Source organism: Rhizobium sp. 10PS4 (genome assembly GCF_032464805.1).
In the GTDB taxonomy this organism is placed as follows: domain Bacteria; phylum Pseudomonadota; class Alphaproteobacteria; order Rhizobiales; family Rhizobiaceae; genus Rhizobium; species Rhizobium laguerreae.
The window spans coordinates 1-226971 of sequence record NZ_JAWDIW010000008.1 but is presented as its reverse complement, the minus strand read 5'-3'; the positions used below and the strand labels follow the sequence as shown (position 1 = coordinate 226971).

Sequence of the window (226971 nt, the reverse complement as noted above, 5' to 3'; positions counted from 1 at the left end):
ATCCGGCGCCTCATAGGTCAGCGGCGTGCCGCAATCGCCGCAGAAGCCGCGCTCGACGAAATTGGAAGAGCGGAATCTTTTCCGCTCTCCGCGTGTCCATTCGAAATCGGCGCCACGCACCGAGACCAGCGGCGCATAATAAGCACCGAACGCCTTCTGGCACATGCGGCAATGACAGATCGACGAATCCTTGATGTCGCCGCTGACGCGGAAACGGATCGCTCCGCATTGGCAGCCGCCGGTATAGGTCGTCATCTCTTGACCTCCCACGTCGTCACGCGCTCGCCGGTCACCGGATCCTTGCCGTCCTTCAACTGGATGCCCTTCGCCGTCAACTCGTCACGGATCTTGTCGGCCTCGGTGAAGTTCTTCGCCTTCAGCATTTCGAGACGCATCGCGACCAGCGCATCGACTGCCGATGCGACGGCTTCGTCGATTTCCATCTTTTTCGGCAACAGGCCCAGAAGGTCGGCCGTTGCGGCAAAGACGGCACGGGCTGTGGGATCCGCATGGGCAGCCTGGGCCAGCGCATGCAATGCCTGCACCGCCGCGACCGTATTGAGGTCGTCGGAAAGCGCGTTCAGCACGGTTTCATCGGGCGCCGCATCGCCGGCTTCGGCTACCGGCCATTTGGCGAGCAGCCGTTCGGCTTCTTCCAGCCGCTTGATCGAAAAATCGATCGGCTCGCGGTAATGCGTCATCAGCATGGCAAGGCGTAGCACCTGGCCCGGCCAGCTGCGGCCGCCGAAGATGTCTGTGTGCAGCAACTCGTGGATGGTGACGAAATTGCCTTCGGATTTCGACATCTTGCGGCCTTCGACCTGCAGGAAGCCGTTATGCATCCAGACGTTCGCCATCACCTCGGTGCCGTGGGCGCAGCGCGACTGGGCGATCTCGTTTTCATGATGCGGGAAGATCAGATCCAGCCCGCCGCCGTGAATGTCGAAGACATCGCCGAGATAACGCTTGCTCATCGCCGAGCATTCGATGTGCCAACCGGGCCGGCCGCGGCCCCACGGGCTCTCCCAGCCGGGCTCGTTGTGGCTCGACAGCTTCCAGAGCACGAAATCACCCGGGTTCTTCTTGTGCGCCTCGACGGCGATGCGGGCGCCGGCCTGCTGCTCGTCGAGCGGGCGCTTCGAAAGCTGACCGTAATCCGCCATGGATTTGGTGTCGAACAGCACTTCGCCCGATGCGACATAGGCATGGCCGTTGCCGATCAGCTTCTCGATGATCTCGGTCATCTCGACGATATTGTCGGTGGCGCGCGGCTCGAAGCTCGGCTCCAGGCAGCCGAGTTCGGCGACATCGGCGTGATATTGCGTCTCGGTCTTTTCGGTGACCGCGCGGATCGCTTCATTGAGCGGCAAGCCCGGATGGTCCCGAAGCGCCCGCGCATTGATCTTGTCGTCGACGTCGGTGATGTTGCGGGCATAAGTGACGTGATCTTCGCCATAGACATGGCGCAGCAGCCGGAACAGCATATCGAAGACGATGGCTGGCCGGGCATTGCCGATATGAGCGAAGTCATAGACGGTCGGGCCGCAGACATACATGCGGACATTGTTGGGATCGATCGGCGAAAAGACCGATTTTTCCCGTGTCAGCGTGTTGTACAGCTTCAGTTCCGGCGTCGCGTCCATTTCACTCTCCCAAATGCACGATCAGAAAAATATCACGACCGGCGGACCGGGGCGTTTCGCATCTTGACTATTTGGGAGACGAAAACGGCCGGGCCAGCGCTCGCGCTAGCGAATAATCTTCCGGCAGATAATGCAGATAACCGTTTTCATGGCGGGTTTTATGGCCCGGTTCGCGCTTCCGGTCAAGGGGGCGAAGAGCGATCCAGCGGCAACGGGATCCATCTATCCGGTGAATCGATGGCAGCAACCAACGTCTTTGAAACCCGTTAGCGCGCTCTTGAAATTCGTCCGCCATTTTCGGAGCACAAATCTCGCATAGCCGGTTGAGAAGCTGTTGAAAATAGGGGGCAGGGATGCGGAGACTTGCGCGATCGACGATCGGAGCGACTGCGGTTCTGGTGGTCGCATTCGCTGCATATTTCGCATACGATTTCGGGATGCTTCGCTTCAACAATCCCTCTCTCAGCACCTATCCAATCCAAGGCATCGATGTCAGCCATCACCAGGGCGATATCGATTGGAAGGTTGTTGCCGCGCAGCCGAATGTCCGTTTCGCCTTCATGAAGGCGACCGAAGGCGGAGACCACCGGGATTCCAAGTTCGCCGATAACTGGCAGCGCGCCGGAGATGCTGGAGTGGTCAGGGGCGCTTATCATTTCTTCACCTTCTGCCGTCCGGGCAAGGATCAGGCGCAGAATGTCCTGGCGACCGTGCCGAAGGAGCAGGGAACTCTGCCGATCGCCGTCGATCTGGAGTTTGTCGGCAATTGCAACAGGATCCCGACGCTCGAGGAAATGGTTGCCGAGGTGAACGCCTTTTTCATCGAGCTGAACGGCACCTTTCCGGAAAAGCCTATTCTCTACGTCACGCAGGAGTTCTTCGATCAATATCTGAAAGGCAATGAATCACGCTTCCCCGACCACTATCTGTGGCTGCGCAGCGTGTTCATAGAGCCGAGGCAGGAAGAGTGCAGCCGTTGGTCGATCTGGCAATTTGCCGATAACGGCACCTTGGACGGTATCCAGGGACCGGTTGACCTCAATGCACTATGCCCGTCGGAAACGGGCCTGGCGCATCTGTTCCCCGCCGTTGCAGCGAATTGAAACGTCCGGCCTATCTGAAACGCCGGCCTATTCGGGCAGGCGATAATCGACGAGCTTGTTCTCCCGAACGATGAACAGCTTGCCCGTCTCCGTCACACCAGGCCCCAGCAACGGCAGGATTGCCTTTGCGACCTCGGAGGGATGCGGCAGCGTCTGCGGATCTTCGCCGGGCACCGCCTGCGCCCGCATCGCCGTGCGTGTCGCCCCCGGATCGACGCTGGTGACCCGCAGCGGGGTGCTTTGGCTCTCGCCGGCCCATGTGCGCGCCAGCGCTTCGACCGCAGCCTTGGAAGCGGAATAGGCGCCCCAGAAGGGGCGGCACTTGTGGGCGGCACCCGAAGACAGGATCACCGCGCGGCCGGCATCCGAGCGGGCCAGCAGCGGGTCGACCGAGCGGATCAGCCGCCATGTCGCGGTGACGTTGATAGTCATCACCTTCTCGAACACTTTCGCTTCGATATGGCCGATCGGCGAAATGACGCCGAGCACGCCGGCATTGGCGATGAGGATGTCGAGCTTGCCCCAGCGCTCGAAGATCGAGCCGCCGAGCGCATCGATCGCATTCATGTCGGAAAGGTCGAAGGGCACGAGGGTCGCCGTGCCGCCGACGGCCTTGATTGCATCGTCGAGATCCTCGAGCCCGCCGACCGTGCGCGCGCAGGCAATCACGTGGGCGCCGGCTTTGGCAAGTTCCAGCGCCGTGAAATAGCCGATGCCGCGCGACGCACCGGTGACGAGTGCGATCTTGCCCTCAAGATTGATATTCATGATGTCGTGTTCCCTCACGAAGGGAGAGGGGTGCGATGCACCCCTCGGGATGGACAATGAAAAAGCCGGCGCGCCGTGTCAGCCGTTGCTGGCAAGCATGGAGATTTTGTTGCCCATGGACTCGCCGTTCTTGTCGAGCAGGCGGGTCGGATAGTCGCCGGTAAAATAGTGGTCGGTGAACTGCGGCCGGGCGGGGTTGCGATCCTCGCCGCCAACGGCACGGTAAAGTCCGTTGATCGACAGGAAGGCGAGCGAGTCCGCGCCGATATATTTGGCCATGGCTTCGACATCGGCATACTGGTTTGCCAGCAACTTTTCGGCATCGGGCGTGTCGATGCCGTAGAAATCCGGGAAGAAAATCATCGGGCTTGCGACGCGGACATGGACTTCGCGCGCCCCGGCTTCGCGGATCATCTGCACGATCTTGAGAGACGTCGTACCGCGCACGATGGAATCATCGACCAGCACCACGCGCTTGCCTTCGATCATCGCCCGGTTGGCCGAATGCTTCAGCTTCACACCGAAGGCGCGGATCTGTTGCGTCGGCTCGATGAAGGTGCGCCCGACATAGTGGTTACGAATGATGCCGTATTCGAAGGGAATGCCGCTCTGCTGCGCATAGCCGAGCGCTGCCGGCGTGCCGCCGTCCGGCACCGGCACGATGACGTCGCCATCGACGGGCGATTCCTTTGCGAGGTTCATGCCCATGCTCTTGCGCGTCGTATAGACGTTGCGGCCACCGACCACCGAGTCCGGGCGAGCGAAATAGACATATTCGAACAGGCAGAGGCGTTCCGGCTGCGGCTTGCTGGGCTTGCGCGCATCGATGCTGATCGAGCCGTCGGGCTGGATTTCACAGATGATAACCTCGCCGTTCTCAACGTCGCGGATGAACTTGGCGCCGATGATGTCGAGCGCGCAGGTCTCCGAGCAGAAGATCGGCTTGCCGTCGAATTCTCCCATGACGAGTGGGCGGATGCCGGTCGGGTCGCGCGCGGCAATCAGTTTGGTGCGCGTCATGGCGAGCATCGAATAGCCGCCTTCCATCTGGCGAATGGCGTCGATGAAGCGGTCGGACGTGGAAGCGTGGCGGGAACGGGCGATGAGGTGAAGGACGACTTCGGTATCGGAGGTCGACTGACAGATGGCGCCAGTCGCGATGATCTGGCGGCGCAGCGTCAGGCCGTTGGTGAAATTGCCGTTATGGGCAATGGCGATGCCGCCTTCTTCCAGTTCGGCAAAGAGCGGCTGCACGTTGCGCATGGCCACTTCGCCGGTTGTCGAGTAGCGGGTATGACCGATCGTAATGCTGCCGGGCAGGCGGGCAAGCGTCATCGGATTGGTATAGTGGTCGCCGACAAGGCCCATGTGGCGTTCCTGGTAGAAGCGCTTGCCGTCGAAGGAGACGATGCCGGCCGCTTCCTGCCCGCGGTGCTGCAGAGCATGCAGGCCAAGAGCCGTGAGCGCGGCGGCATCAGGATGTCCCAGAATTCCGAAAACCCCGCATTCTTCATGCAGCGTATCTCCGTCGAGCGGATCGTCGGTCGGGAAGGAATGGGACTGGTTCATTTCTGCGGGCCTCTGCTCTCACAAGAATGGATCGGCATTTCCAGAAATAGCTGAGCCCGGCGGAGCTGGAATGCTCGGCCGGACCCTCATTTCACGTCCCGCTCAAATGGCGATTGCCGGAAGGCGGGTCAAGCTCTTGAACACTGTGTCAATTCGCCGGCTGCTGCGCGCCGTCTGCAGGCGCGGTCGGTGCGTCTTCCGCCGGAGCCTGGTCGCCCGTCGGCGGAGTGGTACCTTCGGCGCCCTGTGCCGGCGGCTGCAGCTTATCACGGATGCTTTCCGGTATCATCTGGGCAAATTGCTCCGGCAGAACCGATTTCAGTTTCACGACCATCGAATCCAGGAAGGGCTTCGACTTCGCTTCGTTGACCCAGGTCGGACGGTGGTCGGCATCGACGAGCCAGTTCCAGAAGGCGACGGCAACGACCAGGAGCAGCACGCCGCGCGCTGCCCCGAACAGGAAGCCGAGCGTGCGGTCGAGCGCGCCGACACGGCTGTCGATGATGAAATCGGCGATCTTCATCGTGATGAAGGAGATGACGATGAGCGCGATCAGGAAGACGACCGCTGCCGAACCGACGATCGCGATGCGGTCGTCATCGGTGTATTTTTTCGCGTAGGGCAGCAGGTACGGATAGAGATAGTAGGCGGCCGCGGCCGAACCGCCCCAGCTCGCGATCGAAAGAATCTCGCGCGAAAAGCCGCGGACCATCGCCAGCACGGCGGAGAAGAGCACGACGCCGATGACAATACCGTCGAAAATCGTAATGGGCATGTAAATTCAACTCCAGGACTGCCGCTTGGCGGCCGTGTCGTGCCTTATCGTGTGCTCCTATATCATCACCACTCTTGGCAATGAAAGGATCAAACGTCGTCTTCCACACGCAGCGCTCCCTTCGATCCGGCGATGCGCGCGACCAGATCCGGCAGGCTTGCGACTTCGCTCCAGCGCCCGCCGGAGCCCTTCGGCAATTCGGCGGAGGCAGACGGAAGCAGCGCTGCGGAAAAGCCCAGCTTCTCGGCTTCCTTGAGACGCTGGGCGGTGTGCGCAACCGGCCGGATGGCACCCGACAGGCTGACTTCGCCGAAATAGACGCAATCGGCAGGAAGGGCAATACCGGCAAGCGAGGAAACGAGCGCCGAGGCGACGGCAAGATCGGCCGCCGGTTCGGAGATGCGGTAACCGCCGGCGACGTTAAGATAGACGTCGTGCTGGCCGAGCCTGACCCCGCAATGGGCCTCAAGCACTGCGAGGATCATCGACAGCCGAGCCGAATCCCAGCCGACCACAGCGCGCCGCGGCGTGCCGAGTGAGGTTTGGGCCACCAGCGCCTGCACCTCGACGAGAATGGGACGCGTGCCCTCCATGCCGGCAAAGACGGCAGCGCCCGGCGATTTTTCGTTGCGTTCGCCGAGGAAGAGTTCCGAGGGGTTGGCGACTTCGCGCAAGCCTTTGTCTGACATTTCGAAGACGCCGATCTCGTCGGTGGGGCCGAAGCGGTTCTTGACCGTGCGCAGGATGCGGTAGTGATGGCCGCGGTCGCCTTCGAAATAGAGCACGGCATCGACCATGTGTTCGACGACGCGCGGCCCGGCAATCTGCCCGTCCTTGGTCACATGGCCGACGAGCACCATGGCGGCCCCTGTCTGCTTGGCGAAACGGATCATTGCCTGCACCCCAGTGCGCACCTGCGTCACCGTTCCCGGCGCCGATTCGGCAAGTTCGCTCCACAGCGTCTGGATGGAATCGATGATGACGAGGTCCGGCCGCTTGCCCTCGGCGAGCGTCGCCAGAATATCCTCGACATTGGTTTCGGCCGCCAGCATCACATCGGTATCGGCCGCCGCAAGGCGTTGTGCCCGCAGCCGCACCTGCGCCACGGCTTCTTCGCCGGAGACGTAGATGATCTTGTGGCCGCGCCGCGCAAGGGCGGCGGCGGCCTGCATCAGCAGGGTCGATTTGCCAATGCCGGGATCGCCTCCGATCAGCACCGCCGAACCGCGCACGAAACCGCCGCCGAGCGCCCGGTCGAGCTCCGACATGGCTGTATGGATGCGTGGCGCCTCCTCGATCTCGCCGGAGAGGGCCGTCAGCGCGACCGGTCGGCCCTTCTTCGGCGTCTTGCCGGGACCGGAGCCGATCCCGCCCATCGGGTCTTCCTCGACGATGGTGTTCCACTCGCCGCAGTTCTCGCATTTGCCGGCCCAGCGGTTATGAACCGTGCCGCAACTCTGGCAGATGAATTGTGTCCTGGCCTTCGCCATCCATTACTCTTTCAGTCCGGGTTCCCGAGCGAAGCGACGCGCCGCTTCGCCGAATCATTGTCGTGCTTGAGATAATGGCTATCGCGACGGATCAAAACTAATGATTTCCCCATCAGCGCACCCATGGCCTATGCTTTGCTTCTGCTTATTTGGAATGATGATGATGTTCGATTATTCGTTTGCGCACTGGCTTGCATTTCTGTCGGCGGCGGTTTTGCTCAATCTCTCGCCCGGCCCCGACATCGCCTTCATCCTCGGTCACACGATGAGAAGCGGAAAACGTGCCGGTTTTTCCGCGCTGTTCGGCGTCTGGTCCGGCGCCTGCCTGCACGTGCTGATGGCTGCACTCGGTCTCTCGGCCATACTTGCCGCTTCCGCCGTCGCCTTCTCCACGGTCAAATGGATCGGCGCCGCCTATCTCGTCTGGCTCGGCATTCAGGCTTTGCGCTCCGGCGGCGGCGATGGCCTGATAAAGGTCGCCAGTGAAAGTTTGCCGGTTGCAACAATCTATCGGCAGGGAATTCTGGTGTCGCTGCTCAATCCGAAAGTGGCGATATTCTTCCTGGCCTTCCTGCCGCAATTCGTCGTCGAAGGGGCAGGGCCGGGATGGGCGCAGCTCATGCTGCATGGCGGGCTGATCATCGTCGTCGCCGCCTTCATCGAACCGCCGCTCGTCCTTCTCGGCGGGCGCCTTGCGGATGCAGTCAGGCATAATCAAAAAGTCGGCCTCTGGCTCGATCGCGGCCTCGGTGCGCTTTTCGTGGCACTCGGTGTCCGTCTCGCCCTCAGCAGCCGCTGAATAAAAAGCCGCTATTCCTCGGCCACGTAGCGCCGCTCGTGGCGCAGCCCCATGCTGGTCAGGATCTCGTATCCGATCGTGCCGGATGTCCGCGCCACATCGTCGACCGGCAGGTTCTTTCCGAACAGCTCGACATAATCCCCGGCACGCACGGCGTTGTCAGGCAGGTCGGTGATATCGAAGATCGTCAGGTCCATGGTGATCCGGCCGGCAACCGGAACCTTGCGTCCGGCGATGAAACCCTGCCCGCCTTGCGGCACCACCTGGCGCAGTGGCACGCCGCCGCTCGACTGGCTGCGCATGTAGCCGTCGGCATAACCGGCCGAGGCGATCGCCAGCCGGCTTTCGCGGCGAAGCCGCAGTGCCCGCCCATAGCTGACGGTCTCGCCGGCTTCGACGCTGCGCACCTGAATGATACGCGCTTCCGCCGTCGCGACCGGCCGCATCGGGTTCGCCATGCCGCTGACCGCTTCGCCGCCATAGAGCGCGATGCCGGGGCGAGTCAGATCGAAGTGATAATCCTCACCGAGAAAGATGCCGGCCGAGGCGGCAAGGCTTGAATCGATGCCTTCATAGGCGGCGCTAACCCTGTGGAATGATTCGAGCTGCTGCCGGTTCATCGCATGGCTGGGATCATCGGCGCAGGCGAGGTGGCTCATGACAAGCACGGGCGCGAAGCTCGCCGGCCGTGAGACGTCGTCGGCGAGCGCGATCGCGTCGTCGATATGCAGTCCGAGCCGATTGAAGCCGGTATCGACATGCAGCGCGCAGGGATAGTCGCCGTAATCGGCAAGCACCGCCATCCAGAAGGCGAGCTGTTCGTCGGATGAAATCACCGGCACCAGATCATTGTCGAAGAAGCGCCGTTCGGTGCCCGGCCAGATGCCTGAGAGCACGAAGATGCGTGCCTCGGGCGCATAGAGGCGAAGCGTCACGCCCTCGTCGACGGTCGCGACAAAGAAGTCGCGCGCGCCGGCCATATAGAGCGCTTCGCCGGCATCCTCGATGCCCATACCGTAAGCATCCGCTTTGACGACTGCCGAGGCCCGCGCCGCACCGGAGCGGCGCGCCATGTCGCGCCAGTTCTCCGTCAGGGCGGTCAGGTCGACGGTCAGCCGCAGGCCGGCCGAGGCAAAATTGACGTCTTCGGGGGGGTCGAAAAATTCGCTCATGATTCACATCGAAAAGAGGCCGGAGAAGGATTCTCCGGCCAGTTTAAAGATCAACTATGTCAAGGGAAAGCCCGGCGCTGCATTGCAGCATCCACACGATCAGTGCTCTTCATATTGGGTGAAGGAGGGATCGGCGAGATCGGCAAAACGCGTGAATTCCGCCTGGAAGGCGAGCTTCACCGTGCCCGTCGGCCCGTGGCGCTGCTTGGCGATGATGACGTCGGCCGTGCCCTTCACCTTGTCGAACAGCGCTTCCCATTCCGGATATTTCGGATCGTGGATGTCGCGCGGCTCCGAATTCTTGACGTAATATTCCTCGCGGAACACGAAGAGCACGACGTCGGCGTCCTGCTCGATCGAGCCGGATTCGCGAAGGTCGGACAGCTGCGGCCGCTTGTCGTCTCGGCTTTCGACCTGACGCGAGAGCTGCGACAGCGCGATAATCGGAACGTTGAGCTCCTTGCCGAGCGCCTTCAGGCCGGTGGTGATCTGGGTGATTTCCTGCACGCGGTTGTCGCTGGATTTGCCCGAGCCGGTCATCAGCTGAATGTAATCGACCACCAGCACGTCGAGGCCGCGCTGGCGCTTCAGACGGCGCGCGCGGGCCGAAAGCTGGGCGATCGAAATGCCGCCGGTTTGGTCGATAAAGAGCGGCACCTTCTGCATCATCATCGAGCAGGCGACGAGCTTTTCGAAATCGGCATCGTTGATGTCGCCGCGGCGGATCTTCGAGGAGGAGACTTCGGTCTGCTCGGAGATGATACGGGTGGCGAGCTGTTCGGACGACATTTCGAGCGAGTAGAAACCGACGACGCCGCCGTTCTTCGCCTTCATGCTGCCGTCCGACTGGACTTCGCCTTCGTAGGCGGCGGCGATATTGTAGGCGATATTTGTAGCAAGCGAGGTCTTGCCCATGCCGGGGCGTCCGGCAAGCACGATCAAGTCCGACCGCTGCAAACCGCCCATCTTGGAATCCAGCGAATGGATGCCGGTGGAAATGCCGGAAAGCCCGCCGTCGCGTTCCTTGGCGACGGCCGCCATGTCGATCGCCAGCGCGACCGCATCGTTGAAGGCCTGGAAGCCGCCGTCGTAGCGGCCGTTTTCCGCCAGTTCGAAGAGGCGGCGTTCGGTATCCTCGATCTGCGACTGCGGCGGCATGTCGAGCGGCGCGTCATAGGCGATGTTGACGACGTCCTCGCCGATGGTGATCAGCGCTCGGCGCAGCGCCAGGTCGTAGATCGCCCGGCCGTAATCCTCGGCATTGATGACGGTAACGGCATTGCTGACGAGGCTCGCCAGATATTGCGAAACCGTCATGTCGCCGACCTTCTCGTCGGCCTTCAGGAAGGTCTTGATCGTCACCGGATTGGCGATCTTGCCCATGCGGATGATATCGCCGGCAACCTCGAAGATCTTCCGGTGCAGCGGTTCATAAAGATGGATCGGCTTCAGGAAGTCCGACACCCGGTAATAGGCGTCGTTGTTCATCAGGATCGCACCCAGAAGCGCCTGCTCGGCTTCGATGTTGTTGGGTGCTTCGCGATAATGCTGCTCCGACGGAGCAACGGCTGCAATCTTTCGAGCGGCGTCGTTCATCATCATCCGTTCTGTCTTTTTCCAGCTCCGGATTTGCAATTCCGGACGCGAAAATCAAGAGGCTACGAAAGGAGCGGGGGCTCGCTTCGCCTAAATCCTGAACACTGTGCACGTTGTTCGACTTCTCCACAGTCTTGGGCGACGCAAAGGAGAAATACTGGCAGTGTCACCCGCACGACACGGTATGGCGCCGACTCAGCCCATCCGCTTCGGAGAATGTCATTTTAGCGCGATGCGATAAGGCACGCAGCAAAAACATCCGGAAGATCCCCTTAAAAGAAGCGAGCCGATCAGCGGCTCATATCGAAGGGGTGGAAACGAAAAAGCCCGGCGCGGTGGCCGGGCTTCCCTCTCGCGGATCGCTCCGACGAAATTATGCTTCGTCTTCGTCGACGCCATCGGCTTCCGGATCGAAGAAGTCTTCCGGACGCAGCGCGTCTTCGTCGACGCCGTAGATCGCGTCGACCGAGGTGAGTTCTTCGCCCTTGGACTGGCGCTCTGCCTCTTCGGCAGAACGGGCAACGTTCAGCTCGACGTGAATTTCGACTTCGGCATGCAGCTGCAGCTCGACCTTGTGCAGGCCGATCGACTTGATCGGCGTGTTGAGGTGAACCTGGTTGCGGCCGATGTTGAAGCCTTCGGCGCCGAGAATATCGACGACGTCACGGGCAGCAACCGAACCGTAGAGCTGGCCGGTTTCGCCGGCGGAACGCACGACGATGAAGGACTTGCCGTCGAGAACGTCGGCGACCGTCTTGGCTTCCGACTTGCGCTCGAGGTTGCGGGCTTCGAGCGTCGCGCGCTCGGCTTCGAAGCGGGTCTTGTTGGCGGCGTTGGCGCGAAGCGCCTTGCCGAGCGGCAGCAGGTAGTTGCGGGCAAAGCCGTCGCGAACCTTTACGGTTTCGCCCATCTGGCCGAGCTTGGAAATGCGTTCGAGAAGGATGACTTGCATTTTCTTTTTCCTTTCTTGTGTCTCAGATTTTCGTATCGGATTGTTTGGGGGCATCAGCATCTTTCGTCGGGGTCAGTGCGATCGCCTTGCGCGTATCGCTGAGACCGAGGACGAGGATGAGGAGAGCTGGCAGCAGCATGAGCATCGAGGCCAGATAGCAGAGGATGAGGGCCGGTATGCGCCAGTCCTTGCCGCGCGTGCGGAAATGCAGCGAGGCGAAACCGGAAAGCATGAAACCAGCGCCGAAGCTGCCGATCACCGTCGCACCGACCAGTGCCGGAACGCCGCCGAAAAAGCAGGCGGCAAGCCCGGCCAGGAAGATGAAGATCGAGTTGCGGTTCATCCGCAGCGACGAGGGAATGTCCTCGCGCGGGCGAAGGCCGCGGCCGGATGCTGCAACGATGCGCACGGCGAAATAATAGGCGGCAAATAGCATGCTGACCCACATGCCGCCCTGCAAAGCCGGCAGCATCAGCAGGATCAGCGACTTGGTCTGCGCGGTCGCTGCCGGATCGGGCATGAATTCCGGCTGCTGCTGCTTGAGCGAGGTGATCAGCAGATCGACGATCGGATCGGTAACTTCGGGGCCGTAGCCGATGATCACACCGATGACGATGACGGCGAGCGTCACCAGACCGCAGAGATGCAGCAGGATATCGGAGAGCGGATACCAGGCAAGCAGATGGTCGGGTCCGCCGAGTTCGGCGGCCGGACGCGCCAGATTGGCGAGATGGCTGAGCCAACCGGCCGGCAGCAGCGTTACCATCGTCATGATCAGCGCGAAGGAAGGCGAGATCAAGATCGCGCCGAGTGCTGCGGCGCTGACGACGGCCGAGATCGCGGCGGTATTGCCCCAGCCGAGCCCGACGATGAGGATCGGCAGAGCCGAGGCCGTGTAGAGAAGCGCGCTGAAAAACGACGGCTGCATGCTCGCGCCCAGCACCAGCAGGGCGGCGGTCAATCCGGCGAGTGCGCCGATCAGCAGCGTTTTAATGTTCGGTCGTTTCAAGGTCGCTGTCCTGCTTCATCAAGCAGTTAGAGGATGTTGCTGAATCAGATTCAGAAACGTCTCAACATGGGTTTTAAGAGTTCCGATCCGCGCCCATCGCGAAAGGGAGAAGGGAAGGCACGAATGCCTTCCCTCAAGGGTGTGCGCGTCGGCCGATGATCAGGCGACGACGTAGGGCAGCAGGCCGAGGAAACGGGCGCGCTTGATCGCCTGGGCGAGTTCGCGCTGCTTCTTCTGGGAAACGGCCGTGATGCGGGACGGAACGATCTTGCCGCGCTCGGAAATGTAGCGCTGCAGCAGGCGTACGTCCTTGTAGTCGATCCGCGGCGCGTTGGCGCCGGAGAACGGGCAGGTCTTGCGGCGGCGATGGAACGGGCGGCGGACCGGAGCGGAGGAAGTTTCAGACATATCTCAGATCTCCCTTATACACGGTCTTCGCGCGGACGGCGCGGACGGTCGTCGCGGTCGCCGAAGCCACCTTCACGCGGCGGACGTGGGCCGCGATCGCGATCGCCGAAGCCGCCTTCACGCGGGCCACGGCCGCCTTCGCGCGGACGGTCGTCACGGTCGCGCTTCTGCATCATGGCAGACGGACCTTCTTCATGCTTCTCGACGGCAATCGTCATGTAACGAAGAACGTCTTCGCTGATGCGCATCTGACGTTCCATTTCCTGGACGGCAGCAGCCGGCGCATCGATGTCCATCAGGGCGTAGTGCGCCTTGCGGTTCTTCTTGATGCGGTAGGTGAGGGACTTGAGGCCCCAGTTCTCGATACGCCCGACTTTACCGCCATTCGCTTCGATCACACCCTTGTACTGTTCTACGAGGGCATCGACCTGCTGAGCGGAAATATCCTGCCGGGCAAGGAGTACATGTTCATAAAGAGCCATGATAGCTTTGCCTTTCTTGCGTTTGGTTCAACCCGATATTCGGCGGCTAAGCCTCAACGACTGCTCCTGATTGGGCGGACCCAGGCAAGAAAGCGTTTCCGAGACGGTCGAGAGCGGAGACACGGGAGGCTGGAACGCTTCCGTTCCGAACGATTTCCAAGAGGAAACCGGCCCTCCGTTCAGCCACCAGCCAGAAGACCGGGTTAACGAACACGGCGGCTTATACGGATTTTTCGGGGAAAGGCAAGCGCAATCGGATACCCGAACCCGACGCCGGCCAATGGTCTTCATCGGGCAGGCGCCAAACAAATATGATCAAAGCGTCAGCGGATACTGCCGGTGCACCTTGGCGATTTCCGCCAGGACCTCGTTCGAAAGCGTAATGTCGGCCGCGCCGATATCGATTTTCAACTGCTCCATCGACGTCGCGCCGATGATGACCGAGGCCATGAAGGGACGTGACAGGCAAAAGGCGAGCGCCATCGCTGCCGGGTCGAGGCCATATGTTGCGGCGATCTCCAGATAGGCTCTGGTCGCCGGCTCTTGCAGCGGCTGCAGCCGCCCGCCGATATCGGGGTTGATCGAACCGCGGGAACCTTTCGGCCTGCCGCCGTCGATATATTTGCCGGACAGGATACCGCCGGCGAGCGGCGAATAGGCGAGCAGTCCGACATCCTCATGATGCGAGAGTTCGGCGAGATCGAGATCGAAATGGCGGTAGAGCAGGTTGTATTCGTTCTGGACGCTGGCGACCCGCGGCAGGCCCTTCTGTTCGGAGAGCGTCAGGTATTTGTGTATGCCCCAGGTGGTTTCGTTGGAAAGGCCGATCGCGCGGATCTTGCCCTCCTTCACCAGAGCGCCGAGCGTTTCCAGGATGTCGAGCATATTGGCGACCGCCTTGTCGCGATCCTGGGTGAACGGATTGTAGCTCCAGTTCTGGCGGAAATGGAAATGCCCGCGGTTCGGCCAGTGGATCTGGTAGAGGTCGACGTAATCCGTCTTCAGCCGCATCAGGCTGGCCTCGAGCGCCAGGCGGATATTCTTTGCATCGGCACCTTCGCCGCCGCGCAGATAATCGCGGCCGCGGCCCGCGACCTTGGTGGCGAGCACGATATCGCCGCGCTTGCCGGTCTTCTCGAACCAGCTGCCGATATAGTCTTCGGTCCAGCCCTGTGTCGCCGCTGAAACCGGGGTGGTTGGATAAAGCTCGGCCGTATCGAAGAAATTGACGCCCTTTTCGACGGCGTAATCCATCTGCGCATGCGCATCGGCTTCGCTGTTCTGCGAGCCCCAGGTCATGGTGCCAAGGCAAATCTCTGAAACGGAAATATCGGTGCGGCCTAGTGAATTGTACTTCATGGAAAAACCTTGGGAGAGAGGTGAAAGCCTTGGGAGGTCCGGGCAAATCTAGGCTGGATTTGGCGGAGCGCAAGAGCAAAAGCCGGGCTTTTGCGCGCGCGCGAAAGGCTTTGCGGAGAATGAGCCGCTACTTGACTCTGCCGGAAAGAATGTCAATTGGAGGCAAAACAGCCTCAAGGGGCGCAATCAGGGACATGAAAATGACCATTGCTTTCACTTTTCCCGGTCAGGGCAGCCAGGCCGTCGGCATGGGCAAGGATCTCGCCGAGAATTTCGCGGAAGCCCGCGCCGTTTTCGAAGAGGTCGATGAGGCACTCGGTGAAAAGCTTTCGGACGTCATGTTCAACGGTCCCGAGGATACGCTGACCTTGACGGCGAACGCCCAGCCGGCGCTGATGGCCGTCTCGATCGCCGTTGTCCGCGTTCTCGAAGCCAAGGGGCTGGATCTGAAGTCCAAGGTCGCCTACGTCGCCGGCCACTCGCTCGGCGAATATTCGGCACTTTGCGCCGCCGGCAGCTTTTCGCTCGCCGACACCGCTCGGCTGTTGCGTATCCGCGGCAATGCCATGCAGGCCGCCGTTCCCGTCGGCGTCGGCGCCATGGCCGCGATCATCGGCCTCGAACATGCCGACGTCATCGCCGTCTGCGAAGAGGCGTCCGCCATCGGCGCCTGCCAGATCGCCAACGACAATGGCGGCGGCCAGATCGTCATCTCGGGCGAGAAGGCAGCCGTCGAAAAGGCGGCCGCCCTTGCGACCGACAAGGGCGCCAAGCGCGCCATCCTGCTGCCGGTCTCTGCTCCGTTCCATTCGACGCTGATGGCGCCTGCCGCCGACGCCATGCGCGAAGCGCTGGCAAAAGTCGCCAAGTCCGACCCCGTCGTGCCCGTCATCGCCAATGTCCGTGCCGCCCCGGTGACCGGCGCCGACGAGATCGCCGGCCTGCTGGTCGAGCAGGTGACCGGTCAGGTCCGCTGGCGCGAGACGGTGGAATGGTTTGCCGGAAATGGCGTGACGACGCTTTATGAACTCGGTTCCGGCAAAGTGCTGACCGGCCTTGCCCGCCGCATCGACAAGACGATCAACGGCATCTCCGTCAACGGTCCGGCGGATATCGACGCGGCAGTAGCCGCCCTCATGGCCTGATTGGTATTTCCGGACACCGGATTTGGTGTCCCTGTTATAAGGAACGTTTCCATGCTCGATCTTTCCGGCCGCAAGGCTCTCGTCACAGGCGCATCGGGTGGTATCGGCGAGGAAATCGCCCGCCTTCTTCATAAGCAGGGCGCCATCGTCGGCCTGCATGGCACCCGCGTCGAGAAGCTGGAAGCGCTGGCCGCCGATCTCGGCGAGCGCGTCAAGATCTTCCCGGCGAACCTCTCCAACCGCGATGAAGTCAAGGCGCTCGGCCAGAAAGCGGAGGCCGACCTCGAAGGCGTCGACATCCTCGTCAACAATGCCGGCATCACCCGCGACGGGCTGTTCGTGCGCATGAGCGACGAGGACTGGGACAGCGTCATCGACGTGAACCTGACGGCGACCTTCCGCCTGACGCGCGAATTGACGCATCCGATGATGCGCCGCCGCTATGGCCGCATCATCAACATCACCTCCATCGTCGGCGTCACCGGCAATCCGGGCCAGGCCAATTACTGCGCCTCCAAGGCCGGCATGATCGGCTTCACCAAGTCCCTGGCGCAGGAAATTGCCACCCGCAACGTGACGGTCAACTGCGTCGCACCCGGCTTCATCGAAAGCGCCATGACCGGCAAGCTGAACGACAAGCAGAAGGAAGCGATCATGGGAGCGATCCCGATGAAGCGCATGGGAACGGGTGGCGAGGTCGCTTCGGCGGTCGCTTACCTTGCGTCCTCCGAGGCTGCCTATATGACGGGCCAGACGCTGCACGTAAACGGCGGCATGGCGATGATCTGAAACGACAAACTGTTGGCATGGGAATAATTCCGCCAATAGCATGTTGAGCAATCACGAACCGTTGATTTTCTGGCTTTGCGGCAGACATAAAGCATGTTAAGCGGGCCATGACTGTGAACAGTCGTCCCGAGAAAGCAGACGGACCGGCGGGCTTTTTGCAAGCCTGGGACATCTCTGAAGCCGGGTAAACGAGTTTGCCGAGGATGTCTGAAAACATCGCAGGCTGAAACAGGGTAGGGTGCCGTGATGGCATTCCGATCAGGACATAAGGTCGAGGAAACCGACATGAGCGATATCGCAGAACGCGTAAAGAAAATTGTTATTGATCATCTTGGCGTCGACGCCGACAAGGTCGTCGAGAGCGCCAGCTTTATCGACGATCTGGGCGCTGACTCGCTCGACACGGTCGAACTTGTCATGGCTTTCGAAGAAGAATTCGGCGTTGAAATTCCTGACGACGCTGCCGACTCGATCCTGACGGTCGGCGATGCAGTGAAGTTTATTGAGAAGGCCCAGGCCTGATCCTGTGAATTTGAGAAAGGGCGGGCCTGGAGTCCGCCCTTTTCTTTTCGGCATATTTCTCCATAGAACATAAGAGACGGGGGAAAGCACGCGATGAGACGTGTCGTCATCACCGGTACCGGCATGGTATCACCCTTGGGATGCGGAACCGAGGTGACGTGGTCCCGGCTGCTTGCCGGTCAGAACGGCGCCCGCCTCGTCACCGAATTCGAGGTCGATGATCTTCCCGCCAAGATCGCCTGCCGTATTCCTATCGGTGACGGCACCGACGGCACCTTCAATGTCGATCAGTGGATGGAGCCGAAGGAGCAGCGCAAGGTCGATCCCTTCATCATCTACGGCATGGCCGCCGCCGACATGGCGCTTGCCGATGCCGGCTGGCATCCTGAAACCGATGAGGACCAGATCGCCACCGGCGTGCTGATCGGATCCGGCATCGGCGGCATCGAAGGCATTGTCGAGGCGGGTTACACCCTGCGCGACAAGGGCCCGCGCCGCATCTCCCCCTTCTTCATTCCCGGCCGCCTGATCAACCTCGTCTCCGGCCAGGTCTCGATCCGCCACAAGCTGCGCGGCCCCAATCATTCGGTCGTCACCGCCTGCTCGACGGGCGCGCATGCGATCGGCGATGCCGCGCGCTTGATCGCGCTGGGCGACGCCGACGTCATGGTCGCCGGCGGCACGGAATCCCCCGTCAGCCGCATTTCGCTTGCAGGCTTTGCCGCCTGCAAGGCGCTGTCGACCCAGCACAACGACGATCCGCAAAAGGCGTCGCGTCCCTATGATCGCGATCGCGACGGCTTCGTCATGGGCGAAGGCGCCGGCATCGTCGTGCTTGAGGAACTGGAACACGCCAAGGCGCGCGGCGCCAAAATCCACGCCGAAATCGTCGGCTACGGCCTGTCGGGCGATGCCTATCACATCACCGCGCCGTCCGAAGACGGCGAGGGCGCCGGCCGCTGCATGGCGATGGCGCTGAAACGCGCCGGGCTGACGCCGGCCGATATCGACTACATCAATGCCCACGGTACCTCGACCATGGCCGACACGATCGAACTCGGCGCCGTCGAGCGGCTGGTCGGCAATGCGGCGTCGAAGATCTCCATGTCCTCGACCAAGTCGGCGACAGGACACCTTCTCGGTGCTGCCGGTGCCATCGAGGCGATCTTCGCCACGCTCGCCATTCGCGACAATATCGCGCCGCCGACGCTCAATCTCGACAATCCCGAACGGGAGACGGCGATCGATCTTGTTCCGCACAAGGCGCGTGAGCGAGACATCAATGTGGCGCTGTCCAACTCGTTCGGATTCGGCGGCACGAACGCGTCGCTCGTACTGCGCCGTTACGCGCAATAAGAGTCCTGCAAGCGGTGTGAAGGGTCTTCCTTGCACCGCAAACCGGCCGTCCTCTACGTTGCGTAAGGGGGCGTGCGAAAGCATAACGACCGTCAGCGGCGTCGTTGAACGGCGGCAGAACCTGCTTTTGCCGCATTGCTTCGCGAAATAGCGAAGTGAGGGTCAAGTTTTAGAGGATTGCCGGTGAGCGATACGACGAACCAGAGCAACGATACCCAGTCGCAGAAGGGACCGATTATCCCGAAGTCGCCGAGCGAAGCCCTGCGTCCGGAGCGCGTTCCGGAGCCGCCGAAGCGGTCCAAGAAAGCCCGCGGCCAGGTCGTTCTTTTCCTGAACTTCATCATGACGATGGCGGTGCTGGTCTGCGTCGTCGCCGTCATCGGCTTCTATTACGCCACATCGACCTATCGGAACCCGGGCCCGCTGCAGACCAACACCAATTTCATCGTCCGCAGCGGCGCTGGTCTGACCGAAATCGCCTCGAACCTCGAGCGCAACGCGATCATCAGCGATGCCCGAATCTTCCGCTATCTCACGGCAACGCATCTTTCTGCCGGTGAGAGCCTGAAGGCGGGTGAATACGAGATCAAGGCGAGGGCCTCCATGAGGGATATCATGGAGCTGCTGAAATCGGGCAAGTCCATTCTCTATTCCGTTTCCTTCCCTGAGGGCCTGACGGTCCGCCAGATGTTCGACCGCATGCTGCAGGACACCGTGCTGGAAGGCGACTTGCCGGCGGCACTGCCGACCGAGGGCAGCCTGCGTCCGGATACCTACAAATTCTCGCGCGGCACCAAGCGCTCGGAAATCATCGAACAGATGGCGGCTGCGCAGCAGAAGCTCGTCGATCAGATCTGGGACAAACGCGACCAGTCGCTGCCGCTGCGATCCAAGGAGGAGTTCGTGACACTCGCCTCGATCGTCGAAAAGGAAACCGGCGTTCCCGACGAGCGAGCCCATGTCGCCTCCGTTTTTCTGAACCGGCTCGGCAAGGGTATGCGCCTGCAGTCCGACCCGACGATCATCTACGGCCTCTTCGGCGGCGAGGGTAAACCGGCCGACCGGCCGATCTACCAGTCGGACCTGAAGCGGGACACACCTTACAACACCTATGTCATCAAGGGTCTGCCGCCGACGCCGATCGCCAATCCCGGCAAGGATGCGCTGGAAGCCGTCGCCAATCCCTGGAAGACGCAGGATCTCTATTTCGTCGCCGACGGCACCGGTGGCCATATTTTCTCTGCGACGCTCGAGGAGCACAATGCCAACGTCAAGCGCTGGCGCAAGCTCGAAGCCGACAAGGGTTCGGACCCGAATATCGCAGTCGACGGCCAGCCGGAAGAGCAGCCGGCGGATAATGGCGCGACCGTCGCGCCGCCGAAGAAAAAGAAGATCAACTGAAACTTTCGGGAGGCTCGCATGGCTTTGCAGTCCATGACCGGTTTTGCGCGGCGCGAGGGAACGAGCGGCCGCTGGCGCTGGGCATGGGAACTGCGCTCGGTCAACGGCAAGGGCCTCGACCTGCGCCTGCGCCTGCCGCCCGGTCTCGAACGCATGGAGGCAGAGGTCCGCCGCCTCGCCGGCGAAAGCTTCAGCCGCGGCAACCTGCAGGCATCGCTATCCGTCAGCGCCGACGAGAACCGTTTCGAAGCGGTGCTGAACAAGGAGGCTCTTGCCGCCGTGCTGGCCATGCGCGAGCAGTTGGACGGTGTCATCGATCCGGCGCCGCTGAAGCTCGATACGCTGCTTCTGGTGCGCGGCATCGTCGAATTCCGCGAAAGCGAGGATGGCGTGGAGGCGCTTGCCGCCCGTGACGCCGATATCGCTGCCGGCCTGTTGGCCGCGCTTGCCGATCTGCGAGCAATGCGCGAACAGGAAGGGTCGGCGCTGGCCCGCATTCTTCACGACCACGTCACGACGATCGAAGGCCTGACGCGGACGATCGAGGCCGATCCATCGCGCTCGCCGCAGGAGATCGCCGCGCGGCTTGCCGCGCAGGTCGCATTGTTGATGGACGGCATGGCCGCGCTCGACCGCGACAGGCTGCATGCCGAAGCCGCACTGTTGGCGACCAAGGCCGATCTGCGCGAGGAAATCGATCGTCTGAAGGCCCATATCGCCGCAGCGCGCGATCTCCTGGTGAAAGGTGGCCCCGCCGGGCGCCGGCTGGACTTCCTTGCACAGGAATTTAACCGCGAATCGAATACCATCTGCTCGAAGTCGAATGCCTCGGCGGTCACCGCCGCCGGCATCGAGCTGAAAGTCGTGATCGACCAGTTCCGCGAGCAGGTCCAGAATTTGGAGTAAGACATGAAACCGGCGAAATCCTCGCCCGTGCAGATCGCCCGCCGCGGTCTGATGCTTGTCATCTCGTCGCCATCAGGCGCCGGCAAGTCCACCATCGCGCGCACGCTGCTGGAGACCGACAGGCAAATCGGCCTTTCCGTCAGCGTCACCACGCGCCAGCGCCGCCCGAGTGAAGTCGAGGATGTGCATTACCACTTCAAGAGTGTGCGCGAGTTCGAGCGGCTGCGCGATAGCGACGCGCTGCTCGAATGGGCCGAGGTGCATGGCAATTTCTACGGCACGCCGCGTGAGCCGGTCGAGCAGGCCATGGGCGAAGGCCGCGACATGCTCTTCGACATCGACTGGCAGGGCGCCCAGCAATTGCAGGAGAAGATGTCGGCCGACGTCGTCTCGATCTTCGTGCTGCCGCCGACCATGACCGAGCTCCAGTCGCGGCTGCACCGCCGTGCCGAGGATTCCGAGGAGGTCATCCAGACGCGCCTCGCCAACAGCCGCGCCGAGATCGCCCACTGGCGCGAATACGACTATGTCATCGTCAATGACGATCTCAACGCCGCCCTCGACGCCGTCCAGTCGATCGTCAAGGCCGAACGCCTGCGCCGCGACCGCCGCCATGGCATGTTCGACTTCGTCCGCGAGCTGCTGGAAGAGACGCCGTCGCTTTAAAGCGTGACGCCGAAAAGTCTGCGCGATTTCGCGATGAGACACCAAATCTGAAAGATTGCGACGCGCTTTAGAGGCTGTTCGCCAGCAGACAGAACTCCTCGACGGACAGGGTTTCCGCCCGACGCGCCGGATCGATCCCGGCCTTGACGAGCAGGCTCTCGCCGCCGAGCGGTTTCAGGCTTTGGCGCAGCATCTTGCGGCGCTGGCCGAAGGCAGCCTGTGTCACTTTTTCCAGATTGCCGACAGCGCAGGGGATCGGGTTTTCGCGGGGGGTCAGTTGCACGACCGTCGACGTCACCTTTGGTGGCGGCGTGAAGGCTTGCGGCGGCACGTCGAAGGCCATGCGTGCCTCCGTCCGCCAGCCGCAGAGCACGCCGAGACGGCCGTAATGGTCGTCGTCTTCGTTGGCGACGATACGCTCGCCGACTTCCTTCTGAAACATCAGCGTCAGCGACTGCCAGAACGGCGGCCAGGCTTTTGGCAGCAGCCAGTTGACCAACAACTGCGTGCCGACATTGTAGGGCAGATTGGCAATGATCTTGATCGGGCCTTGCGGCGCCAATGTCTCGAAATCCGTCTTCAGCGCATCGCCTTCGATCACCTCCAGCCGGCCGGGATAATGATCGGCGATCTCGGCAAGCGCCGGCAGGCAGCGTGTATCCCGCTCGATGGCGATAACCTTCCTGGCGCCGAGCGCCAGGATCGCGCGCGTCAGTCCGCCGGGGCCGGGGCCGACCTCGAAAACGGTCGCGTCTTCGAGCGCCCCCGCCGTGCGGGCGATCTTCTGCGTGAGGTTGAGGTCGAGCAGGAAATTCTGCCCGAGCGCCTTGCGTGCATCGAGGCCGTGACGCTGTATGACGTCGCGAAGCGGCGGCAGGCCATCGAGTGCTGCCATCAGCGGCGGCTTTCGGCGCTGCGGCCGAGCTGGGCGGCGAGCTTCAGCGCCGCAACGAGGCTGTGCTCGCGCGCCAATCCCTTGCCGGCAATGCCGAAAGCGGTGCCATGATCCGGCGAGGTGCGCACGAAGGGAAGCCCGAGCGTCACGTTGACGCTGTCGTCGAAACCAAGTGCCTTGGCCGGGATCAGCGCCTGATCGTGATACATGCAGATGGCAACGTCGTATCGCGCCCGCGCCTCGTCATGGAACATCGTATCGGCGGGCAGGGGGCCGATCGCATCGATGCCCTCGTCGCGCAGGCGCTCGATCGCCGGACGAATGACGCCCTCGTCCTCCGTGCCGATCGCCCCGCCTTCGCCCGCATGCGGGTTGAGGCCGGCAACGGCGAGCCGCGGCGCCTCGATGCCGAAGCGCTGCCTCAGATCTTCATGGGCGATCCTGCAGGTTTCCATGATCAGTTCGCCCGTCAGCGCCTGCGGCACGTCGCGGACCGGAATATGGATGGTGACGGGAATGGCCCGGAGCTTCGGCCCGGACAGCATCATTACCGGTGTTACCGGCCGGCCGGTCGCCCTGGCGGCGAGATCGGCGAGAAATTCGGTATGGCCGGGAAACCGGAAACCCGCCTCGTAAAGCACGGCCTTGGCGATCGGATTGGTAACGACTGCGAGCGCCTCGCCGTCAATGACAAGCGACACGGCTTTCTCGATCGACGCGATCGTGCCTTTCGCCGTTGCCGCATGCGGTTCGCCGGCCACGACCTCGATACCGGCCGATATGGTCATGACGGGCAGCGCACCGGCAAACACGCCGGCTACCTTGCTGGCTTCATCGGTCTCGCGGATCGAGACCGCCAGATTGAGCTGGCGGGCTCTCAACGCCAGAACGTCGGGGTCGCCGATCAGGAAGAAAGGCGGCAGCCCGAGTTCTCGCCGCCGGAGCCAAGCCATCAGAGTAATATCCGGCCCGATGCCGGCGGGGTCGCCCTGGCTCAGCGCAAGCGGTCGCGAAAACGGTATCGCCATTGTCGGTCAGCGATAGGCGATCTGCGCCTTTTTGCGCAGTTCATCCAGGTATTTCTTGCTGTTTTCGTTTTCCGGGCTGGCATCCTTGCCGGCCTTGGACTTGTCGAGATCTTCCTGGCGGAAGACCATTTCGGCGGCCTGGTCGTCGGAGACCTGCCGCTGGCTGCAGATTGCCAGATATTCGACGCCCTTGTCGGTGACGCGGGTCCCTGTCGTGTTACCCTTGGCCTGCTCGACCAGCGGCTTCCAATCCGGCGGGATCTCGGGGGCGAGCAGGCGGCCGAGATCGCGCACGGAAACGTCGCGCATCGTCGCAGCAAACACCTTTGCCTGATCGCAGCCCGGAAATTTGGAGCGCGACGCCTCGGCCTCGCCCTTGCGCTTGCCGGTGATGGCGCCGCGCTTGGCTTGCGGAATGACGAAGATGATCTGCTGCAGCATATATTCCGTCGTCACCGGCTTCTGCTTGTTGTTCTGCATCATGCGCGAGACGAGATCATAGTTCGACAGCCGCGAGGTCGAGCCGTAGCGGGCGTTGACGACACGCGGCCAGCTCATCTGCACGGCGATGAAACCTTTGAAATGATCGACGCCGACGCCGGCGCGATCGAGGATCTGCGACATCTGCTCTGGGGAAAGCTTGTTGCCGCTCGAAAAGCGCGCGAAAGACGCATCGACGTCCTGCTGCGAAACCGACATACGGACGCGGGCGACTTCCTGTCGCTTGAGCGCCTCGTCGACCAATTGCTCCTGGGCAGTCTTGGCGTCGGCCTTCGTACGCTGCAGGCGCAGGAAGGCCTGGCGCTTGGCGACATCGCCGCTTGTGATAGCGGTGCCGTTCACCACGGCTTTGACTTCACTGGCCGCAAGCGCTGGAGCGGCAAAGCCCGTCAGCAATGCAAGCGCTGCCCCGGCGAGGAACTTGGTTATGGCTTTTTTCGCGTCAATCATCTGTTGACCTCCCGATAGCGCCGCGAGACGTTGTTCGCGGCGTTCTTACCACAGTGCGAGACACGCTGAAATCGCTTCCATCACGGCGCGAACCCCTATGCCTCAGATACCGACTGGCGGCAATGTCCTGCACAGGCTTACGGCGAAAGAATGGCTTCAGGCCATGTTTGCGCCGATCGCCCTTCATTCGAGGGTGTCGGAACCGATCTTGATGTCGCCGAGCGTGCGGAAGGTCAGCCGTGCGCCGATCGTCCAGTCGCTTCCTGACTCGTCGTCGGAATCTCTGCTGTCCGTATAGGCGATCGTGAAGATCGTGCATTCGTCGTCATAAGAGAGGCCGATCGTCCGCCGGCTGATCACATCATTGTTCAGATCCCAGGCAATGCCGCCGAAAATCGACCAGTAATCCTTGAACCTGACGCTGCTGTTGGTCTGAATCTCGTCATTGTCCTCGGCGAAGCCATATGCTGGCTGGGCGCTGAGATGAGTGTAGGTCAGCTGCGTCGAAAAGGTGTCGTTCTGGTAGGCCGTCGTCAGATCGCCGCGGCGGAATTCGAAATCTTTTTCGTCGAGCCGGTAGGAGGCTGCGACGGAAACGCCGTACGGTGTTTCGACGCCGCCAAGGCCGACATAATCGGAGCGGTCGGTTTCAAGGCCCGAATCCGCACCGACATTGACGAGGTCATCGGTCGCAAACGAGTTCTGGCCGGCGATCTGATAGGATTGGCCGAAAATGCCGTGCAGCTTGTAACCGCTGTCGAATGTACCGGTGTACTGAACGCCGATATTGGCGCGGGTACCGCCTTCGACCCGGTCGTAGCCCGAGAACTTGTCGCGGTCGAACAGCGAGGTGGCGTCGAAGACGAAGCTTTGCGCATCCTCGTTCGGCAGGCGGCCTGCCAGCTGCTCGTCGGGGCGGGCATAGATCTGTGCGATCGGCTCGAGGATGTGGGCGCTATTGTCAGTCGTCATCAGGATCGGATAACGCATCTCCAGCCCGGCTGTGAACATCGAGCGGGTGGCGGAATTGCCGTCGACGTAGTTGCCGGTGTAGCCGGTCGGATCATCCATGTTCAGCGCGAAGGCATCGCCGCGCGCGGCCAGCAGCGGTGTGATCACCAGGCCGGTCGGCGTGACGTAGGTGCGCTTCCATTGCAGCTCGGCAGTCAGCCGCGAGGTCTGGCCTTTCAGGCCGCGGAAACGGTCGAAGCCGTCGACGGTATAGAAGTCGTCATGTGTGCGCGAAATATTCGTGAGATTGACATCCGCCGAAAGCTCGCCGCCGGCAAGCGGTTGCGGCGCCACATAGTGATAGTCGAGCGACGGATAGACGATCGCCTGCTGCTTTTCAGCGGTATTCGTCCGATCGGCATCCTGGACGTCGAAATAGAACGCCCGCATGTCGAAATAATTGCGTTTCCCGAGCCCTGTCAGGTAGATCTGGTTGGTGCGATCCGTACCGGTCAGGCCCCGCAGCTTATACGTTTTCGAGAAATTGTTGTCGCTCTGCATCATGACGTCCCAGCCGAACGTCCAGCGCGGATTGATGCGGAATTCCGCCTTCGATGCCACCATGCCACGCTGATCGGCTTCGGCGTCGCTGGTGCCGGAGCTGAAGTTGCCCGGCTTTGCCTGGTCGATGCCGGCGACGCGCAGAATATGCGTGCCATTTTCGAAGCGTTGGCGAAATTCGCCTTCGATGAGGAAGCCCTGGGCGGTGTAGCCCGTGGCGGTGACCGTCGCGTCCATGCTCGGCGAGATCACATAGTAATAAGGAACGGAAAGTCCGAAGCCGAGATTCTGCGACAGGCTCATCGTCGGAAACAGAAAGCCGGACTTGCGTTTCACCGTATTGTCGGGAACTTCGATGAACGGCAGGAAGGCGATCGGATGGCCGAGCAGCTCGAAGCGCGCTCTCTCCAGACGGATCGTATGCGTCTCGCCGTTCTGGATCACCCGCTGGGCCTTGACCTGCCAGAAAGGGGCGCGCTTCGGATCTTCAGCGCAGGGAAGGCAGGCCGTGTAGACGCCCTTGTTGAGAATCATCTTCGTGCCGCCGACGCGCTCGCCGCTTTCGGCGACGATGCGGGTATTGTCGGCGGTCTCGATGCGCAACGAGTTCAGGAACCCGTCGGCAAAATTGTCGGTCACGTCGAGGTTGTCGGCATAGATACGGTTGCCGTCCGGGCTGACCAACTCGACATTGCCAAGCGCCATCATCCGGCCGGTCTTCTGATTGTACTCGACCTTCTGCGCGACCATTTTATAGCCGCCATAGTTGATCTGCACGCCGCCGACCGCCGACACCAGATCGGCGTCACGATTATAGACCAGTTCATTGGCCGAAAGCAGAAGCTTGGCCCCTTCGGGAATATTCTTCTCTATATTTTGTTCGGGCGCGCTGGCCTGGCCGAAAGAGGCCGGGGCGCTGCCGAAATAGGAACATAAAGCCGCACCGACAAGCAGGGCAACCAACTGTTTACTTAAATACTTGCGGTCGCCTGCCGCCACTAGCCGTCCTCCTGATGAAGCAGAATAGTCGCACCCAAGGCCAGCGCGACGACCACCGGTATCCACGTCGCCACGAAGGGGGGCACGACTCCACTGCTTCCGAATGCCTTTACAAGCACGGTGATGACATAAAGCATGAAGCCCGAAAGGATGCCACCCAGAATCACGGAGCGGGATTGGTTGAACCGGCTAAATTTTAGGGACACTGTTGCGGCTATGAAAGTCATGGCCACCAGCAGCAATGGCTGGGACAACAGGGAGTTGAACTGCGTCTCCAGCGCCTTGGTCGAGATGCCGAAGGATTTGGCCGCCGCAATCCGGTTGGAAAGGTCAAAGAAACCAATTGTTTCCGGCGCTGTAAGCCGCTCCTGGACGAAGTCCTGTTTCAGATTGGTGCGAAGTTGAACCGAAGCTTTACGCACGGGGATTTCGCCAGGCTTGCGCTCGACAACGGTGTTAAGTTGCCAGTAACCATCTTCCAATTTTGCCGTGGCGGCGTCCTGTCTCAGAATGACCTGACCGCTTGAATCGAAATGGATCAGCACGGCGTCGATCAGCTTGGTTCCGTTCTCCTGGACCGTCTGGGCGCCGATGATGACATCGTCCCGGCCACTGATCTGGCGCAGCCACGGAATCTGCGGCGCCTTGCGCAGAACCGCGTTCTCGCCGCGCCAGTCGGATTCGACCAGCAGTGCCTGGCGCTGTCCCCAGGCGGCAAGCGGGTTCAGCGCCGCCATCGTCAGCAGGCCGAGCGCCAGCGAGCCGGCGATGAAGGGGAACATGAACTGCCAGACCGAAATGCCGGCGGCGCGCGTGACGACGAGTTCATATTTGCGGTTGAGGCCGATCAGCACCGTCATGCCGACGAACAGCGCGATGAACGGCACCGTCTGCTGCAGGATGAGCGGCAGGCGCACCGCGGTCATCAAGACGCCGCCGCCGATCGTGTAGCCGGGAAGGCCGGACATGCGGCCCGCCGTCTCGCTGAAATCGAGGAGGAAAGAAATCGCCGAGACGCCGATCAGGAACCAGCCCGTCGTCACCAGATAGCGGCGAAAGAAATAACGCGACAATGTCCCGAACATCATTGGGCAGTGCCCCCGCCGATCCTGCCGGTTGCAGCAAGCAGCCTTTCCTGCATCCGCCTCCAGAAAGACGAAATCCGGTCCCGGATGAACGAAGGCATGACCAGTCGTTTGTGGAGGCCGAGGAAGACGATCGAGACGATGCTGCTGACGATCGGGATGGCGTAGAGGACGGCGATATATTCAGGGTCGGTATCGATCTGATTGGCCGCGTAGAAAGCCGCCCATCGCATCGCGAAGGCATAAGCGAGAGCGCTCACCATCGGATGCAGCCGCGCTTCGCGGTGCGAGCGCGCATCGCCGGCGATCGCCAGTGAAAACAGTGCAAAGACGACAGGCAGGATCCAGTCGGTCAGCCGCCGATGCAGTTCGGCGCGGTAGCTTTGCGGCCGGATCGTAAAGTCCTTGTCGGCCGGATCCGGATTGAACAGGAACCACAGGTCACGGTCGCTGGCGCGCAGCGTCGCCTGACCGCGATTCTCCGTCATATCCGAGAGGTCGAAGGAATAGGAATCGAAATTGATGACCGAGACATTGCCATCGGGCGTTTTGCGGTGCACTTCGCCTTGATGCATGATCAGCGTCGTGCCCGTGTCGTCGACGGCGCCTTCCTTCGCATAATAGATCAGTTCGTAGGCCGGGTCGCGCTCGTCAGCGACAAAAAGGCCCTTCAGCATGCGGCCCGCCATCCGCTGCGAGATCTGTACATAGAGGCCTTCATCGAGCTTGCGGAAGGTCTTTTCCTCGATCACCGAAGAGAGGAGGTCGGCATAGGTCTCGGCGATCATCTGGCGCACGACGGTCTTTGCGCGTGGCTCGACGACGTTGTCGACGAAGAAGGAAAAGACGCTGATGACGGCGGCAAGCAGCAGGATCGGGCGGATCAGCACGCTGCGCCGCGCCCCGGCCGCGTCGATGACGGTGAGCTCGGAATCATTGTTCATCGTCGTCAGCGTCTGGGTGATCGCGATAACGAGAGCGAAGGGCAGGACGACAGGAATGATCGACGGCAAAATCATCGTCGCCAGCTTGGCGAACGAGCCGATCGACTGGCCGCTGTCGGTGACCAGATTGATGCGCTGCAGAACCTGAGTCGTCCAAATGATCGCCAGAACCGGCAGGAGCGCCACGAGAAACATCTGGCCGACGCGCCGCAATATGTATGTCTCGAGTAGTTTCATGCCTGCCCTTGAAAGCACCTGCACGCCCAAACGGCTTTGCAGGAGAATCCCTCTACGCTCTTTGTCGCGCTTTTGCGACAAGCTGGTGTCAAAAATTCATTCAAATTTCAGAATTTTTTTGATGCTGTTGCGACTCAGTTAACGCCAGCAATGCGGCGAAGACGACAAGCGACGAAAGCCATCCAAGAACGACGTCGGAAAGATAGTGTGCGCCGAAGGATAGCCGCATCGCCGGGGTGAGGATCGAGATCGCCGCCAGGGGTGCCGCCACCGCATAACGCAGGGATTTCGGCACGAAGAGCAGGAGGCAGAAGAGCCAGCCGGCACTCGCCGCCTCGCCGGAGACGAACGAGCAGTTCGAAACGCATTTTCCGGCAAGCGAACCTGCCTCGACGAAATGCAGCGCACCGCCGAAAATGTCCGTCTGTATCGGCCGCGGCCGGCCCCAATGTTCCTTCAGGACCACATTGACGAGCAGCACCGGCCCGATCAGCAGCGTTCCGAGCGCGACTTTGAGCCTTTGCGCGCGCTGGGCGTTGAAGGTCGCGCCATGCTGCTGGTAGCATTCGACGAGTTTCCACAGCATCACGATCGCCACCACATAGGGCAGCCGGAAGAAGAGAGTGCGCAGCAGGTCGAAGGCCGCGACGTCGCGATAGGGAAAGCCGCCGCAGATGCTTCCGGCAGCAGCAGTCGTGTCGCAATCTGCGCCCACGAAAAAAAGCTGGGAAAAATAGATGTCTATTTCGGGGAAAGCGCGGAAGACGGCAAGCAGCGCCCACCACATCCAAAACAGCAGCATGAATGCGCCGAAACTCGTTTTCGGCAGGCGGATTGCCAAGCCCCGCCATCGATTTTTAGGAAAAACTGTCAACGCGAATATCTACAAAACTGACGAAAACAAGAGAGCCCTGATGGCTGCGGGCGACCATAACAATTGTCGCAAGCCATTGACAGACCCGCCAAACGCGAAATTATCCGCGAGGGACGGATTTCAAAGAATCCCAGCGGAGAAGACATGTCAGTAAAGTTGGAAATTTCATTCTCGAAGTCGGCAAAGCTCAATGGCGGCCTGGCGATCCTGTTGAAGACTGCGGAGGCCGACAGCGCTGCCGGCGCCGACACGGTCGATCCGGCAGGCGTGATCGCCAAGGCTGCGAGGATTGCCCGATTCTCCGCAAAATCCATGAGCGGGCTCGATATCGTTGCCCCCGAAGGCGCGCCCGTCGAGCGCATCGTCGTTATCGGGCTCGGCAAGGCAGCTGAACTCACCGCCCATGACTGGCTGAAGGCCGGCGGTGCTGCGGCATCGAGAATCAAGAATACCGACAAGGCCGCCGTCTTCATCGACGTGCCCGGGCTCGAGACGAGCGCGCGGGCAGCTGCCGATTTCGCGCTCGGCATGCTGCTGCGCGCCTATAGCTTCGATACCTACAAGACGAAGAAGAGCGACGAGGAGGAGAAGCCGGCGAAATCCGTCAAGGTGACGATCGTCACTGCCGATCCGGGCGGTGCCAAGAAGGCGTTTTCCGATTCCGAAGCGATTGCCGGTGGTGTCAACCTTGCCCGCGACCTCGTCAACGAACCGCCGAACGTGCTCGGCCCCGTCGAGTTCGCCGCCAAGGCGAAGGAGCTGGAAAAGGTCGGCGTCGAAGTGGAAATCCTGACGGAGCGCGAAATGCGCCGCCTCGGCATGGGCGCCCTTCTCGGCGTCGCCCAGGGCTCCGTGCGCCCGCCGCGCCTGGCGGTCATGCAGTGGAAGGGCGGCAAGGGCAAGGATCGTCCCGTCGCCTTCATCGGCAAGGGTGTCGTCTTCGATACCGGCGGCATTTCGATCAAGCCGGCCGCCGGCATGGAGGACATGAAGGGCGATATGGGCGGTGCGGCAGCCGTCACCGGCCTCATGCATGTGCTCGCCTCCCGCAAGGCCGCCGTCAACGCCGTCGGCATCATCGGCCTGGTCGAGAACATGCCTGACGGTAACGCCCAGCGTCCTGGTGATATCGTCACCTCGATGTCCGGCCAGACGATCGAGGTGATCAACACCGATGCCGAGGGCCGCCTCGTGCTCTGCGATGCGCTCTGGTACTGCAACGACCGCTTCAAGCCGCAGTTCATGATCAATCTTGCGACACTCACCGGTGCGATCGTCGTGGCGCTCGGCAATGTGCATGCCGGCCTGTTCTCCAATGACGACCAGCTTTCCGCCCAACTGACGGCAGCCGGTCTTTCGAGCAACGAAAAACTCTGGCGCATGCCGCTCGGCAGGGACTACGACAAGCTGATCGACAGCAAGTTCGCCGATATGAAGAACACCGGCGGCCGACAGGCCGGCTCGATCACGGCCGCGCATTTCCTCAAGCGCTTCGTGCAGGACACCCCTTGGGCGCATCTCGATATTGCCGGCACGGCGATGGGCTCGCCGCAGGATGAGATCAATCAATCCTGGGGCTCCGGCTTCGGCGTGCGCCTGCTCGATGAACTCGTTCGCGCCCATTATGAATCCTGATGACGGAAATTCTCTTCTATCATCTGACCGAATCCAGGCTGGAGGACGCGCTTCCGCCGCTCATCGACAAAAGCGTCGAGCGCGGCTGGCGCGTTGCCGTCCAGACGCGCGAGCCGGCGCGGCGTGATGCTCTCGATCAGCATCTTTGGACTTTCCGCGAGGAGAGCTTCCTGCCGCACGGCACCGACGAGGCGGATTTCGCCGAAAGCCAGCCGGTGCTTTTGACCGTGACGCCGGACAATGCCAATGCGGCGACCGTGCGTTTCATCGTCGATGGAGCCGAGCCGCCGCCGGCCGATGCCTATGAGCGCGTCGTCTTCATGTTCGACGGTCACGACCAGGAGCAACTGGAAGCCGCCCGTGCGCAGTGGAAGAAGCTGAAAGGCGAGGGACATAACCTCACCTATTGGCAGCAGACTCCGGAAGGGCGATGGGAGAAGAAGGCCTGAGCGTTTCGCCACGACGCTACAGCGCCGCGCGTCTTTTCGAGAGCCGCAAAGGACGCTGTAACACTTTGAATTGCTGTATGAAGCCGTCCAGCTTCGCTCTCCCGGCCAGCGAATGCCGCTACCGTTTCGAATCTTTGTCCTCGTCGAGGTTTGTCAGGATATTGAGGGGTACGATCCCGCCAGCACTTTCCGATGCGTCGAGCGCCTCGACTGCCAAAACATGCTTTCCATTCGGACTGACCAAAGCGAATGCCCACGCCTTGTCGGCAAAGGTGCTGACCGGCATTTCTGCCCAGCCGGCTTGATGCACAAGGCGTTCGGCATAATAAGCCTTGATGGTCTGCGGGTCGGTGGTGCTGGCAAGATTGCGCGCCAGGATACGCATGGACTTCTCTCCGAACCGCCCTTCCAGTTGGCCCAGCACCTTGCGGGTAGCCTGCCAATCCTGGGCCTGGGTCGCCGATCCGAAGGAATATTCCTCGGATCGGGAAATGCCCGGTGGATCAGGCGGCATGACGACCTCTTCGCCCGAACATGCTGCAAGGCCGAGAAGCGGCACCACAAGGATGCCAATCTTCAACATGCGGAAAAATCGGCCCTTGCGGCCAATTTTGTTGCTCATGAGCGGCTGCCCCCGAACACTATTGCCATAGGCCGGCAAATCTTGCCGGTTTCTATGACGTTATTGCGACGCTCAGTCGTGGAAGGCGTCGACGAATTTCCGCTTGCCGAGCATGAAGGCATCGGCGACGTGGCGCAGCGGCGCGAGATCGACATCCGATTTGCCGGCCTTGATGATTTCGGCAAAGCGACGGTAGAGCGAGGGATATTCCTGCTCCGGCTCGGCGAATCTCAGCGCGCCGTCGATCAAAAGCTTGGCGCCGCCCTCGGCGAGCACCATCTGGCCGGCTGCCGTCTCCGCGACGATGTCCCAGCTCTGCTTGCCGGTCTGTCGCCAGTCGAATTCGGCGTGAACCGGCAGGCCGTCCGCATCGCGGAAGTGAATGTCGGCCGCGATCGGCGCATCGCGATTCTCGGGAAATTCGAGCACGGCCTCTGTGATGAAGATCGGCCGCGGCAGGATATGGGTGACGATCGACAGCGCGTTGATGCCGGGATCGAAAACGCCGAGGCCGCCGGCCTGCCAGATCCATTCCTGGTTCGGATGCCAGTGGCGGACATCCTCCTTCCAGATCACATGCACGCTTTTGATCGTCGTCGAGGCAAGAAACGCCTTGGCCGCCTCGACGCCCGGTGCATAGCGCGAATGCCAGCTGGCAAAGAGCGACGCACCCTGCTTGTTCGCCAGCGCTTCGAGATCGGCCACTTCGCTGAGCGTCGCGCCGGGCGGCTTTTCCAGGAAGACGTGCTTGCCGGCGACCAGCGCCTTATAGGCCGCCTCATAGCGATATTGCGGCGGCATGCAGAGCGAAACGGCATCGATCGAGGGTTCTGCGTCGAGCATCGCTTCGATCGTCGTATAACTCTTGACGCCTTCGACCGTGCCGTGGCGGCTTGCCGTGGCGACGAGTTCGAAATCCGGGTTCTTGGCGATGGAGGGAAGGTGCTGGTCGCGGGCGATCTTGCCGACGCCGACGATGGCGAGGTTAATAGGAGACATGGTGTTTCGCTCGAGCCTGTATGAAAAGTATGATTTATTGATCTGTTTGTATCAGAAAGAGGCGCGCCGACAAGCGCTCCTCCTCCATTCTATCGCATGATGGTTTGGCGAAGGAAGCTGTAACCCATCGCCGCGCGGGCGGCGCGCTCTTCGGAATTGCCGTCGCCGCCATGCCCGCCGGAGCCGAATTCATGGAAGAGCGGCCGGTGTCCTTCTTCCTCCAGCCGCGCGGCAAAGCGGCGCGCATGCGAGGGATGCACGCGGTCGTCATTGGCGGAGCTTTCGATGTAGATCGGCGGATAGCTGACCTTGGTCGCCGCCCCGACATTGTGAAGCGGCGAATAACCGAGCATGAAGTCCCGGTCCACCGGCGTCTCCGGATCGCCATACTCGTCCATCCAGGCTTGCCCTGCGGTAAACAGGTGGAAGCGTGTCATGTCGAGGACCGGCACCTGGCACCAGACGGCGCCGAAATCTTGCGGGTAGCGCGTCAGCATCACGCCGGTCAGCAGACCGCCATTGCTGCCGCCCTGGCAGGCAATCCGCGACGGCACGGTATAGCCGCGGGCGACGAGATCGCGCGCGATGGCGACGAAATCGGCAAACGCCCGGTCTCGCCCCTGCCGCTTGGCGCTGCGATACCAGTCGGGCCCGAATTCGCCGCCGCCGCGAATATAGGCCTGCACATAGGCGCCGCCTTGTTCCAGCCAGCGTCCTGTCACGCCGGAATAGCTTGGCGACAACGGGACATCGAAGCCGCCATAGCCGTAAAGCAGCACCGGCAGCGCGCCCTTGGTCCATTGCTTCGGCAGAACCAACCGGTAGGTAACCCTCGTTCCGTCCTCCGAAACAGCCTCCAGCAGTTCGGATGACATATCGGTCGTATCGAAATAGCTCGGCGCCGCGGCGACGAAAACCGGCTCGGCCTCTCTGCTGCGATCCGACAGCTCGAGACGGTAACAGACGGGCGGCTGCAGGAAGCCCTGGCCGACGACGAGGAGCGTATCGTCGCCAAGATGCAGATCCGCATGGAGTGGCCTGAAGTGAGCCGTTTGCATATCCGCCGGCAGTGCGATCTCGCGCTGCTCGCCGTCAGGCCTTGTCAGGTCCAGCACCATGAGACGCGGACGCAGCCGATCGGAGATAATGAAGACGCACCACTCCTGCATCAGCATCATCTGCGCGATGGACTGGCCCTCTCCAGGCTGAAACAGGATCCGCTCCGGTCCGAGCAGGGCCGTCTCCGAGGCGGGGTCGAAGCGTTGCAGCACGAGGCTGCCGGTCGCAACGCGTTCATCGGTCTTTGCCCGCCAAAGGCAATGATCATGATTGAACTGGAAATCGGCTTCCTTAGGCAGATCGATGCGCCGCTGCGTGCCGTCGCTGGCGATCAGGAAAGCGCTCGCGACGCCGATCTCGTGGGCGGCGACGAAAATATCGATCAATCCGCGATCCGCCGAAGCGCCCGATAGGGCAGGGTCGATGACGAGATTGAAGCCATAGACGTCCTCGTCCGCTGCTTCGAACATGACGGCGGCATCTTCCGGCCGCTGCCCGCGCTTCAATCGCCGTCCGACGCGCGGCCATCCGGAGCGGGTCGCCGAAAACCTATCGATGGAACCGAAATAGCAGATTTCGTCGCGGCCGAGCCAGGTGGCATGCGATCGTGCGGCCGGTGTATCGAAGCCGCCCTCGACGACCTGTTTCCGCTCGGCGTCGAATTCGAGCAGCCGGAGAAGATCGGAACCACCATCCGAAAGCGTGAGCAACACCCGCGTCGGCTCCCACGGGCAGGTGACGGCGCCGCGCCAGTTCCAGCGCTTGCCTTCCCTGACGCAGAAGGCGTCGAGATCGAAGACCGGCTCCCAGGCGGCGTCCGGCAGCGGCTCCTGATCTGCCGGGAGGCGCAGCCAGATGCCGAGAGGATTGTCTTTGCTCTGGCGGAAATCGAACAGCCACTCTCCTCGGCGCATCGGAACGATCAGCCTGTCCTGCCGCTCGATCAGCGCTTTGATCGCGTCGCGATCCCTGTCGAATTCAGGTGTTCTCAGTGCCGCGCCGGAAACCCGGTTGTGCTCGTCGATGAACTGGCGGGTGCGTGGATCGTCGTCCGTTTCGAGATGAAGGTTCATTCTAACCTGCCGGTTTCCGTTGACGTCGGACAGATCTAGGCAGCCGGTCCCGACTTGGCAACCGCCTTATAGCGCCGCGCGTCTCTTCAGACGCGCTGATGCGCTAGCGGATCGTCACGAATTCGGCCGAGGCGACGAGGGTGTTGGGCACCTCGGTCTTCTTGAATTTCAGCGTCACCCTGTGGCTATCCCGCCATCGCTTCTTCGTATTCGGCCGACAGCATCAGCCAGTCTTCCTCGGCGGCAGCCAGGTTTGCCGCGGCTTCGCCGCGTTGCTTCGCCTTCTCGGCGGCTTTAGTGGGCGTCTTTTCGTAAAGGGCCGGATCCGCAAGTTCTGCGTCAAGCGCCTGAATCTGTTTCTCCAGCTTCGCCGTCAAGGATTCGATTTCATTGATCTTTTTCCTGAGCGGCGTCAGCGAGGCGCGACGTTCGGCATTGAGCTTGCGCTGGTCGGCCTTCGACGTCGCGTCTTCAACTAGCTGCGGCTTTTCTTCTTTTTTTTTACCGGAACTGACGATCAGGTCGCGATACTCGTCCATATCGCCTTCGAAACTCGTCACCGTACCGCCATTGACCAGCCACAGCCGGTCTACCGTCGCCTCGATCAGATGGCGATCATGCGAGATCAGGATGACGGCGCCTTCATAGTCGTTCAGCGCCTCGATCAGCGCGCGGCGGCTGTCGATGTCGAGGTGGTTGGTCGGCTCGTCGAGGATCAGCAGATTGGGCGCATTGAAGGCGGCAAGCCCCATCAGCAATCGGGCTTTTTCGCCGCCGGAAAGATCCTTGGCGGCCGTCGCCATCTTTTCGGTCGCAAGCCCCATCTGGGCGACGCGAGCGCGCACCTTGGCTTCCGGCGCGCCTGGCATCAGGCGGCGCACATGCTCCACCGCCGATTGCTCGGGAATGAGGTCGTCGAGCTGGTGCTGCGCGAAGAAGCCGATCTTCAGGCTCGGCGCGATCTTCACTTCACCGCTCTCCGGCGCCAGCCGGCCGGAGATGAATTTGGCGAAGGTCGATTTGCCGTTGCCGTTCGAGCCGAGCAGGGCGATGCGGTCGTCATTGTCGATGCGCAGATTGAGGTTCTTCAGGATCGGATTGCCGGGCTCGTAGCCGACGGCGCCGCTCTGGATCGCGACGATCGGCGAAGCCGGCTGCTTTTCTGGCTCAGGAAAAGTGATCGGCTGGACGTGGTCCTCGATGACGGCGGCGACCGTTCCCATGCGCTCCAGCGCCTTGACGCGCGATTGTGCCTGCCGGGCCTTGGAGGCCTTGGCCTTGAAGCGATCGATGAAGCCCTGGAGATGTTTGCGCGCCGCGTCGTTCTTGGCCTTGGCCTTGGTCTGCAACTCGTCGGCTTCCGCTTTCTGCCGCTCGAACTGGTCGTATCCGCCGCGATAAAAGGTGAGCTTCTTCTGGTCGAGGTGGACGATTGCATTGACCGCGTTGTTCAACAGGTCGCGATCGTGGCTGATGATGATGACGGTATGCGGATAGCGCCTGACATAATCTTCCAGCCACAGCGTGCCTTCGAGGTCGAGATAGTTGGTCGGCTCGTCGAGCAGGAGCAGGTCCGGCTCGGAAAACAGCACGGCGGCAAGGGCGACGCGCATGCGCCAGCCGCCGGAGAAGGAGGAGGCAGGGCGGGCCTGCGCATCCTTGTCGAAGCCCAGGCCGGCAAGAATGCTCGCCGCACGCGCTTCGGCGGAATGCGCGTCGATATCGACAAGACGCATCTGGATTTCGGCGATGCGATGCGGATCGGTTGCCGTTTCCGCCTCGGCAACGAGAGCGGTGCGTTCCTTGTCCGCGGCAAGCACGATTTCGATCAGGGCGTCTTCGGTCGCCGGCGCTTCCTGTGCCACCTGGCCGATGCGTGCGGCCTTGGGGATCGACACCGATCCGCTCTCCGAGCCGAGATCGCCGGTGATGACGCGAAACAGCGTGGACTTGCCGGCGCCGTTGCGCCCGACGAGCCCAGCCTTCGTGCCTGAAGGCAGCGAAACGCTGGCATTGTCGAGAAGCAGGCGCCCGGCGATGCGGGCGGAAATATCGGTGAGCGTGATCATGGCCGGCGTTTTGGCCGAAAGCGCTCGCTAAGGCAAGAGCGCTTATCCCGCGCCAAGCTTGCTTGTGCGCTGACAAGCTTGCTTATCCCCGCGGCAAGCTCGCTTGTCCGCCCCAAGCTTGCTTGTCTCGCGACCAGAACAATTGTCCGCCGCCTCAGCGGCCGAAAGCCTGCACCGGCAGTCGGGGGTTCGATCGCGCGGCGAGAAGTGCCACGCGGGCATTGGCCTGCAATTGTCCCGGCGTTGCCGCGTCGGTGCTGAGCGCCACGCCGATCGAGATGGTGAGTCTGCCGGGATCGGCCTTGTCGGATGTCGCGAAGACGAGGTTGTCCTCGACAGAGGCGCGCAGGCGTTCGGCAATCGTCATCGCATCCTGCATGCCGACATTGGAAAACAACAGGGCGAATTCGTCAGCCTCCGTGCGGGCGACGAAATCGTTTTTCTTGACGGACTTGCTGAGCAGGCCGGCGAGCTTCTTCAGGAGCTTGTTGCCGGCCTGGGTGCCGTATTTGTCGTTGAGATCGGTGAAATTGTCGATATCGACCGTGATCAGCGCGCTGCCGGCGGCACCTTCTTCTCGCTTGTAGAGATCGGCGATCGTCCGGTTCAGTGCGACGCGGTTTGGAAGTCCGGTGATCCTGTCGGCGATCGCGGCCGATTGCATCGCCGAAATGCCTCGCTCCAGCGTTTCCAGCGTCTTGATATCGTCCTGCAGCTTCGCGCCGATTTCCATCTCCGCCGCAAGAACGGTCGAAAGCGAGGCAGTGAGGTAGTCGATCTCGCTGAGGAAGGCGGCAAGGCTCTGATCGTCATGGCCGGACACGGATTTCAGGATCGTGCCGCAGGCGCGCGCAAAGGCATTCTTGTGCTTCAGCCCTTCGGCAAGCCTTTCCGCCACGTCGCGCAGCATCCGGCTCGCCTCGTTCCGTGATGTCTCGCCGGCCAGCCCGCAATGGCCGACGAGGCGATATTTCAGGCCGAGCTCGTCGAGCATCGGCTGTTGCGGCTGGGACCCGAGTGCCGCAATATCCTGCGCAAGGCCGGCATTGAGCCCGACGATCGCCTCGTGAAAGAGTTCGTAATTGCGCGGGAGTGCCGCGACGTTCAGACGCGCCATGTGCTGGGCGATCTTCTGAATATCCGCCATCGGCGCCGGGCGCGCAGCCTCGCGCGGCACCAATGCGTTTGCGCTTGCATTCTGCATGACGATCCCTCGCGGCAGCCTCTTTTCCTGTGTTCCGCTATGCCCGCAAGCTTTTAAGAGAGGCTGAACTTTCAATCGGAAGCCCTGGATTCGCGGGCGGAACCCGTAAAGGCGGTTAACGCGGCCTTGATGGCGAAGACCTCACATCCATTCGCGGCCCTCGACCCGCAGGAAGTAGATGAGGTCCAGCACGAGGCTCGGCTTGCCGAGCGCCGTCAGCGTCATGTGGCACTGGCCGCGATGATGGGTCTGGTGGTTGAAGAAATGCGCGAGCGCCGACGACAGAGGCTGGGTGATCTCGACCGGCTGTACCACTGTTACATAGGTGAAGTTGGCGGCAAGCGCCGCCTCGTCCAGCATGCCCGTCCAGGCAATGATACGCTCGTCCTCTGCTTTGCGTGCGCCGGCAAGCGCATCCAGATCTTCGAAGAGCACGGCATCGAGTGTCGCCGGCGCTTCGCCGGTGCCGGTGAAGCGCTTCATCCATATCCGGTCGGCGACGATCAGATGATTGAGCGTGCGATGCAGTGAGCCGAAGAAGGCGCCGCGGCCGCTGCGGAATTCTGCATCGCTGAGTTCGGCGGCAGCCGCATAGACTTGGCGGTTGGCCCAGCGATTATAGGCGGCGAACATCCTGTAATGTCTGAGCATTCCGTCCCTCCCGGATTGGTCGCGGCAGTTTAGCCCCTTTTCCCGGAAATCGCAGTGATGCGCCCATGAAATTTCCTGATTTGATCGCAGGCACTTTCTGTCGTCGAATGCATTAAGCTGCGATCTCGAAAGGACTGTCATGACCAGAGCCCTCTATTCCCTCTGCGGCGCCGACGAACGGCGCTTCTTTTCGCCCCATTGCTGGAAGGCGGTGATGGCGCTGGCGCATAAGGGGCTCGATTTCGAGGAAATTCCGACGACTTATGCCCGCATCCGCGCGATTGGCGGCGGCGTCTCGTCGATCGTGCCCGTTCTCGACGATAATGGCCGACTGATTCCAGACAGCTTCGACATCGCCCTTTATCTGGAGGGGGCTTATCCCGAGCGGCCGTCGCTGTTCAACGGCGAGGGCGGCAAGGCGCTGTCGCGCATGGTGGAAGGCTATTCGCAGATGATCATCCATCCAGCGATCATGCGCATTGCCCTTCTCGACATCCATGCGAACCTCGATGAGGCAGACAAGGCCTATTTCCGCGAAAGCCGGGAGGCTCGGCTCGGCAAACCGCTGGAGGTGGTTGCCGCCGACAGCGAGGCGGAGAAGGCTACCTTCGGCGCCAAACTGGAGCCGCTCCGGCACATGCTGAAGTTCCAGCCCTTCATCGGCGGGCAGACACCGCTCTTTGCCGACTATATCGTCTTCGGCGCGCTGCAATGGCTGCGTGTGTCCGCCGGTCTCGCCATGCTAGCTGCCGACGATCCCGTCATGGCCTGGTTCGAACGCTGCCTCGATCTTCACCAAAGCCGCGGCAGGACTGTGACAGCGGCGTGAAATTGCCGCCTACCTCTTGTTTTCGGGCGTTGGGGCGGGTAAAGACCGCCCACTTTTCCCGAGAAAACAGAGGATTTGACTATGGCGATTGAACGCACCTTCTCGATGATCAAGCCGGACGCGACCAAGCGCAACCTGACGGGCGCCATCACCAAGATGCTCGAAGATGCCGGCCTGCGTGTCGTCGCTTCCAAGCGCGTCTGGATGAGCCGTCGCGAAGCCGAAGGCTTCTACGCCGTTCACAAGGACCGTCCCTTCTTCGGCGAACTGGTCGAAGGCATGATCTCCGGCCCGACCGTCGTCCAGGTGCTGGAAGGCGAAGGCGCGATCCTCAAGAACCGCGAGATCATGGGCGCGACCAACCCGGCTAACGCTGACGAAGGCACGATCCGCAAGGTTCACGCTCTGTCGATCGGCGAAAATTCCGTTCACGGCTCGGACGCTCCTGAAACGGCTGCCCAGGAAATCAAGTACTGGTTCTCTGATACCGAAATCGTCGGCTGAGGCCTCGCTTCGGCATTCGCCGGCAATGCCTTGAACTGACTCTCGAAAGCCGGGGCCACGCTCCGGCTTTTTCTATGCATTTCTCTATGCCGGGCATTTGTCCGTATTCGAGAAATCGACGCTGCCGTCAGGCTTGAAGACCTCCGGGTTCTTGTCATAAAACGCGCCGACGACGAGTGGCTTGCTCGGTAGGACGGTCTGGTCGAGGTCGGACCGGAACTGCGTCTTCAATTCCTGCAGCACCTTGCCGTCCTTGTCGACCAGCCGGACACTGACGGAATAGGGACGGTCCTTGCGCACGCAATGCAGGTTTTCGCTCTGCAGCGCGATCTTGTCGTCGATCGGATAGATCTTCTGGTTCAGCACCAGCGGATCGCCTCCTTGCGGATTTTCGAATTCAGCGATGATGACCGAACCGTCGGGGATGGGCCCCGTCTTTTTCAGCGTCAGCAGGTAGGTGGCGCTCGCCACCCGATAGTTGAAGACGAAGAGATGGCCGGTGACCTCGACCAGGTTTTCAGCCTGGCGCTGGCAGGCTGACAGTATCAGCCCGGCGGCGGCCATCATGATCCAATGCTTTCTCATGGTGTCTCCTCCTTCTTGCGGCGATAGTGACGGTTCGCCTTGGCGCGGTTGCCGCAGACCGCCATGTCGCACCAGGCCCGGCTTCTGTTTTTGCTGCGGTCGATGAACAGCCAGCCGCAATTGCCGCAGATCTTCATGCGCTCCGGATCGGGCATGGCGATCAGCCGCAGCGCCGAATGGGCGGTCGCCGCAACCAAGCTGTCGGGCCTCGTGTCGCGCAACGCCTTCGCCAGTGCCTCCAGCAGGCTAGCGAGCAGTTGGTCGTCGCCTCCATCAAGTATACGCTCGCGGAAATAGAGATCGATTGTTTCCCGCAGCGCGATGAAATCCGCTTCGTTTTCCGCCGCGACCGGCGCGATGTCGCCGAAGAGGGCGCGCTCGGCGCAGAATTCGGCGGCAGCGCGCGGAAAGCTCCGCATCTGGTCCCTGACCGCGAAGCGGTCGATACGCCGCGTGGTATCGTGGCGCAGAACGACGCTGTTGACGACATCGAGCGCCAGTGCGCCGCCGGCAAAGCGGTGAGGGGTCCAGGAAAAGCTCATGATAAATTATAACTGACGAAATGGGTTTTACCAGTTATAATTTTGGTGACGCGGAGTGTCTGGAATGGCTTATCTTCTGCAGCAGCTGGCGAATTCGGTTCCGCTGGCCGCCCTCTATGCCGCGCTTGCCTTCGGTTACGCCGTCGCCTTCGGCGTGACGAAGCGGGCCGACATCACCTATGGGGCGATCTTTGCCTTTGCGGGCCAGATCCTGCTGCTCTTCACCGACCTCGCCTTCAACCGCTTCTGGCTGGTGCTGCCGGCCGCCCTTGCCGTCGGCGCCGGCGCTTCGATCGTCTATTCGCTGGCGGCGGGCCTATGGATCGGTCGCTCGATCATGCTGCCGCTGGTCAGCAAATCGCCGAATACGGTCATCGTCGCTGCCCTCGGCATCATGATCGTCCTCATGGAGACCGCCCGGCTTGCCGCCAATACCCGCGCCATCTGGCTGCCGCCGTTCCTGAACGACACGGTCGTCTTCTGGAGCGACGGCCCGTTCAAGGTGACGCTCACCCATATCCAGTTGATCGACACCGCGCTGATGTGCGCCATCGTCGCCGTGGGTACGCTGATCCTCAGGCGCACGGCCTGGGGCCGCGTCTGGCGCGCCGTCACCGATGATCCGCTGGCCGCCGAACTCTGCGGCACCAGCGCCAACCGCGTCTTTCTTGTCGCCTATGGGGCAGCAGCCCTCGTCGCCACCATCTGCGGCATCCTCGCGACTTTCTACTACGGCTCGATGGATTTCGGCGCCGGCCTTATGTTCGGGTTGAAGGTGCTGCTGATCGCAGCCGTCGGCGGCCATTCCGATCCGCTGCGCTCGGCAGGCGGCGCTGCCGGGCTTGCCGTTGTCGAAACCATGTGGGGCGCATACGGCCCCTTCGTCTGGCGGGATCTGGTCGTTTTCTCGCTGCTCGTCCTGCTCCTGGTGATGAGCCGCAGGGAGCGCGTGGTTCTCTAATTTACTTCCACTTGTCACGCGCCGCGTCGTCGGCGTCTTTCGCCGAGACCCAGTCGCCGGTGGTGCCATCTCCAGCGTGCTCCTTCTTCCAGAAGGGGGCTGCAGTCTTCAGGAAATCCATGACGAAATTGGCGCCGTCGAACGCCGCCTGCCGGTGCGGCGCGGCTGCGACGACGAGCACGATATTCTCGCCGGCAGCGATCTTCCCGTAGCGGTGGATGGCGGTCAGCCCGAGCAACCCGAAACGCCCGATGGCAAGATCGCCGATGCGCCGCATCTCCGCCTCCGCCATGCCGGGATAATGCTCGAGTTCGAGGGCGGCCAGTGTCCCGCCTTCATCACGGCAGAGGCCGGAAAAAGTGACGACGGCGCCGATGCCGGCTTTGCCCTTGGAGAGGCGATCGACCTCGGCTTGCAGGTCGAAGTCCTCATGCTGGACGCGGATGGTGGGGGTGATGGTCATGATAACATCCCCAACTGCTTTGATGTCGTAGCGGAGGCTATGGAGAGGGCGTGCCGTGCCAACCCCCCTCTGCCCTGCCGGGCATCTCCCCCACAAGGAGGGAGATTACGCGTGGCTTGACCATCGTGCCCATCTACAGTTTTGCCAAGCTGAATCGCCGATTGTTTGGGGAGGCCGGTGCGCCCAGCCAATCTCCCTCCTTGTGGGGGAGATGCCCGGCAGGGCAGAGGGGGGTAGCGACACGGCATCATGGTCACCGCCCTATCCACCCGTCATCGGCGGAAATATCCCGATTTCACGTGCGCCTGATATCGGTTCGTCATGCTCGACATGCTCCATGTCGAGCGCCACGCGGATCACGTCGGGATATTGAAGTGCGGTCTCATATTCTTCGCCCAGCGTCTTCAAATGATTCAAGAGATCGGCGACGGTGACGACGGAGGAGGGGAGGTCGATCTCCTCCTCGCCCTTGCCGATGCGCTCGCGCACCCAGGCGAAATAGACAAGTCGCGTCATTCTTCATCATCCACGATATGTTTCACCCCGGCGCGGAAATAGTCGTAGCCGGTATAGATCGTCAGCAGCGCCGCGATCCACAGCAGCGCGATGCCGGTCTGCGTCGTATAGGGGAAAATCTCGTCGCCGGCAGGGCCGGCGAGCAGGAAGGCGATGGCGACAAGCTGCAGCGTCGTCTTCCACTTTGCGATCCGCGTCACCGGCACGCTGACCTTCAGCGCCGCCAGATATTCGCGTAGGCCCGACACCAGGATCTCGCGGCAGAGAATGGTGATCGCCGCCCAGATCGACCAGCCGGCGATCGTCTGGTCGGCCGCGACCAGGAGGAGGATCGAGGCGACCAGCAGCTTGTCGGCGATCGGGTCGAGCATGCGGCCGATATTCGACGTCTGGTTCCAGATGCGCGCGAGATAACCGTCGAGGAAATCGGTGAGCGAAGCGATGACGAAGATCCACAGCGCCACCCAACGCGCCGTATTGCTGATCGACAGCCTGCCCTCGATGAAGAAGCAGAGAACGATCAGCGGTACGGCGAGGATACGGCCGTAGGTCAGGAGATTGGGAATGCTGTACGCACGCGATGCCATGGGATCGTTTCTCTGAATTGATGCACCGCTACAGCGCCGCGCGCCTTTTCAGACGAGCCAAGGACGCTGTAACACTTTAGAACCTCCGCATCATGCTCGGGCCGATGCGGTAGATGACGGCTTTGGCCGCGGACCGTCAACATTCTTTCTGTCTTTTCACCGCCTTTGCGTGGAATTTGCGACGGACGCCGGTTATTTCGCGGCGTCGTCGTGGAAATGGTTATAGACCTGCCTGGCGACGGCTTCCGATATGCCTTCCACCGCCATCAGGTCGGACAGGGCTGCGCGCGAAACCGCCTTTGCCGTGCCGAAATGCTGGAGCAGCGCGCGTTTGCGCGACGGCCCGATGCCGCCGATCTCGTCGAGCGGGTTCTTGATCATTTCCTTCTTGCGCCGCGCCCGGTGTGAGCCGATCGCGAAACGGTGCGCTTCGTCGCGCATGCGCTGGATAAAGTAGAGCACCGGATCGCGCGGCGGCAGCGTGAAGCTCTCGCGTCCGGCCGGGAAGAAGCGTTCGCGCCCGGCATCGCGGTCGACGCCCTTGGCGATGCCGATCGCCGTCACGCTGTCGGTGATGCCGAGTTCGGCAAGGATGGCGCGCACCGCCGTCATCTGCCCCTGGCCGCCATCGATGAGGATCACATCGGGCCAGGTCGGAAAGGGCATGTCGGCTGCATCGGGCGTGGCCACCTGCGCCGTCCGGTCAGGAATGCCTTCCTCCTTGATCAGCCGCGAGAACCGCCGCGTCATCACCTCCTTCATCATGCCGAAGTCGTCGCCGGGCGTGATGTCGGTCGATTTGATGTTGAACTTGCGGTACTGGTTCTTGACGAAACCTTCCGGCCCCGCGACCACCATGCCGCCGACGGCATTGGTGCCCATGATATGTGAGTTGTCGTAGATCTCGATGCGCTGCGGTGCATAGGCAAGCCCGAACGTTTCCTTGAAACCTTCGAGCAGCCGCGACTGCGACGCCGTCTCGGCAAGCTTTCGCCCATGCGCCTCGCGTGCATTGCCGACGACATGGTCGACCAGATCGCGCTTCTCGCCGCGTTGCGGCACCAGAATGGAAACCTTGTGGCCGGCTTTTTCGCTGAGTGCGGCGGCAAGCAGCTCCAACTCCTCCACCGTCTGCGACAGCATGATCTGCTTCGGCACCGGCTTGTCGTCGTAGAACTGCGCGAGGAACGAGTTCAGCACTTCGGCGCTCGAAAGCTGCGGATCGGCCTTCGGGAAATAGGCGCGGTTGCCCCAGTTCTGGCCGGTGCGGAAGAAGAACACCTGGATGCAGGAGATGCCGCCTTCATGGTGGATGGCGAAGACGTCAGCCTCCTCGACGCCGGCCGGATTGATGCCCTGGTGGCTCTGCACATGCGACAATGCCGCCAGGCGATCGCGATAGATTGCCGCCCGCTCGAAGTCGAGATCCTCGGCCGCCTGGTTCATCGCCTCGGCCATATGCGACTTCACCTTCTGGCTCTTGCCGGACAGGAAGTCCTTCGCCTCCTGCACCAGTTCGCCGTAACCCTGATCGCTGATCTCGTGGGTGCACGGCCCGGAACAGCGCTTGATCTGGTAGAGCAGGCAGGGTCGCGTGCGCGTTTCGAAGACGCTGTCGGTGCAGGTGCGGATCAGGAAGGCGCGCTGCAGCGAGTTGATCGTCCGTCCGACCGCGCCGGCCGAAGCAAAAGGTCCGAAATAGTCGCCCTTTCGCGCTCTCGCACCACGATGTTTGAAGATTGCTGGCGCCCGGTGGTCGCCGGTGATGAGGATATAGGGAAAGGACTTGTCGTCGCGCAAAAGCACATTAAAGCGCGGCCGCAAGCGCTTGATCAGATTCGCTTCCAAGAGCAGCGCTTCGGTTTCCGTGCGCGTCGTCACGAATTCCATGTTCGCCGTCTGGCGCACCATCTGGGCGATGCGGTTGGAATGCACGCGGCCGACCGCGTAATTGTTGACCCGCTTCTTCAGGCTGCGCGCCTTGCCGACATAGAGCACGTCGCCCTCGGCATTGAACATGCGGTAGACGCCGGGGCTGTTCGGCAGCCGCTTGACGAATTCGCCGATCAGGTCCGCGCCGAGGAGTCCGGTTTCATTGAGGCTGCCCGCATTCCAATCGACCGTCGCCGCAAGCGGCGCGGCGACGGAAGCGTCGCCTTCCACCTCGATATCGTCTTCGCTCTCGTCCGTGTCGTCGTAGAGAACGCCGCCATCCGGCAGCTTTCGTCCGTTCATTCCGTAATCTCCGCCACATCGGGCGTCTGCCACGCAAGGTGCTGGCCGCCGTCGAGGGCAATCATCTGGCCGGTGATCGAGGGCGTGTCGTAAAGGAAGCGAATCGTTTGTCCGAATTCTTCCAGCGCCGGCCCTCGCTGCAAGATAAGGGCTGAGACCTGCGCTTGGAAGTCCTCCATCTTCTGTCGTTCGCTCGGCATCGAGGGGCCGGGGCCGATGGCATTGACGCGGATGCGTGGCGCCAATGCCTGTGCAAGCGTCTGCGTCGCCGTCCACAGCGCGGATTTGGAGAGGGTATAGGAATAGAAGCTGGGCCTCAGCGCCCAAACCCGCTGGTCGATGATATTGACGATCAGCCCCGCTGCCTCAGCGGGCACCTGCTGCGCGAAGGCCGCCGCAAGGATAGAGGGCGCACGGACATGCAGGTCGAAGTGCAATGCCCATGTGGCGGCATTGAAACTACGCGCTGAATCATACTGGAAGACCGACGCATTATTGACGAGCAGATCGAGCGGCCCGAGCGCTTCCGACGCCTTCGCGACCAACGCGCCCGTTTCGCCGAGATCGCTAAGATCGGCCTGCAGCGCGACCGCCCTTTGTCCCTTTCGCCGCAATTCCGCCACCAGCTCTTCGGCCTCACCGATGGAGCCGTTCGCGTGGATCGCAACGGAAAAGCCATTTGCAGCAAGGTCTTCGGCGATTGCCCGGCCTATTCTTTTGGCGGCCCCTGTTATAAGGGCCGAGCGAAGTCTTTTGTGGTTCAAAATCTTGCCTTCTGATCCCGCGAGTCTGTCCGCAGACTATATAGGGGCCGACGGAGATTATATAAATAGGCCGTTGCGGTTGCGTCCGGGAGCCGGATATTCTATGTATTATTTAAGAATGCGATTTCCTAAAATAAGTATTTTAAGTTTAACTATTCAGTAGGGTTAACAAAGTGTATGTTGCGCCAAAGCAACATCGAATTTCAGCCATGGCGCAGCCACAATGATATCACAATTTGGCTCTTTCAAATCCGCATTTCAGTTCCAATTTCAATCTCGATCCGGAAGGGACATCTGGCAATATCCCGCCAATGCTTCACTGATAGACAGTTGACAAGCGGCGCGGGACTGAAAGGAGACTAAGTATGCGTGTACTCATTGCTGGCCTCATGGCCTCCGTTTTTGCAATTGCGGGCGTCTCGGCAGCTCAGGCGGCCGATGCCGTCGACCAGGTTCCGGAAGCACCGGTCGCCCAGGAAGCTCCAGTCAAGCCGGCCGGCAGTTGGGAAGGTTTCTACCTCGGCGGCGCCGGCACCTATAACATGGGTGACTTCGGTTCCGATCGCCACACCTACGGTTTCGGCGGCCAGGTCTTTACCGGCTACAACTGGCAGCAGGGCCAGATCGTTTACGGCGTTGAATCCGATCTCGGCTACAGCGGCGACGACGTCTCCTCGGGCGGCGTCGAGAACAAGTATGGCTGGAACGGCTCCGTCCGTGGCCGCGTCGGCTACGACATGAACCCCTTCCTGCTCTACGGCACGGCCGGTCTCGCCATCGGCGACGTCAAGGTTTCCGACGACACTTCGGACGAAAGCAAGACGAACTTCGGCTATACGGTCGGCGCCGGCGTCGAAGCCTTCGTGACCAACAACATCACGACGCGCTTGGAATATCGCTACACCGACTACCAGAGCAAGGACTACGACCTCGACTCCGGCAGCTTCTCGCGCGGTTACGACGAGAACAGCGTCAAGCTCGGTATCGGCGTCAAGTTCTAAGCTGGTCGAATATCCGAACATGGAAAAGCCGGGCACGTCGCCCGGCTTTTTGCTGTCCGCCTGTCTCTCCAGACGTTGAGCCCGCTCAGCCCTCAGACTTGAGCTCGCGGTGGGCAGGGAATTTTTTCTCGAACTGGGCAAGCCAGTCGATCAGCGGCGCATGATCGGCTTCCCACTGGTCCTTGAAGCGCAGCTCGAGATAGTCGAGCGTCGCGGCCAGCGCGAAATGTCCGCCATTGAGGTTCTTGCCTGTTTTCGGCGGGTTGGCGCTGAGATGAGCGAGCCCGCTCGTCGCCTTCTTCCACTGCCGGTCGATCCATGGCTGATGAATTTTTTCCTCGTCGCGGAAGCGCCGCTCGTAGACGATCGCCAGCAGGCAGTCGCAGATGCCGTCGCAGAGCGCTTCGAGGATTTCCGCATCCGTGCGCTTGCCCTTCTTGGAAGGGTAGAGCCCGCCCTTCGTCAGCCGGTCGAAATAATGCATGATCGCCACGCTGTCGTATATCGAGACCCCGTCATCGGTCAGCAGCGTCGGGATCTTGCCGAGCGGATTGTTGTCCACCAGGATCGCCGGTGCGGTATTGGTATCGACCCGGATGGCGTTCAGCTCCAGCCCCAGAAAATGCGCGGCCATCCGCACCTTGTTGGAATAGGGCGAGGCGGGCGAACAAAGGAGCTTCATGGGACACCTGATAAGGTTGTGGACTGCGGCGGCGCGGACTATTCCTGAAGGCGATTGGCTGGTCAATCGTCCTTGACCGCCTTGTTCTCGCCGCGCAGCCAGAAGGCGCGGTGCGAGGCGAAGCGGTCTTGCGCCAGATGGTCCTTCAATGCCGGCAGCAACTGGTGCAACTCGTCCTTCAGAGTGAAGGGTGGGTTGACGATAACGAGGCCTGAGCCCGTCAGTCCCGTGATGCCGCGATCGCTGCGAACGGCGAGTTCGGCGCAGAGCATTTTCGGGATGTCGAGCGCCTGCAGGGTCTCGTGGAATTCCTTGATCGGCGCGCCCTTCTTCATCGGATACCACAGGCAATAGGTGCCGCCGGGGAAGCGCCGATAGGCCTTTTCCAGCCCCTCGGCCAGCCGCTGATATTCGTCCTCTTCCTCGAAGGGCGGATCGACGAGCACGATGCCGCGCTTCTCCTTCGGTGGCAGATGCGCGCCGAGCGCCAGCCAGCCGTCGAGCTCGGTAATGCGGGCGTGGTGATCGCCCTCAAACAGCCGGTGCAGCCGGGCGAAATCCTCGGGATGCAGTTCCATCGCCGACAGCCGGTCCTGCGGCCGGAACAGCATGCGCGCAAGTTTCGGCGAACCGGGATAGAAACGGATGCCGCCCTCAGGATTGAGTTCGCGGATCGCCGAGAGGTAGGGCTCCAGCAGTTCAGAGACCTGAGGGCCGAGTTCTGCCTCCATCAGCTTGCCGATGCCATCGAGCCATTCGCCGGTTTTCTGCGCTTCTTCGGAGGAGAGGTCGTAGAGCCCGATGCCGGCATGCGTATCGAGCACGCGGAACCCGCCATCCTTCTTCTGCATGTAGCGGATCAGCCGCGTCAGCACGACATGTTTCAGCACATCGGCAAAGTTGCCCGCGTGATAAATGTGGCGGTAGTTCATTTTCGCTGATGTCCGTATGAATTCGCGTCATGAGGAATTTTTGTGGCTTTTGGCCGTGCAAGCCTTGGAATATACAAATGCCATGAACATTGCGACCCCCATCCACGCCAAATCCCCGAAGTCGGACAACAGGGTAGGGCACACGGCCTGTCCGCATGACTGTCCCTCCACATGCGCGCTGGAGGTCGAGATATCGGAGGATGGCCGCATCGGCCGTGTGCGCGGCGCGCGCGATCATTCCTACACCTCGGGCGTGATCTGCGCCAAGGTCGCCCGTTATGCCGAGCGGCTCTACCATCCCGACCGCCTGATGCATCCGTTGCGTCGCACCGGCGCCAAGGGGGCAGGGCAGTGGCAGCAGATTTCCTGGGACGATGCGCTGGATGAGATCGCCGAAGCCTTTGTGAAGTCCGAGGCAAGGGACGGCAGCGAAGCGATCTGGCCCTATTTTTACGCCGGCACCATGGGCTGGGTGCAGCGCGATTCCATCGATCGCCTGCGTCATGCCAAGCGTTACTCCGGCTTCTTCTCCTCGATCTGCACCAACCCCGCCTGGACCGGCTTCACCATGGCGACCGGCACGCTGCGCGGTCCCGATCCGCGCGAGATGGGCCGCACCGATTGCGTCGTCATCTGGGGCACTAACGCGGTGTCGACCCAGGTCAATGTGATGACCCACGCCATCAAGTCGCGCAAGGAGCGCGGCGCGAAGATCGTCGTCATCGACATTTACGACAATCCGACGATGAAGCAGGCCGACATGGCGCTTGTCGTCAGGCCAGGCACCGACGCCGCGCTCGCCTGCGCCGTCATGCACATCGCCTTCCGCGACGGTTACGCCGACCGCGAATACATGGCGAGATATGCCGATGATCCCGAGGGTCTCGAAGCGCATCTGAAAACCAAGACGCCGCAATGGGCCGCTGCCGTCACCGGCCTTTCGGTCGAGGAGATCGAAGCCTTCGCCAGCCTCGTCGGCACGACGAATAAGACCTTCTTCCGCCTGGGTTATGGCTTCACCCGCCAGCGCAACGGCGCGGTCGCCATGCATGCGGCGGCCTCGATTGCCACCGTCCTCGGCTCCTGGCAATATGAAGGCGGCGGCGCCTTCCATTCGAACAGCGACATCTTCCGCTTGAACAATGCGGAACTGATCGGCCGGTCGATGAAGGATGCGGATATCCGCATGCTCGATCAATCCCAGATCGGCCGCGTGCTGACCGGTGACGCTGTCGCGCTGCGCCATCGCGGCCCGGTGACATCGATGCTGATCCAGAACACCAATCCCGCCAACATCGCCCCCGAGCAGCGCCTCGTCAGGCGCGGCTTTGCCCGCAACGATCTTTTCGTTGCCGTGCACGAGCAGTTCATGACCGAAACGGCCGAGATCGCCGATATCGTCATTCCCGCGACGATGTTCGTCGAGCACGACGACATCTACCGCGCCGGCGGCCAGAACCATATCCTGCTGGGGCCGAAACTGGTCGAGCCGCCGCCAACCGTGCGCACCAATCTCTTCGTCATCGAGGAACTGGCAAAACGCCTCGGCGTCGCCGATCGCCCCGGCTTCGGCTTCACTGCCCGGGAGATGGTCGACCGCATTCTGGAATCGAGCGGCCTGCCGGATTACGACCATTTCCTCGAACACAAATGGTTCGATCGTCAACCCGCTTTCGAGGAGGCGCATTATCTGAACGGTTTTGCCCATCCGGATGGCAAGTTCCATTTCCGCCCGGACTGGATCGATCAGCCGGCGCCGAACAAACCCCCGGCTTCTATCGGCGTGCTCGGGCCGCATGCCGCGCTTCCGGCTTTCCCTGATCAGGTCGATGTCATTGAAGTCGCCGATTCCGAACATCCCTTCCGGCTCGCCACCTCGCCGGCGCGCAACTTCCTGAATTCGAGCTTTTCCGAGACCAAGACCTCCCGCCAGAAGGAAGGCCGCCCTGAAGTGATGATCAATCCGGCCGATGCCGAAGCCAATGGCATCGCGCATGGCGATCTTGTGCGCATCGGCAACAGCCGCGGCGATCTGCGCATCCACGCCCGCATCACCACCGAAGTCAAATCCGGCGTGCTGATCGCCGAGGGGCTTTGGCCGAACAAGGCGCATGTCGACGGCGAGGGCATCAACGTCTTGACCGGCGCCGACCCCGTCGCGCCTTATGGCGGGGCGGCCGTGCACGACAACAAGGTCTGGCTTCGCAGGGACGCAGCATGATGCAGCCGAAATCACGCGTGAAGATCGCCGGCGAGGAAACCCTGTCGAATGGGTGGACGCGGCTGAGCAGCTACCTCCTCGACTATATCGATCGCAAGGGCGCAACCCAGCGGTTGAAGCGGGAAGTCTATCACCGCACGCCGGCCGCCTGCATCCTTCTTTATGATCCGAAGCGCGACCTCGTCGTTCTCGTCCGCCAATTCCGCCTCGCCGTTCATCTCAACGGCGATCCGGCCTGGATGATCGAGGTGCCGGCCGGCCTTCTCGACGACGACCACCCCGAAGCGGCAATCCGTCGCGAGGCGATGGAGGAGACCGGCTATCGCCTGCGCGATGCGCGCTTCCTGTTCAAATCCTATACGTCGCCGGGTGCTGTCACCGAAGTCGTGCATTTCTTCGCAGCCCTCGTCGACACCGCCGATCGCGTCGCCGAAGGCGGCGGCCTGGACGATGAACACGAGGACATCGAAGTCCTCGAGATTCCGCTCGACGAGGCGGCGGCGATGATCGAAACCGGCGAAATTTTCGACGTCAAGACGATCGTGCTTCTGCAATGGGCGCTGTTGAACAGGGGAACGCTTTCTTAGAGCCTTTCCTGGTCAGATTGTAGCATTCTGCCGGAGCAGGTTTTCGTCAGGGCAGAGGCGATTGGCGAAGGACATACCTCTTGGTACGTCCGAGCCGATCGCCTTTGATCCTGGCGGAAAGATGCCCGGCCCTTCGGGTTGGCTGAAACGGGCCGGCTGATCGACCGGCCGGCTTGGCCGTAGAGCTTGGCTACGACGCGCGCCGGCCGGTCGACCATCCGACTCCGTTTGAGCCAACAGAATGCTGCAATCTGACCAGGAAAGGCTCTAACTCAGCCCGAAGGTGAGACTTTCCGCTGACGCAGCACGTTCCAGTCCGGCGTCCAGCGTCGCAAGCGATACGTTCTCTGCGACCGCGAGCGCGAGATAAGCGGCGTCATAGGCCGATAGCTGATATTTTCCGGCAAGTCGTAGGATCGGAAGATGGTCTTCGCTTGAGACAGTGCGCAGCGGCAGGCTGGTGAGTCGCATGAGACAAGCGAGCACATCGTTGGAGATGAGTTTCCGCCGTTCCGCGGTCAACAGGATGTTACGCATCTCATGCCAGAAGAGATCGGGCACCAAGGCGTCTTCCGTTTCGAGAAACGACAAGGCTTCTTCGGCCGTCCGGCTTTCCTCATCGGCAAGCAACCAAGCCGCCGCAACCGAAGCATCAACCACGAACGGCATCAGCGCTGACCTTCGCGACGCCAGGCTTGAATTTCAGCCGCGGTCGCTCCGGCGCGTTCTGCCCGTTCGCTGCGGAGTGCACGGATGGCGTCGAGCCTCTGGCGGCGGTCATCGATCTTGATCATGCGCGCGACCGGGTTGTTGCCGCGTGATATCACCACATCTTCGCCTGCTTCCACCTTTGTCAGAAGCTCGGAGAGATGCGTTTTTGCCTCTGCCACTTTCACTTTGATCGTCATAGCCACCGTCCATTTTGTTTCTAATGTAATGATATCCAAAACTTGGTCAGCCGATTGGTCAAGCGTGGCAAAGCAAGAACGCAAAGAGTAAGAAGCTTCATGCAGTTGTCACGAAGCAGTTCTATGCGCTGCGGTTTATCAATCATCGGATGCGGTCAGGAGACAGCCAATGTGGCTCGGCAATTTCACCCTCGTTCTCCCAAACGAGGTGGTGAGTGAAGGTTCCGTGCGTGTTGAGGGTGGCGTCATCGCCGAGATCAGGCCGGAGCCGGTCGCCGGTGCTGTGATCGATGGCGGCGGGCGGCTGCTGATGCCGGGCTTCGTCGATCTCCACGGCGATATGATCGAGCGCGAGATTGCCCCGCGGCCGAACGCGATGATGCCGATCGATTTCGGCATCCACGAACTCGACAAGAAACTTGCTGCCGCCGGCGTCACGACGGCGTTTGCCGCCGTCTCGTTCGCGACCGAAAGCGTCTACGGCCACGTCCGCTCGCTGGAGACGACATCGGCGGTGATCGAAGGCATCAACCGCCTGCGTGACGATCTGCTGATCGACCACCGCGTCCACGCCCGCTACGAAATCACCAATGTCGGTGCAGCCCCTGCACTCGAGCGCCTGCTGAATTCCGATCAGATCGACATGGTTTCGCTCACCGATCACACGCCGGGCCAGGGCCAGTACAACAACCTGCAGAGCTACATCCTCAGCATTTCCGAGCGTCGCGCCATCTCCGAGGAAATGGCGGCGGAGATCGTTTCCAAGCGCATCGCCATGCGCAGCAATCCCGACATCGAGGCCAAGCTGAAGGAGATCGTCGCGCTGTCGCTGAAACACAAGCTGTCGCTTGCCTCGCATGACGACGACAGCGTCGAAAAGGTCGCCGAAATGCACGATCTTGGCGTCACCATCAGCGAGTTTCCTGTCACCGCACCTGCGGCGGAGGAGGCGCGCCGCCGCGGCCTCTGGACGTTGATGGGCGCGCCGAACGCGCTGCGCGGCCAGTCGATGTCGGGTAATCTCAGCGCGCTCGATGCCGCAAGCGCCGGCCTGCTGAGCATCATCGCCGCCGATTATCATCCGGCCGCCTTCGTGCCCGGCATCTTCAAGCTTGCCGATATGGTGGAAGGTGGCTTGCCGGCAGCCGTTGCCATGGCGACCAGCAATGCGGCCCGCTCGGCCGGATTGTTGGATCGTGGCGCGATCGCCATCGGCCAGCGCGCCGATCTGGTCGTGGTCGAGCCGGGTGATATCAATCGCATCCGCGCCACCTTCCGCGCCGGCCGCTTCGTCTACAGCGACGGCACGCTGCATCCATTGCGGGCGCTGGCGGCTTAGGCGCGATCGCCTATCAGTGAAATCAGCTGAGCCTTGGGCACAGCGGTCGAGGCCTGAGCGCTGACGGCCCTGCCGGCTTCCATCGTCACACGGCCCTCGGCAAAGAGCCGTAGCGCTTGCGGATAGATCTGGTGCTCCACGGTGAGCACACGTGCAGCAAGGCTTTCGGCCGTGTCGCCGGAAAGAACCGGTACGGCCGCCTGGCCGATCACCGGCCCCTCATCCATGCCTTCGGTGACGAAATGCACCGTGCAGCCGGCGATCCGCATGCCGGCATCGATTGCACGCTGATGCGTATGCAGGCCGGGAAACAGCGGCAGCAGGGAAGGGTGGATGTTGAGCATCCGGCCTTCATAACGTTGTATGAAGGTCGCCGTCAGCAGCCGCATATAGCCCGCCAGGCAGAGAATGTCGGGTGAAAGCTCATCGAGCGCCGAAAAGATCGCCGCCTCATGTGCATCCTTGCTGGCATAGTCCTTGCGGGGAAAAGCGAAGGTGGCAATGCCTTCGGCAGCCGCCTTGGCAAGCCCGCCGGCATCCGTCTTGTCGGAGATCACCCCGACGATCTCGGCCGGGTAGTCGGCGGCCTTTGCAGCCGCAACCAGCGCCATCATGTTGGAGCCGCTGCCTGATATGAAGACGACGGCGCGTTTGCGCGGCGAGCTCATATGGCAAGCGTACCCTTGTAGACCGTGCCGGCAGCGCCCTCGTCGCGGGCGATCATGCGGCCGAGCGTGACAACCGTCTCGCCCTCGGCTTCGAGTGCGGCGGAAACCGCCGCAACATTCTCACCGGCGACGACGGCGATCATGCCGACGCCGCAGTTGAAGGTGCGCAGCATTTCCTTGGATTCGACGCCGCCCGTCTTGGCGAGCCATGAAAACACCGGCGGCACCTTGACGGCGGCAAGATCGATCTCGGCCGCCAGATGCTTCGGCAGCACGCGCGGAATATTTTCCGGGAAGCCGCCGCCGGTGATGTGCGCCAGCGCCTTGATGGCGCCGGTCTCGCGGATCGCCTTCAGGAGCGGCCTCACATAAATACGCGTCGGCTCGAGCAGGGCTTCGCCAAGCTTCTTGTCTTCGGTGAACGGCGCCGGTGCATCCCAATCGAGGCCGGACAATTCGACGATCTTGCGCACCAGCGAGAAACCGTTGGAATGGACGCCGGAGGAGGCGAGGCCGAGGATCACGTCACCCTCGGCAATATCGCCTGATGGCAGCAGCTTGCCGCGTTCGGCAGCACCGACGGCAAAACCCGCGAGGTCGTAGTCGCCGGAGGAATACATGCCGGGCATTTCGGCCGTCTCGCCGCCGATCAGCGCGCAGCCGGCCTCACGGCAGCCGGCGGCAATGCCGCCGACGATGGCCGCGCCCTGGTCGGGGTCGAGCTTGCCGGTCGCGAAATAATCGAGGAAGAACAGCGGCTCGGCGCCCTGTACCACGAGATCGTTGACGCACATTGCGACGAGGTCGATGCCGACGGTTTCGTGATAGTCGGCGTCGATCGCAATCTTCAGCTTGGTGCCGACGCCGTCATTGGCGGCGACGAGAACCGGATCGGTAAAGCCTGCCGCCTTGAGATCGAAAAGCCCGCCGAAGCCGCCGATCTCGCCGTCGGCGCCGGGACGGCGGGTCGAGCGCACCGCCGGCTTGATCTTTTCGACGAGCAGGTTGCCGGCATCGATGTCGACGCCCGCATCGCTATATGTCAGGCCGTTTTTCCCAGACTGGCTCATGCTGGTCTCCGATGGCTATTTCAGGCGGCAAACGTGCCGCGTCATCTGCCGGTCGCAATTGCATGACAGGGGCTTTTATGCAAGCGCTGCATGGCGAAAGCCCCAATTTCCCGCGTCTTCTTCCGGCCTTTCCGGGATTTGGCGCGACAGGGTTGACCATCTTTGCGCCTGCATCCTATGTGCTCAATGGCCGCTTCGGATCGGATGCGGCGTCAGACGGCGGCGAGCGATCAGCGGGGAAGCAATGCCACAGCAAGTCAGCGGCAACAGTCTCAAACGTCAGATTTTCTTCTGGCTGGTGGTGCTCGTCTTCTTCATCGTCTTTCTCTATGTCTTCAGCTCGATCCTGCTGCCCTTCGTCGCCGGCATGGCGATCGCCTACTTCCTCGATCCGGTGGCAGACAGGTTGCAGCGGCTGGGACTGAGCCGCATGATGGCGACCATCGGCATTCTCGTCGCTTTCGTGATCGTCTTCGCGCTGGCGCTGATGATCCTCATTCCGGTGCTGATCAGCCAGTTCAACGATTTCGCTCAACGTCTGCCGGGTTATATCAGCCAATTACAGCAGTTCATCGCGCAGGCGCAGAATTCGCTGCTGCCGGACTGGGTTGAGAACCAAGTGGGCACGATCAAGGACAATCTCTCGGGCATCCTGTCGGAGGGCATGGGCTTCCTCACCGGGCTCTTTGCGCAGATCTGGAATTCCGGAAAGGCGATCGTTGACGTCATATCGCTGCTCGTGGTCACCCCCGTCGTCGCCTTCTACATCCTGCTCGATTGGGACCGCATGGTCGCCAAGGTCGATCAGTGGATCCCGCGCGATTATGTCAGCGATGTCCGCCAGATCGCCAAGGAGATCGACCAGGCAATCGCCGGTTTCATCCGCGGCCAGGGCTCGCTCTGCCTCATCCTCGGCATTTATTATGCCGTCGGCCTCTCTCTCGTGGGGCTGAATTTCGGGCTGCTGATCGGCCTCTTCGCTGGCATGATCAGCTTCATTCCCTATGTCGGCTCGATGGTTGGTCTCGTGCTGGCGGTCGGCGTCGCGCTTGTGCAGTTCTGGCCGGATTATCCGTTGATCGGCCTGGTGCTCGTCGTCTTCTTCAGCGGTCAGTTCCTCGAAGGTAACATTCTGCAGCCGAAGCTCGTCGGCTCCAGCGTTGGCTTGCATCCGGTCTGGCTGATGTTCGCGCTCTTTGCCTTCGGCGCGCTCTTCGGTTTCGTCGGGCTTCTGGTCGCCGTGCCGGCGGCGGCGGCGGTCGGCGTCCTTGTTCGTTTCGCACTTTCACGCTACCTTCAGAGTGATCTTTATTTTGGCGGGTCGCCGAGTGGCAGTGCCCGGAAGACGAAATCAGTTCCCAATGAGTGACGCGAAAAACGCTGATCCGAAGCGCAAGGCCGGAGAGCAGCTGCCGCTGGTCTTTTCGCACGATGCCGCAAGCGGGCGCGACGACCTCCTGATCTCGGAGCGGCTCGCCGCCGCCGTTTCGATCGTCGATGCCTGGCCGGCATGGCCATCGCCGGTGGTCGTGCTCGCCGGCCCCGTAGGCTCGGGAAAATCGCATCTCGCCCGGATCTGGCGGGAATTGAGCGGCGCCGTCGACATCCACCCCGAGCGTGGCTCGGATGCGGCGGTTGCCGCTGCCGCCGGCCCGGTGCTGTTCGAGGACGCCGACCGCCTCGGCTTCGACGACAATGCGCTCTTTCACGTCATCAACAGCGTGCGCGAAAACGGCACCAGCCTGTTGATCACCAGCCGTCTCTGGCCGATGTCGTGGCCGGTTTCGTTGCCCGATCTGCGCTCGCGCCTGAAAGCGGCAACCGTCGTCGAGATCGGCGAACCCGATGAGGCGCTGTTGTCGCAGGTGATCGTCAAGCTCTTCGCCGACCGGCAGCTTTATATAGATGACAAACTCGTGCTCTATATCGTTGTCAGGATGGAGCGGTCGCTGAACGCGGCCCAGACAATCGTCGAAAGGCTTGACCGGCTGGCGCTGTCGCGGGGCACGAAAATCACCCGGTCTCTTGCTGCCGAAGTATTGAATGAATTGGGAAATTCGGAACCGGCCGATTGACTGTCACAGTTCCGTCGTCAAACTGATATAATTGCCTTTGGCGATTGAAAACGGGGTAAGCGGACCATGGATAGTGCAGTCGCAGAACATCAGGAACTCACTCCGGAAATCAACGACAACACCCCCCCGCTGGAAGAGCTGCTCAAGAGCCCCGAGCGCTTCATCAACCGAGAATTCTCCTGGCTGCAGTTCAACCGCCGTGTCCTCGAAGAAACGCTGAATACCGAGCATCCGCTGCTCGAGCGTGTCCGCTTCCTGTCGATCTCGGCCGCCAACCTCGACGAGTTCTTCATGGTGCGTGTCGCCGGCCTCGAAGGCCAGGTACGCCAGAATATCGCCATCCGCAGCCCGGACGGCAAGACGCCGGCCGAGCAGCTCGACTCGATCCTGCAGGAGATCGACCATCTGCAGATGGAGCAGCAGGCCTCGCTCGCCGTGCTGCAACAATATCTCGCCAAGGAAGACATCCTGATCGTGCGCCCCGGCGCCCTGAGCGAGGGCGACCGCCAGTGGCTGGCCGCCGAATTCGAGCAGGCGATCTTCCCTGTTTTGACGCCGCTATCGATCGATCCCGCCCATCCGTTCCCCTTCATTCCGAATCTCGGCTTCTCGATCGGTCTGCAGCTCGTCAGCAAGAACGGCCGCGAGCCGATGACGGCGCTGTTGCGCCTGCCGGTGGCGCTCGATCGCTTCGTTCGCCTGCCGGATGATGGAAACACGATCCGCTACATCACGCTGGAAGATGTCGCCAACATCTTCATCCATCGGCTCTACCCGGGTTACGAGGTGCAGGGCTCCGGTACGTTCCGCGTCATCCGCGACAGCGATATTGAAGTCGAGGAAGAGGCCGAGGATCTCGTCCGCTTCTTCGAAACGGCGCTGAAACGCCGACGCCGCGGCAAGGTCATCCGCATCGAGACCGATTCGGAAATGCCGGCGTCGCTGCGCCAGTTCGTCGTCCAGGCACTGAGTATCCCCGACAATCGCGTCGCCGTTCTGCCGGGTCTTCTGGCGCTGAACACGCTGTCGGAGATTACCAAGGCGCCGCGCGACGATCTGCGTTTTGCCCCCTACAATGCCCGATTTCCCGAGCGCGTCCGCGAGCACGCCGGCGATTGCTTCGCCGCTATCCGCGAAAAGGACATGGTCGTCCATCACCCCTACGAATCTTTCGACGTGGTGGTCCAGTTTCTTCTCCAGGCTGCGCGCGATCCTGACGTCCTGGCGATAAAGCAGACGCTTTACCGCACCTCCAACGACAGCCCGATTGTCCGCGCGCTGATCGACGCCGCCGAGGCCGGCAAGTCGGTGACGGCGCTGGTCGAGCTCAAGGCCCGCTTTGACGAAGAGGCAAACATCCGTTGGGCGCGCGACCTCGAACGCGCCGGCGTCCAGGTCGTCTTCGGCTTCATCGAGCTCAAGACCCACGCCAAGATGTCGCTGGTCGTCCGTCGCGAGGACGGCAAACTGCGCACCTATTGCCATCTCGGCACCGGCAACTATCACCCGATCACCGCGAAGATCTATACTGATCTCTCCTACTTCACCTGCAATCCCGTCATCGCCCACGACATGGCGAACATCTTCAACTTCATCACCGGCTACGGCGAGCCGGAACAGGGCATGCAGCTCGCGATCTCGCCCTATACGATGCGCTCGCGCATCCTGCGTCACATTGAGGAAGAGGTCCAGCACGCCAGGAACGGTGCGCCGGCGGCGATCTGGATGAAGATGAATTCGCTTGTCGATCCCGACATCATCGACGCGCTCTATCGCGCCAGCCATGCCGGCGTCGAGATCGATCTTGTCGTGCGCGGCATCTGCTGCCTGCGTCCCCAGGTGCCCGGCCTTTCGGAAAAGATCCGCGTCAAGTCGATCGTCGGCCGCTTCCTCGAACACAGCCGCATCTTCTGCTTCGGCAACGGCCACGGTCTGCCGTCCGACAAGGCGCTGGTTTATATCGGCTCGGCCGACATGATGCCGAGAAACCTCGATCGCCGTGTCGAAACCATGGTTCCGTTGACAAATCCGACCGTTCACGAGCAGGTCTTGTCACAGATTATGCTCGGCAACGTGATTGACAATCAACAAAGCTACGAGATATTGCCCGACGGTACGTCGCGTCGCATGGAAGTGCGCAGGGGCGAAGAACCGTTCAATGCGCAGCAGTATTTCATGACCAATCCGAGCCTGTCAGGCCGTGGTGAAGCTCTGAAGTCCAGTGCGCCGAAGCTGATCGCCGGCCTGCTCGAAGGCCGCAACAACAAGTAATACTGGACCTAAATGGTTGAATCTGAAGCCCAGGGGCGCCTTCCGGGGATCGCCCCGGTCTCCGTCGTCGATATTGGATCGAATTCGATCCGTCTTGTCGTCTACGAAGGCATGTCCCGTTCGCCCACCGTCCTCTTCAATGAAAAGGTCCTCTGCGGCCTCGGCAAGGGTGTCGCCCTTATTGGCAAGATGGATGAAGACAGCGTCGCGCGGGCTCTGGCGGCGCTGCACCGTTTCAAGGCCCTATCCGACCAGGCGCGCGCCGCCACCATGTATGTGCTGGCGACGGCGGCCGCGCGCGAGGCGAGCAACGGCCCTGATTTCATCCATCAGGCAGAAACCATCCTGAACCGCAAGGTCCGCGTGCTCTCGGGTGAGGAGGAGGCGAAATTCGCTTCGCTCGGCATCATCAGCGGTTTCTATAACCCTGACGGCATTGCCGGCGATCTCGGCGGCGGCTCACTGGAACTGATCGATATCAAGGGCAAGGAGTTCGGCAAGGGCATCACGCTGCCGCTCGGCGGCCTGCGCCTGTCGGAATATGCCGGCGGTTCGCTCTCCAAGGCCCAGACCTTTGCCCGCAAGCAACTGAAGACGGCAAAGCTGTTGTTGAAAGGCGAGGGCCGCACCTTCTACGCCGTCGGTGGCACCTGGCGAAACATTGCCAAGCTGCACATGGAAATCACCCATTATCCGCTGCATATGATGCAGGGTTATGAGGTGTCTTTCGAAGCGATGATGCTGTTCCTCGAACAGCTGACCGCGCGCGATTCCCGGGAGCCGGCGCTGCAGGTTGTTTCCAAGCACCGTCGTTCGCTGCTGCCCTTCGGCGCTATCGCCATGAAGGAAGTCCTGAGCGCGATGAAGCCGTCGGTGATTTCCTTCTCGGCGCAGGGTGTGCGCGAGGGATATCTTTATTCGCTGTTGTCGGAGTCCGAACGCCGCCTGGATCCGCTGCTTACCGCGGCCGGCGAACTGGCGATCCTGCGTGCGCGTTCGCCGGAGCATGCCCGCGAGCTCGCGGAATGGACCGGCCGCATGATGCCCCTTTTCGGCATCCAGGAAACCGACGAGGAAAGCCGCTACCGTCAGGCCGCCTGTCTGCTGGCCGATATCAGCTGGCGCGCCCATCCTGACTATCGCGGCCTGCAGGCGCTGAACGTCATCGCCCACTCTTCCTTCGTCGGCATCAGTCATCCCGGCCGCGCTTTCATTGCGCTTTCCAACTATTACCGTTTCGAAGGCCTGCATGACGACGGCGCCACCGGCCCGCTGGCGCAGATCGCCACGCCGCAGCTCATCGAGCGCGCCAAGCTGCTCGGCGGCATGCTGCGCGTCGTCTACCTGTTCTCGGCCTCGATGCCCGGCATCGTCAAGAGCCTGACCTTCCGCAAATCCTCGAGCCCGGACCTCGACCTCGAATTCGTCGTGCCTCCCGAATATCGCGACTTCGCCGGCGAACGCCTGGACGGCCGCCTACAGCAGCTGTCGAGGCTGACGAACAAGCGGTTGGCGTTTCGGTTCGAATAGGTCTGATTTGCGGCCGTTTTGCCGTATCAGCCCCCCTCTGCCCTGCCGGGCATCTCCCCCACAGGTGGGGAGATTGGCTGGGCGCAACGGCTTCCCCAATCAATCAGCGGTTCAGCTTGGCTTGACGGTCAAGATGCGGGAAAGCCATGCCACTTGTGATCTCCCACCCGTGGGGGAGATGCCCGGCAGGGCAGAGGGGGCACACACGGCACAGCGTCAACGAAAAAGGCGGCGCCTGCGCACCGCCCTCTCTATCTCACATCACGCTCGAATTACTTCGCGTTCAGGAACTCGCCAACCTCGATCAGGCTGAACTCGTTATTGTCGGCCTTGTCGGCGGCGCGGCCGGCCGAAAAGGGCAGGTTGTTGTCGTTGCCGATGATGATGTGTGTGGCGTCGACGCGGTCGACGTTTTCGATCGTCACGAACGGCATGTCGTAGGCGCCGTCCTTGCTGCCGGCCCTCTTCTTGTTGTCGGGGTCCTGGATGTTGAGGAGGTCGATATAGCCGATCTTGCGGACGGACTTGCCGACATTGGCATCGTTGAACTTGATCTTGTAGACGCGCTTCAGCACGGCCGGAGCTTCGAAGCAATCCGGCTTCGGCTGCTTCGGATCGGCGCAGGCCTTGTCTGCCGTGCCGGCGCCGTTATCGCGCTCGATGACGAGAGCGGTCGTGTCGTCGAGCATGTTGAAGTCGCCGATCGACACACCCTTGTCTTCGAACGGATAGAACCAGCTGCGGCCGGTCCACTTCTTCGACGCGACGTCGAATTCGATGACGCGAATGGCGGTGTGGCCGTCGATGGTTTCCACCGTGCCGTCATCCTTGTAGATGGCGCCTTCGAGCAGGCCGTAGAGCTTGGCGCCGTCCTTGGACATGGCAAGGCCCTCGAAGCCGCCGGAGCGCTTCAGATTGAAGACCGGCATCTTGGCAGCCGGGTTGGCCGGAACCGAGAGAAGCGGATTGTCGGGCGAAAGCACCGGTTTACCGTCGAGCGTCGTCGGGATGACGTCGGTGAGGCGGCCTGACGTGTCGAACTTCAGGATGTAGGGACCGAATTCGTCGCCGAGCCAGAAGCCGTCGGCTACCGGCTGGATCGATTCGATATCGAAGTCGGCGCCGGTGAGATAGCGGGTGTCGGTGCCTTCAAGCACGATCGGGAACGGCGCGATCTTGTTGGGGTCGGAAAGGAACAGGTTCTTGACGACATCAGCCTTGTTGCCGGACCAGTCGAACTTCATCTGGTGCAGGAAGAGCATGGAGTCCGACGAGTTGGACTTCGAGCCGAAGCCGTTGTCGGAGAGCGTCCAGAAAGTGCCGTCGGCCATCGTCTTGACGCCCGAGAAACCCTGGATAGGCTGGCCGTCGAAAGGAAGCTTCAGATCGGTGATGCGGGCGCCGTCCTTGCCGGGAACGGTGCCGAGCGCTTCGGTGCGCTTGCGGTCCGGCGTCGTAAACTTGCCGGAATGCTTGAGGAATTCGGGGGTATCGGCCGGTGCCGCAACCATGGTGTTGGCAGGCAGGATCGCCTGGCCGGCGAGCTTGGCCGGGAACTGCTGCTGGTCGGCCGAAGCAGAGCCCGCGACCAGGATAAAAAGCGATACGGAAGCAAAAAGGACGTTCTTCATAATATCCCCGTGGAGCGGATTGCAAAGGCCTTCCGCTTAACAGGGCTTTAATGTCAGCGAATTGACGGCTGGATGAAGCTTTGGTGACGTGAAGGTCAGACTATGCTCAGCCGTGCAGAATGACCGCCGGCGTGTTCAGCACGGTGACCGCGCGCGAGGAAAGCGCCATGACGCCGAGTGCCTGGCCGCGCCCCTTGACGGCATGGGTGCCGAGATCCTCGCAAGTGATGTCGTCGGGAAAATCCATGCGCCGGGCAAGCTCGCTGGAGATCAGCACCGATCGGTTCAGACTGCGGCAGAGCGTCTCCAGCCGGGCGGTGGTGTTCACCGTATCGCCGAAATAGCTGATCTTGTGATGGTCGACGCCGATTTCGGCAGTGATGATCTCGCCGCCATGGAGGGCGGCGCGGAGCTTCGGCACCTGCCCGTAATTCTTTCGCCAGCCGGCGGCATTGGCGTCGATATCGGCGAGAATGTCGAAGATGCAGCGCACGCAACGCGCATCCTTGACGCCGCGGGCAAGTGGCCAGGTGATGATCGCAGCATCGCCGACATAGTCGTTGATCATGCCCTTGTGACGCCTGACGGGCTCGGCGAAGGTCGCAAACAGCGAGCTCAGCAGTTCTTGCGCCCTGAGGTCGCCGTGCTTTTCGGCAAAAGCCGTCGAATCGACGAGGTCGATGAACAGGAAGACGCGCTCTTCCCTGACCGGATTGCGGTAGCGGCTGATGAGCATGCTGAGGAAAACTTCACGACCAAGCAGTTCCCGCACGCGCAAGACGAAGATCAGCATCGTGCAGACCGCAAGCGCATAGAGGAAGACCTCGAACGGCATGATGACGAGGTCGAGGAGCGATGCCGGCTTCACCATGCCGAGCCACCAGAGCAGCAAGCCGGCGCAGGCAAAGCCGATGCTCATCAGGATTTCGTAGATCAGCAGCTCGGTGATGATGAAGGCGAAGGTCGGCAGCTTCTGGATGCGCCTGTAGAGTGCTCGAAACAGCACCTTGCGCTCGAAGGCGAGGATCGGCATGCCGATGAAGAGCGCGAAGATCGCCCCGATGATCGGCGTTTGATTGGAGTAGAACATCAGATCATAGATGACGCCACTGGCCGCAAGGACGATCGTGATCAGAATCCAATTCTGTGTCGGAGATATTTCCCGCATGCCGCCTCTGCGCCGTGATGTTTCTTCCCGCCATTGTTTCAGGCCGGAAAAAACCGTCAAGCGAATTCGAATAGGGATCTCAGAGGCTGACGGTTTCGACCTTCCGGTCGACGAAGCGCAGAGCGATCGCGCCTTGGATCAGTTGCAGTGCCGGCTCGCCGAAAAGATCGCGCCGCCAGCCGTGCAGGGCGGCGACTTCGGCCTTCTCGCCCTCGGCGGCGATCCTGTCGAGATCCTCGCTATTGGCGATCACCTTCGGCGCCACGCCGTGTTTTTCCGAAATCAGCTTCAGCAGAACCTTCAACAATTCGACGGCGGCAGCGGCCCCTTCGGGCGCCTGCGCCTGGCGTGGCACATGCGGCATATCGGCCTTCGGTAGAGCAAGCGCGGTGTTGACGGCCTCGATGACCGCGGCGCCGGAAGTCGAACGCTCCCAACCTTTCGGAATGGTGCGCAGACGGCCGAGCGCCTCGGTATCCTTGGGCTGCTGCTGGGCGATCTCATAGATCGCATCATCCTTCAGCACCCGCGAACGCGGCACGTTGCGGGCCCGAGCCTCGCGTTCACGCCAGGCGGCGACATATTTCAGGATCGCCAGCTCCTGCGGCTTGCGCAGACGCATCTTCAGCCGCTGCCAGGCATCGTCTGGATGCATGTCGTAGGTTTCGCGCGACTCCAGGATGTCCATTTCCTCAGAGAGCCAGGAGGTGCGGCCTTCGCGCTCGAGTTCCGCCTTCAGCGACAGGTAGACGTCGCGCAGGTGAGTGACGTCGGCCAGCGCATAATCCAGCTGCTTGTCCGAGAGCGGCCGGCGGCTCCAGTCGGTGAAGCGCGACGACTTGTCGATATGGACGTTCTTGATGCGGCTGACCAACTGGTCATAGGAGACGCTGTCGCCGAAGCCGCAGACCATGGCGGCGACCTGCGTGTCGAAGATCGGATGCGGTATGAGATTGCCGCGATTGAAGATGATTTCGATGTCCTGGCGGGCTGCATGAAAGACCTTCAGCACCTTCGTATCGGCCATCAGCTCGAAGAAGGGGGCGAGATCGATGCCCTTGGCCAGCGGATCGACGAGAACCTCCGTCGTCGGGCTTGCCATCTGGATCAGGCAGAGCTCCGGCCAGAAGGTCGTTTCGCGCAGAAATTCGGTGTCGATGGTGATGAAGTCGGACTTGGCCAGCTCTTTGCAGGCGGCCGCCAAATCGGCGGTGGTTTCGATCATATCAATTCATTCGCAAGGAAAAGGTCGGTTAAACCTTCCTTCTCCTTTCGGTTCGATATGTCAATACAACAGCATACGCTTCGAGCATTGCTGGCTAAGAATCACGTCCAAACTGAAGCACGGCGCGATGCACGGCGGCAATCGCGGTGAAAGTGCAGCAGTCTCAGCTTACCCTGAGATAGCTCGTCATCCCCGTCTTCTGATGCTCGATGATATGGCAGTGCAGCAGCCAGTCGCCGGGATTGTCGGCAACGAAGGCAAGCTGCACCTTCTCGTCCGGCTGGATGAGATAGGTATCGGACACCAGCGGCATCACCTCCCGCGTCGAGGAGGAGATCACCGTGAAGCTCATCCCGTGCAGATGGATCGGATGCGCATGCGGCGTGGTATTCTCCAGATTGAAGACATAGCTCTTGCCGAGCTTCAATTCCGCAAGCGGCGCCGTCGGATCGGGCGTATCGCCCGGCCAAGGCACCTTGTTGATGGCCCAGAAACTGTAGCCGAGCGTGCCGCAGATGCTTTCGACGGCGGCATTTTCGGCAGTGGCGCTCAGTATCAGGGGGATCTGCTCGGCGGCGGTTAGATCGGCCTTCGGGACGGGATTGTCGACAAGCGGCCCGAGATCGCCGATATCGCGCTTCAACGATGATCCGACCGCGCGCAGGCTGGCGATCGTCTTCGGGGCCGTGCCGCGGATATCCTCGAGCGTCGCGACTGCGCCTTCAGCATCCGGCATGCGCACGGCAAGGTCGAGCCGTTGACCCGGTCCGATCTGCAGGAGGCCGAGGGGAAAACGCTTCGGCACCGGATTACCGTCGATCGCGATAACGGTGGCCTCGGCGCCTTGCATCCTCAGCGAGAAGATCCGCGTCACGTCGGTGACCGCAATGCGCAGCCGCACCAGCCCGCCGGCCGGCGCGTCGTATCGCGGCTCTTGGTGCCAGTTGGCGGTGCGCACCGTGCCGTAGGTGCCGGTCTTGGCAGCGTCGCGCGGCCGGAAGGGGGCGATGAATTGTCCGTCGCCGCCGAGCCGCCAGTCGCGCAGGTTCAGCACCACCTCGGCATCGAATTCCGGATCGGCCGGATCTTCGACGACGATGACACCTGTCATCCCTTGCCCCATCTGCGTCAGCGTGTTGCAATGCGGATGGTACCAGAAGGTGCCGGCATCGGGCGGCGTGAAGGCATAGTCGAAGCTGTCGCCGGTATAGACATAGGGCTGCGTCATGAACGGCACGCCGTCCATGCCGTTGTCGATGCGAAGCCCGTGCCAGTGGATCGTCGTCGGCTCGTCGAGCCCGTTTTTCAACCGCGCCGCATAGGGCCGCCCCTTCCTCATCCTGAGAATCGGCGGCATGCCGTCATGGCCCCAGCTCATGATATCCCTGGTTGGTCCCGCCTCAGTCAGCATAACCTCGGTCTTCACCGCCGTCAGCAGCTGCGGCTCGGGAGCCGCCGCGGCAAATCCGAATTTACCGGCAATGCCGATGCCGACGCCATAGGCACCCGCAACAGCGGATGCCTTCAAGAGGTTGCGTCGGTTAAGGAGAGGCATGCGGATGCTCCACGGTGAGAAATGCCGATCCTTTTAAAGTTGACCGGCATCTTCATCAATACGGGAAGCGTAGCCAAACTGCCGCAGCATACCGGCCGCAGCCTCGCCATAAACGCGTGTCAAACGCTCGGCCGCGTGCGCCAAGCCTTGACAAATCGGAGCGTCCATGCGCTTTTCCGCCCGATTTTCTTGTCGGCGCTTGAGGGTCTTGGAACCCTTGCTGCCGTCTTAAGCCACATGCCAGGATTTGAGATCATGCATCGCTATCGCAGCCACACATGCGCCGCCCTCCGCAAGTCGGATGTCGGCTCGACCGTCCGTATCTCCGGCTGGGTTCACCGCGTTCGCGACCATGGCGGCGTTCTCTTCATCGATCTTCGCGACCATTACGGCATCACCCAGGTCGTTGCCGATCCCGATAGCCCGGCCTTCAAGATGGCGGAAACCGTGCGTGGCGAATGGGTCATCCGTATCGATGGCCTCGTCAAGGCCCGCACCGAAGATACCGTCAACAAGACCATGGCGACCGGCGAGATCGAGCTCTACGCACAGGAGATCGAAATCCTCTCCGCCGCCAAGGAGTTGCCGCTGCCGGTCTTCGGCGAGCCGGACTATCCCGAAGACGTCCGCCTGAAGTATCGTTTCCTCGATCTTCGCCGCGAAACGCTGCACCGGAACATCGTCAAGCGCACCCAGGTCATCTCCGCCATGCGCCGCGAAATGGGCAATGTCGGCTTCACCGAATATACGACCCCGATCCTGACCGCCTCCTCGCCGGAAGGCGCGCGCGACTTCCTCGTGCCGTCGCGCATCCATCCCGGCACTTTCTATGCCTTGCCGCAGGCGCCGCAGCAGTACAAACAGCTTCTGATGGTTGCCGGCTTCGACCGTTATTTCCAGATCGCGCCGTGCTTCCGCGACGAAGACCCGCGTGCCGATCGCCTGCCGGGTGAATTCTACCAGCTCGACCTCGAAATGAGCTTCGTCACCCAGGAAGACGTCTGGGACACGATGGGTCCGCTGATGACCTCGATCTTCGAGGAATTCGCCGAAGGCAAGCCGGTCACCAAGGAATGGCCGCGCATCCCCTATGACGAGGCGATCCGCAAATATGGCTCCGACAAGCCCGATCTGCGCAACCCGATCGTCATGCAGGCCGTGACCGAGCATTTCGCCGGCTCCGGCTTCAAGGTTTTCGCAGGCATGATCGCCTCCAACCCGAAGGTCGAGATCTGGGCGATTCCGGCCAAGACCGGTGGTTCCAGAGCGTTCTGCGATCGCATGAATGCCTGGGCGCAGTCGACGGGTCAGCCTGGCCTCGGTTACATCTTCTGGCGCAAGGAAGGTGACAAGCTCGAGGGCGCCGGCCCGCTGGCAAAGAACATCGGCGAGGAGCGCACCGACGCGATCCGGACCCAGCTCGGCCTCGATGACGGTGACGCCTGCTTCTTCGTTGCAGGCGATCCGGCGAAGTTCTACAAGTTTGCCGGTGAAGCCCGCACCAAGGCCGGCGAAGAGCTGAACCTTGTCGATCGCGACCGTTTCGAACTCTGCTGGATCGTCGACTTCCCGTTCTTCGAATGGAGCGAGGAAGAAAAGAAGGTCGATTTCGCCCACAATCCATTCTCGATGCCGCAGGGCGGCCTCGACGCGCTTCAGAACCAGGATCCGCTGACCATCAAGGCGTTCCAGTACGACGCCGTCTGCAACGGCTTCGAAATCGCCTCGGGCTCGATCCGTAACCAGTCACCGGAAACCATGGTCGCCGCCTTCGAGAAGGTCGGCCTCAGCCAGCAGGATGTCGAGGATCGTTTCGGCGGCCTCTACCGCGCCTTCCAGTATGGCGCCCCCCCGCATGGTGGCGCCGCCTTCGGTATCGACCGTATCGTCATGCTGCTCGTCGGCGCGAAGAACCTGCGCGAAATCTCGCTCTTCCCGATGAACCAGCAGGCCCAGGACCTGCTGATGGGCGCGCCGAGCCCGGCAGCGCCGACGCAGCTGCGCGAGCTGTCGATCCGGCCGATCCCGCCCGTCAAGAAAGATTGAGATCGCCTGATCCCGAATGCAAAAGCCCGGCAAATCGCCGGGCTTTTCTGTTGGTTTGGTCACTCACAATGCCGCGTAGATCGCCTCGCGAAGATCGACCGTGAATTTTCCCCACATGCCTTCAAGCGTCGTGTTGGTCAGCGCAACGACGGTCAACCCGTTGACCGGATCGATGAACCAGCTATGGCCGTAGACGCCGCCCCATTTCAACGTGCCGGTGGGGAAGGGGACGCCTGCCTCGGCCGGATTGGTGATGACCGACCAGCCGAAGCCAAAGCCGGAGCCGGGTTCGTGCTGCTGGCGACGCCCGTCGGCCTGGTCCGTCATCATCATCCCTACGGTTTCAGTCGAGAGCAGCGGTGCGCCACCCCTACGGATGGTTTCGAGTATGGCCAGGATATTACCCGCCGTTCCCGCCATGCCGGCGCCGCCGGAATGATAGGAGGCGGGGTCGAAGATGCGGTTCGGCGCAAAGCGGATCGGACCCATCAGCGACATCACCAGCGCAGTCTCGCCCATCAGCGCCGGTTCGGGTGAAGCGTCCATATAGGCCGCTGCCAGCCGGCTGTGGTCTCGAATCGAAAACGCGGTATCGGCAAGTCCAAGCGGTTTCGTCACCAGTTCGGCGACGGCCTCGCCCAGCGGCGCGCCGGTTTCCGCCTCGATGACGCCGCCCAGAACATCCATGGCGACGGAATATTGCCAGTCGCTGCCCGGCGCGAAGCGCAGTGGCGTGCTGGCGATCCGCCGCAGGTTCTCGGCCAGCGGCAGCCCGGGTTTGTCGAGGCCGTCGGAAACGCTGGCGCGGGTATAAGAATCGTCCTCTTCGAAGAAGCTGTAGCTGAGTCCCGACGTATGGGTCAGCAGGTGGCGGATGCGAATGGTTGCTTCACTGCCGTCAGGCAGCCTCGGCCGGAAGTCCGGCAGCCATCTCGTCACCGGGTCGTCGAGCCCGATTCTTCCCTGCTCGACGAGCCGCATTGCGGCGATGGTGACGATCGGCTTGGTGATGGAGGCAAGCCTGAAGATGGTGTCCTCGCGCATCGCCAGACCGCTTTCGCGGTCGGCAAGGCCGGCGGCGCGGCGATGGACGATCTCTCCGTCGCGGGCGATAAGCACCACCGTTCCAACAAGCCGTTTGTCGTCGAGAGCACTTGTGATGGCCGCATCGACTGCAGCTGCAAGCGATGAATTCCTGTCGGCGTCTGCCATTTCGAGGGGAAGACTCATCAGATTAAACCTTCTATAATCACAATGACCGTTCCTGAATACAGAAAGCTGCCTCGAATTTCTAGAGTGATCATTGTGAAAAATAGCCGAGACGTGGAAAATTCTACCGCCCGCCGCCGCGGCCGTCCGCCGGCCTTCGACCGCGAGACCGTTCTCTCGGCGGCGCGCGAGACTTTCTGGGAGCATGGATATGAGGGCGCCTCGATCGCCGATCTCACTGCCGCCATGGGTATCACGCCGCAAAGCCTCTATGCCGCCTTCAACTCGAAGGCCGATCTCTACCGCGCCGCGCTGGAGCAATACCGAGGGCTGGGCGCCGACACTTTTTCTGCGCTTGGCGAGCCGATCGACACCGTCTCCGCCTTCGAGCGCATATTGCGGGGCTCGGCTGAGATTTTCTCGGCGCCGGAGCATCCGAAAGGCTGCATGATCTCGACGGCTGTGCTGAACTGCGCCAGCGAGAACGAGGTGATCGCCGACCATGTTGCGGCGCTGCGCCGTCGGTCGCTGGACGCTTTCACGGCGAGGATCGAGCGTGGCATCCACGAGGGCGACATGAAGCCACAGACGACTCCCCGCGCGCTGGCACGGTTCCTCGGTGCCATCATTCAGGGCATGTCGGTGCAGGCGAGGGATGGCGCATCGCTAGAGGAGTTGCTTGATATCGCAGTCCTCGCCATCGCCGAGGTCGCCCGTCATCGCGCATGAAAACGAAAAGGCCCGGCAGTACCGAACTGCCGGGCCTTTTCGTCGCGAGATCGAAGCGATCAGTCGTTGGCGGTAACCTTGACGCCAAGCACCTGCGGCAGCGTGTTCGGAGCGCCCATGGCGGCGCCCACGATCGTCGGGAACGGCACCGGCTTTTCAGGAGCGGCCTTGACGGTCAGGCTCTTCGGATCGTCGAGGAAGGTGTTGACCGCAGCCGAAATGGCGTTTTGCAGTTCCGGGATATTGAGCTGCGCCAGCATGATCGGCGTCATCGCCTTCAACGAATCCGCCATCTGCTTGCCGGATATGTTCTGCTGTGAACCGGCATAATCGAGCGCGCGCTTGGTGATCGAGGCGTCTTCGAAACGCACCTGCGCGGCCTCGAAGGACAACTGCTGCATCAGGCCGAGCATGGCAAGGCCAAGCGCTTGTTGCGACTCTTCCTTGTTCGGGTTGGCTTCGGATTGCTTCATCGCATCCTGCAGCGACTTCACGAAGGCCATCGTGTAGCCCGAGATCTTGAAGCCAAGGTTCAGCTTGCCGATGTTGGTGAAGTCGAAGGCGAATTCCGAAATGTCGATCGTGCCGGGGGCAAGTTCCCAGGCACCCTTCATGGTGATGTCGCCCTGGATGTGCTGCAGGGCCAGCTTCTCGATTGCGTCCTTGCTCTGCGGATCCTCGGCTTTGCTGAGATCGGCTTTCATGCTTTTGAAGGCGCCGTCGAAATCGAAGCCGGATTCGTCTTCGCGCAGCGTCAGGTTGACGTCGCTTTCGAGCACCGAGAACAATTCCGCCCCATCCTTGACCACCTTCAGCGGGCCGGTATGGGCAGTTTCGTAGAGCATCATGGTATCGAGCGTGTCGCCGCCCGGCGTTGCCGGGATCGAGATGCCGCCGAGCGTCAGCTCCTGCGCCGTGACCGTGACGCCGTCTTTCGTGGTGTTGATATCGGGGAAGGCGGCCTCTTCGATGTAATAGCCGCCATCCTCGTCTTCTTCGACGCCGGAAAGAGTGACTTCGCCAACGGCCAGGCTTTCGCCACCGGCCGATTTGACGCTGACATTCTTCAGCGTCGCGGTCGTGCCGTCGATATCGACGCTGTCAGCCGAAATCGTTCCGCCTTGTGCGGCATAGGCGGCATTGAGCTTCTTCAGCAGATCGGCGCCGTCGAGAGCGAAAGCCGAGCCGGCAAGCGAGAAAAAGGCTGCGCTCGATAGCATCAGCCGCGTTGTCCGGTAAAAGTTCATGGGGTGATTCCTCTGGTGGCGTGGTGGCGGTTGGAAATCTGCAGTGACGCTACTACGGATTGGACCTGCTTTATATTTGCCGACCTCTAAATTTTTGTTGAGAGGAACGGCAAACGAAGTCCAAATTGCGGCGGCGCGTTTGTCTCATCCTTTGATGTCGGTCCGAAGACTTCATCCACAGCCGTAATGGCCCCGATTCCTTGCCCGCCGGCCTCTTCTGAGCTAGTCAGAACCTATGGGACAAGAGATTTTGCCGCCTTCAGGCGGAGACGATGATCACATCCAGCCGGTCGACCTCAAGGCGGCGCTCGAGCAGCGTTACCTTGCCTATGCGTTGTCGACCATCATGCACCGCGCCTTGCCTGACGTGCGCGACGGGCTGAAGCCTGTCCATCGCCGCATCGTCTATGCGATGAACGAGATGGGGCTGAGGCCGAACTCGGCCTTCAGGAAATGCGCCAAGATCGTCGGCGAGGTGATGGGTAACTACCATCCGCACGGCGACCAGTCGATTTACGATGCGCTTGCCCGTCTCGCCCAGGACTTCTCGCAGCGCTACACGCTGGTCAACGGCCAGGGCAATTTCGGCAATATCGACGGCGATAGCCCCGCCGCCATGCGTTACACCGAATCGAAGATGACGGCGGTTTCCGAACTGCTGCTCGAAGGCATCGATCAGGATGCCGTCGATTTCCGCGACACTTACGACGAATCGAATTCCGAGCCGGTCGTCCTTCCCGGCGCCTTTCCGAACCTGCTCGCCAACGGCTCCTCCGGCATCGCCGTCGGCATGGCGACCTCGATCCCGTCGCACAATGCTCACGAGCTTTGCGACGCCGCCCTGCATCTGATTAAACATCCCGATGCGACCGTCGAAAAGCTCGTCGAATTCATTCCCGGCCCGGATTTCCCCACCGGCGGCATTATCATCGACAACCGCGACAGCATCATCGAGAGCTACCGCACCGGCCGCGGCGGTTTCCGCGTGCGGGCGAAATGGCAGACGGAAGATCTCGGCCGCGGCGGTTACCAGATCGTCATTACCGAAATTCCCTTCCAGGTGCAGAAATCGCGGCTGATCGAGAAGATCGCCGAGCTGCTGATCGCCCGCAAGCTGCCGCTGCTGGAAGATATCCGCGACGAATCGGCCGAAGACATTCGTGTCGTGCTGGTGCCGAAGACCCGCAGCGTCGATCCGACGATCCTGATGGAATCGATGTTCAAGCTGACGGAGCTCGAAAGCCGCTTCCCGCTCAACATGAACGTGCTCTCCATGGGCCGCATCCCGCGGGTCATGGCACTGAACGAGGTGCTGAAGGAGTGGCTGGATCACCGCCGCGAAGTCCTGCAGCGCCGTTCGCGCTTCCGTCTGGCAGCAATCGACAGACGCCTCGAAATCCTCAGCGGCCTGCTGGTCGCCTACCTCAACATCGACGAGGTCATCCGCATCATCCGCGAGGAGGACGAGCCGAAGCCGGTGATGATGGCGCGCTGGGATCTCACCGACAATCAGGTCGAGGCGATCCTCAATATGCGGTTGCGCGCCTTGCGCAAGCTGGAAGAGTTCGAAATCCGCAAGGAATTCGACGAACTCACCAAGGAGAAGGGCGAGATCGAGGCGTTGCTTTCCTCCGACGACAAGCAGTGGCAGACGGTCGCCTGGGAAATCGGTGAAGTGAAGAAGAAATTCGCCAAGGCGACCGAGGTCGGCCGCCGCCGCACCCAGTTTGCCGACGCGCCCGAGACCGACGAGGAAGCAATTCAGCAGGCGATGATCGAGAAGGAACCGATCACCGTCGTCATTTCCGAAAAGGGCTGGATCCGCGCGTTGAAGGGCCATATCGCCGATACGGCGGCGCTGACCTTCAAGGAAGGCGACGGCTTGAGGATCGCCTTCCCGGCGCAGACGACGGACAAGATCCTGATCGTCACCACCGGCGGCAAGGCCTTCACGCTCGGTGGCGACAAGCTGCCGGGCGGCCGCGGTCACGGCGAGCCGCTGCGCATCATCGTCGATATGGATAACGACCAGGCGGTGCTGACCGCTTTCGTCCATGATCCCTCGCGCAAGCAGCTGATTGTCTCGACAGCCGGCAACGGCTTCGTCGTTCCCGAAGCCGAGCTGGTCGCCAATACCCGCAAGGGCAAGCAGATCATGAACGTCGCGCTGCCCGAGGAAACGCAGCTGCTCGTGCCCGTCAGCGGCGACCATGTCGCCGTTGTCGGGGAAAATCGCAAGCTGCTGGTCTTCCCCTTAGCGCAAGTGCCGGAAATGTCGCGCGGCAAGGGCGTGCGTCTGCAGCGCTACAAGGATGGCGGCATTTCCGATGTCCGCTGCTTCGCGATATCAGACGGCCTCGTCTGGGAAGACAGCGCCGGCCGCACGTTCACGAAGAACAAGGACGAACTTGCCGAATGGTTGGCCGACCGCGCCACCGCCGGCCGCACCGTGCCGAAGGGTTTTCCGCGCAGCGGCAAATTCGCCGGCTGAGGCCTAAAAATTCCGCGCCCTCTCTTGGCGGGCGCGGCAATGCCTCTATCTCAATCCTGTTAGCAAAAATAAGAGAAGGCCGGCTCCGAAGGCGGACGGAATGGCCGTGGCCCGTGCGCTTGGGGAAAGTGCGCGCGCCCTTAACGGAGGAAAATCGATGCCCGCCAGCACCATCAAATTGCATGTCAGCCACACCTACAAAGCGCCGCCCGCTGTCGTCTACGACGCCTGGCTCAACCCCGAAATCGCCCGCCGTTTCCTGTTTGCGACCGATGACGGTCATGTCATTCGCGCCGATATCGATCCGCGTGTCGGCGGCCGTTTCTTCGTCGTCGACCGCCGCCCGACCGGCGACGCTTTTCATCAGGGCGTTTTCCTGGAATTGAAGCGCCCGCAGCGCATGGTCTTCAGCTTTTCCGTCGAGGAGCATGATCACAATTGCGACCGCGTCGAGATCGACATCGAGCCTCTCGACGGCGGCAGTCGTCTGACACTGACCCATGAAATGTGCGCCGAATGGGCAGAACAGGAGGAAAAGACTCGGAAAGGTTGGGCTCATGTGGTCGAGGGGCTTGGCAGGGAACTGGAGCAGCAGCAGTTCAAGGCGACGGGTTGAGCGGTATGCAGAAATCCCGCAGGAAGCGGGTCGCACCTTCTTCGTCGATCTCGCCGGCGGCGACGGCAAGAACGAAAGCGTAGAGATTCGCATCGGTCGTTTCGATCTCGTAGCTGTTTTCGAGAAGGAACACACCGGCGGTTACGATCGCGATCCGCTTGTTACCGTCGACGAATGCGTGGTTGCGGGCAAGGCCGAAAAGATAGGCAGCGGCGAGTTCGATGACGTTGTCGCAGCCATAATTTGCCTTGTGCATCGGCCGGCCGAGAGCCGATTCCAGCGCGCCTTCGTTACGCAGTCCTGCGAGACCGCCGAAGCGCTCGATCTGCATTTTCTGCAGGCTCTCCACCAATGGTCTCATCAGGAACTTGAAGGCCATTATTCGGCCAGCTTTTTCAAGGCGACCTTATACTTGTCCATGAAATATCGCGCCGCCTCGAGTTGACGAGACAAATCCTCATCGGCCGGCTTCAAAGTGATGCCTCCGTTTTCCATCTGCAATTCCAATGAATCACCGGTCTTCAATCCAAGACGGTCGAGGGTTTCCTTAGGGATGATAATACCCTCGGAATTGCCGATCTTGCGGATTGTGACGTTCATCGCTTTGTCCTCTGTGGTAACGGAGTTATAACATGAGGTCGAGCAGACGACAATGTCTTAACCCGCCATTTGCCTGATGCTTCTTCTTTGCACCATCCAGACGGAATGCGCTGCGATCGCCATCACCAGGATGCCGCCGCCGACCAGCGTCATCGGCGCCGGCGTTTCCGCAAAGATCAGCCAGACCCAGATCGGTGCGAGCACGGTTTCGAGGAGGTAGAACATGCCCACCTCCGGCGCGGAGAGGTAACGCGGCCCGGTCGCCAGACACCAGAGGGCAAGCGGCATCATGACCGCGCCGTTAAAGAGGATCCAGGCCGGATGCTCGATCGAAAAACCGCCTGCCGGCATGATTAAGATCAGGCCGACCGCCGCCGGCAGCACCGTCGAAAGCAGCGAGACAAAGCCCATCTCCCGGCGCGATGCGCGGCTGATGGTGATGGCGGCGGCAATGATGAAGGCGGTAAGCAGCGCCATAATATCGCCGAAGAGATGGCCGCCCGAAAGCCCGTCCCGCACGATCAGGCCGACGCCGAAGATCATCGCCGCCATGGCGATCAGCGTTGCCAGCGCCGGCCGCTCCTTGAGGAAAATCCAGGAAAGAAGCGCGGCGAACATCGGATTGAAGGCGACGATGAAAACGACATTCGCCGTCGAGGTGTTGAAAACGGCGAGAAGGAAGACCACCGTCGTCAGGCCGTAGAGCAGACCGGTGACGAGGCCCGGCCAGCCCGGCACCAGCAGCGGCCAGCGCCCATTGGCGATCCTGAGCACTGTGGCGACCAGAAGCGTCACGCCAAGGGTCGCGATGCTTCTCGCGGCCAGGATCGACCACAGCTCGCCGTCGGCGAGCCTCATCAGCGGGATATCCACAGAAAGCGCCAGCCCGCCGATCGCCGTCAGCAGCAGGCCCTTCCGATGGTCGGAAAGAGCGGTGGGGAACATTCAGTCGTGGGTGCTCTCGGGCATGGATGAGGGATCGAAGCGTTCCCAGCCGCGCGGGGTCAGATGCTCCTGCGGCTGGAAGCGCGTCTTGTAGTCCATTTTCCGCGACCCTTGAACCCAGTAGCCCAGGTAGACATGCGGCAGTCCCAGCGCTTTCGTGCGCCTGACATGATCGAGAATCATGAAGGTGCCGAGCGAACGCCGCTCGAGTGCCGGATTGAAATAGGAATAGACCATCGACAGCCCGTCGCTCATCGTGTCGGTCAGCGCAGCGCCAAGCAGCTCGCCCTTCGGGCGCTGCTCCAGTCCCGAGCCTTCCTCACGCAGGCGATATTCGATGATTCTCGTATTCACATGCGTGTCTTCCACCATGATGGCATAGTCGAGCACGGTCATGTCGGACATGCCGCCCTGCTGGTGGCGAAAATCGAGATAGCGTCGGAAGAGCGAATATTGCTCGCTGGAAGGCTGGGCTGCGAATTCGGTAGCGATGACGTCGGAATTAGCGGCAAGCACCCGCTTCATCGATTTCGTCGGTTCGAATTCCTCGGCGAGAATTCGCACGGAAACACAGGCGCGACAGGATTCGCAGGCCGGGCGATAAGCGATGTTCTGCGAGCGGCGAAAACCGCCCTGCGTCAGGATGTCGTTCATCTCGGCGGCGCGCGGGCCGACCAGATGGGTGAACACCTTGCGCTCCATCTCATGCGGCAGGTACGGACACGCAGCCGGAGCCGTCAGATAAAACTGCGGGGATGGCGTTGTCTGCGTATTCATTTGTCGCGGAAATTTCCTTGTCGAGACCGTGCCGTTTCCTGACAGCATGACCTAAGAATAAAAAACGTCAACAGCCGGGCGCTTTTCGCCCTTCATATCAGTCTTCTAATTTCAGATATGGAGCGCCTGCGCCCACCGGCAAAGGGAGGGCGGAGACTTTATTTGGTCTCCGCCCCGGGGTCGCAGTTAGTGTCTCAGGCCGTGCGCACCGTCGCCGTGCCCACAAGCAGGTCGTGAACGAGACGGCTGCGTTCGATGAACAGGCCGGCAAGCAGGATGAGCGGTGTCAGTACCGAGTTGAGGATCCAGAACAGTGCCAGATGCACGATCGCTGTCATGAAATCCATCGGCCGTCCGTCGACGCGCACGATCGCAATTCCCATGGCGCGCATGCCGAGCGAGGCCTGGCTCGGCCCGCCCACCGTCAGGCCGAAGTAAATGCCGGCGACGATGACGAAGAGGGCAGGGTAGAGAAAGAAGCCGAGCCCCAGCGTGACGATCGACAGGAAGAACAGCACGATCGCCGCGGGAATGCAGAGCAGCGCCACGATGACGTAGTCGAGGATGAAGGCGAAGACCCGGCGGCTCAACACGCCGCTATAGGCGCGCCAGTCCTCCGGTGCGGCATAAAGCGGATTAGGGTTGTAGCTCATCTCAATCTCCTCAGGAAAAGCGATGCCGCTGATATGGTATCGGCAGGGCCAAATGCAATAATCTGCCCTGGGTGCGGATGATTTTAGGCCGGATCGGCCAGAATCAGCGTTTGATGAGAATCTTCGCCACTTCGACCGCGAAATAGGTGAGGACGCCGTCGCAGCCCGCCCGCTTGAACGACAGCAGCGTTTCGAGCATCGCCCGCTCGCCATCGATCCAGCCATTCATCGCCGCCGCCTTGATCTGCGTATATTCGCCGGAGACCTGGTAGGCGAAGGTCGGCAGGCCGAAGGCCTCCTTCATCCGCCAGCAGATATCGAGATAGGGCAGGCCGGGCTTGACCATCAGCATGTCGGCGCCTTCCTCGACGTCGAGGGCAGCGTCGCGGATCGCCTCGGTGCCGTTGGCGGGGTCGATATAATAGGTCTTCTTGTCGCCTTTCAGCAGCCCGCCCGTCGAGATCGCCTCGCGATAGGGACCGTAGAAGGCGGAGGCGAATTTCGTCGCATAGCTCATGATGCCGACGCTCTGGTGGCCGGCCGCATCGAGCGCCATGCGGATCGCGCCGATGCGTCCGTCCATCATCTCAGACGGCGCGATGATGTCGGCGCCGGCATCCGCCTGCATCACGGCGGCGCGCGCCACCTGGTCGACCGTCTCGTCATTGACGATCTCGCCGCCTCTGAGAATGCCGTCATGGCCGTGGCTGGTGAAGGGATCGAGCGCGACGTCGGTAATGATGCCGATATTAGGCACTGCCTTCTTGATCGCCGCCGTCGCCTGATTGATCAGGTTGTTGGCTTCGAGGCTGTTCGAGCCGGTCTCGTCGCGCAGCTCCATCTCGATATTCGGAAAGGTGGCGAGTGCGGGAATGCCGAGGCCGGCGGCTTCCCGCGCCGCTTCGACGGCCTTGTCGATGCTCATGCGGTTGACGCCCGGCATGGCCGGGATCGGATCGATGATGCCGGAACCTGGTACGATGAAGATCGGCCAGATCAGGTCATCGACCGTCAGCCGGTTCTCCTGCACCAGCCGGCGCGTCCAATCCGCCTTGCGGTTGCGCCGCATGCGGCGATGGCCGGTGATGTCGTCGACGAGATGCGTCCTGTCCTGCATGATATCTGTCCCTGGCCCATTCCATTTATCGGAGCGCTCATTATCATGGCGCCTGGAAAATCCAAACCGGACGATTGGCCGCGGCGGAAGAACCTCTGGCGCATGATGCCGATAATCGGAATCGATTTTTCGGGGGTATGCGCAAACTCAAAGTGATAAAGCGTTCTCCAGCGCGTCTGTCGGACACGCGGCGTTCTTTATGAAGATGCAACCCCAAACCGATGTCTGCGCTATGGAAACCGATACCCCGACGATACCGAAACGCACACTGGCGGATATCCTCTTCATTCTCTTCCTGAGACTGGTTGCCTTATCCTGCTTCTGGTTCGGCCTGCAATACTGGGCGATGCTCGTCGGCTATTCGCTGGTCGGCGCCGGCCGCTTCGATCTTTTGAGCCTGCCGTGGAAGGTGGCGAGCACCAGCCTCGCCGTGCTCTTCCCCGTCGCCTCCCTCGGCCTCTGGCTCACCGTCTCCTGGGGGCCCGTCATCTGGGTGCTGGCCGCCGGCGGACAAATCCTCATGTATGGCCTGCTGCCGGATATTTTCGGCCCCAACCAGCTGATCATCCTGCTGCATGTCATCGTCGCCGTGGTTTACCTGATTTTCCGCCTGCTGCTCTGGCTGGAAAAGCGCCGGCATCGCCGCCAGGTAAGTGTTGATTTACCCTGAGACAACGTGGAGTTACCGGTAAGGCTCCGTTAAGCCTGCGGTTTAAGTCGAATTTTATATGTATTCGATAGGGTCTCACTCAAGGCGGGAAGAAAACACACCGCTAAACAAACAGTGAGGCAGTCAATATGAACACGAAAATCAAGCCGCAGGCGGTATCGACCTTCCGTGACCAGCAGGACCACGACATCCGTGATCTTTACATGGAATCCCTTCATCTCGTTGAACGTCTGCACCGTCGTCTTCTCGACGTCATCAAGGACGAATTCGACCGTCAGGGTCGCAGCGACGTCAACGCCATCCAGGCGCTGCTCCTTTTCAACATCGGCAATTCCGAGCTGACCGCCGGCGAGCTGCGCTCGCGTGGCTACTATCTCGGCTCCAACGTCTCCTACAACGTCAAGAAGCTGGTCGATCTCGGCTTCATCAACCACCAGCGCTCGCGCATCGACCGCCGCTCGGTCCGCATCAGCCTGACCGAAACCGGCCAGGACATCGCCGAAACGGTGGCCAAGCTCTACGAACGCCACATCGCCTCGATCGACAAGGTCGGCGGCATCGGCACGGACGAGTTCACCCAGATGAACAAACTGCTCCAGCGTCTGGACCGTTTCTGGAACGATCAGATTTTGTATCGCCTTTAAGACCCCTGACCTCCTTCCAGGGTTGACCAAAACCGGATGCGGCCCTGCGTGTCCGGTTTTGCCGTTTGCTCTTGCGTGGCACCTTTGCAACGCAGGGCGGGCCAAGCGGTCTCGCGTGTTTTCAAGCCGTTTTTTAGCCGTTATTAACCGGCACGCTTTACCCCGTCATATGGTTCGTTGCGTCCTGTTTCCGGCAGTCGGCATGTCCGTCTTCCGGCCCGGCAACACGAATTGGCCATATTGGTGTGGCAGCGGAAGGCCTAACAACCGGCGCTTTCAATAGACCGATCAGGAATGTTCAGGCTGCCGCATCGCAATCTTGTGATGGGGCAAGCGGAATTTTTCGGTGCGCCGGGACAACGAATGGACTGGGATCTGCGTTAAAGCGCAGTGATATCGCAAAAGGCCGCAGATTCTCTTTATAGCGGCATTCAGTGGTTGGGACTATGTCGAAGAAAAACGGAATTGAAGCTCTCTCGCGCCGCGCCTTCCTTGCGTCCGCGGCAACGGTTGGCGCCGGCGCGCTTGCCGCGCCGGCATTCGCGCAATCGGCGCTCGATACGCTGATCAATGCGCCGCGCCGCGGCAACTGGGACGACCAGTTTGACGCCAAGGCGGCGTCGCGCACAGCGACCGCCATGGTTTCCAACACGCCGATCCTCGGACCGCAATCGGTCGCGAGCGCGCAGCAGGCAATTATGCAGTATCAGCAGATCGCCGCAGCCGGCGGCTGGCCTGAGGTCAACCCCGGTGACCAGCGCCTCCAGCTCGGCGTCAGCTCTCCCGCCGTCCAGGCGCTGCGCCAGCGCCTTGCGATCACCGGCGATCTGCCACGCGAGGCCGGCCTGTCCAACGCCTTCGATTCCTATGTCGACGGCGCCGTCAAGCGCTTCCAGGCGCGTCACGGCCTGCCGGCCGATGGCGTTATCGGCGAATTCACGCTGAAGGCGATGAACATCCCTGCCGATGTCCGCCTGCAGCAGCTGAACACCAATGTCGTCCGTTTGCAGACCTTCCCTGAAGACTTGGGCCGCCGTCACCTGATGGTCAACATCCCTGCCGCCTATGTGGAGGCTGTTGAAGACGGCAGTGTCGCGACGCGCCACACCGCGGTTGTCGGCCGTCTCAGCCGCCCGACGCATCTCGTCAATTCGAAGATCTACGAGGTCATCCTCAATCCTTATTGGACGGCACCACGCTCGATCGTCGAGAAAGACATCATGCCGCTGATGCGCAAGGATCCGACCTATCTCGAAAAGAATGCCATCCGCCTGCTCGACGGCAAGGGCAATGAAGTCGCCCCCGAGACCATCGACTGGAACGGCGAGGCGCCGAACCTGATGTTCCGCCAGGACCCCGGCAAAACCAATGCCATGGCGTCGACCAAGATCAACTTCTACAATAAAAACGGCGAGTACATGCACGACACGCCGCAGCAGGGCTTGTTCAACAAGCTGATGCGCTTTGAATCGTCGGGCTGCGTCCGCGTTCAGAACGTGCGCGACCTGACGAACTGGCTGCTGCGCGAGACCCCCGGCTGGAACCGCCAGCAGATGGAGCAGGTGATCGCAACCGGCGTCAACACGCCGATCAAACTCGCCGCGGAAGTTCCGGTCTATTTCGTCTATATCTCTGCCTGGGGCATGCCCGACGGCATCGTCCAGTTCCGCGACGACATCTATCAGATGGACGGCAATGCGGAGCTGGCGCTCGACACCACGGCTGGCATGGAACAGCCGGTCCAGTAAGCGGCGACCTCTGCCTCGCAATTCGAAAACCGCGCTTTTTTCGGCGCGGTTTTTTTATGGGCGGTAGAGGCACATCCTCGATGTGGTCGCTGGTATCGGCGCACCGCAGCCGCAAAAGAGCGTGAGCGCGCGCTTTGCTCAGCAAATGTCGTTCCTCGTATTGCTCTCGCCACGGCGGAAGGCTAATACCTCAGCGCATTCCAGTTGAGGAGCCCGCCCATGACCAATGCTTCCACCGAATCCTTCTTCAATCGCTCGCTTGCGGACGTCGATCCGGACATTTTCGGCGCGATCGGAAAGGAACTCGGTCGCCAACGGCACGAGATCGAACTGATCGCTTCTGAGAACATCGTCTCCCGCGCCGTGCTGGAAGCCCAGGGCTCCATCATGACCAACAAATATGCCGAGGGTTATCCCGGCAAGCGTTATTACGGCGGCTGCCAGTTCGTCGATATCGCCGAGGAACTGGCGATCGAGCGTGCCAAGAAGCTGTTCGGCGTCAATTTCGCCAACGTCCAGCCGAATTCCGGTTCGCAGATGAACCAGGCCGTGTTCCTGGCGCTGCTGCAGCCCGGCGACACCTTCATGGGTCTCGACCTGAACTCGGGCGGCCACCTCACGCATGGTTCGCCGGTCAACATGTCCGGCAAGTGGTTCAACGTCGTCTCCTACGGCGTGCGCGAAGGCGACAACCTGCTCGACATGGATGAAGTCGCCCGCAAGGCCGAGGAAACCAAGCCGAAGCTCATCATCGCCGGCGGCACTGCCTATTCCCGTATCTGGGACTGGAAGCGCTTCCGCGAGATCGCCGACTCGGTTGGCGCCTACCTTATGGTCGACATGGCCCACATCGCCGGCCTTGTCGCCGGCGGCGTTCATCCGTCGCCGTTCCCGCATTGCCATGTCGCGACGACGACGACCCACAAGTCGTTGCGCGGCCCGCGCGGCGGCGTCATCCTCACCAATGACGAGGATCTGGCGAAGAAGTTCAATTCGGCCGTTTTCCCCGGTCTGCAGGGCGGCCCGCTGATGCACATCATCGCCGCCAAGGCTGTGGCCTTCGGCGAGGCGCTGCAGCCGGAATTCAAGGATTATGCCGCGCAGGTGGTCAAGAACGCCAAGGCGCTTGCCGAAACGCTTGTTGCCGGCGGTCTCGACGTCGTCTCCGGCGGCACCGACAATCATCTGATGCTGGTCGACCTGCGCAAGAAGAATGCCACCGGCAAACGCGCCGAGGCAGCTCTTGGCCGCGCCTACGTCACCTGCAACAAGAACGGCATTCCCTTCGATCCGGAAAAGCCCTTCGTTACCTCGGGTGTGCGCCTCGGCGCACCGGCCGGCACGACCCGCGGCTTCAAGGAAGCGGAATTCCGCGAGATCGGCAATCTGATCGTCGAAGTTCTCGACGGCCTGAAGGTCGCCAATTCCGATGAAGGTAACGCTGCCGTCGAAGCCGCTGTGCGCGGCAAGGTGGTCAGCCTCACCGACCGCTTCCCCATGTACGGCTACATGGGATAAGGAGTAGGGATGCGCTGCCCCTATTGCGGTTCGGAAGATACTCAGGTCAAGGATTCGCGCCCGGCGGAGGACAACACGTCCATCCGCCGGCGGCGCATCTGCCCGGATTGCGGCGGCCGCTTCACCACGTTCGAGCGTGTGCAGCTGCGCGAGCTAATGGTCATCAAGAAGACCGGCCGCAAGGTGCCCTTCGACCGCGACAAGCTGGTGCGCTCCTTCGAAGTGGCGCTGCGCAAACGCCCGGTCGAGCGTGATCGTATCGAGCGCGCCGTCTCGGGCATCGTCCGGCGGCTTGAAAGCTCCGGCGAGACCGAGATCTCCTCCGAACAGATCGGCCTGCAGGTGCTGGAAGCCATGAAGAGCCTCGATGATGTCGGCTTCGTGCGCTACGCCTCGGTCTATCGGGATTTCTCGCTTGCCGAGGATTTCGAGAAGGTCATTTCCGAAATCAACGCCAAGATCGCCCGCGACCCGCTGGACAGGTGAGCCATGAGCATCACGCCGCATGACGAACGTTTCATGGCGGCGGCGATCCGTCTGTCGCGCTGGCATCTCGGCCGCACCGCCACAAACCCCTCCGTCGGCTGCCTGATCGTCAGGGATGGCGTCATCGTCGGCCGGGCGGTGACGGCGCTCGGTGGCCGCCCGCATGCCGAGACGCAAGCACTCGCTGAAGCCGGCGCGCTCGCCCGCGGCGCCACTGCCTATGTGACGCTCGAACCCTGCTCGCATCACGGCAAAACGCCGCCCTGTTCCGAGGCGCTGATCGCCTATGGCGTTGCCCGCGTCGTGATCAGCGTCGCCGATCCCGATCCGCGGGTCTCCGGCCGCGGCATCGCTATGCTGCGCGAAGCCGGCATAGAGGTGGATACCGGCGTGCTGGAGGCAGAGGGCCGGCACTCGCTTGCCGCCTATCTCACCCGCCAGACGAAGAATCGCCCCTATGTGACTCTCAAGCTTGCCGTTTCCGCCGACGGCATGATCGGCCGCGCAGGGGAAGGGCAGGTAGCGATAACAGGCCCGGAGGCCCGCGCCCAGGTGCAGGCGCTGCGCGCCGAAACCGATGCGATCCTGGTTGGCATCGGTACCGCGATTGCGGATGATCCGCTGCTGACGGTACGGACGCCAAGTCTTGAATCGCAATCGCCGATCCGCATCGTGCTTGATCCCTCGCTGGCATTGCCGCTGACGGGCAAGCTCGTCGAGACGGCGCGGGAGGTGCCGGTCATCGTGGTGGCGAGTGAGGAAGTGTGGCCGTTGTCGGCTGATGCGGAGGGATTACCCCCCTCTGCCCTGCCGGGCATCTCCCCCACAGGTGGGGAGATCGGCAAGAGGCGCGATCCGAATTCCCCAGTTTCCGATGGTGATGGTTTCGGCTTGAGGCAAGACGTAGGGCAAGGGGCTAACCCCGATCCGATCTCCCCCCTTGTGGGGGAGATGCCCGGCAGGGCAGAGGGGGGTGCCGCATTGGACTCCCGCCGTGCCGCGCTAGAAGCCGCCGGCGTCGAGGTGCTCTACTGCAATCCCTATCATCCGGAAGTCCTGTTGCCGGCGCTCGCGACGCGCGGTATTTCCTCGCTTCTGGTCGAGGGCGGTGCAAAGACCGCGCGGCTTTTCCTCGAAGCTGGCCTCGTCGACCGCATCCAGCTTTATCAGGCGCCCGGTGTCATCGGCGAGCGCGGTATTGAATCCCCGCTGCTGACAACCGACATACCATCGGGTTTTGTCCATACGGGCACGCTGATGTTCGGCGAAGATCGCCTGGACGAATACGAAAGAGGGCTTTGATGTTCACCGGAATAGTCACCGATATCGGTACGATCGAATCCGTTTCGCCGCTGAAGGAGGGTATCAAGCTCCGCGTTGCGACGAGTTACGACCCGGCGACCATCGATATGGGCGCATCCATCTCTCACTCCGGCATCTGCCTCACCGTCACTGGTCTGCCGCAGGAAGGCAGCAATGGTCGCTGGTTCGAGGTCGAGGCCTGGGAAGAGGCGTTGCGGCTGACGACGATCGGCGCCTGGGAGGAGGGCAGCCGCATCAATCTCGAACGGTCGCTGAAGATCGGTGATGAACTCGGCGGCCACATCGTTTCCGGCCATGTTGACGGCAAGGCGGAAATCCTCTCGGTGACAGCAGAAGGCGACGCCACACGCTACCGCCTGCGCGCGCCCGAACATCTGGCGAAATTCGTCGCCCCCAAGGGTTCGATCGCACTCGACGGCACCTCGCTGACGGTCAATGCGGTCGACGGCACGGATTTCGACGTGCTGCTCATCCGCCACACGCTCGATGTCACCACCTGGGGCGATCGCAAGGCCGGCGATTTCGTCAATTTCGAAGTCGACACCATGGCGCGTTACGCCGCCCGGCTGGCGGAATTCCCGAGCGCATAAGTGAAAGCCGTCCTGTTGGACGCGCGGCGCCTACCGCGCAAACTGAATGATCTCGCCGTTGTAGTGCGTGCGCGCCGTCTCGCGGAAGCCGAGCTTGGCTGCGACCCGCAGCGAGGCCTGGTTCTCGGGGCTGATGATACAGCTCATCGGCTTTCCGGGAAAATGCGTTTCCGCCCAGCCGATCAGGACGGTCAACGCCTCGGTGGCATAACCGCGGCCGTGCGCCGAAGGCATCAGCGCCCAGCCGACCTCCATCGTCCCCTCGATCGAGGGTTCCATCTCGCGGCGGGCTTCCAGGAAGCCCGCTTCACCGATGAACCGGCCGCTCTCCTTTTCGACGATCGCCAGAAAGCCGAAGCCCATATGGTGCCACATGCCGGCAACGCGCAGCATGCGGCTCCAGCTCTGCTCGCGCGTTGACGGCACGCCGGTGATGAAGCGCACGACATCCTCGTCCGCCCATAGCGCCGCATGCGCGTCGAAATCGTCGAGGCGGTGCGGGCGAAGCGTCAGACGTGCCGTTTCGATGGTCGGAATGTCGGTCACATCGGGTCCTTATGAAAAAAACACGTCCTCAGGCGCCGGGCTCGCCGTCCCAATAGTCGAGGTTGCCTTCCGGCCGTCCGATATGACGGAAGCGCTTAGTTTCTGCACGGTCCCTGTTGGTCTTGGCAAGGAACTTTCCGGAATCGGGATATTCGACGATCTCGGTCTTCGCCATCGTCGAAATGCCGAGATAGACGAGTGTGGCCGTGCCGGTATTGATGATCTGGTGCGCCGTTTCAGGCCCGCCGGCCGGCGCGCCGAGCACGTCGCCCGCCTTGATCGCATGGCGCGCATCGCCGAAGCGGTATTCGCCGGTACCGGCGATCACGTAGAAAAGCTCGTCTTCGACATGGTGATTGTGGAACGGACAGCTCGATTTGCCTGACGGCACCTCGTTGTAGCTGATACCGAGGCCGGCAAGGCCAAGAAGCGCGCCAAACGAGGTGTCGGCGCTTTCGTAGAATTCGCCTTGTTTCCAGTGGTCGAGCTTGAGATCGGCGGTATTGATCACCGCTTTCGGTTCCGTCGCCATGGTGTCCTCCTGTTGCAGGAAGAGAAACCATCATCGCGTCGGAAAATTCAATGCTTTATCTCGGAAATCCCCAGCATGGCCGGTGAGGAGACCGCCGCCCATGCTTGGAGCGCCATGCGTCCAACAGAAAACGCTGAGGACGCTCTATCACTTTCAATCCCACGCATAACCCAAAAACCGATCCGATCTTCGGGCTATGCGCTGGAGCCATCAGCGGACGTAGAAGGTCAGACTTCCATCGGCCGCCTGCTCGGCATTGACGACATTGCGAATATTGACACCCTCATTGTTGAGGCGGTGGGCAAGCGACCTGTTGGCGTCGATCGAGGCCTGGATGCCGCGGATAGCCTGGCCGGAGCGCTGCGGTGCGGAGTGTGGGCCGCTCGTCTCGTCGTCGAAGTTGCGCCAGTTGTAAACCTCCTGGACATTGAAATCATTGCCCTGGTAGCTCCTGAGCGTCTGCTCGATGCCTTGAGGGGTGTTCATCCCAAGGCTTGCGGCCTGGCTGACGCCGGCAAACGCGATGGAGGAGAGGGCGGTAGCGAGGGTGATGGTGAGAACGCGGTGCATGATTTGTATCCTTTCATCTGCTTAGACGGTCGGCTGTCGTTGCAGGGGATCGTCTGCGTCACGACATGGAATTGGCGTTCTCCCATTCGCGATTCAATGGGTTAAACCACTGAAAATCCATTAAGAATTGTTCACGAAAACTGCCTTCGAATTGCCGCTTTCCAGGCGTCCGGGAAAGCTGATTTCAGAGGCGTGCCCAGCTGTGCATACAGGGCGCGGCTATCCCCTTGCAGATATTTCCTCTTTCCCATTGCGGCATCGGGCGAAATTGCTTGCCATTCGGACGAAGGCATGTTTTGACCGCGGCCTGCCGAGTGGGTAAATGTCCCGCCAACTGAAGGTGAACCATGCCGAGAGAGACCGCTCCCCATATTTTGATCGTTGAGGCCCGCTTCTACGACGACATGGCCGACGCCCTGCTCGAAGGCGCGACCTTCGCATTGACGGAGGCCGGCGCCACCTTCGAGGTCGTCACCGTTCCCGGCGCACTGGAAATTCCGGCGGCGATTGCCATGTCGCTCGATGGAGACGACAATGGCGGAGCGCATTATGACGGCTATGTCGCCCTTGGCATGGTCATTCGCGGCGAGACCTATCACTTCGATATCGTGTCGAACGAATCCTCGCGCGCCTTGATGGATCTTGCGGTCAGCGAGTCCCTTGCCATCGGCAATGGCATCCTGACCGTCGAAAACGACGAACAGGCTTGGGCGCGCGTGAGCCGCTCGGACAAGGACAAGGGCGGATTTGCCGCTCGTGCAGCTCTGACCATGATCGAGCTGAAGCAGAAACTGGGTGCATAACGAATGAACGACGACAAGACGGAACGGCCGGTCAAGACTGCGAACCAGCGGGGCGCTGCCCGCCTTGCTGCCGTTCAGGCCCTGTATCAGATGGATGTCGGCGGCACGGGCGTTCTGGAAATCGTGGCTGAATACGAGGCGTACCGTCTTGGTCAGGAAATCGATGGCGCGACTTATCTGAAAGCCGATGCCGCCTGGTTCCGTTCCATCGTCTCCGGTGTCGTGCGCGATCAGGTCCGCCTCGATCCGCTGATTGCCGCAGCCCTGCAGGATGATTGGGCCTTGTCGCGCCTCGACAGCACCGTGCGCGCCATCCTGCGCGCCGGCGTTTTCGAGATCACCGACCGCAAGGACGTCCCGGTGGCGGTCATCGTCACCGAATATGTCGAGATCGCCCAGGCCTTCTTCGATGACGACGAGCCGAAGCTCGTCAACGCCGTGCTCGACCGCATCGCAAAGCAGGTCCGCGGCGAGGCGAAGAAATAAGTCTTTAGCCGCCAAACAATCCCCCTACGCCTTTCTTTGTACCGCAATGGTTTTCGCCCGTTGCGGTCTTGACGCCACGTGATCGACCACGCAATCTCCGCACCGCTTAGCTGTGGCATTTCTGTGGAGAGGAAGGCGATTCGGCGGCGTATCTGCCGGAGAAGGAGTGAGCTCCGGCCTATGGGAGGAAAGAGCGAAATGACGATTCTTTTATGCGTAATCGCATGCGGTCTGCTCTCGGTGGTTTATGCCGCCTGGGCAACCCGGTCGGTGCTTGCCGCCGATCAGGGCAATAGCCGCATGCAGGAGATCGCGGGCTATATCCGCGAAGGAGCGCAAGCCTATCTGACGCGCCAGTACAGAACCATTGCCATTGTCGGCGTTGTTGTTTTCATTTTAGCCTGGCTGCTTCTTTCCGGCGAGGCCGCGATCGGCTTCCTGATCGGCGCCGTGCTTTCCGGTGCTGCCGGTTTCATCGGCATGCATGTCTCCGTCCGCGCCAATGTGCGCACCGCCCAAGCGGCTTCCGTCAGCCTTTCCGCCGGCCTCGACATCGCCTTCAAGTCGGGTGCGATCACCGGCATGCTGGTGGCTGGCCTGGCGCTGCTCGGCGTTTCCATCTACTATACGGTCTTGACCATCGGGCTCGGCCATGAGAGCGGCTCGCGCGAAGTCATCGATGCGCTGGTGGCGCTCGGCTTCGGCGCTTCGCTGATCTCGATCTTCGCCCGTCTCGGCGGCGGCATCTTCACCAAGGGCGCCGATGTCGGCGGAGATCTCGTCGGCAAGGTGGAAGCCGGCATTCCCGAAGACGATCCGCGCAACCCGGCAACCATCGCCGATAACGTCGGCGACAATGTCGGCGACTGCGCCGGCATGGCGGCCGACCTTTTCGAGACCTATGCGGTCTCGGTCGTCGCCACCATGGTTCTCGCGGCGATCTTCTTTGCCGGTGCGCCGATCCTCCAGTCTGCGATGGTCTATCCGCTGGCAATCTGCGGCGCCTGCATCATCACCTCGATCATCGGCACCTTCTTCGTCAAGCTCGGCTCGAACGGCTCGATCATGGGCGCTCTCTACAAGGGCCTCATCGTCACCGGTCTGCTGTCGATCGTCGGTCTTGGCGCTGCCACCTCGCTCACCATTGGCTGGGGATCGATCGGCTCCGTCGGAGGCGCCGACATATCAGGCGCGAACCTCTTCTTCTGCGGCATCATCGGCCTCGTCGTCACCGCGCTGATCGTCGTGATCACTGAATATTATACCGGCACGGGCAAGCGCCCGGTCGTCTCGATCGCCCAGGCCTCGGTCACCGGTCACGGCACCAACGTCATCCAGGGCCTGGCGGTTTCACTGGAATCGACGGCACTGCCGGCGATCGTCATCGTTGGCGGCATTCTCGCCACTTACCAGCTCGGCGGCCTGTTCGGCACCGGCATTGCGGTCACGGCCATGCTCGGCATTGCCGGAATGATCGTCGCGCTCGACGCGTTCGGACCGGTGACGGACAATGCCGGCGGTATCGCCGAAATGTCGCATCTGCCGCCGGAGGTGCGCAAATCCACCGATGCGCTCGATGCCGTCGGCAATACGACCAAGGCCGTGACCAAGGGCTACGCCATCGGTTCTGCCGGTCTCGGCGCCCTGGTGCTCTTCGCGGCCTACTCCTATGACCTCAAATATTTTGCGGCGAATGGCGACAAGTTCCCTTATTTTGCCGGCATCGGCGAAATTTCCTTCGATCTTTCCAACCCTTACGTGGTGGCTGGATTGATCTTCGGAGGTCTCATTCCTTACCTCTTCGGCGGCATCGCCATGACCGCCGTCGGCCGTGCGGCCGGCGCGATCGTCGAGGAAGTGCGTCGTCAGTTCAAGGAAAAACCCGGCATCATGCAGGGTACGGAAAAGCCGGATTACGGCAGGGCGGTCGACCTTCTGACCAAGGCCGCCATCCGCGAGATGATCGTGCCGTCGCTGCTGCCGGTGCTGGCGCCGATCGTGGTCTATTTCGGCGTGCTTCTCATCTCCGGCTCCAAGGCCTCCGCCTTTGCTGCCCTCGGCGCATCGCTGCTCGGCGTCATCATCAACGGCCTCTTCGTCGCCATCTCGATGACATCGGGCGGTGGCGCCTGGGACAATGCCAAGAAGAGCTTCGAAGATGGTTTCGTTGACAAGGACGGCGTGCGTCACATGAAGGGCTCGGATGCGCACAAGGCCTCCGTCACCGGCGATACCGTCGGCGATCCCTACAAGGATACCGCCGGTCCCGCCGTCAACCCGGCGATCAAGATCACCAACATCGTCGCGCTGCTGCTGCTGGCCGTTCTCGCCGGATAAACAACGGCGCCGGCTTGGCACACTTCAAGCTGACGCAGCGACCATCAAAAAACCCCGCCGGAGCGATCCGGCGGGGTTTTCGTATAAGGCGTGTCCGATCAGCGCAGGCTGCTTGGGTTCTGCGGCGTGCCGCCGGCGCCACCGCCGAACAGGCTGCGGGCAGCACTCGCGGCGCTGCCGCCGGAAAGCATCTGTTGCAGGAAGGTGAGTTCCTTGCCGCCGGTCGGCGTGACGCGTCCGATCGTGTCGAACACCTTGCCGTCCTGCAGCGCATAGTTGGCGCGGCGGCTGACGACGCCGTCCTTGTCGAAATAGATCGCCAGAACGCTCTGATCGACGACCTTCAGTTTCTGGAAGGCGACCGCACGCGTGCGCCGCTGCGAGATGTAGTAGAAGACTTCGCCGTCGAAGGTCGCCGTCGTCGACGGGGTGCCGAGCGAAAGCAGCACCTGCTCGCGGCTGGAACCTTCCGGAACCAAGTTCAGCGACTGCTGGTCGGCGACGTAGCCGCCGTTGAGAACGGTGCTGGTCTGGCAACCGGAGAGAGCGGTAGTGGAGGCAATTATGAGGGCAATGGCCGCACTGCTGAAGAATTTCATGTCAGACTTGAAATACCGTTTCTTCAACGACATCTACTCCCTGTGAGTGTCGATAGCAGCCATTTGGGGCCTTGCACGCTTTCCTCCTGCAAAACCATTGTGGCCATTCCGGGTCGAATTTCCCGAATTCGCTTCGCTGACGCATCGAAGGCGTCGTTCCGAAACTGACCATGATCGGCATTGCAATTCGCGCCTGCTTCGGTAAACCAGCTTTCGAAATCATGCAACAAGGCCAGACGCCAGCCGGCATGAAGAATGAGGCATTTCCGGAAAAAACAATGATCCTCGGGCTCTTCCGCAAGAAAAACAACAATCAGGCGATCGTCGACAGGCAATATGCGGCGTTGGCGGCGGCCGCGCGCATGCCGGAACTCTACGAGCGGCTCAATGTGCCGGATACGGTCATGGGCCGTTTCGAGATGCTGTCGATCGACATGATTCTGTTTTTTCGCCGCACCCGTGCTTCCGCCACCAGCGGCCAGGAAATCGCCCAGGAGATCGTCGACGCTTTCTTCCAGGATATCGACTATTCGATCCGCGAACTCGGCATCGGCGACAACAGCGTGCCGAAGCGCATGAAGAAGCTCGCCGGCATGTTTTACGGCCGGCTCGAAGCCTATTCGAAGGCGATGGACACAGGCGACGCCGAAGCCCTCGCTCTTGCTCTTCAGCGCAATATCTACCCAGAAACCGAAGCGCCGGCCGATATGTCCGGCCTCGCCGGGTGGATGATGGCCGCGGAAGCGCATCTGTCCGCCGTAGCCGAAGAGGTGATCGCCACCGGTTCGGCAACGCTCCCACCGGTCGCCTGCCCGCCGATCACCTGAAGGAGGAAACGATGCAGAATGATCGGGACGATGTTCCCTTCTCCTATCAAGTCAAGGTCGGCCACATCTCGGCCAACCCCGTCGAGGTTCATGTCGAGGCCGACGCCAGCGAACTGAAGGCGTTGGCCCGGACCTGGAACGTCGTCTCCGTCGACGATCTCAGCGCCGATCTGCAGATTGCCCGCTGGAAGCGCGACGGCGTGCGCATCAAGGGCCGCGTGCAGGCGAAGATCGTCCAGTCCTGCGTCGTGACGCTGGAACCGGTCGAATCCGCCATCGACGAGAGCTTCGAGCAGATCTTCGTGCCGGAGGGCTCCAAGCTTGCCCGTCAGGCCGGCAACGACGCCGGCGAGATGCTGCTCGATCCCGACGGTCCTGATCTGCCCGAGAACTTTGTCGGCGATACGATCGACGCCGGCGAGGTGGTTGCCGAATTCGCCGCTCTGGCGATCGATCCCTATCCGCGCAAGCCGGGTATCGAATTCGCCGGCCATGTCGAAGACAGCGGCGAGGACGACAAAAAGCCCTCCGCTTTCGCGGCTCTCAAGGACTGGAAAAAGGACTGAAGCCCCTCTGGCATTTGACACAATTCAGTTGTAAGCGACGCCAAAACCGGTATTTTGGCCGAAATTTCGCCCTCGGCGAAAAGAAGGATCAGGGACGCGTGATCAGAATATCTCTCGACCTCATGGGTGGCGACTTTGGTCCCCAGGTTGTCATCCCCGGCGCCGCCAAGGCGTTGGATCGGCATCCGGATATTTCCTTCGTTCTCTATGGTCTCAAGGAACAGTGCGATCCGGTTCTCGCCAAGTTTCCGAAGCTGAGGGAAAAATCGATCTTTCACGACTGCGAGCTTGCCGTCGCCATGGATGAGAAGCCGAGCCAGGCGCTGCGCCGTGGCCGCTACATCTCCACCATGTGGCGCTCGATCGCGGCGGTGAAGACCGGTGACGCTGATGTCGCGGTCTCGGCCGGCAATACCGGCGCGCTGATGGCGATGGCGAAGTTCTGTCTGCGCACCATGGCCAATATCGAGCGTCCCGCGATCGCCGCGATCTGGCCGACGCTGAAGGGTGAGAGCATCGTGCTCGATGTTGGGGCGACGATCGGCGCCGATGCGCAGCAGCTGATGGATTTTGCCCTGATGGGCGGCGCGATGGCGCGCGCGCTTTTCGAGGTCGAACGTCCGACGGTCGGTCTTCTGAACGTCGGCGTCGAGGAGATGAAGGGCCAGGAGGAGGTCAAGGAGGCCGGCCGGCTGTTGCGCGAGGCGAACATCGATTCGCTCGAATATTCCGGCTTCGTCGAGGGCAACGACCTTGGCAAGGGCACGGTCGACGTTGTCGTCACCGAAGGCTTTTCCGGCAATATCGCCCTGAAAACCGCCGAAGGCACAGCCAAGCAGATCGGCGAATATCTGCGTGCCGCCATGTCGCGCACGCTGCTGGCCCGCATCGGCTACCTCTTTGCCAAAAGCGCCTTCGACATGCTTCGCGAGAAGCTCGATCCGAGCAAGGTCAATGGCGGCGTGTTTCTCGGCCTGAACGGCATCGTCATCAAGAGCCATGGCGGGGCGAATGCCGAAGGCATCGCAGCCGCCATCGAAGTCGGCTACGACATGGCCAAGAACGGCCTCAATCAGAAAATAGAAAATGATCTTAAGAAATATCATGCCAAGCGGCTGCCCCCGATGGGCCCGGAAGCGGCATGAGCGATGGGGTTCAATCAAAGATGATCCGTTCAGTGGTTCGCGGGTTCGGAGCCGCACTTCCGAAGCGCGTAATGACCAATCGTGACATGGAGGCCATCGTCGATACATCGGACGAATGGATCGTCCAGCGCACCGGCATCCGCCAACGTTATGTCGCCGGTGATGACGAAACGACGGCGTCGCTGGGCGAGGCCGCTGCGCGCGCAGCCCTTGCCAATGGCGGCCTGACGCCTGCCGATATCGATCTTGTCATCTGCGCCACCTCGACGCCTGATAACACGTTTCCGGCGACGTCAGTCAACATCCAGAACCGGCTCGGCATGAGCCACGGCTTCGCCTTCGACGTCCAGGCCGTCTGCACCGGTTTCGTCTATGCGGTGACGACCGCGGATGCCTATATCCGCGGCGGGCTGGCAAAGCGCGTTCTCGTCATCGGCGCCGAAACTTTTTCGCGCATTCTTGACTGGAACGACCGCACCACCTGCGTGCTTTTCGGCGACGGCGCCGGCGCGATCATCCTCGAAGCGACAGAAGGCGAGGGTACCGTTAGCGATCGCGGCGTGCTGACCGCACATCTGCGTTCCGACGGCTCGCACAAGGAAAAGCTCTATGTCGATGGCGGCCCGTCGACGACGGGCACTGTCGGCAAGCTGCGCATGGAAGGCCGCGAGGTCTTCAAATACGCCGTCGGCATGATCACCGATGTTATCCAGGCGGCTTTCGATTCGACCGGCACCACCGCCGATGACCTCGACTGGCTGGTGCCGCACCAGGCCAATCGCCGCATCATCGACGGTTCGGCGAAGAAGCTGAACATCGATGCCGCGAAGGTCGTCATCACCGTCGACCTGCACGGCAATACGTCGGCTGCCTCGATCCCGTTGGCACTTGCGACCGCTGCCGGCGACGGCCGCATCAAGAAGGGCGACCTGGTGATGCTCGAAGCGATGGGCGGCGGCTTTACCTGGGGTGCGGTTCTGCTGCGCTGGTAGGCACGAAACCTAAAAAACTGGCGGCGAACAAGAGCTTGACCGTAAGGCGCAAGACAAATACTCTTCGTGCGATTTCACAAAATATTTGTATGGGCGGGGAAACCATGACCGGAAAAACAGTGACGCGAGCAGACCTGGCGGAATCCGTTTTCCGAAAGGTCGGGCTTTCCCGGACCGAATCTGCCGAACTTGTGGAAACCGTCATCGACGAGATCTGCAACGCCATCGTGCGTGGCGAAACCGTCAAGCTTTCCTCCTTCGCCACCTTCCAGGTGCGCGACAAGAACGAGCGGATCGGCCGCAACCCGAAGACCGGCGAAGAGGTTCCGATTTCCCCCCGCCGGGTCATGACCTTCAAGGCGTCGAACGTGTTGAAGACACGCATCCTCAAATCGCATGTCGCTCGCAAGATCAAGCTGAAGCCGCTGAATCCGGCTCCCTGATAATCGGCTTCCCGTTTCGGAAACGGCTTTTTTTCTCTCTCGCACTCTCCGTCCTTGTGCGCAACGTCAAGACATGACTTGAATTGTCGGCGCCAAACCGTTGAAATATGATGAGTCGCCGTAGGATCGAGCCGCGAGGTCGCGTAGTAGCATGACGTTGGACAAGAGCCCCGATGCCTTTCGCACCATCAGCGAAGTCGCAGACGATCTTGATCTGCCGCAGCATGTGCTGCGCTTCTGGGAGACGCGGTTTCCCCAGATAAAGCCGATGAAGCGCGGCGGCGGCCGTCGCTACTATCGGCCGGAGGACGTGGACCTCCTCAAGGGCATCCGGCATTTGCTCTATGATCATGGCTATACGATCAAGGGTGTGCAGAAGCTTCTGAAGACCAATGGCAACAAGTTCGTCATATCGGTCGGCCATGGCGACCTCGCCAGCGTCGAGGCGCTTGCGTCGGGCGTGCAGGACACGGGTGCCGGGGAACCGCGCGTCGGCATGGCTGACGAAGACCAGATCGTCGGCCGCGCCAAGCCGCCGATCACCCGCCGGTTCTTCAATTTCGTCGCTGGAGACGACGAGCAGGAAGTCTCGATCGGCAAGTCGAGCATTGGCAAGGAAGACAGGGCGCTGCTGCAGGAGGCGCTCTACGACCTCCTGGAATGCAAGCGTCTGCTCGATCAGGTGCGCTGAATAGGAAAGTCAGGCTTCGGTAAGCCGCTTCATCGCCTGTTCGAGTTCGCTGAGCTGGAAGGGTTTTTGCAGCACGGGCAGCGTGCTTGGGCTGCTGCCATCAGGCGGCGTGCCGTATCCCGTAGCATAGAGATAGGGTTTTCCGCGTTCGTCGAGCAGCTTTGCGACTGGCAACGAACTCTGCCCGGCAAGCGAGACATCGAGAATTGCAGCGTCGAACTCCGTATCCCTGGCGGCTGTCAGCGCTCGTTCCAGGTCGGGTGCGCTGGCGCAGACCCGGTAGCCGAGATCGGCAAGCATGTCCTCAAGCAGCATGGCAATCAGCGCGTCGTCTTCGACGATGAATATGTCTTTCATGATCCCGTTCACCCATTGCCCTTGCTAAAGCATGTCGCGCAAAAGTGTGCTGCGGTTTTGCGCGACATGCGTAAAAACAAAGACCTAAAGCGCAAGGAGCGAATCTGAAAGATTGCGACACGCTTTAGGCATGGAGGTTTATGTGGCCGCTTGCACGGCTCGTCAAGACGTCGTGGCCGGCAGTGCGAGAAACAGCATATTGCCGGTTGAAATTCGATGTGCAAAAGCTGGAGTGCCGTCTCCGCAACGGCTCCTGCATAATTTCCTTAAATCGGAATCGATTTATGAATAAAATTATGCAGCAATTCAAAGCGTTGCAGCGTCTTTTGCGGCTCTCGAAAAGACGCGCGGCGCTGTAAGAAGGGGTGTCGAATGGATTTGTTGAGTGCCACGGATTGGCTGCGTCACAGGCCAGGTTTTACATATCCGCTGGCCATTGCCTTCATTGGCCTGACGTTTCTTCTGAGGCTTGCCGTCAGCGACACTCTCTCCGAGTTTCCCTTCCTGAGCTTCCTTCCGGCGATATTGCTCGCGAGTTTCATAGGCGGCGCCGGGCCGGGCTTTGTCGCGACCTTGGTTGCCGGTTTCATTGTCCAGCAGTTTTTCGTCGAGCCGCACAATGTTTTCTGGCCGGCCAGCGCCGCCCAATGGGTGGGGCTTTCCGCCTATCTCATCAATGCCGTGATCATCATCGGGCTGATGGAGATGATCATCATCGCCCATGGCAGGCAGAGCCGCCTTCGCAGCGAGCTCAACAGCTTCAACACGCGCCTCGAACAGACAGTGGTCCAGCGCACTGCCGAGCTCAGGCACGAGATGGAAGAGAATGCCGCCGCTCAGGCGCAGGTCCGCCAGTTGCAGAAGATGGAAACGATTGGCCAACTGACCGGCGGCGTCGCCCATGATTTCAACAACATGCTGGCAATTATCATCGGCAACCTCGATCTCGCCCAACGGCGCCTGACCGGCAGCGAGGATCCTCGCCTGCTATACTCCATCCAGAATGCCAGAGATGGTGCGCAGAGAGCGGCGGTGCTGACCGCGCGTCTTCTCGCCTTCTCGCGCCAGCAACCGCTCGCCCCGGAGGTGATCGACCTCAACAAGCTGGTCGGCGGCATGTCGGAGCTGCTGCGGCGCACGCTCGGCGAGCACATCCGGATCGAGACCGTGCTTGCCGGCGGCCTTTGGCCGAGCTTTGCCGATTTGAGCCAGCTCGAGAATGCCATCCTGAACCTTGCCGTCAACGCCCGCGACGCCATGCCGGGCGGCGGAAATCTGACGATCGAGACCGCCAATACCGAACTCGACGAGCGATATTCGCGCATGCATTCGGAGGTCGAAGCAGGTCAATATGTGATGATCAGCATGACTGACACCGGCACCGGCATGTCGCCGGAGGTGATCGAACGCGCCTTCGACCCGTTCTACACGACCAAGGGGCCTGGCAAAGGCACAGGTCTCGGCCTCAGCCAAGTCTACGGCTACATCAAGCAGAGCGGCGGCCACATCAAGATCTATTCAGAGATCGACAGGGGCACGACGTTGAAGATCTATCTGCCCCGTCATGTCGGCACGGCGGATGCCCGGTTGAACGTCGCCGGCGCCCAGCCGCTTCCTCAGGGCAGCGTCAATGATACGATCCTGGTGGTGGAGGACGATGAGAACGTCCGCACCATGACCGCCGAAAGCCTGCATGAACTCGGTTACACCGTGTTGCAGGCGGCTAGCGGCATGGAGGCGCTTATGCTTCTGGAGCAGAATGCGGCAGTCGACCTGATCTTCACCGATATCGTCATGCCGCAGATGAGCGGACGCCAGCTTGCCGATATCGTCCAGGAAAAATGGCCGACGATCCGGATCCTCTACACGACGGGTTACACCCGCAATGCCATCGTCCACAATGGCGTGCTTGATCACGGCGTTTCCCTGCTTGCCAAGCCCTTCAGCCTGGAGCAGCTCGCTCATAAGATCCGTGAGCTTCTGAATGTCGCGGTGAGGGTGGGAGACGAGCGGACGTGAAGCCGGAATACGGCCGCACGTCCGCAATTCTGTGTCAGCGTTATTCCAAGACCTGGATGATGCGATGCGTCTTCGGTTCGACGATCACGCGCCGCTCGTTGACGACCGTATAGCCATAGCCGTCGATATTTGGCACCGTATGCACTTCGACGGTATCGGGCAGCGTCGCGCCGACCGCGATATCACCGTCATAGACGACGGATGGCGTGTTCTGCTCCATCACATAGGTGCGCACTTCGCCGGGCAATACGACGGAGCCGGTCGGTGCGGGATCGGTGACGATGACGCTGCTCTGCGCGAAGGCGGCGGAGCTGATGGTCAGCATGGCGGCCGCAGCTAGCATGGTCTTGCGCATGGGATTTCTCCTTTCTACCTGAGACATCAAGGCAACGCTGGCCATGCGGCATAGTTCCCCGCGGGCTTTCGCGATCGCGGTAACAGACGCAAAGAGAGAAATTAAGTTGTTACTAAATTAATTTTTACATCAGACGGTTGAGCCGTCTGAACAGCGTTCGAAAAGAGTCCAGATGGTGATGTTAGAGCTCGCTTGTTTACTTTTCGCTAACCATGTTGGACGTTTATTCTGAACGGACGACCAACCGGTCGTTGATTCGACGATCCGTCGCGTTTCGGCTTGCGAATGGATCTGGAAGACGATTGCGGCGGCTCGAGACATGCGCTTGCGGGAGACGATATTGCTGTTGGCCGTGACGGGCATAATGGCCGGCTGCACATCGACAGGCGGCGTGCGCCAGCCTTCCGCGCCGGAAACCGTGGCGCCTGAAAAGGCGTTGGTCCTGCCGCCGCCGGGCGGCCCGTCGATCGTCAGCGTCGTCGAGCGCAAGCGCGGCAACGGCGTCGAGCAGACGATATCGCTGTTTACCTCATCCTCCGTGCCCGGTCAGAACTCCCTGAAGGTCCAGTTCTTCGGCGCTTCGGGCGCCAATCCCGGCGCCGGCAATGCCGGCTTCAGCATGATCAACGAGAGCGGCATTGCCCGCGAGGTGGCCCGTTCGGCCCCCGGCGTGCCGATGGCGACGTCGGCGACCTTCCTGCAGAACGCCTATGGTCCCTTCGGGTATGCCTCCGGTCGCAGCCGTGCCGGCGACACCTGCCTCTATGCTTGGCAGCAGATACGCTCCAGCACTGCTGCCAATACCCAGGCGCGAAATTTCGGCATGATCCAGCTGCGCCTGCGCCTTTGCGATGCGAGAGCGAGCGAACGCCAGCTGCTTGGCATCGTCTATGGCTACACCGTCACCGGCACCTTCGACGGCGAGCTCTGGAACCCTTACGGCAATCCGCCGCCCGCCGACGTGGCGCTCGGGCGCACCGGCGCGCCGATCTATCCCGACGAAGCCGGTTATCGCGCCAGCCCGATGCCGATCGGCTACGAGCCGGCGCCTGCCATTGTCACCCGGCCGCGAGCCGTCGTTCGCAGCGCCTCGACCGCGCAACCGGCTCAAGGTGTGGCACCGGTGCCGGCACCCATCGGCCCGCGTGTGCCGCTGCCGGGCGAGGCGCCGCAGACAAGTGCAAGGCCGGCTGCGGCAGTTGCGCCAATCGAACAATCGGTAAGGGCGATCGGCGTCACCGTGCCTTCGCCGGACTGCATAGGCGACGCGGCCATGACGGCCGCCTGCCGGAGATAATGAGCATGTCGCGGGCGCCGGATGGTGCCCCGGTTGAGCAATTTCGAAGGAACGCCAATGCGCAAAGCCCGCAGTGTCTTTATATGGGCCGTGGTTTCGCTCTGTATGATCGTGCTGATCACGCTGCCGGTTAACCTGCAGACCCAGCTCATCACCGCCATCACGGTCGTGACCGTGATGGCGGTCATCAAAATTCTGAAGGGCGAGGGGACGTGGCGCCTGGTGGCGCTCGCCTTCGGCACGTCGATCGTGCTGCGTTATGTTTATTGGCGCACCACCAATACGCTGCCGCCTCTGAACCAGTTGGAAAACTTCATTCCCGGCCTGCTGCTCTATCTTGCCGAAATGTATAGCGTCGCGATGCTGGCGCTCAGCCTGTTCATTGTTGCCACACCATTGCCGTCGCGCCCCTCGCGTGCCGCCAATCCCGGGCGCCTTCCTCATGTCGACGTCTTCGTGCCATCCTACAATGAGGATGCCGGCTTGCTCGGAAACACGCTGGCCGCCGCCAAGGCCATGGATTATCCGGCCGAGAAGCTGCATGTCTGGCTGCTCGACGACGGCGCCACCTTGCAGAAGCGCAACTCCGGCAAGCTGCTCGAAGCCCAGGCCGCCGCCGCCCGCCACATCGAGCTGAAGCAGCTCTGCGACGATCTCGATGTCCACTACCTCACGCGCGACCGCAACGAGCACGCCAAGGCCGGCAATCTCAACAACGGCATGAAACATTCGACCGGCGAACTCATCGCCGTCTTCGATGCCGACCACGCGCCGGCCCGCGATTTCCTCCTCGAGACCGTCGGTTACTTCGAAGACGATCCGAAGCTCTTCCTCGTCCAGACCCCGCACTTTTTCATCAATCCCGACCCGCTGGAGCGCAACCTGCGCACCTTCGACAAGATGCCGAGCGAGAACGAGATGTTCTACGGCATCATCCAGCGTGGCCTCGACAAATGGAATGCCGCCTTCTTCTGCGGTTCGGCCGCCGTTTTGAGCCGCAGGGCGCTCGAATCCCTGAATGGCTTCAGCGGCATCAGCATCACCGAGGATTGCGAGACGGCGCTGGCGCTCCATGGTAGCGGCTGGAACAGCATCTATGTCGACAAGCCGCTGATCGCAGGCCTGCAGCCAGCCACCTTTGCAAGCTTCATCGGCCAGCGCAGCCGCTGGGCACAGGGCATGATGCAGATCCTGCGTTTCCGCTTTCCGCTTCTGAAGCGCGGCCTGACGATCCCGCAGCGTTTCTGCTATATGTCCTCCACGCTGTTCTGGCTCTTCCCGTTCCCGCGCACGATCTTCCTGTTTGCGCCGCTCTTCTACCTGTTCTTCGACCTGGAAATCTTCACAGCCTCGGGCGGCGAGTTCCTCGCCTACACGCTTGCCTATATGCTCGTGAATCTGATGATGCAGAATTACCTCTACGGGTCGTTCCGCTGGCCCTGGATTTCAGAGCTCTACGAATATGTCCAGACGGTGCATCTGCTGCCGGCAGTCGTCTCCGTCATGCTCAATCCGCGAAAGCCTACTTTCAAGGTCACCGCCAAGGACGAATCGATCGCCGTCAGCCGACTGTCGGAAATCAGCCGTCCGTTCTTCGTCATCTTTGCGGTTCAGATTGTCGCGCTCGTCATCACCATCTACAAAATCTATGCCGAGCCCTATAAGGCCGACGTCACGCTCGTCGTCGGCGGATGGAATGTCATCAACCTGATCATGGCCGGCTGCGCGCTCGGTGTCGTGTCGGAGCGCGGCGAGCGCGCTTTGTCCCGTCGCGTCCGCGTCAACCGGCGCTGCGAATTCGGCGCCAACGGCAGGTGGTACACGGCCTCGATCGAGGACGTCTCGGTTCACGGCGCAAGGCTTCACATCTTCAACAAGCATCTCGACGAGATGCTGGTCGGCGCCGTCGGCGAAATCCGCTTCCGGCCCTATAGTGGCGCGGATCTGGAAACCCTGCCGCTCATCGTCCGCAATATCGAGCCGTCGGGCGATATCAGCAATGTCGGTTGCCAGTACGTGCCGAAAAGCGCACTTGATCATCGTCTGATCGCCGACCTGATATTTGCCAATTCCGATCAGTGGACAGAGTTCCAGGCCTCGCGCCGTCGCAATCCGGGCCTGATCCGCGGCACCATCTGGTTTCTCGGCATGTCGTTCTACCAGACGAGCCGCGGCCTCGTTTACTTCTTCCGCAGCATGCGGCCGGAGCGAGAAGCCCAGCAGCAGGCGGCAAAGGTCAACGCCGGATGAGAAGGATCGCCGCCGCCTCGCTTCTCCTGCTGAATGCCTCCGCCTTCGCCCAGGCGCAGACGGCGCCCTTCGACATGTCCGGCGAGCGGCCGCCCGGGGCATCCGTTACCCCGAGATTGACGTCGCCTACGCCGCCCGCAGCCACGGCGCCGGTTCCTGTCACCCCTCCGGTTTCCGTCAAACCCGCGCCCGCAACCCCGGCGGCCGCTCCTGTTCCTCCGGCGGTCGTCGCCCAGCCGCAGCCGGTGGCGCCTGCGCCCCAGCCAGCCGCCACGGCAAATACCGCCGCGCCCCGCCCCGGTGATGTACGTCGCTATGTCGTGCCCTTTTCGCAACTTGGTCTCGGCGGCGAATACGATCGCCGGTCATGGTCGGTCTATCTGACGCCGGAGCAGGCGGCGGCCAAGGCAAGCTTCACCTTCGCCTACCAGAATGCGATCTTCGTCGCGCCCGAGGCCTCGGCGCTGACCGTCTATCTCAACAACCGCCCGATCGGCCAGCAGCGCGTCGGTTCGCCGGATGGCCCGTCGACCGTCACCTTCGAGGTCCCGCCCGGTCTGCTGCAGCCCGGTGCCAATCTCGTCACCTTCGAAGCCGATCAGCGCCACCGAACAGATTGCAGCATCCAATCGACTTATGAACTGTGGTCGAATATCGATCCGGCCGGAACCTTTCTGAGTTTTACCGGCAGGGATGCCGCCCAGCTATCAAGCGCCGACGCAATCCGCGCCATCGGCGTCGACGGTGCCGGCAAGACGGAGTTCGATGTCGTTGTCCCGGCGCTGGAGCAGCCGGGAACCACCAAGCCACTACTACGGCTGGCGCAGGGCCTGTCGGTGCTGAGCAGCATGCCGAACCAGATCTTTGCCTTCAGCACGGCTTCGCTTCCAGCGGCCGGGCCTGGCAAGCTCAGCGTGCTCGTCGGCACCGCGGCAGAACTGCGGCCGATCTTTCCGGGCCTGCCGCCCGGTGCCGAAAGCGCGGCATTCGCCGCTTTCGCCACCGATCCGCGCAGCGGCTCGCCGGTGCTTCTGATCAGCGGCCCCTCCTGGCAGGCGGTCTCCTCGGCGATCGATACCATCGTCGCGCCGACAGACCGGTCCTCGGACGTACGCCGCGACGTGCTGACCACCGAACGCTGGAGCGCGCCGAACGCGCCGCTGGTTTTTTCCGATACGAGTATCGCCCTGTCGCAGCTCGGCGTGAAGACCACCGAATTCTCCGGCCGGCGGCTGCGGACCAGCTTTAATATCGCCGTACCGGCCGATTTTTATGCCAATGCCTATGGCGAAGCGAAGGTGCTGCTCGACGCCGCCTATACCGATAAGGTAATGCCCGGCAGCCACATCGATATCTACGTCAATGACAACATTGCCTCCACCGTGCCGATCACCACGACATCAGGCGGCATTCTCCGTCATCTGCCGATCCGCGTGACGATGCGGCACTTCAAGCCCGGCTTCAATTCGGTGGCGATCGAGGCGATCCTGATGACCAAGGACGATGCGGCTTGCGCGCCGGGCGCGACAGCCGGTGCCACCCCGCGCTTTGCCCTGTTCGATACCTCCGAGCTGCAGATTCCGGATTTCGCCCGTGTCGGTCAGCGTCCGAACCTGGCCGCAATGGCCGGCACCGCCTATCCCTATGGCCGGGCCACGGAACCGACGCCGCTTTTCATCGACCGCGTCGATGCCGACACGCTTTCGGCAGCCGCGACGCTGCTCGGCCAGATGGCGATCACTGCCGGCCATCCGATCGCCGTCGAAATCGTTGCCTCGCCGAATACGATTGGCGATCGTGACGCGATCTTCATCGGCTCCATCTCGCAGATGCCGGCAACCGCGCTGTCGCAGACCAATATCGCCACGGCGAGCCAGGCCTCGTGGCGTCCCGTGGCCGATACGCAGGCGGGCGTCGTCGATACCGGTACGGCCTTCGAGGAGTGGAATTCCAAGGTCAGCGGCGGTGTCTTGCGCAACCGGATCACTGCCTCCCGTGAGTGGCTGTCGCGCAATTTCGATATCTCCCGCAGCTCGCTGCAATTCATCCCCGGCGCCGAGCAGATTTTCACGCCGGCCAACGCCGACACGCTGCTGGTTGCACAGGGCTCCAGCCCCGCGGGAGCCGGCGCCTGGACCGTGGTGGCGGCGCCGTCGGCGAAGGATTTGCGCGAAGGGCTCGAGGTTCTGGCCACGCAGCTGAACTGGTCGCAGATATCGGGCCACATTACCACCTATTCGAGCAAGACAGGCAAGATCGAGACCGTGCCCGTCACCCGTTTCGATTTTGTGCCGTCCACACCCTGGTCGATCGCCAATTACCGCCTGATCGCCGCCAACTGGCTGTCGACCAATATCCTCTCCTATGCCTTTGTGCTGGTCGTCTTCGTGCTGCTGATCGGCGTCACCACCTCGAGCATGCTCAAAAAGCTGGGCCGGTCGAAATGAGGCGGTGGCGCGCACTCCTGCTGGCGGCAACGGTCGCGCTCGCCCCGGGCCCGCCCGCCGGGGCGCAGCAGGCGATGATCAATGCCGGCGCATGGGCCGCCTACAAGGCGAAATTTCTCGATGCGACCGGCCGCATCATCGACAACGGCAACGGCAATATCAGCCACAGCGAAGGGCAGGGCTATGGCATGCTGCTCGCCTATCTCGCAGCCAGCCCCGCCGATTTCGAACAGATCTGGTATTTTAGCCGCACCGAACTGCTGCTACGCGACGATGGCCTTGCCGTCTGGAAATGGGATCCGAACGGCAAGCCGCACGTCACCGACACCAACAACGCCTCGGATGGCGACATGCTGATCGCCTATGCGCTGGCGCTTGCCGGCACGACGTGGAAACGCAACGACTATATCCTCGCCGCCTCCCGCATGGCCCAGGCGCTCCTTGCCGAAACCGTTGTGCACTCGTCCGGCCACACACTCCTGTTGCCGGGGAGTGAGGGTTTTGCCGCTACCGACCGTGAGGACGGTCCCGTCGTCAACCCGTCCTACTGGATTTACGAGGCGATCCCAGTGATGGCGGCGCTCGCTCCGTCGGATGCCTGGCAAAAACTGTCGGACGATGGCCTGGCGCTGTTGAAGAGGATGCAGTTTGGCCCGCGCAAGCTTCCAGCCGAATGGGTCAGTCTCAGCGGCCAGCCGCAGCCGGCAGAGGGATTCGACGCCGAGTTTGCCTATAACGCCATCCGCATCCCGCTCTATCTCGCTCGCGGCGGCGTCACCGACAAGGCGCTGCTGACCCGCTTGCAACAAGGAATGTCGCAAGACGGCGTTCCCGCCACCATCGATCTGACCACCGGCCGGCCGAAGACTGTGTTGTCGGATCCCGGTTATCGAATTGTTAACGATGTTGTGGCCTGTGTGGTCGATGGGACCAAGTTGCCGGTCTCGGCCCTGCAATTTGCGCCCGCACTCTATTATCCGTCCACGCTTCAACTGCTGGGGCTGGCCTATATTGGGGAGAAGCATCCGGAGTGTCTGTGAAGTCTTCTCTCGTGGCGGTTTCAGCGGCAGTTGTGGTGGCGACCCTCGTCACCGGGCTGAAAGATCGTGCCGCTCTGCAGGAAAAGTTCGGCCTTGGGGCCGCCGGCAAGTCGGCGCCGGAGCTGATGATGATGGGCCGCATCAAGCCGACGGATGCTCCTGCCGGCGATTCCGAATTCAATGCGCAACTCGTCGCCGATAAGATCGAGGCGATAACCTCCTCGCCGCCGTCAGCACCGAACACGCCCGAGCCGAGTGCCGCAGCACAGCAGCCCGCAGCACCGCAACCTGCGGCACCTCACACGGCTACTCAGCCGGCGCCGGTCACGCCCCCTATCGTTTCCGCGCCGCCGGCTCCGCAGCAGGTGTCCGCACCACCGCAGCCTGCCGTCGACGAAAGCGCTCTTCGTTATTTTGCCAGCCGCGGCGACAAGGTGCGCCTGCAGGCCGAAATCTCCCGCCTTCAGGCGCTCTATCCGAACTGGGTTCCGCCGGCCGATCCGCTCGCCGTGCCGCAGAATGGCGACAAGCAGCTCGAGGCCATGTGGCAGCTCTATTCCGATGGCCGCTATGCCGAACTGCGCAAGGCCGTCGCCGACCGCCAGGTAGCCGATGCCGGATGGCAGCCGCCGGCCGATCTGCTCGACCGGCTTGACGTCGCCGAGGCCCGTGCCCGCCTCGTCAATGCTTCGGACCTCAAGCAATATGCGACTGTGGTCGATATCGCTGCCGCAACACCGAGCCTGCTCACCTGCAGCGAGGTCGATGTTCTCTGGCGCGTCGCCGAAGCCTTCATCCAGACGGAGAGGGCGCAGCGCGGCCAGGACGCCTACACCTATATTCTGAAGAACTGCACCAATCCGGCCGAGCGGCAGGCGACGGCCGAAAAGGCTTCGACGCTGCTTGCCTACCAGCCGATGCAGGCGCTGCTCGCGCTGGAGAGGCCTGCTGCCGACGGCAGCCGGGAGTTCGATGCTATCCGCGACAACCTCGCCCGACGCTTCATGGCCGAGGGCAATGACAATCCGAATCTCGCCATCGCGCCCGCTTATATCGCCCGCCTCGAAAAACTCGCCGAGACGGAGGGGCTTGCCTCCGATGCGCTGCTGCTCGGCTGGTACCAGCTTCGCCGCAACAATGATGTGGATGCCGAGAAATGGTTCCGCGTGGCCCGAGCCAAGCAAGAATCGGCCGCCGCTTCGCAGGGGCTGGCGCTGGCGCTGATCGCCCGCAAGGCGCCTGAGGAAGCCGAGGACGTGATGTTCCGCTGGCGCGCCGATTCCGATGATGCGACATCAACCTATCTAGCCGCTACCGCCAACCTGATGGCGTTGCAGCCGCCGGTCGATCTGGCCGAAGACGTGCTGCACCGCATCGCCACCGAGGTCATCGCCCGGAAATATGTGCCGACGGCGCAGCAATTCGGCTGGTATGCCCGCTCCCTCAATCAGTTCCAGACCGCCGCGCGCTGGTTCGAGACGGCACTTGCCTGGAAACCCGATGACGAACCGTCCGCCTATGGCCTTGTCATCACCCGCGAGCAACTGAGCGACCGCAAGGGCGTGCTCGACCTCCAGCGCGCCTGGGCCGGCCGGTCGAGCCGGATCACCAACCTCGAAGACACGTCCTCCCTGATGCCGAATGCCGTCACGCCGCCGCCGGCAAAGGGGGGGCTTGTCGCACAGCAGCCGGCTCAACCGACGCAGCGTCCCCTGGCCGAACCGCTCCCGGCAGAGCGCCGCGTGACCCTGCAGCCGGGTGCGGAAGTGGTCGTTCGCGCGGCGAGACCGGCGATGGAGACGATGACCGCCCCGCGCGGCCCGCGCCAGACGCGCGGCTGCTCGACGACAATCGATGCCGGGCAGCTTAAGCCGGCCGACGCGCTGTCGCGCGGCTGGTGCCTGATGGATATCAACCGGCCGATGGAGGCGATCTCGGCCTTCGAGGCCGCATTGCAGAGCCCGGCCCGCAAGATCCGCGAAGACGCAGCCTACGGCCAGAGCCTTGCCTATTTGCGCGCCGGCCTTTCCAGCAATGCCGCCGTCGCGGCCACCAAGGCGCCGCAGAACCGCCAGCGCGCCGCCGAGCTTCAGGTGGCGATCCTCGCCGACCGTGCGCTTTCAGCCTTCGACGCCGGACGTTACCGCGAAACCCTCATCTATCTCGACCAGCGTGCCCAGCTGCAGCAGGAACGCATCGACCTGATGGTTCTGCGCGGCTACAGCTACCTCAATCTCAAAATGTACGGCGATGCGACCCGTATCTTCGAAGCCGCTGCCGCAACTGGCAGCCGCGACGCCGCCCGCGGCCTTGCCGACGTCCGTAACGTCACCCACCCAGACACCAACAACTGACGTTGACGCCGCTTCCGCTCTCCGTTAGTCGCCTGCGCAAAGGTCGCTCCGGCCTCATGCTTGTAAGGAAAAGCCTGTGCCCGCTCTCCATGACATCCTCGACAGATCCTATGACGCCTTCCTTTTCGACATGGACGGAACGCTGCTGAATTCCATCGCCGTCGTCGAACGCGTCTGGAGCGAATGGGCAAGGCGCCACGGCTTCGAGCCGGAGGTCTTCCTGAAGACGATCCACGGCATCCGCGCCTCCGATGTGATCCGCGGGCTTGGCCTGCCCGGCGTCGATCCTGCCCATGAGGCGGATCTGCTGCTCGCCGAGGAAATGGAGGATGTCTCCGGCATCGTCGAAATCCCCTGCGCCGTCCGCTTCCTCTCCGCCATCGCTGAGGGCCGATGGGCAATCGTCACTTCGGCGCCGATCGAGCTCGCCAGGCGCCGCATGGCCGCCGCCGGCATCCCCATGCCAAGGGTCATCGTCAGCGGCCAGGAGGTCAAATCAGGCAAGCCCAGCCCCGAAGGTTATCTGCTCGGCGCAAGCCGCCTCGGTGTCGATCCGAAAAAATGCCTGGTCTTCGAAGATGCGGTCGCCGGCATCCTCGCCGGCGAGGCCGCCGGCGCCGACGTCACAGTCATCACCGAAACGCACGCCACGCCCTTCGAAACGCCGCATTTTTCGATCGCCAACTACCAGGCATGGCAGCCTCGTCAAACCGCCGAAGGCCGGCTGAGGCTCGCGGCGATCTGACCATTCGCGCAAACCGCCTCCTTTTTCTTGGAGGCAAGGTTTTTCCGCTTGCATTGCACGCGCTGAAAAACTAAACGAAGCAAGCCGTTTCGGCAGGTCGGGGCGTAGCGCAGCCCGGTAGCGCACTTGACTGGGGGTCAAGGGGTCGCTGGTTCGAGTCCAGTCGCCCCGACCATTTATCCCCTTGAAATCTCAGTCAGAATGTCAGATTCCTTCGTCCCGCTAGCGGCGGAAAACGGAACGAGGCATTGGCAGAAATGCTAAAGCGGGAGCCGAACGTCCCGAACGAAAATGTAATTGTTCATGTTGCAGGCGAGCTTTAGCGCCAACATTGCAGAGGACGGTCTGCCATTGACCGCCTTTTCAGTGCGGTTTCTGGGCGATTGCGATCATCGACTTCGCCAGAAGCGGAATCCTCCCGACATATTCGAAGTCGACGTCTTCGAAGCCTGTTTCAAGCAGGAGGGTGCTGAGCGTTCCAGGAGACCAGAATTTGATATGGCCATGGTCCTTCAGAGGCATGAAATGGTCATCCATCTTTCCGCTGACGGCCAATGCCAGATTTTTCCAATAGCCGTGAAAAGGGGTCGACATAACGGCGATGCCGCCAGGTTTCACCAAATCATACATGGTCGCCGAGAAAGCCTTGGGATCATAGACATGTTCCACCACTTCAAGGCTGATCACGGCATCGAAGGTCCCATACCGGCTGGACAGATCTTCGTAGCCGGAACCGATTTCCAGCGGAAGATCGGGGTGGGCCGTTCTTGCTTTCGCGATGCCGTCTTGGGAGGGATCGACGCCGACGACGTCATAGCCTTTTTCCGCAAGCACGGCTGCAGCACCGCCGGTGCCGCAACCGAGGTCGAAGACCGCCGTATCTTTTGCCTCCTCGAAACTGTTCTCGAGAACATCGACAACGGCCGGCAGAATATAGGAATGGGCGGTCGCCGGCTTGGCGTGTACATAGGTAGTAGCGTCCAGTTCGATAGACATTTTACCTCCTGAAAGTCTGGATAAAGTGAGCGGCCAATGGTACGGCGGACTTTGACGGGAGTGTGGTGCCGTTGTGGTATTAAGGTGATTAACGCCGAAGGCGTCCCCGGCGGCTAAGCGTCGCCCGCCGATTGGCTGTACAGACTGCGCGAGACATCCTCCAGCACGGCCCACGCTCGCCATGCCGGATCCCGAAGCTGATTGACAGGGTGCCCTGAAGATGCTGAAAACGGGCCGCTTTCAGGTTTGCCGCATTCTCGCGGTTCAAAGGGCCGCTGTATCCGGCTCCGCCCGTTTCGACCATTTAAACTAAATAACGCGATGAAATACCATTTGAAGGTGCATAGCAAATAAATCCTTTAGTTCTTTTTGGTACTGCCTCAGTTGGGAGAGGTGGTATTTGTTGCATTTTGTTAAGGTTATACCCAGTTTGGAAGTTAACAACCAAATTTTGGATTGAAAAAAGCCTGAAGCCTCTTCGCATTCTCGTGAATATGTTGTAGATTAACATTGTCCCTGTCACGGATAGCCTAGTCGAGCATGGCGGATATGAAGCACAATCTAACTTGCAGGCAGAGCCTCGCGAGCGCGTTCCAGGCTCTGTCGGACGAGGCCATCAAAGGCGGCTGGTCGGAAGGCGATGTTGCCCTCGCGCTTGCCGAACTCGCGGAGGAGCGGGTGATTGAGGTTACCGCCAAGGTGATCATGGAAGGCTCCGTCCATCCTCAGCTCATCGCTGCCGGCGGCGGACGCAACAGATAACGATCTTACACCAGCAATCCCGCCGTTTTCGCTGCCGTGATGAAGGAAGCCTGTGCTGCGCGCGGGCTGCGCAGTCCGTCGAGCGCATCCAGGCAGTGCTGGCGCGCAACGCGATAATCGCGCCCACGCTTGCTCGGCCACCGCTTCAGATATTCGACGGCCTCCCAGACGGTCGAAACGATCAGGCTGCTGTTTGAAGAAACGACCCGGACGGGGGAGGGAAAGCGTTTTTCACTCACGTCTGCACTCACCGATTCCTGCTACCAAACGCGGCCCGAACGCGCGGGATAAAATTTTGTTCCATAATTTTGTTCCACAGAAATTTGCGTAGTTGCTAAAGTTCGGACCCTCGCGCATAATGACTTTATGGTCGGTTGCGGAGGGCGGCCGGCGATGCAAGCGTGGATGCGTTTGCCCTCGGAGGAAATGCGGCGTGATGTTACGATCATCAATTCATCCGCATGATTTACCGCTCTTTTCGGAAGATCTCGATCTGCTTTCGCAGGTGCTCGACAAGGTCTGCGACGAACGCGGCCTCGCCAGGACGACGCCGGAGGCCGAGCGGATCGGTGCGGTCATCATTCAGCTCTACAGGCAAGGCGTGAAGGACGGCGGCAAACTCGCCGACCTTGCAAAAACCTATCTTTAAAGATCAGTTCTGCTCGATCGAGACACCGTTCTTGCCGATGCTCATCTCGATGCCTTGCGGCTTGCTTTCCTCGTGGAAGATATAGGCGCCGAGGCCGATGACGGCGACGACAAGAACGCCGATGACGACGTAGAGACCATTGCTGCGGTTCAAGAGACTGCCCCCGATACGTTATAGGCCCGATATGTTATGGGACAGCGGAAACGGTCGGGCGGCGGATTGGTTCCGTCAGTCGTCGTTGGCGGCGTTGAGGTTTTCCGGCCGGATGCCGTCATCGCTGGAGGTGCGGGCGCGCAACCGGATACCGGGGCCGCCTTCATCCTGATTGCCGCTCGACAGGAATATGATGCCGTTCGCCTCGAGTGTGCTGCGCACATCGAATAGCGCATGCGGCTCGCCGGCGAATTCGCCGTTTTCCAGCGCCGTCACGGTCTCGACCGGCAGGCCGCTGGCGGCGGCGAGCTCTTCGATGCTCATTCCGATCATGGCGCGCGCGCCGCGTATCTGCGTTGCTGTTATCATGATGGAAAACCTAGCGCATTCCCAGCGCTTCTCAAGTGGCGAAACCGCACGTTGGCCCTAAGGCATGCGCTCTTCAAACTTCCCTCAATTTGACACCAAATAGATCGTCATGCATGCGCTCGACCGCGATCCCCATTCCTCCCATCAGGGCGGCGCGGTTCCCAAAGCGACTGATCTCGATGCGCGGCGGATAAGGCGTACAACGCGGCAGGAAACCGCGGATGGCGTTTACGAGTTCCGGTCTTGAGCCGATGCTGCCGCCGGTGATCACCAATTCAGGATCGAGAGCCGCTCCGATTGCAGCGATAGCGACTGCGACCAGCCTTGCCGTCTCTTCGATGGCAGCCGCAGCGCTTGTTTCTCCTGCATTAAACGCGGCGAAGAGATCGGCCACGGTGGATGCATTACGCCCGCCGAAACCGACGTAACGTCGCAACATCGCGACGCTGCCGACCGCGCTCTCAAAGGTTCCAAGCGTAAATCCGCCAGGATCAAAAGCATCTCCACCGATCGGAAGATAGGCGATTTCGCCGGCCGCCCCACGCGCGCCGCGCAACAGAGTTCCGTTGGCGATGATGCCCATGCCGACGCCCGTTCCGAGAGCAACGAAAGCAAAATTGCTGGTTTCGACACCGTGTCCCCGCCATCTCTCCCCTTGCGCGGCGAGGTTGACGTCATTTTCAACGATCACCGGTATGGCCATTCTGTCGCTGAAGACTTGCCGCAGATTTATGGCGTCGATGCCGGGGATGCTTGGCGCTACGTTGATATGCCCGGTGGCTGGATCGAGCACACCGGGACTGCCTAGAACGACGAGACGGAGTTTGTCGGCAGTCGTCCCGGCCGCAAACGCGAGTTCTACGATAAGATCGCTGAACTGATTGACGAGATGCATTCCGCCGCGCGGGTCGGTGGATACTTTAGTTTCAGCGACCACGTTCCCCAACAGATCGCAAATGGCCGCAGCAATCTTGGTGCTCCCGAGATCGATAGAGACGGCCAGCCCCGCCCTGGCATTGATTTCATAGGTGATCGCATTCCGGCCCGGGCGACCATCAGTCTGCCCGACTGGTTTCAGCCATCCATCATCCTCAAGGTCGCGCACGACATCGGAAATCGTCTGCTTTGACAAGCCGGTTAGCTTGGCAATATCGGCGCGAGAGATCGATCCGTTCGCGAACACGGTTCGGATGACGGCATTGGTTGAAATTTTTCGTGCGATCGGGGTCTGTGCGACAGAAGATGCCATTGCCATCCGGCTAGCTCAGTCCAATTAGTTCGGAGCGCATACTTAATGGACGCGATATTAAGTCACAACTATTGCGACTAAGCGGAATTCAATACATCGAAGCAGGCAATTTGTCTATGTCCTTGACAAATGGGAGGTCAGCTGTAGGCTTGAAATTAACGTGCGATGAAAATGCGCGATGAAATAAAGAGGGTCGATGTGAAGTATGCGCCATACGTATCGTCCGGTTAGCCGTGCGCCTGCCAAGATCGGCCAAAGAGGAACTGGCCTGGGCTTGCCTGGCTATTTCTTTTTTTGCGTCCCGCGGACTCCTTGAACCCGGCTTCCGAGGATTTGCTCATGATGAAGCCCTCGACTGATGGACAGCTTTTCGCGAAGCAACCTGCTTTACTGCCGATAATGCTATCATGCCTTCAGGCGGCCGTTCATCGGGATGGGTGCGCTGACCTCACCGTGTGGCGAGCAGGCAGTTTCGGGCGTGTGAGATTTTCTCCAATCAAGGGTGCTTATACCCGGGAGACACGGCCTTTTCGTGGCTTGGAGAAACCAGGAAATGCTTCAACCCAATCCCTCATCGATCCGCATTGCGAAGGCGACGGAGCCATCCTGCTCGAATTCGGAAAAGCCGAGGCGACGGTAGAAACCCCTGGCGCGTTCGTTGTTTGGGTCGACCCCGAGATGCACGGCTCCGACCCCGTGGTTTCGAAGCGCTTGAAGCTCCGTGGCGATCATCCTGCGCCCCCAACCGCTTGCCTGAAGTCCGGGAAGGATGTTGATATGGAGATGCGCGGGATACTGGTCTTGAAGCCAAGCCGTTCCGCTGCGCGGATTTTGAATTCGTTCCATCACGTCGGCGTCGCGCGGACGGGTGGGTGCCAGTCCCGCAATCTGCTGGCGGACGAACGGCCACCAGTTCGTTTGCAAGTCTCTGTCGAACCTGCTGGTGTCCGCCACCCCTACAACGTAGCCGACTGGCCGGTCGTCCTGAACGAGAACAAAGGCAAAGTCTTTGGCGAATTTGAGGTAGGGTACCGACCAGATGTAGCCGGGCAGATGCGGGTCGCTATAAAGCGCGCTGGCATCTTCACCGCCATTCGCGGTTTTCAGGCAGATGTCGAAAAGGGCGTCGATATCCGCTTCAGTCGCGGGGCGGATGAAGCAGCTGGTGTCCATCACTTTGCCACCTCCTGCGTGGCGCTTTGTCATTTTAGGTCGCGAGAGGAGCGGATGCATTGACGATTACCTCAGATTCGCCAGCCAGGCAAAGCTCTGGGGGAAGAAAACGTTCGGCCGCTGCTTGGCGCAAGGCCTGAACGGGAGTGGAAAATAAACCAGATGAGGTGGAGCAGATGAAAAGAACCGTGAAATCGATCCGCATACTGCCGGCATACCGATTGAAAGCAGCTGTCGCGCTTGTTGGCGCGGCGCTTTTGAGTTTTGGCCTTTCGGCAGCCGCGCGCGCCGACGACCTGGCTGTGTGGGATGACCAAACCTATGAAGGTCAGAGCGCGGTCATAGAGCAGCTCAACAAGGAGTTCGAAGCTGCGCATCCCGGCGTCACGATCAAGCGCACCGCCCGTACCTTTGATGACATGAAGTTGACGCTGAAGCTTGCGGTTTCGGCAGGTGATGGCCCTGTCATCACGAAAGTCAATCAGGGTGCCGGTGACATGGGAGCGATGGTCAAGGAAGGATTGCTCCTGCCGGTCGACGACTACATCAAAAACTACGGCTGGGATAAGCGCCAGTCGGATTCGGTGCTTGCTCGAGACCGCTGGGAAGATGGAAAATTTGGGGTCGGTAAGACCTACGGCATATCAGGCCTCGGCGAGATCGTTGGCCTCTACTACAATAAAAAGATCCTCGGCGATGCGGGAGTAGCGCTGCCGCAAACCTTCGAGGAGCTGTTGGCCGGTCTTGATAAGCTGAAGGAAAAGGGCGTTGCGCCCTTCATGATGGGCTCGGCAAAGCAGCATCTGGCCCTGCACATGATCGGCGCCATCGAGCAGGCGCATATCGACGCGAGCAATCGTGCCGAGCTTGACGATCTGATTTACGGCCGGGGCGGCTCGTGGAACACCAAGGGGAACATCGAATCCGCCAAACTCGTGCAGCAATGGGCACAGGGCGGTTACTTTTTCCCCGGTTTCGAAGGCATCTCGGGTGACGACGCCGTCCAGCTTTTCATTTCCGGGCAGGGCGCGTTCCTGATCTCCGGAACCTGGTATTTCGGTGACATGCAACACAATCCGGATATCGGCTTCATGGCAATTCCCGCCCCGAAAGGTATTGCCAAGCCCATGAGTGTTGGGGGCGTGGATCTTGCCTGGGCGATAACGAGCCTTGCCAAAACGAAGCCGACACAGGACGTAGCCGGCGCATATATCGATTATATGGTCTCGGAAAAGGCTGCTGAAACCTGGGCCAATGCTGGCTATCTTCCGGCAACGTCGCTCGCGGCTGATGCAAAGCCAAAGCTCACGCCGCTCCTCAGCTCCGGCATCGAAATGTGGAAGACACTCAACGCAAACGACGCCCTCGGACATTACCCCGACTGGTCGAGCCCGACGATGCTGAAGACAATAGACGACAACACGCCGCTTCTTCTGTCCGGCAATATCACGCCCGAAGCCTTTGTCGATGCTATGGACAAGGATTATCAGGCGTACCTGAAGGATAAGAAATAAAGATTGCGGGCGCTGGTCACGGCCGTCCCCTGCGGTCGTGACCTCAGTCTCGTCGATCCAAATAAATGAGCACTGCGATCGGCTTGCTGCGCGACGACCACAGCTTTAGCTTTATGGAGTAATGGATGAAACGCTCCGCACTTGATGGCTCGCAACAGACCAATTTTATCTATTTATTGCCTGGATTGCTGTTCTACGCGGCTTTTGTCTTTGGACCGATCGTCGCGGCTTTGGGTTTGAGCCTGACCAGCTGGGACGGCCTGAGCATGCCCAAGTGGGTTGGTCTCGGCAATTACGTCGATCTCTTTTCTGACAGCCGTTTTTATATTGCCTTGCGTAATAATGCCGAGCTCATGATCTTCTACTGTGTCCTGCCGCTCGTGCTCGGCATAACTCTCGCCGCTTGCGTCTGGAATCTGAAGCAGCGCGAACAACTTGCACTGCGCACCTTCTTGTTCCTGCCTTACATCATGCCGACCGCCGTGTTGGGCATCATCTGGGCATGGCTCTACAATCCTGCATTTGGCCCGTTCAATCAGTTTCTCAGAGCAGTGGGGTTAGGCGCCTTCGCACTCCCGTGGCTGGGAAATTTCAATTTTGTGCTTCCCGCGGTCGGGATCGTTGCCACCTGGTATTTCTTCGGTTTTTGCATGGTCATCTTCCTGACCGGAATTCAGCGCATCGACCCGTCTCTTTTCGACGCTGCCAAGGTCGATGGCGCTTCGGCGCGAAAAACCTTTTTCTGGATAACGCTGCCGCTTCTCTTGCCTGAAATAAGGGTGGTTTTGCTCCTGACGGTCATAGCGTCAATCAAAAGCTTCGACCTGATTTTTACAATGACCAGGGGCGGACCAGCCAACGCGACGCTCGTGCCGAACATCTACATGTATCAGCTCGGCTTCGAGCTTAATCGGTTCGGCGCCGCAGCGGCCATCGCCATTGTCGGCGCGGTCCTCACATTTGTCATCAACTATGCAATTCACCGATTTGTGGGATCGCAGAACAAAGGACGGGCTTGATGAGCCGTTGGTCTAACATCTCCCCCGGTACGCTATTCCTTCGCCTTGTCCTCTGGCTTCTTGCTTTCGTAACGATCACGCCGTTCCTGCTTCTGCTTCTAACCTCGATAAAGAGCAAGGCCGACGTTCTGCAGGGTGCATTCGCGCTGCCGGCATATCCGCATTTCGAAAATTACGTCGATGCTTGGAATGCCGGACATTTCAACATTTACTTCTGGAATTCGATCATCGTTGTCATACCCGTCGTTGCTGCAAGCGTCTTTTTGGGCCTGCTGACTGGTTTTGCCTTCGCCTACCTGTCGTTTCCATTCCGGCGCACGCTGTTCGCTATCCTGACGCTCGGCATGATGGTGCCGGCGGAAGCCTTCATCATCCCGCTTTATTACGAAATGCGGTATCTGGGATTGATCAATACCTATGCGGCTCTGATTTTGCCGCAGATCGCGATGTCGATACCGTTCTCGACGATCTTCCTCGCCAGCGCGATGCAGCAACTGCCGGAAGAAGTTCTCGAAGCGGCGGTTCTCGATGGCGCCGGACGCTTCCATATCCTGCGCAAGATCGTTATCCCGCTCATGGTGCCGGCAATGTCGACACTGGCGCTGTTCCTGTTCATATGGACCTGGAACGAGTTTCTGATTCCGTTCATCCTGGTCAACGACGACGACTATCGGACGCTGCCCCTCGGCATGCTGTTTTTCCAAGGGCGCTATACCGTCAACACGCCGGTTCTGACCGCCGGCGCGGTGATTGTCATTTTCCCGCTCATCGTGACTTATCTCATTTTCCAGCGGCGGTTTATTGCCGGCTTGACGGCAGGAGCGACGAAATAGACAGCCGCCCCTTGACGGCAACAACTCACGCCGCGTCGTGGCGTCTTCGTTCACGCTTGTGGCGCACTTCCAGCGCCGCGCAGCCCCAGACCGTGCCGAGCAGCAGATAGACATGGCGCCAGTGGTCGATATCGATGACGTTGCCGATCGTCGCATGGCCGAGAACCGAGATCCAGGCGATCATCAGGAAGGGCTGCCACGGTCGGTCGAGCAGCAGGTTTCTGAAACCGAGAGCCAGCGTCCAGAGAAGCATGCCGACGTAGCTGACGAAACCGAGCCAGCCATAGGAGGTGAGCGACTTCAGCCAGATATTGTGCTCGTCCTCGGGAAACATCGTGCCGAACACCAGCGGGCCGATGCCGAGCGGACGCTCCATCATCATGGTGAAGCCGATCCGGTGGCGCTCGAAGCGGCCGAGATGTTCGCCGTCATATTGCTGTACCAGCTGGGCGCGCGCCGAAAACAGTTCGGCGACCTTCGGGATCTGCAGCGCCACCAGCAGCGACGCGATCAGCATGATGATCGCCGCCAGCGACAGGACCAGGACTCTCAAGCGAAAGGCGCCGCTGCGCTCTTTCAGCAGCATGATGAAGATCAACAGCACCACGCCGAGCGCGAAGAGCCCCCAGGCGGCGCGGGAAAAGGAGAGGAAAATCCCGAGCGCAAGCACCAGCAGGGCGGCGGCCTTCAGCGGCGATTTCTTCAGGTCGCCGACCAGGATACCGTGGACGAGATAGAGCGATGGCGGCACCAGGAAGGGGCCGAAAACATTCGGATCCTGGAAGGCGCCCTTGGCACGGTCGTAGAGCGTGAAGATTTCCGCGCCCGGAAAGGCGTGGAAATAGCCGAGTATGCCGAGCGCGGAGGTGGCGACGGCGGCAAAGGTCCAGGCATTGAAGATCAGCGGCAGCCGCTTGTGGCTGTCCTCGATGATTGCCGCGTAGAAGACCGCCGTCAGCGCCAGGAAGGTCGACACCGCGATATACATCGGCGCGGTTGCCAAGTCCTTCATCTGCGTCAGCGACAGCATGCCGCCAATATTGAAGATCAGCAGCAGGGCAAGCAGCGGCGCCACGCTGCACGAAATCCTGAGACCCAGGATGAACCAGAGGCCGATCAGCCCCGCCATCCAGAGTTCATAAGGTGCCGGCTCGTCGATCACGAAACCGGAGAGGAAGACGCCGAAGGCGACAAAAGCCGAGCCGATCAGGCGCAGCGTCATCCGCTGCGGTTGGGCGACACGGGGATATGTCGCCTCGATCGCGCTCAATAGGCGTTTTCCGTGTTGAGCAGTCGGATCGGCGTCAGGAACAGGATCTTGAGATCGAACCAGAGCGACCAGTTCTCGATGTAGTAGAGGTCGTAGGCCGTGCGGAACTTGATCTTCTCGTCATTGTCCACTTCGCCGCGCCAGCCGTTGATCTGCGCCCAGCCGGTGACGCCGGGCTTGACGCGGTGGCGGGCGAAATAACCCTCGACGACATCGGCGAAGGCGCGATCGCGCGCCTGGGCGAGAACGGCATGCGGGCGTGGGCCGACCAGCGAGAGCTCGCCCCTCAAAACGTTGAAAAGCTGCGGCAATTCGTCGATCGACGTCTTGCGGATGAAGCGGCCGACGCGGGTGACGCGCGGATCGCCCTTGGTCACCGCGGCCTTGCCGGTGGGGTCGGCCATGGTGGTGTACATCGAGCGGAACTTGAAGACGTTGATGATTTCGTTGTTGAAGCCGTGGCGCTTCTGCATGAAGAAGACCGGGCCTTCGGAGGTCGCCTTGATGGCGATCGCGGTGGCGATCATCAGCGGCCAGAGCAGTGCCAGCGCGACCAAAGTGAAGAAGAGGTCGAAGCCGCGCTTGGCGACCGAATCCCAGTCGCGGATCGGCTTTTTGAAAATATCGAGCATCGGCACCGAGCCGACATGCGAATAGGCGCGCGGCCGGAAGCGCAGCCGGTTGGCATGCGCGGCAAGGCGGATATCGACCGGCAGAACCCAGAGCTTCTTCAAAAGATCGTAGATACGGGCCTCGGCCGACAGCGGCAGGGCGATGATCAGCATGTCGATGCGCGTCAGTCGCACGAATTCGACGAGTTCGGCGACAGTGCCGAGCTTCGGATAACCGGCGACCATGATCGGCGATCGTTTCTCGCCGCGGTCGTCGAAGATGCCGCAGATACGGATGTCGTTGTCGGCCTGCTGTTCGAGGATGCGGATCAGGTCCTTGGCCGGCTCGCCGCCGCCGACGATGACGGCGCGCCGTTCCATGATGCCGTTGCGCGCCCAGTTGCGGATGCCGTAGGCGACGAGGAAGCGCTCGGCCGCAAGGAAGAGCGCGCCTGCGGCGAACCACGGGATATAGGCATCGACCATCGCCCATGTGGTGCCGCGAATGAGCGCGAACAGGCCGACGCTCAGGAGAAGCGCGATCGTCCAGGAGGCGAGGATGCGTGGCATCAGCCGCAGCTTCGCCCGGAGGGCGGGAATGGTGTAGGTGTCGGCAAGCTGCAGGCCGATAACGGTCAGGGCCGAAGCGATCGCCGCCATGCCCGCCCGCATCGAGGTGGAATCGCTGCCGTCACCGGGCCAGAAATAGTGGGAGATCAGGGCGATCGCGAAGAGCGCCAGGAATTCCAGCAGCCGCAATTGGCCGATGATGATCACAGGCGAATTGGTTCCGTCGCGGAACTGCTCGGCGATCTGTCGGGCAAAGGGGTTGATTTCGGTCGGGTCGGAAGGCTTCTCCTGACCCGCGCCGCCGCGCGCCTCGACGTCGGAGACCTGCTTGCGCAGTGCTTCCACGTCGAATTGATCGCCTTTTTCCAGCTTGTTCATGGGGCTTTTCGCTCGTTGTCACCAAGCGAAATACCAGAAAGCACCTAAGAAATATTTACGAGGCAACGGGCATTGCTTGGCCGGCAGCGGGATTGACGAGCTCATGGTACAATTTCAGGACATCGCGTGCCATGACGGCCGAAGAAAACACCGCCTTCACCGCCTCGGGCTTCGGCATCGTCCTGGCGTGCCAGTCGGGCGTGCTCAGCGTTTCCGCCATGACGCGGGCGAGATCGTCGGAATTGCCGGGCTCCACCAGTGCTGCGCTGTCGGCGCCGAGCACCTCGGGAATGCCGCCGACACGGCTTGCGATGATCGTCTTGCCGGCGCCGAGCCCCTCGAGCACGATGTAGGGCATGGCTTCGGCGCGCGAGGGAACGACGAGGTTCTGCGCCATGGAGAAGGCTTCGTGGACCCGCATGGCCGGCAGCATGCCGATGCGTTTACCAAGGCCGCGTTCGACCATCATCTCACGGTAGCGGTCGCGATCCGGCCCGTCGCCAATCATCAGCGCCGACAGCGGCCTGCCGAGCAGCCGTTCGGTCTTGGCGAAGGCATCGACAAACAGATCGGGACCCTTGAGGTCCCGGAGCATTCCGACATAGATGAAATGCACGGCATCCGAGCGAGTCGGGATCGGCTCGAAATCGCGCTCGCCGATGCCGTTGTAGATCAGTCTCGTCTTCGTCCTTGGCCGTCCGACCTTGCGCGCATAGGTGTCGCGCTCATATTCGCAGATGAAGACCAGCGCATCGGTGAAATATTCCTGCAGGCGCTCCATCCGGAGGACGAACTGTCCGCTGAGCGAGGAGCGCGAATAATGCAGGCTTCCGCCATGCGCGGTATAGAGGCGGGCTACGCGATACCTGTTCACCCGCAACACTGAGCCGGCAAGTCGCGCGAGCACACCGCCTTTGGCGCCGTGTCCGTGCAGCACATCCGGCCGCAAACTTTTGATTTTCTTGTATGTATCCCACATCGTCGCAATATCGGACGGGCTGATTGAGCGCCGGATCGGCACGCGCGTCAGGCCGAGCGAGAGATAGGGACGGATATCGTCGAACAGGCTGTCCTCGTACTCGCCGCCGGTCGAGCTGTCGCAGAGGATGCCGATTTCATGGCCGGCCTTGCTGTGCTCTTCGACGAGATCGCGGACATGGCGGAAAATTCCGCCGATCGGCGACCTGAAGCAATGGAGGATGCGGAGCGGCTGCTGTTTTGCCATCGTTCAGAAAAGCCGTTCGCGAACGTAGATCGTGTCACCCGCGATAATCGGCCCCGATATGTTGATGCGGCCGGTCAGCACCTGTCCGTTGATCTTGCGGGTGACATCGACCATGCGCTGGTTGGCGCGGCTGGTGAAACCGCCGGCAACAGCGATGGCATTCTGCACCGTCATGCCGGGAACATAGGCATACTGGCCGGGCTGGCCGACTTCACCCATGATGAAGACCGAGCGGTAGCGATCGACATCGATGGTGACGTCGGGATCGCGAAGATAGCCCTGCTGCAGTTTCTGGGCGATCTGTCCCGAGAGTTGCTGCAGGGTTCGGCCGCGGGCAGGGACCTGGCCGATGAGCGGGAAGGCGACATAACCTGCCTGATCCACCGTATAGGTATTGGTCAGGCTCTGCTGGTCGAAGACGGTAATGCGCAGCCGATCGCCGCTGTCCAGCGTATAGGGCTGTATGGTGGCCTCGTTGAAGGCCTTCGGCGCCGGCTTGTACGTCGTGCAGCCGCTCAGTGCTGCCGTCATGGCTGCAAGGCTCAGGGCCAAAAGGATCTTGGGCTGGACGACAGACATCCGCTTGTGCTCACAAAAATGAACTCGGTGCAGCCGTTATCGATCCGTTAGGGTTAATGCCCGGTAAAGGGCGCTTGCAATTTCCGGTATCCTTCATCGATCATCGCTCATTTCTCGGCGAGATCGCCATTAACCGTTGAGTTACCATGGTCGTTTACGCTTACGGCACCTTTGTTGTGGAGTAAGAGCATGTCCGGCGTAGCTCGTGATCAGGATGTGGACATCGACCTCGGCCAGTTGGTCCGTGCGGTCTGGGCGCGCCGTCTGCGGATTTTGGCAATCACCCTCGTGGGGGCGGGCGTCGCCTTTGCCGGCGCCAAGATCATGTCGCCGCAGTATCGCAGCGAAACGCGCATCCTCATCGAACCCCGTGCGCCGGCTTTCGCCAGCACGCAGCAGGCCAATGACTCCAGCGCCGGTCCGCTGATGGATGAACTGAACATCGCCAGCCAGGTGCAGCTTCTGCAATCGGCCGATCTCCTCAAGAAGGTCATCAACGATCTGAAACTTTATAACCTGCCGGAATTCGACGATGCCGCCAGCGGCTCGGCCATGAGCAGTATCCTGGTGAAGCTGCACCTGAAGAAGAACCCGCTGGAAAATCCGCCGGAAGAGCGCGTCATCGACGCCTTCGTCGAACGCCTGCAGGTCTATCAGGTGCCGGGTTCACGCGTCATCGGCATCACTTTCACCTCCAAGGATCCGAAGCTCGCCGCCGCCATCCCGAATGCCATGGCGAATGTCTATCTTTCGACCCAGAGCGGCGCCAAGCTCGATTCCAATTCCGAGGCGACCCGCTGGCTGGAGCCGGAGATCGAAGGTCTGCGCCAGAAGGTCAGCGAAGCCGAGAGGAAGGTCGCCGAATACCGCACGTCGCACGGGCTGCTGCAGACGAACGGCACGACCACTTTTCCGGCCCAGCAATTGAACGATATCTCCGCCGAGCTGACCCGCGTGCGGGGCGACAAGGCCAATGCCGAGGCGAGGGCGCAGGCGGTGCGCAATGCACTGTCTTCGGGCGAAGCCTCCGATACGCTGCCCGACATCATGTCCTCCCAGGCGATCCAGCGGCTGAAGGGGACGGAATCCGGCCTGCAGTCGCAGATCTCCGATCTGCAGACTAGCCTTCTCAATAATCATCCGCGGCTGAAAAGCCTGCGCGCCCAGCTCTCCGATATCCGTAGCCAGATTCGCCAGGAGACGCAGAAGATCCTGGCGAGCATCGAGAACGAGTCGAAGGTTGCGGATCTGAGGGCGAGCGAGCTCGAGCGCCAGTCGGACACGGTCCAGGCCAACAGCGCCCGCGCCGGTGAGGACGAGGTCGGTCTCAATGCGCTAGAGCGCGAGGCGAACGCCCAGCGCCAACTGCTCGAAACCTACCTGGTGCGCTACCGCGAGGCCGCCTCCCGCGCCGACAGCAATTCGAGCCCGGCTGATGCCCGGATCGTTTCGAGGGCCGTCGAGCCGGTCGATCCTTATTTCCCGAAGGTGGTGCCGATCGTCGTCGTCGCTGCCGTCGCGACGCTGATCATGAGCGCCATCGTCATCATGCTGGCCGAGCTCTTCAGCGGCCGGGCTCTCCGCCCGACAGATGCCTCCCCGGAAACAATTGAGGCAGAAGCAATCATCGAGGAGAAACATGTGCCGCAGGCCGCTCCGATCGCCGCCGCCGGAAAACCCGCTCAGCCGAGCATGCTCGCCGTCGTCGCGGACGAAGAGGATACGATCGAGGACGTGAAGGTTGCCGAGGAGGTGCCAGAGGACGAGCCGGAGGATGACAATGAATTCTCCGTCGCCTCAGTTGCGGATTATTTCACCGGCAGCCGCGCGCCGCTGGCAATCGCCATATCGCCGACTGGCGATAATGGTTCGGCGGCGACGGTTTCGCTGACCCGCATGCTCGCCGATGCCGGCCACCGCGTCATCCTGATCGATATGACCGGCTCCGGCTACCCCACGGAATTGATGGTCGAGGACCCGGCCGTCCTCGGTGTCACAGATCTGCTTTGCGGCGAGGCCGCCTTCGGCGACACGATCCACGGCGACCGCCTCTCCGATGCGCATCTCATTCCCCAGGGCCAGAGCGACGTGCGCCGCGCCATGCGCGGTGTCGACCGACTGTCGTTGCTGCTCGATGCACTCGCCGCCGCCTACGATCTTGTGGTGGTCGAATGCGGTTCGGCCGATGTTGCCGGCGTCTCGCGGCTGACGCGCAGCCGGGACGTCGAGATCATCCTCTCGCTGCCTGAGGTCGAGGAGACCATTTTCGTTGCACTGATGACGGAATTCCAGGCTGCCGGCTATGAGCGTGTCGTGCTGATGTCGGGCGGCGAGGGGGCCGAGCAGACGCTCGGCCGGGCCGCCTAGTTTTTTGACGCTCAGCCGATTCGTGCGCGGATGCCCTGGGCGAATTTATAGAGCTTCGGGCGCGCCTTGATGTGCGCCTTGCCGTGGGTGACGATCCGGTGGGCGGCGCCGGCGACGACGCCGAACGGCGATACCGGCAGCACCACGTCGTAATGCGCGGTCTCGACCGGCGCCCAGGAACGCTTGTAGGTCTGGTCGCCGAGGCCGAAATCGAACAGCGCGACATCCTTGCCATGCAGTCCCGAGATGGTCTGCCAATAGAGAAATTCGCCGGGGCTCGTATCCGGCACGAGCTCTTCATCGATCGCGCCGAACTGGCAGATGACATGGTCGCCCTTGCGCGAAATCCCTGAAATCGCGGCGATCTTACCCTCATGCTCGCCCTTGAGCCGGAGCATATGCATCTGCAGCCCGAAGTACTGCCTGGTGTCGTCCTGCTTGTCGATGAGACCGTGCAGGAAGGTCTGCGTTTCCCTGTCGGCAAAGACGTCGGGCAGGCCGAGGCTGGCGAAGCGGGCGCTTTTGAGGCGGAAGAAGATATCGAGCAGGCCGTGCTGTTCTGCCGATGTCTCGGGAATGACGTATTCGAAGCCGCCGGCCGCTTCGAGACGCTTCGACTGAACACGGAATTTCTTGCGCCGGTTCTTGGCGTTGAGCTGCTTCAGCGTGTCCTCGAAAGCGGGAAGGAACGGCAGTTGATAGGCGTGATTCTGGTTCTGTACCATCGGCAGCCCGGCGAGCGGGCTTTCTCGACCGCGCCATTCCAGCGGAATGTTCTGCAGCAGCAGCAGATCGGCGCGGCCCTTCAGCGCATGCCGGAGCTGGCCGGCGAACTCATGGGGGGCGATGGTCCTGCCGGCTTCGGCAAAGCTCTCTGCGAACAGGCCGGTATTGATATTACTGTGATCTGCGGCAATGAATTTCGCCGTCCTGAGCCCGCGGGACTTGACGATCTCGACCGGCAGAATGAAGGCGGTCTGACCCGCATGAGTGGCTTTGAGGATCGCAAGCGGCCGCTGGAAGGCGCTCACCCAGGCGGCGCACCAGTCGTAGCTCTGATGCAGGGACTGGAGGTTGTCGCGCTCCAGCGCCCGCCAGTCATCCTCCAGCGGCTGCATCGCGTCGAAGACTTCGATGTCCAGTTGGGCCATGGCAAGTTTCATGCTCAGCTGGCGCAGGCGCGAAATGGCCGTATCGGCCAGCGCCGCGTCGTCGGACGGCTGTTCATGGACATCGAGCTGTTGCGTCTGCACGGTTTTCTCCGGTCAAGAATGCTGAACGGGAAGGTAGGTATGCCAGACGTATATTTGGTTTAACCGCAGGCGATGGGCGAGGTTTTCCGCAGATCACGGTTATTCGGCCGTTAATGGCCCTAAAGCATATCGCGCAAAACTGTGCCGCGGTTTTGCGACAACGACATGCGTAAAAACAAAGACCTAAAGCGCGACAAGCGAATCTGAAAGATCGCGACGCGCTTTAGCGCTGCGGTGGTCCGGCCATCCATTTGATGATCACCATCGCCGGCAATACCCAGAGCAAGCCGGTGAGCAGGAAATAGAGCAGATGTCCCCACCAGGGCGCGTTGCCGAGCGTTGCCACCGCGATCGTATTGGCCACCAGCGCATAGACAACCACGAGCACGATGATAAGGATCGTGCCGATGAATTTGCGGAGGCGGACGGGCATCGGTTATCTCTCGGCATGGAGGGGACGAACCGGCGCGACGGCATGCCGCAAAGGTTCGGGGCTTGTTTTGCATGAGCCGGTGGGGCAAATCAACTGCCGGATAGAAGGAGACATCATGGCCCTCGCAAACCCGACCACGGAACAGGCGATCCTGAGCGAAATGCGCAAGCAGAATCGCGACCGCCGCGCCTTGCGCTTCTGGCTCGGCTTCGTGCTTTTGGCGCTCTTCTGTCTCGTGCTCGTCGGCGGCGCCACGCGGCTGACCAATTCCGGCCTGTCGATCACCGAGTGGAAGCCGATCCACGGCGTCATCCCACCGCTGTCGGCCGCCGAATGGGAGGAGGAATTCCGCCTCTACCAGCGCATTCCCGAATTTCAGCAACTGAACAGTTCCATGACCGTCGATGAGTTCAAGGGCATCTTCTGGTGGGAATGGGCGCACCGGCTGATCGCGCGTGCCATCGGCGTGATCTTCGCGCTGCCGCTCATCTATTTCTGGCTGACGGGGCGGATCGAGAAGCGTCTGCGCTGGCCGCTCGTCGGCATCCTGGCGCTCGGCGGCCTGCAGGGTTTTATCGGTTGGTGGATGGTGTCCTCGGGTCTTTCCGTCCGCACCGACGTCAGCCAGTACCGGCTGGCGACGCATCTCGTCATGGCCTGCCTGATCTTTGCCGGCTGCATGTGGATCATGCGCGGTCTCTCCAGACATTCCAACGATCCGGCGCCGACAAGAAGCTCGCGCGGTTTTGCCGCCGCGATCGCCATTTTTTCACTGTTCCAGATCTATCTCGGCGCGCTGGTGGCGGGGCTCGATGCCGGTTTTTCCTATAATACCTGGCCGCTGATGGATGGCGCCGTCATCCCTTCCGATCTGCTGATCCAGCAGCCCTTCTGGATCAATGCCTTCGAGAACCCGAAGACGGTGCAGTTCATTCACCGGATCGGCGCCTATACGCTCTTCGCATTGACGCTGATCAACATGGTGATCGCTCTGCGCGCAGCGCCATGGACCACGCATGCACGCCGAGCCGTCCTGCTCTTCGCGCTGGTGACGCTGCAGGCAGTGATCGGCATAGCCACGCTGCTAATGCAGGTGCCGCTTCACTGGGGCCTGCTGCATCAGGCCGGCGCGCTTGTGGTTTTCGGCTTCGCCGTCGCCAACTGGCGCGGCTTTTACGGCGAATATCCGCACGGGACGATGATCGCCGAACGCGATTGAAATAAGTGGCCTTAGCTCGGGGGCTACCGCAGCACGCTGTCGAGCAGCGGCATGCCGATGATCGCAGAGGCGGCGATCAGGATGTAGCAGGCGATGCGGAAGGTCCGCTCCTCGGCAAGCCCGAATAGTTTCGAGCCGCCGTAGAGCCCGACCACATAACTCGGCAGGATGACGACGGTGAGCGCAAAGACGGCGGGCACGAACAGTCCGCCGATATAGTAGCTGATGGCGCTGAAGACCGACGAGATCGAGAAGTAGAGCACGACATTCGCCCTGACGCGGGTGAAGTCGCTCTTGCCGCCGAGCCAGTAGGCGACGACTGGCGGCCCGCCCAGCTGTGCGGCGCCGCTGAAAAGTCCGGCGATCAGGCCGACGCCGCTGCTGAGCGGCGCCGAAGGTGCGCCGTGGTAGCGCCATCCCGACACGAGAAGCGCAAGCAGGCAGATGGCGATGATCGTGATGCTCCAACGCAGCAGCATCGGGTCGAGCAGCGCTAGCATCGCCGTGCCGGCCGGGACGCCGAGAGCAGCACCCGCCGCCATGACGAAAACCTCAGGTCGGTTGGCGCCACGCCAGGCAGGTGGGATCATCCCGAGTGTGGCAATGCCGTCGATGACGAGCAGGATCGGCGAGATCAGCTTCGGCCCGACGATCGCGCCGCCGAGCGGAATGAAGATCAATGCTGCGCCGAAACCCGAAAAACCGCGGGCAAGTCCGGCGATGAAGGCAAATGCCATCAGCGCATAGATGCCATGATCGGGCAAGGCGGTGGCAAACCATGCGCCGACGCCAGCGATAAGCGCATCCAGCGTCATGACATCGGCTCCGTGATTCGGGATGGGCAACGAGGAAGGATCCGGTTTCATAGCCCAATCGTCATCGATGATCGAGCGCGAAAGCGATGCTGCGGCCGCCGATGCAAGCGGCCGCGGGAAAGATCATGATGAAGACATCGACTCAATGCTCGAGCGGCATCCAAGTCGCCGTCGGTCGCGCCTTACGAGGCGAGCATTAGGTCCATATTTTGGACGGCGGCGCCCGAGGCGCCTTTGCCGAGATTGTCGAGCAGCGCCACGAGGTTCACCTGCGATGCACCTGAGGTGCCGAAGACGAAGAGCTTCATCGTGTCCTTGCCTTCGAGCTCGATGGCATTGACGCGGGGCAGGGCCTTGCTTTCGGCCAGCGGCACGACACTGACGATATCCTGGCCGGCATAGTGGGCGACGAGTGCGGCATGGATGCTCTCCATCGTCGTGCCTTCGGCAAGATCGTCGAGATGCAGCGGCACCTGCACGATCATCCCTTGCGCGAACTTGCCGACCGACGGCGAGAAGATCGGCGCGCGGTCGAGCAGGCCGTGCACGGTCATCTCGGGCACGTGTTTGTGGGTGAGCGGCAGGCCGTAGAGGAAATGCGGCGCGGTGATCGCATCCGGGTGATCCGGGTTTTCCATCTGCGCGATCATCTGCTTGCCGCCGCCGGTATAGCCGGAGACCGCATTGACCGTAACCGGATAACCATCCGGCAGAATGCCGGCTGCGCGCAGTGGCCGGATGAGGCCGATCGCTCCGGTGGGATAGCAGCCGGGATTGGCGACGAAACGGGCGGCAGTGATCTTGTCGGCCTGCTGTTTGTCCATTTCGGCAAAACCATAGGCCCAGCCGGGATTGACGCGGAAGGCGGTCGAGGTGTCGATGACGCGCACATTGTTGTTGGCCGAAACCATCTGAACCGCTTCCTTCGACGCATCGTCGGGCAGGCAGAGAATGGCGATGTCGGCGCCGTTCAGCATGTCCTCGCGCGTGGCGACGTTGCGCCGTTCGGCTTCGGGTATGGACAGAAGTTCGACATCGCGGCGGCCTGCCATGCGCGTGCGGATCTGCAGACCCGTCGTGCCGTGTTCGCCGTCGATGAAGATTTTCGGTGCCATGTTAAACCTGCGCTTTCAATGGGTTCTGAAGGTTTCCGGATTCAGTTTGAGGATGATAGGTCAGCCTTGTGACACGGCGATGGCGCGTCGCTCGGCATGAAGCCCCAGCATATACATCGCCACCGTTGCCCCCGCAATGGCGGTGATATCGGCATGATCATAGGGCGGCGATACCTCGACGACGTCGGCGCCGCGGATATCGAGCTGGTGCAGACGCTGCAGCACCGAGAGGATCTTGGCGCTCGATGGTCCGCCTGAAACCGGCGTGCCGGTGCCCGGCGCAAAGGCCGGATCGAGGCAATCGATATCGAAGGTGAGATAGGCCGGCGCCCCGCGCGTCTGGGAGATGATCGCCGAGGCGATATCGCTGGCGCTCATCTCCTCGACCTGATGACCGTAGAGAATATTGACGCCGCAATCCTCCGGCGCATGGGTGCGGATGCCGATCTGAATGGAGCGGTCGGGATCGATGATGCCTTCGCGGGCGGCCCGCGCCACGAAAGAGCCGTGGTCGATGCGGCGTTCCTCGTCGAACCAGGTGTCCTGATGCGCGTCGAACTGCACCAGCGCCAGCGGCCCATGTTTTGCCACATGGGCTTTCAGCAGCGGCCAGGTGACGTAATGATCGCCGCCGAGCGTCAGCAGGAAGGCGCCGCTGTCGAGGATGACATTTGCCTGTCGTTCGATAGCGGCTGGTGTGTCCTGATGATTGCCATAGTCGAGCAGGCAATCGCCGTAGTCGATCACGGCCATTTCGGCGAAGAGATCGCGGTTGAAGGGATATTGCGCATCATTGTCGAAGATCGCCGAAGCGCGGCGGATCGCCTGCGGCCCGAAGCGTGTACCCGGCCTGTTCGATGTCGCAGCATCGAAGGGAATGCCCCAGACGGCGACGTCGACGCCGGCGAGCTCCTTGGTGAAGCGGCGGCGCATGAAAGACAGCGCGCCGGCAAAGGTCGGATCGCTGGCGGCGGAGGTGAGGCTGGTCGCCGTAAAGGCGTGGTCAATTGATCTGTTCGCCAAATCATGTTCCTTTTTCGGTCGCAAAATCATAGTCGCGTTCGATACGGACGCTGCATTGCAGGATCGCCGTTCGACGCCAGAGCGTCGGGCGGCGGGTCTCTCGCGAAGGAATTGGCCGATCCCCCGCGCGCAGAAAGGCGTAGGCGAGGTGCGAACGGATTTCAAGCAATCGTTCGGACGACGGCCGCTCGTGATCGTCGAGCGACCGCTATTTGTCCGCTGCCTATCTGGCCGGCTCCCTCAGGCACCACAATCCAGCCAGCGTCGTCAGCGCGGTCGCTGAGAGATAGCCCACGAGCGGCCAGGCGCTGTCGCCGCCGAGCAGATTCACGAAGAAGGTTCCGGCAAAGCCGACGATGATGCTCGCGACGCAGGAATAGAGCGCGACCGCTGTCCCGGCCATGTCGCCAAAGGCGTCGAGCGCGCCGTTGGCGGTGACCGCCGTCGCAACGACGATGCCGATCGCGATGATCCACATCGGCGCGACGAAGCTGACCAGGGAAGGCTGCAGAAACAGCTGTCCAAAGGCAAGCAGCACAGCGCCGAGAAGCAGCATCGCCATGCCTCTGGCAAGGCTGCCTGCAATGTCCCAGCGCATGACGAAACGCTTGGCGAAACGCGCCGTCACGATCATCACCAGCGCCACCGTGGCAAAGATGAAGCTGAAGCCGATGCCGGAGAAACCGGCTTTGTCGATCAGGATACGGGGTGCCGTCGAGAAGAAGACGAAGAAGGCGCCCATCGCCGTGCTGAAGCCACCCGTATAAACCCAGAAGGGAAGGCTTGTCAGGATCGGGCGGAGAGCGATCTTCGCGGTGACGGCAGGGCGGGTTTCGTGCCATCGCATGCCGGCGTTGAAAAGGGCGGCAACCGAAAGGAAGCCGATGACGAGGAAGATGGCGCGCCAGCCGAAGCGATCCGCGATCAAGGCTCCGATGATCGGGCCGAGTGCAGGCACGAAGGAGAGGATGGAGCCGAGAAGGCTATAGATCGTACTGCTTTCGGGGCGCCCGGCGTAGACGTCACGCACTGTGGCGAAAGGTGCGACGAGGGTCGCCGACGCGCCGACTGCCTGCAGCAATCTCAAGACCACGAAGATCGGCGCCGACGAAGAGCCGGCAAGCAGGAAGGATGAAGCGGCAAAGAGTGCAGCACCTCCAAGCAGGACAGGCCGCCGTCCGACTATATCGGAAATGGGGCCGAAGACGATCTGGCCGACACCGAGCACGAGCATGTAGAGGCTGAGGGTCAGTTGGATGACCGCCGGCGAAGTGCCGAGCGCCTGCGGCATGACCGGTACGATCGGCAGATAGATATCCATGGCGAGCGAGGCCAGGATGTCGAAGGGTGCCATCAGCAGCAAGGCTGCCGGGAGGGAATAGGTCCATTGCTGGATTTTGGGATAAGACATGCGAAAGAACCCGCTCAAATGATTTCATTCGGCGGCGATCTGTCTCTTCATCAGTATCGGGATTGACCGGACAGACGCCGCAACAACAGGGCAGAGTTGTTGCGGCTTATTTGTCTGCGGACTTGGCTGTTCCCATGATGCAACCCTGACTGCGGCTTCGCTCATTCCCGAAGCGCTTTGCCAAGTTTCTACCAGCAGAGCTGGAATGCGACAATGGCATGCCGGCGCGCTTCCGATTGATTTAAGCAGCGCACAACAAAAAGGCCGGGTTGCCCCGGCCTTGGTAAATTCCATCTGTCCGAAGCGATTAACGCTTGGAGAACTGGAACGAGCGGCGGGCCTTTGCCTTGCCGTACTTCTTGCGTTCGACGACGCGGCTGTCGCGGGTCAGGAAGCCGCCCTTCTTCAATACCGCGCGCAGGCCCGGTTCGAAGTAGGTAAGCGCCTTGGACACGCCATGGCGAACCGCACCGGCCTGGCCGGAGAGGCCGCCGCCGGCAACGGTTGCGACGATGTCGAACTGGCCGTCACGGGCAGCCGCAACGATCGGCTGGCGCAGGATCATCTGCAGCACCGGACGTGCGAAATATTCCGCGAATTCCTTGCCGTTGACGGTGATCTTGCCGGAGCCCGGCTTGACCCAGACGCGGGCGACAGCGTTCTTGCGCTTGCCGGTCGCGTAGGAGCGGCCGAGCGAATCGACCTTGCGGACGTGCGCCGGAGCAGCAGCTTCGGAAACCGTGCCGAGATCCTTCAGGGAGGAGAGGTCAGCCATATTAGGCGCTCCTTACGTTCTTTTTGTTGAGCGCGGCAACGTCGAGGGCGACCGGCTGCTGGGCTTCATGGGGATGGTTGGAGCCGGCGTAAACGCGCAGGTTCTTCATCTGGCGACGGCCGAGCGGGCCACGCGGAACCATGCGTTCGACGGCCTTTTCGAGGACGCGCTCCGGGAAGCGGCCTTCGATGATCTGGCGTGCGCTGCGTTCCTTGATGCCGCCGGCATAACCGGTGTGCCAGTAGTAGACCTTGTCGGAATACTTCTTGCCGGTGAAGACGACCTTTTCGGCATTGATGACGATGACGTTGTCGCCGTCGTCAACGTGAGGCGTGAAGGTTGCCTTGTGCTTGCCGCGCAGGCGCATAGCGATGATGGAAGCGAGACGGCCAACGACCAGCCCTTCGGCGTCGATGATCACCCACTTCTTCTCCACCTCTGCAGGCTTCTGGGAGAAGGTTGCCATAGTGAATACTCTCTTTTGGGACCCTTGGCCCGAGGGCTTGAAGGGCGTTTCTTGTTGCTTGGATTGGCAGGCTTTAGGCATGCCAAAAAGAAAGCAGCCCGGACAGGCTGCGTTCTGGCGCGGTGTATAAAGGGAATGTGACATTGGGTCAATATCGACGTCCGGAAGGTTTGGAAAAATTTTTAAGTAAAAACAAGTACTTAGATATGTGGTATTTTGATACCTCATATTTCTGCGGTCGCGAACTGCTGCGCCAGACGTTTTTCACGTCGTCTCTGCCGGTTTGAAATCGCGTGCGACGGTCGAAAGCAGCTCTCAACCTTTGAACGCGCGCAGGCATTTCATCATTTCCCGAAGGCCGCGTGTCAGATGTTTGTCCCGGCGCAGAACCATGCCGAGGCGGCGCGTGAGCCGCGGGTTCAGCGATGAAGTCGTCACAAGGCCGGCGCGGTCGCGCTTCAGAGCCAGCCCCGGCAGGATCGACCAGCCGAGCCCCACGGCCACCAGCTCCTTGATCGCCTCGATGCTGCCAAACTCCATCGCAGGCCGGATCCTGGTATCCGGTGCAGCCAGCCACGCGTCGATCGCCCGCCTGGTATTGCCGCCCTCATAAAGCAGCAGCGTCCTGTCGCGCATGAAGGCGGCGTCCGGCCCGCCTTCGGGCATCAGGCTGCCCGCAGGAGCGACGGCCAGCAATTCCTCCTCGTAGAACGGTTCGATCTCGAAGTTCCGTCCGGATGCCGGCAGGGCGACGACGGCGATATCGAGGCTGTTGGCCTCCAGATCGCGCAGAATGTCGTCGGCATCGCCGATGCGGACGGTGATTTCGAGGCCGGGCATGGATTTTCTGGCAACGGCGATGGCGCGAGGAAGCAGATGGATCGACGCCGTGCCGCCACTGCCGATGCGCACGCGGCCGCTGGCGCCGTCTCTATACGGCATCATCGCTTCTTCCGCGGCAGCCGATTCCTGAAGCAGCCGCCTTGCATGCACGAGCAGGTCGAGGCCTGCCGCGGTCGGCTGTGCCCGCCGCCCGACACGCTCGATCAGCCGTACGCCGAGCCGCTGTTCGAGCCCCTTTACTTGCAGGCTGACGGCCGGTTGCGTCAGGCCCTCCTTGTCGGCCGCAGCCGTAAAGCTTCCGAGATCGGCGACGTTGACGAAGGCGGCAAGCTGATCGAGGTGGAGAGGCATACAAAAGAAATCCTTATGCATATCATAATATCTATAAGCTTCTTTCGCAGCATCTTCCAGCGCATCTTCCAGCGCATCTTGCATCCGTTGAAGGAAGGAAGAAGAGATGGCCCTGGAATTGAGCGGGATCCTTGACACACCGCGCAATATTGTTCGGTCGAGATTTCACGGCATGGCGCGCTGGAGCCTGCGGCTGCTGATGACGATCGAGCATCACCTCGAAAAGCGCCGCAGCCGCCGCACGCTTTTGGAACTCACCGACGACGAGCTTTGCGATGTCGGTCTGACCCGTGCGCAGGCGAGGGCAGAAACATCGAAGTCGTGGTTCTGGTCCTGACGGCAGCGGTCTCTGCGTGGAGTGCGGATCCTGCTCGAAATTTCCGGCGCCCTGTGGCAAAACGTCTACCTGGAATCGAGCGCAGGGAGCAGCATCATGGCAGAAATCGTATCCTTCCGGAAGGACGCCGCCGGAGCGGAAGAGGGCAGCTTGCTGACTCGCTCGCTGCGCGACGGCGTGCTGCGGCTCGTGCTCAACAACCCACCGGCCAATGTGCTTTCGATCGCACTTCTCGAAGCGCTGATGCAAGAACTCGAGACGGCCGGGGCGGAGCCGGATGTGCGCGTCGTCGTCATCGCCTCGACTGGCAACGTCTTTTCCGCGGGACATGATCTGAAAGAGCTGACGGCCCATCGCGCCGATGAAGATCAGGGTGCCGGTTTCTTCGAAAAGACCTTCCGGCTCGCTGCCGATCTGATGCTGAAGATCGCGCATCTGCCGAAGCCCGTCATTGCCGAGGTCGACGGGCTTGCAACGGCTGCAGGTTGCCAGCTCGTTGCCTCCTGCGATCTGGCGATCTGCACGGACAGTTCGACATTTTGCACCCCGGGCGTCAACATCGGCCTGTTCTGTTCGACGCCGATGGTGGCCGTTTCCCGTGCCGCGCACCGCAAACAGGCGATGGAGATGCTGCTGACCGGCGAGAAAATCGACGCCTCGACTGCCAAGGATTTCGGCCTCGTCAACCGTATCGTGCCGAAGCAGTATCTGGCTCAGGTGGTTTCCAAATATGCGGCAGTGATCGCCAGCAAGTCGCCGCTGACGCTGAAGATCGGCAAGGAAGCCTTCCACCGGCAGCTCGAACTGCCCGTGGAGGCGGCATATGATTATACCGCCAGGGTGATGGTCGAGAACATGCTGACTGAGGATGCGCAGGAAGGGATCGGTGCCTTCCTTGGCAAGCGCAAGGCCGAATGGACAGGTGAGTGATCACGCCAGTTTCAGAAGCAGCCCGCCGATTGCGATGACGACGCCGGCGACGTAGCGCCAGATGCTGGCTTTTTCCTTGAAGACGGTGATCGAGATCACCAGCGCAAAGAGGATCGCGGTTTCGCGCAAGGCTGCGACGGTCGCGACGGGGGCCTTCGTCATCGCCCAGAGTGCCAGCCCGTAGGAAGCGATCGAGCCGGCGCCGCCGATAAGGCCGCGCCACCAGTTGCGGCGAACGTGACGCACCACGGCGAAAGCGCCGCGCTGGGACGCTGCCCAGGAAAACAGCAGCACCGGTGGCAGCAGCGACATCCACAAAGTGTAGGAAACCGCATTGCCGGAGATGCGCGCGCCGATTCCGTCGACATAGGTGTAGCTGGCGATGACGCAGGCATTGGCAAGCGAGAGGATGATGGCGCGGCTGCTGCCACGCCGCGCCTCCAGGGCGAGTGTCAGCACGCCGGCCGAGATCGTCATTGTGCCGGCAAGGGCGCCGCCGGAAAGATTTTCCTTCAGGATGAAACCGCTTGTCGCGGCGATCAGGAGCGGTGCGCAGCCACGCATCAGCGGATAGACGAGGCCGATGTCGCCGGCCCGGTAGGCGGCGGCGACCAGCTGAAAATAGGCAAATTGCAGGATGGCGGAGGCACTGATGAACGGCCAGGCCGAGGCGTGCGGCAACGGCAGGAATGGCAGGAATGGCAGTGCCGAAACCGCGCCGCCGGCCGAGATCAGCGCCGCATCGAGGGATTTATCATTCCCCGCCTTGATGATGGCGTTCCATGTCGCGTGCAGCAGTGCGCCGAAGAGAACAAGCAGGATAACGTCGAGAGGCAAGGGAGTAATCCGGATAGGATGAGAGGAAGCGGAATACGCCTCGCCTTCGGCGTTTCAAATTCCTGAAAAGACAACTACGATTTGCACGAAAATTCGCGGCGGCGGTCGCTTATGCGTTCATATGTCGAATAGCATCCTTACGGTATGTGGACAATGGCGGCCCATTTTAGCAATTTTTACGTGCGCGCGACATGCGTTCAATCCACGGCCCTCCTTTCAACTATGAGCTGTTTCTAATGGATACGGGAACAAAGCACGAAACTCTCAAGAACAAAAATAGAAAACATCTCCAGGAGTCCGGGAGCGGATTATTCTATGCTGCTGAAATATAGATATTATTCTATAACTTCGATATAGGGGAAAATTAAAGCTTCTGATTGTGTAATCGCTACGAAATCGCAGCGCGGGATTGATCCTCAAACCTTTCGCAAGCGCGAAAGGCGTACGGTTCCTGCGTACCCTATGACGGCGAAAACATCAGAGCTGATGATGCGGAACGAAGAGCATCCCGTCAAGGTTGTCGATGTTTTGGCAGTTCAGAACTCGGCAGCGAGGAGTGTCTTTCGAAGGGATATATGTCCATTCCGCATAATCGGTCGCGTCGCAATAATTGCTGTTGCGGACATAGCGATCGTAGAGCGGCAAGCCACGGGGAGACTGGTAGCGGAAGATGACTGCGCCCTGATTGTGGATGGCGGCGCGCACGCTGGCACAGCTCATGGTGAGCGGATTGTAGCGCGAGATCGCCAGCGCCGGCGATGCGGCGAGCACGAGCATGAGGGCAAGAGCGATTTTTTTCATCGAATCATCCTCAAGGAGTATCCAGTTCCCATATACGGGCCAGTTCATATATACGAGAAAGACACGCAGCCGGTTTCACGGAAACACAAAAAAACAAGCCGGCCGTGCCGAAGGGCTTTCGGGAGTGGAGAAGCGGACATGAATCACGACGCCTATACGGATGATTACCTCGCCGGCATCCTTCATTCGGTAAAGACCATCGCGCTGACCGGCGCTTCGCCCAATCCGGCCCGGCCGAGCAACGGCGTCATGGGCTATCTGCTGTCGCGCGGCTACGAGGTCATTCCTGTCAATCCGGGGCAAGCCGGCAAACTGATCCAGGGCCGCACCGTTTATGCCCGGCTTGCCGACATTCCCGTGCCGATCGACATGGTCGACGTCTTTCGCGCTTCCGAATATCTGGGTGGGGTCGTCGAGGAGGCGCTGGCGCTGAGGCCGCTGCCGAAAATCATCTGGTCTCAACTTGGTGTGCGCGACGATGCGGCTGCGGCAACGGCGGAGGCCGCCGGCATCCAGATGGTGATGAACCGCTGCCCGGCGATCGAGTATCCTCGTCTTATTGCCTGAGTTGCGATCCCCTGAGACGGATTTTCCACCGAACGCCCATGGGTTGAAATGGATCGCGATTAACTTTCGCAAGCGACCGGCTATGATCCTGCCCGTCAGCAACAACTGGAGGACGACATGGCCAAGAACGATCCGGGATTCAACACATTGGCGATCCATGCCGGTGCGCAGCCCGACCCGGCGACGGGCGCGCGGATAACGCCGATCTACCAGACGACCGCTTTCGTCTTCAATGATTCCGATCATGCCGCCGCCCTCTTCGGTCTGCAGGCCTTCGGCAACATCTACACCCGCATCATGAATCCGACGCAGGCCGTGCTCGAGGAGCGCGTCGCAGCGCTCGAGGGCGGCACGGCGGCCCTTGCCGTCGCCTCCGGCCATGCGGCGCAGATGATCGTCTTCCACACCATCATGCGCCCCGGCGAGAATTTCATCGCTGCCCGTCAGCTCTATGGCGGCTCGGTCAACCAGTTCGGCCATGCCTTCGAGAATTTTGGCTGGCAGGTGCGTTGGGCCGATGCCGCCGATCCGGCAAGCTTCGAAAGCCAGATCGACGACAAGACGCGCGGCATCTTCCTCGAAAGCCTGGCCAATCCCGGCGGCACCTTCGTCGATATCGCCGCCATTGCCGACGTCGCGCATCGCCACGGCCTGCCGCTGATCGTCGACAATACGATGGCAACACCCTATTTCATCCGTCCGATCGAGCACGGCGCCGACATCGTGGTGCATTCGCTGACGAAGTTTCTCGGCGGCCACGGCAATTCCATGGGCGGCCTCATCGTCGACGGCGGCACTTTCGACTGGTCGAAATCCGGCAATTACCCGATGCTGTCGAGCCCGCGGCCGGAATATAACGGCATGGTCCTGCACGCGACTTTCGGCAATTTCGCCTTTGCGATCGCTGCCCGTGTGCTCGGCCTGCGCGATCTCGGGCCGGCGATCTCGCCCTTCAATGCTTTCCTGATCCTGACAGGCATCGAGACGCTGCCGCTCAGGATGCAGCGCCACAGCGACAATGCGATCGCCGTCGCAAAGTGGCTGAAGGCGCACAGCAAGATCGCCTGGGTGAATTATGCCGGCCTCGACGACGACCCGAACCACGCCCTGCAGCAGCGCTACTCGCCGAAGGGCGCAGGCTCCGTCTTCACCTTCGGCGTCAAGGGCGGCTATGAGGCGGGCAAGACGCTGGTCGAGGGGCTGGAGCTCTTCTCCCATCTTGCCAATATCGGCGACACCCGTTCGCTCGTCATCCATCCGGCCTCGACGACGCACCGGCAGTTGACCGACGAGCAGAGGATCGCCGCCGGCGCAGGCGCTGACGTGGTGCGCCTTTCCGTCGGCATCGAGGACGTCAAAGACATCATCGCCGATCTCGAACAGGCGCTCTCGAAGATCTGATATCAGAGGGATCTACGGTGACCATGACAAACTACATCACCTTCGACATCGATAGCGTCGAACCGGAATTCGGCGCCCCCGAAGCCGATCGGATTATCTCCGGCGATCCGCGTTTCCGTACCTGGAATCTGGAGGAGAGAGAAGGCGGCCTTTATTCCGGCATCTGGGAGGCGACGCCGGGCAAGTGGCGGATCGTCTACGAGGAATGGGAATATTTCAGCCTGCTGGCCGGCCATTCGATCGTGACGGAGGAGGGCGGTGAGCCGGTTCATCTGAAGGCGGGCGATCGGATGATCCTCAGACCCGGCTTCAAGGGAACATGGGAAGTCGTTGAAACGACTCGCAAGGACTATGTGATCAAGGTTTGAGCGGCCAGCAAATGGGCGCGACGAAGCCCGGGCCTTTCCCGTTTCGGCTTTGTTTTTGTCGTCGCGGCCGTAGCGATGATCCGAAACGGCAAGCCGGCAAACGGTGTTTTTGGCCCTTTGTCCAGGATTGAAAGCTTTTAACCAATCCCATTAATCGTGCCTACATCGACAAATGCTAAACCTTATCTGCAGCGCATTGCGGACATGATGTCTCCTGCCGTCACACAGACATGGCCTTGCAATTAATCTTTGCGGAATTTGCATGTCGTCGAATCTTGCAGGTAGGTACGTTCGGACCCAGACGTCTTCCATCATCGCGACAACGGTCTTCTTCCTTGTCGTTGCTCTCGTACTGACCGGCCTGATGGCACATGTCGTCGTCACGATGACCCGGTCGGCGAACGAGATCGATGATGCCAGGGCCAGTCGCGCCGCCCGTGCGGCAATCGGTGCGTTTGTGGGTCGCCTGAGCGCGACAACGACGGACAATGCCATATGGGACGATGCCTATAGTGCTGCCTCATCTTCGGCCGCCGCGGATTGGGCCTATGAGAATTGGGGAAAAACCAGCGAGGATTACGCGCTTTATGACGGCGCGATCGTGATCGGCCCTGACCGGTCTTCGATCGTCTCGGCCTATGCCAAAGGCAAGCCCTTCCAGCCGGGCACTTTTTTTGGCGACGTCTTTTATCAGCAGATCAATGCGGCAGCGGCTCCGGCGAGGGCGCCGGTGGTCAATTTCATCAAGACCGAAAGCGGTATAGCCCTGATCGCCTCGCAGGCGATCCAGCCTTTCGAGGACGCCCCCAAGCTTCCGAAGTTCAGTGTGCTGAGTTTCTACAAGGAGTTTACGTCGGAGGTTATCGATACGCTCTCGAACGAACATGAACTTGAAGGCTTGCGCCTTGAGACGACGCCGAAGCCGGAGTTCCTGAACACGCCGATCACCGACATGGAGGGGACCGTCATCGGCTATCTCGTCTGGCCCAGCAAAGCGCCGGGAAGCGCCGTGTTTCATCAGGTCTATCCTTATATCGCAGCCGCTATCGTCATCCTCGCGCTGTTTCTGATCGGCGTTCTGCTGGTTGGCGCTTCCGAAGCGCGGCGCCTGCGCCAATTGGCGCAAGCAGCGATTTTCGAAGCCGACCACGATAGCCTGAGCGGCCTTTTGAACAGACATGGGCTTCTCAACCTGCTGGAAGAGCTGGAGAATTCGACCTCTTCGCCACATCGGCTTTATCTGGTCGACCTTGATGGCTTCAAGGCCGTCAACGACGCCTGGGGCCATGCGGTGGGGGACGATTTGATCCGGCTGGTCGCGAAGGCGCTGACCGCCTGCCACCCCGAAATCATTGCCGCGGCGCGGCTCGGAGGCGACGAATTTGCGCTGGTGCACGTCGGTTCTGCCACGTGCGGAGAGATGGAAAAGACGATTTTGGCGCTGTTTGCCGAGCCCTTCAAAATCGACGGCCGAACGATCGAAGTTGGCGCAAGCATCGGAGCTGCTGCTCGTAGCGGCGACGTCCAGTCATTGGAGCTTCTCCGCAGAGCGGACATGGCCCTCTATCGTGCCAAGGCAAATGGCAAAGGTCAGGCGATCGAATACGACCCCGAATTGGACCGGGAACGCCAAAGGGTCGCCGAACTTGAAGGCCTGTTGAAGAATGCCATCAGCAGTGGCGCAATCGAAGCCGTTTTCCAACCTCTCGTCTCTGCTTCGACCGGCGCTGTGACTGGTCTTGAAGCGCTGGCGCGCTGGCGAACTGCAACCGGAAACATCAGCCCGGAGATTTTCATCCCTCTTGCCGAGAGGTGCGGCCTCATCGACGCACTCGGCGTTCATATGCTGAGAACATCGATCGAGCATGCCAAGAGCTGGCCCGACCTGGCATTGTCGGTGAACGTTTCACCAATCCAGCTCTGCAATCCGGAATTTGCCGCCGAAGTGATCTCGGTCCTCCAGGAGCTTGATTTTAATCCCAACCGCCTGACACTGGAAATCACCGAAGGCGTTCTGATGACAAATCCGGATCAGGCCCGGCGGTCGATAGACCAACTCAAGCGCGTCGGCATAAAGTTCGCGCTTGATGACTTTGGCTGCGGCTACGCCAGCATCGGTGCATTGCGGCAGTTTGGGTTTGATCGCATGAAGATCGACCGCTCGCTCGTGTCCGCTCTCGATGTAACCGCAAATGGCGCCGATATTCTTCGGGCAACCATCTCGTTGGCGACTGCTCTGCAGATTCCCGTTACCGCCGAAGGTATTGAGAATAGCCGTCAGGCGGCGATCTTGCGAGACGCCGGCTGCGACCAGCTTCAAGGGTATATGCTCGGAAAACCCATGTCGGCATGCGACATATCCAGCAGGCTGCGAGAAGAGTCGGCCGCGTGATCTCGTAAAGATCGTGGCATAGGCTCGGTATTGACGGATCGTTACCGGCGGCGACCGTATTTTCCGTTGGATAGTTTTCGGCTGTGGCCTGCTTTTCTAGTGGCTCTGCTCGCCGGCATTCCAGACATTGCCCAGCTTAGAGGACGGATCACCACTGCAGATCCAGCCGGTCCAGCCCGTGGAAATGGTAGACGTCCTTGACCATAGGTGTCTTTGCCAGCCTCAGGCCCACCAGCCGTTCGAACAGGATCGGAAGCACGAGGTTGAGCTCCAGCCGTGCCAACGGCGCGCCGATGCAAAAATGAATGCCGGCGCCGAAGGAGAGGTTTGCCGCCTCGTTGCGGTCGGGCTTGAAGGTGAGGGGATCGGTGAATTTTGCCGGGTCGAGATTGGCGGCTGCAAGGATGAGGCTGACCTTGTCGCCGCGCTTGAAGGAGACGCCGTCGATTTCGGCAGGCTCCAGAGCCCAGCGCTGGAAGATGTGGACCGGCGCGCAGATGCGCAGGGTTTCCTCGACGGTGCGCTCTGTCGTCGCCTCGTCCCGGAAGAGTTCCGCCGGATCGCAGCCGCTATCGAGAATGGTGCGCACGGAGTTGCCGATCTGGTGCACGGTCGCCTCATGTCCCGCATTGAGCAGCACGATCGTCGTCGAGACGAGCTCCTCCTCGGTCAGATACTGGCCCTTATGCTCGGTATGGATCATGTGGGTCAGCAGGTCGTCGCGCGGTTCGGCACGGCGTTCCTTGATGACCGTCTTGACGTAGTCGGAGAATTCCTTGGCCGCCCGTTCGGCCTCGCCCTCCTGCTCGCGCGTACGGCCGAACATGTACATGCGGACATAGGCGTGCGACCAGGCGAGCAATTGCGGCCCAATCTCCTCGGGAATGCCGATCATCCGCGCGATCATCGTCACCGGGATGATATCGGCAAAGGCCGAGAGCAACTCGACCTCACGCTTCTCCGCGAAGCCGTCGATCAGCCGGTTGGCGAGTTCGGCAAGTTCCGGTTTCATCTTCTCGACATGGCGGGACACGAAGGCGCGGTTGACGAGCGTGCGCAGCCGCGTGTGCTCCGGCGGTTCGAGTTCGAGCAGGGAATAACGTTCCGAGAGATCGAAACTGGCAAGATGCGGCATCGGCTCCGCAAGTCCAAGCTCCTCGCGGCTGGCGATATGCAGGATCTGCCGGCCGAAGCGCCGGTCGCGCAGCAGTCCGTTCACATGGTCGTAGCCCGTGAAGAACCACTGCTTCTGCTCGCTCCAGTAGAAGGTCGGGCAATGGGCGTGAAGTGCGGCATAAACGGCGTTCGGGTTGCCGTAGAAGGCCGGGTTGCGGCTATCAAGCGAGACATGACGGTTGCCGCGGTCGATCGAGAGAAAGGATGGGATCATCATGCCCCGAGCCTTATCGGATTTGCCGGACCTCGGAAAGATGCGGGGGCAGGGATGATCTCGGACTACCCGGCCCGCGACAGCGTGCCCATACGTTGCAGCGCTTCGACCTGATCGTCGACCGTCGGCACGAGTTCGCCGGCAGTGCTGTTCGGCGTGGCCGGTGCAGGGGCTGCGGCCTCCGCTTCGCCGAAGGTGACCGTGCAGTTGCGGCCGGCGGCCTTGGCCGCATAGAGCGCCCGGTCAGCGGCCGAGATCAGTTTGTCGATATTGGCTTCGATCGAGGAGGCGAGCGCAATGCCGATGCTGACCGTGACCGGAACGATCGCTTCGCCGGTACTGACGGGAAGACGGCAGAATTCTGTACGGATCGCTTCGGCGATCGCCTCGGCTTCCGTCTGATCCGTGACCGCGGCAAAGGCGGCGAATTCCTCGCCGCCCATGCGGCCGAAGATGTTGTTTGGAATATACTGGCGGGCCATGCGCGCAAAGGCGGTCAGCACGGCATCGCCGGACTGGTGGCCGAAACGGTCGTTGACGCGCTTGAAATGGTCGAGATCGAAAAGGATCACCGCAACCTGGCGCTGCTCGTTATGAGCTCTTTCCTGGATGCCGCCGAAATGGCTGAGCAGGCCGCGGCGGTTGAGCACGCCGGTCAGCGAGTCGGTCAGGGTCAGGGCACGCAGGTGTCGTTCGGAGCGCTCCATGATCAGCCGGCAGGTGAACGCGAAAGCGATGGTCAGCAGGAACGCGGTGGCCATGGCGGAAGCGCCGCCCAGATTCGTCGCCTCGACATCGCTTGGCATTGTCAGCGTCATCGTCAGCGCCGAGCCGAAGCACAGGCAGCCCTGGATGACGAACACGCTCATCAGCTTGATGCGGGTACGCTCACGGCGCATGTCGCCGGCGGCGACCGCCATGGCGAGTGCCGTCGCACCCGTCGCCGAAGCAAGGTTATAGAGCACCACCCGGTTTGAATAATCGCTGTTGACCCAGGGCAGGAAGACGCCGGCGAGCCAGATTGCCGGCGGCAGTAGCGCCCACCACTCGATCCGCTTGCGGTCGAGTGCGAGAAAACCGGCCACCCAGGCGCTCTGGCCGAGCAGGGCGATGGCATTGCCCGCCTCTACCGAAAGCAGGCTGGGGATTTCGCCGCGCAGCGCGACCATCGCAAAGCCGATGCCGGTCAGCAGGAAGCCCAGGCCCCAATAGAGATAGGCCTCGTTCCTGATGTTGTGACGCCAGGCGACGAACAGCACCAAAGCAAGCGTCATGGCCTCTGAACACCAGATGGCGAGACCTGTAGCAATATTGAACACGGCAGCAACCCCTTGTCTGTCAGGTTGCATCCTTGCCGAGGAAGCTCGCCACTTCCTTAATGTCGCTGCGCCGCGGCATTGTTTCAGGCCGATATCTGCCGGTAGGCTTTCCGTTGGGTAAACGTGTATGAGCACGGTCGAATAGAGTAAGCCTTCCTTCATCCTGTCATGGAGAAAAGCCGGGGGAGACCGTACCAAGGGCTCGCCGTTAACAGGCGTTTGGGGGAAAGAGGCTCAATGCATGTCGCCCGGAAGTGTGCAGCGGTTCCGGGATAACGACATGCATGAAAAGAAGGAGCTTAGCCGCCTTGCCCCGCCTTCTTAACGTTATCCGCATGCGTGTCTTGAAGAGGAGGGCCGGGACACTCTATGTAGGGGTAAGATATTTTTCTTTGATTCCCGGCGCCGGCCGGCGAGACGTTGACAAAGGACGCACATGAGAAACCCAGTCGATACCGCAATGGCCCTCGTTCCGATGGTCGTGGAACAGACCAACCGCGGTGAACGCTCCTACGACATCTATTCCCGCCTGTTGAAGGAACGCATCATCTTCCTGACAGGTGCTGTCGAGGACCATATGGCGACGCTCGTCTGCGCCCAGCTGCTTTTCCTCGAGGCCGAAAACCCGAAGAAGGAAATCGCCCTCTACATCAATTCGCCCGGTGGCGTCGTCACCGCCGGTATGGCGATCTACGACACGATGCAGTTCATCAAGCCCGCGGTTTCGACGCTCTGCATCGGCCAGGCCGCGTCCATGGGCTCGCTGCTTCTGGCAGCCGGCCACAAGGACATGCGCTTTGCCACGCCGAATTCCCGCATCATGGTGCACCAGCCCTCGGGCGGCTTCCAGGGCCAGGCTTCGGACATCGAGCGTCATGCCCGCGACATCCTCAAGATGAAGCGCCGCCTGAACGAGGTTTACGTCAAGCACACGGGCCGGACCTATGAGGAAGTTGAAAAGACGCTCGATCGTGACCATTTCATGGATGCGGACGAAGCCCAGAGCTGGGGCGTGATCGACAAGGTTCTGACGTCGCGCCTCGAAATGGAAGGCGAGCAGGCTAGTAATTAATAGGGATGGTGTTTTCCTCGCCACAGTTCTATCCCATTTGTGATCGAACAAGGGCTTTCATCCGGCGACGAAGACGCTAATAGTAACTATTAATGCTATGTTGAATTTTTATGACATAGCATTCGGCATTCGAAGGGGAATTCGTTGCCGCCGGGGCCAGGACATGATTGGTTGGGCCCGGTTCGTAGCCCCTGAAGCCCTTCTCGGCAAAGGCTCCGGAAACGGAGTGCCGCCAGGAGCTGATAGAGTGGACCGCGATTTCGCCTTGAAATGCGGCGTGCTGGAAGGAAAGTGATATGAGCAAGGTCAGCGGCAGCAACGGCGGCGACTCCAAGAACACTCTTTATTGTTCGTTCTGCGGAAAGAGCCAGCACGAAGTCCGGAAACTGATTGCCGGACCGACCGTCTTCATCTGCGATGAATGCGTCGAATTGTGCATGGACATCATCCGTGAGGAAAACAAGTCCTCGATGGTCAAGTCCCGCGACGGCGTTCCGACGCCCCAGGACATCATCAAGGTCCTCGACGAATATGTCATCGGCCAGCGGCAGGCGAAGAAGATCCTGTCGGTTGCCGTTCACAACCATTACAAGCGCCTGGCGCATGCCTCCAAGAACGGCGAAGTCGAGCTGGCGAAGTCGAACATCATGCTCGTCGGTCCGACCGGCTGCGGCAAAACTTATCTTGCCCAGACGCTTGCCCGCATCATCGACGTTCCCTTCACCATGGCTGACGCGACGACGCTGACCGAGGCCGGTTATGTCGGCGAGGATGTCGAAAACATCATCCTGAAGCTGTTGCAGTCGGCCGACTACAACGTCGAGCGTGCACAGCGCGGCATCGTCTACATCGACGAAGTTGACAAGATTTCGCGCAAGTCCGACAACCCGTCGATTACCCGTGACGTCTCGGGCGAGGGCGTGCAGCAGGCGCTGCTGAAGATCATGGAAGGCACGGTCGCTTCCGTTCCGCCGCAGGGCGGCCGCAAGCACCCGCAGCAGGAATTCCTGCAGGTCGACACGACGAACATCCTGTTTATCTGCGGCGGCGCTTTTGCCGGCCTCGACAAGATCATCTCTGCCCGTGGCGAGAAGACCTCGATCGGCTTTGGCGCTAGCGTCAAGTCGCAGGATGACCGCCGCGTCGGCGAGGTTCTGCGCGAACTGGAGCCTGAAGATCTGGTCAAGTTCGGCCTGATCCCTGAGTTCATCGGCCGCTTGCCGGTTCTGGCGACGCTCGAGGACCTCGATGAGGACGCGCTGATCCAGATCCTGTCCGAGCCGAAAAACGCGCTGATCAAGCAGTATCAGCGCCTGTTCGAGATGGAAGACGTGGAACTGAACTTCCACGAGGACGCTCTTCGCGAAATCGCCCGCAAGGCGATCGTGCGCAAGACCGGCGCCCGCGGCCTTCGCTCGATCATGGAGAAGATCCTGCTCGATACGATGTTCGAACTGCCGACTCTGGAAGGCGTGCGCGAGGTCGTCATCTCCGAGGAAGTGGTGCGCGGTTCGGCCCGTCCGCTTTACATCTATGCCGATCGCCAGGAAGAAAAAGCCAACGCTTCGGCGTGACCTTCACCGCTTTCGCGTGATTATTTTGGGGGCTTGCCATAGGCAGGCCCCTTTCTATTTGAAAAACCATGCGAGGCACTGTTAGTATTTGCCCGTGGGAACCGAAATTGCCTTTGCCGATGTTGCGCAAGGGATCGTGCTTGGCAATGATGCAATGATTCCGTAAGCCTCTTGCTGGCGTTTGTATTTAGCCGGGTCGGAAGTGGTAAGCGCCGGTCCAGCCACGCGCTTCATAGTGTTGGCGTTCCGTTGTAATAAAGCTGTCGCATCCGAGGGACGCGGGCGTTAGCGTGGCTTGAAAAGCATAGTTAGAACCTCCACTTGTAGCAACAAGTGAGTGCCGGCCGGTCCCAAGCGGCCGTGCAGAGAGCCCGGCAACGGGACGATGGAAAGGACATAAAATGACGAAGAAAACGTCTGTAGCGAGCAGCACTGCCTACCCTGTTCTGCCCCTGCGCGACATCGTGGTTTTCCCGCATATGATCGTGCCGCTGTTCGTCGGACGGGAAAAGTCGATCCGTGCGCTCGAAGAGGTCATGGGTTCCGACAAGCAGATCATGCTGGTGACGCAGATCAACGCCAGCGATGACGATCCGGATCCTTCCGCGATCCACAATGTCGGCACCGTGGCGAACGTGCTGCAGCTCCTGAAGCTGCCCGACGGCACCGTGAAGGTTCTCGTCGAAGGCCGCGCCCGCGCCGAGATCGACACTTATACCAGCCGCGAGGATTTCTATGAGGCGCTCGGCCATGTGCTCGAGGAGCCGCATGACGATCCGGTCGAACTGGAAGCCTTGTCGCGTTCGGTCGTCTCCGAATTCGAGAGCTACGTGAAGCTCAACAAGAAAATTTCGCCCGAAGTGGTCGGCGCCGCCAGCCAGATCGACGACTATTCCAAGCTCGCCGATACGGTCGCCTCGCATCTGTCGATCAAGATCACCGAGAAGCAGGAGATGCTGGAAACCACCAGCGTCAAGCAGCGCCTCGAAAAGGCCCTTGGCTTCATGGAAGGCGAGATCTCGGTCCTGCAGGTCGAAAAGCGCATCCGCTCGCGCGTCAAGCGCCAGATGGAGAAGACCCAGCGCGAATATTACCTGAATGAACAGATGAAGGCGATCCAGAAGGAACTCGGCGACGGCGAGGAAGGCCGCGACGAGATGAGCGAACTGGAAGAGCGCATCTCCAAGACCAAATTGTCCAAGGAGGCTCGTGAAAAGGCCGATGCGGAACTGAAGAAGCTGCGTCAGATGAGCCCGATGTCGGCGGAAGCCACCGTCGTGCGCAATTATCTGGACTGGCTGCTCGGCATTCCCTGGGGCAAGAAGTCGAAGATCAAGGCAGATCTCAACAATGCCGAGAAGATCCTCGAAGCCGATCACTTCGGTCTCGACAAGGTCAAGGAGCGCATCGTCGAATATCTGGCCGTGCAGGCCCGCGCCGCCAAGATCAAGGGCCCGATCCTCTGCCTCGTCGGCCCTCCGGGCGTCGGCAAGACCTCGCTCGCCCAGTCGATCGCCAAGGCGACCGGCCGTGAATATGTCCGCATGGCGCTTGGCGGCGTTCGTGACGAAGCCGAAATCCGTGGTCACCGCCGCACCTATATCGGCTCGATGCCCGGCAAGGTCATCCAGTCGATGAAGAAGGCGAAGAAGTCCAACCCGCTGTTCCTGCTCGACGAGATCGACAAGCTCGGCCAGGACTATCGCGGCGATCCGTCCTCGGCCCTGCTCGAAGTGCTCGATCCGGCCCAGAACATGACCTTCATGGACCACTATCTGGAAGTCGAATACGACCTGTCGGATGTGATGTTCATCACGACGGCAAATACGCTGAATATTCCAGCACCCCTGATGGACCGCATGGAGATCATCCGTATCGCCGGCTACACCGAGGATGAAAAGCGCGAGATCGCCAAGCGGCACCTGCTGCCGAAGTCCATCAAGGAACATGCGTTGCAGCCGGAAGAATTCTCAGTCAGCGACGACGCCCTGATGTCTATCAGCCAGCAGTATACCCGCGAAGCCGGCGTCCGCAACTTCGAGCGCGAACTGATGAAACTCGCCCGCAAGGCGGTCACCGAGATCATCAAGGGCAAAACGAAGTCGGTTCATGTGACGGCCGCCAACATCTCCGACTATCTGGGCGTCCCGCGCTTCCGCCATGGCGAAGCAGAGGGCGAGGATCAGGTCGGCGTCGTGACCGGTCTTGCCTGGACGGAAGTCGGTGGCGAGCTGCTGACCATCGAAGGCGTGATGATGCCGGGCAAGGGCCGCATGACGGTCACCGGCAATCTGAAGGAAGTCATGAAGGAATCGATCTCGGCAGCGGCCTCCTATGTCCGCTCGCGCGCCGTCGATTTCGGCATCGAGCCGCCGCGCTTCGACAAGAGCGATATCCACGTGCACGTGCCGGAAGGCGCAACCCCGAAGGATGGCCCCTCGGCCGGCGTCGCCATGGCAACCGCGATCGTCTCGATCATGACCGGCATCCCTGTGGACAGGCATGTGGCCATGACCGGTGAAATCACCCTTCGCGGCCGTGTGCTGCCGATCGGCGGTCTCAAGGAAAAGCTGCTCGCAGCGCTTCGCGGCGGCATCAAGAAGGTGCTGATTCCGGAGGAAAACGCCAAGGACCTGGCGGAGATTCCTGATAACGTGAAGAACAACATGGAGATCATCCCGGTATCCCGCATGGGCGAGGTGATCAAGCATGCGCTGATCCGGCGGCCGGAGCCGATCGAATGGGACGGCACGGTGGAAACGCCGGTCATCGCAACGGTCGAAGGCCTCGATGAGACAGGCGCAACCATAGCGCATTGAGTGGCCTTTGCCACATTTATGCCCAATTGGGACAAAACACGGAAAAAGGCTGGCGGAAACGCCAGCCTTTTTTGTGAAAACGTCATGTAGACGCTTGCTTTTCCTTGATTTGCAGGGCTTTTGGGTTTTCGGCGGGCCTGATGAAACCTATTCTGCGCCTAGCTTACTTTTGAGTCGTTTCATACCATTTAGAAAGGGGTGGAAACATGAACAAGAATGAACTCGTGTCCGCAGTAGCCGAAAAGGCAGGACTGACGAAGTCTGACGCGGCTTCCGCTGTTGACGCGGTTTTCGACGTTGTCCAGGCTGAACTCAAGAACAAGGGCGACATTCGCCTCGCGGGTTTCGGCAGCTTCACCGTTTCTCATCGTGCCGCATCGAAGGGCCGTAACCCGTCGACGGGCGCTGAAGTCGACATTCCGGCTCGCAACGTGCCGAAATTCACGCCCGGCAAGGGCCTGAAGGACGCCGTCAACGGCTGATCTGATATTATCCACCAGCCGGAAACGAGACCGGTTGTGCAGGATTTGAGAGGGGTTCGGCTTTGCCGGGCCCCTCTTGTTTTGGCGGGCCTTGCCGCCGCTCGGGCTTTGATCTGCGACCTTTCTGTTCTCAGGGCGGGGTGAAACTCCCCACCGGCGGTGGGTGAGCGCGTCGGCCCGGCACGCTGGGCTGCGACGGCGGCGGGCTTCACCGGAGCGATGATCATTCTGCAGCCATGGTCGGACGACTTTGGTTGGGCGGCTCTCTTACCTGTGCTTTCGGCGCTGCTGTGGGGCGCCTCGCCGCTGATCACCAAGAGCCTGACGGGCATCGAACGGCCGGAGACGATCACCGTCTGGCTGCTCGTTCTGCTGACGCGATAAATGGTGGGCTGGCGCTTGCGGCGGGCTTTGCAGTGCCGACAGGCGCAACCCTTGCCCTGTTCCTCCTGGCGGGGCTGCTGACAGCTGTAGCGCAGTATTTGCTGACGCTTGCCTATGCCGCAGCGGATGCCGCCTACGTCCAGCCGTTCGACGATCTGAAACTGCCGTTGAACGTGCTGGCCGGTTGGCTGTTCTTCGGTTATGCGCCGGCGGGCTACCTCTGGCTTGGAGCGGCGCTCATCCTCTCCGCTTCACTTTTCATCATGCGAAACGAGATGCGCCGGGAGCGCAAACCAGTCTGACGTGATCAGGTACAAAATGCCGCATCTGTCATGCCTCTGTCATACCGCGCGCGCAGAAAACTCCTGTTTCGAATGTTCGACACATGGGGGATTTCATGACAATTTCATCGTGCAAGGCAGCGCTTGCTGCCGTGCTTCTCGCATCCGTCGCTTTTCCGGCCGCGGCCGAACCGGTTTTCAACCGCATCGCCTCCTTCCCGGTTGCGGCGAACCTGCCGGCCGACAAGGACAAGCTGTCGGTGAGTTCCGCCGAAATCATCACCGCGACCGACGACGGTAACACGCTGATCTATAGCGACAGCCCGCTCGGCGCGATCGGCTTTATCGACATTACCGATGCCAAGGCCCCGAAGGCCGGCGGCGCGCTGATGATGGGCGGCGAGCCGACTTCGGTCACCTCGAGCGCCGGCAAGGCGCTCGTTGCCGTCAACACCTCCGAAAGCAAGGCGAAGCCCTCGGGCCGTCTCGCGATCGTCGACGTGACGAGCAAGAAGATCGAAAGCACCTGCGATCTCGGTGGTCAGCCGGATTCGATCGCCCTCAACAAGGACAAGACGCTCGGCACCATCGCAATCGAAAACGAGCGCGACGAGGACGTCAATGACGGCAAGATCCCGCAGATGCCGGCCGGCGACCTCGTCGTCTTCCAGGTCAAGAACGGCACCGTCGATTGCGGCACTATCAAGCACGTGGCGCTGACCGGGCTTACCGGCGTCGCCCCGGAGGATCCGGAGCCGGAATTCGTCGCCTTCAACAGCCTGAACGAGATTGCCCTGACGCTGCAGGAAAATAACGAGATCGTCATCATCGACGCCAACACGGCTGAAGTGAAGACGCATTTCTCCGCCGGCAGCGTCGATGTCACCGGTATAGACACCAAGCGTGACGGCGCCCTGAAATTCTCAGGCGAAGCCAAAGGCGTGCTGCGCGAACCCGACGCCGTGAAGTGGCTGGACGACAACCGCCTCGTCGTCGCCAACGAAGGCGACTACCAGGGCGGCTCACGTGGTTTCACCATCTTCGACAAGACGGGCAAGCTTCTCTACGAATCGGGCGTATCCTTCGAACGCGCCGTCGCCCATATCGGCCACTATCCGGAAAGCCGCTCGGGATCGAAGGGCGTCGAGCCGGAAGGCCTCGAAGCCGCCGAGTTCGGCGACATCAAGTATTTCTTCCTGCTCGCCGAGCGCGCCTCGGTCGTCGGCGTCTATAAGGATACCGGCGCCGATCCCGAACTCGTCCAGTTGCTGCCATCAGGCATTTCGCCGGAAGGCGCGATCGCCATTCCCGCCCGCAATCTTCTTGCGACCGCCAACGAGGTCGATCTCGGCAAGGACGGCGGCACGCGTTCGCATGTGATGATCTACGAGCGCTCGGAAGGCGAGAAGGCCTATCCGCATATCGTCTCAGCCGAGAAGGACGGCAATCCGATCGGTTTCGCAGCCCTTTCGGGTCTCTCCGCCGTTCCGGGCAAGCCGGGCATGCTCTACGCCGTCAGCGACAGCGTTCTGGGCTCGCAGCCGACGATCTATACGATCGATGCCAGCAAGAAGCCGGCTGTCATCACCGACGCCCTCGTTGTCAAGCGTGACGGCGCACCGGCCCAGAAGCTCGACATCGAAGGCATCGCGGCTGCCGCCGACGGCTCCTTCTGGCTGGCCTCGGAAGGCTACAGCGAGCGTCTCGTCCCGCACGCCCTCTACAACGTCAACGCCAAGGGCGACATTAAGGCCGAGATCGCCCTGCCGAAGGAGCTCGTCGCCAACGAAATCCGCTACGGCTTCGAAGGCGTGACCATTGTCGGCACCGGCGACGACACTACGCTCTGGATGGCGGTCCAGCGCGAGTGGAGCGACGACGAGAAGGGCTTCGTCAAGCTCGTCTCCTACAATCCGAAGAAGAAGGAATGGGGGGCCGTTCGCTATCCGCTCGACAAGACGGAAAGCGGCTGGGTCGGCCTGTCTGAGATTTCGGCACAGGGCGACAGCGTCTACATCATCGAGCGCGACAACCTCGTCGGCGATGCCGCCAGGCTGAAGAAGCTCTACAAGGTCGCGATATCGGACCTGAAGCCCGCCAAGCTCGGGGCCGAGCTGCCGGTCGTCAAGAAAGCCGAAGCCCATGACTTCCTCGGTGAACTGAAGTCTGCCACCAACGGCTATGTGCTGGACAAGCTCGAAGGCTTCACCTTCGACGCGTCGGGCAAGCCCTACGCGGTCACCGACAATGACGGCGTCAGCGACTCCTCCGGCGAGACCCTGTTCTTCCCGGTCGACCTGACCGCCACGAACTGAGCTTCTTATAATTACACGACAGAAAAATGGCCGGGCGAAAACCCGGCCATTTTTTGATTCGGAGTATTGGGCGTCTACCAGCGCTGATGCACATGCGGCGCGATCAGCCGCTCGTAGATCTCGCGCGTTGCCGCCATGACATCGGCTGACAGCGGCGCAAGGTCGGCGGCAGCCGCGTTGGCCCTGGCCTGCTCGGCATTGCGGGCACCGGGGATGACGACGGTGACGGCATCGCTCATCAGGATCCAGCGGAGCGCGAAGGCAGCCATGGTGGCGCCCTCGGGCACCAGCTTGCGCACCTCTTCCACCGCCTGCAGACCGACCTCGAAGGGAACGCCGGCAAAGGTCTCGCCGACATCGAAGGCTTCGCCGTTGCGGTTGAAATTGCGGTGGTCGTCGCTGGCAAAATGTGTGTCCCGGGTGATCTTGCCGGAGAGAAGACCGCTGGCGAGCGGCACACGGGCGATGATCGCCACATTCCTGCGGCGTGCTTCCTGGAAGAACAGGTGATCGGGGCGCTGGCGGAAAATGTTGTAGATGATCTGGATACTGACGACGCCGGGATATTCGATCGCCTTCAGCCCGTCTTCGACCTTTTCGACGCTGACGCCGTAGCCCTTGATCTTGCCGGCCTTCTGCAGCACGTTCAGGCCCTCGAAGACTTCAGGCTGGTAAAGCACGTCGCGCGGCGGGCAGTGCAGTTGCACGAGGTCCAGACTGTCGACGGCAAGATTCGTCAGGCTGCGGTCGATAAAGCCTTCAAGATTAGCCTTTGTATAGCCTTCCGAGACATGCGGGTTGAGGCGGCGGCCGGCCTTGGTGGCAACCATCGGCCGTTCGTCGCCACGCGTCTTCAGCACGTCGGCAATGATCTTTTCCGAGCGGCCGTCGCCATAGACATCCGCCGTATCGATGAATGTCATGCCGGCATCGAGCGCGGCATTCAGCGCCGCGCGTCCGTTGGCTTCACTGATATCACCCCAGGAGCCGCCGATCTGCCAAGCGCCGAAGCCGACATTGGTGACGGTGAAGGGCATCCGGCCGAAAGCATGGTGTTTCATGAAAAATCCTCCCTACTGCATGCCGCTCGGGCGTGTGCGGGACAACGGCATGCATAAAAACAAAGCGCCAAAGCGCGTCGCATGATTCAAGCAAGATGCGACCCGCTGATGAAAGACAATGGCACTATCAGCCGGGTGACTTTACGGCAATTGTCGATCCGGCTTTGATTGGTCGCTCCGATGAAATATCGTTCTGTTACAAGGCTTCAACCGCATGGATGGAAAAGGAAAGATCATGGAGATCAAACCCGTCGGCTCTCGCCCCTCGACGAAGCCACCGGCCGACTATTTCACCGGCGCCGTTCGCCAGGATCCGCTGATGGAAACGCCGGCACCCGCACGGGCGAGGGCGGTCTCGGTCACCTTCGAACCCGGTGCCCGCACCGCCTGGCATACGCATCCGCTCGGCCAGACGCTGATCGTTACATCGGGCAAGGGCCTCGCCCAGAGCTGGGGCGGGGACATCCGCGAGATCCGCGCCGGCGATACCGTCTGGTTCGCGCCGGGCGAAAAACATTGGCACGGTGCTGCCCCGGATACGGCGATGACACACATCGCCATTCATGAGGCGCTGGACGGCAGCCACGTCGACTGGATGGAAAAGGTCAGCGACGAGCAATATTCCGGCCAGGCGTAATCAGAGCCGCTTCAGGCAATAGGAAAAATGCGCGTGCGATTCGACCGTCAGGAACTCGAATTGCCAGCCGTAACCCTTGCAGAACTTGGTGACCGCCTCGACGACGCCATAGACGATCGGCTTGACCGTATTGCCGGTGCAGAAATCATGCCCGGCGATACGCCCCGTCCGCTTCACCTTCTTTTCGCAGAGCAGGAGTTCCTGCCAGGTGAGCTCGAAGGAATGGTCTGTATCGATATAGGCCCAGTCGAGGAAATCGTCCGCGAATTCGGCAAGCTTCTCGAGCGATGTGCCTTGCATCAGATGCAGCCGGCCGGCCTCGATCTCGGCCGCGAAATTCGTGTGGATCGCATCGAGTCCGGAGCTATAGCGATCCATCGACCAGGGATCGATGAGGTAGAGCTGCGCCGGGCGGTTCTTTTCGAGGATCTCCGCCGTATATTCGCCGAAGGCTGCTCCGACCTCGACGCCGATACCGCCGTTCGGGATCCGATAAAGCAATTCGCCGCGATCCGGCAGCAGCCGGGCGTTTTCCATATGATGGGCGCTGAGCGGGGTGCGCGGCATGCTCGCCCGGAGCGCCTGCCTTTCTTCACGTGTCTTCATTTCTGATCTCGGGATTGCGGGCGACCGACGGCCCTGATGCGGTTTGACGGGAAGGTAGGAGCAGCCGGCACCGATGACAACCGCATGACAGGAATTTGCTTCTTTCGAACAAACCGCTAAGTTCCATCTGTGAACTGACGAAAAAGCCTCGGGAGGAGCGATTTCATGAAACGCATGTGGCCTGAAGAATTCAACGCCATCATCAGCGGAGCTAAGGAGGTGATGTTGGAAACACCAGCCGAGGCCGGCGAAGCGCCGCTGCAGCGCAAGGCGCTGAAGGCGCGAATCACCATGCAGGATTACGAGCGGATCTGGCCGCTCGCCGAGATGCGCTTCCGGCTTGGCGAAAGAGATGGCAAGGCCATCACGCTGATCACCACCAATCCCCATTACCACGCCTGGCACCCGAAGGACGGCGGCAGTGTCGATTCCGTGTCGGACAGTGGCCGCCATTACAAGACGGATTATCTCGTCGTGCACTTCCTGCTCGACGATGTGAAGGAAACGTCTCCCGCCTGAGGTGCTGAGGCCCGGTGCGGCCAGAAGCCGCACCGGCGTCCTGTGGAAGCCAAGTTGATCCCGACGCTGATGACAAGGGCGGCGATATCGCTAAGCTTCGCGATACATATCCTTACGAAATTGGAGGTTCCTGTGACGGGCAATGTGCTGGATATCCCGGTCAAGACTGTGGATGGTCGTGAGACCACGCTCAACGAATACAAGGGCAGGGTGATTCTGATCGTCAACGTCGCCTCGAAATGCGGGCTAACCCCGCAGTATGACGGGCTGGAAAAGCTCTATGGAGAAAAGCGCGAGCGCGGCTTCGTCATTGCCGCCTTTCCCGCCAACGACTTCAAGGGCCAGGAGCCCGGCACCGACGCCGAGATCCTCGATTTCTGCACCAGCACCTATGACGTCACCTTCCCGATCTTCTCGAAGATCTCGGTCAAGGGCGAGGCCCAGCACCCGCTTTACCGGCAGCTGACCAAGTCGGGTGCCGCGACGACGGGCGACGGCCCGATGCGCGAACGTCTGAAATCCCATGGGCTGACAGGCGGCGATGAGGACGACATCCTCTGGAACTTCGAAAAATTCCTAATCGGCCGCGACGGCAAAGTCGCGGCCCGCTTCGCGCCCGATGTGACGGCCGACGATTCGAGGCTGGTTTCCGCTGTGGAGAGGGAATTGGCGAAGGCCTGACGCGGTAGGGGCTGAGCCCCCACCAGACAGAGGGATGTTCATTACCCGATCGCGCTCTCACATCTCAGTCGGAGAAAACGAGAAAGCGCATCAGGCGCCATTCATAAAGACGCGGGAAAAATGCCGCTTCGTCATCCCGAAATTTGCCGCGTTTCGCGAGGTGTCGACGGGAAAAAACATGCAATGATTTCAACCCCGCAACCAATTTCGGGATTCCGAAGTGCTATATAGTTTGGTGGGGAGATCCCAGCGAAGGCATGGAGACTCTGTCGCAGTCACAGAGGCACAAATGCCCGGGGCTACCCAAGCGAGTCTGGACTGCAAAGATCTGCGAAACTGAGCAGGATCTTCAGATCCCAAGCACGGTCACAAGTGGGGGCGTAAAGTTCTTGAAGCCCACTCTCGGCCAGTCGCACCTCTTGTCGAATTTCGTCTTTGGTTCGTGGCGCTGGCATGTCGGGTTCGTCTTGAATGCATATCCGGGCAGGGTGACATACCTTGCACTTGGTGTGCAAAGGGCAATCGCGATGCACAGCGTCAATGCGGAGCGCAGGGTCCTCATGGCACACCTCCAGGCGTGATGAACCTTCAAGCGCGGAGGTTTTCCGGGCGACGAATACTCCCACTTTTGCCGGCCCCTATCCATTCGCCCAATAGGAGGTGGCGCGGCGGCCGGGAGTAGTCCGTTTGGTGGAGTGCTGGCTTTCAGGCGGGGGCCGCACGTGAACCTGCCGGCGTGACGCCTTGCTGCGCTGGAACGTGTTGCCGAACGCGGCCCCGATTCGAGGCCGACAGTCTCTGCAGATATAGATGCCCCGTGTGGGAGCTAACCCGTCGCGAGGGCTTCGTAAGAGGCGACGCATAGCGCTTGTGCCAGCGTTAGCCACGTGTCAGTGCCTTTCACGGCATCTGTGTTTCCGGAGGTGGGCGCGGGCAAAGCGAGCCCCCACCAAGCCTCTAGCTCGTCATCAGAGAGCTTGCCCGCAAAGCCGTCGCGGAAGCGTCTGGATTACGCTGAGGACAAAAAACTGGTGAAGGCAGGAAATGGCAGACGACGAGCGGCCTCCAAACGACGAGGCATGCTCCATCGCCCCGATCACGATGTCACATCTGCGTCAGAGAAAATGAGAAGGCACATCGGGCGCCGCTCATAAATGAAACCCGGTTTTGGAAAAACGAAAATGTATATTCATCGCCACTTTGACCGCTGTCTCTGAAAGACGCGGGGAATCGGCTGATTGTGCTTAAGACGCCGCGCTGGCTGGTTTTCTTGATTTCCAGGCTGCAGGCTGAATTGTCGGCATCGACCGAAAAAATAATCGGCAGATCTGACGGCATTCTCAGGAGATAGGTCCTGGCTTCTCGGGCCGGGGTTTCTCCCGAGGTCGTGATCGTCTGGTCTCCGGCAGACAGGAAAACCTCTTGCGCGGGCTCTTTGGCAATGCACGGCAGTGCAGCCACGCCAGCGAGAAGCAGCGCAGAGATGATGGCAACGGTTTTCATGAGGTGTCTCCTGACGAAACACGTTGCGCAGATCGTGACCGGATTAGCGAGCTAATTCGGAAGCCTAATCTGATGAACAAGCAGCGGGAAATATTAGAAATGGTGGGCGATGACGGACTCGAACCGCCGACATCCTCGGTGTAAACGAGGCGCTCTACCAACTGAGCTAATCGCCCATCGCAAACGAAGCCGGATCGGCCTGCCGCGTTGGTGGCCGTGATCTATGCGGATCGCGGCAAAACCGCAAGAGTGTTTGTGAAGATTTTTTGATTTTTTTGGTGGTGGTCCCTTGTCTTGCAATGCCGCTCAGGCTCGCCTCGGCTGTGGAAAGGCGAGGGAAGGGCGGCGGGCATCTTCGTTTCGAAGGCACTGCGTCTGCGCCTGAGCATCGCTGCGGAAGACGGAAGTGCCGACTTTTGTTCGTCTGGCATCCAACCCACCGAAACAATTCGCGGACTGTCATGGTTTTGTCTCCAAACCTGCTTGACACTAAAAGGCGAACCCCGTAGTTAGCCGCTCATCGAAACGGGCAGCCGTTTTGGAGAGGGTGCTAGGGCATCCGGACTGCTTGAAATGAATTGCGGGTGTAGCTCAGTTGGTTAGAGTGCCGGCCTGTCACGCCGGAGGTCGCGGGTTCGAGCCCCGTCACTCGCGCCATTTCAAGTCTTGTAAAACGCAAATGCGATTTGTCGTTTGTCCGGTTCTCTTTATCCTCGCGGCCGCAACGTGGCCAATCAATGCGCGGGTGTAGCTCAGTCGGTTAGAGTGCCGGCCTGTCACGCCGGAGGTCGCGGGTTCGAGCCCCGTCACTCGCGCCATTTCTCCTGAAAGCCATGCAGTTTCCAGTGGTCAGCCATGCGCGCTGAAGCGGCTTGCGCGGATTTGTCGCGACATCATTGCATGTGCTTGATAGGGTCCCTCGGATACTGGTCGAATTGCTTCTGTAAAAGTCTTGCGCCGGGGCTCTGGCTGCGCTAACCACGGCTTGTTGCAACGCACGTTCGCTTGCCGGGCATTTGCCCAAATGCGCCGTCTGGCGCCTCCGGCAAGCAGGGATGAACATGATGACTGAACTGCTCAGTTCCTATATTCCGATCGCTATCTTCATTGCTATTGCGCTCGTCATCGGCCTGGCGCTGCTCATCGCGCCGTTCGCTGTGGCTTTCAAAGCGCCTGATTCGGAAAAGCTTTCGGCTTACGAATGCGGCTTCAACGCTTTCGACGATGCCCGCATGAAGTTCGACATCCGCTTCTACCTCGTGTCGATCCTCTTCATCATCTTCGACCTCGAGGTCGCCTTCCTCTTTCCCTGGGCCGTGTCTTTCGGCGCCATCGGCTGGTTCGGCTTCTGGTCCATGATGGTCTTCCTTCTCGTGCTGACCATCGGCTTTATCTATGAATGGAAGAAGGGAGCCCTGGAATGGGAGTAGCCCCTGTGAGCAATCAGCCGCTTGTTGCCCAGCAGCCGAAGGGGATTATCGATCCCTCGACCGGCAAGCCGATCGGCAGCAACGACGCCTTCTTCGGCGAGATCAACAACGAGCTCGCCGACAAGGGGTTCCTCGTCACCTCGACCGATGAGCTGATCAACTGGGCCCGCACCGGCTCGCTGATGTGGATGACCTTCGGTCTTGCCTGCTGCGCTGTCGAAATGATGCAACTGTCCATGCCGCGTTATGACGTCGAGCGCTTCGGCTTTGCGCCGCGCGCCTCGCCTCGCCAGTCCGACGTGATGATCGTCGCCGGCACGCTGACCAACAAGATGGCGCCCGCTCTGCGCAAGGTCTACGACCAGATGCCCGAGCCGCGTTATGTCATCTCGATGGGCTCCTGCGCCAATGGCGGCGGCTATTATCACTATTCCTATTCGGTGGTGCGCGGCTGTGACCGCATCGTGCCGATCGACATCTACGTGCCGGGCTGTCCCCCCACGGCAGAGGCGCTGCTTTACGGCGTGCTTCTGCTGCAGAAGAAGATCCGGCGTACCGGCACGATCGAACGCTAAGGGTTAAGGACAAGGCATATGAGTGAAGCCCTGACTGAGCTTACGTCCTACCTTGGCGAAGCGCGCGGCAACCTGATCGCCGCATCGCAGATGAAGTATGGCGAACTGACGCTGACGACCACGGGTGAAAACCTGGTCGCACTTCTGGCCTTCCTGCGCGACGACGCCAAATGCGGTTTCGTCAACCTGATCGATATTTGCGGGGTCGACTGGCCGCAGCGCGAACTGCGTTTCGACGTCGTCTACCACCTGCTGTCGCCGAAGAAGAACCTGCGCATCCGCGTCAAGGTCGCCACCGACGAGGATACGCCGGTTCCGTCGGCCTGCCCCGTCTATCCGGGCGCCGACTGGTTCGAGCGCGAGACCTGGGACATGTATGGCGTGCTCTTCACTGGCCATCCGGACCTGCGCCGCATCCTAACCGACTACGGCTTCGAAGGCCATCCGCTGCGCAAGGACTTCCCGACCACCGGTTTCGTCGAAGTACGCTACGACGACGCGGCAAAGCGCGTCGTTTACGAGCCAGTGGAACTGAAACAGGAATTCCGCAATTTCGACTTCATGTCGCCTTGGGAGGGGACTGAGTATGTTCTCCCCGGTGACGAAAAGGCGAAGCAGTGAGTAGTGAATAGTCGGTAGTGAGTAGCGGGCAGATATCCGGGTGACGAACGGGAAAATCACTTCCTACCGTGACTTGAAAGTCTGGCAATTTGCTATTGAGCTGTCTGTTGTTTGTTATGAGGTGACGAGAACCTTCCCGCGGGAAGAGATTTATGGGTTGACCAGCCAGATTAGACGATCTTCTGCTTCCGTGGCGGCGAATATCGCGGAGGGCTATGGAAGAGAAAATCGAGGCTCGTTCGCCCAATTTCTTAAGATCGCTCAGGGCTCGTTGAAAGAATTGGAGACGCATTTGATCATCGCCGGACGAATTGGCTTTCTTCAAGCCTCGGCCTTGGACGAATTGCTCGACCGATGCGACGAAATTGGAAAGATGCTGGGATCGCTTATTCGAAGCGTTCAGCACCGGAAAGCTGATGAATAGTGAACGGTCAAAACTAATCACTACTCACTAGCCACTACTCACTCTAAGCGAGTTGATCGCCATGACCGAACATAACGTCCGCAACTTCAACATCAATTTCGGACCGCAGCATCCGGCGGCGCACGGCGTTCTTCGTCTTGTCCTGGAGCTTGACGGCGAAATTGTGGAGCGTGTCGATCCGCATATCGGCCTTTTGCATCGCGGTACCGAGAAGCTGATCGAGACCAAGACCTATCTTCAGGCCGTGCCCTATTTCGATCGCCTCGACTATGTCGCGCCGATGAACCAGGAACATGCCTATGCGATGGCCGTCGAAAAGCTGCTCGGCATCGAGATCCCGATTCGCGGCCAGCTGATCCGCGTTCTCTATTCGGAAATCGGCCGTATCCTCTCGCACCTCCTGAACGTCACGACGCAGGCAATGGACGTCGGCGCGCTGACGCCGCCGCTCTGGGGCTTCGAAGAGCGCGAAAAGCTGATGGTGTTCTACGAACGCGCCAGCGGCTCACGCATGCATGCCGCTTATATCCGTCCGGGCGGCGTCCACCAGGATCTGCCCGAACAGCTCGTGCAGGATATCGGCGCCTGGTGCGATCCGTTCCTGAACGCGCTCGACGACATCGACAACCTGTTGACCGGTAACCGCATCTTCAAGCAGCGCAACGTCGATATCGGCGTTGTCTCGCTGGAGGAATGCTGGGCCTGGGGCTTCTCCGGCGTCATGGTGCGTGGTTCGGGTGCTGCCTGGGATCTGCGTCGCGCCCAACCCTATGAATGTTATTCCGATCTCGAATTCGACATCCCGATCGGCAAGAATGGCGACAACTACGACCGTTATCTGATCCGCATGATCGAGATGCGCGAATCGGTCCGTATCATGAAGCAATGCGTCAACCGCCTGCTCTCGGATGCGAAGACCGGTCCATTCTCGTCGATCGACGGCAAGGTCGTGCCGCCGAAGCGCGGCGAGATGAAGCGCTCGATGGAAGCGCTGATCCACCACTTCAAACTCTATACCGAAGGCTACCATGTGCCGGCCGGCGAGGTTTACGCCGCCGTCGAGGCGCCGAAGGGCGAGTTCGGCGTCTATCTCGTCTCCGATGGCACCAACAGGCCCTATCGCTGCAAGATCCGTGCGCCGGGTTACGCCCATCTGCAGGCGATGGACTTCATGTGCCGCGGCCACCAGCTTGCCGACGTCGCGGCCGTCCTCGGCTCGCTCGACATCGTCTTCGGCGAGGTGGACCGCTGATGCAGCTTCTGCCGCTGGCCGTCGTCATTCTTCTTTCGGCATCCGGGGTTTCGGCTCAGGAGTCCGATAGCCTTGGCACGCCGCTGGGCCATAAGGAAGAGACGCCGCCGGCGCAGCAATCGTCCATGGGTGAGCTTTTGTCCAAGGGCTATCAGATCAAGGCTGCCATTCCGAACGGCAGCAAATTCGTAGTGTTTATGCAAAAAGACCAGTCGGCCTATGCCTGCGAAATGCAGTCTTTGACCGCTTCGCGGTGTGGAACCCTAAACTGACAAGGCGTGAGGAAGAATGTCCGTTCGTCGATTAGCCGAAGATCAATTCCAGCCTGCCGCATTCGCCTTCAGCGATGAGAATGCGGTCTGGGCGGACAAGACGATCCAGAAATACCCCGCCGGCCGCCAGCAATCGGCGGTCATCCCGCTGTTGATGCGGGCGCAGGAGCAGGATGGCTGGGTCACGCGCGCGGCGATCGAAAAGATCGCCGACATGCTCGACATGGCCTATATCCGCGTGCTCGAGGTCGCGACCTTCTATACGCAGTTCCAGCTGCATCCGGTCGGCACCCGCGCCCATGTGCAGGTGTGCGGTACGACGCCCTGCATGCTGCGCGGCTCGGAAGCGCTGATGTCGGTCTGCAAGAGCAAGATCCATGCCCATGCCTTCGAGCGCAATGCCGAAGGCACGCTGTCCTGGGAAGAGGTCGAATGTCTCGGGGCCTGCGTCAATGCGCCGATGGTGATGATCGGCAAGGACACCTATGAGGACCTGACGCCCGAGCGTCTCGAAGAAATCATCGACGTCTTTGCCGCCGGCAATGGCGCCAGCATCAAGCCTGGCACCCAGATCGACCGGGTGTTTTCGGCGCCTGAAGGCGGCCTGACCTCGCTGACGACCGAAGAGCCGAAGGCAAGGACGCGCGCCAAGAAGGCCGATGCCGAAACCGTGTCGGCTCCGGTCGACCGCGCGCCGGTGCCGCCCTCCGAGGCCGCCCGCCCAAAAAGCACCGATGCCGAGACCAATGCTACCCTGAAGACGCCGGCAACGGCGCCCAAGGCGGCTGCGAAAAACGCAAAGGCAGCCGAGGAGCAGCCGGTCTCCGGCACTGCGGCTGCCGAACCGACGCCGAAAGCTGCCGTCAAGGCCGAGGCTGCCACGGCGGCAAAGCCTGCCCTGACCGACAAGAACCGTCCAGCCGGTATCGAAAAGCCCGCCGCCCCGGACGATCTGAAGATGATCTCGGGTGTCGGCCCGAAGATCGAGGCGACGTTGAACGAAATCGGCATCTTCACCTTCGCGCAGGTCGCAGGCTGGAAGAAGGCCGAACGCGAATGGGTCGATGGCTATTTGAATTTCCGCGGCCGCATCGAGCGCGATGACTGGGTCAAGCAGGCCAAGGCGCTCGCCAAGGGCGGGGAAGCGGAATATATCAAGGTCTTCGGCAAGAAGCCGCGGTAAGAGGTGAAGCATGTTACAAGATAAAGACCGCATCTTTACCAACATCTACGGCCTCAAGGACAAGTCCCTGAAGGGCGCGATGAGCCGCGGCCACTGGGACGGCACCAAGCAGATCCTCGAAAAGGGCCGCGACTGGATCATCAACGAGATGAAGGCGTCAGGCCTTCGCGGTCGTGGCGGCGCCGGCTTCCCGACAGGCCTCAAATGGTCCTTCATGCCGAAGGAAAGCGACGGCCGCCCGCACTACCTCGTGGTCAACGCCGACGAATCCGAGCCCGGCACCTGCAAAGACCGCGACATCATGCGCCACGATCCGCATACGCTGATCGAAGGCTGTGTCATCGCGAGCTTCGCTATGGGCGCCAATGCGGCCTACATTTACGTGCGCGGCGAATATATCCGCGAGCGCGAGGCGCTGCAGGCGGCGATCGACGAGTGCTATGATTATGGCCTGCTCGGCAAGAACAACAAGCTCGGCTGGGACATGGATATCTTCGTCCATCACGGCGCTGGCGCCTATATCTGCGGTGAAGAAACCGCGCTGCTCGAAAGCCTCGAAGGCAAGAAGGGCCAGCCGCGTCTGAAGCCGCCGTTCCCGGCCAATATGGGGCTCTATGGCTGCCCGACGACGGTCAATAACGTCGAATCGATCGCTGTTGCGCCGACGATCCTGCGCCGCGGCGCCGGCTGGTTCTCGGCCATCGGCCGTCCGAACAATGTCGGCACCAAGCTGTTCATGCTCTCCGGCCACGTCAACAAGCCGTGCACCGTCGAAGAGGAAATGGGCATCACCTTCCGCGAACTGGTCGACCGCCATGCCGGCGGCATCCGCGGCGGCTGGGACAACCTGCTTGCCGTCATTCCGGGCGGCGCATCCTGCCCGATCGTTCCGGCCAAGGACATCATCGACTGCCCGATGGATTTCGACGGCCTGCGCGGTGTCGGCTCGTCTTTCGGTACGGCGGCCGCGATCGTCATGGACAAGTCCACCGACGTCATTAAGGCGATCGCTCGTATCTCCGCCTTCTTCAAGCATGAGAGCTGCGGCCAGTGCACGCCCTGCCGCGAAGGCACGGGCTGGATGTGGCGCGTGATGGAGCGCATGGCCAAGGGCAATGCCCAGAAGCGCGAAATCGACATGTTGTTCCAGGTGACGAAGCAGATCGAAGGCCACACCATCTGCGCGCTCGGCGACGCCGCCGCATGGCCGGTGCAGGGTCTGATCCGTAACTTCCGTCCCGAGATCGAAAAGCGCATCGACCAGTATACGGCGAGCGCGCTTGATCACGGCGCGGTTCTGGAGGCGGCTGAATAGTCATGGCGGACAATGCATCCAAGGGTAGGAAAAACGAAGAGGCCGCCGATTTCGCGGCCGGGTTCGGCCGTCTTGCTGCCGAGATGCTGGAAAACGCACGGGCGATGCCGGTGCATCCGCTGATGGCGCATCCGGCAGCTGCCTTTGCCGCCGCAACGGCGATCGGCTTCGGTTTCTCGACCCAGATGGCCGGCGCGTTCTTCGGGGCCTTCCAGAGCGCCCTGGAAACCACCAGCAAGGTCGCGGCCGCCCTCGATGACACGCCGCCGGACGAACTGAAGCCCGATGTCGATATCCGGCCGGAGAATATTCGCCCGGTCGTGAAGGCGGTCACCAAGCCGTCGGCCGAGCAAAAGGCAGGACCGAGACTGACGGTCGTCAAACCGGTCAGCGAGCCGACGCCAGCCAGCCGGCCGAAGCCAGTCAGCCAAGCGAAGCCAGCCAGTCAAACGAAGGCCAGCGAGCCAAAGGTGGCCGTGAAGGCAAAACCGGTTGCGCGGGGGAAGACCGATGATCTCAAGCTGATCGCCGGCATCGGCCCGAAGCTGGAGCAGGTGCTGAACGCCAAGGGCATTCGCAGCTTCGCCGAGATTGCTGCCTGGACCGACGAGGAAATCGACCGGTTCGACACCGAACTCGGCTTCAACGGCCGCATTCTGCGTGACGACTGGACCGGCCAAGCGAAAGTTCTGGCAGGGCGGGGCCGCAGAAAGAAATGAACTGTCCGGCCGTGTCGATCGGCCGGAAAGATGGGCAGGTCGGCGGACGGGCGGGGGCCTCAGGATGCCGGTGCGGGTTCCGGATCTGGAATGCGCGACAGAGAATTTGGGCGACATCAGATGTCGGCAGGACGAAAGATCCGGCTTGGCAATGAGAGTGCTGCAAAAATAGGTTTGTTTGCCGTCATCAGGCAAACGGGAAACAGGACTGAGCGACGATGGCAAAACTGAAGATTGACGGCAACGAGATCGAAGTTCCGGATCATTACACGCTATTGCAGGCGTGCGAGGATGCCGGCGCCGAGGTTCCGCGCTTCTGCTTCCATGAGCGCCTGTCGGTTGCCGGCAACTGCCGCATGTGCCTTGTCGAGGTGAAGGGCGGACCGCCGAAGCCGCAGGCTTCCTGCGCCATGAGCGTGCGCGATATCCGCGGCGGCCCGAACGGCGAACTGCCTGAGGTCTTCACCAACACCCCGATGGTCAAAAAGGCCCGCGAAGGTGTGATGGAATTCCTGCTGATCAACCATCCGCTCGATTGCCCGATCTGCGACCAGGGCGGCGAATGCGATCTGCAGGACCAGGCGATGGCCTTCGGCATCGACACCTCGCGCTATCAGGAAGACAAGCGTGCCGTCGAGGACAAGTATATCGGCCCGCTCGTTAAGACGGTGATGAACCGCTGCATCCACTGCACGCGCTGCGTCCGCTTCACCACCGAGGTCGCCGGCATTTCCGAACTCGGCCTGATCGGCCGCGGCGAGGATGCCGAGATCACCACCTATCTCGAACAGGCGATGACCTCCGAGCTGCAGGGCAATGTCGTCGACCTTTGCCCGGTCGGCGCGCTCACCTCGAAGCCCTTCGCCTTCACCGCGCGCCCGTGGGAGCTGAACAAGACCGAATCGATTGACGTCATGGATGCCGTCGGTTCGGCGATCCGCGTCGACACCCGCGGCCGCGAAGTCATGCGCATCCTGCCGCGCGTCAATGAGGCGATCAACGAGGAGTGGATTTCCGATAAGAGCCGCTTCATCTGGGATGGACTGAAGACCCAGCGCCTCGACCGGCCCTATGTTCGCCGCGACGGCCGCCTGCAGCCCGCCACCTGGGCCGAAGCCTTCGGCGCCATCAAGGCCGCCGTCGACGCCACCTCGGGCGACAAGATCGGCGCTGTCGCCGGCGACCTCGCTTCCGTCGAGGAAATGTATGCACTCTCCGAACTGGTGAAATCGCTGGGGTCGGTCAATCTCGACTGTCGCCAGGATGGGGCGGCACTCGATCCGTCGCTCGGCCGTGCAAGCTATCTCTTCAACCCGACCATATCGGGCATCGACCAGGCCGACGCGCTGTTGATCATCGGCGCCAATCCGCGCTTCGAGGCTGCCATCCTCAACGCCCGCATCCGCAAGCGCTGGCGCCGCGGCAAGTTCCCGATCGGCGTGATCGGCGCGCCGAGCGAACTGCGCTACAGCTATGATTACCTCGGCGGCGGTCCGGACACGCTGAAGGATCTGATCGACGGTACCCACGCCTTCGCGGATGTGCTGAAGAATGCCGCCAAGCCGATGATCATCATCGGCCAGGGCGCGCTCTCGCGCACCGACGGCGCCGGCGTTCTCGCCAGTGCCGCCAAGCTTGCCGGTTCCGTCGGCGCGGTCGTCGAAGGCTGGAACGGCTTTGCCGTCCTCCACACCGCTGCCGCGCGTGTCGGCGGCCTCGACCTCGGCTTCGTGCCGGGCGCCAAGGGCGTCAACGCAGCCGAGATGCTGACGGCGATGGACGTGCTCTTCCTGCTCGGTGCAGACGAACTCGACTTCACCGCCAAGAAGGCCAAGCTCACCGTCTATATCGGCTCGCATGGCGATAACGGCGCACACCATGCCGACGTCATCCTGCCAGCCGCAGCCTATACCGAAAAGTCCGGCACCTGGGTCAACACCGAAGGCCGCGTCCAGATGGGCAACCGTGCAGGTTTTGCGCCGGGTGATGCCCGCGAGGACTGGGCGATCATCCGCGCCCTTTCCGACGTGCTCGGCAAGAAGCTTCCCTTCGATTCGCTCAGCGAATTGCGTGTCCGGCTCTATGCCGCTTTCCCGCATTTCGCTGCCATCGACGAGATCGCCGAAGCCAATAGCGCCCAAATTGCCGCAGTTGCGAAAAAAGCCGGCAAGATGAACAAATCCGGGTTTGCGTCGCCGGTGAAAGACTTCTATTTGACGAACCCGATAGCGCGTGCCTCGGCTGTCATGGCGGAGTGCTCGGCATTGGCCCGCAACAACTTCAAAGTCGCGGCAGAGTAAGGGCAGGGACTATGGATTCTTTCTTTTCAAGCTATGTCTTGCCGGCGATCATCATGGTCGGCCAGTCGCTGCTGCTTCTCGTCTGCCTGCTCGTCTTCATCGCCTATGTGCTGCTCGCCGACCGCAAGATCTGGGCAGCCGTGCAGCTGCGCCGCGGCCCGAACGTCGTCGGTCCCTTCGGCCTGTTCCAGTCCTTCGCCGATCTTTTGAAGTTCGTCTTCAAGGAGCCGATCATTCCGGCCGGCGCCAACAAGGCGGTGTTCCTGTTGGCCCCGCTGGTAACGGTGCTTCTGGCGCTGTCCACCTGGGCGGTGGTGCCGCTGGCCGACGGATGGGTGATCGCCAACATCAATGTCGGCATCCTCTATATTTTCGCGATCTCCTCGCTCGAGGTCTACGGCATCATCATGGGCGGCTGGGCTTCGAACTCGAAGTATCCGTTCCTCGGCGCGCTGCGCTCGGCGGCACAGATGGTCTCCTATGAAGTCTCGATCGGCTTCGTCATCGTCACCGTGCTTCTCTGCGTCGGCTCGCTGAACCTGACCGATATCGTCAATGCGCAGCATACCGGCCTCGGCACCATGCTCGGCCTGCCGGCGTCGTTCCTCGACTGGCACTGGCTGTCGCTCTTCCCGATGTTCATCATCTTCTTCATTTCGGCACTTGCCGAAACGAACCGCCCGCCCTTCGACCTTCCGGAAGCCGAATCGGAACTCGTCGCCGGCTTCATGGTCGAATACGGCTCATCGCCATACATGATGTTCATGCTCGGCGAATATGCGGCCGTCTGCCTGATGTGCGCGCTCACGACGATCCTCTTCCTCGGCGGCTGGCTGCCCCCGGTCGATATCTGGATCCTCAACTGGGTCCCAGGCATCATCTGGTTCACGCTGAAGGCCTGCTTCGTGTTCTTCATGTTCGCGATGGTCAAGGCCTTCGTTCCGCGCTACCGCTACGACCAGCTCATGCGCCTCGGCTGGAAGGTGTTCCTGCCGCTGTCGCTCGCCATGGTCGTCATCGTTGCATTCGTGCTGAAACTGATGGGTTGGGCATGATGCTGCCCGCTCTCGTTTTCGGCAAAATTGGAGGTTGAAGATGGCAAGCTTGTCCGGCTCCATCAACTCGCTGTTTCTCAAGGAATTCGTCGGCGCGTTCTTTCTGTCGATGCGCTATTTCTTCCGCCAGAAGGCGACGATCAACTATCCCTTCGAAAAGGGTCCGGTCTCCCCGCGTTTCCGCGGCGAGCATGCGCTGCGCCGTTATCCGAACGGCGAGGAACGCTGCATCGCCTGCAAGCTCTGCGAGGCGATCTGTCCTGCCCAGGCGATCACCATCGAGGCGGGTCCGCGCCGCAATGACGGCACGCGCCGTACGGTGCGCTACGACATCGACATGGTGAAGTGCATCTATTGCGGCTTCTGCCAGGAAGCCTGCCCGGTCGACGCGATCGTCGAAGGCCCGAATTTCGAATTTGCGACGGAGACCCGCGAAGAGCTCTACTTCGACAAGGCGCGGCTTCTGGATAACGGAGACCGGTGGGAGCGCGAAATCGCCCGCAACATCGCGATCGACTCGCCGTACCGCTGATTGAGATTTTGAAATGCCGCGCTGGAGCTTAAGCGCTCCTGTCGTGGTCAACATGCACAGGAGCTTTGCCGGTTAGCGCCAGGGAAAGCACCATCGGGCAGGGAAACTCCCGGCTGCCCGGGGGAAGATGAAAAAGGCACCAACATGGGTCTGCAGGCTCTATTTTTCTATCTTTTCGCCTTTGTCGCGGTGGCGTCGGCGTTCATGGTCATCTGGGCGAAGAACCCGGTTCACTCGGTTCTCTTTCTGATCCTGGTGTTCTTCAATGCGGCCGGCCTCTTCCTGCTGCTCGGTGCCGAATTCCTGGCGATGATCCTGCTTGTCGTCTATGTCGGCGCCGTCGCCGTCCTCTTCCTCTTCGTGGTGATGATGCTCGATATCGACTTCACCGAACTGAGGGCCGGCGTTCTCGAATATGCGCCGATCGGCGGGTTGATCGGGGTGATCCTCGCAGCCGAACTGATCGTCGTCATCGGCGGCAGCGTCATCTCGCCTGAGATCGCCAAATCAGTCGCCATGCCGATCCCGGCGCTGAGCGAGCGCACCAATACGGCCGCCCTCGGCGACGTGCTCTACACCAATTACGTCTATTTCTTCCAGATCGCCGGTCTGGTGCTCCTGGTCGCCATGATCGGCGCGATCGTGCTGACGTTGAGACACCGCACCAACATCAAGCGGCAGAATATTCCCAGGCAGGTTGCCCGCACGCCCGCCACCGCCGTCGAGGTGGTGTCGGTCAAGCCCGGGCAGGGCGTCTGAGGCAGGTCAAGGAACAAAGAACATGGTCATCGGACTTTCCCACTACCTGACGGTCAGCGCCATCCTCTTCACGCTCGGCGTCTTCGGCATCTTCCTGAACCGGAAGAACGTCATCGTCATCCTGATGTCGATCGAACTGATCCTGCTTGCCGTCAACATCAACATGGTCGCCTTCTCCTCCTTCCTGAACGACATCGTCGGCCAGGTCTTCGCGCTGTTCATCCTGACGGTCGCGGCAGCCGAAGCGGCGATCGGTCTTGCAATTCTCGTTGTCTTCTACCGCAACCGCGGCTCGATCGCGGTCGAAGACGTCAATATGATGAAGGGCTGAGTGGCTCATGTTCCTCTATAAGGCTATCGTCTTTCTTCCCTTGATCGGTGCGATCGTCGCCGGCCTTTTTGGCCGCGCGATCGGCGCCAAGGCTTCGGAATACGTCACCAGCGGCCTGATGATCATCGCCGCCATCCTGTCCTGGGTCGTCTTCTTCACCGTCGGCATGGGCCATGCCGAAGGCGGTCCGATCAAGGTCGAGGTGCTGCGCTGGATCCAGTCCGGCGGCATCGACGTCTCCTGGTCGCTGCGAGTGGATACGCTGACGTCAGTGATGCTGATCGTCGTCAACACGGTCTCGACGCTGGTGCATGTCTATTCGATCGGCTACATGCATACCGATCCGCATCGCCCGCGCTTCTTCGCCTATCTCTCGCTCTTCACCTTCGCCATGCTGATGCTGGTGACCGCTGACAACCTTGCCCAGATGTTCTTCGGCTGGGAAGGTGTCGGTCTCGCCTCCTATCTGCTGATCGGCTTCTGGTTCAAGAAGCCCTCGGCGACGGCCGCGGCGATGAAAGCCTTCATCGTCAACCGCGTCGGCGACTTCGGCTTCGTGCTGGGCATTGCCGGCGTCTTCGTGCTGTTTGGCTCGATCAACCTCGACACGATCTTCGCCAATGCCTCGAACTTCGCCCCGCATGAAGGCGGCGGCGAAGCGGGCGAGGTGATCCTCAACCTCTTCGGCATGCAGCTCGACAAGGCGCATGCGCTGACCGGCATCTGCCTGCTGCTCTTCATGGGCGCGATGGGCAAGTCGGCGCAGTTCCTGCTGCACACCTGGCTGCCGGACGCCATGGAAGGCCCGACCCCGGTCTCGGCCCTCATCCATGCCGCCACCATGGTCACCGCCGGCGTCTTCCTCGTCGCCCGCATGTCGCCGCTCTTCGAACTGTCGCACGATGCGCTGGTCGTCGTTACCGTGATCGGCGCGATCACCGCCTTCTTTGCGGCAACCGTCGCTCTCGTCCAGAACGACATCAAGCGTGTCATCGCCTATTCCACCTGCTCGCAGCTCGGCTATATGTTCGTGGCACTCGGAGCCGGGGCCTATGGCGCAGCGATCTTCCATCTCTTCACCCACGCCTTCTTCAAGGCGCTGCTCTTCCTCTGCGCCGGCTCGGTCATCCATGCCGTCGATGGTGAGCAGGACATGCGCTACATGGGCGGCCTGTGGCCGCATATTAAAGTTACCGCGGTGCTGATGATCATCGGCACGCTGGCAATCACCGGCGTCGGCATTCCTTTCACGCCGATCGGCTTTGCCGGCTTCTTCTCCAAGGACGTGATCATCGAGGCGACTTATGCATCGCATTCGCCGGTCTCGGGCTTCGCCTTCGCGCTGCTGGTCATCGCGGCTCTGTTCACCAGCTTCTATTCCTGGCGCCTGATCTTCATGACCTTCTTCGGCAAGCCGCGCGCCTCGCACGAGGTGATGCACCACGTGCATGAGTCTCCGCAGGTCATGCTTGTGCCGCTCTATCTCCTGGCGATCGGTGCGGTGCTTGCAGGCGTGATCTTCGAAGGCCGGTTCTATGGCGAGGAATATGCCGAGTTCTGGAAGGGTGCGCTCTTTACCGGCGCCGAGAACGAACTGGTCGAAGAGTTCCACCATGTTCCGGCGCTGGTGGCTTTGAGCCCGTTCATCGCCATGGTGCTCGGTTTCGTCACTGCCTGGTACATGTATATCCGCTCGCCGCAGACGCCGCGTATCCTCGCGCAGCAGCACCGCGTGCTCTACAAGTTCCTGTTGAACAAGTGGTATTTCGACGAACTCTACGACTTCCTTTTCGTCCGCTCCGCCAAGGCGCTCGGCCGCTTCCTGTGGAAAAAGGGTGATGTCGGCGTCATCGACACCTACGGCCCGAACGGCGTCGCCGCCCGCGTCGTCGCCGTCACCGATCGCGTGGTCCGCCTGCAGACCGGTTACCTCTATCACTACGCCTTCGCCATGCTGATCGGCATTGCGGCGCTCGTTACCTGGATGATGCTCGGGAGTTCCTTCTGATGACCGATTGGCCTATTCTTTCAACGGTCACCTTCCTGCCGCTCGTCGGCGTGGTGCTCCTGCTGCTGATGAACGGCGAGAGCGAAACCGGCCGGAAGAACGTGCTGTGGATCTCGCTGATCACCACCGTCTTCACCTTCGTCGTCTCGCTCGTAATCTGGATCGGCTTCGACAATGCCAATCCCGGCTTCCAGATGGTCGAGAAGCATAATTGGCTCGGCACCGGCATTGGCTATCACGTCGGCGTCGACGGCATCTCGATGCTGTTCGTCATCCTGTCGACCTTCCTCATGCCCTTCTGTGTGCTGGCGAGCTGGCTCTCGATCGAGAAGCGCCTGAAGGAATACATGATCGCCTTCCTCATCCTCGAAACGATGATGATCGGCGTCTTTGTCTCGCTCGATATCGTGCTCTTCTACGTCTTCTTCGAGGCGGGCCTCATTCCGATGTTCCTGATCATCGGCGTCTGGGGCGGCAAGGACCGCGTCTATGCGAGCTACAAGTTCTTCCTCTATACGCTGCTCGGCTCGGTGCTGATGCTGCTCGCCATCATGGCGATGTACTGGCAGACCGGCACGACCGATATTACCGCACTGCTCGCCTACAAGTTCCCGCCGGCGCTGCAGACCTGGTTATGGCTTGCCTTCTTCGCCTCCTTCGCGGTGAAGATGCCGATGTGGCCCGTCCATACCTGGCTTCCCGATGCCCACGTTCAGGCGCCGACGGCTGGCTCGGTGATCCTGGCCGGCGTGCTTTTGAAGCTCGGCGGCTACGGTCTCATCCGTTTCTCGCTCGGCATGTTCCCGGTCGCGTCCGATTATTTCGCGCCGCTCGTCTTTGCCATGTCCGTCATCGCCATCATCTACACCTCTCTGGTGGCGATGATGCAGGACGATATCAAGAAGCTGATCGCCTATTCCTCCGTGGCCCACATGGGCTACGTGACCATGGGCATCTTTGCTGCTAACATGCAGGGCGTCCAAGGCTCGATCTTCCAGATGCTCTCGCACGGCATCGTCTCCGGCGCGCTCTTCCTCTGCGTCGGCGTCGTCTACGACCGCACCCACACCCGCGAGATCAACGCCTATGGCGGCCTGGTCAACAATATGCCGAAATATGCCGTGGCGATGATGGTCTTCACCATGGCCAATGTCGGGCTTCCCGGCACGTCGGGCTTCGTCGGCGAATTCCTGACGCTGATCGGTGTCTTCCGGGTCAATACCTGGGTAGCGCTCTTTGCCGCCACCGGCGTCATCCTCTCGGCCGCTTACGCGCTCTGGCTTTATCGCCGGGTGCTCTTCGGCGCGCTGGAAAAGGAAAAGCTGAAGGCGCTGCTCGATCTTTCTCCACGCGAGCAGTTGATCCTCTACCCGCTGGTCGCGCTGACTATCTTCTTCGGCGTTTATCCTGCTCCGGTCTTCGATGCGACAGCCGCCTCGGTGGATCTGCTGGTCAACAACTACACGGCCGCCGTGCACGCAGCGCAGAACGTTGCGCTGTCGATGAAATGATGACGGGACTTATTGGACATGACCGCTGAAACAATTCTCCTCAGTCTGCATCTTTCCGCGCCGGAGCTCATCCTCGCGGTCGGCGCCCTTGTCCTGTTGATGGTCGGCGTCTTCTCCGGCGAGCGGTCGGGCCTTCTCGTCACCGGCCTCGCCATCGTCCTGCTGCTGGCCTCCGGCCTGTGGCTGCTCTTCGTGCCCGCAGAAGGCCTTGCCTATGGCGGGGTCTACATGGCCGACGGCTTCTCGCGCTTCATGAAGCTGGTGGCGCTGATCGGTTCGCTGGTCGCCATCTTCATGTCGATCGGCCATGCCCGCGAAAATCAGCTCGACAAGTTCGAGTTCCCGGTTCTCCTGGTGCTTGCGACCCTCGGCATCCTGCTGATGATCTCGGCCAACGACCTGATCTCGCTCTATCTGGCGTTGGAACTGCAGTCGCTGGCGCTCTACGTCGTCGCCGCGATCAACCGCGACAGCCTGAAATCGACCGAAGCCGGCCTGAAATATTTCGTCCTCGGCGCGCTTTCCTCCGGCATGCTGCTCTATGGCATGTCGCTGGTCTACGGCTTCACCGGCCACACCCACTTCTCCGAAATTGCCCAGGCGCTGTCCGTCGAGGGCGCGCGTTCGCTCGGCCTGATCTTCGGCCTGGTCTTCATCCTCGCCGGCATCGCCTTCAAGATCTCGGCCGTTCCCTTCCATATGTGGACGCCGGATGTTTACGAAGGTGCGCCGACACCCGTCACCGCCTTCCTGGCCGCAGCACCCAAGGTCGCCGCCATGGCGATGATGACCCGTATCGTCATCACCGCCTTCCAGCCGGTTCTGGCGGACTGGCAGCAGGTCGTCGTCTTCATATCGATCGCCTCGATGCTGCTCGGTTCGTTTGCGGCGATCGGCCAGAAGAATATCAAGCGGCTGATGGCCTATTCCTCGATCGGCCACATGGGTTATGCGCTGGTCGGTCTTGCCGCCGGCAACCAGACCGGCGTCACCGGCGTGATGCTCTATATGGTCATTTACATGGTGATGACGCTCGGTAGCTTTGCGATCATCATATCGATGCGCCGCAAGGACGGCACCGTCGTCGAGAATGTCGACGATCTCGCCGGCCTCTCTACAACCAACCCGTTCATGGCCGTTGTGCTGACGGCGCTGATGTTCTCGCTTGCCGGCATCCCGCCGCTCGCCGGCTTCTTCGCGAAGTACTTCGTCTTCGTTGCCGCCATCGAAGCCAAGCTCTATGCGCTCGCCATCATCGGTGTTCTCGCTTCGGTCGTCGGCGCCTACTACTATCTGCGTGTCATCAAGCTGATGTGGTTCGATGAGGCGACCGGCGAATTCGCCCGTGTCTCCGGAGCGCTGCGTCTGGTCTTCGGTCTCTCCGGTCTCTTCGTCACCGCCTATGTCCTCATCGGCGGCCCGATCGGCGGCGCGGCAGAGCTTGCCGCTGCGACGCTCTTTTGATGGCTTCCGACGGACGGCGCCGGATATCGCTCGGCGATTTCAGGCACGAGGCTCTGTCGGAAACATCGTCTACCAATAGCGAATGCCTCGCCCGGGCTCGGGCGGGCGATGGCGGCAATCTCTGGGTGACCGCCGAGAGGCAGACGGGCGGCCGCGGCCGCCGCGGTAGGCTCTGGGTTTCTGAGCGCGGCAATCTCTACGCTTCCCTTCTTCTGATCGACCCGGCGCCGATGGAGCGCCTTGGTTCTCTGCCGCTGGCGATCGCCGTTGCCGTGCACCAGGCGATCCGCAGGGTGCTGCCACTGGGCGCCGAGCCGCTCGAGGTCAAATGGCCGAACGATATCCTCATCGGCCGAAAGAAGACCTGCGGCATCCTCGTCGAAGGCGAGGGGCTGCCGGACGGACGTTACGCGCTGATCGTCGGCATCGGCATCAATATCTCGGTAATGCCCGACAATCCGCTCTACCCCGTTACCTGCCTGCGCCAGCAGGGAAGTGCGGCGTCGCCGGAGGAACTCTTCGCGCATCTCTTCGCCGCCACGGCGGAAGTGCTTGAAATATGGGACGAGGGCCGCGGCATCGGCGAGATCACGGCGCTCTGGCGCGCGATCGCCTGCGGCATCGGCGAAAAGATTACGGTCAATTTGCCGGACCGATCGATTTCCGGACAATTCGCCGGAATTGATGATAATGGCTTGTTGATGCTCGATACCGGCGCTGGCAGGATAATGCCCATTGCTGCCGGTGATGTGTTTTTTGGATAGCGGAAAAAACGAAAATTATGGCGAAACAGGACGAACTGGTATTCCTGCCTCTGGGCGGTGTCGGTGAGATTGGCATGAATCTCGCTCTCTACGGCTACGGCCCGCCCGAGCATCGCCAGTGGATCATGGTCGATTGTGGCGTCACTTTTCCGGGGCCAGACCTGCCGGGTGTCGACCTCGTATTGCCCGATATCCGCTTCCTCGCCAGCGAACGAAAGAACCTCAAGGCGATCATCATCACCCATGCGCATGAAGACCATTATGGTGCGCTCGCCGACCTCTGGCCCGGCCTCAACGTGCCGGTCTATGCCTCTGGTTTTACCGCTGGTCTGTTGGAAGCCAAGCGCAATTTCGAGAAGGCTAAGATCGGCGAAGTGCCGGTGACGCCGTTCAAGGCCGGCGATACGATCAATGTCGGCCCCTTCAGCATCGAAGGCGTCGCCGTCAACCATTCGATCCCCGAGCCGATGTCGCTGATGATCCGCACGCCGGTCGGCAATGTCATCCATACCGGTGACTGGAAGATCGACCACGAGCCTTCGCTCGGGCCCCTGACTGACGAGACGCGTTTCCGCCAGCTCGGCGACGAGGGCGTGCTGGCGCTGATGTGCGACTCCACCAATGCGCTGCGCGACGGCGTCTCGCCCTCCGAGAAGGATGTGTCCGAAAGCCTGCGCAAGATCATCGAGGATGCCGAGGGCCGGGTGGCGATCACCACCTTCTCGTCGAATGTCGGGCGTATCCGCACCGTAGCCGAGGCGGCCGAGGCGGCAGGCCGCGAAGTGCTGCTGCTCGGCAGTTCGCTGAAGCGCGTCGTCGACGTCGCCCAGGATGTCGGTCTCATGGAAGGCGTGAAGCCCTTCATCTCCGAGGAGGAATACGGCTATATTCCGCGTGACAAGGTCGTCGTCATCCTCACCGGCAGCCAGGGCGAGGCGCGGGCAGCCCTTGCCAAGCTCTCCCGGGACGAGATGCGCAATGTGGCCTTTGCGGCGGGCGATATCGTCGTCTTTTCCTCGCGCGCCATTCCCGGCAACGAGAAGGCGATCCAGGACATCAAGAACGGCCTCGTCGAGCAAGGCGTGCACATCATTACGGATACCGAGGCGTTGGTCCACGTTTCCGGCCATCCGCGCCGCAACGAGCTGCAGCGGATGTATGAGTGGACGCGGCCGAAGATCGTCGTGCCGGTGCATGGTGAAGCGATACATCTGACGGCCCACAAGGAGCTTGCCGAGCAATCCGGCATCGGGCTGGTGCCGCGGGTGCGCAATGGCGACATCCTGCGGCTGGCGCCGGGTCCCGTCGAGGTGATCGGCGAGGCGCCGCATGGCCGGATTTATAAGGATGGCACGCTGATCGGCGATTTCGACGAGATGGGTATCGGCGAGCGCAAGAAGCTCTCCTATGTCGGCCATGTCGCGGTCAACGTCGTGCTCGATGCCCGCTATGACATCGTCGGCGAACCCGACCTCATTTCGATCGGCCTGCCGACCTACGATGATGAGGGCGAGGATATGGAGGATACGCTCTTCGACGCGGCGGTCAGCGCCATCGAGAGCATTCCGCGCGCCCGCCGCAAGGATATCGACATGCTGCAGGAGGCCGTGCGCCGCGCCATCCGCTCGGCCGCGAATAACACCTGGGGCAAGAAACCTCTTGTCACCGCCTTCGTTACCAAGGTCTGAGCATGCTCGGCAGGGTCAACCATATCGCCATCGCCGTGCCCGATCTGGCCGCGGCGACGGCGGCCTATCGCGATACGCTGGGTGCTGCCGTATCGCAGCCGCAGGCTCTGCCGGAACACGGCGTCACCGTCGTCTTCGTCGAATTGCCGAACACTAAGGTCGAGTTGCTGCAGCCGCTCGGGGCTACCTCGCCGATCACAGCGTTCCTCGAAAAGAACCCGTCCGGCGGCATGCACCATATCTGCTACGAGGTGGACGATATTCTTCTCGCCCGTGACCGGCTGGTAGAGGCGGGTGCCAGGGTGCTTGGCGATGGCCAGCCGAAGACCGGCGCCCATGGCAAGCCGGTGCTCTTTCTGCATCCCAAAGATTTCTTCGGCACGCTGATCGAACTCGAACAGGCCTGAGCCCTGCTGCGGCAGAGTGACCCGCAGGCGGCTAAACGCTTCGCCCGCTTTGAGCTAGTCGCCATTCTGCCGTATAAGGACGCGATATTACAGCGCCGCGTGTCTTTTAAGACGCGCAAAGGACGCTGTAACAATTTAAATTGCTGCATTCCTTAAATCGATTCCGATTTAAGGAATGCAGCAGCGCGGCATCAACGGGAACCACAATGCTCCAGATCTTTCTTCAGGGATTTGCCGTCTACTTCATCATCTGGTGGATGACGCTTTTTGCCGTTCTGCCGATTGGCCTGCGCACCCAGGCGGACGACAACGACGTCGTGCTCGGCACCGTTCCGAGTGCGCCCGCCCGGTTTCGCGCCGCTTTCGTGTTTTCGCTGACGACACTGATCTCGGCTCTGATCTACGGCCTCTGGTATGTCTGCGACACCTATTTCGGCTGGGGCTTCGATGCCCTGCCGCAACTCGCCCCCAGCTTCTACTGAGCGTAGCTTTTGCTCAAACTTTGAGCAGATGTAAACCTATCGAAATCGAACTTCGTCATACCACTGTCATGCTGTTGCGGCAAAGAGCTCGCGTAACGGAATGACGGTTATTCCCTTACGGAAGCCCGGCTGGATTTTTGGTTGGGATCAAGGCCGAAAAGCCAAAAAAAAACAAGGCTAAAAGCCTTGTTTTAAGTATCGCGTGATCTGTAACCGTTGCCGGGGCTGCGACGAGCGCGCCTAAGATCTGATCCTCCCAAGACTTGACCGCGAATTCGGCAAGAATTTAACTTCCTGCCTGTTTTGTGAGCTAAAACTAGCTCAAACATTGGGCTTTGTCATCTGCTTTTTTTGCATTTTTGCTACACTCTAGCAAAATTTTTCTGTTGACAAGATTTTCGTTCAAGCCCTTATAAACACGCGCTTTTTCATGCCCTTTCATTTTGCGGGTGCGAACATGCGCTTCCGGGAGGTTGCCGGCATCCGTTGCGGGTTTCCTTCCTGCCGCGAAGCGGCTATGAACGCTCCCGACATTAACAATGGTCTTTCGATTCCGCCTGCTGCGGGATCTCAACTGCTCCGGAATCCGCCATGCGTCTGTCCCGTTATTTCATGCCCATCCTCAAGGAAAACCCCAAGGAGGCGGAAATCGTCTCCCATCGGCTGATGCTGCGTGCCGGCATGATCCGCCAGCAGTCACAGGGCATTTATTCCTGGCTGCCGCTCGGCAAGCGCGTGCTCGACAAGGTCAACGCTATTATCCGCGACGAGCAGAACCGCGCCGGCGCCATCGAGCTGTCGATGCCGACCCTGCAATCGGCCGAACTCTGGCAGGAAAGCGGCCGCTACGACGCCTACGGCAAGGAGATGCTGCGCATCAAGGACCGTCAGGATCGGCCGATGCTCTACGGCCCGACCAACGAAGAGATGGTGACGGATATTTTCCGCTCTTCCGTCAAGTCCTACAAGGACCTGCCGCTCAATCTCTATCATATCCAGCTGAAGTTCCGTGATGAGATTCGTCCACGCTTCGGCACCATGCGCTCGCGTGAATTCATGATGAAGGATGCCTATTCCTTCGATCTGACGCGCGAGGCGGCGGAGCATTCCTATAATAAGATGTTCGCCGCCTATCTCAGAACCTTCGACCGGCTAGGCCTGCGCGCCATTCCGATGCGCGCCGACACCGGCCCGATCGGCGGCGAGCTCAGCCATGAATTCATCATCCTCGCCGATACCGGCGAATCCGAAGTCTTCTGCCACAAGGATTTCGTCGACTTCGATATTCCTGGTGAACACACCGATTTCGACAATGTCGAGGCCCTGCAGGTGATCTTCGACAAATGGACCTCGCTCTATGCGGCGACCTCCGAAATGCATGACGAGGCTGCTTTCAACGCCGTTGCCGAAGGCGACCGCCTGTCGGCGCGCGGCATCGAGGTCGGCCACATCTTCTATTTCGGCACGAAATATTCCGAGCCGATGGGCGCGAAAGTACAGGGACCTGACGGCAAGGAACACTTCGTTCATATGGGTTCCTACGGTATCGGCCCGACACGCCTTGTTCCCGCCATCATCGAAGCATCGCATGATGATAACGGAATCATCTGGCCGGCATCGGTCGCGCCCTTCGATATCGTTGTGATCAACATGAAGGCGGGCGATCAGGCCTGTGACGATACCTGCGAGCTGATCTATGCCGCGCTGAGCAAGGCCGGCAAGGATGTGCTCTATGACGATACCGACGACCGGGCCGGCACAAAATTCGCGACCGCCGACCTGATCGGTGTACCCGTCCAGATCATCGCCGGCCCGCGCGCGGTCGCAAACGGCGAAGTGGAAGTGAAGGACCGCAAGACCGGCGCCCGCGAAACGATGACCATCGAAGCGGCAATCAATCGGTTCGTGGCTTAAGGAAACGGAGGCGAAATGGCAGAGGCAGCAGTGGACCGGAGTTCGAAATCCGGCTTGGGTCCGGCTGGCAGGCCATTTTCCACCTTTGAACGCCTCGTGGCGTGGCGTTATCTGCGCGCCCGCCGCAAGGAAGCCTTCATATCGGTCATCGCCGGCTTCTCCTTCGTCGGCATCATGCTCGGCGTCGCGACGCTGATCATCGTCATGGCGGTGATGAATGGCTTTCGCACCGAGCTCGTCTCGCGCATCCTCGGCATCAACGGCCACATGATCGTCCAGCCGGTCGACGGCCCCTTCACCGATTATCCTGACCTCAGCAGCAAGCTCGCCGCCGTACCCGGCGTCAAGATGGCGCTACCCCTGGTAGAAGGCCAGGTGCTCGCCTCCGCCCAGGCCGGCGGTAGCACCGGCGCTCTGGTGCGCGGCGCCCGCGCCGAGGACCTGACCAAGCTCAAGACGGTCTCCGACAATATCAAATCAGGCGACATGGTGGGTTATGCCTCCGGCGACGGCGTGCTGATCGGCAGCCGCATGGCCGATCAACTTGGTCTGCGCGTTGGCGATCTCATTACGCTGACGTCACCGGATGGCGACATCACGCCGATGGGCGTCAGCCCTCGCATCAAATCCTACAAAATCTCCGGCCTCTTCGAGATCGGCATGTCGGAATATGATTCCTCGATCATCTTCATGCCGCTCGAGGAAGCGCAGCTCTATTTCAATGCCGAGGGACTGGTGCAGTCGATCGAGCTCTTCGTCGACAATCCCGACGATATCGACGATCTGAGGCCCAAGGTGGAGGAAGCGGCCGGTCGCCAGATCGCCATCACCGACTGGCGCCAACGCAATCAGACCTTCTTCTCGGCGCTGCAGGTCGAGCGCAACGTCATGTTCATGATCCTGACCCTGATCGTGCTCGTCGCCGCGCTGAACATCATCTCCGGCCTCATCATGCTGGTGAAGGACAAGGGCAGCGATATCGCCATCCTGCGCACCATGGGCGCCAGCGCCGGCGCGATCATGCGCATCTTCTTCATGACCGGGGCGGCGATCGGCATCGTCGGCACTATTGCCGGTGTGCTGCTCGGCGTTCTCGTCTGCGTCAACATCGAATCCGTCCGCCAGTTCTTCTCCTGGATTTCAGGCACCGTACTCTTCAATCCGCAGGTCTATTTCCTGAGCCAGCTGCCGGCCGAGATGGATCTGAGCGAAACGATCTCGATCGTCGTCATGGCGCTGACGCTCTCCTTCATCGCGACCATCTTCCCGGCCTGGCGTGCCTCCAGGCTCGATCCGGTGCAGGCCCTGCGCTACGAATAAGGAATGCCGCCTTCATGAAACGCAACGTCGTACTCCAGCTTACCGGCGTCGAGCGCCATTACGGGCAGGGCGGTACGCTGCTCTCAATCCTGAAGGGCGTAGATTTTTCGATATCGAAGGGGGAGATTGTCGCTCTCGTCGCCCCTTCCGGCACCGGCAAGTCGACACTGCTGCATGTCGCCGGCCTGCTGGAGCATCCGGACGGTGGTGAGGTCAACATCAACGGCCATGCCTGTGATGGCCTGAGCGACGAGAAACGCACCGCCATCCGCCGCAGCGAAATCGGCTTCGTCTATCAGTTCCACCATCTGCTGCCGGAATTCTCGGCGCTCGAAAATATCATGATGCCGCAACTGATCGCCGGGCTTTCCTGGAAGGAAGCCGGAGAGCGGGCCGGCCAGCTGCTCGATTATATGCGCATCGGCCATCGTGGCTCGCATCGCCCGGGCGAGCTTTCCGGCGGCGAGCAGCAGCGCGTTGCAATTGCCCGCGCCGTCGCCAATGCGCCGACCCTGCTTCTTGCCGACGAGCCGACCGGCAATCTCGACCCCGAAACGGCAAGCTACGTCTTCGACGCGCTGGAAGCGCTGGTGCGCCAGTCCGGCCTTGCTGCCCTCATTGCCACCCACAATCACGAACTCGCCCGCCGCATGGATCGGCGCGTAACGATTTCGGACGGCAAGATCGTCGATTTCTGAGGCCCAGATCAGATCAAGGGATGATCAATCCGCCGCGATAGTCGAGCATATAGGCCTTCTGGCCATCGACCATGATGCATTCGTGGCCGATGAACCGCTCGCAGCCGCCTTCGCTGCTGTCGATATAGCGGCCGAACGGATGGTCGAATTCCATCCCGTCAAGAAACCGGCCCTCGTGATACATCGCCGAAAGTGCAGCCTTGATCACTGCTCCGGCTGCTGTGCCGTCGATGAGTTCAGGCGCAATGACGCAGCCGAAATAATTCATCGCCCAGACCGGCTCGTCGGCAAGCCACACCACTTCCTGTCCGGCGAAATCGGTCCCGCCGAAATAGCTGTCGAGATAGCGCCAGTCGCCGCGTTCGTAACCGATATCGTGGGCACCCGGCCGGCAGGGCAAGCGCGCTACGCCGCCGCCGACATAGGTCGCAGCCTTCGCCTCCACGACGAATTCGTTCAATATCGCAATATCCAACATGCCATTCTCCTCTCAGCTAGATGCTGGCAAATGTGCCGCGGCATGTAAAGAACAAAAAGGGAACATATGCCAGAAATAAAGAGTCGCCCTGAAGAGGTCTGCCGCCTGAGCACCATGCCCGATCTGCGGCGGATCGGGAAAGGGCAAGGCTGCTGCCGATCACATCGAGCGCCGGCCCCTAGCCAATTCGTCACCTATTTCCTGGGATTTTCAAACACAAGAAAGAAGGAAAAGATTCCTGTTGACAACAGAACATACATGGAACAAATTGAAAACATAACGAGTAAAGGAGAGCCCGATGACTGACATGATCCGTGATATCGCAGCATTCACCTCCATCGCAATGTTCGTTGCCAGCTTCTCGCTCATCGTCATGGCGCTCTAAAGTTTTCAGGGGACCGTATGGCAATCATGCGGTCCGGACGCGGGACTTCTTCTGGACATCATCGCCCTCTATGCCGACAATGCGTCCGATTCATTCGGGTGATTGGGAAGGCATGTCATGGCGGATACGGCAAAGGGTTCAACGGGCGAGGCGACCGGCGGCACGCCGAGTTTCATCCACCTGAGGGTCCATTCCGCCTATTCGCTTCTCGAGGGCGCACTGCCGCTGAAGAAGATCCTCTACAAGGCGACCGGCGACAGCCAGCCGGCGATTGCGATTACCGACACCAACAATCTGTTCGTCGCCCTCGAATTCTCCCAGAAGGCGATGGAAGACGGCCTGCAGCCGATCATCGGCTGCCAGGTCTCGATCGATATGGGAGACGGGTTGGAAACGGAAAAGCGCGGCGGTCAGCAGGCTCTGGTCAAGCTGCCGTCGATTGTTCTTCTTGCCGCGACGGATGCCGGTTACGAACGGCTGGTCGATCTCGTCAGCCGGGCCTATCTCGGCGGCGAGAGCAACCAGGCTGTTCATATCAGCGCCTCCTGGCTGGAGGAGGCAGGCACGGAAGGACTGATCGCATTGAGCGGCGCCTTGACCGGGCCGGTTGACGTGGCGATCAAGGAAGGCCATCCCGCTCAGGCGGAAGCCCGGCTGCTCACGCTGAAGCGCCTCTTCGGCGACAGGCTCTATGTCGAACTGCAGCGGCACGGCACCTACGACAAGCGGCACGAGCAGAAGATCATCGGGCTCGCCTATGCCCACGACCTGCCGCTGGTTGCGACCAACGAGGCTTTCTTTCCGACTCGCGACGATTACGACGCTCATGATGCGCTGATGGCGGTCGCGCACAACGCCATCGTCTCCGATGACAGCCGCTTTCGCCTGACGCCGGATCACTATCTGAAGAGCCGGGCCGAGATGGTCAAGCTCTTCGCCGACCTGCCGGAAGCGCTGGAAAATACGATCGAGATCGCCAGGCGCTGCTCCTTCGTGCTGAAGACGCGAAAACCGATCCTGCCGCGCTTCACGGGTGCGACCGACGATGCCGAGGAGGCCGAACGCGCCGAGGCGGGCGAGCTGCGCCGCCAGGCGGTCGAAGGGCTGGATATGCGGCTTTCGACGCTCGGCATGTCGCCGGGCTATGAGGAAAAGGATTATCGCGAGCGACTGGATTTCGAGCTCAGCGTCATCGAGCGCATGCGTTTCCCCGGCTACTTCCTGATCGTTGCCGACTTCATCAAATGGGCCAAGCAGCATGACATTCCGGTCGGTCCCGGCCGTGGTTCGGGTGCCGGTTCGCTGGTCGCCTATGCCTTGACGATCACCGACGTCGATCCCTTGCGTTTTTCGCTGCTCTTCGAGCGCTTCCTCAATCCGGAACGCGTCTCGATGCCGGACTTCGACATCGACTTCTGCCAGGATCGCCGCGAAGAGGTAATCCGTTACGTCCAGGCCAAATATGGCCGCGAGCAGGTGGCGCAGATCATCACCTTCGGTTCGCTGCAGGCGCGCGCCGCCCTTCGCGACGTCGGCCGCGTGCTTGAGATGCCCTACGGCCAGGTCGACAAGATCTGCAAACTCGTGCCGAACAACCCGGCCAACCCGACGCCGCTGTCCAAAGCGATCGAGGAGGAGCCGAAGCTGCAGGAAGAGGCGGCGAAAGAACCCGTTGTCGCGCGGCTGCTCGACATCGCCCAGAAGATCGAGGGGCTTTACCGCCATGCCTCGACCCATGCCGCCGGCATCGTCATCGGCGACCGGCCGCTTTCCAAACTGGTGCCGATGTATCGCGATCCGCGCTCGGATATGCCGGTTACCCAGTTCAACATGAAATGGGTGGAGCAGGCGGGCCTCGTCAAGTTCGACTTCCTCGGCCTGAAGACGCTGACCGTGCTGAAGGTCGCGGTCGATTTCGTCGCCAAGCTCGGTATCAAGGTCGATCTCGCGGCCATTCCTCTCGACGATAAGAAGACCTACGAGATGCTGTCGCGCGGCGAGACGGTCGGCGTGTTCCAGGTGGAAAGTGCCGGCATGCGCAAGGCGCTGATCGGCATGAAGCCGGACTGCATCGAGGACATCATCGCGCTGGTGGCACTCTATCGTCCGGGTCCGATGGAGAATATCCCGACCTACAATGCCCGCAAGCACGGCGACGAAGAGCTGGAATCGATCCATCCGATGATCGACCACCTGCTCAAGGAAACGCAAGGGGTCATCGTCTACCAGGAACAGGTGATGCAGATCGCCCAGGTACTATCAGGCTATTCGCTGGGCGAAGCCGACCTTCTGCGCCGCGCCATGGGCAAGAAGATCAAGGCCGAGATGGACCAGCAGCGCGAACGCTTCGTCGTCGGCGCGGTCAAGAATGGCGTATCGAAGCCGCAGGCCGACAATATCTTCGAACTGCTGGCGAAGTTCGCCAATTACGGCTTCAACAAGTCGCACGCCGCCGCCTATGCCATCGTCTCTTACCAGACGGCCTACATGAAGGCGCATTATCCGGTCGAATTCCTCGCGGCTTCGATGACGCTCGACATGTCCAACACGGAAAAGGTCAATGATTTCCGTCAGGATGCCAAACGCCTCGGCATCGAGGTGATCGCGCCTTCGGTGCAGACCTCCTTCCGCCATTTCGAGACCGGCGACAACCGCATCTATTACGCGCTCGCCGCCCTCAAGGGCGTTGGCGAATCCGCCGTCGACCATATCGTCGAGGTGCGTGGCGACAAGCCCTTTGCCAGCATCGAGGATTTCTGCCTGCGCATCGATCCGCGCCAGGTCAATCGTCGCGTGCTCGAAAGCCTGATCTATGCCGGCGCCTTCGATTGTTTTGACATGGACCGCGCCCAGCTGGCAGCCGGCCTCGACCGTGTTCTCGGTTATGCCCAGCGTGCCCAGGAGAACAAGCTGAGCGGCCAGTCGGACATTTTCGGCAGCACGCTGACGTCGGGGCCTGAGAAGATCTCGCTGCCGCCGTTCTCGCCCTGGCTCCCCTCCGAACGGCTGCTCAAGGAATTCCAGGTGCTGGGCTTCTATCTGACGGCCCACCCGCTCGATTCCTACAACAACATCCTGCAGAAGATGCGGGTGCAGACCTTTGCCGAGTTTTCCGCCGCCATCAAACAGGGCGCGGCCAATGCGCGCCTTGCCGGTACCGTCATCTCGAAGCAGGAGCGCAAGACCCGCACCGGCAATAAGATGGGTATCATCGTCTTTTCGGATTCTTCAGGCCAGTTCGAAGCGGTGCTGTTTTCGGAAATGCTGAACCAGTATCGCGACGTGCTCGAGTCGGGAAAATCCTTCGTGCTGACCGCGACGGGCGAGGAGCGGCCGGAGGGCATCGGCCTGCGGATCCAGACAATCCAGTCGCTGGAGGAAAAGTCGCTGCAGATGCAGAAGGCGCTGCGCGTCTATGTCCGAGACTCCGGACCGCTGAGAATGGTTGCCGGCCATTTGAATGCCAAGGGCGACGGCCTCGTTTCCTTCATCGTCATCAAGGAGGAGGGCAAACGTGAGGTGGAGGTGGTGCTGCCGGAGAAATACCGCATCACGCCGGAGATTGCCGCCGCCCTTCGCGCCGCCCCCGGCGTCGTCGACGTCGAGCTTGTCTGATCACCCGCGGGTGATTGTGATGAAATCCGTGCCTTCGCCGGTCTCCCGGCCGAGGCCGGTATCGGAGATCGTCAGCGTCGAGCCCGGCGCGATGAGCGCTTCGATCTTGCGGCGGGTCTCATCGGGGATGCTAATCCGGCTGAGCGAACGGGCGATCGGCTTACCTGTGATGATCGAGCTTTCCTGATTGGTGATGCCGAGCCGCTTCATCGCTTCCCGGGAGAGATTGTTCTCAAGCGTGGTGCCGAGCCAGTCCGCTGTGCCGGCCTTTGCATCGACGGCATGCAACGTGAAGAAATGCGTGCCGAGCGCCAGTCCCGGATCGGCGATCGTCACCGGCGCTTCGAAGAGGGGCTTGAAGGCCCGCCGCACCATGATGACGCCGTTCGGCGGCTCGCCCTTGCCAGCCGCGGCATAGACTTCCCTGAGGAGCGTGTCGGAGACCAGGTTCCTGTCGGCGGCGAATTCCGTTGGCCGCAATGTCTTGAAAGCCTTGATCGCCTGCACGGTCGACGGACCGAGCAAGCCGTCCGGATTGCCGGCGGAAAAGCCGAGCTGGTTGAGCAGGGTCTGGATGTCGATCACCGTCTCGCGCAGCGTCCGGCGCGTAACGAGCATGCTGATCGGCTCGGACGGCGGCTCGGGTTCGGGCGCTGCAATCGGCGGCGCTGCCGGCATCGGCATCGCCGCCGTGTCGTTCATTGCCACCTGCACAGGCTTCTCGGGGCTGTGGGGCATGGAGGGCCGCAGTTCGACATCCGAAAGCAGCGGCATCGCCGCTGGTGCTTGCCGATGAAAAAGAGTCGGATGGTCGATCGGCTGCGGCACCAGTTCACCGTCGCTGATAATGACGGGGACACCGCGGTCGGTCATCCCGTAGAGCATTTTTGCGAAGGCGCCGGGCATGCGCACGCAGCCATGCGAGGCCGGATAGCGCGGCACCGAATTGGATTCGTGCAGCGCTATGCCGGACCAGGTCAGCCGCTGCATGAACGGCATCGGCGCCGCCGAATAGAGATTGGATTCGTGGTATTTCTGCTTTTCCAGCACCGAGAAGATGCCGCTCGGCGTCGTGTGGCCGTCCTTGCCGGTCGAGACCTTCGAGGTTGCAACGACCTCGGTGCCATCATAGACCGCAAGCGACTGCTTGTCCTTCGAGACGATGATCTGCAGCGTGCGCACATCCGCAGCAAGAGCGGGGTGCACGAGTGCGGTGGCCGACAGCAAGCCGAGGCCGAAGACGAGACGCGAGAACATGATACCCAACCATACGCAATACTTGCCCGGCACATTATGGGACGAAGTTTAAGGAAGATTTTATAGGCCGGACCACGCGCAGGTTTCACGCGCTAGAGCGCCGCGCGTCTTCAGACGCGCTAAGGACGCTCTATCGCTTTGAATCTGCGCATAATCCTTTCCGAAAATCGATTCCGATTTTCGGGTTATGCGCTAGAACAGGATGATTTTAGGCCGGCTCGGCCTAAAATCTGAATCCTGTTCTACATTATATAGTTAGAGCATGATGTCGTCCGAAAACCGCTCACACTTTTCGGCATCATGCTCTAGTGATCGCGCTTGCCGCTGCCGAATGTATAGCCGGTCTCGACCGTCTTCTTGCCGAACTTGTCGCGCAGCTTGTCCATCGCCGCTTCGGCTGCCGCCCGCCGGCCCGATTGCTGGTCGATTAGATCGGGCGGGTCGGCACGGGCGGTGTCGCCGAGATCGGTGACGCCGATGCCGATCAGGCGGAATTTCGTACCATCCGTCTCTTTTTCGAGAAGCTCGAGCCCGGTGCGGAAGATCCTGTCGGCAAGCTGGGTCGGGTCTTCGAGCTTGCGGTTGCGGGTGCGCGATTTGAAATCGGCGGTCTTCATCTTCAAGACCACGGTCTGGCCGGCAATGCCGTTTTTCTTCAGCCGCCAGGAGACCTTTTCGGAGAGGTTGCGCAGGATCGGCACCAGATCGTCATAACGCGAGATGTCATCGAAGAAGGTCGTCTCGGACGAAACGCTCTTGGCGGCATCATTGAGATGCACTTCGCGGTCGTCGATGCCGCGCGACAGCCGTGCGAGCCGCTGGCCGATGCTGCCGTAGCGGCGCATCAGGTCGTTTTCCTCCATCTGCTGCAACTGGCTGATGGTACGAATGCCGTCCGCCTCCAGTGTTGCCGCAAAGGCCTTGCCGACACCCCAGATGGTGGTGACGGGACGCGGCGCCAGGAACTCGACCGCTTCCTCGCGGCCGATGACCGAAAAGCCGCGCGGCTTCTGCAGATCGGAGGCGACCTTGGCGAGGAATTTGCAATAGGAAAGCCCGACGGAAACGGTGATGCCGATCTCCCTTTCGATGCGACGGGCGAATTTGGCCAGCGTGCGCGCCGGAGGATCGTGATGCAGCCTCTCGGTGCCGCCGAGTTCCAGGAAGGCCTCGTCGATCGATAGCGGCTGCACCAGCGGCGTCAGATCCTGCATCATGGCGCGCACCTGCCGTCCGACCCGGACATATTTCTCCATGTCGGGGCGGATGACGATCGCTTGAGGGCATGCCTCCAGCGCCTTGAACATCGGCATGGCCGAACGCACGCCGTGGATGCGGGCGATATAGCAGGCGGTGGAAACCACACCGCGTTTGCCGCCGCCGATAATGACAGGCTTGTCGGCAAGTTCCGGATTGTCGCGTTTCTCCACCGCTGCATAAAAGGCGTCGCAATCGATATGCGCAAGCGTCAAGGCGTAGAGTTCGCGGTGGCGCACGAGACGGGGGCTGCCGCAGGAAACGCAACGGCGCGCCTCGCCCTTCTGCTCGGCAAGGCAGTCGCGACAGAAGCCGGGTGTCTTGGCAGGCGCAGGCGTCATGATGAGAACAAAGATTGAACGCCGGGACATTACGCCTTAAGCTTCCGAGTCTCAAGTGAGGGCGGGAGCTTTGCCTTTGGATAACGATCTTCGTTTCGAGCCGGTAACGCCAGAACGCTGGGACGATTTCGAAGTCGTGTTCGGGCCGCAGGGTGCCTTCTATAACTGCTGGTGCGTCGCGTTGCGTCTGCCGCATGCGGTGAGGACGAAGATGGCGGCCGACGAACGCAAGGCGCATATGCGGGAGCGGATCAAGGCGGGTCCGCCGCCTGGCATCCTCTGTTATGCCGACGGCGCGCCGGTCGCCTGGGTGCAGGTCGGGCCGCGCCATGACGTGCCGCAGTTCAATTCGCCGCGCACCGTCTCGCGGCCGCTGGAAGAGGGCGATGCGCATGATCCGTCCATCTGGGCCGTCAGTTGCTTCTTCCTGCTGCCCAAACTGCGCGGCAAGGGAATGAGCCATCGCCTGCTTGCCGGCGCAATCGACCATGCGCGGCGCCAGGGAGCGCGGCTGCTCGAAGCCTGTCCGATCGATCATGTGAAGCAGTCGAAATCCGTGACGCTCTGCATCGGTTCGACGGCAATCTTCGATGCCGCCGGTTTCGAGACGGTTGCGCGGCGCAAGGACGGCCGTCCGCTCATGCGGCTGGAACTGCGCGTGTGAAGGTGCCGGAAACAAAATGCGCCTCGATCAGCGCGGCCGCATGCGTCCAGTCGGTGGCGCGGGTGATGTCGTTAGCGGCCGCCGGGGCGAAGCGATGGACGGGCGAGTTCGGCATCAGGTGAATCAGCAGGCAATCGGCGACGTGATCCCTGACGGAATGCAGATTGCGCGCCATATCATCGATGAAGATGACGGGAAGGGAGCGGCTGGCATGCAATGCGTGAACGATCGGCCCTTTGGGTTGTTCGGTGGCAAGCAGCGGAAAGAGCAGGCCCATCCTGTCGAGCAGGCGACGGCGCTGGTTCTGGAACCGCGGCTGCATGGCTGTCAGGAAAAGGATATCGGCCTCTTCCGAAAGCCGGTCGAGCGTTTCGACGACGCGGTCGAGCGGCGTCTGCCACAGCTCTTGGGCTTCGAAGAATTCCTCGATCAGCCGGCTGACCTCCTGATCCTCGATCTCCACGCCGTCGGCTTGCGAGACGATGTTGCCGTGCAGCCGGAACGATCGCGGCAGAAACGCGCAACCCCGGCTCTGAAGGAAAAGCTGGAAGGGATCGATGAACTGCAGCACGACGTCGTCGACGTCGCAGACGATCAACGGCCGTTCACCGAGGCGGATATGCGAGATGTCGAATTCCCCGCAGGTCACGGTCAGTATTCTCCGGAATCGAGGCCCGGTGACGAGAAATGCCGCCAGGCCGCCGTCACCGTCTCCGGGCTGATCCCGCTCGCTGCGCAGAAGGCCATTGCCGTCGGTTCGTGGTTCATCAGGAAATCCATCATGCCGGCGAGGAATCCGGGATCGTCGACGGCGTTGCGCACCTGGCCGGGCGCTACACCCGTCAGGGCGAGGAAGCGGCCGAACATGTCGGGATCGTCGGCAAGCCAGCCGAGCACGGCGATCGCCGTCTCGTGCGGGTCGGCGGCCTGTTGTTTCGAAGTCTTGAAGTTGCTTTGCATTTCGCTGGGTAAGTTACCTTTTCTTCAACCAAATACCGGTAGCGTGCGCTATCGGTTTCACGGAGCTATTTGTCCGCATGTGCCTTTCTCATGGGACGAACCGCTGCGCGAACGGACGTAGGGACAGCTTGTCATGCCCAAACAGGTGATGATTGTAGAAGATAACGAGCTCAACATGAAGCTCTTTCGCGACCTCATCGAGGCGTCCGGTTATACGACGATCCAGACCAGAAATGGTATGGAGGCGCTCGATCTGGCGCGCAAGCATCGCCCCGACCTCATCCTGATGGATATTCAGCTTCCCGAAGTCTCCGGCCTCGAAGTCACGAAATGGCTGAAGGAAGACGACGAGCTGCACGTGATTCCCGTCATCGCCGTTACGGCTTTCGCGATGAAGGGTGACGAAGAGCGGATCCGCCAGGGCGGCTGCGAGGCCTATGTTTCCAAGCCGATCTCGGTTCCGAAATTCATCGAGACGATCAAGACCTATCTGGGCGATGCCTGACGCATCGGAAAGACGCTGATGACTGCGCGAATACTGGTGGTTGACGATATTCCGGCCAACGTGAAGCTGCTCGAAGCGCGGTTGCTTGCGGAGTATTTCGACGTGATGACCGCAGCGGACGGCTACACGGCACTGGCGATCTGCGAGCGCAACCAGGTCGATCTCATCCTGCTCGACATCATGATGCCCGGCATAGACGGTTTCGAGGTCTGCGAGCGGCTGAAGGCCAGCCAGAAGACCGCCCATATTCCAGTCGTCATGGTCACCGCGCTCGACCAGCCGACCGATCGTGTACGCGGCCTGAAAGCTGGCGCTGACGATTTTCTTACCAAGCCGGTCAACGATCTGCAGCTGATCTCCCGGGTGAAGAGCCTGCTGCGGCTGAAGACGTTGAGCGATGAGCTGCGTATCCGCGCCGACACTGCCCATACGATGGGCATCGATGACCTCACACGGGCAGGCGAGGGCCGCGCCGACGAGACCGCTCAGGTCCTGCTCGTCGACGGCCGCGCCAATTCGCAGGAGCGCATCATCAAGGCGCTGAAGCCCGTCGCCGACGTGCTTGCCCTCTCCGATCCGCAGGCCGCCCTCTTCGAGGCGGCCGAAAGCGCGTTCGATCTCGTCATCGTCAACGCCAACTTCGACGATTACGACCCGCTTCGCCTCTGCTCGCAGCTGCGCTCGCTGGAGCGCACCCGCTTCCTGCCGATCCTGATCATCACCGAGCAGGGCGTCGACGAAATGGTCGTGCGCGCGCTCGATCTCGGCGTCAACGACTACATCATCCGCCCGGTCGATCCCAACGAACTGGTTGCCCGCAGCCTGACGCAGATCCGCCGCAAGCGCTATAACGACCGCCTGCGCGCCAGCGTCAAGCAGACGATCGAGCTTGCCGTGACCGATCCGCTAACCGGCCTTTATAACCGGCGCTATCTCGACAATCACCTGAACGTGCTCTTCAACCGTTCGATGGCGCGGGGCCGGCCGCTTTCGGTGCTGATCACCGATATCGACCGTTTCAAGCATGTGAACGACACCTACGGCCATGATGGCGGCGACGAGGTGCTGCGGGAATTTTCAAATCGCGTCCGTTCGACCATCCGCGGCGCCGATCTCGCCTGCCGCTACGGTGGTGAAGAATTCGTCGTCGTGATGCCCGACACCTCGCCGGAAATTGCCGCCGCTGTCGCCGAGCGCCTTCGTGCGGCGATCGAAAGCGCGCCCTTCATGCTGAAACACTCCGGCGAAGCGCTGAATGTCACTGCTTCCTTCGGCATCGCCTCGCGTATTGCGTCGGTGCTGACCCCGGGCCAGCTGATGAAACAGGCGGATCTGGCCCTTTACGAGGCCAAGAATACCGGCCGCAACCGTGTGGTCGCCGCGGCCGCGTGACGAATCACTTGCCGCCATATGTGCCATTTGCGAGTTTTCCACTGCGGTAAGCCAATTGTTACCGATTTTTAATTTTCGCCTGTGCAATGCAGGGCTAAAATTTCGCAACTCAATAGCCCAAAAATGGACTCGCCGCGTTGCTGCGGATGTGTTGCCGCGCGATAGTCTTGAGAGTGTCAGGTCGTAGCTCAAAATAAAGGGGAGACTATAAAAACTGCCTGCCGCTGACAGGGTCAAATAGATTGCGGCGACATCACCTCACGTAGGGGGAGGGGAGGCGTAAGTTGTTCAGTTATATTGTCGAATTTCTTCAAAACGTCAGGCGCTACGCTTCGAGTCCAAGCAGAGCGGATAAATCTTTGTATGTCCCAAATCTGGACTTTTAACCATAGAATCAAGCTGCAAACATTCACCATTAAGAATTTGTTGATTTTCTTTCATTTTTGCGCAAATTATCGGCTCATAAGAGAAGCGCTCCCGTTGAGGAGTTGTCGATACCCCATGATGCTCAGGTCCGCCGCATCTCCTGGGTCGTGGGGTCGGTCGGCTAGTAGGCAAGTTTTAGCGGTTCCTCGTGCCGTTTTGCATGCTGGCCGACCCCCTTTCAAGAAAACGTCGCCACTTCCCGAAGATGGAAGGGCGGCGTTTTTCTGTTTGCGCTATCATTTTTTAAAGACGATTAATCCGGGCAATAAAAAACGCGCAACCCGAGGGCGCGCGCTTTTTTGAAATCCGTCAGGCCAAGTGATTACTTGATCTTGGTTTCCTTGAACTCGACATGCTTCTTCGCAACCGGGTCGTACTTCGTCTTCGTCATCTTGTCCGTCATCGTACGGCTGTTCTTCGTGGTGACGTAAAAGAAACCGGTGTCGGCCGTCGACAGCAGCTTGATCTTGATTGTTGTAGCCTTGGCCATGGTCGTCCTGCCTTTAAGAAAATGAAAGCCGTGGAAGCCGGATGGGCTCCACGGCAAATCCTGGCGCGAAACTACGAATCCCGCTCGAAAAGTCAAGCCCGTTTTCGAATGAACATCAGTCTGATGCCGGAAAGTAGGGCGTAAAGACCGAAGAAAGCGGCAATCGCCCAGGCAAAACCGTTATTTCCAGCGACATCGATCGCCGCGCCGATCGCCTGCGGCCCGGCCACGGTTCCCATCGCATAACAGAAGACAAAGGCAGCATTGGCCGCTGCAAGATCGGAGCCCGTCAGCCGCGAGCCGAGATGGCTGAGGCCGACCGTATAGAGGCCTGAGACGCAGCCACCCCAGAAAAGCAGGAGCCCGGCCATCAGCAGCCAGTTGTCGAGCAACAGCGGCAACATCATCGAGCCGATGAAGCCCATCAGCGCCATGCCGGCCAGAAGCGGCCGCTTGTCGGCGATGCGGTCGGAAAGCAGGCCGAGTGGGATCTGAAAGATGACGTTGCCGACGCCCATCATGGTGAGCAGCAGTGCGGCCTGCGATTCGGTGAAATGTGCGCGCACGGCAAAGATCGGGAAAAGCGACAGCCCGCCCGCTTCGACAGCGCCGAAGATGAAGACCGCTGCCGTCGCCGTCGGCACCAGGAAAACGTAGCGCATGAAATGCAGCTCTGGCTTTTCCTCGAGCACCGGGCTTTCGTCGCGAGCGATGAAGATCGGGATGGCGGCAAGCAGGATGGCGCCGGCGCCGATCAGGAAGGGGAAGATGCCGTCGCTGCCGAGGATCGAAAAGAGCAGCGGTCCGGCCGCGAAGCCAAGGGAAAGCACCGTCGCATAGATGCCGAGCACGAAGCCGCGCTTGGAAGGCGGCGAAGCGGCGTTGATCCAGAATTCGGAGAGGATGAACAGCGTCGTCGTCGCGCCGTGGAAGGCGAAACGCAGCGGAAACCACATCCAGAAATCCTGGGCGTAATAGAAACCCAGCGCGCTCAGCGCCGAAATCAGCACGGCCCAGATCATTGTCGGAGCCACGCCATATTTATGGGCGAGCTTGGTGGTGATCGGTGCGGCGGCCATCGCCGCGACCCCGGCCATCGCCGTGTTGAGCCCGATCAGGGTCGACGAGATGCCGCGTTTTTCGAGGATGATGCTGAGGAGGGGCAGACCGAGGCCGATTGCTATGCCAACGGCTGATATGGACGAGATGGCTGCCACCAGAGAAGGCCAATGGATTTCTTCGACATCGCCCGGTGTGCCGGTTCTCGGCTGAGACATTTATCCATCCTTAGAGAGGTGCGCGAACGAATCGGCCGATCCCGTCAGATAGATAGACACGGACGTGCCAAATCCAGGTGACGGATGCCGCTTCGCAGTATTTCCGATGTGAGTGACCATCTGCGGAATGTAAAGCCCGTTCGGGCAAGAAATGCTTACCATGTCAGGTCTTGAGGATCGTCGGCTCCCGCATTTGGGTGGTGGTCGGTGGAGGGCTGGCACTACACGTTAAATATGTCTGGAAGGTGAAGGCGCTAATTCGGCCGGCCGGGGATGTCGTAATCGTCCGGACCGTCGCTCTCGCCACCGAAGCCGTGCATGCGCAGCGCCCATTGCAGGCCGATGACCCCGCCCTTGATCGGCTGGATCGAGGCAAGCGCGGTGATGACGGTGATCGGCGCCCAGATGGCCAGATGGACCCAGACCGGTAGCACGAAAGTCAGGTCGGTCAGCATATAGCCTCCGACCACGACGTGGCCGAGGACGAGAATGACGATATAGGGCGGCAGGTCGTCGGCGCGTTGGTGATGCATCGCCTCGCCGCAGGTGGCGCAATGATCGACCGGCTTCAGGAAGGCGCGAAAGAGCTTGCCGTTGCCGCAGGCCGGGCAGCGGTTCATCAGCCCGCGCATGATGGAGCGCCCAAGCGGACGCTCGACCTCGGGCGTATCGCCGTAGCGGGCGGCGGCCGGATCGGTCGGTGTTCTCATCGCATGTTCCTCTTCGGATCTAAACACGTCGCGCGAAACTCTGCAGCGGTTTCGCGATAACGACACGCGTGAAAACAAGGACCTACAGCGCGGGGAGCCAATCTGAAAGATTGCGACGCGCTTTAGTGCCGTCCGCGCGGCGGCCTCGTTCCGGGTTTCTTGCGAACCTGGCCCCTGTCGCGGCGCCCCGCCTTGTGGAAGGAACGCACCGCCGCCGGCATTTCGCGGCCCTCGCTGATCATCTCGAAACGCAGTGCACCGGCAAGCGGGATCGCTTCGGCAAGTTTCACGGTGACGCTGTCGCCCAGGCGATAGCCAAGCCCGGTCTTTTCACCGGAGAGGGCCTGATGCGCCTCGTCATAGATGAAATAGTCGCTGCCGAGCGTAGATATAGGGACGAAACCGTCGGCGCCATAGTCTGGCAGGGCGATAAAAAGCCCCGATTTCGTTACGCCCGAAACCCGCCCGGCAAATTCCTCGCCGACGCGGCCGCTGAGGTGGTGCGCGATCAGCCGGTCGACGGTTTCGCGCTCGGCTGCCATGGCCCGGCGCTCGAAGGTCGAGATTTCGGCCGCGATATCGTCGAGCGCCGCCTCTTCTTCGGGCGTGATGCCGCCTTCGCCGAAGCCGAGCGAGCCGACGAGGGCGCGATGCACGATGAGATCGGCGTAGCGGCGGATCGGCGAGGTGAAGTGGGCGTATTTCATCAGGTTGAGGCCGAAATGGCCTATATTCTCCGGGCCGTAGATCGCCTGGCTCTGCGAACGCAGTACCATCTCGCTCACCATGGTCTGATGCGGCGTGCCGTCCGCCTTCGCCAGAATGCCGTTGAAGTTGTTGGCGCGCATGTTGCCGCCCTTGGCAAGCGAGATGCCGAGCGTGGCCAGGAACTCGCGCAGGATCTCCTGCTTGGCAAGCGTCGGGCCGTCATGGATGCGGTAGATCAGCGGCTGACGCTTCTTTTCGAGCGTCTCGGCGGCGCAGACGTTCGCCTGGATCATCATCTCTTCGATCAGCTTATGCGCATCGAGCCGTGGCGGCACGACGACCCGATCGACCGTGCCGTCGGGCTTCAGGAGGATCTTGCGCTCCGGCATATCGAGTTCCAGCGGCTGGCGCCGGTCGCGTCCGCGCTTCATCACCTCATAGGCGTGCCAGAGCGGCTTCAGGATCGGCTCAAGCATCGGTCCGGTCTGATCGTCCGGGTTCCCGTCGATGGCTGCCTGCGCCTGCTGGTAGGACAGCTTGGCCGCACTCTTCATCATGATGCGATGGAAAGTATGGCCGATCTTGCGGCCTTCCCCGGAAAAGCTCATGCGCACGGCGAGCGCCGGGCGGTCGACGCCTTCTTTCAGCGAGCAGAGATCGTTGGAGATGCGCTCCGGCAGCATCGGCACGACACGATCCGGGAAATAGACCGAATTGCCGCGCTTCAGCGCCTCGCGGTCGAGCGGCGAATTGGGTCGGATATACCAGGAGACGTCGGCGATCGCGACGGTGACGATGACGCCGCCGGGATTCTCGGGCGAGGGATCGGGCTCGGCATAAACAGCGTCGTCATGGTCCTTGGCATCGGCCGGGTCGATGGTGATCAGCGGTACGTCGCGCCAATCCTCGCGATGCGACATGCTGGCGGGCCTTGCGGCCTCCGCCTCGGCGATGACGGCCGGCGGGAAGACATGCGGGATGCCGTGCGCATGGATCGCGATCATCGAGATCGCTTTTTCCGAACCGACGGAACCGACTACGGAAAGCACCTTGGCGCGCGGCAGGCCGAAACGGCCGAGACGGGCGATTTCGACTTCGACCAGATCGCCGTCCGTGGCGCCGCCGGTGAAGTCGGGATCGATTACCATCTCCTCGCCGCGCCGTTCGATCGGCAGCAGCCGGCCGCCGCCGCCGGGTGCCGTACGGAAGACGCCCATCGAGGCGCCGCGGCGCCTGTCGATCACCTTGATGATCCGCGCCGTATAAGCCGGACCGCCGCGATCGACAGCCGGGAAGATCTTCGCCAGGATGCGGTCGCCGAGCCCGGCGACGGGCGCCTTGCCCTTGCCCTGGCGGCCTGCCGGCGATTGCTGGCGGATGGCGACGGCGGGTGCCACGCCCTGGTCCTCAGGCCATTCCGCCGGCCGGCCGATCAGGTCGCCGTCCTTATCGCGTGTGGTGATATCGAGAACGGTGACAGGCGGCAGCGCACCGGGACGGATCAGCGACTTGCGGTTCTTCTGCAGCATGCCTTCCTGTTCGAGCTCCTGCAGCATCTGCTTGAGCTCGACGCGGCTATCGCCTTTTAGGCCGAAAGCCTTGGCGAGTTCACGCTTGGACGCTTTCTGCGGATGATCGGCGATGAAGCGTAGGACCACCTCGCGCGAAGGCAGCGCGCCGTGGACGATGTTCAGCGGCTCGACGGCGGGAGCATCCTTGCGGCCGATCTTGCCCGGACGCTTGCCCGCAGGGTTCGTTCTCTCGCGCGGTATCCTGCTCACGTCAGCCCTTTTTCGATTTCGCGGGCGCTTTCGCCTTCGTTGTTTTCGGCTTGGCGGCCGTCTTGGTGGTCTTGGCTTCGGCGGCTGCCGCCTTCGGCTTGGCTTTCGCCTTGGCCGCTTTGCCGGCCTTTTCGGCGATCAGCGCAAGCGCCTCCTCGACGGTGATCGCCTGGGGATCCTTGCCCTTCGGCAGCGTGGCGTTGACCTTGCCCCAGTTGACATAGGGGCCGTACTTGCCGTCGCGCACGGTGATGGCGCCGCCATCAGGATGATCGCCGAGCGTCTTCAGTGCCGCCGGCGTGCCGCGCGCACCCCGCCCTGGGGCCTGCTTCGCCTTTTCAGCGATAACAGTCACGGCGCGGTTGAGGCCGACCGAGAACACGTCCTCGACGGTTTCCAGATTGGCATAGGAGCCGTCGTGCAGGAGGAACGGCCCATAGCGGCCGATGCCGGACGAGATCATCTTGCCTGATTCGGGATGTTTGCCAATATCGCGCGGCAGCGAGATCAGCGCCATCGCCTTTTCATAATCGATATCCTCGGGCTTCCAGCCTTTTGGCAACGAGGCGCGTTTGGCCTCCTTGCCGTCGCCGCGCTGGATATAGGGGCCGAAGCGGCCGGAACGCAGCGTCAGCTCCTCGCCGGTCGTCGGATCGGTGCCGAGGTTCTTCGGCTCGTTGAGCGCAGCACCGTCTGCTTCTCCGCCGTTTTCGGAGGAGAGCTGGCGGGTGTAGTTGCAGTCCGGATAGTTCGAGCAGCCGACGAAGGCGCCGTATTTGCCGAGCTTCAGCGACAGGTTGCCGGTGCCGCAGACCTGACAGATGCGCGGGTCGCTGCCGTCCTCCCGTTTCGGGAAGACGAGGGGTGCCAGCGCCTCGTTCAGCGAATCGAGCACGTTGGTGACGCGCAGTTCCTTGGTGTCCTCGATCTGTGCGAAGAAATCCTTCCAGAAATCGCGCAGCACCTGCTTCCAGTTCAACTCGCCGGCGGAAATCCGGTCAAGCTTCTCTTCGAGATCGGCGGTGAAGTCGTATTCGACATATTTGGTGAAGAAGCTCTCGAGGAAAGCCGTCACCAGACGGCCCTTGGCCTGCGGAATCAGCTTGCGTTTGTCGATCGTCACATAGTCGCGGTCGCGCAGCGTCGCGAGCGTCGCGGCATAGGTGGAGGGGCGGCCGATGCCGAGCTCTTCCATCTTCTTGATCAGCGAGGCTTCCGAATAGCGCGGCGGCGGTTCGGTGAAATGCTGCGTTGAATTGATCTTCTGCTTGGCGAGCGCCTCGCGCGCATTGATCTCCGGCAGGCGGCCATCCTCGTCGCCGTCGTCGCTCTGCTCGCCATCTTCCTTCTGGTCGGTATAGGCGGCGATGAAACCATCGAAGCGGATGACCGAACCGACGGCGCGCAGACCGGCCTTCTCTCCCTTATTGTCGGCGGTGATTTCAGCCGTCGTGCGCTCGATCTCGGCCGACGCCATCTGGCTGGCGATGCCGCGCTTCCAGATCAGCTCGTAGAGCCGAATCTGGTCGGCATCGAGGAATTTGCGCACACGGTCGGGCGAGCGGTCGAAATCGGTCGGGCGGATCGCCTCGTGCGCCTCCTGGGCGTTCTTCGCCTTGGTCGAGTAGAAGCGCGGCTTTTCCGGCATGTAGCGCTGGCCGAACTGGTCGACGATGGCGCTGCGCGCCGCGTCGATCGCCTCTGGCGCCATCTGCACGCCGTCGGTTCGCATATAGGTGATGAGACCGACCGTCTCGCCGCCGATATCGACGCCCTCATAGAGCCTTTGCGCGATCTGCATGGTGCGCGAAGCGGAGAAGCCGAGATTGGAGGAGGCGGCCTGCTGCAGCGTCGAGGTCGTAAACGGCGGTCCCGGGTTGCGCTTGACCGGTTTCGCCTCGACCGTGTCGACGACATAGCTCGCACCTTCGAGCAAGGCCTTCAGCCGGCCGGCATCTTCGCCGTTGCCGATAGCGCGCGGCTGCAGCCGTTTGCCGTTCGCCGAAACCAGCCTCGCCTCGAACTCGTCGCCGCGCGGCGTCTTCAGAAGCGCCGAGATGTTCCAGTATTCTTCGGAAATGAAGCGCTCGATCTCGGATTCACGGTCACAGACGAGGCGAAGCGCCACCGACTGAACGCGGCCGGCCGAACGTGCGCCGGGCAGCTTGCGCCACAGTACCGGCGAAAGATTGAACCCGACGAGATAATCGAGCGCGCGGCGCGCGAGATAGGCATCGACCAGCGGCACGTCGATGTCGCGCGGATCGGCCATCGCGTCGAGCACCGCCTTCTTGGTGATCGCATTGAAGACGACGCGCTTGACCGGTTTGCCGTTCAGCACGCGCTTCTTGTTCAGCATGTCGAGAACGTGCCAGGAAATCGCTTCGCCTTCGCGATCCGGGTCGGTCGCGAGAAACAGGCCATCGGCGGACTTCACCGCGTCGGCAATGTCCTTCATCCGCTTGGCGGAGGCGCTGTCGACCTCCCAAAGCATTTCGAAATCCTGATCAGGAAGAACTGAGCCGTCCTTGGCAGGCAGATCGCGCACATGACCGAAGGAGGCGAGCACTTTGTATCCCGGACCCAGATACTTATTGATCGTCTTGGCCTTGGCAGGCGATTCCACCACTACAACATTCATGATGATTCTCTAAAAAGGAAACGACGCCAGCGTTGAAGCCAGCGCGACACACACCGCAACATGGATATCGGCCCTCCGACATGGACAGGGAAATCGCCGCGGTCAAGGGGTTTGCTACAATTTTACCTCTTGTGTCTTCTGCAGCCGAAGGGAGAGTATCGATGGAATACAATTATAGATAGTCTATCGAAGGTTTTCGACTCACGGTTCGGCAATTCGCAAAGCCGCCGCCTGATGTCGTACCCAGGTTCAATCGGAAAGCGAGACGAGACCGCCCTGATGCCGGTGCAGCCTGCCTGATATATCGAGTTCCAGAAGGATGAGATAGACCGCGGATGCCGACAGGCCGGTATGGCGGATGACGTCGTCGATCTCGACCGGCGTCGGCCCGAGCGCATCGATGATGCGGTTTCGATCGGAATCGCCTGGTGGCACCGACATTGCCTTGCCGTCAGGTGCCGGTTTCTCCGCCATCGACGATGGGAACAGGTCGAATTGCGCAAGCGGCGCCAGGGCCTCGATGACATCGGCGGGCGCGGTGACGATCGAAGCGCCGTCCTTCAGCAGGCCGTTGGTGCCATGGCAGCGCGGATCGAGCGGCGAGCCGGGCACGGCAAACACCAGGCGGCCGAACTCGCCGGCAAGCCGCGCCGTGATCAGCGAGCCCGAACGCGTCGCCGCTTCGATGACGACGAGGCCGAGCCCGATGCCGGCGATCAGCCGGTTTCGGCGTGGGAAGTCGCGGGCGCGGGGTTCCCAGCCGAAGGGCATCTCGCTCACCGCCAGGCCATTGCCACCGGTTATCTCTTCGAGCAGGCCGATATTCTCTGGCGGGTAGGGTTGGTCGAGGCCGCCGGCGAGTGCTGCGATCGTGCCCGTGTCGAGGCTTGCCCGATGGGCTGATGTGTCGATGCCGCGCGCCAGGCCGGAGACCACGGTGTAACCCGCCCGGCCGCAGTCACGCGCCACCATCGCTGCGAATTTCGCGCCTGCGATCGAGGCGTTGCGCGAGCCGACGATACCGACGGCCGGTCGTTTGGCAGCGGCCAGCGCGCCCTTGACGGCCAGAAGCGGCGGCGCGCCGTCGATCTGCTTCAGCGCTTGCGGATAGTCCGGTTCACCGATGCCGACGAAGCGGGCGCCGAAGCGACGTGCCGCCTCCAGCTCCCGATGCGCTTCGGCCTCGCTGGCGATGCGGATTGCCCGTGTCGCGCCGCCGCGCGCCGAAAGCTCCGGCAATGCGGCAAGTGCTGCCTCGGCCGAACCGAAATGATTGATGAGGTCACGAAAGGTGGCAGGGCCGATATTGTCGGAACGGATGAGGCGCAGCCAGGCAATTCTTTGCCGCTCGGTCAGCACGACGCCTTTTGGTCCGGCGCTCAGCGCATCCATTATCCCTTTGCCCCGATCTTGCTTTCCGTCCCGCCCATCAGGCGCGAAATATTCGCCTTGTGCTTCCAGTAGGAGATGAGGGTCATGATCGCCATCACAGCCGCAACCTTTTCGTTGCCCAATATCCACAGCGCAACTGGAATGACAAGCATGGCAACCAGCGCCGACAGTGAGGAGTAGCGGGTGGTGAAAGCGACCGCCAGCCAGACGGCGGCAAAGAGCACGACCATGATCGGCGCGACACCGAGCAGGGTGCCGATATAGGTGGCGACACCCTTGCCGCCCTTGAAGCCGATCCAGACCGGGAAAAGATGGCCGATAAAGGCGAAGAAGCCGGCGATGATCGCGGCTTCCTCACCGAGGAAATAGCCGACGACCCAGGCCGCGGCCGATGCCTTCAGCGCATCAAGCAGCAGCGTCGCCGCGGCGAGCGTCCGGTTTCCTGTTCTCAGCACATTGGTCGCGCCGATATTGCCGGAGCCGATGCTGCGCACGTCGCCGAGGCCGGCGGCGCGCGTGAGGATCAGGCCGAACGGGATCGAGCCGAAGAGATAACCGATAACGGCGGCGGCAAGCGCGATCGGCAACGTGATCTGCCATGACATGAGATTGGATAACATATGCCCCCTCAGCCTCTCCGTGGCCTATCCTCGAGTCAGCCTTCTCCCGCTGGGGGATGGACGGCGATCGTGTCGGTTCTAAATTGCGTGGACAAGCTTTCCCGAGACGTATGTCGCGACCGCCCGCCCACTGAAGCGCGCATCCTCGAACGGCGTATTCTTCGAGCGGGAGAGAAGCATGTCTTTGGCGACAAGCCAAGGCTCATCGAGATCGATCAGCGCGATATCGGCCGCAGCGCCCGGCTTCAGCGTGCCGGCATTCAGGCCGAAAATCTGAGCAGGGCGGGTCGACATGGCGTCGATCAGGCGCATCAGGCTCACCTGGCCGCTATGGTGAAGCCTGAGCGCTGCCGCAAGCATGGTTTCGAGGCCGATCGCGCCGTCCTCCGCCTCGCCGAAGGGCAGGCGCTTCGTATCGACGTCCTGCGGGTCGTGCGAGGAGACAATGATATCGATCGCGCCGCTCGCAAGGGCGTCGGCCATCGCCACCCGGTCGTCTTCCGGGCGCAGCGGCGGATAGAGCTTGAAGAAGGTGCGGTATTCGCCGATGTCGTTTTCGTTGAGCGCCAGATTGTTGATCGAGATGCCACAGGTCACCTTGGCGCCGCGACCACGGGCGCGCTCGATCGCCTCGACCGATTCCGGCACCGAGATCATCGCGGCGTGATAACGGCCGCGCGTCAGCTGCGCGATCCTCAAATCGCGTTCGAGCGGGATGAGCTCGGCTTCTTTTGGAATGCCGGAAAGCCCGAGCCAGCTGGCAAAAAGCCCCTCATGCATGACGCCGTTGGCGCCGAGATATTTGTCGCGCGTCTCGCAGCAGACGACGGCGCCGAATTCGCGCGCATAAGTCATGATCCGGCGCAGCACCTGTGTGTCGTGGACGCTGGAATGGGCATCGGTGAAGGCGACGGCGCCCGCCTGCATCAGCAGGCCGATCTCCGTCATCTCCTCGCCGGCAAGGCCCTTGGTGATGGCGGCTGCCGGATAGACGTTGACGGCGGCCGTATCCCGCGCCGTCTTCTTGACAAATTCGACGAGCGCGATGTCGTCGATGATGGGATCGGTGTCCGGCATCATGATGATCGAGGTGACGCCGCCGGCGGCTGCCGCCCGGCTCGCCGAGGCGATCGTCTCGCGGTGTTCGCCGCCGGGTTCGCCGACATGGACGCGCGCATCGACGAGGCCAGGCGTCGCCACAAGGCCCGTGCAGTCGCAGATGACTGCGCCATCAGGCGCGCCTTGGTTCTGCGCCTTGTGGCCGGCGGCGAGAATCACGCCGTCTTCGGCAACGATCGTCCCGACTTCGTCGAGATTGCGCGACGGGTCGATGATGCGGACGTTCTTGAGGACGATCGGGTTGCTCATGCCATCATTCCATCGCTGCGGGGACCCTGGTTCTGCGAGACGAGCAGCGTCTCCATGACGGCCATGCGCACCGCGACCCCCATTTCCACCTGTTCGGCGATGACGCTCTGCGGTCCGTCCGCCACTTCCGAAGCGATTTCGACGCCGCGGTTCATCGGGCCGGGATGCATGACCAGCGCATCCTCCTTGGCCGCCTTCAGCGTTTCGGCGTCGAGCCCGTAGAAGTGATAATATTCGCGCACCGAAGGTACGAAGGCGCCGGACATCCGCTCGCGCTGCAGCCGCAGCATCATCACCACGTCGGCGTCCTTCAGCCCTTCCTTCATCGAATGGAAGACCTCGACGCCCATCTCGGCGATGCCGGCCGGCATGAGGGTCGCGGGCGCGACGACACGCACGCGGGCGCCCATCGCATTGAGCAGCAGGATATTGGAGCGCGCCACCCGCGAATGCAGCACGTCGCCGCAGATCGCCACGATGATGCGCGAAAGCTTGCCCTTGGCGCGGCGGATCGTCAGCGCGTCGAGCAGTGCCTGGGTCGGATGTTCGTGCTGCCCGTCACCGGCATTGACGACCGAGCAGGAGACCTTCTGGGCGAGAAGGGCGGCGGCACCCGCGCTGGAATGGCGGATCACCAGCACGTCGGGGCGCATCGCATTCAGCGTCATCGCCGTATCGATCAGCGTTTCGCCTTTCTTCACCGAGGAATTGCCGACCGACATGTTCATGACGTCGGCGCCGAGCCGCTTGCCGGCAAGCTCGAAGGAGGCCTGCGTGCGGGTCGATGCCTCGAAGAATAGGTTGATCTGCGTCAGCCCGCGCAGCGTCGACGTTTTCTTTTCTCTCTGGCGGCTGATCTTGACGGCCTCGTCCGCCTTGTCGAGAAGATAGGTGATATCCTGCTCGGTGAGGCCTTTGATGCCGATGAGGTGGCGGTGGGGGAAAAAGACCATGACCCTGCCTCTTGCTGTCTCTGGCGGGTCTATAAAGAGTGCTGCCCGCCGGGGCAAGCATGTGCTGTGGGCAAAGGCTTATGTCCCCATGCATTTTCGCCCGAATTCCGATAGAGCAGAATGAACCGAATCATAACTTCCGGTTTCCCTTTGCCGGGTTCTTACACTAGAAGCGAATTATGACCTCCGCCAACCGGACTGACGACAAACTCGCAGAACTCAACCAGCCGAGCCTGTGGTCCGGCATCAACGCCTATCGGTCCGATCCGCTGATTGTCGACCTGACGGCGGCCCTGCCGCGCGGCATCCGCGAAGACCTGGAAAACATGGGCCGCTACGTCACCTCGCCGGAGGCGCAGGAGATGGCGCGTATGGCAAACCAGGGCGCGCCGCAGCTGCGCACCCACGGTCCGCGCGGTGAACGCGTCGACGTCGTCGAATTCCATCCCGCCTGGCATGCATTGATGCGTCGCTCCATGTCGGTCGGCCTGCATTCCTCCGTCTGGGATCCCCAGGCCGATACCGACGCCAAGGACGAGGCCCATAAGGTTCGCGCCGCGCGGTTTTATCTGACGGCGCAGCTGGAATCCGGCCATCTCTGCCCGCTGACGATGACGAGCGCCTCCGTTGCGGCACTCTCGGCATCGCCCGCGGTCCAAAAGGACTGGGCGCCGAAAATTCTCTCGCGCAAATATGATTCGTCGAACAAGCCCGCCATGCAGAAATCCGCCGTGACCATCGGTATGGGCATGACAGAAAAGCAGGGCGGCACGGATGTGCGCGCCAACAGGAGCGCTGCCGAAAAGGTCAGCGAGGGCATCTACCGGCTGTCCGGGCACAAATGGTTCATGTCGGCGCCGATGAGCGATGCCTTCATTATGCTGGCGCAGACGAAGGAGGGCATGGGTTGCTTCCTCGTGCCGCGCCTTCTGGAGGATGGTTCCGCCAACGGGCTGCAATTCCAGCGGCTGAAGGACAAGGTCGGTAACCGCTCCAACGCCTCTTGCGAGGTCGAGTTTACAGACACGTTCGGTTTCCTGCTCGGTAGTCCGGATGCCGGCATCCGCACCATCCTGGACATGGTGACGCTGACCCGGCTCGACTGCGCGCTGGCCTCGTCAGGCATGATGCGCGCCTCGCTCGCCGAAGCCGTGCACCACACCCGCGGCCGCAGCGTCTTCGGCAAGATGCTCGTCAACCAGCCGATCATGACGCGCGTGCTCGCCGACATGGCGCTCGATGTTGCCGCCGCGACGGCACTGTCCTTCCGTCTTGCCGACGCCTTCGACAAGGCGCGCGGCAATGCCGAGGAAGCGGCCTATGCCCGCGTCATGACGCCGGTCGCCAAATACTGGTGCTGCAAGATCGCGCCCGCGCTGATCTACGAGGCTATGGAATGCATCGGCGGCAATGGCTACATCGAAGAGCGCCCGATCGCCCGCCATTACCGCGAGGCTCCCGTCAACGCCATCTGGGAAGGCTCCGGCAACGTCATGGCGCTCGACGTGCTGCGCGTGCTGAACCGCGGCAAGGATCTGTTCGAAACGGTCTTTGCCGGCCTTGCCCGCGATCTCGGCCCGGCCGGCAAGAAGACCATCGACGTGCTGCGCGCCGCAATCGCGCTTTGCGAACAGGATGAGGGCGCCGCGCGCCTGCTCGTCGAGCAGCTGGCGCTCGCCGCCGGTGCCGCCGAACTCTATCGGCTGGGGGCAGGGCGCATTGCCGATGCCTTCATCGAGACGCGTCTTGCCGGCGGCTGGCGCTCCACCTACGGCATGCTCGATTCCCGCTTCGACGCCAGCTACATCGTCGACCTGCTCTATCCCCCGGCCGCCTGATCGCAAGCAGGGTCAGGCGATCCCAGGGCCGAGACGCTCGGCTATCAGATCGAACTGTCGACGATGATCAGTATCTCGTCGATGTCGCCTTCCCAGCCTATCCCCGCGAGATCTGCGATCGCATTTTTCCGCCGGTGCTTCTCGACAAGGGTTCGCAAAGCCTGCTCGACAGTGGCCTTTTTCGTCGCCAATCCCGCGGCGGTCATTGCCGCGTCTAGCAAGGCATCATCGATATCGATATTCGTCCGCATGATCGCGCCCCATATGGGATCATCGTAGAAGATACACATCCACGCCACGGCGATTCAAGCTCGGCGACGATGCCGTCACCATAAACGAAAATCCGGCCGCGTCGCCGCGGCCGGATATCAATGTTTACGTCCGAAAATCAGCGTTCAGAAGAAGCCACGGCGCTGCCACCAGCCGGCTTTCTTGGGCTTACCGTCATCACCTTCGCCATTCTCGACGCGGGTGGATTTCACCGTTGGCTCGGAGGAGGAGATGTTGGATTCGCGGTTGGCGCGAACCGGCTTTGCTTCTTCCTGAACTGATGTTTCGAGATCGGCGGAGGCTTCCACCAATTCCGGTTCGGCCTCGGCCACAGGGGCCGTCTCTGCAACCGGTTCCTCGACCGGCGCTGCGGCCGGTTTGCGGCGGCCGCGGGCACGGGCGGGCTTTACCTCTTCGGTTATGACAGGCGCGCTCTCGACGGCTGCCATCGCGGCCTGGCCTTCGTCGGCCTGTTCGGCAATCGCCTCGACCGCTACGGCTTCGCTCGGAGCGCCGTCGTTCGAAACGTCGTCGCCTTCGTCCTCGTCGCCGCCATTGTCTTCACCGGCTTCGCCAGCTGTCAGTTCGGAGCCATCCTCGGCGCGATTGCGTCGGCCGCCACGCTTGCCGCGACGGCGGCGCTTGCGGCGCTGCGATTCCTCGCTTTCGGCGCGGGTCTCAGGCGTGGCCTCGGTGTTTTCATCACCTTCGCCGCCCTCGTCGTCGCCTTCCTCATCCTCGTCGCCAGCTTCGCCTGCTGATACCGGCTGTTCGGAATTGCCGTTGCGGCCGCGGCGGCGCCTGCGGCGCTTGCGCTTGCGGTTGCCGTCAGCTTCGCCTTCCGTGCGTGCCGCGACGGGCCGCTCGGCAACGACCGGCTTTTCCTCGAGTTCCTCGTCTTCTTCCTCATCCACTTCTATAACGATATCGTCGTCGTCATCCTCGGGAATGGCTGCGAAGTTGAAGAGCGTTTCGATCTTGACCGGGTTTTCCACCGGCTCGCCGCGATCGATCGCAAAATGTTGCGCGCCGACCGAGCCGTCCGCATCGATGATGATCGCGACGCCGAAGCGGCTCTCATAATCGACGATCGTCTGGCGCTTGTGGTTGAGCAGGTAGAGCGCGATGTCAGGCGTGGTGCGCACGGTGATGTTGTGCGTGGTGTTCTTGAGCAGATATTCTTCGATGCCGCGCAGGACATGCAGGGCGACGGAGGACTGCGAACGCACATGGCCGCTGCCGCCGCAATGCGAGCAGACCTGCGTGGTCGATTCGAGAACCGAAGCGCGGATGCGCTGGCGCGACATTTCGAGCAGGCCGAAATGCGAGATCCGGCCGACCTGGATGCGGGCGCGGTCGTTCTTCAGGCATTCCTTCAGCTTCTTCTCGACAGCGCGGTTGTTGCGCTTTTCTTCCATGTCGATGAAGTCGATGACGATCAGGCCGGCAAGGTCGCGAAGGCGAAGCTGGCGGGCGACTTCGTCTGCAGCCTCAAGGTTCGTCTGTAGCGCGGTGTCCTCGATCGAATGTTCGCGGGTCGAGCGGCCGGAGTTGACGTCGATCGAGACCAGCGCTTCGGTCTGGTTCATGATCAAATAGCCGCCAGACTTCAGCGTCACCTGCGGCTGCAGCATGCGATCGAGCTGAGCCTCGATGCCGGAACGCGAAAAGATTGGATGGATGTCGCGGTAGGGCTGAACCACCTTGGCATGGCTCGGCATCAGCATCTTCATGAAGTCTTTCGCTTCACGATAGCCTTCTTCGCCGGAAACGATGACTTCGCTGATATCCTTGTTGTAGAGGTCGCGGATCGAACGCTTGATCAGCGAGCCTTCCTCATAGACGAGGCAGGGAGCCGTGGACGCCAGCGTCAGCGTGCGCACATTCTCCCAGAGGCGCATCAGATATTCGAAGTCGCGCTTGACCTCGACCTTGGTGCGGTTGGCACCGGCGGTACGAAGGATGACGCCCATGCCCTGCGGCACCTCGAGCAGGCGCGCAATTTCCTTCAGGCGCTTGCGGTCGGCAGGGTTGGTGATCTTGCGGGAAATGCCGCCGCCGCGCGCCGTGTTCGGCATCAGCACCGAATAGCGGCCGGCGAGCGAGAGATAGGTGGTAAGGGCTGCACCCTTGTTGCCGCGCTCTTCCTTGGCGACCTGCACGAGCAGGATCTGGCGGCGCTTGATGACTTCCTGAATGCGGTACTGCTTGCGCGGCTTGCGCTGCACGCGGTCCGGCACTTCTTCCATCGCGTCTTCGGCGCCGACGGATTCGATGACTTCCTCTTCGCCGTGATCGTCATCGTCGTCGTCGTCATCGTGGCGACGCTTGCTGGTATCGACGTCCTCGGAAATCGAGTCGGTTTCCACCATCGCAGCCATCGCGCCGCCGGTCGAACCGTCATCCTCATTGTCGACGCTCGAAGCGCCTTCGGCTTCGACGTCTGTGGGAACAGCATCCTCGGTCGCGGTCGTTTCGGTAACCGGTTCTACGACCTTCTTGCGGCTGCGGCGCGGCCGTGCCTTCTTGGCCGGCGCTTCCTCGGTGGCCTCGGGTGATGCCGCGGCCTCTACCGCTGCGGTCTCTTCCGTTACGGCAGCCGTTTCCGGCGCCTCTGCCGGAACGATGCCGACATCCGGCTGATCCTGCTTGGAAAGATCGACCATCGGTGCGGTTTCGACATGCTCGACATCTTCGTCGCGGCGATGCTCCTCGGCTTCGGCCCGAAGCAGTGCCTGACGGTCGGCAAGCGGTATCTGATAATAGTCGGGATGGATTTCGGCGAAGGCCAGGAAACCGTGCCGGTTGCCGCCGTAATCGACGAAGGCGGCCTGCAGCGAGGGTTCGACCCTCGTTACCTTTGCAAGATAGATGTTGCCGCGGATCTGCTTCTTGTGCTGGGACTCGAAGTCAAATTCTTCTATGCGGTTCCCGCGAACGACAACGACGCGCGTCTCTTCCTCGTGAGACGCATCGATAAGCATTTTGTCTGCCATGAAAGCTGTGCTCCTCGGCGTGGCCGCGAGAGCGCATTCCCGACTGCTGTTGAGACAGAAAGAATGCGGTCCACTGTAGCCGCGCCGGATAATGAAAGTCGCGCCTGATGCGAGGGGGAGGGCAGCAGCCAGACCGCAGCCGGAACCATTTCGGTCCGGGGCCTGTACACTTCAGATAAAACCTGCTGCGAAACCATCAACAACCAAGCGTGATCGACAAATACGAAGACCCGTTCGGGTCCGATGAGTTTGCTCCCTGAGAGCGTGGTGGCTGATCCACCAATGAATTCCGACAATAAGCCGGAAAATCAGGATCGAGTTCTAGGGATTAAGCGCATGAGACGGCGGACGATGACCGGTGTGGCGCCAGGTCCTGATCTGGCTGGCAGCCTTTGCGGCGACTCTATCCCGTCAACACTTTACCCTGAAATTCGTTGTATGTTTTCTGTGTCACAATAGCAAGGGGAAAGCCAAATGTGCCATAATATTGATGGATTTCGCAACGCATACAAGCTGGGATAAAGTGATCGCGATTCGGCAGGCTGCAGCGGGTGTTTCGTCACAGGACGTTGGCCGCAGCCGCGTCGGGTCCATCGCAATACAGATAGGGTGTGGCGGTTTATTGTTTAAGAGGGCTCGGATCGCGGCGAAATCCGCAGCGCCGCGATCGACATTCGCAAGGCGGGTTCTGGCGGCGCTTCTGGTCGCTAGTCTGCTGCCGGCCGCTGCCAGCTCTGTCGAGGCCGGGGATCCGCTGCTTGCCTATGGCGCGCGCATCGTCGGCGACGACGCAAGGACCCGCATCGTCATCGATTTCGATCGCGAGCCGCGTTTCTCCGTCCACTATATCGCCAATCCGGAACGCATCGTCGTTGACTTGCCGGCGACCGCCTTCGGGTTTCCGGCGAAGGATCTTGCCGCCCGCGGCCTGTTCAAGGATATCCGCTACGGCAAGATGGACGAAGAGAGCGCCCGCATCGTGCTGACGACGGCAGGGCCGGTGAAGCTGGCGCTTGCCAAGGTGCAGGCCGATGAGACGGGCAACGGCCATCGCCTCGTGCTCGATGCGGAGATGATCGACAAGAAGGCCTTTGCCGAACTGGTGAAGACGCAATCCTGGAGCGATCGGACTGAGGCGGCTCAGACGACAAGCGCCATTCCGGCACCGCAAAAGGCTGCTCCCGGCGATTTCGTCATCGCCGTCGACGCCGGCCATGGCGGCATCGACACCGGCGCGATCGGCGTCGACACCAAGACCGAGGAAAAACAGGTGACGCTCGCCTTCGCCAAGGCCTTCACGGAACGGCTGAACAAGGAACCGGGCATCAAGGCTTTCCTGACGCGCGAGGACGACGAGTTCCTGTCGCTTTCGCAGCGTGTACTGATCGCCCGCCAGAACCATGCCGGCCTCTTCATTTCGCTGCATGCCGATACGCTGAAACAGAAGGATATCCGCGGCGCGACTGTCTACACGATCTCCGACAAGGCATCCGACAAGCTCGCCGCCGACTTGGCCGAACGCGAAAACCTCTCCGACCAGATCGCTGGCAAGGAGACGGTCGCCGAGCCGCCCGAGGTCGCTGACATCCTGCTCGATCTGACGCGGCGCGAGACCCAGGCTTTCTCCATCTCGCTGGCCGAGAGTGTGTTGAATTCTTTCAAGGATCAGGTCGGCACCATCAACAATCCGCACCGTCATGCCGGCTTCCGCGTGCTGCAGGCCCCTGACGTGCCGTCGATCCTTCTCGAAATCGGGTTCCTCTCGAATGCCGAGGACGAGAAATTGCTGCTCGACGAGGCCTGGCGCGGCAAGATCGCCGGTCTCTTGACCGACGCAGTGAAGCGATACCGCGCCGCCGTCATGGCGAATGGCGGCTGACGGCCGCCGCCTAAAAATCTGTAGCGGTTGGGCACGGCGGCCCACCTGAAAACAAACATACATAAAAACAAAGATTTAAGTGCGCCGCATGAATCAAATTCTGAGCAAGATACCTCAGATTGGCGGCGGGAGCGGGCGTTGCTTGGATGTGACAGTTCTAATGAAACGCCGCCGCAGCGGTGAATGCGGCGCAGACAGCCCTATTTTGCTCACATTCGCGCCGTTACTCCGGCTTATGTTTCGCAGCCTGAGGCGCGGAATCGGCTTGTGGCGGTAGCGCTCATGGAGTAAGCCGCGCAACGTGCAAATTGCCTTGATCTTTGCAATCGTTGCGTCTGCGCCGATTGAAGATCGAAATGACCGGTAGCTGAAATATGGTTAGACTTTTTGGATATTTCTTCGGAATGGCCTGCGTCCTGTTTCTGGTCGCGGCGGCGGGTATTGCCATTTATCTCGCCAATGTCGCGAAGGATCTTCCGGACTATGCCGTTCTGAACAGCTATGCGCCGCCGGTGACGACCCGCGTCCATGCCGGCAACGGCGCTTTGATGGCCGAGTATGCCAAGGAAAAGCGTCTCTTCCTGCCGATCCAGGCGGTTCCCGACCGTGTGAAGGCGGCTTTCCTGTCGGCCGAAGACAAGAACTTCTACAATCATCCGGGCGTCGATCTGACCGGTCTCGGCCGCGCAATCCTCGTCAACCTGCAGAATTTCGGTTCCGGCCGCCGCCCGGTCGGCGCCTCCACAATCACCCAGCAGGTGGCCAAGAACTTCCTTTTGAGCTCGGACCAGACGATCGACCGCAAGATCAAGGAAGCGATCCTCTCCTTCCGTATCGAGCAGGCCTATAGCAAGGACAAGATCCTCGAACTCTACCTGAACGAGATCTTCTTCGGTCTGAATTCTTATGGCATCGCCGGCGCAGCACTCACCTATTTCAACAAATCCGTCACCGAACTGACCGTCGCCGAAGCCGCCTACCTGGCATCGCTGCCGAAGGGTCCTGCCAATTATCATCCGTTCCGCCATCCGGAAGCTGCACTCGAGCGTCGCAACTGGGTGATCGACCGGATGGTCGAGAACGGCTATGTCAGCCAGAGCGACGGCGAGGAAGCCAAGAAGCAGCCGCTTGGTGTCACCGCCCGCACCACCGGCCCCTCGCTCTTTGCTTCGGATTATTTCGCCGAAGCCGTGCGCCGCCAGCTGATCGACCAGTACGGCGAAAAAGTCCTCTATGAGGGCGGCCTTTCGGTGCGCACGTCACTTGATCCGCAGATGCAGGTCGCTGCCCGCAAGGCGCTGCAGGACGGTCTGGTCACTTACGACGAGCGCCGCGGTTTCCACGGCCCGATCAAGCAGATCGATGCAAGCGGTGATTGGGGCAAGGCGCTAGCCGATATCCCCGCATTGTCCGATGTGCCGGAATGGCGGCTTGCCGTGGTACTCGCCGTGTCAGACAGCACCGTCGACATCGGCCTGCAGCCGGCCAAGGATGGCAGTGGCAAGGTTGCGGCCGATCGCCAGCGCGGCACGATCGACGCCAAGAACATGCAGTGGGCCTTCCGTTCGGCCGACGGCGCCCGCAAGACCACGAAATCGCCGGTCGGCGCCGTGTCCCCCGGTGACGTTGTCTATGTCGCAAAGCTCGGTGATGACGCGTCGACCTCCTATCGCCTGCAGCAGCCGCCGAAGGTGCAGGGTGGCCTGGTCGCCATGGATCCGAAGACCGGCCGCGTGCTCGCCATGGTCGGCGGCTTCTCCTATGCCCAGTCCGAATTCAACCGCGCCACCCAGGCGATGCGCCAGCCGGGCTCTTCGTTCAAGCCCTTCGTCTATGCCGCGGCGATGGACAATGGTTATACGCCGGCCTCGGTCATCATGGATGCGCCGATCGAAATCGTCTCGGGCGGCCAAGTCTGGAGGCCGGAAAACTACGGCGGCGAATCCGGCGGCCCGTCGACGCTGCGTTCGGGCATCGAGCATTCGCGCAATCTGATGACGGTGCGCCTCGCCAACGATCTCGGCATGAACATCGTCGCCGAATATGCCGAGCGCTTCGGCATCTACGATCACATGCTGCCGGTTCTTTCCATGTCGCTCGGCGCCGGCGACACGACAGTGCTGCGCATGGTCTCGGCCTACTCGGTCATCGCCAATGGCGGCAAGCAGATCAAGCCGACATTGATCGACCGCATCCAGGACCGCTACGGCAAGACGATCTTCAGGCATGAGGAGCGTCTCTGCGAGGGCTGTAACGCCGGCGACTGGCAGAACCAGGAAGAGCCGAATGTCGTCGACAATCGCGAAACCGTTCTCGATCCGATGACCGCGTACCAGATCACCTCGATGATGCAGGGCGTCATCCAGCGCGGCACCGCTGCCGGCAAGATCGATCTCGGCGGTCGCGACGTCGCCGGAAAGACCGGCACCACCAACGACGAGAAGGATGCCTGGTTCGTCGGCTTCACGCCGGATTTGGTCGCAGGCCTCTATATGGGCTTCGATACGCCGGGCCCGCTCGGCCGCGGCGGCACCGGCGGCGGTCTCTCCGCCCCGATCTTCAACGAATTTATGCAGGTGGCCGTCAAGGACACGCCGGAATCGAAATTCGTCATTCCATCAGGCATGAACCTGATCCCGATCGACCGCAAGACCGGCATGGCCGCCGTCGACGGCGATCCGAACACCATCATCGAGGCCTTCAAGCCCGGTACCGGCCCGGCCGACAGCTTCTCCGTCATCGGAATGGACAGCACCATGGCGCCGGAGGAAATCCTGAAAACGTCGCCGCAGGCGAACCAGGCCGTCCAGACCGGCACGCCCGGCCTGTTCTGACTGAGGCCTGAATTTCACACGCCCGCCGCGGCCCTTTACATCCGCGGTGGGCGTCTCTATGTCACCAGCACCTGAAGAAGACCGAGACAGAGAAGCAGGAAAATGCGAGCGGAAATCGAAAACGTGGTCGATGAAACCAAGCAGGCTATCACCCTGCTGAGGAGGCATCTTTGACTGGGACCAGGCGATAAGACGGCTGGACTGGTTGAACAACAAGGCAGAGGATCCGAACCTCTGGAACGACGCTTCCGAAGCGCAGAAGCTGATGCGCGAGCGCCAGCAGCTCGATGACGGCATCAACGGCGTCAAACAGCTCGAGCAGCAGCTGAATGACAATATCGAGTTGATCGAGCTTGGCGAGGAAGAGGGCGACGAGAGCGTCGTCAAGGAAGCCGAAGACGCGCTGAAGGCTTTGAAGGCCGAGGCCGCGCGGCGCCAGGTGGAAGCCATGCTCTCCGGCGAAGCCGATGGAAACGACACCTATCTCGAAGTCCATTCCGGCGCCGGCGGCACCGAAAGCCAGGACTGGGCGAACATGCTTTTGCGCATGTACACCCGCTGGGCCGAACGCCAGCGCTTCAAGGTCGAGCTTCTCGAAGTCCATGACGGCGAAGAGGCGGGCATCAAGTCCGCGACCCTGCTCGTCAAGGGCCACAATGCCTATGGCTGGCTGAAGACGGAATCGGGCGTGCACCGGCTGGTGCGCATCTCGCCCTACGACAGCAATGCGCGCCGGCACACCTCCTTCTCGTCGATCTGGGTCTATCCGGTTGTCGATGACTCGATCCAGATCGAGATCAACGAAAGCGACTGCCGCATCGATACCTATCGTTCGTCGGGCGCCGGCGGGCAGCACGTCAACACCACCGACTCGGCCGTGCGCATCACGCATATCCCGACGGGTATCGTCGTACAGTGCCAGCAGGAGCGCTCGCAGCACAAGAACCGCGCCAAGGCCTGGGACATGCTGCGTGCCCGCATGTATGAAGCCGAATTGAAGAAGCGTGAGGACGCCGCCAGTGCCGAAGCCGCTTCCAAGACGGAGATCGGCTGGGGTCACCAGATCCGCTCCTACGTGCTGCAGCCCTATCAGATGGTCAAGGACCTGCGCACTGGTGTCGCCAGCAGCGCGCCGGACGACGTTCTCGACGGCGACCTGAACGAGTTCATGGAAGCAGCACTTGCCCACCGCATCAGCGGCGCCGCCGACGCGGTCGTCGAGGATGTCGACTGATCGGATTGACAATGGATTGAGTTGGAAAGCCCCGGAGACGGGGCTTTCCTTTTTGCTCAAACCATTATGCAGCAATTCAAAATGTTACAGCGTCCTTTGCGCGTCTGAAAAGACGCGCGGCGCTGTAATGCCGCTGTCTTGAAACAGCGCTGCCGACAGATCGGCAATCTCGTCATGAATGGCTGCGCGCTCGATGCCGGGGGGATCGGTAAAGAGTTCTGCCGCAAAGGCGAGGCCGAGCGCCGTGCCCTCTGGCACGAAGACATAATGTCCAAGGCCGCCGCCGAAGATTTTAAGAGCGCCGCGCCGCAGCCGCGCATGCAGCCACGATGAACATTCTTCGGCGGGTGCCGCCTGGTCGGCATCACCGACCAGGATAAGGGCAGGCGCATCGACGGCTTTCAGGCTTTCCTCGCTGAAGCCGAGAACGGACCGGCCCGGCGCGCAAAGGAGTGCGGCCTTGATTCTGTCGTCTCGGTAGGACTTCGACATGCGGGACCACGAATTGCGAAACACATCGCTGGTGCGCAGCAATGCCGGGATATGATCGGCAAGGTCGGGAAATTCCCTCGGTCCGCGCGCGCCACCCGGCTTCATCCTGGACGGTTCGAACTGCGAGAACTGGGAGACAGCGCCAAGAAGCAGCGTCACGCCATAGGCTCCGGCCGAAAATCCGGCTGCGAAGACACTGTTCGTATCGATATGGCCTGAGAGATCGCTGAGCCACGCATCGCAATGGTCGAGCATGTAGCTTAGATCCGGCGCCCGCTCCCAAAGGCAGGCAAAGCCTTCAGCGCGATAGGGCTCGATGCCGGTATTGCCGTGGTGGCTGACGCCGAGCGCTGCAAATCCGCGATCGACCAGGCGTCGCGCCAGCCACTCCAGTCCAGCCGCGGATCCGCCGGTGCCATGCGACAACAGGACGAGGGGATAGGGCCCGGCCTCCGGCCGGATGGGGGCATCGCGGGCGACGGCCGCCTTCTGGAACCAGCTTCTTTCCGGGACGTCGCTTTGCGCGTCATCGGCGGCGGGGTACCAGAGAGACCAGTTGATGGGTCTGGGGCCGGCGGCGTCCCAGTTCGACCTTTTCTCGTCGTAGAGGACGCCGTCGCGAAAGCCCAGTTTCATCTCTTGGATGCCCCTGTGAACACGTCCCAGCCGTTCAATTCGTCGCCTTCTCGACGGTGATGTCGCCGAATTCGTCGATCAGCACGGTCCAGCCATCCGGCTCCGCGGCAGGGTCTGTCTTCAGATAGACCGTGGCGAAGAGCCCCGGCTGCTTGATGATGCCGTTCGAATTCTCCGGGCGGATATCGGTCACGTAAGGCTTCAGGTCGCTGAACTCCTGCAACTCGATGGTCGAGGCGATCGCCGGGCCGGTCTCGGTCTGGGCAATCTGCTGCAGATAGACCTTCGAGGTTCTGTCCGGCTGGCGCACGGCAAAGAGCTTGTAGTAGCCGTGGCGCGGCGTCCCTTCTCCTTCGGGGTTGGCAACGCCCTCGGCGCCCGTCGGCGCCCGCTCGACATCAGGTGCGTTGCCGTCGTCCTCCCAATAGCCGGTGCTGGTCGCGAAAATCACCGATGCCGGCAGGAGGGTATCCTGCGCCGGAGTAGCCTCCGCTGCAATGCTCCATCCCGCAAGCAGGAGGCTGGTCATCAATATCCGTCGCATTGCCATCGTCTCAATCCTTGAACTGCTCGGCGAGAATACGGTCGGACCAGGAGCGGTCGGGATCAGAAAGGATGCGCGCCGTCACATGCTCCGACTGGGCGATGCGGATATGCAGCACCGACTTGACCTCGGTATTGTCGGCCACTGCGTTCACCGGCCGCTTCTCCGGCTCGAGAATGTCGATATCGACGGTCACCTTGTTCGGCAGCAGAGCGCCCCTCCAGCGCCGCGGCCTGAAAGCGCTGACCGGCGTCATGGCGAGTAGCGGCGCCTCGAGCGGCAGGATCGGGCCATGGGCGGAAAGATTATAAGCCGTCGATCCGGCAGGTGTCGCCACCATCAGCCCGTCGCAGATCAGTTCCTCCAGACGGACGCGCCCGTCCACCATGACCCTCAGGTTAGCGGCCTGATAGGACTGGCGAAAAAGATAGACTTCGTTGATGGCGAGCGCCGTCGAGTTGGTGCCGTCGGCGTTGGCCGTCGTCATCTGCAATGGCCGAAAGACGTTTTCGACGGCGACGCAGATGCGCTCCTGAAGCCGGTCGGTCCGATAATCGTTCATCAGGAAACCGACCGAGCCGCGATTCATGCCGTAAACCAGCTTGCCGGAATTCATGGTGTTGTGCAGCGTCTGCAGCATGAAACCGTCGCCGCCGAGCGCGACGATGACGTCGGCTTCGTCAGCCGGGACGTCGCCATAGATGCCAATCAACTCCTCGCGCGCGGCAAGCGCCTCCGTCGTTGGTGAGGCGAGAAAGGAAAGCGTCTGAAATGAACGGCCCATGCAATGCCCTTTATGATGCTGCCCTAGCTAAAGGATAAAGGCCTTGCGCGACAAGGACGTTTTCTATTGCGAAGCGTTTTGAGCTGCAGCCGAGCTGTCCGCGCAGACACGGATTTTCCCTTTACAGAATTATAGAATCTGCTAGTTGGGGCAACTAACGCCCTTGTAGCTCAGTTGGTAGAGCACCTGATTTGTAATCAGGGGGTCCCGGGTTCGAACCCTGGCGGGGGCACCAGCCTACGCTCCGTGAGCTTCGGCTCGGCGAGCCGAAGAGAGCAGCTAAGCGGAGGCTGTCGCGTCGTAGTTCCGTCAGGAACGAAGGCGGACTGGTTCCAGAATGATCCGGTCAGCTGCACCATCTTTCCCCACGATACCGCCTTTCTAAACCATAGCCTGGGTTCGACGCTGTTCCGATCAATCGCGCCAGCAGATCTTTCAGAAGGTTCATATCGTTCGATGAACCGCGCGTGAAGGGCTGCTTCACCGCCAATTCAGCCGCGCCCGCCTATCTTCGCCTCATCATCAATGAGGAAACAGCCATGAAACTCGCTCATCTCTTTCTCGCCGCAACCATTTCCATCGGTGCGGCTTTTGCGTCCGTCGCACCGGCAGCTGCCATGTCGGGCGAGCGGCCGACGGTGTCGACGCAGGGCGATATCGTTCAAATTCGTGATGGCTGGCGAGGCGATCGCGACCGTGACGATCGTGGCTGGCGACGTGATCGCGACCGTGACGAACGTGGCTGGCGCCATGAGCGCGATTGGCGCCGGTCCGACTGGCGCGATAATCGCCGTCACTGGCGGCGGTGGCGTGCCGAGCGTTGGCAGGAGCGCCGCGAGTGGCGCGATCGCGATCGCGGAATGCCGTTCTGGCTCTATCGCAGCTGACGATAACGGCCCGGATCATCCGGGCCGTTACTTTAGTAAGTGACGGGCTCGTTGACGCTCGCCTCGATCCTGATCTCCGTCCGCGTTCCTGCCAGAATTATTGCACCGGTCCCGGCGTCGCGGGGCCGGGCACCATCGGTGACAGGGGATCGGGCTGGTGGACGGGGTGCGAGGTGTCCACCCAGATGATGCTGAGGATAATCACGACGAAGACCGCGATGAAGAGGATACCGAAAATCAGCGGTCGAATGGCCATGATAGGGATCGTTCCTTCTTGCTTCTGAGCCGGTGGCAACAACCGGTCATCGCCCGATCATAGTGCTCCAGGGCGTCATTCCAAGGTAAAAGTAGATTTTTCCGACATCTAAGCCTGGCTGCGGGTTAGCGGCGGACGAGCGAAAGCGGCTTGCCGCCTTCCTCTTTCGACTTGTCGAAAATGCCGTCGGCGCGCATGTCGAAGCCAAGCGACGAACCGTCACTGCCCATCAGCGTCAGCCCGAAACCCTCGATGTGCCAGACTGCGAGCTTCAGCCTGGCGACATTGGCAGTGCAATCCTCGGAAAGTGATAGCGGCGCGTTGCCGTCCGCATCGACATGGCCGTTGAGCGTCACGCCGCAGAGCCTTTCGCCGTCCGGTCTTTGCATCGTCCATGTCCCGGCAAGGCTGGTGACGGTCGGCAGGCGATCGAAGCCGTCAGGGGCCGCGATCAGCAAAAACGGCGCATCACCCTCCGTCTTCATCGGCTGGCCTTCGTTTTCGACAAAACGGGCGAGCATCTTGCGCGTCGCATCGATCAGGATAACGCCGCCATTGCCGTCGAAATTCCACGAATAGGCTTCCGCAAGTGCCGGCAGCGGCTTGATGCAGGAGTCCTGTCCGGAGAGCGAATAGCCGCCGATCGCTTCGTCGGTTTCCAGCGTCAGCCGGCATCCAGCCGCACCGTCTTCCGGGGCAATGAGATAAGTTCCGGCTTGCGCTTTGAGAATATCGGGATCGATATCCTGCCCGTATGCGAGACCGCAGACAAGGAGTGCTGCCGAAGCCGCGAGCCCGGGAATAAAACGGATCATGACAATTCCCCTTTGTCGCGACGACAGCGCCGTGCGTCTCTTCAGACGCGCAAGGACGTTGTAGTACTTTGAATGATTGCCTGCGGGTCAGCCTATGCCTTCAGGTGGAGCCGCGCCGCATAAAGCGCGATTGCAGCTGCATTCGAGACGTTGAGCGATTTGATCGAGCCCGGCATGTCGAGACGGGCAAGTGCGTTGACGGTTTCCCGCGTCTTCTGCCGAAGTCCCTTGCCCTCGGAGCCGAGCACGAGCGCCACTTTCTCGCCCGAGAAGGTGCCTTCGAGTGGCGCCGGCCCTTCCGAATCAAGGCCGATGGTGGAGAAACCGAGCTTGTGCAATTCACCGAGCGCATCGGCGAGATTGGTGACCTGTATATAAGGTATCAGTTCCAGCGCGCCGGAGGCGGACTTGGCGAGCACGCCCGATTCGGTCGGGCTGTGTCGCTGCGTGGTGATCACCGCGCCGGCATTGAAGGCGACGGCCGAGCGCATGATCGCGCCGACATTGTGCGGATCGGTCACCTGATCGAGGACGAGCAGGAGAGGGCTTTCCTTCAGTGCTTCGAGCCGGCGTACCGGAAGCGGCCGTGTTTCCAGCATGACGCCCTGATGGATCGCCTCGGGGCCGAGCACCTTGTCGATCTCTTGCGGCGAAACGATCTCGAAGGGAATTCCGAGCGCCTCGACGTCGACTTCGAGGCGCGCCAGCGCGTTCTGCGTCACGAACAGCTTGATCTTCTTGCGCTCGGGATTGTCGAGCGCTGCACGCACCGTATGCAGGCCATAGAGATGCACTTGGTCGGGCGCAAGCGCCGGCGGCTTCCAGTCATCGCCGCCGCGCTTGCGCTTCTGCGGCTGAGGTGTCGGAATCTCCCCGCGTTCGCGCTTGGCGTCGCGGTGGGCGCGCCGCAGAGTGGCGTAATGCGTATCCTTGGCGGATGGGTCTGTCGCGGTCTTGCCGCCGGATTTGTTGTCTTTGCTCATGCAGCTTTATAGCCATGGCGCTCGCTGCCGCATAGGCTTTCTTTCATATGCCGGCTTTCGGTGGCGAATGAAATTTTTCGTGTTTTTTCCGTTGTCATCGTGTTGACAGACTGAAATGCTCCGGTCATATACGCGGCGCAGACGACGGGCGGCAACGCTTCGAAGTCTGACGAACTTGGTCTTGCGATCCGGACGAAACTGGAGAGATGCCCGAGTGGTTAAAGGGGACGGACTGTAAATCCGTTGGCTCAGCCTACGTTGGTTCAAATCCAACTCTCTCCACCATTCGTCATCGGATCGGACCACCCCGCGGGTATAGCTCAATGGTAGAGCAGCAGCCTTCCAAGCTGAATACGCGGGTTCGATTCCCGCTACCCGCTCCAGTTTCCGTTACGCTACTTCATATGACCGCTGCAGCGGTCGTCCCTAGATGTCTCCGGCGCCGCCTGAGAAGCTGATGATTGCGGTTATCGGCTGGCAGGGAAGGGCGCTCGACGCCGAACGTCTATGGTGCGTCTCCGGCGGTCAATGCGATTTTCTCTAAGATTTCAGCGATTTTCGAGGGGGCTTTGGCGAATCGCCTTGCAGGCGGCGAATTGTCTCCCATATGCGCTGTCAGGCCAAGTTTGGCGTCTGCAATTAAGTCTTGCGCAATGTCGCCGAAAGCCTTAAACGGCGGCACTAAACCGGTTCGCCGGGGCCACCATTTCGTTCACAGGAAGCATTC

Annotated in this window: 210 protein-coding genes, 7 tRNA genes and 1 pseudogene (1 of these 218 only partly in view); 110 read left to right on the top strand and 108 right to left on the bottom strand. The window is 61.2% G+C overall.

The annotated features are described in order from the left end of the window. A protein-coding gene (locus RWJ89_RS17320; protein WP_168255045.1) for a GFA family protein crosses the window boundary here: on the bottom strand, positions 1 to 255 show its 5' portion. The gene continues 222 nt to the left of window position 1, outside the view; the window shows 255 of its 477 coding nt (coding positions 1-255); the start codon lies at positions 253 to 255; its stop codon lies off the left edge, out of view. Continuing rightward, positions 252 to 1643, bottom strand: a complete 1392-nt coding sequence (gene cysS / locus RWJ89_RS17315) for a cysteine--tRNA ligase (RefSeq protein ID WP_168286350.1) — start codon at positions 1641 to 1643, stop codon at positions 252 to 254. Before cysS ends, RWJ89_RS17320 begins: the two co-directional genes overlap by 4 nt. Positions 1644 to 1996: 353 nt before the next feature. Here cysS and RWJ89_RS17310 point away from each other — a divergent pair, with 353 nt between their 5' ends. Then, the gene (locus RWJ89_RS17310; RefSeq protein ID WP_221986407.1) at positions 1997 to 2746 is read left to right on the top strand and encodes a glycoside hydrolase family 25 protein; all 750 of its coding nucleotides are present in this window, start codon (positions 1997 to 1999) and stop codon (positions 2744 to 2746) included. Between the two features lie 27 nt (positions 2747 to 2773). Here RWJ89_RS17310 and RWJ89_RS17305 read toward each other — a convergent pair whose 3' ends face one another. The 4 genes from RWJ89_RS17305 to radA form a co-directional block, all read right to left on the bottom strand. Beyond that, complete coding sequence (locus tag RWJ89_RS17305; protein ID WP_316031184.1) at positions 2774 to 3514, bottom strand: SDR family NAD(P)-dependent oxidoreductase; 741 nt, start codon at positions 3512 to 3514, stop codon at positions 2774 to 2776. Positions 3515 to 3592: 78 nt separating this feature from the next. Beyond that, entirely contained in the window at positions 3593 to 5083 is a 1491-nt protein-coding gene (purF, locus tag RWJ89_RS17300) for an amidophosphoribosyltransferase (RefSeq protein WP_017993519.1), read from the bottom strand. A 148-nt stretch (positions 5084 to 5231) separates the two neighbouring features. After that, positions 5232 to 5858 (bottom strand): CvpA family protein, encoded by a 627-nt coding sequence (locus RWJ89_RS17295; protein WP_017959796.1) that lies wholly within the window; start codon positions 5856 to 5858, stop codon positions 5232 to 5234. A gap of 89 nt (positions 5859 to 5947) precedes the next feature. Continuing rightward, entirely contained in the window at positions 5948 to 7348 is a 1401-nt protein-coding gene (gene radA / locus RWJ89_RS17290; RefSeq protein WP_316031183.1) for a DNA repair protein RadA, read from the bottom strand. Between the two features lie 163 nt (positions 7349 to 7511). Between radA and RWJ89_RS17285 the strand changes: the two genes are divergently transcribed. Continuing rightward, positions 7512 to 8147: a LysE family translocator gene (locus RWJ89_RS17285; protein WP_316031182.1), complete on the top strand. Its 636-nt coding sequence runs from the start codon at positions 7512 to 7514 to the stop codon at positions 8145 to 8147. An 11-nt stretch (positions 8148 to 8158) separates the two neighbouring features. Here the strand turns inward: RWJ89_RS17285 and alr are convergent, their stop codons facing one another. The 7 genes from alr to RWJ89_RS17250 all read right to left on the bottom strand — a co-directional run bounded on the left by alr (position 8159) and on the right by RWJ89_RS17250 (position 15125). Further along, complete coding sequence (alr, locus tag RWJ89_RS17280; RefSeq protein ID WP_316031181.1) at positions 8159 to 9319, bottom strand: alanine racemase; 1161 nt, start codon at positions 9317 to 9319, stop codon at positions 8159 to 8161. Between the two features lie 99 nt (positions 9320 to 9418). Continuing rightward, positions 9419 to 10915, bottom strand: a complete 1497-nt coding sequence (locus tag RWJ89_RS17275) for a replicative DNA helicase (RefSeq protein ID WP_012756827.1) — start codon at positions 10913 to 10915, stop codon at positions 9419 to 9421. Between the two features lie 373 nt (positions 10916 to 11288). Then, a complete protein-coding gene (gene rplI, locus RWJ89_RS17270) occupies positions 11289 to 11867 on the bottom strand; it encodes a 50S ribosomal protein L9 (RefSeq protein WP_316031180.1) in 579 nt (192 codons plus the stop codon). Between the two features lie 22 nt (positions 11868 to 11889). Further along, positions 11890 to 12876, bottom strand: a complete 987-nt coding sequence (locus RWJ89_RS17265) for a DUF2232 domain-containing protein (protein WP_168286343.1) — start codon at positions 12874 to 12876, stop codon at positions 11890 to 11892. Positions 12877 to 13035: 159 nt separating this feature from the next. Then, positions 13036 to 13284, bottom strand: a complete 249-nt coding sequence (gene rpsR / locus RWJ89_RS17260; protein WP_003547038.1) for a 30S ribosomal protein S18 — start codon at positions 13282 to 13284, stop codon at positions 13036 to 13038. Positions 13285 to 13298: 14 nt separating this feature from the next. Then, positions 13299 to 13766, bottom strand: coding sequence for a 30S ribosomal protein S6 (gene rpsF / locus RWJ89_RS17255; RefSeq protein ID WP_168282779.1), 468 nt, complete (start codon positions 13764 to 13766; stop codon positions 13299 to 13301). 315 nt (positions 13767 to 14081) lie between these two features. Then, positions 14082 to 15125, bottom strand: coding sequence for an aldo/keto reductase (locus RWJ89_RS17250; RefSeq protein WP_077976143.1), 1044 nt, complete (start codon positions 15123 to 15125; stop codon positions 14082 to 14084). Between the two features lie 200 nt (positions 15126 to 15325). On the opposite strand from RWJ89_RS17250, the gene fabD reads away from it, so the two are divergent. The 7 genes from fabD (at position 15326) to gmk (ending at position 21910) form a co-directional block, all read left to right on the top strand. Further along, positions 15326 to 16270 (top strand): ACP S-malonyltransferase, encoded by a 945-nt coding sequence (gene fabD / locus RWJ89_RS17245; RefSeq protein WP_222060354.1) that lies wholly within the window; start codon positions 15326 to 15328, stop codon positions 16268 to 16270. 51 nt (positions 16271 to 16321) lie between these two features. Further along, positions 16322 to 17059, top strand: coding sequence for a 3-oxoacyl-[acyl-carrier-protein] reductase (fabG, locus tag RWJ89_RS17240; protein WP_316031179.1), 738 nt, complete (start codon positions 16322 to 16324; stop codon positions 17057 to 17059). Between the two features lie 285 nt (positions 17060 to 17344). Next, positions 17345 to 17581 (top strand): acyl carrier protein, encoded by a 237-nt coding sequence (locus tag RWJ89_RS17235; protein ID WP_003547058.1) that lies wholly within the window; start codon positions 17345 to 17347, stop codon positions 17579 to 17581. A 93-nt stretch (positions 17582 to 17674) separates the two neighbouring features. Continuing rightward, positions 17675 to 18937 (top strand): beta-ketoacyl-ACP synthase II, encoded by a 1263-nt coding sequence (fabF, locus tag RWJ89_RS17230; RefSeq protein WP_020049355.1) that lies wholly within the window; start codon positions 17675 to 17677, stop codon positions 18935 to 18937. Between the two features lie 183 nt (positions 18938 to 19120). Next, positions 19121 to 20338, top strand: coding sequence for an endolytic transglycosylase MltG (mltG, locus tag RWJ89_RS17225; protein WP_316031178.1), 1218 nt, complete (start codon positions 19121 to 19123; stop codon positions 20336 to 20338). A gap of 18 nt (positions 20339 to 20356) precedes the next feature. Then, positions 20357 to 21244, top strand: coding sequence for a YicC/YloC family endoribonuclease (locus RWJ89_RS17220; RefSeq protein ID WP_316031177.1), 888 nt, complete (start codon positions 20357 to 20359; stop codon positions 21242 to 21244). 3 nt (positions 21245 to 21247) lie between these two features. After that, on the top strand, positions 21248 to 21910 hold the full coding sequence (gmk, locus tag RWJ89_RS17215) for a guanylate kinase (RefSeq protein WP_003547062.1): 663 nt from the start codon (positions 21248 to 21250) through the stop codon (positions 21908 to 21910). A gap of 67 nt (positions 21911 to 21977) precedes the next feature. Here gmk and rsmA read toward each other — a convergent pair whose 3' ends face one another. The 7 genes from rsmA to RWJ89_RS17180 form a co-directional block, all read right to left on the bottom strand. After that, positions 21978 to 22805 (bottom strand): 16S rRNA (adenine(1518)-N(6)/adenine(1519)-N(6))-dimethyltransferase RsmA, encoded by an 828-nt coding sequence (gene rsmA / locus RWJ89_RS17210; protein ID WP_316031176.1) that lies wholly within the window; start codon positions 22803 to 22805, stop codon positions 21978 to 21980. Continuing rightward, positions 22805 to 23833, bottom strand: coding sequence for a 4-hydroxythreonine-4-phosphate dehydrogenase PdxA (gene pdxA, locus RWJ89_RS17205; protein WP_316031175.1), 1029 nt, complete (start codon positions 23831 to 23833; stop codon positions 22805 to 22807). The genes rsmA and pdxA overlap by 1 nt, the downstream gene beginning before the upstream one ends. Positions 23834 to 23839: 6 nt before the next feature. Next, positions 23840 to 24784 (bottom strand): peptidylprolyl isomerase, encoded by a 945-nt coding sequence (locus RWJ89_RS17200; RefSeq protein WP_020049361.1) that lies wholly within the window; start codon positions 24782 to 24784, stop codon positions 23840 to 23842. A gap of 183 nt (positions 24785 to 24967) precedes the next feature. Further along, positions 24968 to 27295: an LPS-assembly protein LptD gene (locus tag RWJ89_RS17195; protein WP_316031174.1), complete on the bottom strand. Its 2328-nt coding sequence runs from the start codon at positions 27293 to 27295 to the stop codon at positions 24968 to 24970. Continuing rightward, the gene (lptG, locus tag RWJ89_RS17190; protein ID WP_011651253.1) at positions 27295 to 28383 is read right to left on the bottom strand and encodes an LPS export ABC transporter permease LptG; all 1089 of its coding nucleotides are present in this window, start codon (positions 28381 to 28383) and stop codon (positions 27295 to 27297) included. Before lptG ends, RWJ89_RS17195 begins: the two co-directional genes overlap by 1 nt. Beyond that, on the bottom strand, positions 28380 to 29561 hold the full coding sequence (gene lptF, locus RWJ89_RS17185; protein WP_077976289.1) for an LPS export ABC transporter permease LptF: 1182 nt from the start codon (positions 29559 to 29561) through the stop codon (positions 28380 to 28382). Before lptF ends, lptG begins: the two co-directional genes overlap by 4 nt. A gap of 100 nt (positions 29562 to 29661) precedes the next feature. Next, the gene (locus tag RWJ89_RS17180) at positions 29662 to 30435 is read right to left on the bottom strand and encodes a phosphatase PAP2 family protein (protein ID WP_316029485.1); all 774 of its coding nucleotides are present in this window, start codon (positions 30433 to 30435) and stop codon (positions 29662 to 29664) included. A 144-nt stretch (positions 30436 to 30579) separates the two neighbouring features. Between RWJ89_RS17180 and RWJ89_RS17175 the strand changes: the two genes are divergently transcribed. Further along, positions 30580 to 32070 (top strand): leucyl aminopeptidase, encoded by a 1491-nt coding sequence (locus tag RWJ89_RS17175; protein WP_316031173.1) that lies wholly within the window; start codon positions 30580 to 30582, stop codon positions 32068 to 32070. Next, positions 32070 to 32519, top strand: a complete 450-nt coding sequence (locus RWJ89_RS17170; protein WP_168270310.1) for a DNA polymerase III subunit chi — start codon at positions 32070 to 32072, stop codon at positions 32517 to 32519. The genes RWJ89_RS17175 and RWJ89_RS17170 overlap by 1 nt, the downstream gene beginning before the upstream one ends. Positions 32520 to 32637: 118 nt before the next feature. On the opposite strand, the gene RWJ89_RS17165 is transcribed toward RWJ89_RS17170, so the two are convergent. From RWJ89_RS17165 to RWJ89_RS17140, 6 genes are all read right to left on the bottom strand, one after another. Beyond that, positions 32638 to 33141: a hypothetical protein gene (locus RWJ89_RS17165; protein WP_316031204.1), complete on the bottom strand. Its 504-nt coding sequence runs from the start codon at positions 33139 to 33141 to the stop codon at positions 32638 to 32640. A 72-nt stretch (positions 33142 to 33213) separates the two neighbouring features. Next, positions 33214 to 34140: a Gfo/Idh/MocA family protein gene (locus RWJ89_RS17160; protein WP_316031172.1), complete on the bottom strand. Its 927-nt coding sequence runs from the start codon at positions 34138 to 34140 to the stop codon at positions 33214 to 33216. A gap of 89 nt (positions 34141 to 34229) precedes the next feature. Next, on the bottom strand, positions 34230 to 36272 hold the full coding sequence (locus tag RWJ89_RS17155) for a prolyl oligopeptidase family serine peptidase (protein ID WP_316031171.1): 2043 nt from the start codon (positions 36270 to 36272) through the stop codon (positions 34230 to 34232). 185 nt (positions 36273 to 36457) lie between these two features. Next, positions 36458 to 38341, bottom strand: a complete 1884-nt coding sequence (locus tag RWJ89_RS17150; protein ID WP_222060362.1) for an ABC-F family ATP-binding cassette domain-containing protein — start codon at positions 38339 to 38341, stop codon at positions 36458 to 36460. Between the two features lie 154 nt (positions 38342 to 38495). After that, positions 38496 to 39545, bottom strand: coding sequence for a GGDEF domain-containing protein (locus tag RWJ89_RS17145; RefSeq protein WP_316031170.1), 1050 nt, complete (start codon positions 39543 to 39545; stop codon positions 38496 to 38498). A gap of 141 nt (positions 39546 to 39686) precedes the next feature. Next, entirely contained in the window at positions 39687 to 40196 is a 510-nt protein-coding gene (locus RWJ89_RS17140) for a DinB family protein (RefSeq protein ID WP_316031169.1), read from the bottom strand. A 139-nt stretch (positions 40197 to 40335) separates the two neighbouring features. Between RWJ89_RS17140 and RWJ89_RS17135 the strand changes: the two genes are divergently transcribed. Next, positions 40336 to 41025: a glutathione S-transferase family protein gene (locus RWJ89_RS17135; RefSeq protein WP_131640392.1), complete on the top strand. Its 690-nt coding sequence runs from the start codon at positions 40336 to 40338 to the stop codon at positions 41023 to 41025. 81 nt (positions 41026 to 41106) lie between these two features. Beyond that, positions 41107 to 41529 (top strand): nucleoside-diphosphate kinase, encoded by a 423-nt coding sequence (ndk, locus tag RWJ89_RS17130; protein ID WP_131640391.1) that lies wholly within the window; start codon positions 41107 to 41109, stop codon positions 41527 to 41529. 84 nt (positions 41530 to 41613) lie between these two features. Here ndk and RWJ89_RS17125 read toward each other — a convergent pair whose 3' ends face one another. Continuing rightward, a complete protein-coding gene (locus RWJ89_RS17125; protein ID WP_131640390.1) occupies positions 41614 to 42114 on the bottom strand; it encodes a hypothetical protein in 501 nt (166 codons plus the stop codon). After that, positions 42111 to 42656: a CGNR zinc finger domain-containing protein gene (locus tag RWJ89_RS17120; RefSeq protein ID WP_316031168.1), complete on the bottom strand. Its 546-nt coding sequence runs from the start codon at positions 42654 to 42656 to the stop codon at positions 42111 to 42113. The genes RWJ89_RS17125 and RWJ89_RS17120 overlap by 4 nt, the downstream gene beginning before the upstream one ends. A gap of 64 nt (positions 42657 to 42720) precedes the next feature. Between RWJ89_RS17120 and RWJ89_RS17115 the strand changes: the two genes are divergently transcribed. Next, positions 42721 to 43617 carry a branched-chain amino acid ABC transporter permease gene (locus tag RWJ89_RS17115; RefSeq protein WP_131664301.1) on the top strand — a complete coding sequence of 299 codons (897 nt, stop codon included), beginning with the start codon at positions 42721 to 42723 and terminating at the stop codon, positions 43615 to 43617. 1 nt (position 43618) lies between these two features. On the opposite strand, the gene RWJ89_RS17110 is transcribed toward RWJ89_RS17115, so the two are convergent. The 5 genes from RWJ89_RS17110 to RWJ89_RS17090 all read right to left on the bottom strand — a co-directional run bounded on the left by RWJ89_RS17110 (position 43619) and on the right by RWJ89_RS17090 (position 48182). Then, on the bottom strand, positions 43619 to 44080 hold the full coding sequence (locus tag RWJ89_RS17110; protein ID WP_025393988.1) for a molybdenum cofactor biosynthesis protein MoaE: 462 nt from the start codon (positions 44078 to 44080) through the stop codon (positions 43619 to 43621). 261 nt (positions 44081 to 44341) lie between these two features. Continuing rightward, the gene (gene moaD, locus RWJ89_RS17105) at positions 44342 to 44596 is read right to left on the bottom strand and encodes a molybdopterin converting factor subunit 1 (RefSeq protein ID WP_017959832.1); all 255 of its coding nucleotides are present in this window, start codon (positions 44594 to 44596) and stop codon (positions 44342 to 44344) included. Next, positions 44593 to 45183 (bottom strand): CDP-diacylglycerol--glycerol-3-phosphate 3-phosphatidyltransferase, encoded by a 591-nt coding sequence (pgsA, locus tag RWJ89_RS17100; protein WP_003547103.1) that lies wholly within the window; start codon positions 45181 to 45183, stop codon positions 44593 to 44595. The genes moaD and pgsA overlap by 4 nt, the downstream gene beginning before the upstream one ends. Before the next feature lie 192 nt (positions 45184 to 45375). Further along, positions 45376 to 47418 (bottom strand): excinuclease ABC subunit UvrC, encoded by a 2043-nt coding sequence (uvrC, locus tag RWJ89_RS17095; RefSeq protein ID WP_131664299.1) that lies wholly within the window; start codon positions 47416 to 47418, stop codon positions 45376 to 45378. Then, on the bottom strand, positions 47415 to 48182 hold the full coding sequence (locus tag RWJ89_RS17090; RefSeq protein ID WP_131664298.1) for an SDR family oxidoreductase: 768 nt from the start codon (positions 48180 to 48182) through the stop codon (positions 47415 to 47417). Before RWJ89_RS17090 ends, uvrC begins: the two co-directional genes overlap by 4 nt. 365 nt (positions 48183 to 48547) lie before the next feature. Here RWJ89_RS17090 and RWJ89_RS17085 point away from each other — a divergent pair, with 365 nt between their 5' ends. Further along, a complete protein-coding gene (locus tag RWJ89_RS17085; RefSeq protein ID WP_020049381.1) occupies positions 48548 to 49183 on the top strand; it encodes an outer membrane protein in 636 nt (211 codons plus the stop codon). An 85-nt stretch (positions 49184 to 49268) separates the two neighbouring features. Here the strand turns inward: RWJ89_RS17085 and RWJ89_RS17080 are convergent, their stop codons facing one another. Both RWJ89_RS17080 and RWJ89_RS17075 read right to left on the bottom strand, forming a co-directional pair. Beyond that, complete coding sequence (locus RWJ89_RS17080) at positions 49269 to 49865, bottom strand: glutathione S-transferase (protein WP_168282745.1); 597 nt, start codon at positions 49863 to 49865, stop codon at positions 49269 to 49271. A 62-nt stretch (positions 49866 to 49927) separates the two neighbouring features. Continuing rightward, positions 49928 to 50797 (bottom strand): 23S rRNA (adenine(2030)-N(6))-methyltransferase RlmJ, encoded by an 870-nt coding sequence (locus tag RWJ89_RS17075; RefSeq protein ID WP_131664296.1) that lies wholly within the window; start codon positions 50795 to 50797, stop codon positions 49928 to 49930. A 16-nt stretch (positions 50798 to 50813) separates the two neighbouring features. Between RWJ89_RS17075 and RWJ89_RS17070 the strand changes: the two genes are divergently transcribed. After that, entirely contained in the window at positions 50814 to 53018 is a 2205-nt protein-coding gene (locus RWJ89_RS17070) for a molybdopterin oxidoreductase family protein (RefSeq protein WP_131664295.1), read from the top strand. Then, positions 53015 to 53605, top strand: coding sequence for an NUDIX domain-containing protein (locus RWJ89_RS17065; RefSeq protein ID WP_316031167.1), 591 nt, complete (start codon positions 53015 to 53017; stop codon positions 53603 to 53605). The genes RWJ89_RS17070 and RWJ89_RS17065 overlap by 4 nt, the downstream gene beginning before the upstream one ends. Before the next feature lie 267 nt (positions 53606 to 53872). On the opposite strand, the gene RWJ89_RS17060 is transcribed toward RWJ89_RS17065, so the two are convergent. After that, positions 53873 to 54274: a type II toxin-antitoxin system VapC family toxin gene (locus RWJ89_RS17060; protein ID WP_168258213.1), complete on the bottom strand. Its 402-nt coding sequence runs from the start codon at positions 54272 to 54274 to the stop codon at positions 53873 to 53875. Continuing rightward, positions 54274 to 54513 (bottom strand): type II toxin-antitoxin system Phd/YefM family antitoxin, encoded by a 240-nt coding sequence (locus RWJ89_RS17055; protein ID WP_131640480.1) that lies wholly within the window; start codon positions 54511 to 54513, stop codon positions 54274 to 54276. Before RWJ89_RS17055 ends, RWJ89_RS17060 begins: the two co-directional genes overlap by 1 nt. Before the next feature lie 169 nt (positions 54514 to 54682). Here RWJ89_RS17055 and RWJ89_RS17050 point away from each other — a divergent pair, with 169 nt between their 5' ends. Then, complete coding sequence (locus RWJ89_RS17050) at positions 54683 to 55852, top strand: alpha-D-ribose 1-methylphosphonate 5-triphosphate diphosphatase (protein WP_316031166.1); 1170 nt, start codon at positions 54683 to 54685, stop codon at positions 55850 to 55852. Here the strand turns inward: RWJ89_RS17050 and purN are convergent. Both purN and purM read right to left on the bottom strand, forming a co-directional pair. Then, the gene (gene purN / locus RWJ89_RS17045) at positions 55849 to 56520 is read right to left on the bottom strand and encodes a phosphoribosylglycinamide formyltransferase (RefSeq protein ID WP_168258215.1); all 672 of its coding nucleotides are present in this window, start codon (positions 56518 to 56520) and stop codon (positions 55849 to 55851) included. The two genes, RWJ89_RS17050 and purN, sit on opposite strands and share 4 nt — an antisense overlap. Then, positions 56517 to 57590, bottom strand: coding sequence for a phosphoribosylformylglycinamidine cyclo-ligase (gene purM, locus RWJ89_RS17040; protein ID WP_221992953.1), 1074 nt, complete (start codon positions 57588 to 57590; stop codon positions 56517 to 56519). Before purM ends, purN begins: the two co-directional genes overlap by 4 nt. Before the next feature lie 244 nt (positions 57591 to 57834). On the opposite strand from purM, the gene RWJ89_RS17035 reads away from it, so the two are divergent. The 4 genes from RWJ89_RS17035 (at position 57835) to RWJ89_RS17020 (ending at position 63466) form a co-directional block, all read left to right on the top strand. Next, positions 57835 to 58959, top strand: coding sequence for an AI-2E family transporter (locus RWJ89_RS17035; protein WP_206989101.1), 1125 nt, complete (start codon positions 57835 to 57837; stop codon positions 58957 to 58959). Next, positions 58952 to 59665, top strand: coding sequence for a DnaA regulatory inactivator HdaA (gene hdaA, locus RWJ89_RS17030; RefSeq protein WP_206989099.1), 714 nt, complete (start codon positions 58952 to 58954; stop codon positions 59663 to 59665). The genes RWJ89_RS17035 and hdaA overlap by 8 nt, the downstream gene beginning before the upstream one ends. A 66-nt stretch (positions 59666 to 59731) precedes the next feature. Continuing rightward, positions 59732 to 61936, top strand: coding sequence for an RNA degradosome polyphosphate kinase (locus tag RWJ89_RS17025; protein ID WP_077976173.1), 2205 nt, complete (start codon positions 59732 to 59734; stop codon positions 61934 to 61936). Between the two features lie 12 nt (positions 61937 to 61948). Next, complete coding sequence (locus RWJ89_RS17020) at positions 61949 to 63466, top strand: Ppx/GppA family phosphatase (RefSeq protein WP_316031165.1); 1518 nt, start codon at positions 61949 to 61951, stop codon at positions 63464 to 63466. A 272-nt stretch (positions 63467 to 63738) separates the two neighbouring features. On the opposite strand, the gene RWJ89_RS17015 is transcribed toward RWJ89_RS17020, so the two are convergent. The 5 genes from RWJ89_RS17015 to RWJ89_RS16995 all read right to left on the bottom strand — a co-directional run bounded on the left by RWJ89_RS17015 (position 63739) and on the right by RWJ89_RS16995 (position 69213). Beyond that, on the bottom strand, positions 63739 to 65097 hold the full coding sequence (locus tag RWJ89_RS17015) for an esterase-like activity of phytase family protein (RefSeq protein WP_168343157.1): 1359 nt from the start codon (positions 65095 to 65097) through the stop codon (positions 63739 to 63741). Positions 65098 to 65203: 106 nt separating this feature from the next. After that, the gene (locus RWJ89_RS17010) at positions 65204 to 66265 is read right to left on the bottom strand and encodes an adenylate/guanylate cyclase domain-containing protein (RefSeq protein ID WP_168254990.1); all 1062 of its coding nucleotides are present in this window, start codon (positions 66263 to 66265) and stop codon (positions 65204 to 65206) included. 79 nt (positions 66266 to 66344) lie between these two features. Beyond that, a complete protein-coding gene (rnd, locus tag RWJ89_RS17005; RefSeq protein WP_017959852.1) occupies positions 66345 to 67490 on the bottom strand; it encodes a ribonuclease D in 1146 nt (381 codons plus the stop codon). Between the two features lie 163 nt (positions 67491 to 67653). Next, on the bottom strand, positions 67654 to 69045 hold the full coding sequence (locus RWJ89_RS17000) for a multicopper oxidase family protein (RefSeq protein WP_316031164.1): 1392 nt from the start codon (positions 69043 to 69045) through the stop codon (positions 67654 to 67656). A 33-nt stretch (positions 69046 to 69078) separates the two neighbouring features. Next, on the bottom strand, positions 69079 to 69213 hold the full coding sequence (locus RWJ89_RS16995) for a hypothetical protein (protein ID WP_260682799.1): 135 nt from the start codon (positions 69211 to 69213) through the stop codon (positions 69079 to 69081). A gap of 87 nt (positions 69214 to 69300) precedes the next feature. On the opposite strand from RWJ89_RS16995, the gene aspS reads away from it, so the two are divergent. Beyond that, complete coding sequence (gene aspS / locus RWJ89_RS16990; protein WP_168254986.1) at positions 69301 to 71091, top strand: aspartate--tRNA ligase; 1791 nt, start codon at positions 69301 to 69303, stop codon at positions 71089 to 71091. A 63-nt stretch (positions 71092 to 71154) separates the two neighbouring features. On the opposite strand, the gene RWJ89_RS16985 is transcribed toward aspS, so the two are convergent. Next, on the bottom strand, positions 71155 to 72321 hold the full coding sequence (locus RWJ89_RS16985; RefSeq protein ID WP_316031163.1) for a serine hydrolase domain-containing protein: 1167 nt from the start codon (positions 72319 to 72321) through the stop codon (positions 71155 to 71157). A 66-nt stretch (positions 72322 to 72387) separates the two neighbouring features. Between RWJ89_RS16985 and RWJ89_RS16980 the strand changes: the two genes are divergently transcribed. Next, on the top strand, positions 72388 to 73029 hold the full coding sequence (locus RWJ89_RS16980) for a TetR/AcrR family transcriptional regulator (RefSeq protein WP_222383539.1): 642 nt from the start codon (positions 72388 to 72390) through the stop codon (positions 73027 to 73029). Positions 73030 to 73088: 59 nt separating this feature from the next. On the opposite strand, the gene RWJ89_RS16975 is transcribed toward RWJ89_RS16980, so the two are convergent. After that, positions 73089 to 74276: a hypothetical protein gene (locus tag RWJ89_RS16975; RefSeq protein ID WP_221946256.1), complete on the bottom strand. Its 1188-nt coding sequence runs from the start codon at positions 74274 to 74276 to the stop codon at positions 73089 to 73091. A gap of 235 nt (positions 74277 to 74511) precedes the next feature. Between RWJ89_RS16975 and parC the strand changes: the two genes are divergently transcribed. Together parC and RWJ89_RS16965 are read left to right on the top strand one after the other, a co-directional pair. Continuing rightward, a complete protein-coding gene (gene parC, locus RWJ89_RS16970; protein WP_168254977.1) occupies positions 74512 to 76767 on the top strand; it encodes a DNA topoisomerase IV subunit A in 2256 nt (751 codons plus the stop codon). A gap of 157 nt (positions 76768 to 76924) precedes the next feature. Next, a complete protein-coding gene (locus RWJ89_RS16965) occupies positions 76925 to 77383 on the top strand; it encodes an SRPBCC family protein (protein WP_020049402.1) in 459 nt (152 codons plus the stop codon). Here RWJ89_RS16965 and RWJ89_RS16960 read toward each other — a convergent pair. From RWJ89_RS16960 to hemB, 6 genes are all read right to left on the bottom strand, one after another. After that, a complete protein-coding gene (locus tag RWJ89_RS16960) occupies positions 77367 to 77762 on the bottom strand; it encodes a type II toxin-antitoxin system death-on-curing family toxin (protein ID WP_316031162.1) in 396 nt (131 codons plus the stop codon). The genes RWJ89_RS16965 and RWJ89_RS16960 overlap by 17 nt on opposite strands. Further along, positions 77762 to 77983, bottom strand: coding sequence for an AbrB/MazE/SpoVT family DNA-binding domain-containing protein (locus RWJ89_RS16955; protein ID WP_003547144.1), 222 nt, complete (start codon positions 77981 to 77983; stop codon positions 77762 to 77764). The genes RWJ89_RS16960 and RWJ89_RS16955 overlap by 1 nt, the downstream gene beginning before the upstream one ends. Before the next feature lie 57 nt (positions 77984 to 78040). After that, complete coding sequence (locus RWJ89_RS16950; RefSeq protein ID WP_131664274.1) at positions 78041 to 78928, bottom strand: DMT family transporter; 888 nt, start codon at positions 78926 to 78928, stop codon at positions 78041 to 78043. After that, positions 78929 to 79705, bottom strand: coding sequence for an arginyltransferase (locus tag RWJ89_RS16945; protein WP_168303769.1), 777 nt, complete (start codon positions 79703 to 79705; stop codon positions 78929 to 78931). It abuts the gene before it with no gap. 194 nt (positions 79706 to 79899) lie between these two features. Then, positions 79900 to 80358 carry an RDD family protein gene (locus RWJ89_RS16940; protein WP_003547150.1) on the bottom strand — a complete coding sequence of 153 codons (459 nt, stop codon included), beginning with the start codon at positions 80356 to 80358 and terminating at the stop codon, positions 79900 to 79902. A 103-nt stretch (positions 80359 to 80461) separates the two neighbouring features. Further along, a complete protein-coding gene (gene hemB / locus RWJ89_RS16935; protein ID WP_206989509.1) occupies positions 80462 to 81475 on the bottom strand; it encodes a porphobilinogen synthase in 1014 nt (337 codons plus the stop codon). Between the two features lie 232 nt (positions 81476 to 81707). Here hemB and RWJ89_RS16930 point away from each other — a divergent pair, with 232 nt between their 5' ends. The 7 genes from RWJ89_RS16930 (at position 81708) to RWJ89_RS16900 (ending at position 88454) form a co-directional block, all read left to right on the top strand. After that, a complete protein-coding gene (locus RWJ89_RS16930; RefSeq protein ID WP_062940717.1) occupies positions 81708 to 82145 on the top strand; it encodes a DUF6163 family protein in 438 nt (145 codons plus the stop codon). Positions 82146 to 82273: 128 nt separating this feature from the next. Continuing rightward, positions 82274 to 82789 carry a transcriptional regulator LdtR gene (gene ldtR, locus RWJ89_RS16925; protein ID WP_003547156.1) on the top strand — a complete coding sequence of 172 codons (516 nt, stop codon included), beginning with the start codon at positions 82274 to 82276 and terminating at the stop codon, positions 82787 to 82789. Between the two features lie 446 nt (positions 82790 to 83235). Then, complete coding sequence (locus RWJ89_RS16920; protein ID WP_020049414.1) at positions 83236 to 84537, top strand: L,D-transpeptidase family protein; 1302 nt, start codon at positions 83236 to 83238, stop codon at positions 84535 to 84537. 219 nt (positions 84538 to 84756) lie between these two features. Further along, the gene (gene glyA, locus RWJ89_RS16915) at positions 84757 to 86055 is read left to right on the top strand and encodes a serine hydroxymethyltransferase (RefSeq protein WP_020049415.1); all 1299 of its coding nucleotides are present in this window, start codon (positions 84757 to 84759) and stop codon (positions 86053 to 86055) included. Between the two features lie 9 nt (positions 86056 to 86064). Then, positions 86065 to 86541: a transcriptional regulator NrdR gene (nrdR, locus tag RWJ89_RS16910; RefSeq protein ID WP_003547190.1), complete on the top strand. Its 477-nt coding sequence runs from the start codon at positions 86065 to 86067 to the stop codon at positions 86539 to 86541. Between the two features lie 3 nt (positions 86542 to 86544). Further along, positions 86545 to 87843: a bifunctional diaminohydroxyphosphoribosylaminopyrimidine deaminase/5-amino-6-(5-phosphoribosylamino)uracil reductase RibD gene (gene ribD / locus RWJ89_RS16905; RefSeq protein ID WP_168282693.1), complete on the top strand. Its 1299-nt coding sequence runs from the start codon at positions 86545 to 86547 to the stop codon at positions 87841 to 87843. After that, positions 87843 to 88454, top strand: a complete 612-nt coding sequence (locus RWJ89_RS16900; RefSeq protein WP_168282691.1) for a riboflavin synthase — start codon at positions 87843 to 87845, stop codon at positions 88452 to 88454. Before ribD ends, RWJ89_RS16900 begins: the two co-directional genes overlap by 1 nt. Before the next feature lie 30 nt (positions 88455 to 88484). Here the strand turns inward: RWJ89_RS16900 and RWJ89_RS16895 are convergent, their stop codons facing one another. The 3 genes from RWJ89_RS16895 to RWJ89_RS16885 form a co-directional block, all read right to left on the bottom strand. Continuing rightward, complete coding sequence (locus tag RWJ89_RS16895) at positions 88485 to 89000, bottom strand: GNAT family N-acetyltransferase (protein WP_316031161.1); 516 nt, start codon at positions 88998 to 89000, stop codon at positions 88485 to 88487. 28 nt (positions 89001 to 89028) lie between these two features. Beyond that, positions 89029 to 89532: a cupin domain-containing protein gene (locus RWJ89_RS16890; RefSeq protein WP_316031160.1), complete on the bottom strand. Its 504-nt coding sequence runs from the start codon at positions 89530 to 89532 to the stop codon at positions 89029 to 89031. Between the two features lie 210 nt (positions 89533 to 89742). Next, positions 89743 to 90102 (bottom strand): hypothetical protein, encoded by a 360-nt coding sequence (locus RWJ89_RS16885; RefSeq protein ID WP_168270373.1) that lies wholly within the window; start codon positions 90100 to 90102, stop codon positions 89743 to 89745. Between the two features lie 347 nt (positions 90103 to 90449). On the opposite strand from RWJ89_RS16885, the gene ribH reads away from it, so the two are divergent. The 3 genes from ribH (at position 90450) to RWJ89_RS16870 (ending at position 93728) form a co-directional block, all read left to right on the top strand. Continuing rightward, positions 90450 to 90905 (top strand): 6,7-dimethyl-8-ribityllumazine synthase, encoded by a 456-nt coding sequence (gene ribH, locus RWJ89_RS16880; RefSeq protein ID WP_316031159.1) that lies wholly within the window; start codon positions 90450 to 90452, stop codon positions 90903 to 90905. A gap of 3 nt (positions 90906 to 90908) precedes the next feature. After that, positions 90909 to 91391 (top strand): transcription antitermination factor NusB, encoded by a 483-nt coding sequence (gene nusB, locus RWJ89_RS16875; RefSeq protein ID WP_020049422.1) that lies wholly within the window; start codon positions 90909 to 90911, stop codon positions 91389 to 91391. 198 nt (positions 91392 to 91589) lie between these two features. Then, entirely contained in the window at positions 91590 to 93728 is a 2139-nt protein-coding gene (locus RWJ89_RS16870; RefSeq protein ID WP_131664262.1) for a sodium-translocating pyrophosphatase, read from the top strand. Between the two features lie 98 nt (positions 93729 to 93826). Here RWJ89_RS16870 and RWJ89_RS16865 read toward each other — a convergent pair whose 3' ends face one another. After that, the gene (locus tag RWJ89_RS16865) at positions 93827 to 94360 is read right to left on the bottom strand and encodes an outer membrane protein assembly factor BamE (RefSeq protein WP_020049423.1); all 534 of its coding nucleotides are present in this window, start codon (positions 94358 to 94360) and stop codon (positions 93827 to 93829) included. Between the two features lie 137 nt (positions 94361 to 94497). On the opposite strand from RWJ89_RS16865, the gene RWJ89_RS16860 reads away from it, so the two are divergent. From RWJ89_RS16860 to RWJ89_RS16835, 6 genes are all read left to right on the top strand, one after another. Further along, positions 94498 to 95154 (top strand): ubiquinol-cytochrome C chaperone family protein, encoded by a 657-nt coding sequence (locus RWJ89_RS16860; RefSeq protein WP_131664261.1) that lies wholly within the window; start codon positions 94498 to 94500, stop codon positions 95152 to 95154. A gap of 11 nt (positions 95155 to 95165) precedes the next feature. After that, the gene (locus RWJ89_RS16855; protein ID WP_017959881.1) at positions 95166 to 95720 is read left to right on the top strand and encodes a YceD family protein; all 555 of its coding nucleotides are present in this window, start codon (positions 95166 to 95168) and stop codon (positions 95718 to 95720) included. A gap of 98 nt (positions 95721 to 95818) precedes the next feature. After that, positions 95819 to 96865 (top strand): phosphate acyltransferase PlsX, encoded by a 1047-nt coding sequence (gene plsX / locus RWJ89_RS16850; RefSeq protein WP_011651316.1) that lies wholly within the window; start codon positions 95819 to 95821, stop codon positions 96863 to 96865. 20 nt (positions 96866 to 96885) lie between these two features. Continuing rightward, positions 96886 to 97857, top strand: a complete 972-nt coding sequence (locus RWJ89_RS16845) for a beta-ketoacyl-ACP synthase III (protein WP_012756903.1) — start codon at positions 96886 to 96888, stop codon at positions 97855 to 97857. Between the two features lie 104 nt (positions 97858 to 97961). Continuing rightward, positions 97962 to 98300 carry an integration host factor subunit alpha gene (locus RWJ89_RS16840; RefSeq protein ID WP_003547228.1) on the top strand — a complete coding sequence of 113 codons (339 nt, stop codon included), beginning with the start codon at positions 97962 to 97964 and terminating at the stop codon, positions 98298 to 98300. A gap of 151 nt (positions 98301 to 98451) precedes the next feature. Beyond that, entirely contained in the window at positions 98452 to 98991 is a 540-nt protein-coding gene (locus RWJ89_RS16835; protein WP_017959884.1) for a MerR family transcriptional regulator, read from the top strand. A gap of 9 nt (positions 98992 to 99000) precedes the next feature. Here RWJ89_RS16835 and RWJ89_RS16830 read toward each other — a convergent pair whose 3' ends face one another. Continuing rightward, complete coding sequence (locus tag RWJ89_RS16830) at positions 99001 to 99348, bottom strand: response regulator (RefSeq protein ID WP_017959885.1); 348 nt, start codon at positions 99346 to 99348, stop codon at positions 99001 to 99003. 372 nt (positions 99349 to 99720) lie between these two features. On the opposite strand from RWJ89_RS16830, the gene RWJ89_RS16825 reads away from it, so the two are divergent. Beyond that, positions 99721 to 101367, top strand: a complete 1647-nt coding sequence (locus RWJ89_RS16825) for a response regulator (RefSeq protein ID WP_316031158.1) — start codon at positions 99721 to 99723, stop codon at positions 101365 to 101367. Positions 101368 to 101407: 40 nt separating this feature from the next. Here the strand turns inward: RWJ89_RS16825 and RWJ89_RS16820 are convergent, their stop codons facing one another. Then, a complete protein-coding gene (locus RWJ89_RS16820) occupies positions 101408 to 101722 on the bottom strand; it encodes a DUF1236 domain-containing protein (RefSeq protein ID WP_020049431.1) in 315 nt (104 codons plus the stop codon). Positions 101723 to 102041: 319 nt separating this feature from the next. On the opposite strand from RWJ89_RS16820, the gene bcsN reads away from it, so the two are divergent. The 7 genes from bcsN to RWJ89_RS16785 all read left to right on the top strand — a co-directional run bounded on the left by bcsN (position 102042) and on the right by RWJ89_RS16785 (position 112030). Beyond that, positions 102042 to 103019, top strand: a complete 978-nt coding sequence (gene bcsN / locus RWJ89_RS16815) for a cellulose biosynthesis protein BcsN (protein WP_222010145.1) — start codon at positions 102042 to 102044, stop codon at positions 103017 to 103019. A 57-nt stretch (positions 103020 to 103076) separates the two neighbouring features. Continuing rightward, positions 103077 to 105269: a UDP-forming cellulose synthase catalytic subunit gene (gene bcsA, locus RWJ89_RS16810; RefSeq protein ID WP_316031157.1), complete on the top strand. Its 2193-nt coding sequence runs from the start codon at positions 103077 to 103079 to the stop codon at positions 105267 to 105269. Then, on the top strand, positions 105266 to 107716 hold the full coding sequence (locus tag RWJ89_RS16805) for a cellulose biosynthesis cyclic di-GMP-binding regulatory protein BcsB (protein WP_316029303.1): 2451 nt from the start codon (positions 105266 to 105268) through the stop codon (positions 107714 to 107716). The genes bcsA and RWJ89_RS16805 overlap by 4 nt, the downstream gene beginning before the upstream one ends. Then, positions 107713 to 108756 carry a glycosyl hydrolase family 8 gene (locus RWJ89_RS16800; RefSeq protein ID WP_316031156.1) on the top strand — a complete coding sequence of 348 codons (1044 nt, stop codon included), beginning with the start codon at positions 107713 to 107715 and terminating at the stop codon, positions 108754 to 108756. The genes RWJ89_RS16805 and RWJ89_RS16800 overlap by 4 nt, the downstream gene beginning before the upstream one ends. Next, the gene (locus RWJ89_RS16795) at positions 108753 to 111110 is read left to right on the top strand and encodes a cellulose synthase (protein WP_316029301.1); all 2358 of its coding nucleotides are present in this window, start codon (positions 108753 to 108755) and stop codon (positions 111108 to 111110) included. Before RWJ89_RS16800 ends, RWJ89_RS16795 begins: the two co-directional genes overlap by 4 nt. Before the next feature lie 76 nt (positions 111111 to 111186). Next, positions 111187 to 111855: an HAD family hydrolase gene (locus RWJ89_RS16790; protein WP_131664252.1), complete on the top strand. Its 669-nt coding sequence runs from the start codon at positions 111187 to 111189 to the stop codon at positions 111853 to 111855. A 98-nt stretch (positions 111856 to 111953) separates the two neighbouring features. Next, positions 111954 to 112030, top strand: a tRNA-Pro gene (locus tag RWJ89_RS16785). Positions 112031 to 112218: 188 nt separating this feature from the next. Here RWJ89_RS16785 and RWJ89_RS16780 read toward each other — a convergent pair. Next, positions 112219 to 112851 (bottom strand): class I SAM-dependent methyltransferase, encoded by a 633-nt coding sequence (locus RWJ89_RS16780; protein WP_077976204.1) that lies wholly within the window; start codon positions 112849 to 112851, stop codon positions 112219 to 112221. A gap of 540 nt (positions 112852 to 113391) precedes the next feature. Here RWJ89_RS16780 and RWJ89_RS16775 point away from each other — a divergent pair. Further along, positions 113392 to 113613 (top strand): hypothetical protein, encoded by a 222-nt coding sequence (locus RWJ89_RS16775; protein WP_077976205.1) that lies wholly within the window; start codon positions 113392 to 113394, stop codon positions 113611 to 113613. 5 nt (positions 113614 to 113618) lie between these two features. On the opposite strand, the gene RWJ89_RS16770 is transcribed toward RWJ89_RS16775, so the two are convergent. Continuing rightward, positions 113619 to 113852 (bottom strand): DUF982 domain-containing protein, encoded by a 234-nt coding sequence (locus RWJ89_RS16770; protein ID WP_077976206.1) that lies wholly within the window; start codon positions 113850 to 113852, stop codon positions 113619 to 113621. Positions 113853 to 114049: 197 nt separating this feature from the next. Between RWJ89_RS16770 and RWJ89_RS16765 the strand changes: the two genes are divergently transcribed. Then, positions 114050 to 114262 (top strand): hypothetical protein, encoded by a 213-nt coding sequence (locus RWJ89_RS16765; RefSeq protein WP_029872887.1) that lies wholly within the window; start codon positions 114050 to 114052, stop codon positions 114260 to 114262. Between the two features lie 3 nt (positions 114263 to 114265). Here the strand turns inward: RWJ89_RS16765 and RWJ89_RS16760 are convergent, their stop codons facing one another. The 4 genes from RWJ89_RS16760 to RWJ89_RS16745 all read right to left on the bottom strand — a co-directional run bounded on the left by RWJ89_RS16760 (position 114266) and on the right by RWJ89_RS16745 (position 117206). Continuing rightward, positions 114266 to 114415, bottom strand: coding sequence for a hypothetical protein (locus tag RWJ89_RS16760; RefSeq protein ID WP_165504243.1), 150 nt, complete (start codon positions 114413 to 114415; stop codon positions 114266 to 114268). Positions 114416 to 114490: 75 nt separating this feature from the next. Further along, entirely contained in the window at positions 114491 to 114784 is a 294-nt protein-coding gene (locus RWJ89_RS16755; protein ID WP_003558384.1) for a helix-turn-helix domain-containing protein, read from the bottom strand. Between the two features lie 73 nt (positions 114785 to 114857). After that, positions 114858 to 116039 (bottom strand): ROK family transcriptional regulator, encoded by a 1182-nt coding sequence (locus tag RWJ89_RS16750; protein ID WP_077976207.1) that lies wholly within the window; start codon positions 116037 to 116039, stop codon positions 114858 to 114860. Between the two features lie 552 nt (positions 116040 to 116591). After that, the gene (locus RWJ89_RS16745) at positions 116592 to 117206 is read right to left on the bottom strand and encodes a GNAT family N-acetyltransferase (protein ID WP_131664330.1); all 615 of its coding nucleotides are present in this window, start codon (positions 117204 to 117206) and stop codon (positions 116592 to 116594) included. Positions 117207 to 117382: 176 nt separating this feature from the next. On the opposite strand from RWJ89_RS16745, the gene RWJ89_RS16740 reads away from it, so the two are divergent. The 3 genes from RWJ89_RS16740 (at position 117383) to RWJ89_RS16730 (ending at position 120572) form a co-directional block, all read left to right on the top strand. Then, positions 117383 to 118720, top strand: coding sequence for an extracellular solute-binding protein (locus tag RWJ89_RS16740; protein WP_131661160.1), 1338 nt, complete (start codon positions 117383 to 117385; stop codon positions 118718 to 118720). 125 nt (positions 118721 to 118845) lie between these two features. Further along, positions 118846 to 119739: a carbohydrate ABC transporter permease gene (locus tag RWJ89_RS16735; RefSeq protein WP_077976210.1), complete on the top strand. Its 894-nt coding sequence runs from the start codon at positions 118846 to 118848 to the stop codon at positions 119737 to 119739. Then, positions 119739 to 120572: a carbohydrate ABC transporter permease gene (locus tag RWJ89_RS16730; RefSeq protein WP_003547275.1), complete on the top strand. Its 834-nt coding sequence runs from the start codon at positions 119739 to 119741 to the stop codon at positions 120570 to 120572. Before RWJ89_RS16735 ends, RWJ89_RS16730 begins: the two co-directional genes overlap by 1 nt. 25 nt (positions 120573 to 120597) lie before the next feature. Here RWJ89_RS16730 and RWJ89_RS16725 read toward each other — a convergent pair whose 3' ends face one another. Genes RWJ89_RS16725 through RWJ89_RS16710 form a run of 4 tightly spaced genes read right to left on the bottom strand, consistent with a single transcriptional unit; the run spans position 120598 to position 125205 of the window. Then, on the bottom strand, positions 120598 to 121842 hold the full coding sequence (locus RWJ89_RS16725) for an O-antigen ligase family protein (RefSeq protein ID WP_168254953.1): 1245 nt from the start codon (positions 121840 to 121842) through the stop codon (positions 120598 to 120600). Further along, positions 121839 to 123401 (bottom strand): undecaprenyl-phosphate glucose phosphotransferase, encoded by a 1563-nt coding sequence (locus RWJ89_RS16720; protein WP_025394065.1) that lies wholly within the window; start codon positions 123399 to 123401, stop codon positions 121839 to 121841. Before RWJ89_RS16720 ends, RWJ89_RS16725 begins: the two co-directional genes overlap by 4 nt. A gap of 55 nt (positions 123402 to 123456) precedes the next feature. Beyond that, positions 123457 to 124626 carry a glycosyltransferase family 4 protein gene (locus RWJ89_RS16715; RefSeq protein ID WP_025394066.1) on the bottom strand — a complete coding sequence of 390 codons (1170 nt, stop codon included), beginning with the start codon at positions 124624 to 124626 and terminating at the stop codon, positions 123457 to 123459. Between the two features lie 3 nt (positions 124627 to 124629). After that, the gene (locus RWJ89_RS16710; RefSeq protein WP_020049461.1) at positions 124630 to 125205 is read right to left on the bottom strand and encodes a polysaccharide biosynthesis/export family protein; all 576 of its coding nucleotides are present in this window, start codon (positions 125203 to 125205) and stop codon (positions 124630 to 124632) included. Between the two features lie 189 nt (positions 125206 to 125394). Here RWJ89_RS16710 and RWJ89_RS16705 point away from each other — a divergent pair, with 189 nt between their 5' ends. Further along, on the top strand, positions 125395 to 127572 hold the full coding sequence (locus RWJ89_RS16705) for a GumC family protein (RefSeq protein ID WP_222060386.1): 2178 nt from the start codon (positions 125395 to 125397) through the stop codon (positions 127570 to 127572). Positions 127573 to 127583: 11 nt separating this feature from the next. On the opposite strand, the gene RWJ89_RS16700 is transcribed toward RWJ89_RS16705, so the two are convergent. Next, entirely contained in the window at positions 127584 to 128825 is a 1242-nt protein-coding gene (locus RWJ89_RS16700) for a GNAT family N-acetyltransferase (RefSeq protein ID WP_222060387.1), read from the bottom strand. Between the two features lie 223 nt (positions 128826 to 129048). After that, a complete protein-coding gene (locus RWJ89_RS16695) occupies positions 129049 to 129258 on the bottom strand; it encodes a DUF2842 domain-containing protein (protein ID WP_003547289.1) in 210 nt (69 codons plus the stop codon). A 115-nt stretch (positions 129259 to 129373) separates the two neighbouring features. Here RWJ89_RS16695 and RWJ89_RS16690 point away from each other — a divergent pair, with 115 nt between their 5' ends. After that, positions 129374 to 130477 (top strand): COX15/CtaA family protein, encoded by a 1104-nt coding sequence (locus RWJ89_RS16690; protein ID WP_222060388.1) that lies wholly within the window; start codon positions 129374 to 129376, stop codon positions 130475 to 130477. Between the two features lie 23 nt (positions 130478 to 130500). Here the strand turns inward: RWJ89_RS16690 and RWJ89_RS16685 are convergent, their stop codons facing one another. From RWJ89_RS16685 to RWJ89_RS16655, 7 genes are all read right to left on the bottom strand, one after another. After that, a complete protein-coding gene (locus RWJ89_RS16685; protein WP_222060389.1) occupies positions 130501 to 131292 on the bottom strand; it encodes a sulfite exporter TauE/SafE family protein in 792 nt (263 codons plus the stop codon). A gap of 182 nt (positions 131293 to 131474) precedes the next feature. Continuing rightward, the gene (argC, locus tag RWJ89_RS16680) at positions 131475 to 132407 is read right to left on the bottom strand and encodes an N-acetyl-gamma-glutamyl-phosphate reductase (protein WP_222060390.1); all 933 of its coding nucleotides are present in this window, start codon (positions 132405 to 132407) and stop codon (positions 131475 to 131477) included. 60 nt (positions 132408 to 132467) lie between these two features. Continuing rightward, positions 132468 to 133430: an agmatinase gene (speB, locus tag RWJ89_RS16675; protein ID WP_129418720.1), complete on the bottom strand. Its 963-nt coding sequence runs from the start codon at positions 133428 to 133430 to the stop codon at positions 132468 to 132470. Positions 133431 to 133653: 223 nt separating this feature from the next. Next, positions 133654 to 134841 (bottom strand): CmlA/FloR family chloramphenicol efflux MFS transporter, encoded by a 1188-nt coding sequence (cml, locus tag RWJ89_RS16670; protein WP_316031155.1) that lies wholly within the window; start codon positions 134839 to 134841, stop codon positions 133654 to 133656. Between the two features lie 307 nt (positions 134842 to 135148). Then, the gene (gene rpsI, locus RWJ89_RS16665; RefSeq protein WP_003558419.1) at positions 135149 to 135616 is read right to left on the bottom strand and encodes a 30S ribosomal protein S9; all 468 of its coding nucleotides are present in this window, start codon (positions 135614 to 135616) and stop codon (positions 135149 to 135151) included. Between the two features lies 1 nt (position 135617). Next, a complete protein-coding gene (gene rplM / locus RWJ89_RS16660) occupies positions 135618 to 136082 on the bottom strand; it encodes a 50S ribosomal protein L13 (RefSeq protein ID WP_003558420.1) in 465 nt (154 codons plus the stop codon). Between the two features lie 315 nt (positions 136083 to 136397). After that, entirely contained in the window at positions 136398 to 137297 is a 900-nt protein-coding gene (locus RWJ89_RS16655; protein WP_029872870.1) for a LysR family transcriptional regulator, read from the bottom strand. 85 nt (positions 137298 to 137382) lie between these two features. Here RWJ89_RS16655 and RWJ89_RS16650 point away from each other — a divergent pair, with 85 nt between their 5' ends. Together RWJ89_RS16650 and RWJ89_RS16645 are read left to right on the top strand one after the other, a co-directional pair. Then, the gene (locus RWJ89_RS16650; RefSeq protein ID WP_316031154.1) at positions 137383 to 137613 is read left to right on the top strand and encodes a DUF1127 domain-containing protein; all 231 of its coding nucleotides are present in this window, start codon (positions 137383 to 137385) and stop codon (positions 137611 to 137613) included. Positions 137614 to 137709: 96 nt separating this feature from the next. Then, complete coding sequence (locus RWJ89_RS16645) at positions 137710 to 138543, top strand: enoyl-CoA hydratase (RefSeq protein WP_131664240.1); 834 nt, start codon at positions 137710 to 137712, stop codon at positions 138541 to 138543. On the opposite strand, the gene RWJ89_RS16640 is transcribed toward RWJ89_RS16645, so the two are convergent. Continuing rightward, positions 138544 to 139380 carry an EamA family transporter gene (locus RWJ89_RS16640; RefSeq protein ID WP_168282669.1) on the bottom strand — a complete coding sequence of 279 codons (837 nt, stop codon included), beginning with the start codon at positions 139378 to 139380 and terminating at the stop codon, positions 138544 to 138546. It lies immediately after the preceding gene. Between the two features lie 477 nt (positions 139381 to 139857). Further along, on the bottom strand, positions 139858 to 140181 hold the full coding sequence (locus tag RWJ89_RS16635) for a hypothetical protein (protein ID WP_131664238.1): 324 nt from the start codon (positions 140179 to 140181) through the stop codon (positions 139858 to 139860). Between the two features lie 138 nt (positions 140182 to 140319). Between RWJ89_RS16635 and RWJ89_RS16630 the strand changes: the two genes are divergently transcribed. The 4 genes from RWJ89_RS16630 to RWJ89_RS16615 all read left to right on the top strand — a co-directional run bounded on the left by RWJ89_RS16630 (position 140320) and on the right by RWJ89_RS16615 (position 144909). Beyond that, the gene (locus RWJ89_RS16630; protein WP_131664237.1) at positions 140320 to 140748 is read left to right on the top strand and encodes a CoA-binding protein; all 429 of its coding nucleotides are present in this window, start codon (positions 140320 to 140322) and stop codon (positions 140746 to 140748) included. A gap of 117 nt (positions 140749 to 140865) precedes the next feature. Further along, on the top strand, positions 140866 to 142149 hold the full coding sequence (locus tag RWJ89_RS16625) for an O-acetylhomoserine aminocarboxypropyltransferase (protein WP_131664236.1): 1284 nt from the start codon (positions 140866 to 140868) through the stop codon (positions 142147 to 142149). 23 nt (positions 142150 to 142172) lie between these two features. After that, on the top strand, positions 142173 to 142517 hold the full coding sequence (locus tag RWJ89_RS16620; protein WP_131664329.1) for a cupin domain-containing protein: 345 nt from the start codon (positions 142173 to 142175) through the stop codon (positions 142515 to 142517). A 262-nt stretch (positions 142518 to 142779) separates the two neighbouring features. Continuing rightward, a complete protein-coding gene (locus RWJ89_RS16615; RefSeq protein WP_168282667.1) occupies positions 142780 to 144909 on the top strand; it encodes a putative bifunctional diguanylate cyclase/phosphodiesterase in 2130 nt (709 codons plus the stop codon). A 148-nt stretch (positions 144910 to 145057) separates the two neighbouring features. Here the strand turns inward: RWJ89_RS16615 and RWJ89_RS16610 are convergent, their stop codons facing one another. Continuing rightward, positions 145058 to 146302, bottom strand: a complete 1245-nt coding sequence (locus tag RWJ89_RS16610; RefSeq protein WP_316029293.1) for a cytochrome P450 — start codon at positions 146300 to 146302, stop codon at positions 145058 to 145060. 62 nt (positions 146303 to 146364) lie between these two features. Further along, entirely contained in the window at positions 146365 to 147780 is a 1416-nt protein-coding gene (locus RWJ89_RS16605; protein WP_206105884.1) for a GGDEF domain-containing protein, read from the bottom strand. Between the two features lie 274 nt (positions 147781 to 148054). On the opposite strand from RWJ89_RS16605, the gene clpP reads away from it, so the two are divergent. The 6 genes and pseudogenes from clpP to RWJ89_RS16575 all read left to right on the top strand — a co-directional run bounded on the left by clpP (position 148055) and on the right by RWJ89_RS16575 (position 156545). Beyond that, positions 148055 to 148690 (top strand): ATP-dependent Clp endopeptidase proteolytic subunit ClpP, encoded by a 636-nt coding sequence (clpP, locus tag RWJ89_RS16600; RefSeq protein ID WP_017959926.1) that lies wholly within the window; start codon positions 148055 to 148057, stop codon positions 148688 to 148690. A gap of 296 nt (positions 148691 to 148986) precedes the next feature. Then, complete coding sequence (gene clpX / locus RWJ89_RS16595; protein WP_003547337.1) at positions 148987 to 150264, top strand: ATP-dependent Clp protease ATP-binding subunit ClpX; 1278 nt, start codon at positions 148987 to 148989, stop codon at positions 150262 to 150264. 401 nt (positions 150265 to 150665) lie between these two features. Further along, positions 150666 to 153083, top strand: coding sequence for an endopeptidase La (gene lon, locus RWJ89_RS16590; protein ID WP_131664232.1), 2418 nt, complete (start codon positions 150666 to 150668; stop codon positions 153081 to 153083). A gap of 206 nt (positions 153084 to 153289) precedes the next feature. Continuing rightward, on the top strand, positions 153290 to 153565 hold the full coding sequence (gene hupB, locus RWJ89_RS16585; RefSeq protein WP_003547346.1) for a DNA-binding protein HupB: 276 nt from the start codon (positions 153290 to 153292) through the stop codon (positions 153563 to 153565). Positions 153566 to 153724: 159 nt separating this feature from the next. Next, positions 153725 to 154251, top strand: a pseudogene (gene ribN / locus RWJ89_RS16580) (riboflavin transporter RibN); the annotation flags it as partial. Between the two features lie 83 nt (positions 154252 to 154334). Continuing rightward, positions 154335 to 156545, top strand: coding sequence for an esterase-like activity of phytase family protein (locus RWJ89_RS16575; protein ID WP_316031153.1), 2211 nt, complete (start codon positions 154335 to 154337; stop codon positions 156543 to 156545). Between the two features lie 74 nt (positions 156546 to 156619). Here RWJ89_RS16575 and RWJ89_RS16570 read toward each other — a convergent pair whose 3' ends face one another. Next, a complete protein-coding gene (locus RWJ89_RS16570; RefSeq protein WP_131664230.1) occupies positions 156620 to 157606 on the bottom strand; it encodes an aldo/keto reductase in 987 nt (328 codons plus the stop codon). Positions 157607 to 157841: 235 nt separating this feature from the next. Here RWJ89_RS16570 and RWJ89_RS16565 point away from each other — a divergent pair, with 235 nt between their 5' ends. Then, positions 157842 to 158243 carry a (R)-mandelonitrile lyase gene (locus tag RWJ89_RS16565; protein ID WP_245503874.1) on the top strand — a complete coding sequence of 134 codons (402 nt, stop codon included), beginning with the start codon at positions 157842 to 157844 and terminating at the stop codon, positions 158241 to 158243. Here the strand turns inward: RWJ89_RS16565 and RWJ89_RS16560 are convergent, their stop codons facing one another. Next, the gene (locus RWJ89_RS16560; RefSeq protein WP_316031152.1) at positions 158244 to 158849 is read right to left on the bottom strand and encodes a class I SAM-dependent methyltransferase; all 606 of its coding nucleotides are present in this window, start codon (positions 158847 to 158849) and stop codon (positions 158244 to 158246) included. A gap of 165 nt (positions 158850 to 159014) precedes the next feature. On the opposite strand from RWJ89_RS16560, the gene RWJ89_RS16555 reads away from it, so the two are divergent. Beyond that, entirely contained in the window at positions 159015 to 159368 is a 354-nt protein-coding gene (locus tag RWJ89_RS16555; protein ID WP_316031151.1) for a hypothetical protein, read from the top strand. Between the two features lie 132 nt (positions 159369 to 159500). Beyond that, entirely contained in the window at positions 159501 to 160049 is a 549-nt protein-coding gene (locus RWJ89_RS16550; protein ID WP_131664228.1) for a glutathione peroxidase, read from the top strand. A 349-nt stretch (positions 160050 to 160398) separates the two neighbouring features. On the opposite strand, the gene RWJ89_RS16545 is transcribed toward RWJ89_RS16550, so the two are convergent. The 3 genes from RWJ89_RS16545 to RWJ89_RS16535 form a co-directional block, all read right to left on the bottom strand. Next, positions 160399 to 160611 carry a hypothetical protein gene (locus RWJ89_RS16545; RefSeq protein ID WP_131664227.1) on the bottom strand — a complete coding sequence of 71 codons (213 nt, stop codon included), beginning with the start codon at positions 160609 to 160611 and terminating at the stop codon, positions 160399 to 160401. Positions 160612 to 161153: 542 nt separating this feature from the next. Continuing rightward, positions 161154 to 161552 carry a hypothetical protein gene (locus RWJ89_RS16540; RefSeq protein ID WP_131664226.1) on the bottom strand — a complete coding sequence of 133 codons (399 nt, stop codon included), beginning with the start codon at positions 161550 to 161552 and terminating at the stop codon, positions 161154 to 161156. Positions 161553 to 161652: 100 nt separating this feature from the next. Further along, positions 161653 to 161728, bottom strand: a tRNA-Val gene (locus tag RWJ89_RS16535). Positions 161729 to 162132: 404 nt separating this feature from the next. Between RWJ89_RS16535 and RWJ89_RS16530 the strand changes: the two genes are divergently transcribed. The 26 genes from RWJ89_RS16530 (at position 162133) to RWJ89_RS16405 (ending at position 186576) form a co-directional block, all read left to right on the top strand. Next, positions 162133 to 162209, top strand: a tRNA-Asp gene (locus RWJ89_RS16530). 84 nt (positions 162210 to 162293) lie between these two features. Continuing rightward, positions 162294 to 162370 (top strand) — tRNA-Asp (locus RWJ89_RS16525). 246 nt (positions 162371 to 162616) lie between these two features. Then, the gene (locus RWJ89_RS16520) at positions 162617 to 162982 is read left to right on the top strand and encodes an NADH-quinone oxidoreductase subunit A (protein ID WP_010055493.1); all 366 of its coding nucleotides are present in this window, start codon (positions 162617 to 162619) and stop codon (positions 162980 to 162982) included. After that, the gene (locus RWJ89_RS16515) at positions 162973 to 163557 is read left to right on the top strand and encodes a NuoB/complex I 20 kDa subunit family protein (RefSeq protein ID WP_003578567.1); all 585 of its coding nucleotides are present in this window, start codon (positions 162973 to 162975) and stop codon (positions 163555 to 163557) included. The genes RWJ89_RS16520 and RWJ89_RS16515 overlap by 10 nt, the downstream gene beginning before the upstream one ends. Before the next feature lie 18 nt (positions 163558 to 163575). Next, the gene (locus RWJ89_RS16510; protein ID WP_316031150.1) at positions 163576 to 164178 is read left to right on the top strand and encodes an NADH-quinone oxidoreductase subunit C; all 603 of its coding nucleotides are present in this window, start codon (positions 163576 to 163578) and stop codon (positions 164176 to 164178) included. A gap of 40 nt (positions 164179 to 164218) precedes the next feature. Beyond that, entirely contained in the window at positions 164219 to 164602 is a 384-nt protein-coding gene (locus tag RWJ89_RS16505) for a four helix bundle protein (protein ID WP_026265163.1), read from the top strand. Positions 164603 to 164663: 61 nt separating this feature from the next. Next, the gene (locus tag RWJ89_RS16500; protein WP_316031149.1) at positions 164664 to 165854 is read left to right on the top strand and encodes an NADH-quinone oxidoreductase subunit D; all 1191 of its coding nucleotides are present in this window, start codon (positions 164664 to 164666) and stop codon (positions 165852 to 165854) included. Further along, a complete protein-coding gene (locus RWJ89_RS16495) occupies positions 165854 to 166126 on the top strand; it encodes a hypothetical protein (protein WP_012756961.1) in 273 nt (90 codons plus the stop codon). The genes RWJ89_RS16500 and RWJ89_RS16495 overlap by 1 nt, the downstream gene beginning before the upstream one ends. Before the next feature lie 16 nt (positions 166127 to 166142). Continuing rightward, positions 166143 to 167309, top strand: coding sequence for an NADH-quinone oxidoreductase subunit E (locus RWJ89_RS16490; protein ID WP_077976229.1), 1167 nt, complete (start codon positions 166143 to 166145; stop codon positions 167307 to 167309). Positions 167310 to 167319: 10 nt separating this feature from the next. Next, positions 167320 to 168624 (top strand): NADH-quinone oxidoreductase subunit NuoF, encoded by a 1305-nt coding sequence (nuoF, locus tag RWJ89_RS16485; protein ID WP_003547378.1) that lies wholly within the window; start codon positions 167320 to 167322, stop codon positions 168622 to 168624. A gap of 2 nt (positions 168625 to 168626) precedes the next feature. Continuing rightward, a complete protein-coding gene (locus tag RWJ89_RS16480; RefSeq protein WP_131640336.1) occupies positions 168627 to 169343 on the top strand; it encodes a 5' DNA nuclease in 717 nt (238 codons plus the stop codon). A 218-nt stretch (positions 169344 to 169561) separates the two neighbouring features. Further along, the gene (nuoG, locus tag RWJ89_RS16475) at positions 169562 to 171643 is read left to right on the top strand and encodes an NADH-quinone oxidoreductase subunit NuoG (protein WP_316031148.1); all 2082 of its coding nucleotides are present in this window, start codon (positions 169562 to 169564) and stop codon (positions 171641 to 171643) included. 11 nt (positions 171644 to 171654) lie between these two features. Next, positions 171655 to 172698 (top strand): NADH-quinone oxidoreductase subunit NuoH, encoded by a 1044-nt coding sequence (nuoH, locus tag RWJ89_RS16470; protein ID WP_077976232.1) that lies wholly within the window; start codon positions 171655 to 171657, stop codon positions 172696 to 172698. A 40-nt stretch (positions 172699 to 172738) separates the two neighbouring features. Then, a complete protein-coding gene (nuoI, locus tag RWJ89_RS16465; protein ID WP_017959943.1) occupies positions 172739 to 173230 on the top strand; it encodes an NADH-quinone oxidoreductase subunit NuoI in 492 nt (163 codons plus the stop codon). A gap of 144 nt (positions 173231 to 173374) precedes the next feature. Next, positions 173375 to 173989, top strand: coding sequence for an NADH-quinone oxidoreductase subunit J (locus RWJ89_RS16460; protein WP_003547387.1), 615 nt, complete (start codon positions 173375 to 173377; stop codon positions 173987 to 173989). A gap of 22 nt (positions 173990 to 174011) precedes the next feature. After that, positions 174012 to 174320: an NADH-quinone oxidoreductase subunit NuoK gene (nuoK, locus tag RWJ89_RS16455; RefSeq protein WP_003547388.1), complete on the top strand. Its 309-nt coding sequence runs from the start codon at positions 174012 to 174014 to the stop codon at positions 174318 to 174320. 7 nt (positions 174321 to 174327) lie between these two features. Continuing rightward, on the top strand, positions 174328 to 176328 hold the full coding sequence (gene nuoL, locus RWJ89_RS16450) for an NADH-quinone oxidoreductase subunit L (RefSeq protein WP_077976233.1): 2001 nt from the start codon (positions 174328 to 174330) through the stop codon (positions 176326 to 176328). Beyond that, positions 176328 to 177839, top strand: a complete 1512-nt coding sequence (locus tag RWJ89_RS16445) for an NADH-quinone oxidoreductase subunit M (protein WP_316031147.1) — start codon at positions 176328 to 176330, stop codon at positions 177837 to 177839. Before nuoL ends, RWJ89_RS16445 begins: the two co-directional genes overlap by 1 nt. 18 nt (positions 177840 to 177857) lie before the next feature. Continuing rightward, a complete protein-coding gene (gene nuoN / locus RWJ89_RS16440; protein WP_316029290.1) occupies positions 177858 to 179303 on the top strand; it encodes an NADH-quinone oxidoreductase subunit NuoN in 1446 nt (481 codons plus the stop codon). Continuing rightward, a complete protein-coding gene (locus tag RWJ89_RS16435; protein ID WP_029872842.1) occupies positions 179303 to 180067 on the top strand; it encodes a biotin--[acetyl-CoA-carboxylase] ligase in 765 nt (254 codons plus the stop codon). Before nuoN ends, RWJ89_RS16435 begins: the two co-directional genes overlap by 1 nt. 17 nt (positions 180068 to 180084) lie before the next feature. Then, positions 180085 to 181755: a ribonuclease J gene (locus RWJ89_RS16430; RefSeq protein WP_131664221.1), complete on the top strand. Its 1671-nt coding sequence runs from the start codon at positions 180085 to 180087 to the stop codon at positions 181753 to 181755. A gap of 2 nt (positions 181756 to 181757) precedes the next feature. Continuing rightward, entirely contained in the window at positions 181758 to 182162 is a 405-nt protein-coding gene (gene mce, locus RWJ89_RS16425; protein WP_018494112.1) for a methylmalonyl-CoA epimerase, read from the top strand. A gap of 206 nt (positions 182163 to 182368) precedes the next feature. Continuing rightward, on the top strand, positions 182369 to 182644 hold the full coding sequence (locus RWJ89_RS16420) for a DUF1467 family protein (protein WP_077976237.1): 276 nt from the start codon (positions 182369 to 182371) through the stop codon (positions 182642 to 182644). Between the two features lie 591 nt (positions 182645 to 183235). Further along, complete coding sequence (gene proS / locus RWJ89_RS16415; protein ID WP_316031146.1) at positions 183236 to 184558, top strand: proline--tRNA ligase; 1323 nt, start codon at positions 183236 to 183238, stop codon at positions 184556 to 184558. Positions 184559 to 184573: 15 nt separating this feature from the next. Continuing rightward, positions 184574 to 185878, top strand: coding sequence for a lipoprotein-releasing ABC transporter permease subunit (locus RWJ89_RS16410; protein WP_168282654.1), 1305 nt, complete (start codon positions 184574 to 184576; stop codon positions 185876 to 185878). Positions 185879 to 185892: 14 nt separating this feature from the next. Next, positions 185893 to 186576, top strand: coding sequence for an ABC transporter ATP-binding protein (locus tag RWJ89_RS16405; protein ID WP_020049504.1), 684 nt, complete (start codon positions 185893 to 185895; stop codon positions 186574 to 186576). A 13-nt stretch (positions 186577 to 186589) separates the two neighbouring features. On the opposite strand, the gene RWJ89_RS16400 is transcribed toward RWJ89_RS16405, so the two are convergent. Then, the gene (locus RWJ89_RS16400) at positions 186590 to 187054 is read right to left on the bottom strand and encodes a DUF5680 domain-containing protein (RefSeq protein ID WP_131664219.1); all 465 of its coding nucleotides are present in this window, start codon (positions 187052 to 187054) and stop codon (positions 186590 to 186592) included. A gap of 502 nt (positions 187055 to 187556) precedes the next feature. Between RWJ89_RS16400 and dnaE the strand changes: the two genes are divergently transcribed. Further along, the gene (gene dnaE, locus RWJ89_RS16395; protein ID WP_131664218.1) at positions 187557 to 191054 is read left to right on the top strand and encodes a DNA polymerase III subunit alpha; all 3498 of its coding nucleotides are present in this window, start codon (positions 187557 to 187559) and stop codon (positions 191052 to 191054) included. On the opposite strand, the gene RWJ89_RS16390 is transcribed toward dnaE, so the two are convergent. Next, positions 191055 to 192311 (bottom strand): L,D-transpeptidase family protein, encoded by a 1257-nt coding sequence (locus tag RWJ89_RS16390; protein WP_168282650.1) that lies wholly within the window; start codon positions 192309 to 192311, stop codon positions 191055 to 191057. It lies immediately after the preceding gene. Positions 192312 to 192616: 305 nt separating this feature from the next. Further along, a complete protein-coding gene (locus RWJ89_RS16385; protein WP_168282795.1) occupies positions 192617 to 193909 on the bottom strand; it encodes a DNA polymerase IV in 1293 nt (430 codons plus the stop codon). Positions 193910 to 193985: 76 nt separating this feature from the next. On the opposite strand from RWJ89_RS16385, the gene RWJ89_RS16380 reads away from it, so the two are divergent. After that, on the top strand, positions 193986 to 194573 hold the full coding sequence (locus tag RWJ89_RS16380; protein ID WP_131664216.1) for a GNAT family N-acetyltransferase: 588 nt from the start codon (positions 193986 to 193988) through the stop codon (positions 194571 to 194573). On the opposite strand, the gene RWJ89_RS16375 is transcribed toward RWJ89_RS16380, so the two are convergent. Both RWJ89_RS16375 and RWJ89_RS16370 read right to left on the bottom strand, forming a co-directional pair. Next, positions 194548 to 195222, bottom strand: a complete 675-nt coding sequence (locus RWJ89_RS16375) for a hypothetical protein (RefSeq protein WP_131664215.1) — start codon at positions 195220 to 195222, stop codon at positions 194548 to 194550. The genes RWJ89_RS16380 and RWJ89_RS16375 overlap by 26 nt on opposite strands. Positions 195223 to 195224: 2 nt before the next feature. Beyond that, entirely contained in the window at positions 195225 to 195533 is a 309-nt protein-coding gene (locus RWJ89_RS16370) for a DUF3572 domain-containing protein (RefSeq protein WP_003547422.1), read from the bottom strand. Between the two features lie 133 nt (positions 195534 to 195666). Between RWJ89_RS16370 and RWJ89_RS16365 the strand changes: the two genes are divergently transcribed. Then, entirely contained in the window at positions 195667 to 196038 is a 372-nt protein-coding gene (locus RWJ89_RS16365; protein ID WP_003547430.1) for a response regulator, read from the top strand. An 18-nt stretch (positions 196039 to 196056) separates the two neighbouring features. Continuing rightward, the gene (locus RWJ89_RS16360; RefSeq protein WP_131664214.1) at positions 196057 to 197430 is read left to right on the top strand and encodes a PleD family two-component system response regulator; all 1374 of its coding nucleotides are present in this window, start codon (positions 196057 to 196059) and stop codon (positions 197428 to 197430) included. Between the two features lie 748 nt (positions 197431 to 198178). Here the strand turns inward: RWJ89_RS16360 and rpmG are convergent. The 9 genes from rpmG to RWJ89_RS16315 all read right to left on the bottom strand — a co-directional run bounded on the left by rpmG (position 198179) and on the right by RWJ89_RS16315 (position 209796). Further along, positions 198179 to 198346, bottom strand: a complete 168-nt coding sequence (gene rpmG, locus RWJ89_RS16355) for a 50S ribosomal protein L33 (RefSeq protein WP_003547442.1) — start codon at positions 198344 to 198346, stop codon at positions 198179 to 198181. A gap of 92 nt (positions 198347 to 198438) precedes the next feature. Continuing rightward, a complete protein-coding gene (locus RWJ89_RS16350; RefSeq protein WP_025394117.1) occupies positions 198439 to 199623 on the bottom strand; it encodes an MFS transporter in 1185 nt (394 codons plus the stop codon). A 254-nt stretch (positions 199624 to 199877) separates the two neighbouring features. Next, positions 199878 to 200333, bottom strand: coding sequence for a DUF983 domain-containing protein (locus RWJ89_RS16345; protein WP_131622258.1), 456 nt, complete (start codon positions 200331 to 200333; stop codon positions 199878 to 199880). A 122-nt stretch (positions 200334 to 200455) separates the two neighbouring features. After that, positions 200456 to 202822: a ribonuclease R gene (gene rnr / locus RWJ89_RS16340; RefSeq protein ID WP_131664212.1), complete on the bottom strand. Its 2367-nt coding sequence runs from the start codon at positions 202820 to 202822 to the stop codon at positions 200456 to 200458. A gap of 1 nt (position 202823) precedes the next feature. After that, positions 202824 to 205463 carry a type I DNA topoisomerase gene (gene topA, locus RWJ89_RS16335; protein WP_316031145.1) on the bottom strand — a complete coding sequence of 880 codons (2640 nt, stop codon included), beginning with the start codon at positions 205461 to 205463 and terminating at the stop codon, positions 202824 to 202826. A gap of 249 nt (positions 205464 to 205712) precedes the next feature. Then, positions 205713 to 206855 (bottom strand): DNA-processing protein DprA, encoded by a 1143-nt coding sequence (gene dprA / locus RWJ89_RS16330; protein WP_077976250.1) that lies wholly within the window; start codon positions 206853 to 206855, stop codon positions 205713 to 205715. Continuing rightward, positions 206855 to 207475 carry a glycerol-3-phosphate 1-O-acyltransferase PlsY gene (gene plsY, locus RWJ89_RS16325; RefSeq protein WP_072638785.1) on the bottom strand — a complete coding sequence of 207 codons (621 nt, stop codon included), beginning with the start codon at positions 207473 to 207475 and terminating at the stop codon, positions 206855 to 206857. The genes dprA and plsY overlap by 1 nt, the downstream gene beginning before the upstream one ends. Positions 207476 to 207553: 78 nt before the next feature. After that, a complete protein-coding gene (locus tag RWJ89_RS16320; RefSeq protein WP_316031144.1) occupies positions 207554 to 208843 on the bottom strand; it encodes a dihydroorotase in 1290 nt (429 codons plus the stop codon). After that, a complete protein-coding gene (locus RWJ89_RS16315) occupies positions 208840 to 209796 on the bottom strand; it encodes an aspartate carbamoyltransferase catalytic subunit (RefSeq protein WP_316031143.1) in 957 nt (318 codons plus the stop codon). Before RWJ89_RS16315 ends, RWJ89_RS16320 begins: the two co-directional genes overlap by 4 nt. 179 nt (positions 209797 to 209975) lie before the next feature. On the opposite strand from RWJ89_RS16315, the gene RWJ89_RS16310 reads away from it, so the two are divergent. Next, positions 209976 to 211634 (top strand): acyl-CoA dehydrogenase family protein, encoded by a 1659-nt coding sequence (locus RWJ89_RS16310; RefSeq protein WP_316031142.1) that lies wholly within the window; start codon positions 209976 to 209978, stop codon positions 211632 to 211634. A 44-nt stretch (positions 211635 to 211678) separates the two neighbouring features. Here the strand turns inward: RWJ89_RS16310 and RWJ89_RS16305 are convergent, their stop codons facing one another. Both RWJ89_RS16305 and RWJ89_RS16300 read right to left on the bottom strand, forming a co-directional pair. Then, the gene (locus RWJ89_RS16305) at positions 211679 to 211885 is read right to left on the bottom strand and encodes a type II toxin-antitoxin system VapB family antitoxin (RefSeq protein ID WP_316031141.1); all 207 of its coding nucleotides are present in this window, start codon (positions 211883 to 211885) and stop codon (positions 211679 to 211681) included. Positions 211886 to 212029: 144 nt separating this feature from the next. Continuing rightward, positions 212030 to 214900, bottom strand: coding sequence for an Rne/Rng family ribonuclease (locus tag RWJ89_RS16300; protein WP_316031140.1), 2871 nt, complete (start codon positions 214898 to 214900; stop codon positions 212030 to 212032). 622 nt (positions 214901 to 215522) lie between these two features. On the opposite strand from RWJ89_RS16300, the gene RWJ89_RS16295 reads away from it, so the two are divergent. The 3 genes from RWJ89_RS16295 (at position 215523) to prfB (ending at position 220847) form a co-directional block, all read left to right on the top strand. Then, positions 215523 to 216779, top strand: a complete 1257-nt coding sequence (locus RWJ89_RS16295) for an N-acetylmuramoyl-L-alanine amidase (protein WP_026158631.1) — start codon at positions 215523 to 215525, stop codon at positions 216777 to 216779. 374 nt (positions 216780 to 217153) lie between these two features. Continuing rightward, the gene (locus RWJ89_RS16290; RefSeq protein ID WP_131664203.1) at positions 217154 to 219613 is read left to right on the top strand and encodes a penicillin-binding protein 1A; all 2460 of its coding nucleotides are present in this window, start codon (positions 217154 to 217156) and stop codon (positions 219611 to 219613) included. 102 nt (positions 219614 to 219715) lie between these two features. Next, a protein-coding gene (gene prfB / locus RWJ89_RS16285; protein ID WP_131664202.1) for a peptide chain release factor 2 occupies positions 219716 to 220847 on the top strand; the annotation gives its coding sequence in 2 pieces (ribosomal slippage) (positions 219716 to 219784 and positions 219786 to 220847; 1131 coding nt in all). Positions 220848 to 220931: 84 nt separating this feature from the next. On the opposite strand, the gene RWJ89_RS16280 is transcribed toward prfB, so the two are convergent. The 3 genes from RWJ89_RS16280 to RWJ89_RS16270 are packed head-to-tail and all read right to left on the bottom strand — an operon-like array spanning position 220932 to position 223303. Then, positions 220932 to 221975: an alpha/beta hydrolase family protein gene (locus RWJ89_RS16280; protein WP_316031139.1), complete on the bottom strand. Its 1044-nt coding sequence runs from the start codon at positions 221973 to 221975 to the stop codon at positions 220932 to 220934. 34 nt (positions 221976 to 222009) lie between these two features. Continuing rightward, on the bottom strand, positions 222010 to 222525 hold the full coding sequence (locus RWJ89_RS16275; RefSeq protein ID WP_131664200.1) for a hypothetical protein: 516 nt from the start codon (positions 222523 to 222525) through the stop codon (positions 222010 to 222012). Positions 222526 to 222529: 4 nt separating this feature from the next. Beyond that, entirely contained in the window at positions 222530 to 223303 is a 774-nt protein-coding gene (locus tag RWJ89_RS16270; protein WP_025394132.1) for an NAD kinase, read from the bottom strand. A gap of 159 nt (positions 223304 to 223462) precedes the next feature. Here RWJ89_RS16270 and RWJ89_RS16265 point away from each other — a divergent pair. Together RWJ89_RS16265 and RWJ89_RS16260 are read left to right on the top strand one after the other, a co-directional pair. Then, positions 223463 to 223538, top strand: a tRNA-Thr gene (locus RWJ89_RS16265). A gap of 232 nt (positions 223539 to 223770) precedes the next feature. Further along, positions 223771 to 224190: a hypothetical protein gene (locus tag RWJ89_RS16260; RefSeq protein WP_221946207.1), complete on the top strand. Its 420-nt coding sequence runs from the start codon at positions 223771 to 223773 to the stop codon at positions 224188 to 224190. A 97-nt stretch (positions 224191 to 224287) separates the two neighbouring features. Here RWJ89_RS16260 and RWJ89_RS16255 read toward each other — a convergent pair whose 3' ends face one another. The 3 genes from RWJ89_RS16255 to rlmB form a co-directional block, all read right to left on the bottom strand. Next, on the bottom strand, positions 224288 to 224446 hold the full coding sequence (locus RWJ89_RS16255; protein WP_020049529.1) for a hypothetical protein: 159 nt from the start codon (positions 224444 to 224446) through the stop codon (positions 224288 to 224290). A gap of 125 nt (positions 224447 to 224571) precedes the next feature. Further along, entirely contained in the window at positions 224572 to 225261 is a 690-nt protein-coding gene (locus RWJ89_RS16250) for an AprI/Inh family metalloprotease inhibitor (RefSeq protein WP_168286296.1), read from the bottom strand. A gap of 92 nt (positions 225262 to 225353) precedes the next feature. Next, positions 225354 to 226244: a 23S rRNA (guanosine(2251)-2'-O)-methyltransferase RlmB gene (gene rlmB / locus RWJ89_RS16245; RefSeq protein ID WP_168254907.1), complete on the bottom strand. Its 891-nt coding sequence runs from the start codon at positions 226242 to 226244 to the stop codon at positions 225354 to 225356. A gap of 200 nt (positions 226245 to 226444) precedes the next feature. Between rlmB and RWJ89_RS16240 the strand changes: the two genes are divergently transcribed. Next, a tRNA-Tyr gene (locus RWJ89_RS16240) sits at positions 226445 to 226529 on the top strand. Between the two features lie 24 nt (positions 226530 to 226553). After that, positions 226554 to 226627 (top strand) — tRNA-Gly (locus RWJ89_RS16235). Positions 226628 to 226971 lie beyond the last annotated feature (344 nt).

What these genes read in the sequence shown, in the direction of transcription:
- RWJ89_RS16685 (WP_222060389.1), bottom strand. Translation starts at nt 131,292, where the DNA reads ATGACGCTGGATGCGCTTATCGCTGGCGTCGGCGCATGGTTTGCCACC.
- RWJ89_RS16390 (WP_168282650.1), bottom strand. Translation starts at nt 192,311, where the DNA reads ATGTTCTCGCGTCTCGTCTTCGGCCTCGGCTTGCTGTCGGCCACCGCA.
- RWJ89_RS16865 (WP_020049423.1), bottom strand. Translation starts at nt 94,360, where the DNA reads ATGTCGTTGAAGAAACGGTATTTCAAGTCTGACATGAAATTCTTCAGC.
- RWJ89_RS16960 (WP_316031162.1), bottom strand. Translation starts at nt 77,762, where the DNA reads ATGGCCTTCAAGTTCCTGATGAGACCATTGGTGGAGAGCCTGCAGAAA.
- hupB (WP_003547346.1), top strand. Translation starts at nt 153,290, where the DNA reads ATGAACAAGAATGAACTCGTGTCCGCAGTAGCCGAAAAGGCAGGACTG.
- RWJ89_RS16430 (WP_131664221.1), top strand. Translation starts at nt 180,085, where the DNA reads ATGGCGAAACAGGACGAACTGGTATTCCTGCCTCTGGGCGGTGTCGGT.
- RWJ89_RS17220 (WP_316031177.1), top strand. Translation starts at nt 20,357, where the DNA reads ATGGCTTTGCAGTCCATGACCGGTTTTGCGCGGCGCGAGGGAACGAGC.
- RWJ89_RS16555 (WP_316031151.1), top strand. Translation starts at nt 159,015, where the DNA reads ATGAAACGCATGTGGCCTGAAGAATTCAACGCCATCATCAGCGGAGCT.
- hdaA (WP_206989099.1), top strand. Translation starts at nt 58,952, where the DNA reads ATGAGTGACGCGAAAAACGCTGATCCGAAGCGCAAGGCCGGAGAGCAG.
- RWJ89_RS16420 (WP_077976237.1), top strand. Translation starts at nt 182,369, where the DNA reads ATGCTCCAGATCTTTCTTCAGGGATTTGCCGTCTACTTCATCATCTGG.
- RWJ89_RS17075 (WP_131664296.1), bottom strand. Translation starts at nt 50,797, where the DNA reads ATGAACTACCGCCACATTTATCACGCGGGCAACTTTGCCGATGTGCTG.
- RWJ89_RS17010 (WP_168254990.1), bottom strand. Translation starts at nt 66,265, where the DNA reads ATGCGGGAAATATCTCCGACACAGAATTGGATTCTGATCACGATCGTC.
- RWJ89_RS16940 (WP_003547150.1), bottom strand. Translation starts at nt 80,358, where the DNA reads ATGAGCTACAACCCTAATCCGCTTTATGCCGCACCGGAGGACTGGCGC.
- moaD (WP_017959832.1), bottom strand. Translation starts at nt 44,596, where the DNA reads ATGACGCGACTTGTCTATTTCGCCTGGGTGCGCGAGCGCATCGGCAAG.
- RWJ89_RS17305 (WP_316031184.1), bottom strand. Translation starts at nt 3,514, where the DNA reads ATGAATATCAATCTTGAGGGCAAGATCGCACTCGTCACCGGTGCGTCG.
- RWJ89_RS16610 (WP_316029293.1), bottom strand. Translation starts at nt 146,302, where the DNA reads ATGATGATCCCATCCTTTCTCTCGATCGACCGCGGCAACCGTCATGTC.
- RWJ89_RS16615 (WP_168282667.1), top strand. Translation starts at nt 142,780, where the DNA reads ATGTCGTCGAATCTTGCAGGTAGGTACGTTCGGACCCAGACGTCTTCC.
- nuoL (WP_077976233.1), top strand. Translation starts at nt 174,328, where the DNA reads ATGTTCCTCTATAAGGCTATCGTCTTTCTTCCCTTGATCGGTGCGATC.
- RWJ89_RS16320 (WP_316031144.1), bottom strand. Translation starts at nt 208,843, where the DNA reads ATGAGCAACCCGATCGTCCTCAAGAACGTCCGCATCATCGACCCGTCG.
- RWJ89_RS16290 (WP_131664203.1), top strand. Translation starts at nt 217,154, where the DNA reads ATGGTTAGACTTTTTGGATATTTCTTCGGAATGGCCTGCGTCCTGTTT.
- pgsA (WP_003547103.1), bottom strand. Translation starts at nt 45,183, where the DNA reads ATGGCATCGCGTGCGTACAGCATTCCCAATCTCCTGACCTACGGCCGT.
- RWJ89_RS17200 (WP_020049361.1), bottom strand. Translation starts at nt 24,784, where the DNA reads ATGATTGACGCGAAAAAAGCCATAACCAAGTTCCTCGCCGGGGCAGCG.
- RWJ89_RS16480 (WP_131640336.1), top strand. Translation starts at nt 168,627, where the DNA reads ATGGCGGACAATGCATCCAAGGGTAGGAAAAACGAAGAGGCCGCCGAT.
- ribH (WP_316031159.1), top strand. Translation starts at nt 90,450, where the DNA reads ATGCCGAGAGAGACCGCTCCCCATATTTTGATCGTTGAGGCCCGCTTC.
- RWJ89_RS16765 (WP_029872887.1), top strand. Translation starts at nt 114,050, where the DNA reads ATGTTACGATCATCAATTCATCCGCATGATTTACCGCTCTTTTCGGAA.
- RWJ89_RS16630 (WP_131664237.1), top strand. Translation starts at nt 140,320, where the DNA reads ATGAATCACGACGCCTATACGGATGATTACCTCGCCGGCATCCTTCAT.
- RWJ89_RS16360 (WP_131664214.1), top strand. Translation starts at nt 196,057, where the DNA reads ATGACTGCGCGAATACTGGTGGTTGACGATATTCCGGCCAACGTGAAG.
- RWJ89_RS17235 (WP_003547058.1), top strand. Translation starts at nt 17,345, where the DNA reads ATGAGCGATATCGCAGAACGCGTAAAGAAAATTGTTATTGATCATCTT.
- mce (WP_018494112.1), top strand. Translation starts at nt 181,758, where the DNA reads ATGCTCGGCAGGGTCAACCATATCGCCATCGCCGTGCCCGATCTGGCC.
- RWJ89_RS16545 (WP_131664227.1), bottom strand. Translation starts at nt 160,611, where the DNA reads ATGAGGACCCTGCGCTCCGCATTGACGCTGTGCATCGCGATTGCCCTT.
- gmk (WP_003547062.1), top strand. Translation starts at nt 21,248, where the DNA reads ATGAAACCGGCGAAATCCTCGCCCGTGCAGATCGCCCGCCGCGGTCTG.
- RWJ89_RS16655 (WP_029872870.1), bottom strand. Translation starts at nt 137,297, where the DNA reads ATGCATAAGGATTTCTTTTGTATGCCTCTCCACCTCGATCAGCTTGCC.
- RWJ89_RS16750 (WP_077976207.1), bottom strand. Translation starts at nt 116,039, where the DNA reads ATGGCAATGGCATCTTCTGTCGCACAGACCCCGATCGCACGAAAAATT.
- RWJ89_RS17125 (WP_131640390.1), bottom strand. Translation starts at nt 42,114, where the DNA reads ATGAGAAAGCATTGGATCATGATGGCCGCCGCCGGGCTGATACTGTCA.
- RWJ89_RS16305 (WP_316031141.1), bottom strand. Translation starts at nt 211,885, where the DNA reads ATGCGGACGAATATCGATATCGATGATGCCTTGCTAGACGCGGCAATG.
- RWJ89_RS17175 (WP_316031173.1), top strand. Translation starts at nt 30,580, where the DNA reads ATGTCAGTAAAGTTGGAAATTTCATTCTCGAAGTCGGCAAAGCTCAAT.
- nuoI (WP_017959943.1), top strand. Translation starts at nt 172,739, where the DNA reads ATGGCAAGCTTGTCCGGCTCCATCAACTCGCTGTTTCTCAAGGAATTC.
- bcsN (WP_222010145.1), top strand. Translation starts at nt 102,042, where the DNA reads ATGCGCTTGCGGGAGACGATATTGCTGTTGGCCGTGACGGGCATAATG.
- cysS (WP_168286350.1), bottom strand. Translation starts at nt 1,643, where the DNA reads ATGGACGCGACGCCGGAACTGAAGCTGTACAACACGCTGACACGGGAA.
- RWJ89_RS17275 (WP_012756827.1), bottom strand. Translation starts at nt 10,915, where the DNA reads ATGAACGACGCCGCTCGAAAGATTGCAGCCGTTGCTCCGTCGGAGCAG.
- clpX (WP_003547337.1), top strand. Translation starts at nt 148,987, where the DNA reads ATGAGCAAGGTCAGCGGCAGCAACGGCGGCGACTCCAAGAACACTCTT.
- lptG (WP_011651253.1), bottom strand. Translation starts at nt 28,383, where the DNA reads ATGATGTTCGGGACATTGTCGCGTTATTTCTTTCGCCGCTATCTGGTG.
- RWJ89_RS16820 (WP_020049431.1), bottom strand. Translation starts at nt 101,722, where the DNA reads ATGCGCAAGACCATGCTAGCTGCGGCCGCCATGCTGACCATCAGCTCC.
- RWJ89_RS16705 (WP_222060386.1), top strand. Translation starts at nt 125,395, where the DNA reads ATGTCCGGCGTAGCTCGTGATCAGGATGTGGACATCGACCTCGGCCAG.
- RWJ89_RS16315 (WP_316031143.1), bottom strand. Translation starts at nt 209,796, where the DNA reads ATGGTCTTTTTCCCCCACCGCCACCTCATCGGCATCAAAGGCCTCACC.
- RWJ89_RS16745 (WP_131664330.1), bottom strand. Translation starts at nt 117,206, where the DNA reads ATGGACACCAGCTGCTTCATCCGCCCCGCGACTGAAGCGGATATCGAC.
- nrdR (WP_003547190.1), top strand. Translation starts at nt 86,065, where the DNA reads ATGCGCTGCCCCTATTGCGGTTCGGAAGATACTCAGGTCAAGGATTCG.
- RWJ89_RS16280 (WP_316031139.1), bottom strand. Translation starts at nt 221,975, where the DNA reads ATGAAACTGGGCTTTCGCGACGGCGTCCTCTACGACGAGAAAAGGTCG.
- RWJ89_RS16370 (WP_003547422.1), bottom strand. Translation starts at nt 195,533, where the DNA reads ATGCAAAGCAACTTCAAGACTTCGAAACAACAGGCCGCCGACCCGCAC.
- RWJ89_RS16950 (WP_131664274.1), bottom strand. Translation starts at nt 78,928, where the DNA reads ATGTTCCCCACCGCTCTTTCCGACCATCGGAAGGGCCTGCTGCTGACG.
- RWJ89_RS16510 (WP_316031150.1), top strand. Translation starts at nt 163,576, where the DNA reads ATGAGTGAAGCCCTGACTGAGCTTACGTCCTACCTTGGCGAAGCGCGC.
- rpmG (WP_003547442.1), bottom strand. Translation starts at nt 198,346, where the DNA reads ATGGCCAAGGCTACAACAATCAAGATCAAGCTGCTGTCGACGGCCGAC.
- RWJ89_RS16445 (WP_316031147.1), top strand. Translation starts at nt 176,328, where the DNA reads ATGACCGATTGGCCTATTCTTTCAACGGTCACCTTCCTGCCGCTCGTC.
- RWJ89_RS17140 (WP_316031169.1), bottom strand. Translation starts at nt 40,196, where the DNA reads ATGCTCAGACATTACAGGATGTTCGCCGCCTATAATCGCTGGGCCAAC.
- fabD (WP_222060354.1), top strand. Translation starts at nt 15,326, where the DNA reads ATGACCATTGCTTTCACTTTTCCCGGTCAGGGCAGCCAGGCCGTCGGC.
- ribD (WP_168282693.1), top strand. Translation starts at nt 86,545, where the DNA reads ATGAGCATCACGCCGCATGACGAACGTTTCATGGCGGCGGCGATCCGT.
- rnd (WP_017959852.1), bottom strand. Translation starts at nt 67,490, where the DNA reads ATGATCGAAACCACCGCCGATTTGGCGGCCGCCTGCAAAGAGCTGGCC.
- RWJ89_RS17310 (WP_221986407.1), top strand. Translation starts at nt 1,997, where the DNA reads ATGCGGAGACTTGCGCGATCGACGATCGGAGCGACTGCGGTTCTGGTG.
- RWJ89_RS16945 (WP_168303769.1), bottom strand. Translation starts at nt 79,705, where the DNA reads ATGAATACGCAGACAACGCCATCCCCGCAGTTTTATCTGACGGCTCCG.
- RWJ89_RS16645 (WP_131664240.1), top strand. Translation starts at nt 137,710, where the DNA reads ATGGCAGAAATCGTATCCTTCCGGAAGGACGCCGCCGGAGCGGAAGAG.
- RWJ89_RS17070 (WP_131664295.1), top strand. Translation starts at nt 50,814, where the DNA reads ATGAATTCGCGTCATGAGGAATTTTTGTGGCTTTTGGCCGTGCAAGCC.
- RWJ89_RS16695 (WP_003547289.1), bottom strand. Translation starts at nt 129,258, where the DNA reads ATGCCCGTCCGCCTCCGCAAATTCATCGGCACGATCCTTATCATCGTG.
- RWJ89_RS16310 (WP_316031142.1), top strand. Translation starts at nt 209,976, where the DNA reads ATGACCTCCGCCAACCGGACTGACGACAAACTCGCAGAACTCAACCAG.
- RWJ89_RS17085 (WP_020049381.1), top strand. Translation starts at nt 48,548, where the DNA reads ATGCGTGTACTCATTGCTGGCCTCATGGCCTCCGTTTTTGCAATTGCG.
- RWJ89_RS16540 (WP_131664226.1), bottom strand. Translation starts at nt 161,552, where the DNA reads ATGAAAACCGTTGCCATCATCTCTGCGCTGCTTCTCGCTGGCGTGGCT.
- RWJ89_RS16800 (WP_316031156.1), top strand. Translation starts at nt 107,713, where the DNA reads ATGAGGCGGTGGCGCGCACTCCTGCTGGCGGCAACGGTCGCGCTCGCC.
- RWJ89_RS16350 (WP_025394117.1), bottom strand. Translation starts at nt 199,623, where the DNA reads ATGTCTCAGCCGAGAACCGGCACACCGGGCGATGTCGAAGAAATCCAT.
- nuoG (WP_316031148.1), top strand. Translation starts at nt 169,562, where the DNA reads ATGGCAAAACTGAAGATTGACGGCAACGAGATCGAAGTTCCGGATCAT.
- cml (WP_316031155.1), bottom strand. Translation starts at nt 134,841, where the DNA reads ATGTCTTATCCCAAAATCCAGCAATGGACCTATTCCCTCCCGGCAGCC.
- RWJ89_RS16365 (WP_003547430.1), top strand. Translation starts at nt 195,667, where the DNA reads ATGCCCAAACAGGTGATGATTGTAGAAGATAACGAGCTCAACATGAAG.
- RWJ89_RS16780 (WP_077976204.1), bottom strand. Translation starts at nt 112,851, where the DNA reads ATGTCTATCGAACTGGACGCTACTACCTATGTACACGCCAAGCCGGCG.
- rpsF (WP_168282779.1), bottom strand. Translation starts at nt 13,766, where the DNA reads ATGGCTCTTTATGAACATGTACTCCTTGCCCGGCAGGATATTTCCGCT.
- RWJ89_RS16250 (WP_168286296.1), bottom strand. Translation starts at nt 225,261, where the DNA reads ATGATCCGTTTTATTCCCGGGCTCGCGGCTTCGGCAGCACTCCTTGTC.
- RWJ89_RS17285 (WP_316031182.1), top strand. Translation starts at nt 7,512, where the DNA reads ATGTTCGATTATTCGTTTGCGCACTGGCTTGCATTTCTGTCGGCGGCG.
- RWJ89_RS17115 (WP_131664301.1), top strand. Translation starts at nt 42,721, where the DNA reads ATGGCTTATCTTCTGCAGCAGCTGGCGAATTCGGTTCCGCTGGCCGCC.
- pdxA (WP_316031175.1), bottom strand. Translation starts at nt 23,833, where the DNA reads ATGGCGATACCGTTTTCGCGACCGCTTGCGCTGAGCCAGGGCGACCCC.
- RWJ89_RS16575 (WP_316031153.1), top strand. Translation starts at nt 154,335, where the DNA reads ATGGGGGATTTCATGACAATTTCATCGTGCAAGGCAGCGCTTGCTGCC.
- RWJ89_RS16840 (WP_003547228.1), top strand. Translation starts at nt 97,962, where the DNA reads ATGACCGGAAAAACAGTGACGCGAGCAGACCTGGCGGAATCCGTTTTC.
- lptF (WP_077976289.1), bottom strand. Translation starts at nt 29,561, where the DNA reads ATGAAACTACTCGAGACATACATATTGCGGCGCGTCGGCCAGATGTTT.
- RWJ89_RS17025 (WP_077976173.1), top strand. Translation starts at nt 59,732, where the DNA reads ATGGATAGTGCAGTCGCAGAACATCAGGAACTCACTCCGGAAATCAAC.
- RWJ89_RS17080 (WP_168282745.1), bottom strand. Translation starts at nt 49,865, where the DNA reads ATGAAGCTCCTTTGTTCGCCCGCCTCGCCCTATTCCAACAAGGTGCGG.
- RWJ89_RS16730 (WP_003547275.1), top strand. Translation starts at nt 119,739, where the DNA reads ATGAGCCGTTGGTCTAACATCTCCCCCGGTACGCTATTCCTTCGCCTT.
- alr (WP_316031181.1), bottom strand. Translation starts at nt 9,319, where the DNA reads ATGAGCGAATTTTTCGACCCCCCCGAAGACGTCAATTTTGCCTCGGCC.
- RWJ89_RS16620 (WP_131664329.1), top strand. Translation starts at nt 142,173, where the DNA reads ATGACAAACTACATCACCTTCGACATCGATAGCGTCGAACCGGAATTC.
- clpP (WP_017959926.1), top strand. Translation starts at nt 148,055, where the DNA reads ATGAGAAACCCAGTCGATACCGCAATGGCCCTCGTTCCGATGGTCGTG.
- RWJ89_RS16270 (WP_025394132.1), bottom strand. Translation starts at nt 223,303, where the DNA reads ATGGGCCGTTCATTTCAGACGCTTTCCTTTCTCGCCTCACCAACGACG.
- RWJ89_RS16995 (WP_260682799.1), bottom strand. Translation starts at nt 69,213, where the DNA reads ATGGACGCTCCGATTTGTCAAGGCTTGGCGCACGCGGCCGAGCGTTTG.
- dnaE (WP_131664218.1), top strand. Translation starts at nt 187,557, where the DNA reads ATGGCGGATACGGCAAAGGGTTCAACGGGCGAGGCGACCGGCGGCACG.
- RWJ89_RS16860 (WP_131664261.1), top strand. Translation starts at nt 94,498, where the DNA reads ATGATCGGCATTGCAATTCGCGCCTGCTTCGGTAAACCAGCTTTCGAA.
- nuoN (WP_316029290.1), top strand. Translation starts at nt 177,858, where the DNA reads ATGACCGCTGAAACAATTCTCCTCAGTCTGCATCTTTCCGCGCCGGAG.
- nusB (WP_020049422.1), top strand. Translation starts at nt 90,909, where the DNA reads ATGAACGACGACAAGACGGAACGGCCGGTCAAGACTGCGAACCAGCGG.
- purF (WP_017993519.1), bottom strand. Translation starts at nt 5,083, where the DNA reads ATGAACCAGTCCCATTCCTTCCCGACCGACGATCCGCTCGACGGAGAT.
- RWJ89_RS16830 (WP_017959885.1), bottom strand. Translation starts at nt 99,348, where the DNA reads ATGAAAGACATATTCATCGTCGAAGACGACGCGCTGATTGCCATGCTG.
- RWJ89_RS16435 (WP_029872842.1), top strand. Translation starts at nt 179,303, where the DNA reads ATGGCTTCCGACGGACGGCGCCGGATATCGCTCGGCGATTTCAGGCAC.
- RWJ89_RS16570 (WP_131664230.1), bottom strand. Translation starts at nt 157,606, where the DNA reads ATGAAACACCATGCTTTCGGCCGGATGCCCTTCACCGTCACCAATGTC.
- RWJ89_RS16460 (WP_003547387.1), top strand. Translation starts at nt 173,375, where the DNA reads ATGGGTCTGCAGGCTCTATTTTTCTATCTTTTCGCCTTTGTCGCGGTG.
- RWJ89_RS16560 (WP_316031152.1), bottom strand. Translation starts at nt 158,849, where the DNA reads ATGAAGACACGTGAAGAAAGGCAGGCGCTCCGGGCGAGCATGCCGCGC.
- RWJ89_RS16565 (WP_245503874.1), top strand. Translation starts at nt 157,842, where the DNA reads ATGGAGATCAAACCCGTCGGCTCTCGCCCCTCGACGAAGCCACCGGCC.
- ldtR (WP_003547156.1), top strand. Translation starts at nt 82,274, where the DNA reads ATGAACACGAAAATCAAGCCGCAGGCGGTATCGACCTTCCGTGACCAG.
- RWJ89_RS16710 (WP_020049461.1), bottom strand. Translation starts at nt 125,205, where the DNA reads ATGTCTGTCGTCCAGCCCAAGATCCTTTTGGCCCTGAGCCTTGCAGCC.
- nuoF (WP_003547378.1), top strand. Translation starts at nt 167,320, where the DNA reads ATGTTACAAGATAAAGACCGCATCTTTACCAACATCTACGGCCTCAAG.
- RWJ89_RS16625 (WP_131664236.1), top strand. Translation starts at nt 140,866, where the DNA reads ATGGCCAAGAACGATCCGGGATTCAACACATTGGCGATCCATGCCGGT.
- RWJ89_RS16965 (WP_020049402.1), top strand. Translation starts at nt 76,925, where the DNA reads ATGCCCGCCAGCACCATCAAATTGCATGTCAGCCACACCTACAAAGCG.
- RWJ89_RS16400 (WP_131664219.1), bottom strand. Translation starts at nt 187,054, where the DNA reads ATGTTGGATATTGCGATATTGAACGAATTCGTCGTGGAGGCGAAGGCT.
- rplM (WP_003558420.1), bottom strand. Translation starts at nt 136,082, where the DNA reads ATGGCAACCTTCTCCCAGAAGCCTGCAGAGGTGGAGAAGAAGTGGGTG.
- topA (WP_316031145.1), bottom strand. Translation starts at nt 205,463, where the DNA reads ATGAATGTTGTAGTGGTGGAATCGCCTGCCAAGGCCAAGACGATCAAT.
- purM (WP_221992953.1), bottom strand. Translation starts at nt 57,590, where the DNA reads ATGAGCCAGTCTGGGAAAAACGGCCTGACATATAGCGATGCGGGCGTC.
- RWJ89_RS16920 (WP_020049414.1), top strand. Translation starts at nt 83,236, where the DNA reads ATGTCGAAGAAAAACGGAATTGAAGCTCTCTCGCGCCGCGCCTTCCTT.
- RWJ89_RS16985 (WP_316031163.1), bottom strand. Translation starts at nt 72,321, where the DNA reads ATGAGTCTTCCCCTCGAAATGGCAGACGCCGACAGGAATTCATCGCTT.
- RWJ89_RS16410 (WP_168282654.1), top strand. Translation starts at nt 184,574, where the DNA reads ATGGCAGAGGCAGCAGTGGACCGGAGTTCGAAATCCGGCTTGGGTCCG.
- purN (WP_168258215.1), bottom strand. Translation starts at nt 56,520, where the DNA reads ATGAGCTCGCCGCGCAAACGCGCCGTCGTCTTCATATCAGGCAGCGGC.
- RWJ89_RS16835 (WP_017959884.1), top strand. Translation starts at nt 98,452, where the DNA reads ATGACGTTGGACAAGAGCCCCGATGCCTTTCGCACCATCAGCGAAGTC.
- rpsR (WP_003547038.1), bottom strand. Translation starts at nt 13,284, where the DNA reads ATGTCTGAAACTTCCTCCGCTCCGGTCCGCCGCCCGTTCCATCGCCGC.
- dprA (WP_077976250.1), bottom strand. Translation starts at nt 206,855, where the DNA reads ATGGATGCGCTGAGCGCCGGACCAAAAGGCGTCGTGCTGACCGAGCGG.
- RWJ89_RS16845 (WP_012756903.1), top strand. Translation starts at nt 96,886, where the DNA reads ATGATCCGTTCAGTGGTTCGCGGGTTCGGAGCCGCACTTCCGAAGCGC.
- rsmA (WP_316031176.1), bottom strand. Translation starts at nt 22,805, where the DNA reads ATGGCAGCACTCGATGGCCTGCCGCCGCTTCGCGACGTCATACAGCGT.
- RWJ89_RS17060 (WP_168258213.1), bottom strand. Translation starts at nt 54,274, where the DNA reads ATGCCGTTCGTGGTTGATGCTTCGGTTGCGGCGGCTTGGTTGCTTGCC.
- RWJ89_RS16855 (WP_017959881.1), top strand. Translation starts at nt 95,166, where the DNA reads ATGCAGAATGATCGGGACGATGTTCCCTTCTCCTATCAAGTCAAGGTC.
- RWJ89_RS16520 (WP_010055493.1), top strand. Translation starts at nt 162,617, where the DNA reads ATGACTGAACTGCTCAGTTCCTATATTCCGATCGCTATCTTCATTGCT.
- RWJ89_RS16690 (WP_222060388.1), top strand. Translation starts at nt 129,374, where the DNA reads ATGGCCCTCGCAAACCCGACCACGGAACAGGCGATCCTGAGCGAAATG.
- RWJ89_RS16650 (WP_316031154.1), top strand. Translation starts at nt 137,383, where the DNA reads ATGGCCCTGGAATTGAGCGGGATCCTTGACACACCGCGCAATATTGTT.
- RWJ89_RS16490 (WP_077976229.1), top strand. Translation starts at nt 166,143, where the DNA reads ATGTCCGTTCGTCGATTAGCCGAAGATCAATTCCAGCCTGCCGCATTC.
- rplI (WP_316031180.1), bottom strand. Translation starts at nt 11,867, where the DNA reads ATGCAAGTCATCCTTCTCGAACGCATTTCCAAGCTCGGCCAGATGGGC.
- RWJ89_RS16255 (WP_020049529.1), bottom strand. Translation starts at nt 224,446, where the DNA reads ATGGCCATTCGACCGCTGATTTTCGGTATCCTCTTCATCGCGGTCTTC.
- RWJ89_RS17135 (WP_131640392.1), top strand. Translation starts at nt 40,336, where the DNA reads ATGACCAGAGCCCTCTATTCCCTCTGCGGCGCCGACGAACGGCGCTTC.
- RWJ89_RS16870 (WP_131664262.1), top strand. Translation starts at nt 91,590, where the DNA reads ATGACGATTCTTTTATGCGTAATCGCATGCGGTCTGCTCTCGGTGGTT.
- RWJ89_RS16805 (WP_316029303.1), top strand. Translation starts at nt 105,266, where the DNA reads ATGAGAAGGATCGCCGCCGCCTCGCTTCTCCTGCTGAATGCCTCCGCC.
- RWJ89_RS16885 (WP_168270373.1), bottom strand. Translation starts at nt 90,102, where the DNA reads ATGCACCGCGTTCTCACCATCACCCTCGCTACCGCCCTCTCCTCCATC.
- nuoH (WP_077976232.1), top strand. Translation starts at nt 171,655, where the DNA reads ATGGATTCTTTCTTTTCAAGCTATGTCTTGCCGGCGATCATCATGGTC.
- RWJ89_RS16345 (WP_131622258.1), bottom strand. Translation starts at nt 200,333, where the DNA reads ATGAGAACACCGACCGATCCGGCCGCCGCCCGCTACGGCGATACGCCC.
- RWJ89_RS17120 (WP_316031168.1), bottom strand. Translation starts at nt 42,656, where the DNA reads ATGAGCTTTTCCTGGACCCCTCACCGCTTTGCCGGCGGCGCACTGGCG.
- lon (WP_131664232.1), top strand. Translation starts at nt 150,666, where the DNA reads ATGACGAAGAAAACGTCTGTAGCGAGCAGCACTGCCTACCCTGTTCTG.
- RWJ89_RS16755 (WP_003558384.1), bottom strand. Translation starts at nt 114,784, where the DNA reads ATGATAACAGCAACGCAGATACGCGGCGCGCGCGCCATGATCGGAATG.
- RWJ89_RS16740 (WP_131661160.1), top strand. Translation starts at nt 117,383, where the DNA reads ATGAAAAGAACCGTGAAATCGATCCGCATACTGCCGGCATACCGATTG.
- bcsA (WP_316031157.1), top strand. Translation starts at nt 103,077, where the DNA reads ATGCGCAAAGCCCGCAGTGTCTTTATATGGGCCGTGGTTTCGCTCTGT.
- RWJ89_RS17155 (WP_316031171.1), bottom strand. Translation starts at nt 36,272, where the DNA reads ATGAACCTTCATCTCGAAACGGACGACGATCCACGCACCCGCCAGTTC.
- parC (WP_168254977.1), top strand. Translation starts at nt 74,512, where the DNA reads ATGGGACAAGAGATTTTGCCGCCTTCAGGCGGAGACGATGATCACATC.
- RWJ89_RS17160 (WP_316031172.1), bottom strand. Translation starts at nt 34,140, where the DNA reads ATGTCTCCTATTAACCTCGCCATCGTCGGCGTCGGCAAGATCGCCCGC.
- aspS (WP_168254986.1), top strand. Translation starts at nt 69,301, where the DNA reads ATGCATCGCTATCGCAGCCACACATGCGCCGCCCTCCGCAAGTCGGAT.
- RWJ89_RS17250 (WP_077976143.1), bottom strand. Translation starts at nt 15,125, where the DNA reads ATGAAGTACAATTCACTAGGCCGCACCGATATTTCCGTTTCAGAGATT.
- proS (WP_316031146.1), top strand. Translation starts at nt 183,236, where the DNA reads ATGCGTCTGTCCCGTTATTTCATGCCCATCCTCAAGGAAAACCCCAAG.
- radA (WP_316031183.1), bottom strand. Translation starts at nt 7,348, where the DNA reads ATGGCGAAGGCCAGGACACAATTCATCTGCCAGAGTTGCGGCACGGTT.
- fabG (WP_316031179.1), top strand. Translation starts at nt 16,322, where the DNA reads ATGCTCGATCTTTCCGGCCGCAAGGCTCTCGTCACAGGCGCATCGGGT.
- RWJ89_RS16975 (WP_221946256.1), bottom strand. Translation starts at nt 74,276, where the DNA reads ATGAACTTTTACCGGACAACGCGGCTGATGCTATCGAGCGCAGCCTTT.
- RWJ89_RS16890 (WP_316031160.1), bottom strand. Translation starts at nt 89,532, where the DNA reads ATGGCGACGGAACCGAAAGCGGTGATCAATACCGCCGATCTCAAGCTC.
- glyA (WP_020049415.1), top strand. Translation starts at nt 84,757, where the DNA reads ATGACCAATGCTTCCACCGAATCCTTCTTCAATCGCTCGCTTGCGGAC.
- RWJ89_RS17035 (WP_206989101.1), top strand. Translation starts at nt 57,835, where the DNA reads ATGCCACAGCAAGTCAGCGGCAACAGTCTCAAACGTCAGATTTTCTTC.
- RWJ89_RS17000 (WP_316031164.1), bottom strand. Translation starts at nt 69,045, where the DNA reads ATGCCTCTCCTTAACCGACGCAACCTCTTGAAGGCATCCGCTGTTGCG.
- RWJ89_RS17295 (WP_017959796.1), bottom strand. Translation starts at nt 5,858, where the DNA reads ATGCCCATTACGATTTTCGACGGTATTGTCATCGGCGTCGTGCTCTTC.
- uvrC (WP_131664299.1), bottom strand. Translation starts at nt 47,418, where the DNA reads ATGAACGGACGAAAGCTGCCGGATGGCGGCGTTCTCTACGACGACACG.
- RWJ89_RS16275 (WP_131664200.1), bottom strand. Translation starts at nt 222,525, where the DNA reads ATGGCAATGCGACGGATATTGATGACCAGCCTCCTGCTTGCGGGATGG.
- RWJ89_RS16715 (WP_025394066.1), bottom strand. Translation starts at nt 124,626, where the DNA reads ATGGCAAAACAGCAGCCGCTCCGCATCCTCCATTGCTTCAGGTCGCCG.
- RWJ89_RS17110 (WP_025393988.1), bottom strand. Translation starts at nt 44,080, where the DNA reads ATGACCATCACCCCCACCATCCGCGTCCAGCATGAGGACTTCGACCTG.
- RWJ89_RS16500 (WP_316031149.1), top strand. Translation starts at nt 164,664, where the DNA reads ATGACCGAACATAACGTCCGCAACTTCAACATCAATTTCGGACCGCAG.
- RWJ89_RS16300 (WP_316031140.1), bottom strand. Translation starts at nt 214,900, where the DNA reads ATGGCAGACAAAATGCTTATCGATGCGTCTCACGAGGAAGAGACGCGC.
- ndk (WP_131640391.1), top strand. Translation starts at nt 41,107, where the DNA reads ATGGCGATTGAACGCACCTTCTCGATGATCAAGCCGGACGCGACCAAG.
- RWJ89_RS16635 (WP_131664238.1), bottom strand. Translation starts at nt 140,181, where the DNA reads ATGAAAAAAATCGCTCTTGCCCTCATGCTCGTGCTCGCCGCATCGCCG.
- RWJ89_RS16495 (WP_012756961.1), top strand. Translation starts at nt 165,854, where the DNA reads ATGCAGCTTCTGCCGCTGGCCGTCGTCATTCTTCTTTCGGCATCCGGG.
- RWJ89_RS17020 (WP_316031165.1), top strand. Translation starts at nt 61,949, where the DNA reads ATGGTTGAATCTGAAGCCCAGGGGCGCCTTCCGGGGATCGCCCCGGTC.
- plsY (WP_072638785.1), bottom strand. Translation starts at nt 207,475, where the DNA reads ATGTTATCCAATCTCATGTCATGGCAGATCACGTTGCCGATCGCGCTT.
- RWJ89_RS16605 (WP_206105884.1), bottom strand. Translation starts at nt 147,780, where the DNA reads ATGAAGGAAGGCTTACTCTATTCGACCGTGCTCATACACGTTTACCCA.
- RWJ89_RS17170 (WP_168270310.1), top strand. Translation starts at nt 32,070, where the DNA reads ATGACGGAAATTCTCTTCTATCATCTGACCGAATCCAGGCTGGAGGAC.
- RWJ89_RS17065 (WP_316031167.1), top strand. Translation starts at nt 53,015, where the DNA reads ATGATGCAGCCGAAATCACGCGTGAAGATCGCCGGCGAGGAAACCCTG.
- RWJ89_RS17050 (WP_316031166.1), top strand. Translation starts at nt 54,683, where the DNA reads ATGTGGCTCGGCAATTTCACCCTCGTTCTCCCAAACGAGGTGGTGAGT.
- RWJ89_RS16405 (WP_020049504.1), top strand. Translation starts at nt 185,893, where the DNA reads ATGAAACGCAACGTCGTACTCCAGCTTACCGGCGTCGAGCGCCATTAC.
- RWJ89_RS16900 (WP_168282691.1), top strand. Translation starts at nt 87,843, where the DNA reads ATGTTCACCGGAATAGTCACCGATATCGGTACGATCGAATCCGTTTCG.
- RWJ89_RS17015 (WP_168343157.1), bottom strand. Translation starts at nt 65,097, where the DNA reads ATGAAGAACGTCCTTTTTGCTTCCGTATCGCTTTTTATCCTGGTCGCG.
- RWJ89_RS16735 (WP_077976210.1), top strand. Translation starts at nt 118,846, where the DNA reads ATGAAACGCTCCGCACTTGATGGCTCGCAACAGACCAATTTTATCTAT.
- fabF (WP_020049355.1), top strand. Translation starts at nt 17,675, where the DNA reads ATGAGACGTGTCGTCATCACCGGTACCGGCATGGTATCACCCTTGGGA.
- argC (WP_222060390.1), bottom strand. Translation starts at nt 132,407, where the DNA reads ATGGCACCGAAAATCTTCATCGACGGCGAACACGGCACGACGGGTCTG.
- RWJ89_RS16720 (WP_025394065.1), bottom strand. Translation starts at nt 123,401, where the DNA reads ATGAACAAGCTGGAAAAAGGCGATCAATTCGACGTGGAAGCACTGCGC.
- RWJ89_RS17145 (WP_316031170.1), bottom strand. Translation starts at nt 39,545, where the DNA reads ATGCAGAATGCAAGCGCAAACGCATTGGTGCCGCGCGAGGCTGCGCGC.
- RWJ89_RS16930 (WP_062940717.1), top strand. Translation starts at nt 81,708, where the DNA reads ATGGAAACCGATACCCCGACGATACCGAAACGCACACTGGCGGATATC.
- RWJ89_RS16385 (WP_168282795.1), bottom strand. Translation starts at nt 193,909, where the DNA reads ATGACGCCTGCGCCTGCCAAGACACCCGGCTTCTGTCGCGACTGCCTT.
- RWJ89_RS16775 (WP_077976205.1), top strand. Translation starts at nt 113,392, where the DNA reads ATGGCGGATATGAAGCACAATCTAACTTGCAGGCAGAGCCTCGCGAGC.
- RWJ89_RS17165 (WP_316031204.1), bottom strand. Translation starts at nt 33,141, where the DNA reads ATGAGCAACAAAATTGGCCGCAAGGGCCGATTTTTCCGCATGTTGAAG.
- RWJ89_RS16825 (WP_316031158.1), top strand. Translation starts at nt 99,721, where the DNA reads ATGGATTTGTTGAGTGCCACGGATTGGCTGCGTCACAGGCCAGGTTTT.
- RWJ89_RS16515 (WP_003578567.1), top strand. Translation starts at nt 162,973, where the DNA reads ATGGGAGTAGCCCCTGTGAGCAATCAGCCGCTTGTTGCCCAGCAGCCG.
- RWJ89_RS17055 (WP_131640480.1), bottom strand. Translation starts at nt 54,513, where the DNA reads ATGACGATCAAAGTGAAAGTGGCAGAGGCAAAAACGCATCTCTCCGAG.
- rpsI (WP_003558419.1), bottom strand. Translation starts at nt 135,616, where the DNA reads ATGGCTGACCTCTCCTCCCTGAAGGATCTCGGCACGGTTTCCGAAGCT.
- RWJ89_RS17150 (WP_222060362.1), bottom strand. Translation starts at nt 38,341, where the DNA reads ATGATCACGCTCACCGATATTTCCGCCCGCATCGCCGGGCGCCTGCTT.
- nuoK (WP_003547388.1), top strand. Translation starts at nt 174,012, where the DNA reads ATGGTCATCGGACTTTCCCACTACCTGACGGTCAGCGCCATCCTCTTC.
- RWJ89_RS16955 (WP_003547144.1), bottom strand. Translation starts at nt 77,983, where the DNA reads ATGAACGTCACAATCCGCAAGATCGGCAATTCCGAGGGTATTATCATC.
- hemB (WP_206989509.1), bottom strand. Translation starts at nt 81,475, where the DNA reads ATGCAGGACAGGACGCATCTCGTCGACGACATCACCGGCCATCGCCGC.
- rlmB (WP_168254907.1), bottom strand. Translation starts at nt 226,244, where the DNA reads ATGAGCAAAGACAACAAATCCGGCGGCAAGACCGCGACAGACCCATCC.